At 71.6% G+C, this 225,284-nt stretch carries 211 protein-coding genes and 2 pseudogenes (1 of these 213 running past the window's edge); 130 read left to right on the plus strand and 83 right to left on the minus strand.

What is annotated here, in order from left to right; translation table 11 throughout:
• Positions 1 to 92: 92 nt before the first annotated feature.
• Positions 93 to 1,064: a LysR family transcriptional regulator gene (locus B072_RS0101125; RefSeq protein ID WP_018528089.1), complete on the minus strand. Its 972-nt coding sequence runs from the start codon at positions 1,062 to 1,064 to the stop codon at positions 93 to 95.
• A gap of 167 nt (positions 1,065 to 1,231) precedes the next feature.
• On the opposite strand from B072_RS0101125, the gene B072_RS0101130 reads away from it, so the two are divergent.
• Positions 1,232 to 2,176 (plus strand): EamA family transporter, encoded by a 945-nt coding sequence (locus B072_RS0101130; protein ID WP_018528090.1) that lies wholly within the window; start codon positions 1,232 to 1,234, stop codon positions 2,174 to 2,176.
• A gap of 18 nt (positions 2,177 to 2,194) precedes the next feature.
• Here the strand turns inward: B072_RS0101130 and B072_RS0101135 are convergent, their stop codons facing one another.
• Positions 2,195 to 2,983, minus strand: a complete 789-nt coding sequence (locus B072_RS0101135; RefSeq protein ID WP_018528091.1) for a hypothetical protein — start codon at positions 2,981 to 2,983, stop codon at positions 2,195 to 2,197.
• Between the two features lie 230 nt (positions 2,984 to 3,213).
• Between B072_RS0101135 and B072_RS42150 the strand changes: the two genes are divergently transcribed.
• The 12 genes and pseudogenes from B072_RS42150 (at position 3,214) to B072_RS0101195 (ending at position 16,188) form a co-directional block, all read left to right on the plus strand.
• Positions 3,214 to 3,960, plus strand: a complete 747-nt coding sequence (locus B072_RS42150; RefSeq protein ID WP_051127056.1) for an alpha/beta hydrolase — start codon at positions 3,214 to 3,216, stop codon at positions 3,958 to 3,960.
• 22 nt (positions 3,961 to 3,982) lie between these two features.
• Positions 3,983 to 4,471 (plus strand): annotated as a pseudogene (locus B072_RS42155) (RNA-guided endonuclease InsQ/TnpB family protein); the annotation flags it as partial.
• A gap of 71 nt (positions 4,472 to 4,542) precedes the next feature.
• The gene (locus B072_RS0101150; RefSeq protein ID WP_018528094.1) at positions 4,543 to 5,202 is read left to right on the plus strand and encodes a class I SAM-dependent methyltransferase; all 660 of its coding nucleotides are present in this window, start codon (positions 4,543 to 4,545) and stop codon (positions 5,200 to 5,202) included.
• Between the two features lie 18 nt (positions 5,203 to 5,220).
• Positions 5,221 to 5,889, plus strand: coding sequence for a VOC family protein (locus B072_RS0101155; protein WP_018528095.1), 669 nt, complete (start codon positions 5,221 to 5,223; stop codon positions 5,887 to 5,889).
• Between the two features lie 203 nt (positions 5,890 to 6,092).
• The gene (locus B072_RS0101160) at positions 6,093 to 6,890 is read left to right on the plus strand and encodes a TIGR03084 family metal-binding protein (protein WP_018528096.1); all 798 of its coding nucleotides are present in this window, start codon (positions 6,093 to 6,095) and stop codon (positions 6,888 to 6,890) included.
• Entirely contained in the window at positions 6,887 to 8,605 is a 1,719-nt protein-coding gene (locus B072_RS0101165; RefSeq protein ID WP_018528097.1) for an acyclic terpene utilization AtuA family protein, read from the plus strand. The genes B072_RS0101160 and B072_RS0101165 overlap by 4 nt, the downstream gene beginning before the upstream one ends.
• Positions 8,602 to 10,200 carry an acyl-CoA carboxylase subunit beta gene (locus tag B072_RS0101170; protein ID WP_018528098.1) on the plus strand — a complete coding sequence of 533 codons (1,599 nt, stop codon included), beginning with the start codon at positions 8,602 to 8,604 and terminating at the stop codon, positions 10,198 to 10,200. The genes B072_RS0101165 and B072_RS0101170 overlap by 4 nt, the downstream gene beginning before the upstream one ends.
• Before the next feature lie 8 nt (positions 10,201 to 10,208).
• Positions 10,209 to 12,071 carry an acetyl/propionyl/methylcrotonyl-CoA carboxylase subunit alpha gene (locus tag B072_RS0101175; RefSeq protein ID WP_018528099.1) on the plus strand — a complete coding sequence of 621 codons (1,863 nt, stop codon included), beginning with the start codon at positions 10,209 to 10,211 and terminating at the stop codon, positions 12,069 to 12,071.
• On the plus strand, positions 12,068 to 13,234 hold the full coding sequence (locus B072_RS0101180) for an acyl-CoA dehydrogenase family protein (protein WP_018528100.1): 1,167 nt from the start codon (positions 12,068 to 12,070) through the stop codon (positions 13,232 to 13,234). Before B072_RS0101175 ends, B072_RS0101180 begins: the two co-directional genes overlap by 4 nt.
• Before the next feature lie 34 nt (positions 13,235 to 13,268).
• Positions 13,269 to 14,834 carry a 4-coumarate--CoA ligase family protein gene (locus tag B072_RS0101185; protein WP_026245340.1) on the plus strand — a complete coding sequence of 522 codons (1,566 nt, stop codon included), beginning with the start codon at positions 13,269 to 13,271 and terminating at the stop codon, positions 14,832 to 14,834.
• A gap of 14 nt (positions 14,835 to 14,848) precedes the next feature.
• Positions 14,849 to 15,619 (plus strand): enoyl-CoA hydratase family protein, encoded by a 771-nt coding sequence (locus tag B072_RS0101190; protein WP_018528102.1) that lies wholly within the window; start codon positions 14,849 to 14,851, stop codon positions 15,617 to 15,619.
• On the plus strand, positions 15,607 to 16,188 hold the full coding sequence (locus B072_RS0101195) for a TetR/AcrR family transcriptional regulator (RefSeq protein WP_026245341.1): 582 nt from the start codon (positions 15,607 to 15,609) through the stop codon (positions 16,186 to 16,188). The genes B072_RS0101190 and B072_RS0101195 overlap by 13 nt, the downstream gene beginning before the upstream one ends.
• 85 nt (positions 16,189 to 16,273) lie before the next feature.
• Here the strand turns inward: B072_RS0101195 and B072_RS0101200 are convergent, their stop codons facing one another.
• A complete protein-coding gene (locus tag B072_RS0101200; RefSeq protein WP_018528104.1) occupies positions 16,274 to 17,374 on the minus strand; it encodes a citrate synthase 2 in 1,101 nt (366 codons plus the stop codon).
• A gap of 305 nt (positions 17,375 to 17,679) precedes the next feature.
• Here B072_RS0101200 and pdxH point away from each other — a divergent pair, with 305 nt between their 5' ends.
• Positions 17,680 to 18,318, plus strand: coding sequence for a pyridoxamine 5'-phosphate oxidase (pdxH, locus tag B072_RS0101205; RefSeq protein WP_051127075.1), 639 nt, complete (start codon positions 17,680 to 17,682; stop codon positions 18,316 to 18,318).
• Positions 18,319 to 18,593: 275 nt separating this feature from the next.
• Here the strand turns inward: pdxH and B072_RS0101210 are convergent, their stop codons facing one another.
• Both B072_RS0101210 and B072_RS0101215 read right to left on the minus strand, forming a co-directional pair.
• A complete protein-coding gene (locus B072_RS0101210) occupies positions 18,594 to 19,457 on the minus strand; it encodes an alpha/beta fold hydrolase (RefSeq protein WP_018528106.1) in 864 nt (287 codons plus the stop codon).
• Between the two features lie 508 nt (positions 19,458 to 19,965).
• The gene (locus tag B072_RS0101215; protein ID WP_018528107.1) at positions 19,966 to 20,658 is read right to left on the minus strand and encodes a metal-dependent transcriptional regulator; all 693 of its coding nucleotides are present in this window, start codon (positions 20,656 to 20,658) and stop codon (positions 19,966 to 19,968) included.
• A 250-nt stretch (positions 20,659 to 20,908) separates the two neighbouring features.
• Between B072_RS0101215 and B072_RS0101220 the strand changes: the two genes are divergently transcribed.
• Positions 20,909 to 21,676, plus strand: coding sequence for an SIS domain-containing protein (locus B072_RS0101220; protein WP_018528108.1), 768 nt, complete (start codon positions 20,909 to 20,911; stop codon positions 21,674 to 21,676).
• 155 nt (positions 21,677 to 21,831) lie between these two features.
• On the opposite strand, the gene B072_RS0101225 is transcribed toward B072_RS0101220, so the two are convergent.
• The 5 genes from B072_RS0101225 to B072_RS0101245 all read right to left on the minus strand — a co-directional run bounded on the left by B072_RS0101225 (position 21,832) and on the right by B072_RS0101245 (position 27,497).
• Positions 21,832 to 23,235 (minus strand): PAS domain-containing protein, encoded by a 1,404-nt coding sequence (locus tag B072_RS0101225; RefSeq protein ID WP_026245342.1) that lies wholly within the window; start codon positions 23,233 to 23,235, stop codon positions 21,832 to 21,834.
• A 542-nt stretch (positions 23,236 to 23,777) separates the two neighbouring features.
• Positions 23,778 to 24,320: a GNAT family N-acetyltransferase gene (locus B072_RS0101230; protein WP_018528111.1), complete on the minus strand. Its 543-nt coding sequence runs from the start codon at positions 24,318 to 24,320 to the stop codon at positions 23,778 to 23,780.
• Positions 24,321 to 24,330: 10 nt separating this feature from the next.
• Positions 24,331 to 25,926 (minus strand): hypothetical protein, encoded by a 1,596-nt coding sequence (locus B072_RS0101235; RefSeq protein ID WP_018528112.1) that lies wholly within the window; start codon positions 25,924 to 25,926, stop codon positions 24,331 to 24,333.
• Complete coding sequence (locus B072_RS0101240; protein ID WP_078506264.1) at positions 25,923 to 26,750, minus strand: ABC transporter ATP-binding protein; 828 nt, start codon at positions 26,748 to 26,750, stop codon at positions 25,923 to 25,925. The genes B072_RS0101235 and B072_RS0101240 overlap by 4 nt, the downstream gene beginning before the upstream one ends.
• Before the next feature lie 45 nt (positions 26,751 to 26,795).
• The gene (locus B072_RS0101245) at positions 26,796 to 27,497 is read right to left on the minus strand and encodes a bifunctional DNA primase/polymerase (protein WP_018528114.1); all 702 of its coding nucleotides are present in this window, start codon (positions 27,495 to 27,497) and stop codon (positions 26,796 to 26,798) included.
• 318 nt (positions 27,498 to 27,815) lie between these two features.
• On the opposite strand from B072_RS0101245, the gene B072_RS0101250 reads away from it, so the two are divergent.
• Both B072_RS0101250 and B072_RS0101255 read left to right on the plus strand, forming a co-directional pair.
• Complete coding sequence (locus B072_RS0101250) at positions 27,816 to 29,207, plus strand: hypothetical protein (RefSeq protein ID WP_018528115.1); 1,392 nt, start codon at positions 27,816 to 27,818, stop codon at positions 29,205 to 29,207.
• Positions 29,208 to 29,376: 169 nt separating this feature from the next.
• Positions 29,377 to 30,891 (plus strand): hypothetical protein, encoded by a 1,515-nt coding sequence (locus B072_RS0101255; protein WP_018528116.1) that lies wholly within the window; start codon positions 29,377 to 29,379, stop codon positions 30,889 to 30,891.
• A 28-nt stretch (positions 30,892 to 30,919) separates the two neighbouring features.
• Here the strand turns inward: B072_RS0101255 and B072_RS0101260 are convergent, their stop codons facing one another.
• A complete protein-coding gene (locus B072_RS0101260) occupies positions 30,920 to 32,200 on the minus strand; it encodes an ABC transporter substrate-binding protein (protein ID WP_018528117.1) in 1,281 nt (426 codons plus the stop codon).
• Between the two features lie 117 nt (positions 32,201 to 32,317).
• On the opposite strand from B072_RS0101260, the gene B072_RS0101265 reads away from it, so the two are divergent.
• On the plus strand, positions 32,318 to 32,818 hold the full coding sequence (locus B072_RS0101265) for an SCO4402 family protein (RefSeq protein WP_078506243.1): 501 nt from the start codon (positions 32,318 to 32,320) through the stop codon (positions 32,816 to 32,818).
• Positions 32,819 to 32,939: 121 nt separating this feature from the next.
• Positions 32,940 to 33,812, plus strand: a complete 873-nt coding sequence (gene purU / locus B072_RS0101270; protein ID WP_018528119.1) for a formyltetrahydrofolate deformylase — start codon at positions 32,940 to 32,942, stop codon at positions 33,810 to 33,812.
• Between the two features lie 151 nt (positions 33,813 to 33,963).
• Here the strand turns inward: purU and B072_RS0101275 are convergent, their stop codons facing one another.
• Entirely contained in the window at positions 33,964 to 35,274 is a 1,311-nt protein-coding gene (locus B072_RS0101275; RefSeq protein WP_018528120.1) for a zf-HC2 domain-containing protein, read from the minus strand.
• On the minus strand, positions 35,271 to 35,858 hold the full coding sequence (locus B072_RS0101280) for a sigma-70 family RNA polymerase sigma factor (protein WP_026245344.1): 588 nt from the start codon (positions 35,856 to 35,858) through the stop codon (positions 35,271 to 35,273). The genes B072_RS0101275 and B072_RS0101280 overlap by 4 nt, the downstream gene beginning before the upstream one ends.
• Positions 35,859 to 36,206: 348 nt before the next feature.
• Here B072_RS0101280 and B072_RS0101285 point away from each other — a divergent pair, with 348 nt between their 5' ends.
• Positions 36,207 to 36,581, plus strand: coding sequence for an STAS domain-containing protein (locus tag B072_RS0101285; RefSeq protein ID WP_018528122.1), 375 nt, complete (start codon positions 36,207 to 36,209; stop codon positions 36,579 to 36,581).
• Positions 36,582 to 36,750: 169 nt separating this feature from the next.
• Complete coding sequence (locus B072_RS0101290; protein ID WP_018528123.1) at positions 36,751 to 37,248, plus strand: EF-hand domain-containing protein; 498 nt, start codon at positions 36,751 to 36,753, stop codon at positions 37,246 to 37,248.
• A 31-nt stretch (positions 37,249 to 37,279) separates the two neighbouring features.
• Here the strand turns inward: B072_RS0101290 and B072_RS0101295 are convergent, their stop codons facing one another.
• A complete protein-coding gene (locus tag B072_RS0101295; RefSeq protein ID WP_018528124.1) occupies positions 37,280 to 38,812 on the minus strand; it encodes a class I adenylate-forming enzyme family protein in 1,533 nt (510 codons plus the stop codon).
• Between the two features lie 145 nt (positions 38,813 to 38,957).
• On the opposite strand from B072_RS0101295, the gene B072_RS0101300 reads away from it, so the two are divergent.
• From B072_RS0101300 to B072_RS0101315, 4 genes are all read left to right on the plus strand, one after another.
• The gene (locus B072_RS0101300) at positions 38,958 to 40,160 is read left to right on the plus strand and encodes an amidohydrolase family protein (protein ID WP_018528125.1); all 1,203 of its coding nucleotides are present in this window, start codon (positions 38,958 to 38,960) and stop codon (positions 40,158 to 40,160) included.
• An 11-nt stretch (positions 40,161 to 40,171) separates the two neighbouring features.
• Positions 40,172 to 41,320, plus strand: coding sequence for an acyl-CoA dehydrogenase family protein (locus tag B072_RS0101305; protein ID WP_018528126.1), 1,149 nt, complete (start codon positions 40,172 to 40,174; stop codon positions 41,318 to 41,320).
• A 2-nt stretch (positions 41,321 to 41,322) separates the two neighbouring features.
• A complete protein-coding gene (locus tag B072_RS0101310; protein WP_026245345.1) occupies positions 41,323 to 42,189 on the plus strand; it encodes an acyl-CoA dehydrogenase family protein in 867 nt (288 codons plus the stop codon).
• Between the two features lie 432 nt (positions 42,190 to 42,621).
• Positions 42,622 to 43,107, plus strand: coding sequence for an ATP-binding protein (locus B072_RS0101315; RefSeq protein WP_026245346.1), 486 nt, complete (start codon positions 42,622 to 42,624; stop codon positions 43,105 to 43,107).
• A gap of 137 nt (positions 43,108 to 43,244) precedes the next feature.
• On the opposite strand, the gene B072_RS0101320 is transcribed toward B072_RS0101315, so the two are convergent.
• A complete protein-coding gene (locus B072_RS0101320; protein WP_018528129.1) occupies positions 43,245 to 44,171 on the minus strand; it encodes a cyclase family protein in 927 nt (308 codons plus the stop codon).
• 101 nt (positions 44,172 to 44,272) lie between these two features.
• Here B072_RS0101320 and B072_RS0101325 point away from each other — a divergent pair, with 101 nt between their 5' ends.
• The 4 genes from B072_RS0101325 (at position 44,273) to B072_RS0101340 (ending at position 48,812) form a co-directional block, all read left to right on the plus strand.
• Positions 44,273 to 45,187 (plus strand): SDR family oxidoreductase, encoded by a 915-nt coding sequence (locus B072_RS0101325; RefSeq protein ID WP_018528130.1) that lies wholly within the window; start codon positions 44,273 to 44,275, stop codon positions 45,185 to 45,187.
• An 18-nt stretch (positions 45,188 to 45,205) separates the two neighbouring features.
• Entirely contained in the window at positions 45,206 to 46,390 is a 1,185-nt protein-coding gene (locus tag B072_RS0101330; protein ID WP_018528131.1) for an acyl-CoA dehydrogenase family protein, read from the plus strand.
• Positions 46,387 to 47,436 (plus strand): Zn-dependent alcohol dehydrogenase, encoded by a 1,050-nt coding sequence (locus B072_RS0101335; protein ID WP_018528132.1) that lies wholly within the window; start codon positions 46,387 to 46,389, stop codon positions 47,434 to 47,436. The genes B072_RS0101330 and B072_RS0101335 overlap by 4 nt, the downstream gene beginning before the upstream one ends.
• Positions 47,437 to 47,567: 131 nt before the next feature.
• Complete coding sequence (locus B072_RS0101340; protein ID WP_018528133.1) at positions 47,568 to 48,812, plus strand: MFS transporter; 1,245 nt, start codon at positions 47,568 to 47,570, stop codon at positions 48,810 to 48,812.
• 56 nt (positions 48,813 to 48,868) lie between these two features.
• Here B072_RS0101340 and B072_RS0101345 read toward each other — a convergent pair whose 3' ends face one another.
• A complete protein-coding gene (locus B072_RS0101345; protein WP_018528134.1) occupies positions 48,869 to 49,858 on the minus strand; it encodes a GlxA family transcriptional regulator in 990 nt (329 codons plus the stop codon).
• 71 nt (positions 49,859 to 49,929) lie between these two features.
• Here B072_RS0101345 and B072_RS0101350 point away from each other — a divergent pair, with 71 nt between their 5' ends.
• Entirely contained in the window at positions 49,930 to 51,246 is a 1,317-nt protein-coding gene (locus tag B072_RS0101350) for an MFS transporter (RefSeq protein WP_018528135.1), read from the plus strand.
• Between the two features lie 184 nt (positions 51,247 to 51,430).
• Here the strand turns inward: B072_RS0101350 and B072_RS0101355 are convergent, their stop codons facing one another.
• Positions 51,431 to 52,045, minus strand: a complete 615-nt coding sequence (locus tag B072_RS0101355; RefSeq protein WP_026245347.1) for a flavin reductase family protein — start codon at positions 52,043 to 52,045, stop codon at positions 51,431 to 51,433.
• 191 nt (positions 52,046 to 52,236) lie between these two features.
• Here B072_RS0101355 and B072_RS0101360 point away from each other — a divergent pair, with 191 nt between their 5' ends.
• Complete coding sequence (locus tag B072_RS0101360) at positions 52,237 to 52,728, plus strand: HPP family protein (RefSeq protein ID WP_018528137.1); 492 nt, start codon at positions 52,237 to 52,239, stop codon at positions 52,726 to 52,728.
• Positions 52,729 to 52,783: 55 nt separating this feature from the next.
• Here the strand turns inward: B072_RS0101360 and B072_RS0101365 are convergent, their stop codons facing one another.
• From B072_RS0101365 to B072_RS0101375, 3 genes are all read right to left on the minus strand, one after another.
• Entirely contained in the window at positions 52,784 to 53,587 is an 804-nt protein-coding gene (locus B072_RS0101365) for an enoyl-CoA hydratase/isomerase family protein (RefSeq protein ID WP_018528138.1), read from the minus strand.
• A gap of 224 nt (positions 53,588 to 53,811) precedes the next feature.
• A complete protein-coding gene (locus tag B072_RS0101370) occupies positions 53,812 to 56,043 on the minus strand; it encodes an acetate--CoA ligase family protein (protein WP_018528139.1) in 2,232 nt (743 codons plus the stop codon).
• A gap of 176 nt (positions 56,044 to 56,219) precedes the next feature.
• Complete coding sequence (locus B072_RS0101375) at positions 56,220 to 57,221, minus strand: glycosyl hydrolase (RefSeq protein ID WP_018528140.1); 1,002 nt, start codon at positions 57,219 to 57,221, stop codon at positions 56,220 to 56,222.
• A 173-nt stretch (positions 57,222 to 57,394) separates the two neighbouring features.
• Here B072_RS0101375 and B072_RS0101380 point away from each other — a divergent pair, with 173 nt between their 5' ends.
• A complete protein-coding gene (locus B072_RS0101380; RefSeq protein WP_026245349.1) occupies positions 57,395 to 58,414 on the plus strand; it encodes a LacI family DNA-binding transcriptional regulator in 1,020 nt (339 codons plus the stop codon).
• A gap of 16 nt (positions 58,415 to 58,430) precedes the next feature.
• Here B072_RS0101380 and B072_RS0101385 read toward each other — a convergent pair whose 3' ends face one another.
• Positions 58,431 to 59,957 (minus strand): flavin monoamine oxidase family protein, encoded by a 1,527-nt coding sequence (locus B072_RS0101385; RefSeq protein ID WP_018528142.1) that lies wholly within the window; start codon positions 59,955 to 59,957, stop codon positions 58,431 to 58,433.
• Between the two features lie 76 nt (positions 59,958 to 60,033).
• Complete coding sequence (locus B072_RS0101390; protein ID WP_018528143.1) at positions 60,034 to 61,182, minus strand: flavin-containing monooxygenase; 1,149 nt, start codon at positions 61,180 to 61,182, stop codon at positions 60,034 to 60,036.
• 161 nt (positions 61,183 to 61,343) lie between these two features.
• Between B072_RS0101390 and B072_RS0101395 the strand changes: the two genes are divergently transcribed.
• From B072_RS0101395 to B072_RS0101405, 3 genes are read left to right on the plus strand one after another with little or no spacing between them, the layout of a single operon-like run.
• On the plus strand, positions 61,344 to 61,793 hold the full coding sequence (locus tag B072_RS0101395; protein WP_018528144.1) for a hypothetical protein: 450 nt from the start codon (positions 61,344 to 61,346) through the stop codon (positions 61,791 to 61,793).
• Positions 61,793 to 62,230 (plus strand): Zn-ribbon domain-containing OB-fold protein, encoded by a 438-nt coding sequence (locus B072_RS0101400; RefSeq protein WP_018528145.1) that lies wholly within the window; start codon positions 61,793 to 61,795, stop codon positions 62,228 to 62,230. Before B072_RS0101395 ends, B072_RS0101400 begins: the two co-directional genes overlap by 1 nt.
• A 40-nt stretch (positions 62,231 to 62,270) precedes the next feature.
• Positions 62,271 to 63,164, plus strand: a complete 894-nt coding sequence (locus B072_RS0101405; protein ID WP_018528146.1) for a GNAT family N-acetyltransferase — start codon at positions 62,271 to 62,273, stop codon at positions 63,162 to 63,164.
• 3 nt (positions 63,165 to 63,167) lie between these two features.
• Here the strand turns inward: B072_RS0101405 and B072_RS0101410 are convergent, their stop codons facing one another.
• The 4 genes from B072_RS0101410 to B072_RS0101425 form a co-directional block, all read right to left on the minus strand.
• Entirely contained in the window at positions 63,168 to 63,833 is a 666-nt protein-coding gene (locus B072_RS0101410) for a pyridoxine/pyridoxamine 5'-phosphate oxidase (protein ID WP_018528147.1), read from the minus strand.
• Between the two features lie 60 nt (positions 63,834 to 63,893).
• On the minus strand, positions 63,894 to 66,026 hold the full coding sequence (locus tag B072_RS45325) for a serine/threonine-protein kinase (protein WP_158689126.1): 2,133 nt from the start codon (positions 66,024 to 66,026) through the stop codon (positions 63,894 to 63,896).
• A gap of 102 nt (positions 66,027 to 66,128) precedes the next feature.
• A complete protein-coding gene (locus B072_RS0101420) occupies positions 66,129 to 66,716 on the minus strand; it encodes a dihydrofolate reductase family protein (RefSeq protein WP_018528148.1) in 588 nt (195 codons plus the stop codon).
• A gap of 92 nt (positions 66,717 to 66,808) precedes the next feature.
• A complete protein-coding gene (locus B072_RS0101425; RefSeq protein ID WP_018528149.1) occupies positions 66,809 to 67,978 on the minus strand; it encodes a thiolase C-terminal domain-containing protein in 1,170 nt (389 codons plus the stop codon).
• Between the two features lie 124 nt (positions 67,979 to 68,102).
• Between B072_RS0101425 and B072_RS0101430 the strand changes: the two genes are divergently transcribed.
• A complete protein-coding gene (locus B072_RS0101430; protein WP_018528150.1) occupies positions 68,103 to 69,311 on the plus strand; it encodes an acyl-CoA dehydrogenase family protein in 1,209 nt (402 codons plus the stop codon).
• Complete coding sequence (locus B072_RS0101435) at positions 69,311 to 69,787, plus strand: nitroreductase family deazaflavin-dependent oxidoreductase (protein ID WP_018528151.1); 477 nt, start codon at positions 69,311 to 69,313, stop codon at positions 69,785 to 69,787. The genes B072_RS0101430 and B072_RS0101435 overlap by 1 nt, the downstream gene beginning before the upstream one ends.
• Before the next feature lie 90 nt (positions 69,788 to 69,877).
• Here the strand turns inward: B072_RS0101435 and B072_RS0101440 are convergent, their stop codons facing one another.
• Complete coding sequence (locus B072_RS0101440; protein WP_043243063.1) at positions 69,878 to 70,525, minus strand: TetR family transcriptional regulator; 648 nt, start codon at positions 70,523 to 70,525, stop codon at positions 69,878 to 69,880.
• Between the two features lie 184 nt (positions 70,526 to 70,709).
• Here B072_RS0101440 and B072_RS0101445 point away from each other — a divergent pair, with 184 nt between their 5' ends.
• The 3 genes from B072_RS0101445 to B072_RS42165 all read left to right on the plus strand — a co-directional run bounded on the left by B072_RS0101445 (position 70,710) and on the right by B072_RS42165 (position 74,854).
• Entirely contained in the window at positions 70,710 to 71,483 is a 774-nt protein-coding gene (locus B072_RS0101445; protein WP_018528153.1) for a VOC family protein, read from the plus strand.
• Positions 71,484 to 71,655: 172 nt separating this feature from the next.
• The gene (locus B072_RS0101450) at positions 71,656 to 74,046 is read left to right on the plus strand and encodes a serine/threonine-protein kinase (RefSeq protein ID WP_018528154.1); all 2,391 of its coding nucleotides are present in this window, start codon (positions 71,656 to 71,658) and stop codon (positions 74,044 to 74,046) included.
• 271 nt (positions 74,047 to 74,317) lie between these two features.
• A complete protein-coding gene (locus tag B072_RS42165; RefSeq protein WP_158689127.1) occupies positions 74,318 to 74,854 on the plus strand; it encodes a hypothetical protein in 537 nt (178 codons plus the stop codon).
• Here B072_RS42165 and B072_RS0101460 read toward each other — a convergent pair.
• The 3 genes from B072_RS0101460 to B072_RS0101470 are packed head-to-tail and all read right to left on the minus strand — an operon-like array spanning position 74,851 to position 77,274.
• Complete coding sequence (locus tag B072_RS0101460; protein WP_018528156.1) at positions 74,851 to 75,624, minus strand: enoyl-CoA hydratase/isomerase family protein; 774 nt, start codon at positions 75,622 to 75,624, stop codon at positions 74,851 to 74,853. The two genes, B072_RS42165 and B072_RS0101460, sit on opposite strands and share 4 nt — an antisense overlap.
• Positions 75,621 to 76,073 (minus strand): Zn-ribbon domain-containing OB-fold protein, encoded by a 453-nt coding sequence (locus tag B072_RS0101465; RefSeq protein WP_018528157.1) that lies wholly within the window; start codon positions 76,071 to 76,073, stop codon positions 75,621 to 75,623. Before B072_RS0101465 ends, B072_RS0101460 begins: the two co-directional genes overlap by 4 nt.
• A gap of 49 nt (positions 76,074 to 76,122) precedes the next feature.
• Positions 76,123 to 77,274 (minus strand): lipid-transfer protein, encoded by a 1,152-nt coding sequence (locus B072_RS0101470; RefSeq protein WP_018528158.1) that lies wholly within the window; start codon positions 77,272 to 77,274, stop codon positions 76,123 to 76,125.
• Between the two features lie 99 nt (positions 77,275 to 77,373).
• On the opposite strand from B072_RS0101470, the gene B072_RS0101475 reads away from it, so the two are divergent.
• Together B072_RS0101475 and B072_RS0101480 are read left to right on the plus strand one after the other, a co-directional pair.
• A complete protein-coding gene (locus B072_RS0101475; RefSeq protein ID WP_018528159.1) occupies positions 77,374 to 78,948 on the plus strand; it encodes a FadD3 family acyl-CoA ligase in 1,575 nt (524 codons plus the stop codon).
• 116 nt (positions 78,949 to 79,064) lie between these two features.
• Entirely contained in the window at positions 79,065 to 79,511 is a 447-nt protein-coding gene (locus B072_RS0101480; RefSeq protein WP_018528160.1) for a hypothetical protein, read from the plus strand.
• On the opposite strand, the gene B072_RS0101485 is transcribed toward B072_RS0101480, so the two are convergent.
• Complete coding sequence (locus tag B072_RS0101485) at positions 79,496 to 80,368, minus strand: STAS domain-containing protein (protein WP_018528161.1); 873 nt, start codon at positions 80,366 to 80,368, stop codon at positions 79,496 to 79,498. The genes B072_RS0101480 and B072_RS0101485 overlap by 16 nt on opposite strands.
• 96 nt (positions 80,369 to 80,464) lie before the next feature.
• On the minus strand, positions 80,465 to 81,928 hold the full coding sequence (locus B072_RS0101490; RefSeq protein ID WP_018528162.1) for an MFS transporter: 1,464 nt from the start codon (positions 81,926 to 81,928) through the stop codon (positions 80,465 to 80,467).
• A gap of 129 nt (positions 81,929 to 82,057) precedes the next feature.
• On the opposite strand from B072_RS0101490, the gene B072_RS0101495 reads away from it, so the two are divergent.
• Positions 82,058 to 82,681, plus strand: coding sequence for a TetR/AcrR family transcriptional regulator (locus B072_RS0101495; RefSeq protein WP_018528163.1), 624 nt, complete (start codon positions 82,058 to 82,060; stop codon positions 82,679 to 82,681).
• Here B072_RS0101495 and B072_RS0101500 read toward each other — a convergent pair.
• Both B072_RS0101500 and B072_RS0101505 read right to left on the minus strand, forming a co-directional pair.
• Positions 82,653 to 83,318 (minus strand): nucleoside/nucleotide kinase family protein, encoded by a 666-nt coding sequence (locus B072_RS0101500; protein WP_051127078.1) that lies wholly within the window; start codon positions 83,316 to 83,318, stop codon positions 82,653 to 82,655. The genes B072_RS0101495 and B072_RS0101500 overlap by 29 nt on opposite strands.
• Positions 83,319 to 83,332: 14 nt before the next feature.
• A complete protein-coding gene (locus B072_RS0101505; protein WP_018528165.1) occupies positions 83,333 to 84,088 on the minus strand; it encodes a DUF4232 domain-containing protein in 756 nt (251 codons plus the stop codon).
• 184 nt (positions 84,089 to 84,272) lie between these two features.
• Here B072_RS0101505 and B072_RS0101510 point away from each other — a divergent pair, with 184 nt between their 5' ends.
• The 3 genes from B072_RS0101510 (at position 84,273) to B072_RS0101520 (ending at position 88,175) form a co-directional block, all read left to right on the plus strand.
• Complete coding sequence (locus B072_RS0101510) at positions 84,273 to 85,790, plus strand: transcriptional regulator (RefSeq protein WP_018528166.1); 1,518 nt, start codon at positions 84,273 to 84,275, stop codon at positions 85,788 to 85,790.
• A gap of 129 nt (positions 85,791 to 85,919) precedes the next feature.
• Entirely contained in the window at positions 85,920 to 87,128 is a 1,209-nt protein-coding gene (locus B072_RS0101515) for a PLP-dependent aminotransferase family protein (RefSeq protein WP_018528167.1), read from the plus strand.
• A gap of 99 nt (positions 87,129 to 87,227) precedes the next feature.
• The gene (locus tag B072_RS0101520; RefSeq protein WP_018528168.1) at positions 87,228 to 88,175 is read left to right on the plus strand and encodes a hypothetical protein; all 948 of its coding nucleotides are present in this window, start codon (positions 87,228 to 87,230) and stop codon (positions 88,173 to 88,175) included.
• A 54-nt stretch (positions 88,176 to 88,229) separates the two neighbouring features.
• Here B072_RS0101520 and argS read toward each other — a convergent pair whose 3' ends face one another.
• Positions 88,230 to 89,993 (minus strand): arginine--tRNA ligase, encoded by a 1,764-nt coding sequence (argS, locus tag B072_RS0101525; RefSeq protein ID WP_018528169.1) that lies wholly within the window; start codon positions 89,991 to 89,993, stop codon positions 88,230 to 88,232.
• 220 nt (positions 89,994 to 90,213) lie between these two features.
• Between argS and lysS the strand changes: the two genes are divergently transcribed.
• On the plus strand, positions 90,214 to 91,989 hold the full coding sequence (gene lysS / locus B072_RS0101530; RefSeq protein ID WP_026245352.1) for a lysine--tRNA ligase: 1,776 nt from the start codon (positions 90,214 to 90,216) through the stop codon (positions 91,987 to 91,989).
• An 82-nt stretch (positions 91,990 to 92,071) separates the two neighbouring features.
• Here the strand turns inward: lysS and B072_RS0101535 are convergent, their stop codons facing one another.
• The 3 genes from B072_RS0101535 to B072_RS0101545 form a co-directional block, all read right to left on the minus strand.
• A complete protein-coding gene (locus tag B072_RS0101535; protein WP_018528171.1) occupies positions 92,072 to 93,394 on the minus strand; it encodes a DUF2637 domain-containing protein in 1,323 nt (440 codons plus the stop codon).
• 162 nt (positions 93,395 to 93,556) lie between these two features.
• Entirely contained in the window at positions 93,557 to 94,444 is an 888-nt protein-coding gene (locus tag B072_RS0101540) for a hypothetical protein (RefSeq protein ID WP_018528172.1), read from the minus strand.
• Positions 94,445 to 94,613: 169 nt separating this feature from the next.
• Positions 94,614 to 95,519 carry a hypothetical protein gene (locus B072_RS0101545; protein WP_018528173.1) on the minus strand — a complete coding sequence of 302 codons (906 nt, stop codon included), beginning with the start codon at positions 95,517 to 95,519 and terminating at the stop codon, positions 94,614 to 94,616.
• A gap of 203 nt (positions 95,520 to 95,722) precedes the next feature.
• On the opposite strand from B072_RS0101545, the gene B072_RS0101550 reads away from it, so the two are divergent.
• A complete protein-coding gene (locus tag B072_RS0101550) occupies positions 95,723 to 96,916 on the plus strand; it encodes an RtcB family protein (protein WP_018528174.1) in 1,194 nt (397 codons plus the stop codon).
• Positions 96,917 to 96,963: 47 nt separating this feature from the next.
• On the opposite strand, the gene B072_RS0101555 is transcribed toward B072_RS0101550, so the two are convergent.
• Positions 96,964 to 97,815: a hypothetical protein gene (locus tag B072_RS0101555; RefSeq protein ID WP_018528175.1), complete on the minus strand. Its 852-nt coding sequence runs from the start codon at positions 97,813 to 97,815 to the stop codon at positions 96,964 to 96,966.
• A 157-nt stretch (positions 97,816 to 97,972) separates the two neighbouring features.
• Positions 97,973 to 98,866, minus strand: coding sequence for an NADP-dependent oxidoreductase (locus B072_RS0101560; protein ID WP_018528176.1), 894 nt, complete (start codon positions 98,864 to 98,866; stop codon positions 97,973 to 97,975).
• A gap of 149 nt (positions 98,867 to 99,015) precedes the next feature.
• On the opposite strand from B072_RS0101560, the gene B072_RS0101565 reads away from it, so the two are divergent.
• Positions 99,016 to 99,441 carry a winged helix-turn-helix transcriptional regulator gene (locus B072_RS0101565; protein ID WP_018528177.1) on the plus strand — a complete coding sequence of 142 codons (426 nt, stop codon included), beginning with the start codon at positions 99,016 to 99,018 and terminating at the stop codon, positions 99,439 to 99,441.
• Between the two features lie 5 nt (positions 99,442 to 99,446).
• Here the strand turns inward: B072_RS0101565 and B072_RS0101570 are convergent, their stop codons facing one another.
• Positions 99,447 to 99,896, minus strand: a complete 450-nt coding sequence (locus B072_RS0101570; RefSeq protein ID WP_018528178.1) for a hypothetical protein — start codon at positions 99,894 to 99,896, stop codon at positions 99,447 to 99,449.
• A 111-nt stretch (positions 99,897 to 100,007) separates the two neighbouring features.
• Between B072_RS0101570 and B072_RS0101575 the strand changes: the two genes are divergently transcribed.
• From B072_RS0101575 to B072_RS0101590, 4 genes are read left to right on the plus strand one after another with little or no spacing between them, the layout of a single operon-like run.
• Entirely contained in the window at positions 100,008 to 100,343 is a 336-nt protein-coding gene (locus B072_RS0101575) for a YnfA family protein (protein ID WP_018528179.1), read from the plus strand.
• A gap of 55 nt (positions 100,344 to 100,398) precedes the next feature.
• Entirely contained in the window at positions 100,399 to 101,166 is a 768-nt protein-coding gene (locus B072_RS0101580) for an SDR family NAD(P)-dependent oxidoreductase (RefSeq protein ID WP_018528180.1), read from the plus strand.
• Positions 101,156 to 101,329 (plus strand): hypothetical protein, encoded by a 174-nt coding sequence (locus B072_RS48570; RefSeq protein WP_018528181.1) that lies wholly within the window; start codon positions 101,156 to 101,158, stop codon positions 101,327 to 101,329. The genes B072_RS0101580 and B072_RS48570 overlap by 11 nt, the downstream gene beginning before the upstream one ends.
• A 27-nt stretch (positions 101,330 to 101,356) precedes the next feature.
• Positions 101,357 to 101,794, plus strand: a complete 438-nt coding sequence (locus B072_RS0101590) for a GNAT family N-acetyltransferase (RefSeq protein WP_018528182.1) — start codon at positions 101,357 to 101,359, stop codon at positions 101,792 to 101,794.
• Here B072_RS0101590 and B072_RS0101595 read toward each other — a convergent pair.
• A complete protein-coding gene (locus B072_RS0101595) occupies positions 101,791 to 102,582 on the minus strand; it encodes a helix-turn-helix domain-containing protein (RefSeq protein ID WP_018528183.1) in 792 nt (263 codons plus the stop codon). The two genes, B072_RS0101590 and B072_RS0101595, sit on opposite strands and share 4 nt — an antisense overlap.
• Before the next feature lie 87 nt (positions 102,583 to 102,669).
• On the opposite strand from B072_RS0101595, the gene B072_RS0101600 reads away from it, so the two are divergent.
• The 3 genes from B072_RS0101600 (at position 102,670) to B072_RS0101610 (ending at position 105,134) form a co-directional block, all read left to right on the plus strand.
• Positions 102,670 to 103,233: a TIGR03086 family metal-binding protein gene (locus tag B072_RS0101600; RefSeq protein ID WP_018528184.1), complete on the plus strand. Its 564-nt coding sequence runs from the start codon at positions 102,670 to 102,672 to the stop codon at positions 103,231 to 103,233.
• Positions 103,234 to 103,395: 162 nt separating this feature from the next.
• Positions 103,396 to 104,487, plus strand: a complete 1,092-nt coding sequence (locus tag B072_RS0101605; protein ID WP_018528185.1) for an LLM class flavin-dependent oxidoreductase — start codon at positions 103,396 to 103,398, stop codon at positions 104,485 to 104,487.
• Positions 104,484 to 105,134, plus strand: coding sequence for a CE1759 family FMN reductase (locus tag B072_RS0101610; protein WP_018528186.1), 651 nt, complete (start codon positions 104,484 to 104,486; stop codon positions 105,132 to 105,134). The genes B072_RS0101605 and B072_RS0101610 overlap by 4 nt, the downstream gene beginning before the upstream one ends.
• On the opposite strand, the gene B072_RS0101615 is transcribed toward B072_RS0101610, so the two are convergent.
• Positions 105,117 to 106,607: a hypothetical protein gene (locus B072_RS0101615; RefSeq protein WP_063746421.1), complete on the minus strand. Its 1,491-nt coding sequence runs from the start codon at positions 106,605 to 106,607 to the stop codon at positions 105,117 to 105,119. The two genes, B072_RS0101610 and B072_RS0101615, sit on opposite strands and share 18 nt — an antisense overlap.
• A 7-nt stretch (positions 106,608 to 106,614) precedes the next feature.
• Positions 106,615 to 107,922: a glycosyltransferase family 4 protein gene (locus B072_RS0101620; RefSeq protein ID WP_078506266.1), complete on the minus strand. Its 1,308-nt coding sequence runs from the start codon at positions 107,920 to 107,922 to the stop codon at positions 106,615 to 106,617.
• A gap of 155 nt (positions 107,923 to 108,077) precedes the next feature.
• Between B072_RS0101620 and B072_RS0101625 the strand changes: the two genes are divergently transcribed.
• The 3 genes from B072_RS0101625 to B072_RS0101635 all read left to right on the plus strand — a co-directional run bounded on the left by B072_RS0101625 (position 108,078) and on the right by B072_RS0101635 (position 111,066).
• Positions 108,078 to 108,791, plus strand: a complete 714-nt coding sequence (locus tag B072_RS0101625) for a response regulator transcription factor (protein ID WP_078506245.1) — start codon at positions 108,078 to 108,080, stop codon at positions 108,789 to 108,791.
• Positions 108,792 to 108,793: 2 nt separating this feature from the next.
• Complete coding sequence (locus B072_RS0101630; RefSeq protein WP_051127058.1) at positions 108,794 to 110,257, plus strand: sensor histidine kinase; 1,464 nt, start codon at positions 108,794 to 108,796, stop codon at positions 110,255 to 110,257.
• A gap of 119 nt (positions 110,258 to 110,376) precedes the next feature.
• The gene (locus tag B072_RS0101635) at positions 110,377 to 111,066 is read left to right on the plus strand and encodes a hypothetical protein (protein WP_018528191.1); all 690 of its coding nucleotides are present in this window, start codon (positions 110,377 to 110,379) and stop codon (positions 111,064 to 111,066) included.
• Positions 111,067 to 111,089: 23 nt separating this feature from the next.
• Here B072_RS0101635 and B072_RS0101640 read toward each other — a convergent pair whose 3' ends face one another.
• The gene (locus B072_RS0101640; protein WP_018528192.1) at positions 111,090 to 111,527 is read right to left on the minus strand and encodes a hypothetical protein; all 438 of its coding nucleotides are present in this window, start codon (positions 111,525 to 111,527) and stop codon (positions 111,090 to 111,092) included.
• Positions 111,528 to 111,928: 401 nt separating this feature from the next.
• Between B072_RS0101640 and hemL the strand changes: the two genes are divergently transcribed.
• The 9 genes from hemL (at position 111,929) to B072_RS0101685 (ending at position 121,461) form a co-directional block, all read left to right on the plus strand.
• Positions 111,929 to 113,254: a glutamate-1-semialdehyde 2,1-aminomutase gene (hemL, locus tag B072_RS0101645; protein ID WP_018528193.1), complete on the plus strand. Its 1,326-nt coding sequence runs from the start codon at positions 111,929 to 111,931 to the stop codon at positions 113,252 to 113,254.
• A complete protein-coding gene (locus B072_RS0101650) occupies positions 113,251 to 113,943 on the plus strand; it encodes a histidine phosphatase family protein (RefSeq protein ID WP_018528194.1) in 693 nt (230 codons plus the stop codon). The genes hemL and B072_RS0101650 overlap by 4 nt, the downstream gene beginning before the upstream one ends.
• Positions 113,944 to 114,166: 223 nt before the next feature.
• Positions 114,167 to 115,435 (plus strand): hypothetical protein, encoded by a 1,269-nt coding sequence (locus B072_RS0101655; RefSeq protein WP_026245354.1) that lies wholly within the window; start codon positions 114,167 to 114,169, stop codon positions 115,433 to 115,435.
• 66 nt (positions 115,436 to 115,501) lie between these two features.
• Complete coding sequence (locus tag B072_RS0101660; protein WP_018528196.1) at positions 115,502 to 116,122, plus strand: TlpA family protein disulfide reductase; 621 nt, start codon at positions 115,502 to 115,504, stop codon at positions 116,120 to 116,122.
• 6 nt (positions 116,123 to 116,128) lie between these two features.
• Positions 116,129 to 116,902 carry a cytochrome c biogenesis CcdA family protein gene (locus B072_RS0101665; protein ID WP_018528197.1) on the plus strand — a complete coding sequence of 258 codons (774 nt, stop codon included), beginning with the start codon at positions 116,129 to 116,131 and terminating at the stop codon, positions 116,900 to 116,902.
• 2 nt (positions 116,903 to 116,904) lie between these two features.
• Positions 116,905 to 118,659 (plus strand): cytochrome c biogenesis protein ResB, encoded by a 1,755-nt coding sequence (gene resB / locus B072_RS0101670; protein WP_018528198.1) that lies wholly within the window; start codon positions 116,905 to 116,907, stop codon positions 118,657 to 118,659.
• Complete coding sequence (gene ccsB, locus B072_RS0101675; protein WP_018528199.1) at positions 118,656 to 119,741, plus strand: c-type cytochrome biogenesis protein CcsB; 1,086 nt, start codon at positions 118,656 to 118,658, stop codon at positions 119,739 to 119,741. The genes resB and ccsB overlap by 4 nt, the downstream gene beginning before the upstream one ends.
• Positions 119,742 to 119,821: 80 nt before the next feature.
• The gene (locus B072_RS0101680) at positions 119,822 to 120,463 is read left to right on the plus strand and encodes an RNA polymerase sigma factor (RefSeq protein WP_018528200.1); all 642 of its coding nucleotides are present in this window, start codon (positions 119,822 to 119,824) and stop codon (positions 120,461 to 120,463) included.
• Positions 120,460 to 121,461, plus strand: coding sequence for a CU044_5270 family protein (locus B072_RS0101685; protein ID WP_018528201.1), 1,002 nt, complete (start codon positions 120,460 to 120,462; stop codon positions 121,459 to 121,461). Before B072_RS0101680 ends, B072_RS0101685 begins: the two co-directional genes overlap by 4 nt.
• A gap of 2 nt (positions 121,462 to 121,463) precedes the next feature.
• Here the strand turns inward: B072_RS0101685 and B072_RS0101690 are convergent, their stop codons facing one another.
• Positions 121,464 to 122,456: an isopenicillin N synthase family dioxygenase gene (locus B072_RS0101690; RefSeq protein WP_018528202.1), complete on the minus strand. Its 993-nt coding sequence runs from the start codon at positions 122,454 to 122,456 to the stop codon at positions 121,464 to 121,466.
• A gap of 99 nt (positions 122,457 to 122,555) precedes the next feature.
• On the opposite strand from B072_RS0101690, the gene B072_RS0101695 reads away from it, so the two are divergent.
• Entirely contained in the window at positions 122,556 to 123,869 is a 1,314-nt protein-coding gene (locus tag B072_RS0101695; protein WP_026245355.1) for a PucR family transcriptional regulator, read from the plus strand.
• Here the strand turns inward: B072_RS0101695 and B072_RS0101700 are convergent.
• Entirely contained in the window at positions 123,818 to 124,408 is a 591-nt protein-coding gene (locus B072_RS0101700) for a TetR/AcrR family transcriptional regulator (protein WP_018528204.1), read from the minus strand. The two genes, B072_RS0101695 and B072_RS0101700, sit on opposite strands and share 52 nt — an antisense overlap.
• Positions 124,409 to 124,521: 113 nt before the next feature.
• Between B072_RS0101700 and B072_RS42170 the strand changes: the two genes are divergently transcribed.
• A complete protein-coding gene (locus B072_RS42170; RefSeq protein WP_158689128.1) occupies positions 124,522 to 125,097 on the plus strand; it encodes an LppU/SCO3897 family protein in 576 nt (191 codons plus the stop codon).
• 118 nt (positions 125,098 to 125,215) lie between these two features.
• Here the strand turns inward: B072_RS42170 and B072_RS0101710 are convergent, their stop codons facing one another.
• The 5 genes from B072_RS0101710 to B072_RS0101730 all read right to left on the minus strand — a co-directional run bounded on the left by B072_RS0101710 (position 125,216) and on the right by B072_RS0101730 (position 130,092).
• Entirely contained in the window at positions 125,216 to 126,184 is a 969-nt protein-coding gene (locus B072_RS0101710) for a quinone oxidoreductase family protein (RefSeq protein WP_018528206.1), read from the minus strand.
• Between the two features lie 56 nt (positions 126,185 to 126,240).
• Complete coding sequence (locus tag B072_RS0101715) at positions 126,241 to 127,659, minus strand: purine-cytosine permease family protein (protein ID WP_018528207.1); 1,419 nt, start codon at positions 127,657 to 127,659, stop codon at positions 126,241 to 126,243.
• Between the two features lie 88 nt (positions 127,660 to 127,747).
• Positions 127,748 to 128,197 (minus strand): nucleoside deaminase, encoded by a 450-nt coding sequence (locus B072_RS0101720; protein ID WP_018528208.1) that lies wholly within the window; start codon positions 128,195 to 128,197, stop codon positions 127,748 to 127,750.
• A gap of 15 nt (positions 128,198 to 128,212) precedes the next feature.
• The gene (locus B072_RS0101725; protein ID WP_043243070.1) at positions 128,213 to 129,616 is read right to left on the minus strand and encodes a purine-cytosine permease family protein; all 1,404 of its coding nucleotides are present in this window, start codon (positions 129,614 to 129,616) and stop codon (positions 128,213 to 128,215) included.
• An 86-nt stretch (positions 129,617 to 129,702) separates the two neighbouring features.
• Positions 129,703 to 130,092 (minus strand): PLD nuclease N-terminal domain-containing protein, encoded by a 390-nt coding sequence (locus B072_RS0101730; protein WP_018528210.1) that lies wholly within the window; start codon positions 130,090 to 130,092, stop codon positions 129,703 to 129,705.
• 88 nt (positions 130,093 to 130,180) lie between these two features.
• On the opposite strand from B072_RS0101730, the gene B072_RS0101735 reads away from it, so the two are divergent.
• Both B072_RS0101735 and mqnP read left to right on the plus strand, forming a co-directional pair.
• Positions 130,181 to 131,638 (plus strand): menaquinone biosynthesis decarboxylase, encoded by a 1,458-nt coding sequence (locus B072_RS0101735; RefSeq protein ID WP_018528211.1) that lies wholly within the window; start codon positions 130,181 to 130,183, stop codon positions 131,636 to 131,638.
• A gap of 79 nt (positions 131,639 to 131,717) precedes the next feature.
• Positions 131,718 to 132,623, plus strand: coding sequence for a menaquinone biosynthesis prenyltransferase MqnP (gene mqnP, locus B072_RS0101740; RefSeq protein WP_018528212.1), 906 nt, complete (start codon positions 131,718 to 131,720; stop codon positions 132,621 to 132,623).
• Positions 132,624 to 132,635: 12 nt separating this feature from the next.
• Here mqnP and B072_RS0101745 read toward each other — a convergent pair whose 3' ends face one another.
• Positions 132,636 to 133,391 carry a hypothetical protein gene (locus B072_RS0101745; protein ID WP_018528213.1) on the minus strand — a complete coding sequence of 252 codons (756 nt, stop codon included), beginning with the start codon at positions 133,389 to 133,391 and terminating at the stop codon, positions 132,636 to 132,638.
• A 159-nt stretch (positions 133,392 to 133,550) separates the two neighbouring features.
• On the opposite strand from B072_RS0101745, the gene B072_RS0101750 reads away from it, so the two are divergent.
• A complete protein-coding gene (locus B072_RS0101750; RefSeq protein WP_018528214.1) occupies positions 133,551 to 134,123 on the plus strand; it encodes a Uma2 family endonuclease in 573 nt (190 codons plus the stop codon).
• On the opposite strand, the gene B072_RS0101755 is transcribed toward B072_RS0101750, so the two are convergent.
• Positions 134,114 to 134,743 carry a rhomboid family intramembrane serine protease gene (locus tag B072_RS0101755; protein ID WP_018528215.1) on the minus strand — a complete coding sequence of 210 codons (630 nt, stop codon included), beginning with the start codon at positions 134,741 to 134,743 and terminating at the stop codon, positions 134,114 to 134,116. The two genes, B072_RS0101750 and B072_RS0101755, sit on opposite strands and share 10 nt — an antisense overlap.
• 74 nt (positions 134,744 to 134,817) lie before the next feature.
• Between B072_RS0101755 and B072_RS0101760 the strand changes: the two genes are divergently transcribed.
• Positions 134,818 to 135,519, plus strand: a complete 702-nt coding sequence (locus B072_RS0101760; RefSeq protein WP_051127059.1) for a UbiX family flavin prenyltransferase — start codon at positions 134,818 to 134,820, stop codon at positions 135,517 to 135,519.
• Here the strand turns inward: B072_RS0101760 and B072_RS49560 are convergent.
• Positions 135,516 to 135,650: a hypothetical protein gene (locus tag B072_RS49560; RefSeq protein ID WP_018528217.1), complete on the minus strand. Its 135-nt coding sequence runs from the start codon at positions 135,648 to 135,650 to the stop codon at positions 135,516 to 135,518. The two genes, B072_RS0101760 and B072_RS49560, sit on opposite strands and share 4 nt — an antisense overlap.
• 140 nt (positions 135,651 to 135,790) lie before the next feature.
• Here B072_RS49560 and B072_RS0101770 point away from each other — a divergent pair, with 140 nt between their 5' ends.
• On the plus strand, positions 135,791 to 136,246 hold the full coding sequence (locus B072_RS0101770; protein ID WP_018528218.1) for an Lrp/AsnC family transcriptional regulator: 456 nt from the start codon (positions 135,791 to 135,793) through the stop codon (positions 136,244 to 136,246).
• 53 nt (positions 136,247 to 136,299) lie between these two features.
• Entirely contained in the window at positions 136,300 to 137,463 is a 1,164-nt protein-coding gene (gene mqnE / locus B072_RS0101775; protein WP_018528219.1) for an aminofutalosine synthase MqnE, read from the plus strand.
• 61 nt (positions 137,464 to 137,524) lie between these two features.
• Here mqnE and B072_RS0101780 read toward each other — a convergent pair whose 3' ends face one another.
• Entirely contained in the window at positions 137,525 to 138,049 is a 525-nt protein-coding gene (locus tag B072_RS0101780) for a GNAT family N-acetyltransferase (protein ID WP_026245356.1), read from the minus strand.
• A 98-nt stretch (positions 138,050 to 138,147) separates the two neighbouring features.
• Here B072_RS0101780 and B072_RS0101785 point away from each other — a divergent pair, with 98 nt between their 5' ends.
• Positions 138,148 to 138,441, plus strand: a complete 294-nt coding sequence (locus B072_RS0101785; RefSeq protein ID WP_018528221.1) for a DUF4229 domain-containing protein — start codon at positions 138,148 to 138,150, stop codon at positions 138,439 to 138,441.
• Positions 138,442 to 138,838: 397 nt separating this feature from the next.
• Positions 138,839 to 140,155, plus strand: a complete 1,317-nt coding sequence (locus B072_RS0101790; protein ID WP_018528222.1) for a dicarboxylate/amino acid:cation symporter — start codon at positions 138,839 to 138,841, stop codon at positions 140,153 to 140,155.
• Between the two features lie 478 nt (positions 140,156 to 140,633).
• Here the strand turns inward: B072_RS0101790 and B072_RS0101795 are convergent, their stop codons facing one another.
• From B072_RS0101795 to B072_RS47990, 3 genes and pseudogenes are all read right to left on the minus strand, one after another.
• Positions 140,634 to 141,938 (minus strand): hypothetical protein, encoded by a 1,305-nt coding sequence (locus tag B072_RS0101795; protein ID WP_018528223.1) that lies wholly within the window; start codon positions 141,936 to 141,938, stop codon positions 140,634 to 140,636.
• A gap of 131 nt (positions 141,939 to 142,069) precedes the next feature.
• A pseudogene (locus B072_RS46120) lies at positions 142,070 to 142,403 on the minus strand (helix-turn-helix domain-containing protein); the annotation flags it as partial.
• 61 nt (positions 142,404 to 142,464) lie between these two features.
• Entirely contained in the window at positions 142,465 to 142,650 is a 186-nt protein-coding gene (locus B072_RS47990; RefSeq protein ID WP_158689130.1) for a hypothetical protein, read from the minus strand.
• Between the two features lie 426 nt (positions 142,651 to 143,076).
• On the opposite strand from B072_RS47990, the gene B072_RS0101815 reads away from it, so the two are divergent.
• The gene (locus tag B072_RS0101815; RefSeq protein WP_078506268.1) at positions 143,077 to 143,664 is read left to right on the plus strand and encodes a TetR/AcrR family transcriptional regulator; all 588 of its coding nucleotides are present in this window, start codon (positions 143,077 to 143,079) and stop codon (positions 143,662 to 143,664) included.
• On the opposite strand, the gene B072_RS0101820 is transcribed toward B072_RS0101815, so the two are convergent.
• On the minus strand, positions 143,653 to 144,492 hold the full coding sequence (locus tag B072_RS0101820) for a MaoC/PaaZ C-terminal domain-containing protein (protein WP_018528228.1): 840 nt from the start codon (positions 144,490 to 144,492) through the stop codon (positions 143,653 to 143,655). The genes B072_RS0101815 and B072_RS0101820 overlap by 12 nt on opposite strands.
• A 280-nt stretch (positions 144,493 to 144,772) precedes the next feature.
• On the minus strand, positions 144,773 to 146,122 hold the full coding sequence (locus B072_RS0101825) for a 3-oxoacyl-ACP reductase (RefSeq protein ID WP_018528229.1): 1,350 nt from the start codon (positions 146,120 to 146,122) through the stop codon (positions 144,773 to 144,775).
• A gap of 69 nt (positions 146,123 to 146,191) precedes the next feature.
• Between B072_RS0101825 and B072_RS0101830 the strand changes: the two genes are divergently transcribed.
• The gene (locus B072_RS0101830) at positions 146,192 to 147,502 is read left to right on the plus strand and encodes an acetyl-CoA C-acetyltransferase (RefSeq protein WP_026245358.1); all 1,311 of its coding nucleotides are present in this window, start codon (positions 146,192 to 146,194) and stop codon (positions 147,500 to 147,502) included.
• A 40-nt stretch (positions 147,503 to 147,542) separates the two neighbouring features.
• On the opposite strand, the gene B072_RS0101835 is transcribed toward B072_RS0101830, so the two are convergent.
• Positions 147,543 to 148,382 carry a helix-turn-helix transcriptional regulator gene (locus B072_RS0101835; RefSeq protein ID WP_018528231.1) on the minus strand — a complete coding sequence of 280 codons (840 nt, stop codon included), beginning with the start codon at positions 148,380 to 148,382 and terminating at the stop codon, positions 147,543 to 147,545.
• Between the two features lie 242 nt (positions 148,383 to 148,624).
• Here B072_RS0101835 and B072_RS0101840 point away from each other — a divergent pair, with 242 nt between their 5' ends.
• On the plus strand, positions 148,625 to 150,028 hold the full coding sequence (locus B072_RS0101840; RefSeq protein WP_018528232.1) for an MFS transporter: 1,404 nt from the start codon (positions 148,625 to 148,627) through the stop codon (positions 150,026 to 150,028).
• A 193-nt stretch (positions 150,029 to 150,221) separates the two neighbouring features.
• Here the strand turns inward: B072_RS0101840 and B072_RS0101845 are convergent, their stop codons facing one another.
• Entirely contained in the window at positions 150,222 to 151,064 is an 843-nt protein-coding gene (locus tag B072_RS0101845) for a helix-turn-helix transcriptional regulator (protein ID WP_018528233.1), read from the minus strand.
• A 49-nt stretch (positions 151,065 to 151,113) separates the two neighbouring features.
• Here B072_RS0101845 and B072_RS0101850 point away from each other — a divergent pair, with 49 nt between their 5' ends.
• Entirely contained in the window at positions 151,114 to 151,569 is a 456-nt protein-coding gene (locus B072_RS0101850; protein ID WP_018528234.1) for a DUF2000 domain-containing protein, read from the plus strand.
• A gap of 1 nt (position 151,570) precedes the next feature.
• On the opposite strand, the gene B072_RS0101855 is transcribed toward B072_RS0101850, so the two are convergent.
• A complete protein-coding gene (locus B072_RS0101855; RefSeq protein ID WP_018528235.1) occupies positions 151,571 to 151,885 on the minus strand; it encodes an AzlD domain-containing protein in 315 nt (104 codons plus the stop codon).
• Entirely contained in the window at positions 151,882 to 152,583 is a 702-nt protein-coding gene (locus B072_RS0101860) for an AzlC family ABC transporter permease (protein ID WP_026245359.1), read from the minus strand. The genes B072_RS0101855 and B072_RS0101860 overlap by 4 nt, the downstream gene beginning before the upstream one ends.
• A gap of 87 nt (positions 152,584 to 152,670) precedes the next feature.
• On the opposite strand from B072_RS0101860, the gene B072_RS0101865 reads away from it, so the two are divergent.
• Positions 152,671 to 153,246, plus strand: a complete 576-nt coding sequence (locus B072_RS0101865) for a helix-turn-helix domain-containing protein (protein ID WP_018528237.1) — start codon at positions 152,671 to 152,673, stop codon at positions 153,244 to 153,246.
• A gap of 9 nt (positions 153,247 to 153,255) precedes the next feature.
• Positions 153,256 to 153,945, plus strand: coding sequence for an aspartate/glutamate racemase family protein (locus B072_RS0101870; protein ID WP_018528238.1), 690 nt, complete (start codon positions 153,256 to 153,258; stop codon positions 153,943 to 153,945).
• 93 nt (positions 153,946 to 154,038) lie between these two features.
• Here B072_RS0101870 and B072_RS0101875 read toward each other — a convergent pair whose 3' ends face one another.
• Entirely contained in the window at positions 154,039 to 154,242 is a 204-nt protein-coding gene (locus B072_RS0101875; protein ID WP_018528239.1) for a cold-shock protein, read from the minus strand.
• Positions 154,243 to 154,508: 266 nt separating this feature from the next.
• Here B072_RS0101875 and B072_RS0101880 point away from each other — a divergent pair, with 266 nt between their 5' ends.
• The 7 genes from B072_RS0101880 to B072_RS42175 all read left to right on the plus strand — a co-directional run bounded on the left by B072_RS0101880 (position 154,509) and on the right by B072_RS42175 (position 163,237).
• The gene (locus tag B072_RS0101880; protein WP_051127060.1) at positions 154,509 to 155,402 is read left to right on the plus strand and encodes a menaquinone biosynthesis protein; all 894 of its coding nucleotides are present in this window, start codon (positions 154,509 to 154,511) and stop codon (positions 155,400 to 155,402) included.
• A 203-nt stretch (positions 155,403 to 155,605) separates the two neighbouring features.
• Positions 155,606 to 157,234, plus strand: coding sequence for a serine/threonine-protein kinase (locus B072_RS0101885; RefSeq protein WP_018528241.1), 1,629 nt, complete (start codon positions 155,606 to 155,608; stop codon positions 157,232 to 157,234).
• Between the two features lie 5 nt (positions 157,235 to 157,239).
• A complete protein-coding gene (locus B072_RS0101890) occupies positions 157,240 to 157,929 on the plus strand; it encodes a prepilin peptidase (RefSeq protein ID WP_018528242.1) in 690 nt (229 codons plus the stop codon).
• A gap of 46 nt (positions 157,930 to 157,975) precedes the next feature.
• Positions 157,976 to 159,175 carry a cyclic dehypoxanthinyl futalosine synthase gene (gene mqnC, locus B072_RS0101895; protein WP_018528243.1) on the plus strand — a complete coding sequence of 400 codons (1,200 nt, stop codon included), beginning with the start codon at positions 157,976 to 157,978 and terminating at the stop codon, positions 159,173 to 159,175.
• A 7-nt stretch (positions 159,176 to 159,182) separates the two neighbouring features.
• On the plus strand, positions 159,183 to 159,779 hold the full coding sequence (locus tag B072_RS0101900; protein WP_018528244.1) for an imidazolonepropionase-like domain-containing protein: 597 nt from the start codon (positions 159,183 to 159,185) through the stop codon (positions 159,777 to 159,779).
• A 148-nt stretch (positions 159,780 to 159,927) separates the two neighbouring features.
• Positions 159,928 to 160,617, plus strand: coding sequence for a demethylmenaquinone methyltransferase (locus B072_RS0101905; RefSeq protein WP_018528245.1), 690 nt, complete (start codon positions 159,928 to 159,930; stop codon positions 160,615 to 160,617).
• A 133-nt stretch (positions 160,618 to 160,750) separates the two neighbouring features.
• Positions 160,751 to 163,237, plus strand: a complete 2,487-nt coding sequence (locus B072_RS42175; protein WP_078506248.1) for a zinc-ribbon domain-containing protein — start codon at positions 160,751 to 160,753, stop codon at positions 163,235 to 163,237.
• Here the strand turns inward: B072_RS42175 and B072_RS0101915 are convergent.
• Both B072_RS0101915 and B072_RS0101920 read right to left on the minus strand, forming a co-directional pair.
• Positions 163,221 to 163,523: a PASTA domain-containing protein gene (locus tag B072_RS0101915; RefSeq protein ID WP_043243192.1), complete on the minus strand. Its 303-nt coding sequence runs from the start codon at positions 163,521 to 163,523 to the stop codon at positions 163,221 to 163,223. The two genes, B072_RS42175 and B072_RS0101915, sit on opposite strands and share 17 nt — an antisense overlap.
• Before the next feature lie 147 nt (positions 163,524 to 163,670).
• The gene (locus B072_RS0101920) at positions 163,671 to 164,189 is read right to left on the minus strand and encodes a GNAT family N-acetyltransferase (protein ID WP_018528247.1); all 519 of its coding nucleotides are present in this window, start codon (positions 164,187 to 164,189) and stop codon (positions 163,671 to 163,673) included.
• Positions 164,190 to 164,379: 190 nt separating this feature from the next.
• Between B072_RS0101920 and B072_RS0101925 the strand changes: the two genes are divergently transcribed.
• The 3 genes from B072_RS0101925 to B072_RS0101935 all read left to right on the plus strand — a co-directional run bounded on the left by B072_RS0101925 (position 164,380) and on the right by B072_RS0101935 (position 167,856).
• Complete coding sequence (locus B072_RS0101925) at positions 164,380 to 165,675, plus strand: geranylgeranyl reductase family protein (protein WP_018528248.1); 1,296 nt, start codon at positions 164,380 to 164,382, stop codon at positions 165,673 to 165,675.
• Positions 165,676 to 165,734: 59 nt separating this feature from the next.
• Positions 165,735 to 166,061 (plus strand): putative quinol monooxygenase, encoded by a 327-nt coding sequence (locus B072_RS0101930; RefSeq protein ID WP_018528249.1) that lies wholly within the window; start codon positions 165,735 to 165,737, stop codon positions 166,059 to 166,061.
• A gap of 133 nt (positions 166,062 to 166,194) precedes the next feature.
• Entirely contained in the window at positions 166,195 to 167,856 is a 1,662-nt protein-coding gene (locus B072_RS0101935; protein WP_043243194.1) for a hypothetical protein, read from the plus strand.
• Positions 167,857 to 167,940: 84 nt separating this feature from the next.
• Here B072_RS0101935 and B072_RS0101940 read toward each other — a convergent pair whose 3' ends face one another.
• A complete protein-coding gene (locus B072_RS0101940; protein WP_043243073.1) occupies positions 167,941 to 168,753 on the minus strand; it encodes a C40 family peptidase in 813 nt (270 codons plus the stop codon).
• A gap of 697 nt (positions 168,754 to 169,450) precedes the next feature.
• Between B072_RS0101940 and B072_RS0101945 the strand changes: the two genes are divergently transcribed.
• The 14 genes from B072_RS0101945 (at position 169,451) to nuoN (ending at position 185,493) form a co-directional block, all read left to right on the plus strand.
• On the plus strand, positions 169,451 to 169,810 hold the full coding sequence (locus tag B072_RS0101945) for an NADH-quinone oxidoreductase subunit A (RefSeq protein ID WP_007383963.1): 360 nt from the start codon (positions 169,451 to 169,453) through the stop codon (positions 169,808 to 169,810).
• Positions 169,811 to 169,844: 34 nt separating this feature from the next.
• A complete protein-coding gene (locus tag B072_RS0101950) occupies positions 169,845 to 170,399 on the plus strand; it encodes a NuoB/complex I 20 kDa subunit family protein (RefSeq protein ID WP_018528252.1) in 555 nt (184 codons plus the stop codon).
• The gene (locus B072_RS0101955; protein WP_018528253.1) at positions 170,396 to 171,136 is read left to right on the plus strand and encodes an NADH-quinone oxidoreductase subunit C; all 741 of its coding nucleotides are present in this window, start codon (positions 170,396 to 170,398) and stop codon (positions 171,134 to 171,136) included. The genes B072_RS0101950 and B072_RS0101955 overlap by 4 nt, the downstream gene beginning before the upstream one ends.
• Positions 171,136 to 172,458 (plus strand): NADH-quinone oxidoreductase subunit D, encoded by a 1,323-nt coding sequence (locus B072_RS0101960; protein WP_026245362.1) that lies wholly within the window; start codon positions 171,136 to 171,138, stop codon positions 172,456 to 172,458. The genes B072_RS0101955 and B072_RS0101960 overlap by 1 nt, the downstream gene beginning before the upstream one ends.
• Positions 172,459 to 172,520: 62 nt before the next feature.
• Positions 172,521 to 173,342 (plus strand): NADH-quinone oxidoreductase subunit NuoE, encoded by an 822-nt coding sequence (gene nuoE / locus B072_RS0101965; protein ID WP_018528255.1) that lies wholly within the window; start codon positions 172,521 to 172,523, stop codon positions 173,340 to 173,342.
• Positions 173,342 to 174,709 carry an NADH-quinone oxidoreductase subunit NuoF gene (nuoF, locus tag B072_RS0101970; RefSeq protein WP_018528256.1) on the plus strand — a complete coding sequence of 456 codons (1,368 nt, stop codon included), beginning with the start codon at positions 173,342 to 173,344 and terminating at the stop codon, positions 174,707 to 174,709. Before nuoE ends, nuoF begins: the two co-directional genes overlap by 1 nt.
• The gene (locus B072_RS0101975) at positions 174,706 to 177,228 is read left to right on the plus strand and encodes an NADH-quinone oxidoreductase subunit G (protein ID WP_018528257.1); all 2,523 of its coding nucleotides are present in this window, start codon (positions 174,706 to 174,708) and stop codon (positions 177,226 to 177,228) included. The genes nuoF and B072_RS0101975 overlap by 4 nt, the downstream gene beginning before the upstream one ends.
• A gap of 11 nt (positions 177,229 to 177,239) precedes the next feature.
• The gene (gene nuoH, locus B072_RS0101980; protein WP_018528258.1) at positions 177,240 to 178,613 is read left to right on the plus strand and encodes an NADH-quinone oxidoreductase subunit NuoH; all 1,374 of its coding nucleotides are present in this window, start codon (positions 177,240 to 177,242) and stop codon (positions 178,611 to 178,613) included.
• Positions 178,606 to 179,223, plus strand: a complete 618-nt coding sequence (gene nuoI, locus B072_RS0101985; protein WP_018528259.1) for an NADH-quinone oxidoreductase subunit NuoI — start codon at positions 178,606 to 178,608, stop codon at positions 179,221 to 179,223. The genes nuoH and nuoI overlap by 8 nt, the downstream gene beginning before the upstream one ends.
• Positions 179,220 to 180,026 (plus strand): NADH-quinone oxidoreductase subunit J, encoded by an 807-nt coding sequence (locus B072_RS0101990; RefSeq protein ID WP_018528260.1) that lies wholly within the window; start codon positions 179,220 to 179,222, stop codon positions 180,024 to 180,026. The genes nuoI and B072_RS0101990 overlap by 4 nt, the downstream gene beginning before the upstream one ends.
• Positions 180,023 to 180,322 (plus strand): NADH-quinone oxidoreductase subunit NuoK, encoded by a 300-nt coding sequence (gene nuoK / locus B072_RS0101995; protein WP_003974374.1) that lies wholly within the window; start codon positions 180,023 to 180,025, stop codon positions 180,320 to 180,322. The genes B072_RS0101990 and nuoK (B072_RS0101995) overlap by 4 nt, the downstream gene beginning before the upstream one ends.
• A 13-nt stretch (positions 180,323 to 180,335) precedes the next feature.
• A complete protein-coding gene (nuoL, locus tag B072_RS0102000; RefSeq protein WP_018528261.1) occupies positions 180,336 to 182,231 on the plus strand; it encodes an NADH-quinone oxidoreductase subunit L in 1,896 nt (631 codons plus the stop codon).
• A gap of 5 nt (positions 182,232 to 182,236) precedes the next feature.
• Positions 182,237 to 183,835 (plus strand): NADH-quinone oxidoreductase subunit M, encoded by a 1,599-nt coding sequence (locus B072_RS0102005; RefSeq protein ID WP_018528262.1) that lies wholly within the window; start codon positions 182,237 to 182,239, stop codon positions 183,833 to 183,835.
• Positions 183,836 to 183,843: 8 nt separating this feature from the next.
• Positions 183,844 to 185,493 (plus strand): NADH-quinone oxidoreductase subunit NuoN, encoded by a 1,650-nt coding sequence (gene nuoN / locus B072_RS0102010; protein ID WP_026245364.1) that lies wholly within the window; start codon positions 183,844 to 183,846, stop codon positions 185,491 to 185,493.
• A gap of 63 nt (positions 185,494 to 185,556) precedes the next feature.
• Here nuoN and B072_RS0102015 read toward each other — a convergent pair whose 3' ends face one another.
• Positions 185,557 to 186,159: a Uma2 family endonuclease gene (locus B072_RS0102015; protein WP_018528264.1), complete on the minus strand. Its 603-nt coding sequence runs from the start codon at positions 186,157 to 186,159 to the stop codon at positions 185,557 to 185,559.
• Positions 186,160 to 186,358: 199 nt separating this feature from the next.
• On the opposite strand from B072_RS0102015, the gene recQ reads away from it, so the two are divergent.
• Complete coding sequence (gene recQ / locus B072_RS42180; RefSeq protein ID WP_018528265.1) at positions 186,359 to 188,287, plus strand: DNA helicase RecQ; 1,929 nt, start codon at positions 186,359 to 186,361, stop codon at positions 188,285 to 188,287.
• Between the two features lie 158 nt (positions 188,288 to 188,445).
• Here recQ and fahA read toward each other — a convergent pair whose 3' ends face one another.
• A complete protein-coding gene (gene fahA / locus B072_RS0102025; protein ID WP_018528266.1) occupies positions 188,446 to 189,702 on the minus strand; it encodes a fumarylacetoacetase in 1,257 nt (418 codons plus the stop codon).
• A 261-nt stretch (positions 189,703 to 189,963) separates the two neighbouring features.
• On the opposite strand from fahA, the gene B072_RS0102030 reads away from it, so the two are divergent.
• The 3 genes from B072_RS0102030 to B072_RS0102040 all read left to right on the plus strand — a co-directional run bounded on the left by B072_RS0102030 (position 189,964) and on the right by B072_RS0102040 (position 193,500).
• Positions 189,964 to 191,217 (plus strand): hypothetical protein, encoded by a 1,254-nt coding sequence (locus B072_RS0102030; protein ID WP_026245365.1) that lies wholly within the window; start codon positions 189,964 to 189,966, stop codon positions 191,215 to 191,217.
• Positions 191,218 to 191,341: 124 nt separating this feature from the next.
• Positions 191,342 to 192,544: an FAD-dependent oxidoreductase gene (locus B072_RS0102035; RefSeq protein ID WP_026245366.1), complete on the plus strand. Its 1,203-nt coding sequence runs from the start codon at positions 191,342 to 191,344 to the stop codon at positions 192,542 to 192,544.
• 155 nt (positions 192,545 to 192,699) lie between these two features.
• Positions 192,700 to 193,500 carry an HAD family hydrolase gene (locus B072_RS0102040; RefSeq protein ID WP_018528269.1) on the plus strand — a complete coding sequence of 267 codons (801 nt, stop codon included), beginning with the start codon at positions 192,700 to 192,702 and terminating at the stop codon, positions 193,498 to 193,500.
• A 59-nt stretch (positions 193,501 to 193,559) separates the two neighbouring features.
• Here B072_RS0102040 and B072_RS0102045 read toward each other — a convergent pair whose 3' ends face one another.
• Positions 193,560 to 195,569, minus strand: coding sequence for a CocE/NonD family hydrolase (locus B072_RS0102045; RefSeq protein WP_018528270.1), 2,010 nt, complete (start codon positions 195,567 to 195,569; stop codon positions 193,560 to 193,562).
• Between the two features lie 9 nt (positions 195,570 to 195,578).
• The gene (locus B072_RS0102050; RefSeq protein WP_018528271.1) at positions 195,579 to 197,084 is read right to left on the minus strand and encodes a peptide MFS transporter; all 1,506 of its coding nucleotides are present in this window, start codon (positions 197,082 to 197,084) and stop codon (positions 195,579 to 195,581) included.
• Positions 197,085 to 197,318: 234 nt separating this feature from the next.
• Between B072_RS0102050 and B072_RS0102055 the strand changes: the two genes are divergently transcribed.
• The 5 genes from B072_RS0102055 to B072_RS0102075 all read left to right on the plus strand — a co-directional run bounded on the left by B072_RS0102055 (position 197,319) and on the right by B072_RS0102075 (position 202,476).
• The gene (locus B072_RS0102055) at positions 197,319 to 198,329 is read left to right on the plus strand and encodes a polyprenyl synthetase family protein (RefSeq protein ID WP_018528272.1); all 1,011 of its coding nucleotides are present in this window, start codon (positions 197,319 to 197,321) and stop codon (positions 198,327 to 198,329) included.
• A 264-nt stretch (positions 198,330 to 198,593) separates the two neighbouring features.
• Positions 198,594 to 199,865, plus strand: coding sequence for a LolA family protein (locus B072_RS0102060; RefSeq protein WP_018528273.1), 1,272 nt, complete (start codon positions 198,594 to 198,596; stop codon positions 199,863 to 199,865).
• 70 nt (positions 199,866 to 199,935) lie between these two features.
• Positions 199,936 to 200,895, plus strand: coding sequence for an ABC transporter ATP-binding protein (locus B072_RS0102065; protein ID WP_018528274.1), 960 nt, complete (start codon positions 199,936 to 199,938; stop codon positions 200,893 to 200,895).
• Positions 200,882 to 201,772 (plus strand): ABC transporter permease, encoded by an 891-nt coding sequence (locus B072_RS0102070; RefSeq protein WP_018528275.1) that lies wholly within the window; start codon positions 200,882 to 200,884, stop codon positions 201,770 to 201,772. Before B072_RS0102065 ends, B072_RS0102070 begins: the two co-directional genes overlap by 14 nt.
• 74 nt (positions 201,773 to 201,846) lie before the next feature.
• Positions 201,847 to 202,476 (plus strand): LUD domain-containing protein, encoded by a 630-nt coding sequence (locus B072_RS0102075; protein WP_018528276.1) that lies wholly within the window; start codon positions 201,847 to 201,849, stop codon positions 202,474 to 202,476.
• 7 nt (positions 202,477 to 202,483) lie between these two features.
• Here the strand turns inward: B072_RS0102075 and B072_RS0102080 are convergent, their stop codons facing one another.
• Together B072_RS0102080 and B072_RS0102085 are read right to left on the minus strand one after the other, a co-directional pair.
• Positions 202,484 to 203,068 carry a flavodoxin family protein gene (locus B072_RS0102080; RefSeq protein ID WP_018528277.1) on the minus strand — a complete coding sequence of 195 codons (585 nt, stop codon included), beginning with the start codon at positions 203,066 to 203,068 and terminating at the stop codon, positions 202,484 to 202,486.
• A 168-nt stretch (positions 203,069 to 203,236) separates the two neighbouring features.
• Positions 203,237 to 204,220, minus strand: coding sequence for a M28 family metallopeptidase (locus B072_RS0102085; protein ID WP_018528278.1), 984 nt, complete (start codon positions 204,218 to 204,220; stop codon positions 203,237 to 203,239).
• A 341-nt stretch (positions 204,221 to 204,561) separates the two neighbouring features.
• Between B072_RS0102085 and B072_RS0102090 the strand changes: the two genes are divergently transcribed.
• Positions 204,562 to 205,470: an oxidoreductase gene (locus B072_RS0102090; RefSeq protein WP_018528279.1), complete on the plus strand. Its 909-nt coding sequence runs from the start codon at positions 204,562 to 204,564 to the stop codon at positions 205,468 to 205,470.
• Positions 205,471 to 205,504: 34 nt separating this feature from the next.
• Here the strand turns inward: B072_RS0102090 and B072_RS0102095 are convergent, their stop codons facing one another.
• On the minus strand, positions 205,505 to 205,954 hold the full coding sequence (locus B072_RS0102095; protein WP_018528280.1) for a VOC family protein: 450 nt from the start codon (positions 205,952 to 205,954) through the stop codon (positions 205,505 to 205,507).
• A 128-nt stretch (positions 205,955 to 206,082) separates the two neighbouring features.
• On the opposite strand from B072_RS0102095, the gene B072_RS47995 reads away from it, so the two are divergent.
• Positions 206,083 to 207,177, plus strand: a complete 1,095-nt coding sequence (locus tag B072_RS47995; protein WP_158689131.1) for a hypothetical protein — start codon at positions 206,083 to 206,085, stop codon at positions 207,175 to 207,177.
• Here B072_RS47995 and rarD read toward each other — a convergent pair.
• Together rarD and B072_RS0102110 are read right to left on the minus strand one after the other, a co-directional pair.
• Positions 207,156 to 208,133, minus strand: a complete 978-nt coding sequence (gene rarD / locus B072_RS0102105; protein WP_018528282.1) for an EamA family transporter RarD — start codon at positions 208,131 to 208,133, stop codon at positions 207,156 to 207,158. The two genes, B072_RS47995 and rarD, sit on opposite strands and share 22 nt — an antisense overlap.
• Before the next feature lie 123 nt (positions 208,134 to 208,256).
• The gene (locus tag B072_RS0102110) at positions 208,257 to 209,114 is read right to left on the minus strand and encodes an SDR family oxidoreductase (protein ID WP_018528283.1); all 858 of its coding nucleotides are present in this window, start codon (positions 209,112 to 209,114) and stop codon (positions 208,257 to 208,259) included.
• A gap of 138 nt (positions 209,115 to 209,252) precedes the next feature.
• Between B072_RS0102110 and B072_RS0102115 the strand changes: the two genes are divergently transcribed.
• The 3 genes from B072_RS0102115 to B072_RS0102125 all read left to right on the plus strand — a co-directional run bounded on the left by B072_RS0102115 (position 209,253) and on the right by B072_RS0102125 (position 211,075).
• On the plus strand, positions 209,253 to 209,624 hold the full coding sequence (locus B072_RS0102115; RefSeq protein ID WP_018528284.1) for a winged helix-turn-helix transcriptional regulator: 372 nt from the start codon (positions 209,253 to 209,255) through the stop codon (positions 209,622 to 209,624).
• 227 nt (positions 209,625 to 209,851) lie between these two features.
• The gene (locus tag B072_RS0102120; RefSeq protein WP_018528285.1) at positions 209,852 to 210,439 is read left to right on the plus strand and encodes a DUF6082 family protein; all 588 of its coding nucleotides are present in this window, start codon (positions 209,852 to 209,854) and stop codon (positions 210,437 to 210,439) included.
• 399 nt (positions 210,440 to 210,838) lie between these two features.
• Positions 210,839 to 211,075 carry a hypothetical protein gene (locus B072_RS0102125; protein ID WP_018528286.1) on the plus strand — a complete coding sequence of 79 codons (237 nt, stop codon included), beginning with the start codon at positions 210,839 to 210,841 and terminating at the stop codon, positions 211,073 to 211,075.
• Between the two features lie 219 nt (positions 211,076 to 211,294).
• Here B072_RS0102125 and B072_RS0102130 read toward each other — a convergent pair whose 3' ends face one another.
• From B072_RS0102130 to B072_RS0102150, 5 genes are all read right to left on the minus strand, one after another.
• Positions 211,295 to 212,398 (minus strand): 2-oxoacid:ferredoxin oxidoreductase subunit beta, encoded by a 1,104-nt coding sequence (locus B072_RS0102130; protein ID WP_018528287.1) that lies wholly within the window; start codon positions 212,396 to 212,398, stop codon positions 211,295 to 211,297.
• A complete protein-coding gene (locus B072_RS0102135) occupies positions 212,391 to 214,328 on the minus strand; it encodes a 2-oxoacid:acceptor oxidoreductase subunit alpha (protein ID WP_026245369.1) in 1,938 nt (645 codons plus the stop codon). Before B072_RS0102135 ends, B072_RS0102130 begins: the two co-directional genes overlap by 8 nt.
• 288 nt (positions 214,329 to 214,616) lie before the next feature.
• The gene (locus B072_RS0102140) at positions 214,617 to 215,276 is read right to left on the minus strand and encodes a response regulator (RefSeq protein WP_018528289.1); all 660 of its coding nucleotides are present in this window, start codon (positions 215,274 to 215,276) and stop codon (positions 214,617 to 214,619) included.
• Positions 215,277 to 215,471: 195 nt separating this feature from the next.
• Positions 215,472 to 216,899, minus strand: coding sequence for a sensor histidine kinase (locus tag B072_RS0102145; protein ID WP_018528290.1), 1,428 nt, complete (start codon positions 216,897 to 216,899; stop codon positions 215,472 to 215,474).
• A gap of 157 nt (positions 216,900 to 217,056) precedes the next feature.
• Positions 217,057 to 218,289: a sensor histidine kinase gene (locus B072_RS0102150; RefSeq protein ID WP_018528291.1), complete on the minus strand. Its 1,233-nt coding sequence runs from the start codon at positions 218,287 to 218,289 to the stop codon at positions 217,057 to 217,059.
• A gap of 194 nt (positions 218,290 to 218,483) precedes the next feature.
• On the opposite strand from B072_RS0102150, the gene B072_RS0102155 reads away from it, so the two are divergent.
• The 8 genes in view from B072_RS0102155 to B072_RS0102190 are tightly spaced (at most 11 nt apart) and all read left to right on the plus strand, a layout consistent with a single transcriptional unit that may run on beyond the window.
• Complete coding sequence (locus tag B072_RS0102155) at positions 218,484 to 218,894, plus strand: NADH-quinone oxidoreductase subunit A (protein WP_018528292.1); 411 nt, start codon at positions 218,484 to 218,486, stop codon at positions 218,892 to 218,894.
• Between the two features lie 11 nt (positions 218,895 to 218,905).
• Entirely contained in the window at positions 218,906 to 219,508 is a 603-nt protein-coding gene (locus tag B072_RS0102160; RefSeq protein WP_420707530.1) for an NADH-quinone oxidoreductase subunit B, read from the plus strand.
• Positions 219,505 to 220,875, plus strand: a complete 1,371-nt coding sequence (locus B072_RS0102165; RefSeq protein WP_018528294.1) for an NADH-quinone oxidoreductase subunit C — start codon at positions 219,505 to 219,507, stop codon at positions 220,873 to 220,875. Before B072_RS0102160 ends, B072_RS0102165 begins: the two co-directional genes overlap by 4 nt.
• Complete coding sequence (locus B072_RS0102170) at positions 220,872 to 221,840, plus strand: complex I subunit 1/NuoH family protein (RefSeq protein ID WP_018528295.1); 969 nt, start codon at positions 220,872 to 220,874, stop codon at positions 221,838 to 221,840. The genes B072_RS0102165 and B072_RS0102170 overlap by 4 nt, the downstream gene beginning before the upstream one ends.
• The gene (locus tag B072_RS42190) at positions 221,840 to 222,646 is read left to right on the plus strand and encodes a NuoI/complex I 23 kDa subunit family protein (protein WP_018528296.1); all 807 of its coding nucleotides are present in this window, start codon (positions 221,840 to 221,842) and stop codon (positions 222,644 to 222,646) included. The genes B072_RS0102170 and B072_RS42190 overlap by 1 nt, the downstream gene beginning before the upstream one ends.
• Positions 222,643 to 223,242 (plus strand): NADH-quinone oxidoreductase subunit J, encoded by a 600-nt coding sequence (locus B072_RS0102180; protein WP_018528297.1) that lies wholly within the window; start codon positions 222,643 to 222,645, stop codon positions 223,240 to 223,242. Before B072_RS42190 ends, B072_RS0102180 begins: the two co-directional genes overlap by 4 nt.
• The gene (nuoK, locus tag B072_RS0102185) at positions 223,242 to 223,655 is read left to right on the plus strand and encodes an NADH-quinone oxidoreductase subunit NuoK (protein ID WP_018528298.1); all 414 of its coding nucleotides are present in this window, start codon (positions 223,242 to 223,244) and stop codon (positions 223,653 to 223,655) included. Before B072_RS0102180 ends, nuoK (B072_RS0102185) begins: the two co-directional genes overlap by 1 nt.
• Positions 223,652 to 225,284, plus strand: partial view of an NADH-quinone oxidoreductase subunit L gene (locus B072_RS0102190; protein WP_018528299.1) — the 5' portion only. 389 nt of this gene lie beyond the right edge of the window; only the first 1,633 of its 2,022 coding nucleotides appear in the window; the start codon lies at positions 223,652 to 223,654; its stop codon lies off the right edge, out of view. The genes nuoK (B072_RS0102185) and B072_RS0102190 overlap by 4 nt, the downstream gene beginning before the upstream one ends.

Here is a 225,284-nt window from a genome sequence, read left to right on the forward strand (position 1 = left end):
CCNCCGGCCGTCAGGTCGNNACGAGACNNNCGTGGGGCAGGCGCGGATCTGTCAGGGGCGCGGGGAACTGCGCGAGAAGCCCCCNCCGGCCGTCAGGTCGGGACGAGACGTTCGTGGGGCAGGCGCGGATCTGTCAGGGGCGCGGGGAACTGCGCGAGAGGCCCCACCGGCCCGCAGCCGACGAACCAGGTCAACCCCCCCGTCACCTCCAGCGCGAGGGCGATCAGGTCCGGGACCGACGGATGCCCCGGCCCCCGCCGGTGGGCCAGCACCACCGGCAGATCGGGCGTGTCCACCAGCGGGACGTAGACGACCCCCGGATGAGGATGCAGGGCGACCGTCGCCGTGGACGTGACGCCCACCGCCCGATCCGCCGCGATCGCGGCGAGCCAGTCGTCCGTGTTGGCGACCGTGAGCGTCCGGGTGGGCCGGGCGGCGACCGGCCACAGGTCGAGCGTGGTCGTGCCGGACACCGTGTTGAGGGCGATGACCTGGTCGCACAGGTCGGCCAGGACGAGCTCGGGGCGCCCGGCGAGCGGGCCGTCGGACGGGAGCGCCGCCACCCGCGCCTCCCGGTGCAGCAGCCTGGTCACCAGGTCCGGCGCGTCGACCGGGCCGCGCAGCAGGGCGACGTCCACGGCGCCGCGGGTGAGCCCGGCCGTGCGGTCGTCGATGCGCAGGAGCTCCAGCGGTACGTCCGGGTGCTCCTGCCGCCAGCGACGCAGCAGCGGAGTCGTGTACGCGCCCGCCGCCGACCAGGCGTGGCCGAGGCGCAGCGGGCGGCGCGGGGTGCGGGTGGTGGCGACCGCGTCCTCGAACGCGGCGACGGCGACCGCGGCCTTCTCGCGGAACGCGCGCCCCTCGGGGGTGAGCTCCAGGTGATGGGTGGATCGGTCGACGAGCCGTACGTCGAGCGCGGCCTCCAGCGCGGCGAGGGTGCGCGAGACGGCGGGCTGGGTGATGCCGAGGCGGGCGGCGGCGCGGGTGACGTTGCTCTCGTCGGCGACGGCGAGGAAGCACCGCAGGTGGCGCAGCTCCAGCGAGTGGCTCGGATCCGGGGTCATGCCCGCGGAGCATAACGGGAGCGCAGAAGGCATTTCACGCGGCAGGCCCGGCGGTTCTAGCGTGGAGGTTCACGCGCGGCGGGGAGTGCAGTACCGTAAACGCGTAAGTCGAAAATATTGCACTGCATGCCGCTTGGCGGTCGCACGACGGAAGAGGAACGAGGCCCGTGAACGGCTCGCGCACCGAACAGCCCCAGGCGCTCACGCCGGAGGCCGCGCTCGTCCACCCCGAGGCGACGGCGGCGGACCCGACGTCCCGCTGGGGCGCACTGGGCCCCGTCGGGCTGGTCCTGGCCGGCTGTGTCTCGGTGCAGTTCGGCGGCGCGGTCGCGGTGAGCCTGATGCCGCGCGCGGGCGCGGTGGGCGTGGTGACGCTGCGCCTGGTGGTCGCGGCGATCGTCCTGCTGGTGGTCTGCCGCCCGCGGCTGCGCGGCCACTCGCGGGCCGACTGGGGCACGGTGCTCGCGTTCGGCGTCGCCATGGGCGGCATGAACCTGCTCTTCTACCAGGCCGCGGCCCGCATCCCGCTGGGCCTCGCGGTCACCTTCGAGGTCCTGGGCCCGCTGGCCCTCTCGGTCATCGCGTCGCGCCGCGCGGTCAACTTCCTGTGGGCGGGGCTCGCGCTCGGCGGCGTCTTCCTCCTCGGCGGCGCGGGCGACGGCCTGGGCGGCCTCGACCTCGTCGGCGTCGCCTTCGCGCTCGCGGCGGGCGTCATGTGGGCGACGTACATCGTCTTCAGCGCCCGCACCGGCCGCCGCTTCCCGCAGGCCGACGGCCTCGCGCTCGCGATGGCCGTGGCGGCCGTGCTCTGCCTGCCCCTCGGCATCGCGACGGCGGGCGACAAGCTCCTCGACCCGGTGACGATCGCCCTCGGCGGCGCCGTGGCGATCATGTCCTCCGTGCTGCCCTACACCCTCGAACTCATCGCGCTGCGCCGCCTGCCCGCGTCCACGTTCGCGGTGATGATGAGCCTGGAGCCGGCCATCGCGGCCCTCGCCGGCTTCCTCGTCCTGTCCCAGGCCCTGTCGTGGGTGGAGGCGGCGGCGATCGCGCTGGTCATCGCGGCGAGCATGGGCGCGGTGCGCACGCAGGTGGGACGGAAGAAGAGCTGAGGCCCCCGGCCCGGGCCGTCAGTTCCCCCGCGCCGCCCGGTACGCGAGGCCCCGCGTGAACGCGCTGCGCACACTGGGGACGAGCCGACCGGCCCAGGGCGGGGAACTCTCGCCGCGCGCCAGGGTCCAGCAGGAGAGGGCGTAGCCGAACTCGGACGGCTTCAAGTAGCCCATGTGGTGCGGGGGTTCGTCACGGCGGCCGGTGAGCTCCCAGTCGCCGAGACCGCCCAGCGGCGTCACCGTGAAACCGGCGGTCCGTACGTAGCCGTCGGCGGCGTTGGCGGTGAGCACGCCCATGCCGAGGAACACGGTCAGCAGATCGGTGAGGCGTTCCTCCTCGGCGTGGGTGAGCCGCAGCCCGGCCAGGTTCGGCCGCCCGGCCAGTCTGGCGTGCGCCAGCTCGTGCGCGATCAGCGCCGCGAACGCGTCCGGCCGCGCGGCCACGCTCCGGTCCAGCTCGATGACGGGCCCGTCGTCCTCCTCGCGGTACTCGCCCACCCGGTGCCTGCGCCCCGGCGTGGTGCCCGGCACGGGTTCCACGAGCCGCACCCGTATCGGGCCCACGTCGGCGCCCATGACCGCGCCGACCCGCCGCACCAGTTCCTCGGCCCACTCCTGCGTCCCGTCGAACCCCTGCGGGACGAACCCGGGCAGCGCGGGTGCCGTCGTCGCAGGCCCGAACTCCTGCCCGCACCAGGCCAGCCGCCGCTCGATCCAGACCCGGTCCCGCTCGTGGACGGGGCTGGTCCCGCGCTCCTGCTGCCGCAGCCACGGTTTGGGCCCCGGCCCACCGTCGTCACTTCCCACGCCCGGCCTCCCTCTTCACCTCAGGTGATCCGCCTTGCCCGGAGTCGCGCGCGGCGAGTGTCCTGGCGTGCCACCAGCCCATTGTCGGGACGGCCGCCTGCGCTTCACCACCCTCTGCGGGACGCGGATGCGGGCGGTGCTGCCCGCGGGGACGGGTGACCGGGCCCCGGACGATTCGCTCTCGGCCAAGTCGGCTGCGAGCGGGCCCGGTCGGGCGGCAGTATCGGACCATGCGGCCTGTCTTCGTGCTCGTACACAGCCCGTCCGTGGGCCCCTCGACCTGGCACCCCGTGGCGGGACGACTCGCGGCGGCGGGACATGAGACGCGGGTCCCGTCGCTGCTTCGGGTGGGAGACGGCGATCCGCCGTTCTGGCCCCGCGTCGTGGACGCCGTCCGCCGCGACCTCCTGGACGTACCCGCTCAACAGCCCCTCGTGCTGGTGGCACACAGCAACGCGGGGCTGTTCCTCCCCGCGATCCGCACGGCCCTCGGCCGCCCGGTCATCGGGTCCGTCTTCGTCGACGCCGCGCTGCCCGCCCGGTCGGGGCAGACCCCCGTCGCGCCCCCGGAGCTGCTGGAACTTCTGCGCCCGATGGCCGTGAACGGCAGGCTTCCGCGCTGGACCGACTGGTGGGACGAGGCGGACGTCGCCCCCATGTTCTCCGACCCGGTGACGCGGCGCACCGTCGTGGAGGAGCAGCCCTGCCTTCCGCTGTCGTACTACGAGCAGTGCGTCCCGGTCCCCGAGGGCTGGGACGATCACCCGTGCTCCTACGTACTGTTCGGCCCGCCCTATGACGACCTCGCCGCCGAGGCGCGCGCTCGCGGCTGGCGCGTGACCCACCTGCCCGGCGCCCACCTGCATCAGCTCGTCGACCCGGAGGGCACCGCCCGTCTCCTCACCGAACCGGGCACCACCCGGCCACCCGCTACCGGAAATCATTCGCAGTGCTCCGGCCTTCAGGCCGGGAGGTGAAGCGAATCTGGGGGTGGCGACGCGGAGCGTCGCCCGCGCCCACGCCAAGGTCGCCGACGCACGCCGTGAGTTCCACCACCAGCTCTCCACCCGGCTGATCTCCGAGAACCAAGGGATCGCCGTGGAGAACCTGTCGGTGGGGGGACTGGCGCGCACCAGGCTGGCCAAGTCCGTGCACGACGCGGGCTGGGCACAGTTCATCGGCATGCTGGAATACAAAGCCGAGCGGTACGGCCGCACCTTCATCAGGATCGGCCGGTTCGAGCCGACCTCCCAGGTCTGCTCCACCTGCGGTACCAAGGACGGACCCAAACCGTTGAGTGTGCGGGAATGGACCTGTACCGCCTGCGGCACCGTCCACGACCGGGACACCAACGCCGCACGCAACATCAAACAGGCCGCCGGACTGGCGGCATCAGCCTGCGGAGCGCCGATAAGACCAGAACCCGTTCTGGCACAGCGCGAAGAAGCAGGAAGCCACGGATTCCCGACCGGACACCGTGCCGCCTAGCGGCACAGCACCCCGTCAGGGAAGGCCAGAATCCCCGCCCTTCAGGGCGAGGAGCATGTCAAGGTCTCCCGATGACCGAACTCCGGACCCTGCAAGCCACCCGTGACGCCTACGACGCCGTCGCCTCCACATACGCTGAGATGTTCCACGACTCCCTGCGCGAACGCCCCCTGGAACGAGCTCACTTGACCGCCTTCGCCGAGCTGGTGAAGGGGCGCGGCGATGGCGATGGCGATGGCGAAGTCGCGGATCTCGGGTGCGGGCCCGGTTACGTCACCGCGCACCTGCACGGCCTCGGCCTGAACGCCTTCGGCATCGACGCCTCGCCCGCGATGATCGACCTCGCGCGTGACGCGCACCCCGGGCTCCGGTTCGAGGTGGGCTCGATGGGCGCCCTCGACATCACGGACGGGACGCTCGGCGGGGTGCTCTCGCGGTTCTCCCTCATCCACACCCCACCACGGGACGTGCCCGCGATCCTGGCCGAGATCTCCCGGGTCCTGGCCCCCGGCGGGCACCTGCTGATCGGCTTCCCCGCCACCGAAGGACCCCAACACGAAACGCAGTCCTACGACCATGTGGTGACCACGGCCTACCGCTGGTCCCCCGATCACCTCTCCGCGCTCCTGCGCGACCACGGACTGACGGAGACGGCGCGTACGGTGACCGAGCCGCAGCCCACCGACAAGCGACAGTTCCAAGAGGTCAACCTCCTCGCCCGCAGGGCGTAGCCCCGGCAGGATCGGCACATGGACAAGCTCGGAACCCCAGAGATCCTCGCCGCCATCGCCGACCACCTCGGCGACTGGCGCAAGCTCGCCCAGCCGATCGTCGCCCGCTACCGCGTCGCCGACCTCACCGGGAGCGCCGCCTTCGTGGCCGCGATCGCCGAGGCGGCGCGGGCCGCCGGGCGCGAGCCGGAGGTCCTGCTCGGGCCCGGCTTCGTCGAGGTGGCGCTGTACGCGGTGGACGGCGCCGGCGGGCGCTGGATCACCGAAGGCGATCTGCGACTCGCGGGCAGGATCAGTGAACTGGCCGCCAAGCGCGGGCTCGTCGCCACCCCTGGCGACGTCGCGCAACTCGAAATGGGCCTGGACGCAACCGACTTCGGCCTGATCGGCTCCTTCTGGTCCGCGCTCCTCACCGGCTCACCGGACCACGTCGTCGGCGACGACGTGCTGGACCCGGCCGACCGCGTCCCCAACGTGTGGTTCCAGCGCACCGACGCCCACGAGGTCCCGCGCCAGCGCTGGCACCCCGACCTCTGGGTCGCGCCCGAGGAGGCGGGCCCGCGCATTGAGGCCGCGCTCGCTGCCGGGGGCGTCCTCGTCGACGACTCCCACGCCCCGCGGTTCACCGTGCTCGCCGACCCGGAGGGCAACCGGGTCTGCGTGTGCACGGCGGAGGGCCGGGAGTAGGGGAGGGGCGCCGACGCCGGGGGCCGGGGCCCGGGGCCGCGTCAGCGGAAGGCCGCCACATGGCGTCGCGCCCACTGCGCGAACGTGCGCCCCGGTGAAGGCCCCTCCTCGCTCCATTTCATGCAAGCACGCTTGATTGTTTCTTGGTGCGCTGCCATGCTCCAGGCACGCCGCACATCGCCGTGCCCCGAGGGGAGCGCACCGTGTCCGAGACGTACGTCGTCATCGACGACCTGCGTGACGAAAGTGCTGAACTCGACAGCTTGGTGGGGGAGTTGGGGGCCGGTGACTGGGGTCGGGCCACGCCCGCCCCGCGCTGGAGCATCGCCCACCAGATCGCCCATCTCGCCTGGACCGACCGCGCCGCCCTGCTCGCCGTCACCGATGCCGACGCGTTCGCCGGGGAAGTGGAGAAGGCGCTCGCCGCCCCCGAGACGTTCGTCGACGAAGGGGCCGAGGCGGGGGCCGCACAGGAGCCGACAGCACTGCTCGCGCAATGGCGCGACGGACGCGAGGAGTTGCAGAAGGCGCTGCGTGCCGCCGCCGACTCCAAGACCAGGTTCCCCTGGTACGGGCCGCCCATGAGCGCCGCCTCCATGGCCACCGGACGGCTCATGGAGACCTGGGCGCACGGGCAGGACATCGCCGACGCGCTCGGCGTCACCCGTACCCCCACCGCCCGTCTGCGGCACGTCGCGCGGATCGGCGTCCGGGCGCGCGGTTTCGCGTTCGCCGTCCACCAACTGCCCGCACCCGCGGACGACATCCGCGTCGAACTCGCCGCGCCCGGCGGGGAGGTGTGGACGTACGGACCGGACGACGCCGCCCAGCGCGTCACCGGAACCGCCCTCGACTTCTGCCTCCTCGTCACCCAGCGCGCCCACCGCGACGACGTCGACGTACGCGCCGAAGGGCCCGACGCCGACCGCTGGCTCGACATCGCGCAGGCCTTCGCCGGGCCGCCGGGGCCGGGTCGCGCGCCGAAGGGGACCCGCGCATGAGCGTGATACGCCCGCTGCGCATCGGCAATGCCTCCGGGTTCTACGGCGACCGGTTCGACGCGATGCGCGAGATGCTGACCGACGGCCCGCTCGACGTCCTCACCGGCGACTACCTCGCCGAGCTGACCCTGCTCATCCTCGGCCGCGACCGGCTGAAGGACCCCGGGCGCGGCTACGCCCGCACCTTTCTGCGGCAGCTGGAGGAGTGCCTCGGGCTCGCCGTCGAGCACGGCACGAAGATCGTGGCCAATGCCGGCGGGCTCAACCCCGCCGGACTCGCCGACTCCGTAAGGGAGTTGGCCGAGCGGCTCGGGATTCCCGTCGCCGTCGCCCACGTCGAGGGCGACGACCTCCTCGCCACCGGCCGCTTCCCCGGCGCGCTCACCGCCAACGCCTACCTCGGCGGCGCCGGCATCACCGCCTGCCTGGAGGCCGGCGCCGACATCGTCGTCACCGGACGCGTCACCGACGCCGCGCTCGTCAGCGGGCCCGCCGCCTGGCACTTCGGCTGGGCCTACGAGGGGCGGGCCGCGTACGACCGGCTCGCGGGGGCCGTCGTCGCCGGGCACGTCCTGGAGTGCGGGACCCAGGCGACCGGCGGGAACTACGCGCACTTCACCGCGCACCGCCCCGACACGTTCCGCAGGCCCGGCTTCCCCCTCGCCGAGATCCACGAGGACGGGTCCGCCGTCATCACCAAACACCCGGGCACCGGCGGCCTCGTCGACCCCGGCACCGTCACGGCCCAGCTGCTGTACGAGACCGGGGGCGCCCGGTACGCCGGGCCCGACGTCACCGCGCGGCTCGACACCGTACGGCTGGAGCGGCAGGGGCCCGACCGGGTCCGCATTCATGGTGTGCGGGGTGAGGCGCCGCCGCCCACGCTCAAGGTCGGACTCAACCGGCTCGGCGGGTTCCGCAACGAGGTCGTGTTCGTGCTCACCGGGCTCGACATCGACGCCAAGGCCGCCCTCGTGCGGCAGCAGATGGACGACGCCTTCGCGCGCGCCAAGTCCCGCCCCGCGCACGTGCGATGGGAGCTCGCGCGGACCGACCGGGCCGACGCCGACACCGAGGAGACGGCGAGCGCCCTGCTGCGGCTCGTCGTACGGGACCAGGACCAGAACGCCGTCGGGCGGGCGCTGAGCGGCGCCGCCGTCGAGCTCGCCCTCGGCTCCTACCCCGGGTTCCACGTCACCGCCCCGCCCGGCAAGGGCTCCCCGTACGGCGTCTTCGAAGCCGCGTACGTGGAGCGCGCGGACGTTGCGCACATCGCCGTGCTGCCCGACGGCGAGCGGCGCCCCGTCCCGCCGCCCGGGGGAGCGACCCGCCCCCTCGCCCCCGTGCCCGCGCCGGACCTGCCCGCACCGCCGGAGCCCGGCCCCACCCGCCGCGCGCCCCTCGGCCTCGTCGCCGGAGCGCGCAGCGGCGACAAGGGCGGCGACGCGAACATCGGTGTCTGGGTCGAGAGCGACGACGCGTGGCGCTGGCTCGTTCACACCCTCACGGTCGATGTGCTGCGGCAACTGTTGCCCGAGACGGCCGGGTTGGCCGTCACCCGGCACGTCCTCCCGAACCTCCGCGCCCTGAACTTCACCGTCGAGGGCATCCTCGGCGAGGGCGTCGCCGCGCAGGCCCGCTTCGACCCGCAGGCCAAGGGCCTCGGCGAATGGCTGCGCTCCCGCCACCTCGACCTACCGGAGGCTCTGCTGTGACCGTCCTGGCCAGCGCCCTGGACACCCGGTCCGACGACTACGCCGCCCACCGGACCGCGCTCCTCGACAAGCTCACCGCGCTCGACACCGAGCACGCCAAGGCGCTGAGCGGGGGCGGCGAGAAGTACGTCCAACGGCACCGCAAACGCGGCAAGTTGCTCGCCCGGGAGCGGATCGAACTGCTCGTCGACCCCGACAGCCCGTTCCTCGAACTCTCCCCCCTCGCCGCCTGGGGCAGCGACTACACCGTCGGCGCCTCGCTCGTCACCGGCATCGGCGTCGTCGAGGGCGTCGAGTGCCTGATCACCGCCAACGACCCGACCGTGCGCGGCGGCGCCAGCAACCCCTGGTCCCTGAAGAAGGCCCTGCGGGCCAACGAGATCGCGTACGCCAACCGGCTGCCCTGCATCTCGCTCGTCGAGTCGGGAGGTGCTGATCTGCCGTCCCAGAAGGAGATCTTCATCCCCGGCGGCGGGATCTTCCGGGACATCACGCGGCTGTCCGCCGCCGGGATCCCCACCGTCGCCGTCGTCTTCGGCAACTCCACGGCCGGCGGCGCGTACATCCCCGGCATGTCCGACCACGTGATCATGGTCAAGGACCGGGCGAAGGTGTTCCTCGGCGGGCCGCCGCTCGTGAAGATGGCCACCGGCGAGGAGAGCGACGACGAGTCCCTCGGCGGGGCCGAGATGCACGCCCGTACCTCGGGCCTCGCGGACTACTTCGCGCACGACGAGCAGGACGCGATCCGGCAGGCCCGCCGCGTCGTCGCCCGCCTCAACCACCGCAAGGCGTACGCCGATCCACAGCCTGTGGAACCTCCCAAGTACGACCCCGAGGAACTGCTCGGCATCGTCCCCGAGGACCTGAAGGTGCCGTTCGACCCGCGCGAGGTCATCGCCCGGATCGTCGACGGCTCCGACTTCGACGAGTTCAAGCCGCTGTACGGGGCGTCGCTGGTGACCGGATGGGCGGCCCTGCACGGCTATCCCGTCGGCATCCTCGCCAACGCGCAGGGGGTGCTGTTCAGCGAGGAGTCGCAGAAGGCCGCCCAGTTCATCCAGCTCGCCAACCAGCGCGACATCCCCCTCCTCTTCCTGCACAACACCACCGGCTACATGGTCGGCAAGGAGTACGAGCAGGGCGGCATCATCAAGCACGGCTCGATGATGATCAACGCCGTCAGCAACAGCCGCGTACCGCATCTGTCCGTGCTCATGGGCGCCTCGTACGGCGCCGGGCACTACGGGATGTGCGGGCGGGCCTACGACCCCCGCTTCCTGTTCGCCTGGCCCAGCGCCAAGTCCGCCGTCATGGGGCCGCAGCAGCTCGCGGGCGTCCTGTCGATCGTCGCCCGGCAGTCGTCCGCGGCCAAGGGGCTGCCGTACGACGAGGAGGCCGACGCGGGGCTGCGCGCCATGGTCGAGCAGCAGATCGAGGCCGAGTCCCTGCCGATGTTCCTGTCCGGACGGCTCTACGACGACGGGGTCATCGACCCGCGCGACACCCGCACCGTCCTCGGCATCTGCCTGTCCGCGATCCACACCGCACCGTACGAGGGCGCCCGCGGCGGCTTCGGCGTCTTCCGGATGTGAGGCCCACCGTGATCAATTCCGTCCTTGTCGCCAATCGCGGCGAGATCGCCTGCCGCGTCTTCCGCACCTGCCGCGAGCTGGGCATCCGCACGGTCGCCGTGCACTCGGACCCGGACGCCGGGGCCCTGCACGTGCGCGAGGCCGACCTCGCCGTACGGCTCCCGGGGGCCACGCCCGCCGACACCTACCTGCGCGCCGACCTCGTCGTGAAGGCCGCGCTCGACGCGGGCGCCGACGCCGTGCACCCCGGGTACGGGTTCCTCTCCGAGAACCCCGCCTTCGCACGCGCCGTCACCGACGCGGGCCTCACCTGGATCGGGCCGCCGCCCGAGGCGATCGAGGCGATGGCGTCCAAGACCCGCGCCAAGGAGCTCATGGGCATCGCGCCCCTGAAAGAGGTCACCGAGGCGGACCTCCCCGTGCTCGTGAAAGCCGCCGCGGGCGGCGGTGGACGCGGCATGCGCGTCGTACGCGAACTCGCTGCACTGGAAGTCGAGTTGAAGGCGGCGGGCGCCGAGGCGCTGTCGGCCTTCGGTGACGGCGAGGTGTTCGTCGAGCCGTACGTCGAGGGCGGACGCCACGTCGAGGTGCAGGTCCTCGCCGATACCCACGGCACCGTCTGGGTGCTCGGCACGCGCGACTGCTCGTTGCAGCGCCGCCACCAGAAGGTGATCGAGGAGGCCCCGGCACCCGGACTTCCGGCCGAACTCGTCCGGAAATTGCACAAGTTGGCGGAACGAGCCGTCCGGTCCGTGTCGTACGTCGGCGCCGGTACCGTCGAGTTCCTCGTCGCGGACGGCACCGCCCACTTCCTGGAGATGAACACCCGGCTCCAGGTCGAACACCCCGTCACCGAGGCCGTGTTCGGGATCGATCTCGTCGCGCTGCAACTGAGCGTCGCCGAGGGGGACCGGCTCGACCCCGAGCCCCCGGCGCCGCGCGGGCACGCCGTCGAGGCACGGCTGTACGCCGAGGACCCGGCCGCCGACTTCGCCCCGCAGACCGGCACCCTGCACCGGCTGAGGCTCCCGGACGGCGTGCGGCTCGACACCGGGTACACCGACGGCGACACCATCGGCGTCCACTACGACGCCATGCTCGCCAAGGCCGTCGCCCACGCACCCACCCGCGCCGCCGCCGTCCGCGCCCTCGCCGGCGCCCTGGAACGCGCCGCGGCGCACGGCCCCGTCACCAACCGCGACCTGCTCGTACGCTCCCTGCGGCACCCCGAGTTCACCGACGGCCGGATGGACACCGGGTTCTACGAGCGCCACCTCGCCGAGCTGACCACGCCCGCCGACGACCCGTACGCACCGCTCGCCGCCGCCCTGGCCGACGCGGGCGGCCACCGCTTCGGCGGCTTCCGCAACGTCCCCTCGCAGCCGCTGACCAGGCGCTACCGCCGCGAGCCGGACGGCACCGAGCACGAGGTCCACTACCGGCACACCCGCACCGGACTCCAGGCCGAAGCCGCCGACGACGTACGCGTCGTGCACGCCTCACCCACCCGCGTCGTCCTCGAAGTCGCCGGTGTGCGGCGCACGTTCGCCGTCGCCACGTACGGCGACGACCGGGTGTACGTGAACGGCACCGCCCTCACCGCCCTGCCCCGCTTCACCGACCCCAGCGGGCAGCGCGCCCCCGGCTCCCTGCTCGCCCCCATGCCCGGCACCGTCGTCCGCGTCGCCGACGGCCTCCAGGAAGGCGGCGCCGTCGAGGCCGGACAGCCCCTCATCTGGCTGGAGGCGATGAAGATGGAGCACCGCATCTGCGCCCCCGCCTCCGGAACGCTCACCGCTCTGCACGCCGTCGTCGGCCACCAGGTCGAGGTCGGCGCCCTGCTCGCCGTAGTCCAGGAGGAACCGTCGTGACCGCATCCGTTCTCGAGACCGAAGAGCACCAGGCCCTGCGCGCCGCCGTCGCCGCCCTCGGCAAGCGGTACGGCCGCGACTACATGACCCGCGTCACCGGCGCCGGAGCCCACCCCGACGAACTCTGGTCGGAGGCCGCCAAGCTCGGCTACCTCGGCGTGAACCTGCCCGAGGAGTACGGCGGGGGCGGTGGCGGGATCAGCGAACTCTCGATAGTCCTGGAGGAGTTGGGGGCCGCCGGGTCGCCGCTCCTCATGATGGTCGTCTCGCCCGCGATCTGCGGCACCGTGATCTCCCGGTTCGGCACCGAGGAGCAGAAGCGGGCCTGGCTGCCCGGACTCGCCGACGGCAGCCGCACCATGGCGTTCGGCATCACCGAGCCCGACGCCGGCTCCAACTCGCACCGGATCACCACCACGGCCCGCAAGGACGACGACGGCTCATGGGTGCTGAACGGCCGGAAGGTCTTCATCTCCGGCGTCGACATCGCCGACGCCACCCTCATCGTCGGCCGCACCTCCGACGCCCGTACCGGAAACCTCAAGCCGTGCCTCTTCATCGTGCCCAGGGACACGGAAGGCTTCGGACGCCGGCAGATCGAGATGGAACTCCAGGCTCCGGAGAAGCAGTTCGAGCTGACCCTTGACGACGTACGCCTTCCCGCCGACGCTCTCGTGGGTGACGAGGACGCAGGACTGCTCCAACTCTTCGCCGGGCTCAACCCGGAGCGCGTCATGACGGCCGCCTTCGCGATCGGCATGGGGCGCTACGCGGTGGCGCGCGCCGTCGAGTACGCCCGCGACCGCACCGTGTGGAAGGCCCCCATCGGCTCCCACCAGGCCATCGCCCACCCCCTCGCACAGGTCCACATCGAGCTGGAACTGGCCCGCCTGATGATGCAGAAAGCGGCCCGTCTGTACGACGCGGGCGACGACATCGGCGCCGGCGAGGCCGCCAACATGGCCAAGTACGCGGCCGCCGAGGCCTGCGTACGCGCCGTCGACCAGGCCGTGCACACCCTCGGCGGCAACGGCCTCACCCGCGAGTTCGGCCTCGCCTCGCTCATCACCGGGTCGCGGGTGGCGCGCATCGCCCCCGTCAGCCGGGAGATGATCCTGAACTACGTGTCCCACCAGAGCCTCGGACTTCCCAAGTCGTACTGAACCAACCGGCAGCGTTACGCGAGGAGTTGGCATGGTGTTCCAGAGTGAGTACGAGGACGTACGCGTCGTCGACGAGCCCATCCACGACGCCGTGCTCGGAGGCGCCGCCGCCCGCGGTGACGCCCCCGCCCTCGTCGACGGCGTGACCGGCACGACCCTCACGTTCGCGCAGGTCGACCAGTTCCACCGCAAGGTGGCGGCCGGCCTCGCGGAGGCGGGCGTGCGCAAGGGCGACGTCGTCGCGCTGCACAGCCCGAACACGGTCGCCTATCCCGTCGCCTTCTACGGCGCCACGCGCGCCGGCGCCTCCGTCACGACGGTGCACCCGCTGGCCACGCCGGAGGAGTTCGCGAGCCAGCTGAGGGACAGCGCCGCGAGCTGGATCATCACTGTCACCCCGCTCATCCAGGCGGCCCGGCACGCGGCCGAACTCGCGGGCGGCATACGGGAGATATTCGTCTGCGACCCGTCGGGGGACACCGGGCACCGCTCGCTCCTCGACATGCTCGGCACCACCGCGCCCGAACCCCGTATCGCCATCGACCCGGCCGAGGACGTCGCGGCGCTCCCGTACTCCTCGGGCACCACCGGCCGCCCCAAGGGCGTCATGCTCACCCACCGCAACATCGCCACCAACCTCGCCCAGCTCACCCCGCTCATGCCGATGGGCCCCGGCGACCGCATCCTCGCCGTGCTCCCCTTCTTCCACATCTACGGCCTCACCGCGCTGATGAACGCCCCGCTGCGGCAGGGCGCCACCGTGGTCGTCCTGCCCCGCTTCGACCTCGACACGTTCCTCGCGGCGATCGAGAAGCACCGCATCAACGGCCTGTACGTGGCCCCGCCGATCGTCCTCGCCCTCGCCAAGCACCCGGCCGTCGAGGGCTACGACCTTTCGTCGCTGCGCTACATCATCAGCGCCGCCGCCCCGCTCGACGCCGAACTGGCCCAGGCCTGCTCCCGGCGGCTCGGGTTGCCGCCCGTCGGCCAGGCGTACGGCATGACGGAACTCTCCCCGGGCACCCACGTCGTCCCTCTGGCGGCGATGGACTCCGCCCCGCCGGGCACCGTCGGCAAGCTCATCCCCTCCACCGAGATGCGCCTTGTCTCGCTCGACGACCCGGCGAAGGACGCGGCCGCGGGCGAGCCGGGCGAGGTCGTCATCCGCGGCCCGCAGGTGATGAAGGGCTACCTCGGCAGGCCGCAGGCCACCGTCGAGATGATCGACCGCGACGGCTGGCTGCACACCGGCGACGTCGGCCAGGTCGACGACGACGGCTGGCTGTTCGTCGTCGACCGGGTGAAGGAGCTCATCAAGTACAAGGGCTTCCAGGTGGCCCCCGCCGACCTGGAGGCGCTGCTCCTCACGCACGACGGCATCGCCGACGCCGCCGTCATCGGCGTCACCGACGACGACGGCAACGAGATCCCGAAGGCGTTCGTCGTGCGCTCCGACCCGACGCTCACCGAGGACGACGTCCTCTCCTACGTCGCCGAACGCGTCGCCCCGTACAAGAAGGTCCGCCGGGTGGCGTTCATCGTCGGTGTGCCGAGGGCCGCGTCGGGCAAGATCCTGCGTCGCCAACTGCGCGAAGGGTGAAGGGAATTCAGTCCATGGCAACCGGAAACCTCGTCCACGACACCCGCACCCGGGGCGTCACCACCCTCACCCTCGACGCGCCGGCCAACCGCAACGCCCTGTCGTCGGCCCTCGTCGGCGAACTCACCGAACGACTCCGCGCGGCGGACAAGGACGACGACGCGCGCGCCGTCGTCCTGACCCACACGGGCACCACGTTCTGCGCGGGCGCCGACCTCCGGGACCCGCCGGACCCGGACGCGCTCGTGGGCCTGCTGCGGACGATCGTCGCGCTGCGCAAGCCGGTGCTGGCCCGGATCGACGGCCACGTACGGGCGGGCGGCCTCGGGCTCGTGGGCGCCTGCGACATCGCGGTGGCCTCCGCGCACGCCTCCTTCGCCTTCACGGAGGTGCGCATCGGGGTGGCACCCGCGGTCATCTCCATGCCGCTGCTGCCGCGCGTGGACCCACGGGCGGCGGCCCGCTACTACCTCACGGGGGAGCGGTTCGACGCGGCGGAGGCCGCGCGCATCGGCCTCGTCACGGTCGCGGCGGGCGGGGCGGACGCGGCGGACACGGTGGACACGGCGGACACGGTGCTCGAACCGATCCTCGACGGGCTGCGGCGGTCGTCCCCGCAGGGCCTGGCGGAGACGAAGAAGCTGCTCACGGTTAAGGTCCTTCAAGCCCTCGACCAGGACGCGGAGGCGCTGACGGAGCTGTCGGCACGGCTGTTCGCCTCCGACCAGGCCCGCGAGGGGATGACGGCCTTCCTCGAACGACGGGACCCCGCATGGGTGTTGTGACGCTGCCCAAACAGGACCGCTCGCGTGTGACGCGGCAGAGACTCCTGGAGTCCGCGGTGGCGTGCCTGGCCGAGCGCGGCTGGTCGGGATCGACCGTCTCCGTCGTCGCCGAGCACGCCGGGGTCTCCCGTGGCGCGGCCCAGCACCACTTCCCGACCCGCGAGGACCTGTTCACCGCGGCCGTCGAGTACGTCGCCGAGGAACGGTCCACGGCCCTGCGCTCCTTGCGTCCGCAGGGCCGGGCGGAGGCCGTCGCGGCCCTCGTCGACCTGTACACCGGGCCGCTGTTCCGGGCCGCGCTGCACCTGTGGGTCGCCGCGTCGCACGAGCCGCAACTGGGCGAGCGGGTCGGCGAGCTGGAGGCCCGGGTGGGCCGCGAGACGCACCGCATCGCGCTGGAACTCCTCGGCGCGGACGAGTCCGTGCCCGGGGTGCGCGAGACCGTGCAGGGGCTGCTCGACATGGCCCGGGGCCTCGGCCTCGCGAACCTCCTGACGGACGACGGGGCCCGCCGGGACCGGGTCGTCACGGAGTGGGCCGGGATCGTGGACCGGGCGCTGGCGCCGTAGGGGACGCCCCTGGGCGAGCGGAGCTCGCTCCAGGGGCGCGGGGAGCCCCACCGGCCCGCAGCCGCCAACCGGCTGAACCCCCGAGCTACTGGGCGATGTCGCCGAACCCCTCGATCTCCCGGGGCGGACGAGAACCCGGCCCCACATAGCGCGCCGAGGGACGCACGAGCCGTCCCGTCCGCTTCTGCTCAAGGATGTGCGCACTCCACCCCGCGGTCCGCGCACACGTGAACATCGACGTGAACATGTGCGCCGGCACCTCGGCGAAGTCGAGCACGATCGCCGCCCAGAACTCCACGTTGGTGGCGAGCACCCGGTCGGGCCGCCGCGCGTGCAGCTCGGCGAGCGCGGCCTTCTCCAGCGCCTCGGCGACCTCGAAGCGCGGGGCACCCAGCTCCCGGGCCGTCCTGCGGAGCACCCGCGCGCGCGGGTCCTCGGCCCGGTACACCCGGTGCCCGAAGCCCATGAGCCGCTCACCCTTGTCGAGCGCCTGCTTCACGTACGCCTCGGCGTCCCCGGTCCGCTCGATCTCCTCGATCATGCCGAGGACGCGGGACGGGGCACCACCGTGCAGCGGCCCGGACATGGCACCGACCGCACCGGACAGCGCGGCGGCGACATCGGCCCCGGTCGAGGCGATGACCCGGGCGGTGAACGTGGAGGCGTTCATGCCGTGCTCGGCGGCGGACGTCCAGTACGCGTCGACGGCCGCGACGTGCTTCGGGTCCGGCTCCCCGCGCCAGCGGATCATGAACCGCTCCACGACCGACTGCGCCTTGTCGATCTCGCTCTGCGGCACCATCGGGTGCCCCTGCCCGCGGGCGGACTGGGCGACGTACGACAGGGCCATGACGGCGGCCCGCGCCAGGTCCTCGCGGGCCTGCTTCTCGTCGATGTCGAGCAGCGGCCTCAGGCCCCACACGGGCGCCAGCATGGCGAGCGCGGACTGTACGTCGACGCGGATGTCGCCGGAGTGGACGGGGATCGGGAACGGCTCGGCGGGCGGCAGGCCGGGGTTGAACGCGCCGTCGACGAGCAGCCCCCACACGTTCCCGAACGAGACGTGGCCGACGAGATCCTCGATGTCGACGCCCCGGTAGCGGAGGGCGCCGCCCTCCTTGTCCGGTTCGGCGATCTCCGTCTCGAACGCGACGACGCCTTCGAGGCCAGGTACGAAGTCGGACATCAGGCGGCTCCTCTTGATGCGTGGACTGTGTGCTGGGTGAACGGGCTGACGGGACTGAACAGTTCTGACGAGACTGACGCGATACGGATGCGCGGTCTGTCGCGACTCGCGCTCCGTCCGGGTCGGTCATCCCCGTGATGCCCCGTACGGCATGCGGCTCAACCGTTTCGGCTCTTGGAAGATAGCCCTCGGTGCCACAGTTGGCGAGAGCCCGCGGCACTCAGTGCCACGTTTCACTCCGTGTGCGTCCGCGGCCGCCCGTCCGGCAGGATGACGCCGTGAACGACATCCCTGACCCCGCCCCGATGCGGGAGCAGTACCGCGCCCCCGACGGCGGCCTGACCGAGTCCGATCTGGCCCCGCACCCCATGGAGCAGTTCACGCGCTGGTTCAAACAGGCGGCGGCGCCCGGCTCCCCGCTGCCCGAGCCGAACGCCATGGTCGTCTCCACCGCCGACGCCGAGGGCCGCCCGAGCTCGCGCACGGTGCTCCTGAAGTCGTACGACGAGGCCGGCTTCGTCTTCTACACCAACTACGGCTCCCGCAAGGCGGGCGAACTCGCCGTCAACCCGCACATCGCCCTGCTCTTCCCCTGGCATCCGATCGGGCGGCAGGTCCTCGTCACGGGCACGGCGGCGCGTGTGTCGCGGGAGGAGACGGCGGCGTACTTCCATTCCCGCCCGCACGGCTCGCAACTCGGCGCCTGGGCCAGCGCCCAGTCGACGGTGCTCGGCTCGCGGGTCGAACTGGATTCCGGGTACGCGGAGTTGACCCGACGCTATCCGCCCGGCTCCACGGTGCCGGTGCCGGAGCACTGGGGCGGGTTCCGGGTGACGCCGGGAACGGTCGAGTTCTGGCAGGGCCGCGAGAACCGCCTCCACGACCGGTTGCGGTACGCCTCGACGGGCGACGGCGCGTGGCGGGTGGAGCGTCTGAGCCCGTGACGCTGCCGCCTTCTCGTCTGCCGGGTGCGCTTGTCGGGCGCCCTGACGGCCGGTGGGGCTTCTCGCGCAGTTCCCCGCGCCCCTGGAGCGAGCGGAGCTCGCTGTCAGGGGCGCGGGGAACTGCGCGACCAGCCACGACGCACCCGGACCCGCGAGACGGACCGCCACCCGGCAGACGCGAAGGCGAAAGGGGCGCGGGGAACTGCGCGACCAGACCCCACCGGACCCGCACCCGCAAACCAACCCCACCCGGCAGACGAGAAGGCGCGCCCCCGCTAAAGCTCCGCCAGGACCCCGTCGAGGAACGGCTCGATCGCCGCGCGCCACGCCTCGGGCTGGTCGTAGTGGACGAGATGCCCCGCATCGGCGACCTCCGCGTACTCCCCCCTGGGAAGGACCCGCACCATCTCCTGCGCCTCGGCCCGCCCCAACTCCCCGTCGAGCCCCCGCAGGACCAGCGCGGGGCACCGCACGGCCGCCAGCTCCTCCCAGTGCGCGTCGTACACCCACGTGGACCGCGCCGCCAGCATCTGCCGGCGCGAGAACACCGGCCGCCACCCGTCGTCCGACTCCGTCATCACCTCGGCGTAGAACTCCCCGCGCGCCGGATTCGGCCGCTCCACCCAGGGATCGTCCTCCCCGAACCACTTCCTGACGTCCGCGAGCGTCGCGAACGGCAGCGGCCACGCCTTGAACCAGTCCTCCCACTCCCGCTGGGAGGCGGCCCCGAGCGCGGAGGCCCGCATGTCGCAGATGACCAGACCCCGTACGAGATCGGGGCGCCGGGCGGCCAGCTGCCACGCCGTCAGCGCGCCCATCGAGTGCCCGATCAGCACCGCCGGTTCGAGCCCCAGCTGAACGAGGGCGGCCTCCGCGTCGAGGACGTACGCCTCGCGGTCGAACGGGCCCTGCGGAGGCTTGTCGCTCTGTCCGTGCCCACGCTGGTCGAGCGCGACGGCCCGATGCCGCTCGGCGAGCCAGCGTGCCGTACCGGCCCAATGGGACGCCCGGCCCATCAGGCCGTGCAGTAACAGGACTCCCGGGCCGCGGCCGATCTCGCCCGGCTTGGGCGGGTCGGCGAACTCCCAGGCGGCGAGGCGGACCCCGCCCGCTCCGGTCACGTCGATGCGCCGTGCCATAGGCCCTGGCACCCCCTTGTGGTCGCGCCTGCAGTCGCGTACCCGCGCACGCTATCGAACCCTTTTTCGATAACGTGGTGCTCTCCGGCGATACCCCTCGTACGAGTGACATCGCTCAAGGAATGACCGGCGCCGCCGAGGGGATCTTCTTCTCGGGAGGCGGACCGCTCGGGGAAAACGGTCCGAAGGGGATGACCCTGGGAGCTCGGGGCTCCGGGTCAGCACAGGGGAGGACAGGCCCCGGCGCCGCAAGGTGCCGGGGCCCTCTGTATCCCGGCCTTCGGGCATACCGCGCTCGCCGAACGGCAGGTCCATGCCTGGCCCCCTCCGGTCATATGCCTCACGCGACAGCCTGGCACGCAAAGTGCCCGACCGCTGCGATTCCGCACAGTGAATCTTGCTTTCTGTGCGCAGGCGCAGCACGCCGGGTTCATGCTCAACTGCCCCGCGGGTAACGGGAGTTGACCGGGGGCGTGCCCGCTCCCGGCCGACGGGACGGCCCGCTCGCCTACCGCTTGGCCACGAAGACGTGCGAGGCGACATCCGCCTCCAGCTCCGCCGCCTCACCGCTGCTGCCCACGAGCACCCCGCCCGGCGACTGCGTCACGCTGACCACCGAACCGGGCTGCACGCCCGCCCGGCGCAGCGTGTACATCAGCTGGGCGTCCGTCTGGATCGGCTCGCCGATGCGGCGCACGACGACGGTCTTGCCGTCGCCGCTCGCGTCCAGGTCGGCGAGCGAGACCATGCCCTCGTCCAGGAACGGGTCCGCGCCGTCCTTCTCGCCCAGCTCCTCCAGGCCCGGGATCGGGTTCCCGTACGGCGACTCGGTCGGGTGGCGCAGCAGTTCCAGCACACGCCGCTCCACCGCCTCGCTCATCACGTGCTCCCAGCGGCAGGCCTCCGCGTGCACCTGCTCCCACTCCAGGCCGATCACGTCGACCAGCAGGCACTCGGCCAGCCGGTGCTTGCGCATGACGCGGGTGGCCAGGCGCCGCCCCTCGTCGGTCAGCTCCAGGTGACGGTCGGCGGCCACGGCCACCAGGCCGTCCCGCTCCATCCGGGCCACGGTCTGGCTGACCGTCGGGCCGCTCTGGTCGAGCCGCTCGGCGATCCGGGCGCGCATGGGGACCACACCTTCCTCCTCCAGCTCGAGGATGGTGCGGAGGTACATCTCCGTGGTGTCGATCAGTCCGGACATACGTGCCCCTTGAATAGCTCTGTAGCTGTGTGCCAGCCCCGCTGGCCGGCCGCACAGCGCGTGCGCTGGCCCTGACGTCAATTCTGACGCATACCGCTGACAACCGTGCCGCGCCGGGGAAACAGGCCCCCGCGGGGCCCCGGAAGCCGTATTGACAGAGCACTGGTCCAGACCGCACGGTGATCCGCGACACAGCGCACGGAACAGAGCAGGGAAGCGCCCGACCGCCATGACCCAAGGGGCTACGCCGATGAGCGAGAGCAGCACACTGGCCGCGCAGTACCTCGACGCCTCGATCGCCCTGCTCGCGCGGGTCCGCGACGAGGAGGGGGAGAACATCACCGCGGCCGGCACCCTGCTCGCCGACACGGTCGCCGCGGGCGGCCGCCTCTTCGCCTTCGGCGCGGGACACTCCTCGCTCGCCGCGCAGGACGTCGTCTACCGCGCGGGCAGCCTCGCCCTGATGAACCTCCTCGCCGTCCCCGGCGCCGTCGGCGTCGACGTGATGCCCGCGACCCTCGGCTCCGCCCTGGAGCGCGTCGACGGCCTCGCCGCGGCGGTCCTGGACTCCAGCCCTGCCAAGGCCGGCGACGCCCTCGTGATCATCTCCCTCTCCGGGCGCAACGCGCTGCCGGTCGAGATGGCCATGAACGCCCGCGCGCTCGGCCTGAAGGTCATCGGCGTCACGTCCCTCGCCTACGCGACGGGCCCCGACGCCCCCAAGTCCCGGCACGCCTCGGGCACGTACCTCCGCGACCACTGCGACGTGATCCTGGACTCCAAGATCGCGGTGGGCGACGCGGAGCTCACCTACGACGGCGTCGAGGCCCCCTTCGCCTCCGCCTCCACGGTCACCACCAGCGCCCTGATGCAGTCCACGCTGGCCACCTGCGCCGCCACCCTCGCCGACCGCGGCATGCAGCCGCCGCTGCTGCGCTCGGGGAACGTGGACGGCGGCCACGACTGGAACGCGAAGGTCTTCGACGAGTACCGGGACCGCATCTTCTACCAGCACTGAGGCGCGGGCTGCTTTCTGCGCCTTCGCGTCTGCCGGGTGCGCTCGGTTCGCGACCGCGGGCCTCGTCGTGGCTGGTCGCGCAGTTCCCCGCGCCCCTGAAGCGAGCTTCGCTCGCCCAGGGGCGCGGGGAACTGCGCGAGAAGCCCCACCGGCCGTCAGCCGGCCAGATCCACCGCCCCCGCGATCAGCGCGGCCACGCTCTCCGCGTACATCGCGTCCCCCCGCTCGAACCGGGCCCGGCTGCTGCCCCGCAGGAACGTCACCACGCCGAGCGTCCGCCCCCGGCTCCGCAGCACCGCACACAGCGCGTACACGCTTCCCTCGGGCCACTGCCGGCTCGCGGCCCAGTCGGCCGCGTCGGCGGGGCCCGCGGCGGCGGCCCGCACCGAACCGGCCCGCTCCACGCACTGCAACGCCGGATGCCCCACCCCGTACCGCACCGGCAGCGCCCCGCGCGTCACCAGCAGGCTCGGTCCCGGCGCCCCGGACGGCGTCGCCGCGGCCCGCACGAGCCGCACCGGGTCCTCGCCCGCCAGCAGGTCGATCACGGCATGGTCGGCGAATCCGGCCAGCGCGAAGTCCAGATGCACGGACGCCGCCTCGGCCGGGTCCTCGCACTCCGCCGCGGCCTTCGCCGCCCGGTGCAGTTGGTGCGCCCGGAAACGGAGCCCCGCGGCCTCCTGCTCGGTCTGCTTGGCCTCGGTCACGTCCTGGAACAGCCACCCGACGCCGAGCGGCACGGGCTCCTCCGCGAGCGGCGAGGCGAGCCGCACGAACCCGCTGCGCCAGCACCGCCGCTCCGGCCGTACGTCACCGCCCTCACCGGGCAGCCGCACCGTCACCCACACCTCCGTCGGCGACGGCGGCGCCCCCTCGGCCAGGACATGCGCGAGCGCGCTCTCCAGCTCCTCCACGCCCTGCGAGATCAGATCGCCCAGCGGCCGCCCGAGGACGGCGCTGCGCCCTGATCCGAGAGCCCGGGCGGCGTGCGCGTTGACGACGGCGGGCCGCAGGTCGGCGTCGACGAGCACCACGCCCCACGAGGCGTCCTCGAACAGCGCCTCGCTCAGGGCGATGGACCGCTCCAGATCGATCTGGGTGTGCACCTCGCTGAAGGCGCAGTACACCCCGGCGGGTTTCCCGTCGGGCCCGCGCACGGCGGCCGACTGGGTCCGTACGAGCACCCGCCCGCCGTCCTTGGTGACGAGCGCGAACTCGTGGACCTGCCGCCCCGGCGCGTGCATGGCGGCCATCAGCCGGCTCTGCACCTCGTCCGCGTCCGCGGACCGCACGGCCCACTCCGCGAACCCGTGCCGCCCCACGGCCTCCTCCGCGGACCAGCCGAGGATCCGCTCGGCCTCCCGGTTCCAATGGGTCACGACCCCATCGGCGTCGAAGGCACAGAGCGCGGCATCCATGCCGTCCAGCAGGGCGGCCAGCAGATCGGCCCCATCGGGCCCACCCCGTCCGTCCTCGCCGGTCTCGCCGTTCTCGCCGTTCTCCTCGGGCTCATCGGGCCCGAGCTCATCAGCGATCCCACTACGCCGTGAAGCACTCACCTGGCACCCCCATCAGGCTGTGTCGGCGTCCTGCTCGGATCATTCAACTCGAACGTGACGCATCCCACACAGAGTTCTGTCAACTTCGGAGAAATCGAGCGGAGGGTGGAACCGGATAAGCGCACTCCTCCAGCATGCAACGCATGACCGACCCCCGCACAACCCCCGACGGCCGCCCGATCCCCCTACCCCACGCGGACGAACACACCACACTGGCAGCCTGGTTGGACTTCGACGGAGCGACCGGGGCCCGAAGGCAATGTCTCGGAAAATCGCTTGAGCCTCGCGGCGACGGTTCCTAGGCTGTGGTGCACAGGCTGAAAGGAGGTGGTTCGGAGCATGTATGCACACCGGACGTCTGAGGTGACTGCGGGCTAGCGGCCCGACGTCGCATCTCGAATTCGGCGCTGGACCAGCACGTGCTGTGTACGTGCGGCCGGCCCAATCCCAAGCAGTCACCCGACCCGCGAGCTGCCGGTACGTCCGGCCGGCTTCCGACCGTCTCGTACGGGAGGAACCACAGCTCGCGGGTCGTCTGCGTTTCAGCGGCCCGTACGGATGCCCATCCACTGTTCCGCGCCCCACGCCTCGTACCGTTCCGCCTCGGTGAAGCCCAGTTTCCGCGCGAGGCGCATCGAGCGGGTGTTGGCGGTCTGGGTGCAGAGGACCACGGGCTCGTCGGGGAGCGCGGTCGCGAGCCAGTCGAGGGCCGCCGCGCACGCCTCGGCCGCGTATCCGTGGCCCCACGCCCGGGGCAGGAACAGGTAGCCGATCTCCGCGTCGCCGTCCTGGCCGATCGGGCTGCGGTACTCGCCCTTGGTTCGCTTCAGTTCCACGGTGCCGATCAGCGCGCCGTCGCGTTCGGCGACGAAGAGGCCGGGGCGTTGGTGCGGTGTTTCCGGCACGGTGCGTTCGAGGTCGTCGCGGGAGTGCGGGCCGCCGAGATAGGTGTGCACCTCCGGCGTGGAGAGCAACTCGATGAGTGCCGGGCGGTCGCGGGGCTCAGGCGCGCGCAGGACGAGGCGTTCGGTCGTTATCGCTGTCGGAGGCCAGGCGACGGGGCCGAGTTCGAGTGATCCGGTCATGCCGGGAAACCTAGCCCTTGCTCACAGCCGCCAGGATCTCCGGAAGGCGGTCCGCCGTGCGTGGGGCCGCGAGATGCAGGCCGAGCAGGGCCAGACCGGCGCCGTACGCCGTGCCGAGCGGCAGCAGGGTCCAGGCCCAGGAGTCCGCGCCCGCCGCGTGCAGGGTGACGGTGAGGGCGATGACGGGGGCGCAGAGCAGGGCCGCCGCCATCATGCCGCCGAAGATGGAGATCCAGGCGAGGCCCGCCTGGCCGGGGGCGACGTTCTTGTAGCCCTCCTGCGGGATGGAGTACGGGAAGCGGGCCGACGTCCAGGCACCCGTCGCCAGCATCGCGCCGAGGAGCGCGAAGGCCAGCCCGAGCGTCTCCGGCAGATCGCTCCAGGCGCCGAGCAGCGCGGTCGTGACGACGGTGACGAGAGCCGCGTACGGGAGGGTGACGAGCAACAACGCCAGGGCGCGGGCGCGCAGTTCGACGTAGGCGTCGCGGCGCGAGGAGATGGTCATCGCGACCATCCAGAACGCGGAGGTGTCCTGCCCGAACTGGTTGTACATCTGGATGCCGAGCATTCCGGCGGCGAAGCACGCGAAGTAGACGGAGCCGGTGCCCTGGAGGGCGTTGAAGACGGGGACGATCAGGCCGATCGCGAGGGACGTGACCCAGGCGGCCTTGGTCTTCGGGTCGCGCCACACGTAGCGCAGGCTGCGTTCCATGACGGTGCCGGTGCGGCCGGAGGGCAGGAGGCGCGGGCCGCCGGTGCGGGCGCGGCGGGTGGGTTCGGCGGCCTGGACGGTCGACCCGTCGGGCGACGTCATCAGGTGATCGAGGGCCCGCCGCCAGACGATCAGCAGGGCAGCCAAAGCGGCCGCGCAGAGCGCGAGTTGGAGGACCGCCGTGCCGTACGAGCCCTTGCTCGCCGCGTCGACCGCGCCGATCGCCGACGCGGGCGGCACCCAGCGCAGCACGTCCCGCGCGGGATCGAGCGCGGACAGGCCGCCGGACGAACCGAGCCGCTGTACCCCGAAGTTGACGAGCTGCGCGCCGATCGCGATCACGAGCCCGCTGAGCACGGCCAGGTCGCGGCCCTTGCGGCTGGACAGCAGCCGGATGTTGGCGGCGGCCACGGCGCGGGCCAGCGCGACGCAGGTGAGGAGAGCGAGCGGCGCGGCGACGACGGCCGCCACCGCTCCGGCGGCCCCGGACGCGGCCGCGTACGCCGCGCCCGCCAGCAGGCAGAGCGTGAACAGCGGCCCGATCCCGACGAGCGACGCGACGAGCAGTCCGCGCACCAGCGGATCCGCGCGCAACGGCAGCATCACCAGGCGGGTCGGGTCGAGGGTCTCGTCGCCGCTCGGGAAGAACAGCGGCAGCACGGCCCAGCCGAGCGCCAGCAGCGCGGTGAGCAGGACGCCGACGGTGGCGGCGTGCCGGTTCCCGTGCAGCAGGACGAGGCCGAGCAGTTGCAGCGCGGCGATCAGCAGGACGACGACGAGCGAGGCGAGGTAGGCGGCGCGGCGCCCGCCGGACTGCCGCAGGCCGTTCTTCAGCAGGGCGAGCTTGAGGCGTACGAGGGTCCCGGTGAGGGGCGCGGCGGCGCTGCCCGTCATGCCGGGGTCCCGGGGTTGTTGCCCAGCCAGTCCAGCGTTCCGCCGTCGTCCCGCCCGCCCGCTCCGACGAGTTCCAGGAAGGCCTCCTGGAGCGAGGACGCGTCGCCGCGTACGTCCGCCAGCGGCCCCTGCGCGCGGATCCGCCCGGCCGCCATCACGGCGACCCAGTCGCACAGCGACTCGACCAGTTCCATGACGTGCGAGGAGAAGACGACCGTGGCGCCGGAGCGGGTGAAGCGTTCGAGGACGCCGCGGATCGTCTGGGCGGACACCGGGTCGACGCCCTCGAACGGCTCGTCCAGGAAGAGGACTTCGGGATTGTGGAGGAGCGCCGCGGCGAGGCCGATCTTCTTGCGCATGCCGGTGGAGTAGTCGACGACCAGCTTGTGCTGGGCGGAGGCGAGGTCGAGGACGTCGAGGAGCTGCCCGGCCCGCTTGTCGACCTCGGCGCCGGGCAGACCGCGCAACCGGCCGTTGTACGCGAGCAGTTCGCGCCCCGAGAGCCGTTCGAACAGACGCAGGCCCTCCGGCAGGACGCCGATCCTGGCCTTCACCGCGGCCGGGTCGGCCCAGACGTCGTGGCCCGCGACGCGCACGGTGCCGCGGTCGGGGCGCAGCAGGCCGGTGACCATGGAGAGGGTCGTGGTCTTGCCCGCGCCGTTCGGGCCGACCAGACCGATGAACCGGCCCGCGGGGAGCGCGAGTTCGATTCCGGCGACAGCGATCTGCTGCCCGAAGGACTTCCAGAGGTCGTGCACTTCTACAGCTGCCGCTGCCTCGGTCACCTGGGGGCCGCCCTTTCTCGTCCGTGACCGGCACCCTATGCCGGTCGGCGGCCCGGCCCCAGTAGGCACTCCTGGGGCCTGTCCCTAGCGGCGTCCTTCGCGCCCGCACGCGTACGCCAACGGCGAGATGAGCTCCTCGGCGTCCGGCAGCCAGCGGTTCGCGGCGGTCGGGCGGCAGGCCCACTGCGCCGCGCCTTTGCTGCCGAAACGGGTCGGGGGAGCGGCGACGTAGCCGCCCTCGCCGAGCGCGACCAGGTCGAGGGAGGCCGGCGGCCAGCCCAACTTGCGTACGAGGTCGGGGACCTTGAGGGTGGCGCCGGGCAGCACGAAGAACTGCATGCGGCGGTCGGGCGTGCAGGTGACCGGGCCGAGCGTGAGCTCCATGCGCTCCATGCGGGCCAGGGCGAGGAAACCGGCCGTCTCCGGGACGTCGATCGCGTCGAACGTGCGGCCCGTGGGGAGCAGGATCGAGGCCTTGGACTGCTTCGACCACAGGCGGCGGGCGACGGTCGCGCTGCCGGTCGCCTGCGTCGCCCAGTCGGGGCGTGCGGGGTGCGCGCCGGGCCGCTCGCACTGGAGCTCACCGCACGAGCAGCGCTGGACGCCGTCTTCGGACTCCATCCAGGTGCCGGGGACCACGTCCCAGTGTCGCTCCTCCGCATAGCGCACGGCCGTGTCGAGGAGTGATTCGCCGCGCTGCTGAGGGATCTGCCCGGCCGCGGAGACGGGGCTGTCCGAGCCGACGGGTGAGGTGACGTCCGAGGTGCCTGCGATGGTCTCTTCCACGACGTTCTCAACTCCCGCCCCTCTCTGGGGTTACGGGCGCACGTACGGGCGGAACGGGGGCATCGTTCCCGCACGTGGGGCGCATGGGTGCATGGGCGGGGGCGCGCACGGGCAGCGGCAGCGGGGTCCGGGTAGCCAGGGACCAGAAAGTGAACGCCGAGGGGGAGACCGCCTGTGAGGGTTACGTATCCCATACGTAGTCCGTACCCGTTTGTGGCGCATCTTCCATTTGTCCATGGGGCATTGATCCATCGATGCACTGATCCACTGATCCATTGACCTTGTGACCACGATCCTGGGCACAGCAGGGGGTACGCCATGGCCGCACGGCCTCTCGTCGCGCGACAGCCCAACGAACGGCTGCAGGCGCTCATCCAGGAAGCGGGCTGCTCGAACGCGGGACTCGCACGCCGGGTCAACATGTGCGGAGCGGAGCACGGTCTCGATCTGCGCTACGACAAGACGTCCGTGGCCCGTTGGCTGCGCGGGCAGCAGCCGCGCGGGCGGGCGCCCGGCATCATCGCGGAGGCGCTCGGCCGCAAGCTCGGCAGGACCGTCACGATCGACGAGATCGGGATGGCGAACGGCAAGAACCTCGCGTCCGGCGTCGGCCTGCAGTTCTCGCCGACCGTGCTCGGCGCCATCGAGCAGGTGTGCGAGCTGTGGCGAAGTGACGTGGGGCGCAGGGACTTTCTCTCCGGTTCGTCCGTCGCCTCGTCCGCGCTCGTCGAGCCGAGCCGCGACTGGCTGATCTCCGTGCCGGACTCGCAGGTGGCGCGCTCGGCGGGGCCGCGGGTCGGTCCTTCGGACGTGGCCGCGGTGAAGGCGATGACCCAGGCGCTGACCGACCTCGACCACCAGTACGGCAGCGGGCATGTGCGCCCGGTGGTCGTGCACTACCTGAACAGCGTCGTGAGCGGGCTGCTCGCGGGTTCGTACCGGGAGGCGGTGGGGCGTGAACTGTTCGCCGCCGTCGCGCGGTTGACGGAGCTCGCCGGGTACATGGCCGTCGACACCGGACAGCCGGGCCTCGCCCAGCGCTACTACATCCAGGCACTCAGGCTTGCCCAGGCGGCGGGAGACCGCGGTTACGGCGGGTACGTACTGGCCGCGTCCATGAGCCACTTGGCGGCGCAGCTCGGCAACCCGCGCGAGATCGCCCAGCTCGCCCGCGCGGCTCAGGAGGGGGCGCGCGGACGCGTGACGCCGCGTGCGGAGGCGATGTTCCACGCCGCCGAAGCGCGCGGCCACGCGCTGCTGGGGGACGCGCGGTCGGCGCAGTCCGCGGGCAGCAGGGGCCTGGCCGCCATGGAACAGGCCGAGGGGCGCGCCGACTCCGGCGACGACCCGGCCTGGATCGCCCACTTCGACCACGCCTATCTCGCCGACGAACTCGCCCACTGCCACCGGGATCTGGGGCAGGCGAGGGACGCGGCGCGGTGTGCGCAGGAGTCGCTCGACGGCCATCCGGTGTCGCGGGCCCGCCGCCGCGCCATCGGGATGGTGCTGCTGGCCACCGCGCAGGTGCAGCAGCGCGAGGTGGAACAGGCCTGCCACACGGGACTTCGGGCCGTCGAACTGCTCGGCACGCTGCGCTCGAACCGGGGCGCCGAGTATCTGGAGGACTTCAAGGACCGGCTCGAACCGTTCCGGGAGGAGCCCGTGGTGCGGGAGTTCGGGGCGCGGGTGGAATTGCAGGCCGCCGCGTAGGAGCGGCCGGTCGACGGCCTTGTCGTAGAACAGCGTCAACGGGACCGGTTTTGTTACTCCGGTCACTGGGGAGGCTTCCGGGATTTGAGGTGCGTAGCACGGGCGTACGAGGACCCGGTAGCGTGAGCCGACGATTCCGAAGGTCCCCCCATACGTAGTAGGAGTCCCGGTGACGCAGCAGAGCGGACAGAGCGGGCAGGACGAGAGCCCGTACCTGCCGCAGGCCCGGCAGCCACGCGAAGGTGTCGTGCTGCCTGCCGACGGCTCGGAGCCCCTGTTGCCGGGCACGTTCGGCGACCGGACCGGGCCCGCGGCGCCCGCCGGTCCCGGCGGTCCTGCCGGGCCCGCCGGCGCCTCCCCGTGGGGGCAGCCGTGGGGTCCCGAGTCCCAGCAGGCCCAGGCCGCCCAGCCGATGCCGACCTACGAGTGGGGGCAGGCCGCCGCGCAGCAGCCCGTCGCGCCGCCGCAGGAGGCCGCGGGCGCCCTGCCGCCGCAGGCCCCGTCGCACGCGCTGCCGCAGCAGCACGCCCCGGCCGGGCCGATGCCGCCCGCCTCCGCGTACGACAGCGACGCGACGCAGTACATACCCCCGCAGGCCGCGGGAGCGCTGCCGCCGGAGATGCCCGCGGAGTCCACGCAGTTCCTGGGCCGTGCCGTGCAGCAGCAGGGCATGCAGCAGCACGGCATGCCGCCGCAGGGCATGCAGCAGCACGGCATGCCGCCGCAGCAGCCGATGCCGGGTGCGATGCCGGGTGCGATGCCCGCGGGTCCGGACAGCCAGGCGACCCAGTACATCCCGCCGGTGCCCGCGCAGCCGCAGGGTGCCCCGTACGACATCCGTCCCGGAGCGCCGGGCGACCGCCAGCCGCCGGCCGAGTTCGACGCGCTGTTCCGCACCGAGCCCAACGACGGCGGCGCCGGCGCCACACAGCAGATGCCGCGCTTCGACCCGCACGCGCAGGCCCCGCACGCGCAGGCCCCGTACACGCCGCCCGCCCAGCAGCAGACGTACGCGCAGCAGGAGCCGGAGTACGAGCCCGCCGCGCCGCGCCGCAAGTCCCGCACCGGGATCATCGCGGCGGTCGGCGTGGGCGTCCTCGTCGTCGGCGTCGGTGTGGGCGCGCTGCTCAGCGGCGGCGGTGACGACGACTCGAAGTCCGACTCCACGACGACGGTCTCGGACTCCTCGTCCGCGCCCAGCGGTTCGCCGTCGCCGGCCGTCGACCCGGCCAAGCAGCAGGCCGTCGCCCTCGACAAGCTGCTCGCCGAGTCCAACAACAGCCGGTCCGCCGTCGTGCGGTCCGTCGCCAACATCGGCTCCTGCAAGGAGCTTCCCACCGCCGCGAAGGACCTGCGGTCCGCCGCGACCCAGCGCAACGACCTGGTGACCCAGTTGAGCGCCCTGTCCGTCGACAAGCTGCCGAACCACGCGCAGCTGACCGCCGCGCTGACCGCGGCCTGGAAGGCGTCCGCGTCGGCGGACAGCCACTACGCGGCATGGGCCGACCAGGTCGCAGGCAACAAGAAGCTCTGCCACAAGGGGCGGGCCAAGGCGACGCCGCAGCGGCGGGCCGGGGACACGTCCAGTCAGACGGCCTCGCAGCAGAAGGCTCAGGCCTCGAAGCTGTGGAACGGCATCGCGTCCCAGTACGGGCTGACGCAGCGCTCGGCCGTGCAGCTGTAGCCGGTCGCGTCGTCGCGGGCGAAGGCCCTCACAGGGCCTTCGCCAAGGTGTCCGTGACGTCCACCACGGAGGCACGGGTCGCTGTCAGGCGGCCGTCCGTCACCCGCTGGAACGTCACCCGCGCGTTGACCAGGCGCGGGTAGCCGCCCGCTGCCGACATGTGGGCGTAGTCCCAGCGCAGGGGCGGGGTGAGGCCGCCCGTCGTGACCTTCAGGCCCTTGTCGAGGGCCCGGCGCACGGTGTCCGAGGTCACCTCGCCGGTGCCGAGCGACTCGACGACCTGCCTCAGGACGGTGTACGCGATCCAGGTCGTCTGCGCCCCGGCGTCGGCCGCGTCGATCCGGTTGTCGCCGAAGGCCTTTTCCTTGAGCGCCTTCTTCATCGTGGCCCAGCGCGCGTCCTGGGACGCCGGGTACCAGCCGGTGACGTACGCCCCCTCGTACGGGCCGTGCGCCCCGCCCGAGCGGTCGACGGCCGACTGGTCGACGCTGCCCAGCACACTGGCCGTACGAACCGCCGGGTAGTCGGCGCGCAGCCGCCGGAACGAGTCGAAGAACGTGTCCGTACGCTCCCCGAGCGCGGCCACCACACAGCCCTTGCCGCCGGGATCCGCGCTCGCCGTGCGCAGTGCCCGCTCGGCCTGGTCGGCATAGTCGGTGGCGTCCTCGGCGGCGCGCAGGTCGGTGGCGGCGGGACGGTGGCGCAGGGCGAGGCCGGTGTTCATGAGGGAGACGAGCTCGTCGCCCGCGACGGTGTCCGGGCGGACCAGGACGGTGCGCGCGCAGTCCGTGGAGAGCTGCTGCCCCGTGCCGGCGAGCAGGGCTGCCTGCCCGCCGTTGACCGGGTAGGACAGCGGGCTGGCGAACTCCGAGTCGGACACCCCGTACCCGCCGATGTACGGGATGCCGGCCGATTCGAGCGGCGACATGAACGAGCGCCCGTACTGGCTGTACGAGCCGACGACGGCGACCACGTCCTGGTCAACGGCCGAGCGGGCGCACTTCGCGGCGTCCACGCTGTCGTTGTGGTCGTTGCAGGTGAGGACCTTCAGGGTGCGGCCGCCGATGCCGCCGTGGGCGTTCACCCAGCGCGCGTACGCCTGCGCCATCGCCGGCATGCCCGGCTTGTTGGTCGCCCCGGTCTTCTGCGGGGCCCACGTCATCACGGTGATCGGCCGCGCCCCGGAGTCCGCCGTGGCTCCGGGGACCAGCCCGCAGCCGGCGACCAGGGCCGTGCCCGCGGCGAGGGCGGTGAGAGAGGAGGAGGTGCGCTTGCTGCGGGTGCGGCGCCTGCCGCCCGTGCCGGTCATGGGCCTGCACGATTCCGCCGCATCCCGAACCCCGGAGTGATCACCGGTCGACATACGGTGACGTGCAGGTGAATTCCGGGGGCCGGGCGGCGCGCCCGGCGGCGGCACGTACGATCGATGACCGTGCAAAGCTCGGAGAAGTCTTCCCGCCGTGGCCGTCGCTCCCCCAGGATGGACGGCATGCCACTCAACGACATGCCGTGGTGGCGCTGGCGCAGCAATGTGCGCTCCGCGCTGCACATGCTTTCCGACCCGTCGTTCCAGCGGAACGTCTGGCTGGCCGGTGTGGACGGGTACGGAGACGTGACCGACGCCGTGTACCGCCTGGTCGAGGACACCTGGCTGGACAACTGGTCGGCGGAGAAATACGTCGGGACGATCTTCCGGGACTCGCAGGAGGCGGCGCTCGTCGACTCCGCGGTGCTCAGGGTGCTGCGGATCATGCACCAGGTCGGTCCGGACGCCCCCGTCTCCGTCTACCTGCAGCACGAGGGGTGGCCCGAGGCGGTCCGGGCGGCGCGGGACGCGCATGTGAGGCTCGCCACGAGCGACGGGGACGATCCCGATGCGGAGCCCCGGACTCTGGAAGTGCTGCGGATCATGACTCGGGCGGCTTAGGTCCGGTTCCGAATGCGGCTTTCGTCGTGGTCGGCCGCGCGGTTCCCCGAGCCCCTGACGAGGCTGTCCGCCTGCCGGGACGAGAGCTCGCCGCCGACCGTGGTGTGCGAACCTTTTCCCTATGAATGAGCAGCCCGTCTCCGGAACCGAGCAGTACGTCCTCACCCTCTCCTGCCCCGACAAGCAGGGCATCGTGCACGCCGTGTCGAGCTACCTCTTCATGACCGGTTGCAACATCGAGGACAGCCAGCAGTTCGGTGACCACGACACGGGTCTGTTCTTCATGCGCGTCCACTTCAGCGCGGACACCCCGGTGACGGTGGAGAAGCTGCGGGCCAGCTTCGCCGCGATCGGCGACTCGTTCCAGATGGACTGGCAGATCCACCGGGCCTCGGACCGGATGAAGGTCGTGCTGATGGTCAGCAAGTTCGGCCACTGCCTGAACGACCTCCTCTTCCGGGCCCGGATCGGCGCGCTGCCGGTCGACATCGCCGCCGTCGTCTCCAACCACACCGACTTCGCCGAGCTGGTCTCCTCGTACGACATCCCCTTCCACCACATCCCGGTGACGAAGGAGACGAAGGCCGACGCCGAGGCGCGGGTCCTCGAACTGGTGCGGGCCGAGGGCGTCGAGCTGGTCGTGCTCGCCCGGTACATGCAGGTGCTCTCGGACGACCTGTGCAAGCAGCTCAGCGGGCGGATCATCAACATCCACCACTCGTTCCTGCCGAGCTTCAAGGGCGCGAAGCCGTACCACCAGGCGCACGCCCGAGGTGTGAAGCTCATCGGTGCGACCGCGCACTACGTGACCGCGGATCTGGACGAGGGGCCCATCATCGAGCAGGAGGTCGAGCGGGTGGGGCACGACGTCACCCCCGACCAGCTGGTCGCGATCGGCCGTGACGTCGAGTGCCAGGCACTGGCGCGGGCCGTGAAGTGGCACGCGGAGCGGCGCATTCTGCTCAACGGGCGGCGGACGGTCGTTTTCGCGTAGGTCCGGTGGCCGGGTGCGGGCCGGTGGGGCTTCGCGCGCCCTGCGGCGGAGCCGCTGATCGACACAGCCCCGCGCCCCTGAAGGCCGCCGGCCTTTCAGGGGCGCGGGGAACTGCGCGACCAGCCCCCCGGACCCGCACCCGACGACGTGACTACATCCTGCTCAGCGCCGCGGTCGCGCTGAGCACGTCGCGGATCGCCTCCCGGTCTCCGAGCTGACCGGCGGCGGCCTCCTCGGGGGAGACGTGCCCCGCGGCAAGGCGGCAGAACTCCACACCGTCCAGGGCGACATGGGCCACCTCCCGCTCGGCGGAGCCCACCGCCGCGGGGGAGTCCAGCGCGATCAGCCACTCACCGCCACCCGCGCCCTCGACCTCCAGACGCAGGCTGCGCCCGGGGTTCCCGGCCGTGACCAGTTCGCGGGCCGGGCCCGCGAGGCCGGCCCGGCGGCGCAGGGCCAGCGAGTCGGGGAGCATCCGGGCGGCCAGGTCGATCATCCGGTTGAGATGGCGCGGGGACGGCGCCGCGAACGGGTAGTCCACCGCGTCCGCGATGTCCCCCGCGTGCACCCAGCACTCGAAGGCCCGGTCGATCATGGCGTCCCGCAGCGGCAGCGCGAAGTCGCCGTACGAGACGGGGAGTTGTCCGGTGCCGCCGCCGGTGCCGGCCGCGGCCTCGCCCGCGAACGAGACGGTCCGGATGATCGCGTGCGTCTGGTCGCGCCACGGCGGGCGGGACGCGCGGGTCGGCGGGAAGTAGGAGGCACGCCAGTACCGCTCGGTGCGCTCGGCGGGGCCGAGGTCGTCGAGGGCGGGCGGGCCGAGGGGGTCGTCGAGGCCGAGGGCGCGGGCGATCAGGCCGTCGACGCTGGTGAGGTGGGCGATGACCCCGGCGACCGTCGTCTTCCGGCTGACCTGCTCCGAGCCCTCGTACCAGCGCAGCCGGACCGGCGCGTGCCACTCGGGGTCGCCGAAGTCCTGGAGCAGCGCGTCCAGGCGGGCGGTCTCCGCGTCGTACGGGGTGGCCCAGGCGGGGACGGGGATGCGCGCGGGGCGGCGGTTGAGGCAGCCCTCCAGGACCCGGGAGCGCAGCATCGGGTCGAGGTCGAGGGACTCCTCGGCGTGCAGCAGGCCCACGGCGTCGCGCAGCCGCAGCGCCTCCTCGGCGCAGGTCCCGCAGTCGACCAGGTGTTCCTCTACGGCGGCGGACTCCTCCGGCGAGCAGGCGGCGAGAGCCCAGGCGCCGAGCAGCGACTTGAGGACGCGGTGCTCCAGAACGAGGGGTGCCGCGGGCGCGGGCACGTCCGGCAGCGGGCCGCCGGTGTCCTCGACGGAGGCGCGCGGTGTCGGTATCCGCGGTACGGCTTCCTGCTTGTCCTGCTTGTTCTGCTTGTCGTTCTTGTCGGGGTCTTCGCCGTACGGGTCGTACGGATCGAAGCGGCCCGGCCCGTTGACCCCACTCATGCCGGCCTCCCGTAGCCGCCGCCCGGCGGGGCGCCGCTGTCGTGCGCGCTGTGGTGGGCGGTCGAGAGCAGCTGCAGGCCGAGGCGCAGCCTGCGGCGCGCCTCGTCCTCGGTGACGCCGAGGTCGGCGGCGGTCTGGCGGTAGTCGCGGCGCTGGAAGTAGGCCAGTTCGAGAGCTTTGCGCAGAGGGGCGGGCATCGACGTGACGATGTAGTCGGCGCGGGCGGCGGCGGAGGCGCGGCGCACCTTGCGCTCCAGGTCCTCGGTGGTGCCGACGCCGGTGCGCACGAGGGCGGCGGACTCGGTCTGGCGCAGCCGCTGCACGGCCTGGCGGTGGGTGAGGGTGGCGATGAAGGAGCGCAGGGGGCCCTGCTTGGGGTCGTACGCCTCCGGGTTCTCCCAGATCTGGGTGAACACCTCGCGGGTGATCCGGTCCGCGGCGTCCTCGTCGTCCAGGACGCGGTGGGCCAGACCGTGCACCAGGGATGCGAAACGGTCGTACAGCTCTCCGAGCGCCGCGGCCTCGCCGTGCGCCAGGCGCTGCTGCATCCTCCGGTCCCAGCGGGACGGAGTGTCCTTGGGCATGGGGCCCCCTCACCGACCGCCCGTACGTACACCTACTCCTGAACTGCGTGCCTCCTACCCGAATGTAGTCCGCGCCGCCGACAACGCACGAGCCTTTGCCGCATTGTGCGCCCCTGGGCGGTAGCTGGTGATAAAGGAGCCGACGGGTTTGGTTCGCAACTGACCACCTAAGTCTTAACTAGGTCATATGTGATAGGTCTGCGGTGGTGTTCGATCGCTTCCCTCGGGTGTTTCAGTGCATCACCCTCGGGCAGCCGCGAGTGGAAGCGAAGCGTAGGAACAGATTCCGGATCAGTAGAGAAGTCGGCAGAGAAGTGACGAAGTGACGTCGAGCGAGAGGCGAGGCACGTGACCCTCAAGGTGACCGAGTCGGCCCAGGGCGACTGGGCCGTCGTGCGGGTGTCGGGCGAGATGGACCTCGCGACGTCCCCCGCCCTGCGCCAGCAGGTGCACGAAGCCGTCGCCGACGGCCGCCACAGCCTGGTGCTGGACCTGTCCGACGTCCTGTTCTGCGACTCCAGCGGAGTGGGCGTGCTCATCGCGTCCCGCCGCCTCATGCGCTCCTGTCAGGGCCGGCTGCGACTGATCCTGCCCGCGCGCGGGGCCGTCGACGGGTCCCATGTGAACCGCGTCCTCGGCGCGTTGGGCGTGCGACGGCTCTTCGAGGTGTACCCGGACGTCGAGGCCGCCGTCGACGACGAGGCGGAGCCGATGTCGGCCTGAGCGCGCGACGCGGGCACGGACACGGGCGCGACATGGTCACACCTGAACCGGAGTTGTCCCGGAACTCCCCCGGTCCTGCCACAACCGTCGCACTTCAGGCCCGGTGCGCCCCTGTTCGACGTACGCTCGCAGCCCTACGACCCATCGACGTGAGAGGCGGCCCAACAGCATGGACGAGCGGAGGATCGCGACCCGGTTCGCCGGCTTCGACCAGGACGGCAACGGCTACATCGACCGCGAGGACTTCTATTCCGCGGCGAAGGCGCTGCTCGCCGAGTTCGATGTCACGGCCCGCTGCGACAAGGGCCAGGCGCTGTACGCCGGGGCCGAGGCGTTCTGGCAGGGGATGGCCGGGATCGCGGACGTCGACGGGGACCAGCGCGTCACCCGGGGCGAGTTCGTGACCGGGGCGGTCAAGCGGCTGCGGGACAACCCCGAGCGGTTCGCCGAGATCGCGCGGCCGTTCCTGAAGGCCGCCATCGCCGTGGCCGACCCCGAGGGGCCCGGGGTCGGGAACGGCGCGGCGGAGCGGGTGTTGCGGGTGCTGGGGGTCGAGGCCGAGCTCGCCGCGGAGGCCGTCGGCGCGCTGGATTCCGACGGGGACGGGCGGGTCTCGGAGGACGAGGCCGTGCGCGGGTTCGCGTGGTACTTCACCGTCCCTGAGTGAGGCGGCCGGGGGGCTTGAAGTCCCCCGCGACCTAGTGGCTGAACTGCTCCCTGAGCTTGTACTTGAGGACCTTGCGCAGGGTCTCGTTGCGGGGGAGGGCCTCCAGGATCTCCAGTTGTTCCGGGAGCTTGAAGGTCGACAGGCCCTGGGCGCGGAGGTACGCGGTGAGCTCGGGCAGGGTCAACTCCGGTGATCCGGAGCGCAGTTCCAGGACCGCGCAGACCCGCTCGCCCCGCTCCGCGTCCGGCAGGCCGACGACCGCCGCGTCCTGGACCGAGGCGTGCTCGTGCAGCAGGTCCTCGATCTCCTTCGCCGAGATGTTCTCGCCCTTGCGGATGATGATGTCCTTGGCGCGGCCGGTGAGGACCAGATGGCCCGTGGGGCGTACGTGGCCCAGGTCGCCGGTGATGAGGAAGCCGTCGGCGTCGAAGGCGTCCGCGGTCTGGTCCGGGTCCAAGTAGCCCTGGCAGACGGCCTCTCCGCGTAGCCGGACCTCGCCGTCGACGCCCGCCGGGACCTGCTTGCCGTCCGCGTCGACGATCCTGATCTCCATGCCCTGCGGCGGGCGGCCCTCCGTCGTCGCGAGGTTCTCCGCCGTGTCGTCCGGGGCGCCCATCGTGATCATCGGGACCTCGGACATGCCGTAGCCGTGGGTGAGCTGGACCTCCATCTCGCGGACCACGCAGTGGTAGACCTCGGGCGGCTTCGGGGCGCCGCCGCCCGCCAGCAGCCGCAGGCTCGGGATCAACTTCCGCTCCGGCGCCTTGCGTTGCTCGGTCAGGAACATGGAGTAGAAGGCCGTGGAGCCGCCCGCCACCGTCACCCCGTGCCGCCGGTACTCGTCCAGCGCGTCCGGCAGCGCGAACTGCTCGAACATCACCGCGGGGAAGCCGTAGAGCAGCAGCATCACCGTGTAGTCGGGGCCCGCTATGTGCGCGTACGGGAAGGCCATCGAGCCGACGTCCGACTCCGAAAGGTGCAGCGCGTGGGCGAGGCAGGAGCCGCCCGCGATCAGTGAACGGTCCGTGTGCAGCACGCCCTTGGGGTCCGAGGTCGTGCCCGAGGTCCAGTAGATCCAGCGGACCGTCGTGCCGGAGGCGGGGGGCGCCGGGAGCACGGACGGGTCGGCCTCCGGCAGGTCCGCGTACGCCTCGAAGACCCCGCGGGCGCCGAGCCGGTGCGCCATCTCCGTGTGGTCGAAGCCGCGCCACACGCCCGGCGTCGCGAAGAACTCCGCCTTCGACTCGCGCAGCGCGAAGCCGACTTCGCGGTCCCGGTAGAACGGGATGATCGGGGTCTGGGTCGCCCCGATCCGGGCCAGCGCGAAGGTGAGCAGGGCCGTCTCGATGCGGGTGGGGAGCTGCCAGGCCACCACCGTGCCCGGGCGCACCCCCTTCTCGTACAGGCCCGCCGCCACCCGCTCGGAGCGGTCGCGCAACTCCCCGAAGGTCAGCGTCCGTTCGCCCTGGAGCAGCACCGGGCGGTCGGGGGTCAGGGCGGCGCGGCGTTCGACCAGTTCCCACAGCGTGCGGGACTCGCCCAGGGCGTGTGCGGTGTCCGTCATTGCCGTAACCCCCAAGGAGATCCGGGAACCCAGAGAAACTGACGGTCTGTCAGATACGGTCAGAGCGTAAGGCCGTGCTTCTTGTCGGTCCAGAGGCACGGAGCTAGCCTTGAATCTGACGGGTCATCAGATCTGAGGGGTTTCCATGACAGAACTGCCGCGCATCGTCAGCGTCGACGACCATGTGATCGAACCGGCCCATCTCTTCGAGACCTGGCTGCCGGCGAAGTACCGGGACAAGGGGCCCAGGCCGCTGACCGCCGGAATCGGTGAACTCGCTTACGTGGCGGGCAAGTACCAGATCACGATGGACCCCGAAGGGCCGCCCACCGACTGGTGGATCTACGAGGACCTGAAGTTCCCGTACAAGCGCAACATCGCCGCCGTCGGGTTCGACCGGGACGACATGACCCTGGAGGGGATCACCAGGGCGGAGATGCGGCGGGGGTGCTGGGACCCCAAGGCGCGCCTGGAGGACATGGACCTCAACCACGTCGAGGCCTCGCTCTGCTTCCCGACCTTCCCCCGCTTCTGCGGGCAGACGTTCGCCGAGGCGCACGACAAGGAGGTCGCCCTGGCCTGCGTGCGCGCGTACAACGACTGGATGGTCGAGGAGTGGTGCGGCGACAGCGGCGGGCGGCTGATCCCGCTGTGCATCATCCCGCTGTGGGACATCGACCTGGCCGTCGCCGAGATCCGGCGGAACGCGGCGCGCGGGGTGCGGGCCGTGACCTTCTCCGAGATCCCGACCCACCTCGGCCTGCCGTCCATCCACTCCGGGTACTGGGACCCGTTCTTCGCGGTGTGCCAGGAGACCGGGACCGTGGTCAACATGCACATCGGCTCGTCGTCCCAGATGCCCGCCGCGTCCCCCGACGCGCCGCCCGCCGTCCAGGCCTCGCTGAGCTTCAACAACGCGATGGCCTCGATGATGGACTTCCTGTTCAGCGGCGTCCTCGTGAAGTTCCCGCGCCTCAAACTCGCCTACAGCGAGGGGCAGATGGGGTGGATCCCGTACGCCCTGGAGCGCGCCGACGACGTCTGGGAGGAGCACCGCGCCTGGGGCGGGGTGCGGGATCTCATCCCCGAGCCCCCGTCCACGTACTACTACCGGCAGATCTTCTGCTGCTTCTTCCGCGACAAGCACGGGGTGGCGTCGCTCGACGTCGTGGGGCGCGACAACGCGACCTTCGAGACCGACTACCCGCACGTCGACTCGACCTTCCCGAACACCAAGGAGGTCGCCCTCGACCATGTGAAGGGGCTCGACGACGAGACGATCCACAAGCTGATGCGCGGCAACGCCATCCGCATGCTCGACCTCGATCTCGACAAGCCCGGCAAGTAGGGCCTCATCCCATGGACCTCACGTACACCGACGAGGAAGAGGAGTTCCGGGCGCGGCTGCGGGAGTGGCTGGGCGGCGTGCTGCCCGCCCTTCCCCCGAAGCCGTCGCCGACGGACTGGCCGGGGCGGCGCGCGTACGACACGGGCTGGCAGCGCAGGCTGTACGACGCCGGGTACGGGGACGTGCACTGGGACGCCTCGCCGACCACCCGGCTGATCTTCCTGGAGGAGACCGAGGAGGCGGGCGCCCCGTACGTGGGCGCCAACTTCGTGGGGCTGCTGCACGCCGGGCCGACCATCGCCGCCGAGGGCACGGACGCCCAGCGCGCGCGGTGGCTGACGCCGATCCTGCGCGGGGACGAGGTGTGGTGCCAGGGGTTCAGCGAGCCCGACGCCGGGTCCGACCTCGCCTCGCTGCGCACGAAGGCGGTGCGCGACGGCGACGAGTACGTCATCAGCGGCTCGAAGATCTGGACCTCGCACGCCGAGGTCGCCGACTGGTGCGAGCTGCTCGTGCGCACCGACGCGACGGCGGCCAAGCACCGCGGGATCAGCTGGCTGGCCATGCCGATGGACGCCCCCGGCATCACCGTACGGCCCTTGCGGACCCTCGCCGGGTCGACGGAGTTCGCCGAGATGTTCCTCGACGAGGTGCGGGTACCGGTCGGCAACCGGGTCGGGGACGAGAACGACGGGTGGCGGGTCACCATGGTGACGCTGTCGTTCGAGCGGGGGACCGCGTTCGTGGGCGAGGTCGTCGCCTGCCGCCGGGTCCTCGGCGAACTGGCCGCGCACGCCAGGAAGAACGGACGCTGGGACGACGCCGTCCTGCGCCGCGAACTCGCCCTACTGTCCGCCGAGTTCCGGGCCCTGTGGCGGCTGACCCAGTGGAACGTGAGCGAGGCGCAGGCCACCGGCGGTGTGCCGGGCGTCGGCGGTTCCGTCTTCAAGCTGCGGTACTCGCACGCGCGGCAGCGGCTCTACGACGTCGCGGCCGAGGTGCTGGGCGGTGCGGGCGCCCTGGACGCGGCGCAGGACTGGACGCTCGACCGGCTGTCGTCGCTGTCGTACACGATCGCCGCCGGTACCTCGCAGATCCAGCGCAACATCGTCGCCGAGCGGATTCTGGGACTGCCGAAGTCGCCGAAGGGAGGGCGGTGAGCGTGCACTTTCAACTGACCGATGATCAGCGGGCGTTGCGGGACGGCACCCGGGAGCTGCTGAGCGGCCGGTTCGGGCGCACCGCGCTGCGGGCCGCCGTGGACGCGCCGACGCTCGACCGGGACCTGTGGAAGGAGCTCGGCGAGGCCGGCCTGTTCTCGCTCGGCCTGCCCGAGTCGGCGGGCGGCGTCGGACTCGGCCTCGCGGAGGCCGTGCTCGTCTTCGAGGAGTGCGGGCGGGCGCTGGTGCCCGGACCGCTGGTGGCCACGTTCCTCGCGGCCGGCGACGTGGACGGCGCCGCGTCCGGGGACACCGTGGTCACGGAGGTCTTCGGCGGGCTCGTGCCGTGGCTCGACGCGGCGGACGTGGTGCGCGGCGGCCCGCGGAGCACGTCCGGCGCCGAGGCGCTCGCCTCCGTCGATCCGCTGACCCCGCTGCACAAGGTGCCGGACGCCGGACCGACACCGTGGCGGGCCACCCTCCTGTACGCGGCCGAACAGCTCGGCTCGGCCGGCCGCACCCTCGACATGGCGGTTCAACACGCCCGGGAACGCGAGCAGTTCGGGCAGCCCGTCGGGGCCTTCCAGGCCGTGAAACACCTGTGCGCGGAAATGCTTGTGCGGGTCGAAGTGGCCCGCGCCGCCGTGTACGCGGCGGCCGTGACCCAGGACCCGGCCGAGGTCGCCGCGGCCGAACTGCTCGCCGACGAAGCGGCGGTGCGGGGCGCCCGGGACTGCCTTCAAGTGCACGGAGGCATGGGATTCACGTGGGAGGCGGACGTGCATCTGCATCTGAAGCGGGCCTGGGTACGGGCCGAGTTGGGCGGCCGGGCGCGGGACGCGGAGGAGGTGCTCGCGGCGGCGTTGTGAGGCGCGCGGGGCGGCCTTGAGGAGAGGTGCACGCACAGTGACGGCGCGTTGATACCGGGTTGTGTCCTTCGCGGGGCTCGTCACGCGGTGGAGTCGGCCTCCGGCTCCGGTACCTTGTGGCAGATGCGAGTGGTGCTGAACCCGAGCGACGGTGCCGGGGCTGCCTCCGAGGCGGCTCCTGGGCCGCGGATGCGCGCCGCTCGCAGCACATGGCGGCGTCTCACGCCCGCCTGTTCGACCCCCCGCGAGACGCGTCGCACAGTATGCCGCACGCGTACTCCTTCGCGCTGGAATATGCCCGAAGCGCTTGTTGGGGTGACTGTACGTCAACCATGCTGTGCAGAACGGGGATCACGGTCCGTGATTCTCGGCAGTGGCCAGTGTGGTCAGTGGCGCGAGGCGACGTGTCCGCCGGTTCGGATGGTGTGAACGGTGCAGGTGCTTCAGGTTCAGCTGGAGGTCGGGGCCGACCCCGCGGAGGTTGGGCGGGCTCGTAGGTGGGCGCGGTCGCGTCTCGCCGGTTCGGGCATAGATGCCGATGAGCCGGTGGCCGAGACGCTGATCCTGCTCGTCTCCGAGCTGGTGACGAACGCGGTGGTGCACACCGGCCGTCCGGCCGTACTGCGCATGGCGCTGTCCGACGCCGACGAGGCGTGTCCCGGCATGGTCCGCGTGGAGGTCGCCGACTCCAGTGCCAGGCCGCCCGCGCCCCGGCACGCGGACGGCGAGGAGACGAACGGACGCGGGCTCGAACTCGTCGACGGCCTCGCCGACCGCTGGGGCTGGCGCCCCGAGGGCGCGGGCAAGGCCATCTGGTGCGAGATCGACCGGTGCGCGTCGGCCGGCTCCGGGGGCGGGTGGGCCTCCGGAGCCAATGCGCCGGGTTCGCTCCGGCCGAGTGCTTCTGTGAGCGCCTGAACATTCTGCGCATTAACCGCAAATACCCGTATGGCTGTTGACGCCTTGTGTCCGTTTGGTCACGCTTGTGGTGGCGGTTCGCTGCGAGGGGACGTCGAGGGCCCTTGTGACGGGGGCCCTCGGCGAGGAGCGAAGGCTCAGAGGATCGCCACCGGGGCCACCGGGGTTCCCGTCGCTCCCTTGAAGGGCTCCGGCATCGCCGAGAGCAGGAAGCTGTAGCGGCTCAGCTCTCCACAGGCTGTGGACAGAGATTCCAGATTCCAGTTCTGGCCCTGCAGCATGCCCATCTCGACCAGGTCGAGCGCGTGCACCGGGAGCCACAGGTTCTCGATCTCCGGCGGGAAGATCTCGAAGGTCAGGGTGTCGTTCGCGACGGCCGCCACGTCACGGGCGTGGAACCACTCGGGGGTGCGCACCGACAGGCCGGGGGACGGGTAGCCGTAGCCGTGTTTGTCGCCCGCCAGGTACACCCGGATCTGTCCCGTGCGGACCAGGACGATGTCGCCCGGGCGCACCTCCACCCGGCCGAACTCGGCCGCCTCGTCCAGGTCTTGGGGGGTGACCGCGTGGTCGCCCGGGAGGCGGTCCACACCCTTCGCCGCCGCCACGTCGAGCAGGACACCGCGCGAGACGATGTACGGGGCCTTGTCGATGCCGCTGAACTCGGAGCCGCCGTGCGCGGTGATGCTGCCCGCCGGGCGGCCGTTGTAGAGGTGCCCCGAGTGCGAGACATGGGTGAGCGCGTCCCAGTGGGTCGCCGACTGAAGGCCCATGGTCACCGCGTCGTCGCTGCAGGCCACCGTGTCCGGGCCGAAGATCTCCTGGTTGATCTGGACCATGGTGTGGAAGGGGTTGACCCGGCCGGGGATCAGGCCCGACTGGACGCCGTCCTCCTTCAGGGGGAGGGCGAGGGGGACGCGGCGGCCCGTGCGGACCTCCGCTGCGGCCGCCCGTACGACCTCGTCGGTGATCAGGTTCAGGGTGCCGATCTCGTCGGCGTCCCCCCAACGCCCCCAGTTGTTCACGCGTTTGGCGATGTCGTGGAACTCGGCGGGCAGGGGCATCGGGTCCTCCCGGGTCTTGTGTTCCCGTATCTGACGGGTCGTAGAATCCGCTCGGAAGCAAAATCTAACGGGTCGTCAGAAACCGCGGGAAGGGGCCGGGCATGGGGAACTTCTTGGCAGGCAAGGTCGTCGCTGTGACGGGGGCGGGGCGCGGCATCGGGCGGGCCGTGGCGCTCGCGTGCGCCGCCGAAGGGGCGAAGGTCGTCGTCAACGACTACGGGGTGTCGATCGAGGGCGGTGAGCCCACGTCCGAGATAGCGACGGGGGTCGTCAAGGAGATCGAGGCGGCCGGCGGCGAGGCCGTCGCCGTCGCCGACGACGTGTCGACCATGGCCGGCGGGCAGCGGATCGTGGACACCGCCGTGGAGGCGTTCGGGCGGATCGACGGGGTGGTGTGCGTCGCCGGGATCCTGCGCGAGCGGATGCTCTTCAACATGGCGGAGGAGGAGTGGGACCCGGTCGTGGCCACGCACCTGAAGGGCACGTTCACCGTGTTCCGGGCCGCGTCCGCCGTCATGCGCAAGCAGGGGGCGGGCACCCTCATCGGGTTCACCAGCGGCAACCACCAGGGGTCCGTCGCGCAGGCCAACTACAGCTCGGCCAAGGGCGGGATCATCTCGCTCGTGCGCAGCGCCGCGCTCGGGCTGCACAAGTACGGGGTGACCGCCAACGCCGTCGCCCCCGTCGCCCGTACGCGCATGTCGGCCAACGTGCCCATGACGCTGAAGGAGATCGGGGAGCCCGAGGACGTCGCGGCGTTCGTGGTGTACCTGCTCAGCGACCGGGCCCGCGAGGAGAAGATCACCGGGCAGGTGTACACCGTCGCCGGGCCGAAGATCGCCGTCTGGGCGCAGCCGCGGGAGCTCAGGTCCGGGTACGCCGAGGGCGGGTCGTGGACGCCGGAGAAGATCGCCGACTTCCTGCCGGGCACGGTCGGCACCGACCCCATGCCGATGCTCGCGCAGCTGGAGGAGATGGCCCGGGCGGCGGCCGCCAAGGAACGGCCGAATCAGTAGCGGCGGGGGTGGCTGGGCGTGGAGTTCGGGTTCGGGGAACAGGACGAGGTCTTCCGGGGCGAGGCGCGGGCCTGGCTGGAGGCGCACATCGGGAGGTTCGCCGGTGTCGTCGGGCGGGGCGGGCCCGGCAGTGAACACGAGGGCGGTGCCGAACGGCGGGCCTGGGAAAGCGAGTTGGGCTCCGGCGGCTGGATCGGGATCGGCTGGCCGGAGGGCGGGTACGGCAACCGGGTCGCCACGCTCACCCAGCAGGTGGTGTGGGCCGAGGAGTACGCGCGGGTCAGGGCGCCGGGCCGGTACGGGCACATCGGCGAGAACCTCCTCGCACCCACGCTGCTCGCGCACGGCAGCGAGGAGCAGCGGCGGCGCTTCCTGCCGCCCATCGCGCGCGGGGAGGAGCTGTGGTGCCAGGGGTACAGCGAGCCCGGCGCCGGTTCCGACCTGGCCTCGCTGCGCACCTCCGCCGCGCGGGACGGCGACGGGCGGTGGCGGGTGAGCGGGCAGAAGGTGTGGACCTCGCTCGCGCACGAGGCCGACTGGTGCTTCGTGCTCGCCCGCACCGAGCCGGGCTCGCGCCGCCACCACGGCCTGTCCTTCCTGCTCGTACCGATGGACCAGCCGGAGTGCGTCGACGTACGGCCGATCCGGCAGCTCACCGGCACCAGCGAGTTCAACGAGGTGTTCTTCGACGGCGCCGTCGCCGAGAGCGTGGTGGGCGGCGAGGGCAGCGGCTGGCGGGTCGCCATGGGGCTGCTCGGGTTCGAGCGCGGAGTGTCGACGCTGGCCCAACAGATCGGTTTCCAGGAGGAGTTGCGCGGTGTCGTACGGGACGCGGTCGCGTCCGGGGCGGTGCGTGATCCGGTGATCGCCGACCGGATCGTCCGGCTGTGGGCCGAGCTGCGGACCATGCGGTGGAACGCGCTGCGCACTCTCGGGGGCGCCGAGAACGCGGGTGCCCCCAGTGTCGCCAAGCTGCTGTGGGGCGGGTGGCACCAGCGGCTCGGGGAGCTCGCGCTGCGGGTGCGGGGCGCCGCGGCCGCGGTCGGAGCCGGTGACTGGACGGCCGACGCTCCGTACGAACTCGACGAGCAGCAGCGGCTGTTCCTGTTCAGCCGGGCCGACACGATCTACGGCGGTTCGGACGAGATCCAGCGCACGATCATCGCCGAGCGCGTGCTCGGCCTGCCCAGGGAGGCGTTGTGAGGGGTGTTGTCTTCGACGGTCGACAGACCGTGGTGGTGGACGACTTGGAGATACGGGAGCCGGGTCCCGGGGAGGTGCTCGTCGCGATCGCCGCGGCCGGACTCTGCCACAGCGACCTGTCCGTGATCGACGGGACGATCCCGTTCCCGCGCCCGGTGGTGCTCGGGCACGAGGGCGCGGGTGTGGTGGAGGCGGTGGGCGCGGGCGTGACCCATGTCGTGCCCGGCGACCATGTCTCCCTCTCCACGCTCGCCAACTGCGGTGCCTGCGCCGAGTGCGACCGGGGGCGGCCGACCATGTGCCGCAAGGCGATCGGGATGCCCCAGCAGCCGTTCTCGCGGGGCGGCGAGCCGCTCTACCAGTTCGCGTCCAACTCCGCGTTCGCCGAGCGGACCGTGGTGAAGGCCGTGCAGGCGGTGAGGATCCCGAAGGAGATCCCGCTGACGTCGGCCGCGCTGATCGGCTGCGGGGTGCTGACCGGGGTCGGCGCCGTGCTCAACCGGGCGCGCGTCGACCGCGGGGACTCGGTGGCCGTCATCGGGACCGGCGGCGTCGGGCTCAACGTCCTCCAAGGGGCCCGGATCGCGGGCGCGTTGAGGATCGTCGCCGTCGACTCGAACCCGGCGAAGGAGGAGGTGGCGCGGCAGTTCGGCGCCACCGACTTCCTGACCGACGTGGGCGCGGTGCGGGAGCTCCTGCCCAGCGGCGCCGACCACGTCTTCGAGTGCGTGGGGCGGGTGGAGCTGGTGCGGGCCGCGATCGATCTGCTCGACCGGCACGGGCAGGCCGTGCTGCTCGGCATGCCGGCGGCCGACGCGGAGGCGTCCTTCGTGCCGGCGGCGCTCTTCCTCGACAAGTCGGTGCTCGGCTGCCGGTACGGCTCGTCGCGGCCGCAGCGCGACATCCGGCTGTACGCCGACCTGTACGCGCGGGGGCGGCTGCTGCTCGACGAGCTGGTGACGCGGACGTACCCCGTGGAGGACTTCCAGAAGGCGGTGGAGGACGCGGAGGCGGGGCGGGTGGCGCGTGGTGTGCTGACGTTCTGACGCTCCGAGCGGAGGCGGGGGTCATCAACCCGGCGTGGAAGAAGGGGTGGGGTGGGGTGTGCGGGGCGTGCGCACGGGTTGTGGCTGATAAGCCGGTGCGCGTCCACGGCGGTCGGCCCTAGCGTCGGGGGATGAGCTACCGCGTCCTGTTCCGCAAGTCCGGAAAATCCGTCCTGGCCTGGTCCTTCGTCGCTGTCGGGGCGCGGATGCCGGTGGCGATGGCACCGCTCGCGCTCGTCTTCCTCGTGCGCGAGCGGCCCGGCGGCTACACGCTGGGCGCCGTGCTCGCCGCCGTGTACGTGATCGGGGAGATCGTCGGGGCGCCGCTGCTCGGCATGCGGATGCGGGCCGAGCGGGCGCGGCCGCAGCTGGCGGTGGGGCTCGCGGTCGGGGCGTGCGGGTTCGGGGCGCTCGGGGTGCTGCACGGGGTGCATCCCGCGCTGCTCGGGGTGTGCGCGTTCGTCGCGGGCGCGGCGCCCGCGGCGGCGCCGGGCGGGTTGCGGGCGCTGCTGACCGCGGTCGTCCCGGAGCGGGCCGTGCAGCAGGCGATGTCGTTCGAGTCGATGCTGACGTTCGTGGTGTGGGCGGTGTCGCCCGCGGCGACGGCCGGGCTCGCGCTGTCGGTGGCGCCGTGGGTGCCGCTGCTCCTCGCCTGCGGGCTGATGGCGGTGTCGGTGCCGGGGCTGTGGCTGCTGCCGGTCGGGTGGGCGTCGGGTTCCGGTGATGAACGGCGGCCCGCTGTAAGGGTGTTGATGCGGGCCTGGCCGTTGTACGTCACCGGGGCGGCGGGCCTGTCGCTGCTCGCCATGGCCGAGCTGATCCTGCCGGCGCTGCTGGAGCACCGGGGGTTCGGGGTGGGGCTCGCGGGGCCGTTGCTCGCGGGGTTCTCGGTCGGGTCGGCGGTCGGGGCGTTCGTGTACGGGCTCCGGTCCTGGCCGGGGCGGCTCGCCACGCAGAGCCTGGTGCTCGTGCTGGGGGTCTCGGGGTGTGTGGTGGGGATCGCGCTGGTGCCGTGGGCCGGGGTGATCGCGGTGGCTCTGGTGGGCGCCGGGGTGTTGCAGGCCGGGGCGATGCTGACCCGGAACCTGGCCCTGCGGGAGGCGCTGCCGCCGGGGGCGCTCGCCGCGGGGTACTCCGTGATGTACGCGGCGGTGGGGGCCGGGTATGCGGCCACCGGGTCGTTGGCCGGGGCGTTGTTGCGGGTGATGTCGCCGGGTGGGGCGATGGTGGCCGGGGTGGGGGTGACCGTGGTGCTGGCGGTGGTGGGGTACTGGGGGGAGCGGGCGCGGGATGAGGCTCCGTCGCCGGGCGCGGTCCGGCGGGGCTCCTCGCGCGCCGTGGCGGAGCCGCCGGCCGACACGGCCCCGCGTCCCTGAAGACGGCTGCTCGCCGTGGCGGGGGCTGTCTCGTTGCCGGGCGCGGGGAAGCGTGGTCAGCCGGTGGTTCGGAAGGTGCGGCGGTAGGTCGTCGGGGTCACTCCCAGCGCGGCCTGGACATGCTGGCGCATCGACTGGGCCGTGCCGAAGCCCGCGTCCGTGGCCACCTGGTCGATGGAGAGCGAGGAGGACTCCAGCAGGTGCCGGGCCCGTTCCACGCGCTGGCGGGTGAGCCACTGGCCGGGGCTGATGCCGGTCTCCTCACGGAAGCGCCGGGTGAACGTACGGACCGACATGGACTCCTGCTCCGCCATGTCGCGCAGCTGGATCGGCTCGTGGAGACGGGCCAGCGCCCAGGCGCGGGCCGCGGTCGTGGTCGCCGACTGGGGCTCCGGTACCGGGCGTTCGATGTACTGGGCCTGACCGCCGTCGCGGTGCGGCGGCACGACGGTGCGCCGGGCCACGTCGTTGGCGACGGCCGTGCCGTGGTCCCGGCGGACGATGTGCAGGCACAGGTCGATCCCGGCCGCGACCCCCGCCGAGGTGAGGATGTCGCCGTCGTCGATGAACAGGACGTCGGGGTCGACCAGGACCGCCGGGTACGTCCGCTGGAAGTGCTCCGCGTCGGCCCAGTGCGTGGTCGCCGGGCGCCCGTCGAGGAGGCCCGCGGCGGCGAGGACGTAGCTGCCTACGCAGATCGAGACCATCCGGGTGCCGGGCCGTACGTGGGCGAGTGCGGCGGCCAGCGCGGGGGAGAGCCGTCCCTCCTCGTAGACCGGGCCGAGCGTGTAGGAGGAGGGGACGATCACCGTGTCCGCCGTGCCGAGCGCCTCCGGTCCGTGCTCGACCAGGATCGCGTAGTCCGCGTCGGTCCTGACCGGTCCGGGCCCTTCGAGCCCGCAGGTCACGACGGAGTACACGGGGTCGCCCGCGGCGCTGCGGGCGCGGCCGAAGATCCGCTGCGGGATGCCCAGTTCGAAGGGGATGATGCCGTCGAGCGCGAGGACGACGACACGGTGCCGAGGGGTGGCCCGGGAGACGCTCATGGCCCGATCGTAGCGAACCATGGCACTCCGGCCACTGGTCCGGCCCGGTCCCGTGGTCGAAGCTGACTGTCGTGACGACGACGCAGACCTCCGGGCCCACCAGCACTCCCCGTAAGCCCACCGGTACCGCGGCCGGCGGGTCGGGCTCCTACTGGGCCTGGGCCGCCGCCGCGGTCACCTTCGTGACGATCATCGGCGCCGCCGCCTTCGCCTCGCTGCCGGGCCTGCTCATCGAGCCGCTGCACCGCGAGTTCGACTGGTCGCGCGGCACGATCGGCTTCGCCGTGTCCGTGAACCTCGCGCTGTACGGGATCACGGCCCCGTTCGCCGCCGCGCTCATGGACCGCTTCGGGATACGCAAGGTCGTCGCGATCGCGCTGACCGTGATCGCGCTCGGCTCGGTGCTCACCGTGTGGATGACGGCGGCCTGGCAACTGGTCATGTACTGGGGCGTGTTGGTGGGCCTCGGCAGCGGTTCGATGGCCCTCGCCTTCGCCGCGACCGTCACCAACCGGTGGTTCGTCGCCCGACGCGGGCTCGTCACCGGGATCCTGACCGCGGCCGGGGCGTCGGGGCAGCTGGTGTTCCTGCCGCTGCTCTCCTGGATCGTGGACCGGCACGACTGGCGGCCCGCCGCGGTGACGGTCTCCCTGGCGGCGCTCACGGTCGTCCCCTTGGTGTGGCTGCTGCTGCGCGACCACCCCGCCGACGTGGGCGTACGGCCTTACGGGGCAACGGAGTTCGTGCCGAAGCCCGCGCCGGTGACCGGGGCCGCGCGGCGGGCGGTCACCGTGCTGTTCAAGGCCGCGCGGACCGGTCCGTTCTGGCTGCTCGCCGGGACCTTCGCGATCTGCGGCGCCTCCACGAACGGCCTCATCAAGACGCACTTCGTACCGGCGGCGCACGATCACGGGATGCCGATGACGGCGGCGGCGTCGCTGCTCGCGGTCATCGGGGTCTTCGACGTCGTCGGCACGATCGCGTCGGGCTGGTTCACGGACCGCTTCGAGACGCGGCGCCTGCTGGCCGTGTACTACGGCCTGCGCGGCATCTCACTCGTCTTCCTGCCGATGCTCCTCGCGCCGTCCGTCCATCCGCCGATGCTGTTCTTCATCGTCTTCTACGGGCTCGACTGGGTGGCCACGGTGCCGCCGACCATCGCGCTGTGCCGGGAGCACTACGGGGAGGACAGCGCGATCGTGTTCGGCTGGGTACTGGCCTCGCACCAGGTGGGGGCGGCGGTGGTGGCGTTCCTGGGCGGGGTGGCGCGCGATGCCTTCGGGTCGTACGACGTGGTCTGGTACGCGTCCGGGGGGTTGTGCGCGGCGGCGGCGCTCATGGCTCTGGTGATCCGACGGGGCGCTGTGCGGGTGGGCGTGGCTTCCTAGGCGCCGTTGCCGGTGGCTGTTCGGTTCGCGGGTGCGGGTCCGGTGGGGCTTCTCGCGCAGTTCCCCGCGCCCCTGGAGGCGAGCTCCGCTCGCCCGGGGGAAGCTGCGCGAAGCGCATGCTTCAGGGGCGCGGGGAACTGCGCGACCAGCCCCCACCGGACCCGCGCCCGACGACGAAACCCGTTCAGTCGGCCAGGTACGTGAAACGGCCCTGGTGGAAGAGGAGCGGGGCCGGGGCCGAGACCGGCGAACCCAGGGACGTCACGCGGCCCACCACGATGAGGTGGTCCCCGCCCGTGTGCACGGCGTGGATCGCGCAGTCGACCCACGCCGCCACGCCGTCCAGCCGCGGCGCCCCGGACACCGGAGCCGCGTCGTACTCCACCCCCGCGAACTTGTCCGCCCCGCTCACCGCGAACCCCCGGCACAGCGCGCCCTGGTCCGCGCCGAGCACGTTCACGCAGAAGACGCCCGCGCGAGCGATCCGCGGCCACGTCGTCGACGTACGCGCGACCATGAAGGCGACCAGGGGAGGGTCGAGGGAGAGGGAGGCGAAGGACTGGCAGGCGAAGCCCGCAGGGCCCGATCCGTCCTCGCCGGGCGCCGTGATCACGGTGACGCCGGAGGCGAACGCGCCGAGCACGCGGCGGAACTCGGCCGGGTCGACGGGGGCCCGCTCGTCGTCGCCGACGGCGCGCAGATCGGGGCGGGGCAGCGCCTCCACGGGCCCGGACGAGGTGGGGGAGCCGACGGACCTGAGGTACCGGACGACAGTGGCCGCCATTCCTGCGTGTCCCATCATGACCCCATTGAAGCTGACGGTGCGTCAGATGGGAAGGGGTGCGCCGCCCGGCTGCGGCGGGGTGATGGCGGGGAGGGGAAAAGCTTGCCCCAGAGGCAAGAATATAGGGTTTCGATCAACGCTCTGTTTATGCTCCGTGGGATCCGCTCACCTGCCCTGACCTGCCTTTACCTGCCCGGAGCCCCAGAGTGACCACCCCGTCGTCCCGCCCGCACGTGCTGCACGCCCTGCATGCCCTGCGCGCCACGAGCTTCGCGATCGGTGCGTTGCTGCTGCTGGCCGGGCTCGGGGTCCTGCTGCACCAGCCCATGCTGATACCCCCGATCGCGGCCAGCGCCGCGCTGGTGCACGGTGCGCCCGGGCTGCCGATCTCCCAGCCGCGCAACCTGGTCGGCGGGCAGCTGCTCGCCGCCGTCATCGGCTTCGCCACCCACGCGGTGACCGGGAGCACCAGCTGGGGCGCGGCGATCGCGGCCGGGCTCTCGCTCGGCGCGATGATGCTGACCCGGCTGTCGCACTCGCCGGCCGCGGCGACCGCGGTGGTCGTGGTGCTGCAGGGGCCGCACCTGGTGCCGTTCCTGCCGCTGCTGCTCCTGGCCACGGTGCTGCTCGTGGCCATCGGCATGCTGCCGGGCCGTGTCGTCGGCGGCCAGGCGGTCCGTTACCCCCTGGCCTGGTGACCCGCCTGCGCCTGCCTGCGCCTGCCTGCGCCTGCCTGTGTCTGTCGGTGGGGGGCTACCTGCCTTCGTACGTCGGTGAACGGCGCTCCACGAAGCTCGCCACGCCCTCCTGCGCGTCCCGCGTGGTCATGTTGAGTTCCTGTGCGATCGCCTCCGCCGCGAAGGCGGTGGCGCGGTCGCTGTCCAGGGAGGCGTTCACCAGCTGCTTGGTGAGGGCGAGGGCGCGGGTCGGGCCGGTGGCGAGGCGTTCGGCCCACTCGCGGGCCGTCTTCGCCAACTCCCCGTCCGGGACGACCCTGTTGGCGAGGCCGAGCCGCTCCGCGTCGGGGGCCGTGAGCGCGTCGCCGAAGAACATCAGCTCCTTGGCGCGCTGCGGGCCGACGAGGCGCGGGAGGAGATAGGCGCCGCCGCCGTCCGGGACCAGGCCGCGCCGCGCGAACACCTCGATGAAGCGGGCGGACTCGGCGGCAAGGACCAGGTCGCAGGCGAGGGCGAGGTGCGCGCCGATGCCGGCCGCGGTGCCGTTGACCGCGGCGATCACCGGCTTCTCGCAGTCCAGGACCGCGGCGATGAGGCGCTGGGCGCCGAGCCGGATCGTGCGCGTGACGTCGCCGGTCACGCGTTCCCCGGCGGCGGGGGCGCCGCGCAGGTCGGCGCCCGCGCAGAAGCCCTTGCCGGTGGCGGTGAGGACGACGGCTCGGATGTCGGGGGTGGCGGAGGCGTCGGCGAGCAGCGCGATGACGCGTTCGCGTTGGTCCCAGGTGACGGCGTTCATCGCGTCGGGGCGGTTGAGGGTGATCCAGGAGACGCCGTTCTCCACGCTGTGCAGGACCTGCTGATCGAGGGGTGCGTCGGACATGGGGTTCCGTCCCGGGGGGCTCGTCGGTGGTGGTCGGGGGTTCGTCTGCCGGGTGCGCTCGCGGTGCCGGGTGCGGGTGGTGGTGGGTTGCTCGCGCAGTTCCCCGCGCCCCTGAAGCGAGCTCCGCTCGCCCAGGGGAGGCTGCGCGGAGCGCATGCCTCAGGGGCGCGGGGAACTGCGCGAGCAGCCCCCGCCGGGCCGCAGCCCGCGACGAACGCCGGATGTCACCGGCAGACCGCCAGGGCGTCCAGGGCCACGGCGCCCTGGCCGCGGGGGAGGACCATCAGGGGGTTGATGTCCAACTCGGCCAGATCGTCGCCGAGTTCGAGGGCCATGCGCTCCACCCGCAGCACGACCTCGACCAGCGCGTCGATGTCCGCCGCAGGCGCGCCGCGTACCCCGTCGAGCAGCGCCCTGCCGCGCAGTTCGTCGAGCAGGGCGCGGGCCTGGTCCTCGCCGAACGGCGGCACGCGGACCGCCGTGTCCCGCAGGACCTCGACCAGTACGCCGCCGAGCCCGACGGTCACCGTCGGCCCGAACAGCTCGTCGTGGGTGACGCCGACGACCATCTCGACGCCCCGCTCGACCATCTGGCAGACGAGGACACCGTCCAGGTCGATGCCCTCGTAGCGGGCGATGTCGGTCAGCTCGCGGTACGCGTCCCGCACCTGGCTGGCCGACGTCAACCCGACCTTCACCAGGCCGAGTTCGGACTTGTGGGCGAGCTGCGGCGCCGACGCCTTCATCACCACCGGATAGCCGACCTGGGACGCGGCCCGCACGGCGGCGGCCGCACTCGTCACCAGCTGTTCGCGCGGTACGCGGATGCCGTACGCGCGCAGCAGCTGCTTGGCCGCGTGCTCGCTGAGCTGGTGGCCCGGGCGCATCAGGTTCTGCGCCTTGCGGAACGAGGGCGACGGGCTGCGCGGCGCCTCGTCGAAGGGCGAGCGGTAGGACGCCGTGAAGCGGTGGTGATCGAGGTAGGCGCGGACGGCGCCGATGCAGTTGCCGAACGTACGGAAGGTCGCCACCCGGGAGGAGCCCAGCAGCGTCTCGCGGTACGCGGTCTCCGTGCCGACCGGCGAGCCCCACACCACGCACACCAGCTTGTCCGTCCGCTCGGCCGCGTCCACCAGGTCCTGCGCGAGCTTGTCGCTCATGGGCGGGAAGGGGCCGGTGATCGGGCAGATGAGGACGCCCACGGACGGGTCGGCGAGGATCGCGTCGATGATCTTGCGGCCGCGCCAGTCGCCGACCGGGTGCCCGCCGTTGTCGACGGGGTTCGCGACGTTCAGGTACTCCGGTATCCACTGGTGGAGTTCGGTCTGCTTGGCCTCGGAGAGGGTGGGCAGCGTGAGACCCGCCGCCGTCGCCAGGTCGGAGAAATGGGCGCCCGTGCCGCCGGATATCGAGTAGACGACCACGCCGTCCGCCCGCGGCGGCTTCGCGCGGGCCAACAGCGTTGCGGTGTCCTGGAGTTCGTCGAGTCCGTCGACCCGGATGACGCCGAACTGCCGCATCGCCGCGTCCACGACCGTGTCGGCGCCGGTGAGCTTCCCGGTGTGCGAGGCGGCGGTGCGGGCGCCGGTCTCGGTGCGGCCGACCTTCACGGCGACCACCGGCACGCCCTCGCGCGCGGCCCGGTCGGCGGCGAGCAGGAAGGAACGGCCGTCCTTGAGCCCTTCCACGTAGCAGGCGATGGCGCCGACCTCGGGGCGCTGCGCGAAGTACGAGATGAAGTCCGAGGTCTCCAGATCCGCCTCGTTGCCGGTCGGCGCCCAGTGCGAGAGGCGGATGCCCAGTTCCTGGAGCGTGAAGACGGGCCGCCCCTGGTGCCCGGACTGGGTGATCAGCGCGATGGCGGGACCGTCCAGGTCGTCGCGGAACCGCTCGAAGGCGTTGAGGTTGGTGTTGGGGCCGAGCAGGCGCAGGCCCGAGCGTTCGACGGCCGCGGCCAGCCGCTCCTGCGCGGCCGCGCCCTCGCCGCCGGTCTCGGCGAACCCGGACGCGAAGGCGACCGCGAACTTTACTTTCGTGTCCGCGAGTTGCTCGATGACGGGCAGCGGGTCGCCGACGAGGAGTACCGCGAGGTCCACCTGTTCGGGCAGGTCGGCGACCGACGCCGCGCAGGGCAGGCCGAAGACGGACTCGCGGGTCGGGTGCACCGGGTACAGGCGCGCCCCGACCCGCTCCGCCCACGCCATCAGCTGCCGCGTGATCCCGGTGTTGGGCCGTCCCTCGGCGTCCGAGGCGCCGACGACGGCGACGGACTCTGGCCGGAAGAACCGGTCCAGGTCCACCACGTCCGCGTGCAACGGCCGCCCGCTGACGTCGAGCCCGTCGCCTTCCGGGGTGCCGGCCCTGCCGTGCACGGCAGGGCCGGGCTGCTCTCCGCAGGCGATCACGCGAGCCCGGCGGGAGTCGGTGGTCAGGGTGCCGTATGTCGATCCAAGCATCGGTCCGCCCGCTCCTGTGTGACAGCAACAACTGAGGCCTGAAGGTTCCGGGCCTTAACTGACGCACTGTCAGATTACTGAACTGACGCTCCGTCAGGAACAGGGCTGCAGGCAAAGGCTGGGGCGAGTTGGGACGAGTGTGGTGCGAACCCGCCTCAGCCTCTGTTCTGCCCGCTCTACGGGAGTTTCACCTCCCCCTGGTTGAGCACGCGCCGGTGGAAGTAGCTCGCCTGGATCTCGGCGTTGGTGTTGTTGCCGCGCAACTGCTCCGACCAGATCATGAAGTACGCCCAGCGGGTCTGACTGTCGAGCAGGGTGGCGTTCGGCACCTTGCCCATCTCGGCGATCGCGATCGGCTTGCCGCCCGCGATGGTGCTGAGCTGCTGGTAGTCGGCCGTGCTCGGGTAGTTCTTGTACCAGGCGTCGAGCGAGGCCACGTCGACGTACGCGTCGCCCGGGTAGTAGTTCGCCCAGCCGCCCTCGGGGTTGTCCTGGACGTTCCACACCCAGATGAGGTTGTCCAGGCCCTTGCCCGCGAGGTAGTCGTGGGTGATCCGGTACAGGCGCGCGCCGCCGTTCGCCCCCGGGCGGTGACCCCACCAGTTCCAGGACTCGTTCATCTCGTGCAGCGGCCGGAACAGGACGGGCACGCCCGCCGACTTCAACTGCTGCAGATACGGCACGACTTCGTCGAGGCGGCGCTTCCAGGCGGTGTTCAGCGCGGTCCCGTCGGTGACGATCTGGCTGAACTGGGTGTCACTGATGCTCGACTTGACGCCGCCCTCGAACTCGCACGAACTGCCCATCGTCGGCGGGCACACGTGCCAGGTCAGCGCCACCAGCGAGCCGTTCCTCCACTCGGTCTTCGCCTGGTCGATCACCCGCTGCCGGTTCGCGACGTCCTCGGCGCGGAACATCAGGTCACCGCCCCACAGCCCCGGGTACTGCCCGGTGACGTCCTTGACCTGCTGGGTGTACTGGCCCGGGTTGCTCGCGGGCTCCTTGTTGTGCTGGCCGGAGACGATGCTCGTACCGGAGACGGAGCGCAGGTAGGTCAGGACCTGCTGCTTGTTCCCGGCGGGGAAGGCCTGGGCGTTGCCCGGGAGGAAGGTCAGCGCCAGGAGCCCGGTGATGAGCAGCGCGACCCCGCGCGCCCGGCGGACGGCTTTTCTGTGCATGGAGCAATTCCCTTCTGTGGAAGGTGAGTTGGCTGCATTCGGCGGCACACTCTGCACAGCGCGGACATCGTTGTCTAGACGTTGAGCAAGTTGAGTAAAAGGCCAGTAATGAAAGGGAGTTGGGCGGTCGCGGCGGCGACAGCGCGGCTTGACCGGTCTACGGTGGGGAGCCCATGACAGAGCAACGGGTGACCATCGGGGATGTCGCGGCACGTGCCGGAGTGTCGCGGGCCGCCGTCTCGCTGGCCTTCAACGGCCGGCCGGGCGTCTCGGACGCGACCCGGGCCAGGATCGTGGAGGCCGCGCGCTCGCTCGGCTGGCGGCCGAACCGCTCCGCGCGCGCCCTGAACCGGCAGGGGGCCGGCACGATCGGCCTCGCCATCTGCCGCCCGGCACGCCAACTCGGCCTGGAACCCTTCTACATGGAGTTCGTCTCCGGCCTGGAGAGCGTCGTCTCGGAGCACGAGGGCGCGCTGCTCCTGCGCCTGGTGAAGAGCCTCGACGAGGAGATCGAGCTGCACGGCCGCTGGTGGCGGAACGGGCAGATCGCCGGGTCCGTCCTCGTCGACTTCCGCGCGTACGACCCGCGCGTACCGGCCCTGTCCCGGCTCGGGCTGCCCGCGGTCGCGGTCGGCCACCCGTCCCTGACCGGCCCGTTCACGTCCCTGTGGACCGACGACGCCACCGCCGTCAGGGAGGCGGTCCGCTATCTCGCGGCGCTCGGCCACCGCTCCATCGCCCGAGTGGGCGGCGCCGCCGAACTCGGGCACACCGCGATACGCGGCGCCGCGTTCGCCGCGGCCATCGACGAACTCGGTCTCGACGCGGCGAGGCAGACCGGCTCGGACTTCTCCGGCGCGTCCGCGGCGCGGGCCACCCGCGCCCTGCTGACGTCGGCCCGGCGGCCCACGGCGATCGTCTACGACAGCGATCTGATGGCCGTGGCGGGCCTGTCGGTGGCGGCGGAGATGGGCCTGCGCGTTCCGGCCGACCTCTCGATCCTGGCCTGGGACGACTCACAGCTGTGCGAACTGACGCACCCCACGCTGTCCGCGATGAGCCACGACATCCACGCGTTCGGCGCGGACGTGGCGCGGACCCTGTACGACCTGGTGAGCGGCAAGCGGGTCACCGCCCACCCGGTCCCGACCCCGACGCTGACCCCGAGGGGATCGACGGCGGGAGCCCCGTGAGGGGCGCCCCGCCCGCTCAGGACGCGGCGACGACCTCCCGGGCCACCCGCTCCCCGGACCGCACCGCCCCGTCCATGTACCCGCACCAGTACGCCGACGTCTCCGTACCGGCCCAGTGGATCCCGCCCACCGGCGCCCGCAGCGCGGCCCCGTACTGCGTGAGCACCCCCGGCGGCGCGTACGCGACAGGACCGCCGCGCGAGAAGCCCTCGTTGTCCCAGCGCTGGAGCACGAAGCCCGTCGGGGACGCGGCCTTCGGGCCGAAGTACGTCACGTAGTCCTTCAGCACCACGGCCTTCACCTCGGCCTCGGACGCGCCGTCGTACGCCCGCATCTCGTCGGCCTCGATGAACCCCATCAGGGCGCCGTACGAGGCGTCGGGAGGCGAGTTGTCGAAGCTGGAGCGGACGGTTCCGGCGTCGCTGACGACCTGGCCGTTGAGGCCGTCGGCCCGCCAGAACGGGGTGTCGTACACGGCGATCGCCTTCCCGATCGACCCCATCGGAAGGCGCTGCGCGAGCTGGTCGCGGGCGGCCGGCAGCAGCGGGTCGAACTCGATCCGGGCGGCCAGCGGCGGCGGCACCGCGACCACGACGCGGCTCGCCGTGACCGTGACGCCGTCGGCGGTGACGGTGTACCGGCCGCCGGCCCCGCGCGCGACGCGCCGCACCGGCGCGGACAGCCGCACCCGCTCGGCGCCGAGCCGTTCCGCGAGCTTCAGCGGGACCTGCTGCGAACCCCCGACGAAACGCGTGGCCTGGGCGCCGTCCGCGGTCTCCGTGAGGCGTTCGAGAGTGCCGGGCGTGGACTCGTTCCCGGCACTGGCGATGTAGAACAGGACGTAGAGCAGGGAGAGTTCACGCGGCTCGGCCGAGAAGATCGACGTGCACGCCACCTCGATGAGGAACCGGGCCGAGGGGATCACCGCGTTCGCCCGCAGCCACGTCTCGAACGTCTGGCGGTCCCACTCCTGCGCCTTCTCGGCCGTCCAGGGCGCCTCGACCGGGACCTTCTTCGCCATGTCGTCGAGGAGCGCCTGCACGGCCGCGGCGTTGGCGAGGCCCGCCGCGTCGATGGGCGGGACGGAGCCGAGGAGGCCGTCGGTGGCGTACGGGGTGCGCTTGCCGTCCTTGTAGAGGACGTTCTTGCCGGTGTTGTACGTGGGGAACGTCTGCACCCCGAGGTCGTCCGCCAGCGCCTTGATCCGGTCCTGGGTCGGGCCGATGAACTCGCCGCCGCCCTCGGAGGTGCCGCCGTTCGGGAGCTTCAGGTTGAGGACCCGGCCGCCGACGCGGTCCCGCGCCTCCAGGACCAGGACCCGTTTGCCGGCCGCGGCGAGGTCGCGGGCCGCGGTGAGGCCCGCGAGGCCGGCACCGATGACCACGACGTCGACGTCCTTGGCGTCCGCGGCGTGGGCGGTGCCGGTCGCCGTGCCGGTGGCCAGGAGGGTGGTGGCCGCGGCGCCGCCGAGGAGGGCGCGGCGGCGGGTGAGGTCCGTGCTGCGCGGGCTGAGCGGGTTGAGCGGGTGTCTTTCGCGTGGCATTGCGTTGTACTCCGTCTCGCTCGTGGTGTGTGGCTGAGGTTCCGGCCCCGGACCCCCTGCGGAGTTCCCCGCGCTCCTACGCGCGCTTCGCCACCGCCTTCGCGATGCGGTCCGCGTCGCGTGCCATCTCGCGGAGCATCCCGCTGATGGGGTTGGTGTAGCCGGTGCAGTAGAGGCCGGGGAGCGCGGTGCGGGGGCGGCCCGTCCTCGGGTCGAGTACGTCGAGGTGGCCCACCAGGGACTCCAGGCCCTGGCTGTAGCCCGTCGCCGCGATCACCGTGTCCGGGGTGACGCGCGTGCCGTCGGAGAGGACGACCGCGTCGCCGTCGAACGCGTCGACCGCCGCCACCGGCTCCACCTTCCCGGCGCGGACCGCGTCGATGAGGCCCACGTCCTGTACGGGGATGGAGCCCTCCCGTGCCCGTGAGTACAGGCCCGTGTCGGGGCGCGGCAGGCCGTGCTCGGTGAGGTCCGGCACGCTCAACCTGCCCAGCGGGACGGCCAGTCGGTCCACCAGGCGCACCGGGAGGCGGCGGCACAGGATGCCGGTGAGCTGGGCCGGCCAGCCGAGTGTGGAGCGGCGCACGATGTGCGGGGCCGTGCGGACGGCGAGGCGGACCCGGGCCGCGCCGCCCTCGATCAGGTCGACGGCGATCTCCGCGCCGGTGTTGCCGACGCCGACGACGAGCACGTCCTGGCCCGCGTAGGGCGCCGGACCGCGGTACGCGCTCGCGTGCAGGAGCGTGCCGGTGTACGTGGCCGAGCCGGGCCAGTCCGGCAGGCGCGGGGTGTGGTTGTAGCCGGTGGCGACGACGACCGCGGCGCAGGACAGTTCCCGTCCGCCGGTGGCCCGCAGGATCCAGCCCGAGCCGTCCTCGGCGCGGTCGACGCGGGTCACCTCGACGCCCGTCACCACTTCGAGGTCGTGGTACTCGGCGTACTTCTCCAGGTACCGCACGACGTTGTCGCGGGAGACCCAGCGGCCGAAGCGGCGCGGGATCGGCAGGCCGGGGAGCGAGGAGAGGCGGCGCGTCGTGTGCAGGTGGAGCCGGTCGTAGTGGGCGCGCCAGGAGGCCGCGACGCGGTCCGACTTCTCCAGGACGACGGCCCGTACGCCGTGCGCCTTGAGGCTCGCCGCCGCGGCCAGGCCGCCGGGGCCGCCGCCGATGACGTACACGGGCGGGCGTTCGTGGCTGCGGGCCGGCGTGGGGTTGGCGTCGGTCATGAGCGGAGCGTAATCCCGCAGCTTGTTGATGGGGTCCGGTCAAGGAGGAAACCGGTTGCGGATTGATCACGGGGGCCGGGGTGTGCCCGCGCCCTTGCGGGTGAGGCACCGGATGCGGTGAACTGACGTACCGTCAGATATTGGAGGAGGGGCCTGACCTCATGGACGCGATAGGGCTCAGCGGCGCCGAGTGGCTCGCCGTGCTGCGGATCGGCCTCGGCCTGTGGTGGCTGGAGAGCTGGCGGCACAAGGACAAGAAGGGCTGGTTCGAGCGCGGCACCGGGATCGCGTGGGCCGCCGACGTCGCCGGCAAGCACCAGTGGAACGCCGTGCGCAGCGGCTTCGACGTCGTCGTGAAACCGCGGCCGAGGACCATGGCGTACGTCGTCGTGTACGCCGAACTCGCCCTGGGGCTCGGCCTGATCGTGGGACTTTTGACCCCGGTCGCGCTCGTCGGCGGACTGCTGCTCAACCTCCTGTACTTCACGCTGATGATCCACGACTGGGCCGAGCAGGGGCAGAACGCGATGATGGGGCTGATCTCGGTCGTCGCGCTCTTCGCCATGTCCTGGCAGACCTGGTCCCTCGACCACGCGATCGGACTGTTCTGATGAGCCGTGCCACCGGTACGCGTTTCGACGTGCCCGACGTCGACGCCTTCACCCGGACCTACTGGGACGCCGCCGCCGAGGGCACGCTGCTGCTCCGGCACTGCGACGCGTGCGGGCGCGACCACCACTATCCGCGGGAGTTCTGCCCGCACTGCTGGAGCGAGGACGTGCGGTGGCGGCCCGCGAGCGGCTGGGCCTCCCTCTACACCTGGTCCGTCGTGCACCGCAACGACCTGCCGCCCTTCGGGGCCAGGACCCCGTACGTCGCCGCCGTCGTCGATCTCGCCGAGGGCCCGCGGATGATGACCGAGATCGTGGAGTGCGAGGAGGCCGGGCTGAGGGTGGGCCTCGACCTGGAGGTCCGCTTCCGGGAGGCCGGCGACGGGGAGGGTGCGGTCGTGGTGCCGGTGTTCCGGCCGGTGGCGACCGGGGCGTAATGCGGGTGCGTGGGCGTGCGGGCGTCGCCATCATGGGCGGATGACCACGCCGCCGTCATCGCCTTGTGCCGGAGCCTGGGAACTCACCTCCGATCCGGCGGAGTTCGCGCGCGCCGCCGGGTCCTACCTGCGCTCCGACCGCGCCCTGCACACCGTCCAGCTGAGCGTCCTCGCCGGACTGCTGGCGCACGAGCCGCGGTTCGCCGGAACGCCCCGGGCGCGCTTCGGGGTGTGGCGGAACGGGGCGGGCGAGGTGACGGGGAGCCTCCTGTGGACGCCGCCGTACCAGCTGAACGTGAGCCCGCTCGACGCGGCCGCCGCCGAGCAACTGGTCGCCGCGCTGGACGGGGCCGAACCGAGGGGTGTGGGCGGCACCGCGGAGGCGACCGAGGCCGTCGCCCGGGCGTGGGCGCGGCGCCGCCCCGGGGTCCGGGTCGAGCGGAGGCTCGCGCAGCGCCTCTACCGCCTGGACCGGCTCACCCCGCCCGAGCCCGGACCCGAGGGACGGGCGCGGGTGGCCGGGGCCGGCGACCTGGAGCTGCTGACCCGCTGGTGCCGGGGGTTCCAGCTGGCTGTCGGGGAGGCGCCCGACGAGGAGCACGCCCGTGCCCTGGCCGAAGGCCGCGTCTCCTACGGAGGGTTCACGCTCTGGGAGGCGACCGACGGCACCCCGCTCTCCCTGGCCGGCCTCCAGCGGCGGACCGCCGGCTCCGTGCGCGTGGGCCCCGTCTACACGCCGGAGCCGCTGCGCGGCCGGGGCTACGCGGCCGCGGCGACCGCCGCCGTGAGCCGCGCCGCGCTGGACGACGGCGCCGACGAGGTCGTCCTCTTCACCGACCTGGCCAACCCGACCAGCAACGCCCTGTACCAGCGGCTCGGCTACCGGCCCGTGCGGGACTTCGCGGTGCTGAGGTTCACGGCCGCACCGGCGTGAGTCTCACGGCCACAGCAACTCCTTGGCCCAACCGTCTTCCGTACGGGAGTACTTGAGGCGTACGTGCCGTCGTCGGGCGTCGCCTTGGAAGAACTCCACCTCGTTGGGGGCGAGTTCGTACGCCGTCCAGGTCGGCACCGCGGTCTCCGGCGCGCGCTGCGCCAGCTCCCAGGCGGACTGTGATGCCCGGTCCAACTCCTCGTAGGAGGAGAGGTGTTCGCTCTGGTGGCCCACCAGGGCCGCGGCCAGCGCGCCGGTCGAGCGGGCGTGCAGGTCGGCGTGGGCGACCTCGGCGGGGGCCGTGCGTACGGTGCCGCGGACGCGGACCTGGCGGCCGAGGACCGGCCAGTAGAAGCCGAGCGCCGCGTACGGCCGGGCGGCCAGCTGGCGGCCCTTGGCGCTGCCGGAGTGGGAGGCGAACTGCCAGCCGTGGTCCGGGTCGGCGCCGTGCAGCATCACCGTGCGGACGTCGGCGCGGCCCTCGGCGTCGGTGGTCGCGAGGGACGGGGTGTGCGGCTCGGTCTGGCCGGCCGCCACGGCCGCCGCGAACCACTCCACGAACAGCGGGACCGGCTCGGCGGGCGTGGCGGCCGGGTCGAAGGCGGGCAGCTCGGTGTCCCAGACGCGCAGGGAGCGCAGGAGGGCGTGCAGGTCGGGCTCGGATTCCATGGAGCCATTGTCGCGCCGGGCCGGCCGTCGGGCGCGGTCGGGCGGGCGGACGGCCGCGGGTCAGTCGCGGGTCAGGCCCGCCACGGTGCCGAGCGTCTTCCAGGAGCCCGCCGCGCGCTGCTCGACCCACACGGGGCGGGTGGTGCCCCGGCCGAGGGAGGCGCGCGTGTAGTCGCCCTGGAGGCCGTTGATCCGGGCGTCCGGGAGGGCCGCCGCGATGTGCTCGCGCGCCTCGGCCGCCCCGGTGTCGTGCACCGCGCCCGCCCGGAACGCCGCGACGACCGCCTGGGTCGCCTCGTACTCCTCCAGCGCGCCCGGCCGGGTCAGCAGCGGCCGCACCCGGGCGCACCAGGCCGCGTCCTGGGTGCACTCGCCCTTGCCGAAGGCGCCGGAGGAGACGGTGCGGAAGCGCAGCACCCCCTCGGGCACCGCCTCGCCCTCGTGCCGGGGCGCGGCGGCGCGGGCGCAGTCGTCGTGGTGGTCGGGGGCGAGGGCGATCGTGCCCCTGAATCCGGCGCGGCGCAGCGCGGTGATGTCGCCGGTTCGGTCCGGCCGGTCGGCGAGGTGGACGACGTCGGGCCGGGCGTCGGTCAGGAGCCGGCGCAGCGCGCCGTCCCCGAGGGCGTGCGGCGGTGTCGTGTACGTGGCGTACGCGTGCCCGGATCCGCCGCTCCCGGCGAACCGCTCGGCCAGCGGCTCCAGGCCCGGTCCCGCGGGGGCCAGGACCCGCTCGGCGTGCCGGACGTCCTCCAGGTACGCGCCGAACTGCTCGACGGCGTCCGCGGGATCGGCCCCCGACGCCGGTAGGCCCGTCCGGTCCTGGCAGGTGCGCACGGCGGCGGTACCGTCCATCAGGCCCGGGGCGCCGGCCGCGGTCCCGATGAGCGCGACGACGTTCGGGTGCCTCCGCGTGAACTCCCGCGTGGAGAGGCGGCCCGCGTACGGCACGGACACGGCCTTCAGCGGCAGCGGTCCCGCGTAGTCGTGCAGGGCCCGCTCGACGACCCCGGTGTCGGCGTCCGCGCCGAGGCCCGCGACGGCGATCTCGAAGGTGGGCCGGGGACGGCCCGGCCCCTGCTCCCCGCCGCTCAGCGCCGCGGACACGGAGATGCCGGTGGCGGCACAGGCCAGGGCGAGCGCGCCGACGAGGAGCTTGCGGCGACGGGGGAAGCGGGGCCCGGGCGGCACGACGGGCGCCGACTTCCGGGTGTCCGGGGCCGGAACCACGGCCGGTGCCGGTGCCGGTGCCGGTGCCGGGACGGGCGCGGGAGCCGCCGCCTGTGCCGAAGCGGTGCGCGCCGAAACCGTCCGCGCCGGAGTGGGGGACCCCGCCACCGGTGTCCGCATCTCCTCCAGGATCCCGTCGAGCAGAGCCGCCACCGCCGCCGCGTCGGTCGGCCGGTCCTCGGCCCGCTTCGCCATCAGCGCGGCGATCAACTCGTCCACGGACGTCGGGACTTCGGCCCGGGCCCGGCTCGGCCTCACCGGGGTGTCGTGCAGGTGGTTGTACATCACCCCGGCGGCCGGACCGTTGAACGGGGGCCGCCCCACGAGGAGTTCGTGGAGCACGCACCCGAGCGCGTACAGGTCGATGCGTCCGTCGCCCGGCTCCTGCCGGAACCGCTCCGGCGCCATGTAGAGCACGCTCCCGATCGGCAGCGTGCCGGTCCTGGTCAGCCGGGTCGCGGCCTCCGCGCCCTCCAGGAACGCGGCGATCCCGAAGTCGAGGATCTTGACGGCGCCCGGATCGCCGGGCGTGACCATGATGTTGCCGGGCTTGATGTCCCGGTGCACGATCCCGGCGGCGTGCGCGGCGGCCAGCCCGAGCGCGGTCTGCCGCGCCCACTCCAGCGCCTGCTCCACGGGGGCGCGCACCTCCCGCCGCAGGACCTCCTGCAGCGATGCGCCGCCCACCAACTCCATCACCAGGTAGGGGACTTCGGGTCCCGTGCCGTCGTCGGTCCCGTGGTCGTGCACCGTCACGACGTACGGACTCGACAGCGCGGCGACCGCCCGGGCCTCCCGCCGGAACCGGCGCAGCAGCTCCTGCCGTTCGCCCGCCTCGATGTCGTCCGGCGGCGCGAACAGCTTCAGGGCGACCAGCCGGCCGAGATCCTCGTCCCGGGCGCGCCAGACCTGCCCCATGCCACCGGAACCGATGGTCTCCAGGAGCCGATACCGTCCGCTGAGCACGCGTCCCCGCACAGCGTTCGACGCTAAGCCCGGAACCGACAACTCCCCATCACGAGACGTGCGTTCATCCGTAACGGTTTCGGCTCGGCGGTGGAGACCTGCCTACCGGGCCCGGGCGCCGCCGACCACGTCGAAGACCTGCTTCTGCACCCCGTTGGCGTACGCCTCGTGCTCCACCAGCTTCAGCTTCTGGGCGTCCTTGTCCGAGTCGCTGAACAGCCGCTTGCCGGCGCCGAGCAGCAGCGGGAAGACGAGCAGGTGGTAGCGGTCGATCAGGCCCGCGTCGGACAGCGCCCGGTTCAGGCGCGCGCTGCCGTGCACGATGATCGGGCCGCCCTCGGTCCGCTTCAGGGCGGCGACGTCGTCGAGGGAACGCAGGATCGTGGTGTCGCCCCAGTCCGTCACCAGGTCGCTGTCCTTGAGGGTGGTGGAGACGACGTACTTCGGCAGCGTCCGGTAGCGGGCGAACTCCTCCATGCCAGGCCACACCGGGCTGAACGCCTCGTAGCTGACCCGGCCGAGCAGCATCGCGCCGGCCTCCTCCTGCTCCCGGCCCTTGATCTCGAAGGCCTCGGGGAGGAACTCGACGTCCTTGAACGTCCACCCGGAGTTCCGGTACCCCTCCTCGCCGCCCGGCGCCTCCACGACGCCGTCGAGCGAGACGAAGGCGGTGCTGATGAGCGTACGCATGAGAGGTCTCCCGGTGTGGTGGAGCTGTATCGACGCCCATCATGACCGGGGTCCCCGGGAGAACTCATCGGTGCCGACGGAAACCGGCCCGGTCACTCGCGGCCGAGTACCACCGTTCCCGACGAGCAGAACCAGCCGCCCGTGCCCGAGGCCACCGCGAGCGCGGGCGGTGAGCCGTCCGCGCGCCGCACCTGATGTCCGCCCGCCTCGCCGCGCAGCTGCCGCACGGCCTCCACGAGCAGGAACAGGCCGCGCATGCCCGGGTGCTGGGCGGAGAGGCCGCCGCCGTCGGTGTTGGTCGGCAGCTCGCCGTCCCGCAGCAGCCGCCCCTTCTCGACGAACGAGCCGCCCTCGCCCTTCGCGCAGAACCCGAGGTCCTCAAGGGTCACGAGCGTCATGTACGTGAAGGCGTCGTAGATCTCCGCGATGTCGATCTCGTCGGGCCGCACCCCGGCCCGCTCGAACGCGAGGCGGCCGCTGACCGCGGCGGGGGAGACCGTGAAGTCGTCCCACTCGGACATGGTGGTGTGCGAGACGTGCTCGCCCGAACCCAGCACCCAGACCGGCGAGGTGGCGCAGTCCCGCACCAGGTCCTCGGCGACCATCAGCACCGCGGCGCCGCCGTCGGAGCGTATGCAGCAGTGCAGCTTGGTGAACGGGTCGGCGATCATCGGCCCGGCCAGCACGTCGTCGACCGTGATCGGGTCGCGGAACATGGCGTCGGGGTTCGCGGCCGCGTTCTGCCGTGCCTGGACCGCGACCTGGGCGAGCTGGTCGAGGGTGGTCCCGTATGCGTGCATGTGGCGGCGGGCCGCCATCGCGTACTTGGCGACGAGGGTGTGGCCGTAGGGCACCTCGAACTGGAGCGGGCCGCGCGCGCCGAAGCTCAGGTTCGACGTGCGCCGCCCGGCCTTGATGTCGGCGCGGGCCGTCGATCCGTACACCAGGAGGACGGCGCGGGCGTGCCCGGCGGCGATGGCGTCCGCCGCGTGTGCCGCCATCACCTCCCAGGTGGATCCGCCCACCGAAGTGGAGTCCACCCAGCGGGGTTTGAGCCCCAGGTACTCGGCGACCTCGACCGGCGCGAGCGTGCCGAGCCCGGCGCTCGCGACCCCGTCGACCAGGTCGGGGGTGAGGCCCGCGTCGGCCAGCGCCCTGCGGGCGGCCTGGGCGTGCAGGGCGTAGGGGGTGGCTTCGTCGACGCGCCCGCAGTCGGAGAGGGCTATGCCGGTGATGGCAGCCTTGGTTCGTGGCCCAGTCATAGATCTGACGGTACATCAGATCCGCTGGTCCGTAAGGGGCGCGGGGAACGAATCGGGAGGCGGAAAGGTATGGGCATGCTCGCCCCCCGGCCTTAACATGACGCCCCGTCAGAAAGGGGCTCGCATGGACGCCACGTTCACCGAGGAACAGCAGGAGATCCGCCGCACCCTGCGCGAACTCACCACCAAACGCTGCACCCCGGACGACGTCAAAGCCGCCACCCGCACCCCGGCAGGCCACGACCTCGCCCTGTGGGGCGCACTCGGCACCGAGCTCGGCCTGCCGGGACTCGCCCTGCCCGAACGGTACGGCGGGGTCGGCGCCACCATGACGGAACTGGCTCTGGCGGAGGAGGAGTTGGGCCGGGTCCTCGCGCCCACCCCGCTGCTCGCGACCAGCGGACTCGCCGCCCCGCTGATCACCGCACTCGGCACCGAGGACCAGCGCGAGACCCTGCTCCCGCGCCTCGCCGACGGCAGCCTCAGCGCGGCGCTCGCCGTCCCCGGCACCGGCCTGGCCACGGCCCTCGGCCTGGTCGCCGACAACGCGGGCGACTGGGCGGGCGGCGGCCGCGCCGGCGGCGTCCAGGCCCGCCGGGCCGAGGGTGCCTGGCGCCTGTACGGGCAGGCCGAGCAGGTCCTCGACGGACACAGCGCGGGCCTGCTCCTGGTCGCCGCGCACACCGGCGGCTTCGCCCGGTCCCGGACGCTGCTGTTCCTCGTACGGGAGGACGCGCCCGGACTCGTCCGCACCCGGCAGACGTCACTCGACGAGACCCGGCCCCAGGCCCGGGTCGAACTGCGCGACGTGGAAGCCGAGTTGCTGGGCGCGGGGGACAGCGAGGGCACCGTCGTGCTCGGCGCGCTCGCCGCGACCGGCGACACCGCCGCCACCCTGCTCGCCGCCGAGGCGGTCGGCGCCGCCGAACGAGCCCTGGAGCGCACGGTCGAGTACGTCAAGGAGCGCGAGCAGTTCGGCCGCCCCGTCGGCTCCTTCCAGGCGGTCAAGCACCGCCTCGCCGACGTGTACGTACAGGTGCAGGCGGCACGCTCGGCCGCCTACTACGCGGCGTGGGCGGCCGGCGCCGCCGAGCCGGAGCGGGTCGGCGGGCTCGCGCTCGCCCAGGCCCTGGAGGCGCTGCGCACCGCCGCGGGGGAGGCCGTGCAGCTGCACGGCGGGATCGGCTTCACCTGGGAGCACGACGCGCACCTGTACCTGAAGCGGGCCGCGGGCGACGAGCTGCTCTTCGGCCCGGTCCATATGCTGCGGGCCCGGGCCGCGCAGGCGGCCGACCTGTTCGAGAGCGCCGCGGCGGCGGAGGTGAGTGCGTGATGGCCCCGCCAGGGATCAAGATCGTCCAGAAGGTCTCCTCGACGCGGACCTTCGCCCGGGTGGCCCCGCACGTCATCCCGGCCCTCGACCGTGCTGTACACCGTCTGACCAGGGGAAAGGTGCTGCTGAGCGCCCAGATGCTGCCCGGGGTCGTGCTCCGGGCGCGTGGCGCGAAGAGCGGTGTCGAGCGGCGCACGCCCCTCGCGTGCATGCCCGAGAAGGAGGGGACCTGGCTGCTGGTCGGGTCCAATTTCGGGCGGCCCGGCCATCCGGCCTGGACGGCGAATCTGCTCGCCCACCCGGACGCCGAGATCAGCTGGCGCGGGGAGGACGTGCCGGTCACCGCGCGGCTGCTCAACTCCGCCGAACGGGAGGAGGCGTGGGCGGCGGCGCTGAAGTTCTGGCCGCCGTACGCGGCCTACCAGGAGCGCGTGGAGCGGGAGATCAGGCTGTTCCGCCTGGAGCGACGCCCGTAACGGCAACGGCGGCGGTTCACGATGAGCACGCGAACCGCCGCCGCACGACAGAACCAGTAAGAGCCAGTCAGGACCAGGAAGCCGCGGGAGCTACTTCGTCGGCTTCTTCCCGGTCACACCCAGATGCACCAACAGCGCCAGATTCGGCTTGAGTTCGGCCTGCTTGACGCCCCAGCTCTGGAAGCCCTTCTGGTGCGAGGCGACCGCCGCGAGCATCGCGACCAGCGAACCGGCGACCGCCGCCGGGCTCACGTCCTTGTCGACCTTGCCCTTGTCCTGGAGCTCCTTGACGGCGTCGACAAGGGAGTTGTTCACCGAGTTCAGGATCTTCATGCGGAGCTTGTAGAACCGCTTGTCGCCCTCGGCCGCACCGAGGTCGACGACGCGCAGGATCGCGTCGTTGCGGCGCCAGAACTCCAGGAAACCGTCCACGAGTTCCTGCGCCGTCGTCCAGCCGGCCTTGCCGACCCAGGAGCGGTCGGCGACCAGACCGGTCAACTCGGCACCCTCGGTGGCCATTTGCTCGGCGATCTCCAGGACGGCGCCCTCGACGTCCGGGAAGTACTGGTAGAAGGTCGCGGGCGAAGTGCCCGCCTTTCGCGCGACATCAATGACTTTGACGTCCCGGTAGGGCGAGGAGCTGAGCATCTCGCCGAGGCATTCGAGCAGCTTCTGACGTGTTGCCTGACCACGCCGTCCGGCCACACGGCCGTCGACGGTACGTACTTGTCCTGTCATGCCGTCAGCTTACCGAGGGGTGATCGGAGCGCGATCTGACCGACTGCAAATGGGGTTGGAGCCCGTGAATCGGGACCGAACCGGGACCGGCCACCGGTCAAAAGAAGGGCCGTGAGCGGCGGTAATTAGCCATTCGTTCGAATGTGAACGGTATGGCCCTGACCTGCATGGCTAGCGTTTCGGCATGGTCCCCGCCCGCGCCTTCGCCCCTGCACCGTCCGAAGGTGCCCCGTGCTGGGCCGACGCCCAGCTGCCGGACGTCGAGGCGGGCAAGCGCTTCTACGGAGATCTCTTCGGGTGGACCTTCGACGAGGGCGCGGGCGCCGAGCGGGGCTACTACACCGCCGCCTACCTGGGCGACCGCGCCGTGGCCGCCCTCGCGCCCCTGTTCGGCAGCGCGGGCCCGGCCTGGACCGTGCACTTCGCGGTGCGCGACGCCTACACCACCGCCGCCCGCGTCACCCGGTCCGGCGGCGGCGTCGTCACCGGACCGCTCTCCGTGGGCACCGCCGCCACCATGGCGCTGGCCACCGACCGGGACGGCGGGCTCTTCGGCCTGTGGCAACCGGGCAGCGACCTCGGCTTCGAGGTGACCGGGGAACCGGGCGCCTTCTGCTGGGCGGACGTGCGGGCCCGGGACTCGGGACGCGCCGACACCTTCTACGAGACCGTCTTCTCCTACGCCGCCGTGGAGGCCGGAGCCGGGCTGCGCCTGTGGGCGCCCGCCGGGTCCCTGCCCGGCCCCCGCACCGCGGTCGCCGGCCGGCACGCCACCGCCGCCACGCCCGTGACCAGGCGTTTCCTGGTGCACTTCGGTGCGGACGGCCTTGAGGCCACCGTCGCGGACGCCGTCCGGCTCGGCGGCGAGACCCGGATCGCGCCGCACACCACGCCGCACGGCAGGGTGGCGGTGCTCGCCGACGACCAGGGCGCCCTGTTCGCCGTACGGGAGCTGTGAGACACCCCGCCGGGGGGTGCGGGACACCCCATGACACCCCGTTTTGCCCCCGGGTTCGCAACCGGGGCCCCGGACAGGAAGAATCGGGGTGCGTGCCGCCGTAGCGCTTCGGTGGTGAGACGCTGACGGGGGTCGTGAGTGCGGTGGCCCCGTACGGGGAGGTGGCAGACAAGTGGTGGATCAGCTGACGCAGCACGATCCGAGGCGGATCGGTCCGTTCGAGGTCCTGGGACGGCTCGGCGCGGGCGGCATGGGTCTGGTCTATCTGGCACGTTCGGCCTCGGGCCGACGCGTGGCGATCAAGACGGTGCGGACGGAGCTCGCCGAGGACCAGCTGTTCCGGGTCCGTTTCACGCGTGAGGTCGAGGCGGCACGGGCGGTGTCCGGCTTCTACACGGCCGCCGTCGTCGACGCCGATCCGCGCGCGGCCGTCCCCTGGCTCGCCACCGCCTACGTGCCCGCGCCCTCCCTCGAGGAAATAGTGAATGAGTGCGGGCCGCTGCCGGCCCAGGCGGTGCGCTGGCTGGCCGCCGGCATCGCCGAGGCGCTGCAGTCCATCCACGGCGCGGGCCTCGTCCACCGCGACCTCAAGCCCTCGAATGTTCTTGTGGTGGAGGACGGGCCGCGCGTCATCGACTTCGGCATCGCGTCCGGGGTCTCCAACACCCGCCTGACGATGACGAACGTGGCCGTGGGCACGCCCGCGTACATGTCGCCCGAGCAGGCCAAGGACTCCCGGAGCGTGACAGGGGCGTCGGACGTCTTCTCGCTCGGGTCGACCCTGGTCTTCGCGGCGACCGGGCACGCGCCGTTCCACGGGGCGAACCCGGTCGAGACCGTCTTCATGCTGCTGCGCGAGGGCCCGGACCTCGAAGGTCTGCCGGACGAACTGCGGTCGCTGATCGAGACGTGCATGCACATGGAAGCGGCGATGCGGCCCTCGCCCGCCGACCTCCAGTCCCAGCTCGCCCCCCACCTCTTCGGCTCCGGCAGCGACGACAGCGGCACCGCGTCCGCGTGGCTGCCCGAGCGGTCCGTCGCGATGATCGAGACGCGCCGCGGCGGCCGCCCCACGCTCCGGCCCCCGGCGGCGCGGCCCACCGGCAACCCGATGCCCGCGATGCCGCAGCAGCCGCCCCCGGCGCCGATGTCGTCCCCGCTCTCGGGCGACGGCTGGCGCGGGTCGCCGGTCGGCGCGCCCGTGGGCAGCGGGACCGGGTTCTCCGCCGACGGTCCGGTCCACCTGGCCGGCGCGCAGGTGCCCATCGGCCCGGGCCCCCGGGTCGCCGACGCGCGGGCCGCCGCCGTGCAGGCGCCGCCCGCCGAGTCGGGGCTCGCCGCGTCCTGGTCCCGCGCGAAGCCGTCCATGAACGGGGCCCTGGCCTCCACCGCGCCCTCCGTGCCCGCGCCCGCCGCCGCCCCCGGGGAGGGCCCGGCCGGCTGGCGGCCGTGGCGGTTCCGGATGTCCAACGACGTGTGGGGCACGCCCAAGGTCGCCGGCGACCTCGTCTACGTGACCTCCTTCGAGGTGCACGCCCTCGACGTGGCCACCGGACGGCGCCGCTTCAAGACCCGCGACGTCGCCTGGTCCATGGCCGTCGCCGACGGCATCATCCACGCCTCCGACGGGCCGACCCTGTGGGCCCTGGACGCCCGCGAGGGCTCCGACCTGTGGCGCCTGCAGACGGACGCCTGGGTCTACGCCCTCGCGGCCGACCTCGGCACGATCGTCACCGCCACCCGCGGCGGCGGCGTCCAGGCCCGCGAGGCCGTCAGCGGCGACGTCCTGTGGGAGCTGACCGGCTGCCAGACCGACTTCGAGACGTCCGAGGCGGGCCCCGTCATCCACGACGGGACCGTGTACGTGTGGCAGGACGCGCGCCTGCGCGCCCTGGAGGCCAGGAGCGGCGAGGAGCGCTGGTCGTACCCGGTCGGCGACGCGGCCTCCTGCGGCGGTGTGCCGGTGCGCCTCGCCCCGGCCGACGACGGCCACGTCTACGTCTCCGCCGGCACCCGGGTGCTCGCCATCGACGTCGGCTCCGGTCATGTGCGCTGGCACTTCGAGGCGCCGGCCGTGTTCCTGTGCCCGCCCGCGTACGCGCCGGGCCCCGCGGTGACCGGCGGCGGCGTCTACCTCGTCGACCACCACGGCACGGTGTACGCGCTCGACGCCTCCGACGGCCGCGACCGCTGGCGCATCGCGACCGAGCCGCGCCCCACGGCCGTGGAGCCGGTGCTCGTCGCCCAGGGACACGTCCACGTGGGCAGCGGGCAGGGCCTCTACACGCTGGACGCCGTGACCGGTACGCCGAAGTGGCGGTTCCAGGCGGGCGGCGAGATCGTCGGCTCGCCCGTGGTCGCGGACGGGCGGATCCACTTCGGGTCGTCGGACCACCTGCTGTACACGCTGAAGTCGGACGACGGGCGGCTGCGGTGGAAGCTGGCGACCGGTGGCGAGATCACCGGGACGCCGGTCGTGACCGACGGGGTCGTGTACGCGTGCAGCAAGGATCGGTGCGTGTACGCCCTCGACGCGGAGAAGGGGACCGGGACCAGTCGGTAGGGCCGGTCGCCGGTGCGGGGCGCCTCACGCGCGGGTTCGTCTGCCGGGTGCGGTCGCGTCGGCGGGTGCGGGTTGCGTCGTGGCTGGTCGCGCAGTTCCCCGCGCCCCTGGAAGCGAGCTCCGCTCGCCCAGGGGAAGCTGCGCGAAGCGCAGGGGCGCGGGGAACTGCGCGAGAAGCCCCACCGGACCCGCACCCGCCGGCGCGACAGCGCCCCGCAGACGCGATGTGCGGCTGTTCCCGCGACGGGGCGGGGCCGGTATGGTGCCCGGCGTGATGAAACGGGGAGTCAAACTCACGGCGCTCGCGGTCCTGGTCGTTCTCGCCCTCACGGGGTTCTCGACGGGGCACAAGAGCGGAAGCAAGAGCAGGCACCGCGGCGGCAGCAGCAGCGGAGGCGGATGCAGCAGCTCGTCGCAGCGGCACGACACGTCGTCGCACACGTCGTCGTCGAGCAGCGGCTCGTACGGCTCGGGGTACAGCGGTACGCGCAGGTCCACGCGCCGGGCCACGCCGACGTCCACCGGCAGCACGGGGCCCGTGGAGGCGACGGTGAAGCTGGTGCGCTGCGCCTCCGCCGGTGACCCCTACGCGACCGTCCAGATCACGAACTCCAACAGGAACTCGGGCTACTTCCGGGCGTCGGTCGACTTCCGCGACGCCGACGGGCAGCTCGTCGGCACCGCGCAGGACACCTTCCGGGTGGGCCAGGATTCCGTGGCGACGGTCCGCCTGAAGGTTCCGGCGACCGCCGACGCGTCCCGCATCGAGCGGTGCGTCGCCGTGCCGACGGCCCCGTACGTGCGCTAGCGCACCCGGAAGCCGCCCGGCGTACGGGAGTTGAAGAGCCCCGCCTGCCGTTCCGGCGGCAGGTTGCCGAGCGCGATCAGGTGCGGGGCCTGCGCGAAGGCCCGGGCGCGGGTGGCCTCCGTGGCCGCCCAGACCGCCCGCACCGTGCCCTGCACCGCCTCGGTGGGGTACCCGGCGACGGTCTCCGCGCAGCGCACCGCCGCCGCCAACGCCCCGCCGGGAGAAGTGACTTCGGAGACCAGACCGACCTCGTGGGCGCGACGGGCGGACATCCGTTCCGCCGAGCCCATCAGCGCGAGGCGGGCCACCTCGCCGGGCGGCATCCGCTGGGCCAGATGCATCGACTCGTACGCGCTGACCATGCCGTACGTGGTGTGCGGGTCGAAGAACGTCGCCGTCTCGTCCGCGACGATGAACTCCGCCTCGCCGAGCAGGTAGAACGCGCCGCCGCACGCCATGCCTCGTACGGCGGCGATCACGGGCTTCCACAGGTCGTTGGCCTTCGGGCCGACGGTCAGCAGCGGGTCGTCCATGGAGTACGGGGAGCCAGGCTGCGGGACGTCCGTGTCCCGGTCGATGCCGGTGCAGAAGGCGCGGTCGCCGGCGCCGGTGAGGACGATCGCGCGTACCGCGTCGTCGAAGCGGAACTCCCGCCAAATACGGGTCAGTTCGGCGACGGTCTCCGCGTCCAGGGCGTTGTGGCGGTGCGGGCGGTTCAGGGTGACCACGGCCACCCCCGTCTCCTCGGTCGTGCGCACGTCCACGGTCATGGCCGCTCCAGGACCCAGCGCGGGACGGTCACGCCGTCGACCTCGGTGAAGACGGCCTGGACCTTGGCGCCGATGCGGATGCGGTCGGGGGAGACCGAGTCGAGCGGGGCGTCGGCGGTGGTGACCAGGTTGCCGACCAGGCGGATGCGGGGGGCGTCCGCGAGCTCGACGATGATCGCGTTGTAGGGGGCCATCGCGGCGTACGCCGGGAGCAGGGGCGGGTGCGGGATCACGTACGACCAGATCCGTCCCTTGCCGCTCATCTTCCGCCAGGTGGAGTCGAAGGACCGGCAGTGCGGGCAGCAGGGGCGGGGCGGGAAGCGGAGTTCTCCGCATTCCGGGTCGGCGCACGCCTGGATGCGGAGTTCGCCCCGCGCGGCGTGGTCCCAGAAGGGGGCACCGTCGTCGTCCAGTACGGGGGTGAGCAGGTGGTCGGTCGCGTCTGCCATGGTGCTGCTCCTCTGCGAGTGCGGATGGTGGGTGGTTGCTCGCGCGGTTCTAGCCGCGCAGCAGTACCGCCGACGTCGGGACCCCCTCGCCCGCCGTCACCAAACACGTCCGCGCGTCCGGGACTTGGGCCGTGCTGATGCCCCGCAGTTGCTTCACGCCCTCGTTGATGAGGTTGAAGCCGTGGACGTACGCCTCCGAGAGGCCGCCGCCGCCCGTGTTGATCGGGAGGCGCCCGCCGATCTCCAGGGCGCCGCCCTCGGTGAACGCGCCGCCCTCGCCGCGGCCGCAGAAGCCGTAGCCCTCCAGGGACAGCGGGATGAGCGGGGTGAACGCGTCGTAGATCTGGGCGACGTCGACGTCGTGCGGGGTGAGGTCGGAGTTCTTCCACAGGTGGCGGGCCGCGGTCCAGGCGGGGCCGGTCAGCGGGTCGTCGTTCCAGTAGTTGACCATGCCGTGGTGCTGGGCGGGCAGGCCCTGCGCCGCCGCGTGGATGTAGACCGGCTTGTGGCGCAGGTCGCGGGCGCGCTCGGCGGAGACGATGACACAGGCCAACGCCCCGTCGGTCTCCAGGCAGTTGTCGAAGAGGCAGAGCGGTTCGCTGATCCAGCGGGCGTTCATGTACATGTCCCGGGTCAGCGGGCGCTCGTACATCATCGCGGCCGGATTCTGGTTGGCCCGGTTGCGGCAGGCGAGCGCGACGTTGAAGAGGTGGTCGCGGGTGGCCCCGTACTCGTGCATGTAGCGGCGGGCCAGCATGCCGATCTCGTCGGCGGGCCGCAGGAGGCCGAAGGGGCGCGTCCACTGGGCGGGGGTGGGGAGTTGGACGGTGGTGTTCTTCCAGGGGCGGGGCCCCGAGCCGCGCTTGCGCGAGCGCCAGGCGACGCCCACGCTCGCCTGGCCGGTGGCGACCGCGGCCGCGAGATGGGCGATCGTCGCGCACGAACCGCCGCCGCCGTAGCCGACCTTGGAGAAGAAGGTGACGTCGCCGGCGCCGATGGCCTTCGCCACCTCGACCTCGTCGGTCTCCTCCATCGTGTACGAGGCGAACGCGTCCACCTCGGACGGCGCGAGGCCCGCGTCGTCGAGCGCGGCCAGGATCGCCCGGCACGCCAAGGTCCGTTCCGATTCGGGGAGTTGTTTGGCGAAGCCGGTCTGGCCTATGCCGACGATGGCTGTCGCGTCCTTGATGCCGTTCACCATGGCACTCCCGCCTGTGCACCCGGATCTCTCTGCTGACAGCGCGTCAGGCTACAGCTAATCTGACGGATAGTCAGCTACGGCGTTGTGGGAGGTCGTTCGATGAGCGCGCAGACGAACGCGGAGACGTGGAGCACCATTCCCGGACTGATACGTGACGCGGTCGAACGGCACGCGGAGCGCGAGGCCGTGGTCGACGGCCGCACCCGGATCTCGTACGCGGAACTCGGCGAGCGCGTGGAGCGGGCCGCCGCGGCCTGCATGGCCTCGGGGGTCGAACCCGGCGACCGGGTCGCCGTCTGGGCACCCAACACGCTGGACTGGATCGTCTCCGCGCTCGGCGCGGTGAGCGCCGGCGCCGTCCTCGTCCCCCTCAACACCCGCTTCAAGGGCGCCGAGGCCGCCGACATCCTGGCCCGCTCCCGGGCCCGGCTGCTGTTCGTCACCGGGACCTTCCTCGGCACGTCGTACGTCGCCTCGCTGCGCCGCGCGCAGGAGGCGGGCGCCCAACTCCCGCACCTGGACGAGGTGGTGGTGCTCGCCGACAGCGCGCCCGACGTGCCCGGCTACCGGACGTGGAAGGAGTTCCTGGCGGCCGGCGAGAAGGTCACGGCGGAGGAGGTGCGGGAGCGGGAGAGCACGGTCACGGCCGCTTCCCCCTCCGACATCATCTTCACCTCGGGGACCACCGGGCGGCCCAAGGGCGCCGTCATCACCCACGAACAGACCCTGCGCGGCTACGAGATCTGGGCGGAGCTCGCCGGACTGCGGGAGGGCGACCGCTATCTGATCGTGAACCCCTTCTTCCACACGTTCGGCTACAAGGCGGGCGTCGTCGCCTGCCTGATGCGGGGCGCGACGATGATCCCGCAGCCCGTCTTCAACGTGGACACCGTCCTCGCCAACATCGCCGCCGAGCGCATCTCCGTCCTCCCGGGGCCGCCCACCCTCCACCAGTCGCTGCTCGACCATCCGGCCCGCGACGCCCACGACCTGTCGGCGCTGCGCGTGGTGGTGACGGGCGCGGCCGTGGTGCCGTTGCAGCTGGTCGAGCGGCTGCGCGGCGAACTGCATGTCGCCACGGTCCTGACCGCGTACGGCCTCACCGAGGCCAGCGGCATCGTCAGCATGTGCCGCCGCGGCGACGACCCGGAGACGATCGCGGCCACCTCGGGGCGGGCGATCCCGGGCACCGAGGTCCGCGTCGACGCGCCGTCCGGCGAACCGGGGGAGGTCCTCGTCCGCGGCTTCAACGTCATGCGCGAGTACTTCGAGGACCCCGCCGCCACCCGCGAGGTCATCACGGAGGACGGCTGGCTGCACACCGGCGACGTCGGCGTCCTGGACCCCGGCGGCAACCTGCGCATCACCGACCGCATCAAGGACATGTTCATCGTCGGCGGCTTCAACGCCTACCCCGCCGAGATAGAGCAACTGCTCGGCGTCCACCCGGATGTGGCCGACGTGGCCGTGATCGGCATGCCGGACGCCCGGCTCGGCGAGGTCGGCAAGGCGTACGTGATCCGCAGGCGCGGCACCGTGCTCACCGCCGACGACCTGATCGCGTGGGCGCGGCGCGAGATGGCCAACTACAAGGTGCCCAGGGCGGTGGAGTTCGTCACGGAGCTGCCGCGCAACGCCTCCGGCAAAGTGCTGAAGCGGGAGCTTCGGGCCTGAAACATTCCGTGAGGCGACGCGGGTGCCGGGGCACAATGCTGGTGGACATGTCGCGAGGGCCCACGAGCGGTACAGGCCGAGGACGGCATGCCGGTCGAGACGCGGGTGAGGCTGTCATGGAAGGTCCCCTGCCTCGGAGCGGAGTTGGCGGTTCCGTCGGGTCCGGCGGTCCTGCCGGTTCCGGCCGTGCCGGAGGAGAGCAGCTGTGCGTCCGGCTCGCCCTGCTTTCCGAACTGGTCTGCTACGCACAGGACACCCTGGCACTGGCGGTCGAGGACGCGCGGGTCTTCATGACGCTGCACGACGTCCTGCTGCACGGCGGCGCCGGCCGGGCCGCCGCCATGGACCCGTCCCTGCGGCATCCGGCCGAGTCCGCCATCGGGGCGCAGGCGGCCGACAGCGTGCCCCGCGCGTACCTGGAGACCGCGGTGCGGCTCCTCATGTCCGTGTGGTCCGCCTGTCTCGTGCCGGGTGACGCGAGCAAGGAGTGGCCCCACCGCGCTCCGGACCTGCCCGCCAAGTGCCTGTACGCGGCCTCGGCGGAGGCTCACCGGGTCAGCTGACCCGCCGTCCGGACCACGTACTCCAGCTCGTGGCGTACGTCGGGTGCCCATTCCGTCGGCTCCGCGCGGTGCGTGGAGACCATCCCGACCAGTCTGCCCGCCGGGGTGACGACGGGCAGCGACGCGACGGCGTGCACGCCCGCGTCCTCGAGGACCGACTCCGCCGCGGTCCCCGTGAACAGCGGCGACGTGCGGACGTCCGGCACGAAGACCGAGCTCTGGCGCTGGGCCGCGGCGCCGCAGGAACTCCCGTGCCCGGTCAGCTCCACGCGCTGGAAGTGGGACAGGAACGGGTGCCGGAATCCCCGCTGCGCCGTGATGTGCAGCGAGCCCGAAGCGGGGTCGAGGAACTGGACGTTGCCCATCGGCGCCCCGGCCACGCGCAGGGCCGCGGTCAGCGCCTCCCGCAGCACCATTCCGTTGCGTCCCTGCTCACCGCTGGCCTGGTTGATGCGCAGGGCGCGCAGGGCGCCGTTCAGATGCAGCTCCCGCAGCCGTGGGTCGTCGGCTCCCCAGACCTCCAGCTCCCCGCCCGACGAGCGGGTCTGCTCCGCCACGTCCTCCACGAGCGCCACTCCGGCGAACCCGAGGAACGAGACGCGGCCGAGGTCGAGCACCAGACAGTCGGCCCGGTCCGCGAGCCGCCACAGCTGTCTGCGCAGCGCGAGGGCGGCCCTGTGGTCCAGCTGCCCCGCCACCCGCACGACCGTCCGCTCAGGCTGCGCTGTGATCGACACCTCGACCATGGAGTCCCACCCGCCGTCGTCCCAGAACTTCGCGAGCCCGGCGAACGCCGCCCAGGTCTCCGTCCGGAGGCCGGCCGCGTGGTCAGGGCCCGCGTTCGCAGCATCGCACACTCGCGTTCCCTGAAGCCCAGGTCGTCGAGGTCCGGTACCAGCAAGGCTGCCCCCGCGCAGGGCGCGGGGGCAGCCGGTGAGGGCCGGGCGGGACGGTCAGTGCCCGTGCTGGTCCTCGGGGGCGCGGCGGGGCAGGAGCCGGGCCGCGGGGAGGCAGGCCGCGGTGACGGCGAGGACGACGATCAGGGAGACGGTCATGGCGTGCGCGGGGGCGCCCGCGTGGAAGTAGACCGTGGTGACGAGCGCCGAGCCGATGCCGTTGGCCAGCTGCTGGATCGCGGTGAGGGAGCCGGACGCGCTGCCCGCCTCTTCGGCGGAGACGTCGCCGAGGGCGAAATCGAAGACCGTGCCGAAGCAGCAGCCCATGCCGAGGCCGGTGACGAAGACCGCCGGGGCCATCGCCCACAGGGACAGTGCGGTGCCCTGCGCGAGGACCAGGGCGAGCAGTCCCGCGCCGCCCGCGAGGGTGAGGAGCAGACCGAGCACGACCACGTTCCGGCCCAGCTTCTTCGTCAGGCCGCCCATGGTGGCGAAGGCCGCGCCGATGATGCCGAGGGTGAGCGGGAGGAGTCCGAGCGCGGCGGCGGAGGGGTCCGCGCCGAGGCCCTGCTGCATGAAGAGCGAGATCACGTAGATCAGGCCCGAGGTCGCCGCGAAGAAGAGCAGGCCGAGGAACAGGGCCGAGGTGAAGCCCTTGTTCTTGAGCAGGGACGGTGCGATCAGAGGTTCGGCGGCCGTGCGCTGGCGGCGGAAGAAGAGGACCAGGAAGACCAGGCCCACGGCGAGGGAGCCGAGAGCGAGGGCGTTCCAGCCTGTGGTGGAGCCCTCGATCAGGCCCAGCATCAGGCCGAACATGGTGACGGCGAGCAGGCCCGAGCCGATGCCGTCGACCGTGACCGAGCGGTCCGCCCCGTTCTCCGGGTCGCGCGGCAGCAGTTTGGTGGCGGCGAGCACGCCGATCGTGCCGAGGACGAGGTTGATCAGGAAGATCGGGCGCCAGGACAGGCCCGCGACGTCGGCGTCGATGAGGAATCCGGCGAGGATCGGGCCGCCGACCGAGGAGATGCCGAGCAGCGGGCCGAACAGGCCGAACGCCTTGCTCATCTGGTCCCGCGAGAAGTGCCGGGTCATGATCGCCATGCCCTGCGGGATGAGCAGCGCGCCGAACGCGCCCTGCAGGACGCGGGCCACGATCAGCAGCGCGGGGTCGGGCGAGAGCCCGCAGACGGCGGAGGCGAGCGTGAAGCCCGTCATGCCGATGAGGAACAGGCGGCGCTGGCCGAACTTGTCGCCGAGCCGGCCGCCGATCACCAGCAGGACGCCCATCGCGAGGGCGTAGGCGGAGCCGAGCCACTTGATCAGTGACTCGCCGCCGCCGATGTCGGCGACGATCGTCGGCGCCGCGATGTTGGTGACCGTCGAGTCGATCATGTCGAGCGCGTCGGCCAGCAGGACGAGCGCGAGGACCGTCCAGAAGGCGGCCTTGGAGAGGGTGGCGACGGGACCGGCAGGTGACGGCCCGGTCTCCGTCGCGGTGGTGGTGGGTGTCGTGGACGTCATGACGGGCTCCTTCCGGTGCGTGCGGTGAACGCTGACGACCTCTTGCCATTTCAGAAAAACATAGTGACTACGAAAACGCAATCGCTACGAGTTTGAAGTGGATAGGGTGATCTTGGTTATGCTGGGGGCATGACGCAGACGAAGCCGCAGGAGTCGCGGAAGCCGCAGGAGCCGAAGCCGGAGCCCGGTCGCCGCGAGCGGAAGAAGGCGGCCACGCGCAAGGCGCTCTCCGACGCGGCCCTGAGGCTGTTCCTGGAGCGCGGCTACGACAACGTCAAGGTCGCCGAGATCGCGGCCGCCGCCGACACCGCGCTGACCACGCTGTTCGCGCACTTCCCCGGCGGCAAGGAGGCGCTCATCCTCGGCGACAGCGAGGAGCGTCAGGCGTCACTGACGGCGGCGGTGCGCGAGCGCGCGGAAGGCGTCTCGGTGCTCGACGCGCTGCACACCTTCCTCGCCGGACGCGGCATGTTCTCCGATGACCTCGACAACGAGTTCCGGCGCCGGCTCGACCTCGTCGTCACCACGCCCGCGCTGCGCCGCTACGCCCGCACCCTGTGGGTGAACTGCGAGCACGCGCTGGCCGAGATCGTCGCGGAGGAGGCAGGCAAGGACGCCGACGAGGTCGGGCTGCGGCTGCTCGCCCGCTACGTCCTCGAACTGCCGGACCTGGTCGCCTCCGACCCGGCGCCGCGCGACTCGCTGGCCGTCGCGTTCGAGCACTTCAAGCGCGGCTGGCCCGACCTGGCGTGACGACGCGCCCGGTGTCCGACTCCACGATCACGTCGGCCCGTTCACGGCCGGGGGCCACCAGCCGGGCGTTCGCCTCGTCCGAGCGCAGCACCCACTCCCGGGCGTGCTCCGGGCTCTTCCCGAACCGGACGTGCCGCGCGATCAGCCGCTCCACCCGCACCGTGTCGTCCACGGCCACCCACCACACCTCGTCCAGGTGCGGCCGGACCGCCGTCGACCACGGCTCCTCGTCGAGGAGGAGGTAGTTCCCCTCGGTGACGATCAGCGGGGTCCCGGGCGCGACGGGCAGCGCGCCGGCCAGCGGCTGCTCCCACTCCCGCTCGAAGGACGGCGCGTAGACCGTCTCCCCGTGGCGCGGCTCCCGGAGCCGGGCCAGCAGCGCGCCGTACCCGTACGCGTCGAACGTGTCCGGCGCGCCCTTGCGCTCCGCGCGGTCCAGGCGGCGCAGTTCGGCGTCGGCGAGGTGGAAGCCGTCCATGGGGACGAGCGCCGCGGTGCCGCCGAGGGCGCGGACCACGGCCTCGGCGAGGGTGGACTTGCCGGCGCCGGGCGGGCCCGCGATGCCCAGGACCCGGCGGGCGCCGGGCGTGACCAGGGACGTTGCGCGGGCGGCCAGTTCATCCACGTACGACGGCATGACCACACGGTAGGTCACCAGCTCAGGGCGGAGTCCATCGACTGCTGCCAGTACGTGACCTCGATCGAGTCGTCGACGTAGACGCCCTTGGCGGGCAGCGACGGGGTGGCGCCCGAGCCGACGCTCTCGTTGCCCGAGCGGCCGTGGAAGTACACCGCCAGGCTCTTCGCGGTGTAGCCGTGTGCGCCGCTGCCGTCGGCGGCGGACAGCCGCACGGAGGCGTAGCCGGACTCGCCCGGCTTCAGGGTGACGACCGCCTGCGGCTGGGAGTCCTCGTCGACCGGGGGCACGGACTGGGCCTCGCCGAAGCGGACGGCCGGGTAGCCGTACAGGTAGCAGGTGTTGGCGCCGGTGTTGGTGACCGTGAGCAGCATGTGGTTGACGGGGCGGGTGAGCGGGGCGGCCACCGTCTTGGTGGTGGAGCCCTCGCAGGTGACCGTCTTGTGGGAGGACGCCGGGGGCTGCGTGGCGGACGGGGCCTTGGTGGTGCCGTTGGTTCCGGCGGTGCCGTTGCTGCCGGTGGTCGTGGCCGTCTCGGTCTTCCCGCTGCCGCTGCCGCTGCCGGTCCCGCCGGCCTTCGCGTCGCCCGAGGAGGATGCGGTGGGGGAGACGGTCGCCGACGAAGGCGCCGACGCGCCCTCGTCCTTGACGCCCGATCCGTCGTCGCAGGCGGTCAGGGAGAGCGCGGCGAGGGCGACGGTCGCGGCGGCGGTGGCGAGCCGGGTGCGGCGGACGGTACGGGCGGTGCGGATGCTGCGGATGGCGGACATGCGATGAACCCCTTCGGTGGTGCGGTGGGTGTGATGCTTGGATGGCAGGAGCTTGGGCGGTGATCCGTCCCAACGGCCACATCCGGCGGCGAGTTGGGGACACTGGAACGCCCGAACGGGCTCTGACCTGGAGGAAAGCGGGTCGCCTGGAACGCCGGAATGGGACGTGGGGAGTCGACGGGGAATGGCGGAACAGGTGTCGGGCGACGATTTCGCGGCGCTGCTGCGACAGCTGAAGGACCGTTCGGGACTCAGCTACGGGACGCTCGCGAAGCGTCTGCACATGAGCACGTCGACGCTGCACCGCTACTGCAACGGCAGCGCGGTCCCCACGGACTACGCCCCCGTGGAACGCCTCGCGAGACTCTGCAGGGCCACCCCGCAGGAACTGGTCGAACTCCACCGGCAGTGGATCCTCGCGGACGCGGCACGGGGGCGGCGGGGTGCGGCGGGTGCGGGCGCGCCGGGTGCGCCGGGTGCGCCGGGTGCGCCCGGCGAGGTGGCGGAGCCGGACCCGCCGGGGAGCCAAGCCGCACCGGGGAGCCATGCCGCACCGGGGAGCCATGCCGCACCGGGGAGCCAAGCCGCACCGGACCCCGCCGGTGTACAGGACCGCACCGCCATGCAGGTCCCCTCCGCCATGCAGGTCCCCTCCGCCATACAGAACCCCTCCGCCATACAGAACCCCTCCGCCACACAGGACCCCGTCGCCACCCCGGAATCCACCGCCACACCGGCCTCCTCCTCGGCACCGCGGACCTGGACCGGCGGCGGCGCCGAGGCGGACGAACCCCGGCCCCGCGGCCGCAGGCGCACCGCGCTGGTCGCCGCCGTCACCTCGGCCGCCGTGCTCGGTGCCGTCGCCCTCGCGGTGAATCTGTCCGACGGCGCGCGGGACGACGGGAACGGGCGGCGGGCCGCCGGGGCCACGGCCTCGGCCACCGCGGGCGACGGCACGGACCAGGGCCGCTCGAAGCCGTCGGGCTCCGCGTCCCCGTCCGGGACCGGCACGCCCTCCCCGTCCGGACCCGGCGCACCTTCCGCCTCCGGCCCCGCCGAGGCGTCACGCCCGGTCGGCGGCGACGACGACGACGGCGACAGTGGCGGCGTGCCGCTGACCGTGGGCACCCGCCCCTACGTCTACGACAGCCCGTGCAGCCAGCACTTCCTCGTCGACAGCGAACCGGAACAGGTAGGCCCGCCCGCCGGCGAACAGGACGCACCCCGCTGGTCGGCCGCGTACGGGGCCGTCTCCTCGGGGGAGCAGGAGGTCGCGCTCACCGTCCAGGGCACCGGCGACGAGACCGTCGTCCTCCAGGCCCTGCGCGTCCGCGTCGTCTCCAAGGGCGCGCCGCTCGCCTGGAACGACTACTCGATGGGCGTCGGCTGCGGCGGCGGTGTCGACACCAAGTCCTTCGACGTCGACCTGGACGACGGCAGCCCCACGGTCACCGTCAAGGGCGGGCAGCGCGACTTCCCGTACAAGGTCAGCGAGTCCGACCCGGAGGTCTTCTACGTCGTCGCGCACACCAAGGCCCACGACGTGCGCTGGGAGTTGACGCTGGAGTACTCCAGCGGATCGCGGCACGGCACCGTCCGCGTCGACAACAGCGGCACCCCGTTCCGCACGAGCGCGAACGTGGCCCGGCCCGGCTACGACTACCCGCTGGGCGGCAGCGAGTGGATCGAGCGGGAGGGTTAGGTTCCCCGCCCGCGACTCCCGAGCCCTACGGCGAACCCGGTGTCCGGATGGCGAAAACGGTGGGTGCGGGCCGCGGCCGTCTGTCTAGGGTCACGGCAACCCGCCCGCGCCGCCGCGAAGGAGCCCGCCATGACCACCGCCGAACTCTCCGGACTCCCCGCACTCGCCGCCCGCGTCGCCGACACCGGGGGCTCGCCGATCAGGGACATCCTCGCGGTGACGGCCCGGCCGGAGTTCATCAACTTCGCGGGCGGGCTCCCGGCCCCCGAGTTCTTCGACGCGGACGGGGTCGCCGCCGCCTACGACGCCGTTCTGACCGGCGCCGACGCCCGCCGCGCCCTCCAGTACTCCACGACCGAGGGCGAACCCGCCCTGCGCGCCGCGCTCGCCGGGCGGACGAGCGCGCGCGGACTGCCCACGTCCGCCGACGACCTGCTCGTCACCACCGGCTCCCAGCAGGCGCTGTCCCTCCTCGCCACCGCGCTCCTCGAACCCGGCGACACCGTCCTCGTCGAACGCCCCTGCTATCTCGCGGCACTTCAGGTCTTCGGCTTCGCCGGGGCCCGCGTCGTCGGCGTCCCCTGCGACGAGCACGGCATCGACCCGGACGCCCTCGACGCCCTCGTCGCCGAGCACCGGCCCAAGCTGCTCTACACCGTCCCCACCTTCCAGAACCCCACCGGCCGCACCCTGCCCGCCGAGCGCCGCGCCGCCGTCGCCGAGGTCGCCGCGCGCCGCGGGCTGTGGATCGTCGAGGACGACCCGTACGGGGAACTGCGCTTCGAGGGCACCCGCCTCCCCTGGATCGCGACCTACGAGGGCGCCCGTGACCGCACCGTCCTGCTCGGCTCCTTCTCCAAGGTCATGGCACCCGGCATGCGGCTCGGCTGGCTGCGCGCGCCGCGAGACCTGCGCCGCGCCTGCACCGTCGCCAAGCAGGCCGCCGACCTGCACACCCCGACCGTCAACCAGCTCGCGGCGGCCCGCTATCTGGCCACCGTCGACCTGGACGCGCACGTCGCCCACGTGGCCGAGCAGTACGGCGCCCGCCGCGACGCCATGCTCGCGGGCCTGCCCGGCGCACTCCCGGAGGGTTCCGCCTGGAACCGCCCCGAAGGCGGCATGTTCCTGTGGGCGAGCCTGCCGCAGGACGGCGCGTACGACACCACCGCCCTGCTGGGCAAGGCGGTCGAGGAGAAGGTCGCGTACGTGCCCGGCGCGCCCTTCTACGCGGGCGGGGGCGACCCCACGACCCTCCGCCTCTGCTTCGTCACCCAGGCGCCGGAGGAGATCACCGAGGGGCTGCGGCGGCTCGGCAGGGCGCTGAGGAACGAGTGAGGAGAAGTCAACTTGTGCGAATAAAGGGGGAGTTGGTGGATACATAGCTCCGAGCGGCCGACGGTTCGGCGGCCGGAACTCTCGGAGGGGACCCTTTTCATGAACATCTCGGAGCCGCGCGCGGCGAGAAGACGCGGCATCGGCGGCGCCCTGGCCGCCGTCGCCCTGGCCTGCGGCCTCATCGCCGCGGCCGCCCCCGCGCAGGCCGCCACCGGCACCCCGGTGGCGGTCAGTTCGTACACGTACAGCAGCGAGGCGGGCGACTTCGTGGGCCAGGGGCAGTCCGCGTCGTACAAGGCACCGGCCACACCGGTGCGGATCAGCGGCACCGCGCAGGACGCGACCGTGACGGTGACCCTGCCGGACGACTCGGAGTGGACCGTCCAACTCGCCGCGCCCAAGGGCGAGGAGCTGCACCCGGGTGTCTACCGCGGCGCCGAGCGCGCGCCCTTCCGCACGGGCCGCGCGCCGGGCCTGGACGTGAGCGGCGAGTACCGCGGCTGCAACACGATCTGGGGCCAGTTCACCGTCAACCAGATCGAGACCGACTCCACCGGCGCCGTCACCCGGCTCGACGCCTCCTTCACCCAGCGCTGCGACAGCGCCACGGCCCCCGCGCTCAAGGGCACCGTCAAGTTCGCCGCGTACCCCCTCTCGTACGCGTACACGAGCGACGCGGACGACTGGATCGGGCAGGGCGGCTCCGGCACGTTCACCGGCGCGACCAGCCTCTTCTCCCTGTCCGGCACCGTCACCAGCGGCTTCGACTACACCGTCGAGGGCAAGCGCGAGGAATGGTCGGTCACCTTCTACGTCCCCGAGGGCGACCGGCTCGAAGCGGGCCGCACCTACACCGTCGACCCGGAGAAGGGCGGCCTGGTGGCGATGGGCAACGGCCGCGCCTGCGGCTTCGCGGGCGGCACCCTGACCGTCGACCGGCTCGCCACCACGGCCGACGGCACCATCAAGGCACTCGCCGCACGCTTCAGCCAGTACTGCCAGGGCGCCACGGCCCGCTACAACGGCACCATCCACTACCACGCCTGACACGCGCGAGGGCCCCGCACCCAACAGGTGCGGGGCCCTCGCGTGCCGCTGTCGTCAGAGCTTCTCGGGCGTGCGGATGCCGAGCAGCGCCATGCCCTGGTGGAGCGTGCGGGCCGTCAGGTCGCACAGGAACAGCCGGTTCTCGACCTGCTCGGCGGTGTCCGCCTTGAGCACCGGGCACTGGTCGTAGAACGTCGTGTACAGCGACGCCAGCTGGAACAGGTACGCGGCCAGCTTGTGCGGCGCGTACTCGGCGGCGGCCTCGAAGACCGTGTCGCCGAACGCGTCCAGGTGCAGGCCGAGCGCCCGCTCCGCCGGGGCGAGTTCGAGCTCCGGGTGCGCGGCCGGGGCGGCGCCGTCGGCCTTGCGCAGGATCGACTTGATGCGCGCGTACGCGTACTGCAGGTACACGCTCGTGTCGCCGTTCAGCGACACCATCTGGTCCAGGTCGAACTTGTAGTCGCGGCTCGGCGACGTCGACAGGTCCGCGTACTTCACGGCGCCGATACCGACGTACCGCCCGTTCTCGACGATCTCCTCCTCGGTCAGGCCCACCTTCTCGGCCTTCTCGCGGACGACGGCGGTGGCCCGCTCGACGGCCTCGTCGAGCAGGTCCTCCAGCCGGACCGTCTCGCCCTCACGCGTCTTGAACGGCTTGCCGTCCGCGCCCAGGACCGTGCCGTACGCCATGTTGTGCGCGGTGACGTCGTCGTTCAGCCAGCCGGCCCGCCGGGCCGTCTCGAAGACCATCTTGAAGTGCAGCGACTGCCGTACGTCGACGACGTAGATCAGCGACGTGGCGTGCAGGTCGACGACGCGGTCACGGATCGCGGACAGGTCGGAGGCCGCGTAGCCGAAGCCGCCGTCCTTCTTCTGCACGATCAGCGGGACCGGCTGGTCGTCCTTGCCCTTGATGTCGTCGAAGAAGACCACGAGCGCGCCCTCGGAGCGCACGGCGACGCCGGACTCCTCCAGCATGCGGGCCGTCTCGGCCATCATGTCGTTGTAGGCGGACTCACCGACGATCTCGTCGTCGCGGATCTCCATGTCGAGCTTCTCGAAGACCGAGTAGAAGTAGACCTTCGACTCGTCGACGAACCGCTGCCACAGGTCGAGCGTCTCCTTGTCGCCGGACTGCAGCGCCACGACCCGCTTACGGGCCCGCTCCTTGAACTCCTCGTCGGAGTCGAAGACGGCGCGCGACGCCTTGTACACCCGGTTCAGGTTGCTCATCGCCTGCTCGCCGTCGACGTCCTCGGCCGGGGCCAGGGCGTCGGGGTTCTCGATCAGGTACTGGATGAGCATGCCGAACTGGGTGCCCCAGTCGCCGATGTGGTGCCGGCCGATCGTCTTCTCACCGGTGAAGTCGAGCATCCCGCGCAGCGCGTCGCCGATCACCGCGGAACGCAGATGGCCGACGTGCATCTCCTTCGCCACGTTCGGCTGCGCGTAGTCGATGACGCTGATGCCCGGGGTGTCCTTCGTGGGCACGCCGAGCCGGTCGCCGTCGGCGGCGCGGGCCGCGAGGGTCTCGGTGATCGCCCGGTCCGTGACCGTGACGTTCAGGAAGCCGGGGCCCGAGACCTCGACGTCGGCGAGCAGCCCGCCGTTCTCGATCCTGTCGACGACCTGGGTGGCCAGCTCCCGCGGGTTCGCCTTGGCCTTCTTGGCGAGCGCGAGGATCCCGTTGGCCTGGAAGTCGGCCCGGTCGCTACGTCGGAGCAGCGGGTCGACTCCGTCGGTCTCCGGGAGAGCGGAGGTGAGGGCGTCGGCGAGGCGCTGATTGACGTGGGCGGTGATGGACGTGACCGGGGCCATGGGTAAGGGCTGCCGTTCTGGTCGGGGCTGATTCGTTAGTCCCGCTCAGTATCCCACGGGGCCGCAAAGGGGTTTTCCGGTCTCGTCGCCGGCCGCGGGGCCACCCCTCCGGACCGCCCACCCCATAAGGCGTTTTCCCCCAGCCCCGAGTAACTGGGACAATGGCAGCGGCGTGGAGAGCGACCGCGCCGCAGACCTCAAGGGAAAGGCACCACACACCGTGGCTCAGAGCACGAGCGCGGAGCCCCAGGAGAATGCCGACTGGGTCTCCCGATACGCGGACGATGTCATCGCCGAGTCCGAGCGCCGTGCCCCGGGCAAACCGGTCGTCGTCGCCTCCGGCCTCTCCCCGTCCGGCCCGATCCACCTGGGCAACCTGCGCGAGGTCATGACCCCGCACCTGGTCGCCGACGAGATCCGCCGCCGCGGGTACACGGTCCGTCACCTGATCTCCTGGGACGACTACGACCGCTACCGCAAGGTGCCGAACGGCGTGCCCGGCACGGACGCGTCCTGGGCCGAGCACATCGGCAAGCCGCTGACGGCCGTCCCCGCCCCGGCCGGGTCCGCGTACCCGAACTGGGCGGAGCACTTCAAGGCCGCCATGGTCGAGGCCCTCGGCGAGATGGGCGTCGAGTTCGACGGCATCAGCCAGACCGCGCAGTACACCTCGGGCACGTACCGCGAGCAGATCCTGCACGCGATGAAGCACCGCGGCGACATCGACGCGATCCTCGACCAGTACCGCACGAAGAAGGACCCGGCGGCCAAGGCGCCCGGCAAGAAGCCGCAGCAGCAGAAGCAGAAGCCGGTCGACGAGGCCGAGCTGGAGGCCGCGGAGGGCTCCGGCGCGGCCGACGAGGACGACGGCAGCGGCGGCGCGGGCGGCTACTACCCGTACAAGCCGTTCTGCGGCGAGTGCGGCAAGGACCTCACCACCGTCACCTCGTACGACGACGAGACGACCGAGCTGTCCTACACCTGCACGCTCGACGGCTTCACCGAGACCGTCCTGCTGTCGGAGTTCAACCGCGGCAAGCTGGTCTGGAAGGTCGACTGGCCGATGCGCTGGGCGTACGAGGGCGTGATCTTCGAGCCGTCCGGCGTCGACCACTCGTCCCCCGGCTCCTCCTTCCAGGTCGGCGGGCAGATCGTCGACCAGGTCTTCGGCGGCAAGCAGCCGATCGGCCCGATGTACGCCTTCGTCGGCATCAGCGGCATGGCGAAGATGTCGTCGAGCAAGGGCGGCGTCCCGACCCCCGGCGACGCCCTCCAGATCATGGAGCCGCAGATCCTGCGCTGGCTCTACGCCCGCCGCCGCCCCAACCAGTCGTTCAAGATCGCCTTTGACCAGGAGATCCAGCGGCTCTACGACGAGTGGGACAAGCTCAGCGCCAAGGTCGCGGACGGCTCCGCGCTGCCCGCGGACTCGGCCGCGTACAGCCGCGCCGTCGGCACCGCGGCCGGTGAACTGCCGCGCACGCCGCGCCCGTTGCCGTACCGCACGCTGGCCTCCGTCGCCGACGTCACCGCCGGGGACGCGGAGCAGACGCTGCGCATCCTCTCCGAGCTCGACCCGGAGAACCCGGTCACCGACCTGGCGACGGTCCGCCCGCGCCTGGACCGGGCCGAGGCGTGGATCAACAAGTACGTGCCCGCCGAGTCCCGCACCATCGTGCGCACCGAGCCGGACACCGCCGCGCTCGCCGCGCTCGACGAGGCGTCCCGCGCGTCGATCCGGCTGCTCCTCGACGGCCTCGACGACCACTGGTCGCTCGACGGCCTGACCCACCTCGTCTACGGCGTCCCGAAGGTGCAGGCCGGCTTCCCCGCCGACGCCACCCCCAAGGAACTCCCGGCCGAGATCAAGGGCGCGCAGCGAGCGTTCTTCGCGCTGCTCTACGACCTTCTGGTGGGCCGTGACACGGGCCCGCGCCTGCCCACCCTGCTGCTCGCCGTGGGGGCGGACCGGGTGCGCAAGCTCCTGGGCGCGTAGCGCCTCCGGCGGTAACGGGAAGGGGCGGCACCGGAATCACCGGTGCCGCCCCTTCCCGTTACCGCCGGACGTGCCGCCGGGATCAGGCGATGTGGTCGTCCACGAACTCCTCGTTCAGGCGCTTGCTGAACGTCTCGTGGTAGCGGGCCAGATCGCGCTGGGACAGGCCGCTGCCGTACGTCGCCTCCACGTTCGCCTGGAACGCCCCCGGCGTCGGCATGCCCTCACCGTCTATCGAGTACCGGAACACCTGGTACAGGTCCTCGTCGGACGGCGCGGAGGCCTGGGCCACGCCGTCGCCCAGCTGCCGGGTGCCGCCCGCGCCGGTCGGCACCGGGAACTCCTGCTCGGGCTGCGGCTCCGGCTCCGCCGTCCGCTGGTGCGGCACCGGCACCGGGATCTGCTGCTGCGGGGCCTCGGGCGGCACGAAGTTCGGGTCGTAGCCGCCGTTGTACTCGACCTGCCGCGGCTGGGCGAACCACTGGCTCGGCACCTCCGCCCCGGCCTCCGCCTCCGTCACGGGGCCGACCGGCTGCGGCTGTCCGGGCCGGGGCTGCTCCGGTGCCGGGTACGGCTGCTCCGGCTGTTGCTGCTGCTCAGGCTGTTGTTGCTGTTGCGGCTGCTGCGGAACCTGGCGCTCCAGCGCGGGGAGTTCCTGCCGGGGCTGCGGCTGCGGCTCGGGCTGGGCCTTGGGCTGCGGGGGCAGCAGCTGCGGCTCGATCCCGGCCGCCGCGAGCCCCTCCGGAGCGGTCTGCGCCAGCGGCACGCCGTACCGCGCGAGCCGCAGCGGCATCAGCGACTCCACCGGAGCCTTGCGCCGCCACGCGCGCCCGAACCGCGACCGCAGCCGCGCCTGGTACACGAGCCGCTCCTGCTCCAGCTTGATGACCTGCTCGTACGAACGCAGCTCCCACAGCTTCATCCGCCGCCACAGCAGGAACGTCGGCAGCGGCGACAGCAGCCACCGCGTGATCCGCACGCCCTCCATGTGCTTGTCCGCGGTGATGTCCGCGATCCGCCCGATGGCGTGCCGCGCGGCCTCCACCGACACGACGAACAGGATCGGGATGACGGCGTGCATGCCGACACCCAGCGGGTCGGGCCAGGCCGCCGCGCCGTTGAACGCGATCGTCGCCGCCGTCAGCAGCCACGCCGTCTGGCGCAGCAGCGGGAACGGGATGCGGATCCAGGTCAGCAGCAGGTCGAGCGCGAGCAGCACACAGATGCCCGCGTCGATGCCGATCGGGAAGACGTAGGAGAAGTTCCCGAAGCCCTTCTGGATCGCCAGCTCGCGCACGGCCGCGTAGGAACCGGCGAAGCCGATGCCCGCGATGACCACCGCACCGGCGATCACCACGCCCGCGAGTATCCGGTGCGTCCGTGTCAGCTTCAGTGGCGCGGCCACTCCAGTTCCCCTCCCAGTTCGGCATGTTGCGCCAACAGACTGGCACACGCATGCGGAAGGCCGTGTGCCGGTACACCGGGAGCCCGGCACCCAAAAGGGTCCGGGCTCCTCAAATGGCGGGCAAACGCAGGCGGTTGGCGCTGCCGAACCGCCCCCGCGCGGCTAGTCCTTGGCGGACGACTTCGCGGAGGGCTTGCTCGACGACTTGTCCGACGACTTGTCCGAGGGCTCCTTGGACGACTTCCCGGACGGCTTCTCGGAGGACTTGTCCGACGACTTGGACGGGGAGGCCGACGCGGAGGCGCTCGCGGCGCCCTTACCGGTCGTCTCCTCGACCGAGGCCACCGTCTCCTTGGCCGCCTTCTCGGCGTCCTTCGACAGCTTGTCCGCGTCCGGCGTCTTCTCGCCCGCGAACCCCGAACCGTTGTAGTTCACCGTGACGACCACGTTGTCGACGCGCGAGACGACCGTCTGCTGCTTCGACGTGACGTCCTTCTTCTTGTCCTTGTACGTGCTGTCGAGGCGCACCAGCGACGCCTCGTCACCCGTACCGGAGAGCTTCGACGTCTTCACGTTCTTCGCGCCGTCGGCCGCCTGCGCGTCCTTGACCTGCTTCGCGTAGAAGGCGGACGCCAGCGCGTTGCCGCTGCCCCGGTTCGCGTCCGAGTCGAAACGGACCAGCGACACGTTCAGCCAGCGGTACTGGGAGCCCTTCACGCCGTTGCTGTCCAGGCTCGCCCAGGAGCAGCTGGCCCGCGTCGACTCGTCGTCCGACGCCCCGGCCTTGCTCTTGCCCTCCGGCACCAGGTCCTTCAACGTCTTCTTGGAGAGCACGTCGCAGGCCTGCGGCAGCGACTTGTACGTCGCCGGCTGAACCTTCTTCGCCGCGTCCCCCGCGGTGGACGCGGACGCCTTCGACTCCTTGGACGCCTTGTCGGCACTGCCCGTGTCGGAGCCGGAGTCGGACGAGCAGCCGGCTGCGACGAGAACCACCGGCACGGCGGCTGCGCAGGCAAGTATGCGGGTGAGTCGCTTGGTCGGACGGTGCATGGTTCCTTCACTGGGACGCTGACAGGGCCACGGACCGGACACGCGACGACCGACCGACCTTCATCGATCTTCAAGCGACCTTCACGAACCGGTCCGATGGGCCACCGTACGCGCTACCCGACGCGCACGCCTCGCGTTCCCCGGACCCGCCGCACCGTCCCGCGCGCCCCTACTCGCCGAACTTCCCGACCAGCTTCTGGGCCAGTTCCTGGGCCCTGTCCTGCATTTCCTTGCTGTCCGGCACCCCGGCGATGCCCGTCGGCTGTGTCTCGTACTCGACGGTCACGACGACGTTCGACGTGCGGAACACCACAGTCACCGTCCGGCTCCGCGACGCCACGGGACCGGTCAGCGCGTCGTCCAGGAACGCCTCGTCACCGAGGCCGTCGAGCAGCCGCGGCTGGAGGTCCGCCGAGGCCTCGGACGAGGTCGGGGAGGCCGGATCGGACGCCGTCCCCGAGCCGGACGTCGACGCGGAGTCACCCTTCTTCCCGGACGAAGGGGACGACTTCGACGCATTCGGCGACGTGGAAGAAGTGGCGGAATCGCCTGAATCGCCTGAATCGCCCGAATCGGCAGAGCTGCCCGGCTCCGGCGCCTGCGCCGTTGTCGTCGGCTCCGGCAGATCCGCCTTCGTCACCTCGGAGGCGAAGACCTTCTGCGCCTCGGAGTCGTCGCTCGCCGCCGTGCCGTACGACACCACCCGCTCGAAGTCCAGCGTCAGCCGGTGCACGGTGCCGTCGGACGCGTCGTCCTTCCACCGGCACCCCACCCGGCGCCCCGTGTCGAACGTGGTCGTCGCCGTGCCCTCGTAGGCCTTCTCCCGCTGCTCCTGGTCCGCGATCTTCGCGATGCCCGGCAGCATGTCGTCCAGCACGCCCGATTCGGGCTGGCCGCACGGCTCCGGCAGCGTCCGGTACTTGCCGGGCTGCGCGGCGGACGCCGACGCGCTCACCTCGCCCGGCTTCGAGTCGTCGCTCCCGCCGCCGTCGTCCGAACTCCCCGTGCAGCCGGCGAGCAACGCCGTCAGAAGGACGGCGACACCCGGTACGTACGCGTACGACTTCCGCTGCACCCTGGGGCTCCTTGCTGGGTCGAATACGGGGTTGATAGGGGGTTATTCGGTTGCCGCGACAAGGCCCCCGATGCTGCCATGTCTATCGCACGCACTGCCGTGGACGCCGGTCCGGCATCCGTTTCGCCGACCTTGGCTCCGGTATTTGCGTTTCCATACTTCTGTTCAAGTGGGCCCATTTATGGGCGAGTACGGGGGATTTCATGTCTTACGTAGAGGTTCCGGGGGCGAAGGTCCCCATCCGCATGTGGACCGACCCGGCGTCCGTCGAGGACGCCGCGATGCAGCAGCTCCGCAACGTGGCGACCCTGCCCTGGATCAAGGGCCTCGCCGTCATGCCCGACGTGCACTACGGCAAGGGCGCGACGGTCGGTTCGGTGATCGCGATGCGGGGCGCGGTGTGCCCGGCGGCGGTCGGGGTGGACATCGGCTGCGGGATGAGCGCGGTGAGGACGTCCCTGACCGCGAACGACCTGCCCGGTGACCTGTCCCGCCTCCGCTCGAAGATCGAGCAGGCGATTCCGGTGGGCCGCGGGATGCACGACGACCCCGTTGACCCGGGGCGCCTGCACGGGTTCGCCACTGGCGGATGGGACGAGTTCTGGGGGCGGTTCGAGACAGTTGCCGAAGCGGTCAAATTCCGTCACGAACGAGCTACTAAGCAGATGGGAACGCTCGGAGGAGGAAATCATCTGGAGGAAATCTGTCTCGACGAGTCAGGTTCGGTCTGGCTGATGCTGCACTCCGGCTCCCGCAACATCGGCAAGGAGCTGGCGGAGCACCACATTGGTGTCGCGCAGAAGCTCCAGCACAACCAGGGCCTGGTCGACAGGGACCTGGCAGTGTTCATCTCCGACACTCCGCAGATGGCGGCGTACCGCAACGACCTGTACTGGGCTCAGGAGTACGCCAAGTACAACCGCGCGATCATGATGGCGCTCCTCAAGGACGTGATCCGCAAGGAGTTCAAGAAGGCAAAGCCGACCTTCGAGCCGGAGATTTCGTGTCACCACAATTACGTGGCCGAGGAACGGTATGACGGGATGGACCTGCTCGTGACGCGCAAGGGCGCGATCCGGGCTGGGGCCGGTGACTACGGGATCATCCCCGGTTCGATGGGGACCAGCTCGTACATCGTGAAGGGGCTCGGGAACGCCAAGGCGTTCAACTCCGCCTCGCACGGCGCGGGACGCCGCATGAGCCGTAACGCGGCGAAGCGGCACTTCACGGTGCGGGATCTGGAAGAGCAGACGCGGGGTGTGGAGTGCCGCAAGGACTCCGGGGTGCTGGACGAGATCCCCGGGGCGTACAAGAACATCGACCAGGTCATCAATCAGCAGCGTGACCTCGTCGAAGTGGTGGCGAAGATCAAGCAGGTTGTCTGCGTGAAGGGCTGAACCACCGAGAGCGTCCGAGCCGATGTCGGCTCGGACGCTCATATCTGTCACTCCGGCATGGGCGCCTGCCCGCTGCGCAGGCGCCACTGGCGCAGGTTGCAACTCTGGTAGGAGCGTCCGAGTTCCTCAGCGGCGGCCGCGATGCTGTCGTGGCTCAGGAGGATCCTGTCCTCCCACTCCTTCCAGCGCCGTGCCGTGTGCGCAGCCCTCATTCCGGCCGGGCGGGTCCAGCCGATCAGCGAGTCGGCGGCGGCCTGTTTGCGCTCAAGGGCCAGGCAGCCCGGGTAGTAGAGGTGAGCGCTGAGTTTCTGGGCGGCCTCCATCGCGTACATGACGTTGTAGATGCCGTCGCGTGTGTTGCGCTTGGGGTGGCGTTCGACCTCGGTGATTTTCCGGGAGTAGAAGCACAGGTAGGCCGCGATGGCCGTGCTCTGGGTGGTGAGTGAGACGAACGGGAAGCCCTTGCTCGTATACCCGACGGAGCCGTCTGCGTCGAGCACGCCGCGTAGGTAGTCACGGCGGGAGAACGGGACTCGGGGTGGCGTGATCTGCTTTGACTTGCGCCCGTAAGGGAGGCCGAGTTCGTTGATCCTTGTGCGTGCCTCCAATGAGCAGAGGGTCCAGGTCGCCGAGTGGTGGGACTTGGCGAAGTTGGTCTCGCGGACTCGCTCCGTGATGCTGCTGGCGTACGGCGTCAACTCCTGGAACCTGCGCAGGAGTTCAATATCGCGGACACTGATCTCGACGGTCATTCGACCTCGGTCGCGGGACTGCTGCGAGAGGTGCCCGTCCATCTGTAGAAACCCGAACATGTACGAGTACTCCGGCACCTCAAGGTCCATGAACCCCGGGGTGACGTCGAACGCCAACTGGTGAGCGCTAGGCTCGCGTTCAGCCATGGGAAGTGTTGCCTTCCTCTTGGTCAGGCCCCCGGTCCGGGACGGCAATCCCGCCGGGGGCCGCGCTGTCTTCGGTTGTCGATCACGAACCTAGCCAGCGCGTTCCCGTACCGTCCGGGCGATCGACCCGGTTCACCCGTGTGAGTGTCAGAGGGTGTCAGGGCACCAGCACCAGCCGCCCCCGCACCCCGCCCTCGGCCAGCCGTGCGTGGGCCTTTGCCGCGTCCGTCAGGGGGTAGGTCCGGGCCACCCGGGTGGTGAGGACGCCCTCGTCCGTCAGGCGGACCAGGTCCGCGAGGCGCTTGCCGTCGTCCGCGATCTCCACCGTGCCGGTGCGCACCCCGCGCTCCGAGGGCGGTGTCGCGCCCGGGATGACGCCCTCGTACGCGCCGCCGTCGCGGATCCAGGCCAGCGTCTCTGCGCCGATGACCGCCGCGTCCAGGACGGCGTCCCAGCGGCGCTCGGGTGTCGTGCCGCGCGGGACGAAGTGGGTTGCGCCGAGGGAGCGGACCAGGGCCTCGTCCGTCTCGGCCGCGTATGCCGTGACCTCGATGCCCCGGTGTGCGGCGAGCTGTATCGCGTAGCCGCCGACCGCGCCCGCCGCGCCCGTGACCAGGAGCGACTGGCCTGATTCCAGGGCGAGTCGGTCCAGGGCCTGGGCGGCGGTGAGGGCGTTGAGGGGGATCGTCGCGGCGTGGGTGAGATCGAGGGTGGTGGGGGCGGGGGCCGCCGAGGCCGCGGCCACGATCGTGTAATCGGCGTGCGCGCCGAGGGGCTTGACGGGGCCGTGGTGCAGGGCGACCACCCGGTCGCCGATGTGCCAGCCGGTGGCGGGGTCCGCCGCGTCGACCGTGCCGGCCACGTCCCAGCCGAGCCCGAGCTGTTCGCCCGCGCCGCCGAAGCCCCCGGAGCGCACGCCCGCGTCGACCGGGTTGAGGGCGGCCGCGGCGACCTTGATCCTGATCTGGCCCGCGCCCGGTTCGGGCCGCTCGACGTCCACGATCTCGACCGCTTCCGGGCCGCCGAAGGCGGTGACTACTGCTGCTCGCATGACAACTCCCGTATGAGTAAGCCCTGTTGGGGTGATATGTAGCGCTTCCCTTTCCGCAGTGATGACTCTAGGGAGTGCTACTCTCTTTTGGTAAGTACGTACCTGAGGGTGCGTAACGCGCCGGCGAGTGCGGGATCCGGGGAGTGGTCATGGCGACGACGATGACGGCGGCGCAGCGGCGCGAGCGGGCGCGGTTCGCGTACGACGCGTTCCTGAAGGAGTGCCCGACCAATCAGCTGCTCGCGCGGCTGAGCGACAAGTGGGTGAGCCTCGTGGTCGCGGCCCTGGCCGGGCACGAGGGACCCATGCGCTACTCCGACCTCGGGCGGAAGATCGCGGGCGTCAGCCAGAAGATGCTGACGCAGACGCTGCGGTCGCTGGAGCGGGACGGGCTCGTGGCGCGCACCGTCACCCCGTCGGTGCCGGTGCGCGTCGACTACGAGCTGACCGCGCTGGGGCGGAGCCTGAGCGGGCTGCTCGTCGCGGTGAAGGACTGGGCGGAGACGCACATGGACGAGGTGGCCGACGCGCGGACGAAGCATGACGCGGCGGCCGTGGGGAGCGGTCAGAAGTAGAGGGGTCAGAAGTAGTAGGTGTCGCCCGTGTCCAGGACCAGGACCCGGTGTCGGTTGTTCTCCGGGTTGTGGTCGGCGGGCCCGCCGGTCCAGGTGGTGTCGAGGCGGACGGTGACCTCGGTGGGGGCCCCGGCCAGGCGGACGTCCACCGTGAGCGGTTCGCCGACCGCGTCCGCGGGCAGCGCGCCCGTGCGGCAGTCGACGGTGCGCCGGCCGCTGCGCAGGCAGGCGCCGGGCAGCTCGTCCTGGGTGTCGGCGAGCGGCGCGGACCAGGCGAGGCGGACGGTGGCGTCGTGGACGCCGGTGGGGCCGTGGTTCTGCGGGGTGAAGGCGACGCTGACGTGCCCGTGGGTCATGGTGACGCTGCCGTGGTGGGCGAGGTCGGCCTCGGCCGGGGTGGCGTCGGGCGGCAGCAGGAGGAGCAGGGCGGGGGCGAGGGCGAGGGCCGGATGCATGGGTGACCTCCGTGTGCGCGGGGACGGTCGGGCCGGGACAGTCGGGCCGATCTATCCCACGCGGGCCGGGCCGCGACACGTACTCCACCCCCGCGTGCCACCCTGTGGCGCATGATCGTCGCCCGTTCCGTGCTGTTGTTCGTGCTCGCCGCGCTCCTCGAGATCGGTGGCGCCTGGCTGGTGTGGCAGGGGGTGCGGGAGCACCGCGGGTGGGTGTGGGTCGGGGCGGGCGTGATCGCGCTCGGTCTGTACGGGTTCGTGGCGACGCTGCAGCCGGACGGCGAGTTCGGGCGGATCCTGGCCGCGTACGGCGGGGTGTTCGTGGCGGGCTCGATCGCCTGGGGGATGGTCGCGGACGGGTACCGGCCGACCCGGTGGGACGTGGTGGGCGCGCTGATCTGTCTCGCCGGCATGGCGGTGATCATGTACGCGCCGAGGGGTGACTGACCGGCCGCCTATCCTTGGCCCCGTCAGACCCATCCGCACGTACGAGGAGCACGCCATGGCCCCCGCCCCCGCATCCCGCATCGCCGTCGTCACGGGCGCGAGCAGCGGTATCGGCGCCGCGACGGCCCGGCAGCTGGCGGCCGCCGGGTACCGGGTGGTGCTGACGGCCCGCCGCAAGGACCGCATCGAGGCGCTGGCCGAGGAGATCAACGGCGCCGGGCACCAGGCCACCGCGTACGCCCTCGACATCACGGACCGGGCGGCGGTGGACGAGTTCGCGACCGCGTTCAGGACGGTCGGGGTGCTGGTGAACAACGCGGGCGGCGCGCTGGGCGCCGACCCGGTGGCCTCCGGCGACCCCGAGCAGTGGCGCCAGATGTACGAGACGAACGTCATCGGCACGCTGAACATCACGCAGGCCCTGCTGCCCGCGCTGACCGCGTCCGGCGACGGCACGGTGGTCGTCCTGTCGTCCACGGCCGGGCACGGCACGTACGAGGGCGGCGGCGGTTACGTGGCCGCCAAGCACGCCGAGCACGTCCTCGCGGAGACGCTGCGCCTGGAGATCGTCGGCACCCCGGTCCGGGTCATCGAGGTGGCGCCCGGCATGGTGAAGACGGACGAGTTCGCGCTGACCCGGTTCGGCGGCGACCAGGAGAAGGCGGCGAAGGTGTACGCGGGCGTGGCCGAGCCGCTGACCGCGGACGACGTCGCCGACACCATCACCTGGGCGGTCACCCGCCCGCCGCACGTGAACATCGACCTGCTGGTGGTCCGCCCGCGCGCCCAGGCCTCCAACAGCAAGGTCCACCGTGAGCTCTGACGCCCCCGATCCGCTGGCGGCGCTCCAGCAGGAGTACGAGGAGCGCCGCCTCGCCCAGGAGAAGAAGGGCGAGCGGTACATGTGGTGGTACCTGGGCTACTTCCTCTTCGGCATCCACATCGTCGCCTTCGTGATGATCTACGCGGTCAAGCACGCGAAGTAGAGCCGTGGAGCCCTCTAGGGTGCGGTCATGAAGATCGTGGATTTCGAGCCCGGTGACCCGCGCCTCGCCTCCGAAGTGCTGCCCGTCCTGCGCGAGTTGCGCCCGAAGCTGACGGAGGAGTCCTTCGCGTCCGTGTACGCGGAGGGGCACGGGCAGGGGCTCAGGTTCAGCGCCGCGTACGACGAGGACGGGCGGTGCGCGGGGGTCGCGGGCTGGCGGGTGGTCGTCAACACCAGCCAGACGCGCAAGCTGTACGTCGACGACCTGGTGACGTCGGGGGCGGCCCGCTCGGGCGGGGTGGGCCGGGCGCTCCTCGCGTACCTGGAGCAGCGGGCGCGGGAACTCGGCTGTCTGCAGCTGGAGTTGGACTCCGGGACGCAGCGCACGGACGCGCACCGTTTCTATCTCCGGGAGCGCATGGCCATCACGGCGTTCCACTTCAGCAAGCCGCTGGACACGGTCTAGGGGTACGCCGTCGGCGGCACCCCCACCGTCGCCGTGAAGTCCCGTACGAGGTGAGCCTGGTCCGCGTACCCGAGGTCGGCGGCGAGGGCGGCCCAGTCGATGTCGGCGCGCCGGCCGGCCGCCTCCACCGCCTCGTGGATGCGGTAGCGCAGCACGCACCACTTGGGGCTGACGCCGACGTACGCCGCGAACAGCCGCTGCAGCGAGCGCACCGACATCCCCTCCTCGCGGGCCAGGTCGGCGACCCGGCACAGCTCGCGGTCGGCGCGGATCCGGGCGACGAGGCCGCACGCGAGCTCGGCCTGCGGGTCCGGCTCTGCGGGGGCGAGGGGGAGCAGGTAGGCGTCGAGGGCGGCGGCCCGGTCGCGGTCGTCGGCGGGGGTGAGGACGGCGGCCGGGTCGGTCGCCGGGAACACCTCCTCGTACGGCAGCACCCGGCCCGTCCACTCCGAGACCGGCACGGCCGGCACGAACGGCCGGAACGCCCCGGGCCGGAACTTCGCCCCGCACACCCGGCCGCGGCCGCCGATCTTGCGGGTGTAGAGACCGGGCGCCGAGACGCCGGTGAGCTCCCCGTACGCCGGCCCGTCGTCCTCGTCCCACTGGAAGGTCAGGTTCACGGCGGGGTGCGGGAGGATGTGCGAGGCGTACGGCGCGGGCAGGTCCCAGTCGATGAACCAGTAGTTCTCCACGTACGGGCGCAGGCCGGGCGCGGGCTCGTACCGGCGGAACCGGACGCGGGTCAGCAGCGCGGCCGGGTCGACGATCCCGCGGGTGTCACGGTCCATGTCAGGAGCGTACGGCGGGGCACTGACAGCGGCCCGGTGTCGCGTTTCTTCAAGAGGGACGGGGCGTCGGCTCCGTACGGTCGGAGCATGGACATCGCAGAGCTGATGGCGGCGGCGGCCGAGCGGGCCGTGCCGGTCGTGGCCGGGATCGACGACAAGGCGCTCGACACGCCCACCCCGTGCGCGGACTACGACGTGAAAGCCCTGGTCAACCACCTTTTGCAGGTGGTCGTGGAGTTCCAGAAGCCGGCCCGGAAGCAGGACTCCGACTTCACCACGACGCCGGACCGGGTGGCGTCCGACCCGCGCTGGCGCGAGCGGTTCGCCGAGCAGGCGGGCGCGCTCGTCGCGGCGTGGTCGGCGCCCGGCGCGCAGGAGGGCACGAGCGGCGCGATGGGGATGCCCGCACGGCTGGTCGGCGCGATGGCGCTGCTCGATCTGACCGTGCACGCGTGGGACCTGGCGCGCGCGACGGGCCAGGAGTACGCGGCGCCGCCGCAGGTGGTGCCGGAGCTGGCCGCGGCCGTGGCCGAACTCTCCCCGACGGCACGGAAGATGGGCGTGTTCGGGGAGCCCGTGCCGGTTCCGGAGGACGCGTCGGAGTTCGCGCACCTGCTCGCCGCCACCGGGAGGGATCCGCGGGACGGGTGACCGGGCCCGGGGCGGAGGGGGCGACCGAGAGTCGTCCCGCGACGTCGACGGCGTAGCTCATGCCTGGCCAGGGGACCGACGGTGCCGCCGGGAATAGCGGAGTGGCGGGCACGGTTTCGGAGGTATGGTTGAACAGTCAACAACCTGGAAGGGTGAGCAGCCATGCAGTTCGGGATCTTCACCGTCGGCGATGTCACGGTCGACCCGACCACCGGTCGTGCGCCGAGCGAGCACGAGCGGATCAAGGCGATGCTCGCCATCGCGCAGAAGGCCGAGGAGGTCGGGCTCGACGTCTTCGCGACCGGTGAGCACCACAACCCGCCGTTCGTCCCCTCCTCGCCCACGACGATGCTCGGCTACATCGCCGCGCGCACCGAGAACCTGATCCTGTCCACGTCCACGACGCTGATCACGACGAACGACCCGGTGAAGATCGCCGAGGACTTCGCGATGCTCCAGCACGTCTCGGACGGGCGGACGGACCTGATGATGGGGCGCGGCAACACCGGCCCGGTCTACCCGTGGTTCGGCAAGGACATCCGCGACGGCATCGACCTCGCCATCGAGAACTACGCCCTGCTGCGCCGCCTCTGGGACGAGGACGTCGTCACCTGGAAGGGCAAGTTCCGCACGCCGCTCCAGTCGTTCACGTCCACGCCCCGGCCGCTCGACGGCGTCGCGCCGTTCGTCTGGCACGGCTCCATCCGCTCCCCGGAGATCGCCGAGCAGGCCGCGTACTACGGCGACGGCTTCTTCCACAACAACATCTTCTGGCCCGCCAGCCACACCCGGCAGATGGTGAACCTGTACCGGCAGCGCTACGCCCACTACGGGCACGGCACCCCCGAGCAGGCCATCGTCGGCCTCGGCGGCCAGGTGTTCATGCGGAAGAACTCGCAGGACGCGGTGCGCGAGTTCCGCCCCTACTTCGACAACGCGCCGGTCTACGGACACGGCCCGTCCCTGGAGGAGTTCACGCGTGAGACGCCGCTGACCGTCGGCTCGCCGCAGGAGGTCATCGAGCGGACCCTGCAGTTCCGCGACTACGTGGGCGACTACCAGCGCCAGCTGTTCCTCATGGACCACGCGGGTCTGCCGCTGAAGACGGTCCTGGAGCAGCTCGACCTGCTCGGCGAGGAGGTCGTCCCGGTGCTGCGCAAGGAGTTCGCGAACCAGCGGCCGGCGAACGTGCCGGACGCGCCCACCCACGCCGCCCGCGTCGCGGCCAGGGCCGAGGAGGTCAAGAGCGCATGAAGCTCGTCGTCGTGTCCGCGGGGCTGAGCTCCCCCTCGTCCACCCGGCTGCTCGCCGACCGGCTCACGGCGGCGACCCTCCAGCAGGTGGACGCGGAGGTGGAGGTCATCGAGCTGCGCGACCTCGCCACCGAGATCGCCCGGCACTTCGTCACCGGCTTCCCGCCCGCCCGGCTCGCCGCCGCACTCGACGCGGTGGCGGCCGCGGACGGCCTGATCGCCGTGTCGCCGGTGTTCGCGGCCTCGTACAGCGGACTGTTCAAGTCGTTCTTCGACGTCCTCGACAAGGACGCGCTGACCGGGAAGCCGGTGCTCGTCGCCGCGACCGGCGGCACGGCCCGGCACTCCCTGGTCACCGAGCACGCGCTGCGCCCGCTCTTCACCTACCTGCGCGCCCTCGTCCTGCCGACCGCCGTGTACGCGGCGTCGGAGGACTGGGGCGAGGAGGGGCTGGCCGCTCGTATCGCCCGCGCGGGCGGGGAGCTGGCGCGGTTCATGGCGCCTGCCGCGCAGACCCCCGACGTCGACACCGCGGCCGCGATCGCGCCCCGTTCACTGACCGGCGCGATCACGTCCGTGGACCCGGCGGACGGCTTCCGGGTGGTCCCCTTCGAGCAGCGGCTCGCCGCGCTACGGCCGGCTGACTAGCCGCAGGCCGTACGGGTCCGGCGCCTTCCACGCCGTCCAGCCGCCGGTGTCCGGGAGCAGGTACGGCGTCCAGCCGCGGGCGTAGTACGGCAGGCGCCGGTCGGGCCCGGTGAGCAGGGCGGTGGGGACCCGGGCCGCGCGGCCCAGCAGCTGAGCGGGGGTCGTGGAGGTGTTGTTGCCCGCGGTCTGGGCGGAGGCGCAGCCCGCCGCGTAGCCGATGGGCAGCGCGCGCGGGCCCGTGACCAGGCAGGGCGGTGTGATGCCCAGCGTGCGCAGGCCGTGCGCCGCGGCGACGTAGCGGGCATCGGTCGCCGCGGTGGAGGCGACCTGCCGGTGCAGCACGACGTACTGGGCGGTGAGCTGGAGCCCGACGAGGGTGACCGCGGCGATCGCCAGGGGCCGGGACCGCTTGAGGCGGCGCAGCAGCACGGCCGCCGGCAGCGACAGCAACGCGTACGCCGGGAGCAGGAAGCGCGGCGCCGAGTAGCCGATGAGCAGCAGGTACGGGACGCTCAGCGCGGCCGCGCAGGCCACGGGGAGCACACTCGCCGCGGGCCGCCGCTCGCGTCGCGCCAGGAGGACGGCGGCCACGGCCAGCAGGGGCAGCGCCAGCCACCACAGGGCCAGTCCGGGCTGGTGCGGGGCGCCCGCCGTGCACGGGCGGCACAGCAGCGGGCCGTTCACCGCACGCCAGGCCGTGCCGAAGTTGGGATGCAGGCCCATGTCGCCCTCGACGGCGCTGGAGACGCGCAGCCGCTCGAACACGCCGCCCCAGCGGACGTACGCCTCGACGGCCCACTGGGCGAGCCCGGCCGCGAGCCCCGCCGCCAGCCACGGCAGGGCGCGCCGCCGGCCTCGTACGACGAGGGCGTACCCGGCGAGCGGCAGCACCAGCCACACCGCGTCCGGCGCCCGGAACAGGGCCACCACGGCGACGCACGCGGCGAGTCGCCAGGTGCCGCCGCGCAGGAACCAGCCCACGGCGCCGACCGCGCCGAGAGCCACCCACAGGTTGGGCATGGCCATCGCCCCGGACAGCACGCTGATCCACAGGCCCGCGAAGAGCAGCGCCGCGAAGGCGGTGGTGCGGGCCCCGACCAGCGGGCGCCACACGCGGAACGCCGCGTACAGGGCGCCGGCGGACAGCACGGCGAGCACGGCCCGCAGGACGAGCGGGTTGCCGGTGACCGCGACGAGCGGCGCCGTCAGCAGGCTCGTCCCGCGCGAGCGCGGCGCGCTGAAGAACGCGGCCGGATTGCGGGGGTCGTACTGGGAGACGTAGACGGCCTCGTCCCAGCCGAGCCCGTGGCCCAATTGGCCTACTACAAAGATGAGTTGGGCTGTGCCGTAGAGCGCGGCGACGGCCGCGAGCCAGGTGCCGGGCCCGGGAGCACGCCGGATCTCGGGGCGGGGGTGCGGGATGTCGGGGGCCAAGTGCCCGGCCGGAGCGGTCAGTTCGCGCAGTGGTGTCACAGCGCCCCTAGGGTGTGCGGGGTTGTGTGGAGCCCTGGGTAAGGCGTCCTCGTCGGTCATCGTGTTTCCCCCCACGCCCGCCGGTCCGCGTGGCGCGCACCGAACGGGCCTTCCTGTGCGCCCAGTTGGCGGCCCGGGCGCGGAGCCGTTGCCATGCACGACGTCGTCGCGACGCTCGCAGTTGGGTGAAAAGCAAGCCATATCGGGCGACGATCGGTTCCGGGTCGTAGCGGTGCGCCGAGGCGAGCGCCGCCGCGCCCATCCCCTTGCGGGCCGTGTCGTCCTCGATCAGCGTGACCATGGCCTCGGCGAGCGCCCGCGCGTCACCGACCGGCACCAGCAGTCCGTCGAGCCCGTGGGTGACGATCTCGCCGGGCCCGAGCGGCGCGTCCGTGCTGACCACCGGGACCCCGCAGCGCATCGCCTCCACCAGCGTCATCCCGAACGACTCCGCGTCCGACGCGCTGACCACGAGGGACGCCCGGGCGAACTCCGGCTCGATCGGCGACACCGCGCCCATCAGCCGGGCCCGGCCGGTCAGCCCGAGCCCGGACACCAGGTCGCGCAGCCGGTCCTCCTGCGTGCCGCCGCCGTAGATCCGCAGCTCCCAGTCGGGCTCCTTCGCGGCCACCGCGGCGAACGCCTCCAGGAGCAGGTCGTACCGCTTGCCCGGCGCGAGCCGCCCGGCCGCCGCGACGACCTTCGACGTACCGTCCGACGGCGGGACCGCGGCGGGCGGCACGATGTTCGGCACGGACAGCACCTCGACGCCCGGCAGCGGCATCCTCGCCCGGTACACGCCCGCGTCCTCCCGCGTCATCGTCACCACGGCGTCGAGGGCGCGGTAGTGCCGGGCGAGCACCTTGCGCAGCTTCTTCGTGTGCGCGTCGTGGCGCAGGTGCTCCTGCGCGATCCGCAGGGCCCGCTTCGGTCCCCACTTCGCGAGGTAGACGTTGATACCGGGGCGCGTACCGATGACGACGTCGGCGTCGCACCGCTCCTCCAGGTACGCGCGCATCCGCTCGTCGTGCAGGAGCGAGTACTGCTTGTGGCGCTTCTCGGCGTCCGGGAAGTCCCGGGCCGGCTCGGCGAACGCGGGCTGCCGGCTGTCGGCGCTGTCCGCCCGGGTGTCCACCAGCGGGACGAGCCCGATCCGCGGGTCGACCGGGAAACGCGGAGTCTCCCGGTGCCGGGACAGCGAGACGATCTCCACCTCGTGACCGCCGTGCTCGACGAGCGCGGCGGCGAGGTTGAGTGTGGTGCGCACCGTGCCGCCGATGGCGTACACGTTGTGCACCAGGAACACGATCTTCATGCGTACGGCCTTCCCCGGCATGTCCCCAATGTCCGGGCTGAGCCTGCTCGGATCAGGTAAGCCGCTCCTGCGGTGCCGGTGAGAGGCGGGTAAGAAGCCCTTTGGCGGACGCCTGATCAGGGGATGCGCGCAGGGCCGCGAGGCACACTGGCGGGGTGACGCACCACCCCGGACCTTCCGCCCCCACCGTGCTGCTCGCCGAGGACGACCGGCCGATCCGCAGCGCCCTGGAGCGCGCCCTGACCCTGGAGGGGTACGCCGTCACGGCCGTCGCCGACGGTGTCGAGGCGATCGCCGCCGCGCACCGGTCGCGCCCCGACGTCCTCGTCCTCGACGTGATGATGCCGGGCATCGACGGCCTCCAGGTCTGCCGGGTGCTGCGCGCCGAGGGCGACCGCACGCCGATCCTGATGCTGACCGCGCTCGTGGAGACCCCGGACCGGATCGCGGGCCTCGACGCGGGCGCCGACGACTACGTGGTCAAACCCTTCGACGTGGAAGAGGTCTTCGCCCGCCTGCGGGCCCTGCTGCGCCGCACGACGCCCCGGCCGGCGGAGGACCGCGACGACTCGCAGGTGACCGCCGCCGACCTGCGCATCGATCCGGCCGCCCGGCGCGCCTGGCGCGGAACCCGCGAACTGGAGCTGACCAGAACGGAGTTCGACCTCCTGGAACTCCTGGCCCGCAACAGCGGCATCGTCCTCGACCACGCCACGATCTACGACCGCATCTGGGGCTACGACTTCGGGCCGGGCTCGAAGAACCTCGCGGTCTACGTCGGATACCTGAGGCGCAAGGTGGACGAGCCGGAGGGGGAGCCGCTCATCCACACCGTCAGGGGAGTGGGCTACGTCTTGAGGGAAGGGTGAGCATGCCCGGCGGCGCGCCCGGCCACGACGGACCGGCGCGCGCCCGGCGACGGCGCACCCCCCAGAGCCTGCGCACCAAACTGGCCGTCTCCTTCGCCGCGGTCGCCGCGGGCGTCACCGCCCTGGTCGGCTTCCTCTCCTACGACTCGGCGGCCCGCCTCGTCCGCGTGGACCAGCAGGCCGTCTTCGACGAGGTGGTCCACGGCCTGCGCCAGCAGGTCCGCCAGCAGAAGCTCACCCCGGCCGACTTCACCGCCGCCGACCCGGACCACGACGGGCCCCGCGACGACCTGACCCGCCCGGCCGGCACCGACGTCCAGGTGCTCGGCCCGGGCGGCGCCGTCGTCGACGCCGGCACGCCGAGGCTCCCGGTCGGCGCCGCGGCCCGCCAGGTGGCGGACGCGCGGGCCGCCGGGACGCTCGCCGAGGACGACGACGCACGGATCGACGACGACGAGTACCGCCTGGCGACGGTCTCGCTCGGCGGCGGCCGCGGTGCCGTCCAGGTCGCCCAGGAGTTCAGCGACACCGAGGACCTGCTCGCGGAGCTGCAGCGGCGCACGATTCTGTACGCCGGCGCGGTCGTCGCCGCCGCGGGCCTGTTCGGCTGGTGGCTCGCCCGCCGCATCACGTCCCGCCTGGTGCGGCTCGCGCAGACCGCGGAGGGCGTGGCGTCGACCGGGCGCCTCGACGTCCCGGTCCCGGTCACCGGCGGCGACGAGGTCGGCAGCCTGGGCCGCTCCTTCGACCGGATGCTGGGCCGCCTGGCCCGTTCGGTGGAGGACCAGCGCCGCCTCGTCCAGGACGCGGGCCACGAACTCCGTACGCCGCTCACCTCGCTGCGCACGAACATCTCGCTCCTGCGCCGCATCGACGAACTCCCGCCCGCCGCCCGCGAGGAACTCGTCGCCGATCTCGCCCAGGAGTCCCGCGAACTCACCGACCTGGTCAACGAGCTGGTGGAACTCGCGGCGGGCAAGGAGGACGACGAGCCGGCCGTCGCGGTGGCCCTCGCGCAGACCGCCGAGGACGTCGCGGCGCTGGCCCGGCGCCGCAGCGGCCGCACGGTCGTCGTCCGCGCCGAGGGCGCCGACACGACGATCACGGGCCGCCCGGCCCAGCTGCAGCGCGCCCTGTCCAACCTCGTGGAGAACGCCGCCAAGTTCGACACCGACGGCACGGCCCCCATCGAGATCGCCGTCACCCGGGTCCCGGACGGCGTCCGCGTCGAGGTCCTCGACCGCGGCCCCGGCATCGCCGACACCGACACGGACCGCGTCTTCGACCGCTTCTACCGCGCCCCGGCCGCCCGCAGCCTCCCCGGCTCGGGCCTCGGCCTGTCCATCGTGCGCGAGGTCGCGTCAGCCCACGGCGGGGCCCCGTTCGCCGCGCGACGCGAGGGCGGGGGAGCGGTGATCGGCTTCGTGGTGAAGGGAGTTGGGGCCTCCACGCGGCACGGGACGTGACGGCCGACGCAGGAGAGGGGCCGTCCCGGTGGTACCCCGCTACGCTGCCCGCCATGGGTGGGGATGATCAGCGGCCGGAGCCGCAGCCGAGGCTGTACAGCAATCGTTGGGCCGACGCCGTGGGCCCGGGAGGCGATGAGCCACCCGTCGACCGGTGTCGCTGCTTCGCCCGGCCGCAGGGGCCCGTCGAACAGCACGCCGACCGGCAGGACACCTCGGCGCCGGGCTGGCTGCACCTGCTCGAGGTGATCGAGGAGGCGGCGGCCGACGGCCGGGAGGTGTTCAAGCCGCTGGTCGAACTCAGCCCCGGCGAGCGCCGCCAGATCGTCACGCTCCCCTCCACCATCGCGCGGCTCACCGAAGTCAGGCACCTGGTCCTGTACGGCAGCAACCTGGTGCGCGTCCCGCCCGAGATCGGCGCGATGACGAACCTGGAGGAGTTCAGCCCGTACACGTCCTACCGGCTGCACTGGTTCCCGTACGAGATCACGCGCTGCACGAAGCTGCGCGAGAGCACGGTCAGCACCCGCGCCCTGTACGGCAACTTCAAGTACCGTCCGCCCTTTCCCCGCCTGTCGTCGAAGCCACGGCCGGTGCCCGCGGGGCGCCGCTGCAGCGTCTGCGACACGGAACCGGCGGACGGCACGGCCCGCTGGGCCTGGCTGTCGCGGGCGGTGGGGACCGACGTCCTGCCGCTGCTCGTGCGGGCCTGCTCACAGGAGTGCCTGGACGCCCTGCCCGCGGGGGCCGAGGGGTATGAGCCGACGCCGCATCTGGGCGGGGCGGTCGGGTCCGTCGGCCGGGAGTAGGCCAGGAGCGGGTCAGGGGTGGCTCAGGGCCAGACGAGGCAGTACGCCTGATGTCCGGCGTCGTGCAGGCGGTGGCTGAAGTCCTGCCATTCGTGCAGGAGTTGGTACACGTTGAACGCGTCGCGCGGGCCGCCCCGGTCCGGGACCGTGGACCAGATGAAGGCCGCCGCGCCGACGGCCTCCTCGCCGACGCCGCGCAACGGGTCGACGACCGTCATGGGGAGCTTGACCACCGCGTAGTCGGGGTGCAGGACCACCAGTTCCAGCGGGGGGACCCGGTGCAGGGGTATGCCCTCGATGCCGGTGAGCACCATCGCGGCCATCGTCTCCGGCTTGATCTTGGTGAACATGCCGCCCATGCCGAGCTCGTCACCGCCGAGCTCCTCGGGACGCATGGAGATCGGGACACGGGCCGCCGTGGCGCCGTCGGGCGCGCCGAAGTATTTGTACGTCACCCCCACCCGGCCACCATTCCCGCTCCCGCTTCCCACCGTCGGCACCATCGGCTCCTCGCGGTCGTCGCGCCGGTGCTTCCCCCGTCGGGCACGCCGGGGGCCCAGGTCGTCGGTCCCCTCGCCCAGTCCGCCGCCACCGCGATGCATATCTCCACCCGACTGCTGTTCCAGGGCGCCAAAGCCCTTTTCTAGGCCGCGCGACCGCCGACGCGCAACCCGATCATCGTGTCAGTGACCTCCCCCACGGTCACCCGCCGAAACGTCCGGGCGGAACAACTGCGCGAGTGAGGCTCCCACCACCCGTACAGATGCCGTACGGGGTTCTGACAGTGATAGTCAGGGGAGAGTCTAGGCCGCCACGGGTCCGCGCGGAGGGGGCCGAGAGGACGGGCCGTACGCTGAGAGGCATGGCAGAGGCGAACAACACCCCCTATCCCTATGAGGCACCCGTTTCACAGGGACTCTTCGACCGTGCGGCCGTCGTGACGCCCGGTGGCGTGAACTCTCCGGTGCGCGCCTTCCGCGCCGTGGGCGGTACGCCCCGTTTCATGGTGTCCGGTACCGGTCCTTATCTGACGGACGCCGACGGACGTGAGTACGTCGATCTCGTGTGCTCGTGGGGGCCGATGATCCTCGGCCATTCCCACCCCGAGGTCATCGCGGCGGTGCAGGAGGCCGTCGCGCGCGGCACGTCGTTCGGCACACCGGGCGAGGGCGAGGTCGCGCTCGCCGAGGAGATCGTCGACCGGATCGCGCCCGTCGAGCAGGTCCGGCTCGTGTCCTCCGGCACCGAGGCGACCATGTCCGCGATCCGGCTCGCCCGCGGCTTCACCGGCCGCGCCAAGGTGATCAAGTTCGCCGGGTGCTACCACGGGCACGTCGACGCGCTGCTGGCCGCCGCCGGGTCGGGCGTCGCCACCTTCGGCCTGCCGGACACCCCGGGCGTCACCGGCGCCCAGGCCGGCGACACGATCGTCCTGCCGTACAACGACATCGAGGCCGTGCGGGCCGCGTTCGCCGCGCACCCGGGCGAGATCGCCTGCGTCATCACCGAGGCCTCGCCCGGCAACATGGGCGTCGTGCCGCCGCGCGACGGCTTCAACGCCTCCCTCAAGGCCGCGTGCCAGGAGAACGGCGCGCTGTACATCTCCGACGAGGTCATGACCGGCTTCCGCACGTCGAAGGCCGGCTGGTTCGGCGTCGACGGTGTCGTCCCGGACCTCATGACCTTCGGCAAGGTCATGGGCGGTGGCTTCCCCGCCGCCGCCTTCGGTGGCCGCGCCGACGTCATGGCGCACCTCGCCCCGGCCGGGCCGGTCTATCAGGCGGGCACGCTGTCCGGTAACCCGATCGCGACCGCCGCCGGCCTCGCCCAGCTGCGCCTGCTCGACGACGCCGCGTACGCGAAGGTCGACGCGGTCAGCGAGCAGCTCCGTACGCTCGTCGGCGAGGCGCTCACCAAGGAAGGCGTCGCGCACCGCGTGCAGAACGCCTCCAACATGTTCTCCGTGTTCTTCACGGACGACGAGGTGCGGAACTACGACGACGCCAAGGCGCAGGAGTCCTTCCGCTTCACGCCGTTCTTCCACTCGATGCTGGCGCAGGGCGTCTACCTGCCGCCGTCGTCCTTCGAGTCCTGGTTCGTCTCCACCGCCCACGACGAGCGGGCGGTCGAGCGCATCGCCGCCGCGCTCCCGGCCGCCGCCCGCGCGGCCGCGGAGGCCACCGCATGAGCACCCAGGACCGCAGCAACGACATCACCGTCGTCCACCTCATGCGCCACGGCGAGGTGCACAACCCGGAGGGGGTCCTGTACGGGCGGCTGCCCGACTACCACCTCTCCGAGCTGGGCCGGCAGATGGCCGACCGGGTCGCCGAGCACCTCTCGGCCCGCGACGTCACGCACGTCGTCGCCTCCCCGCTGGAGCGGGCCCAGGAGACGGCGACGCCGATCGCCAAGGCCCACGGCCTCGACCTGAACAGCGACGGCCGCCTCATCGAGGCGGGCAACGTCTTCCAGGGCAAGACCTTCGGCGTCGGCGACGGCGCGCTGAAGAACCCGGACAACTGGAAGCACCTCGTCAACCCGTTCAAGCCGTCCTGGGGCGAGCCCTACATCGACCAGGTCGTCCGGATGATGGGCGCGCTCGACGCGGCCAAGGACGCGGCGCGCGGGCACGAGGCCGTCTGCGTCAGCCACCAGCTGCCCATCTGGATCGTGCGGTCGTACGTGGAGAAGCGCAGGCTCTGGCACGACCCGCGCAAGCGGCAGTGCACCCTGGCCTCCGTGACGTCCTTCACGTACCGGGGCGACAAGATCGTCTCGGTGGGCTACAGCGAGCCGGCCATCGACCTCGTCCCCGCCCACCTGCGGGCCGGCGCCAAGCCGGTGAAGGGGAAGGACAAGGCGTTCGGCGCCTGAGCCGAGCTGTTCCCGACACGCCCCATCCGAAAGGCCGCCGTCGACCGGCGGCCTTTCGGCGTCCGCGCCTGCGTCCGCCCCTGCGCCCGTCCCTGTGTCCGTCCTGTGCGGTGCAACAAAACCGCCCAAAAGCGTCCTACTTTCGCGGAACCCGCGTGTTCCTCGCGCCCTCTAAAGGGGTGCCCACGGTGAATGGGTGCACGGCGCGACGAATGGGGACGGTATGCGCGATGTCAGTCGAAGGGGACTTCTCGGAGTCGGCGCGGGCGCGGCCGCCGCGGTGGCGCTCGCCGGATGCGGATCGAGAGACACTCCGGCCGCCCCTCCGGCCGGGCCGGGAAAGCCGGGTCACCCCGGTGCCCCCAAGCAGCCGGCCGCGAAGCCCATCGGCGACGGCTCGACCGCGTACACCGGAAAGCAGCCCAAGCAGCCGGGCGCGCCCGAGAAGCTCGAACCGGGGCAGCAGCCGCCGCAGTTCGTGATCTTCTCCTGGGACGGCGCGGGCGAGGTGGGCAACGGACTGTTCCCCCGCTTCCTCAAGCTCGCCGAGGACCACGGCGCGCACATGACCTTCTTCCTCTCGGGCCTCTATCTCCTGCCCGAGTCGAAGAAGCGCCTGTACAGCCCGCCGAACAACGCGGTGGGCGCCTCCGACATCGGCTATCTCACCGACGCCCACATCAAGGAGACGCTGACGTACGTCCGTCAGGCCTGGCTCGACGGGCACGAGATCGGCACGCACTTCAACGGCCACTTCTGCGTCGGCACCGGCTCCGTCGCCAACTGGACGCCCGCGCAGTGGCGCAGCGAGATCGACCAGGCCACGTCCTTCGTGAAGGAGTGGCGCACGAACACGGGCTGGACCGACCTGCCCGCGCTGCCCTTCGACTACGACAAGGAGCTGACCGGCGGCCGCACCCCCTGCCTGCTCGGCCAGGCGAACCTGCTGCCCACCGCCCGCGAGCTCGGCTGGCGCTACGACGCGTCCTCGCCCGGCGGCCGCCAGCGCTGGCCCGACAAGCGGATGGGGGTCTGGGACCTGCCGCTGCAGGCCGTCCCGTTCCCCGGCCACACCTTCGAGGTGCTGTCGATGGACTACAACATGCTGGCGAACCAGTCCCACAACTCCACGCGCGCGCCCGCCTACAACTACCCGGGCTGGCGCAAGCAGTCGGCCGAGGCGTACATCGCCGGGTTCAGGCGCGCGTACGAGACGAACCGGGCGCCGTTCTTCATCGGCAACCACTTCGAGGAGTGGAACGGCGGCATCTACATGGACGCCGTGGAGGAGGCCCTCAAGCACATCGCGGCCACCGCCGAGAAGCACAACGACGTACGGCTCGTCTCCTTCCGGCAGTTCGTCGACTGGCTGGACGCGCAGGACCCCGAGGTGCTGGACAAACTCCGCACACTGGACGTCGGGCAGCGGCCGGCGCAGGGCTGGCGGACGTTTCTCGCCAAGCCGGAAAAGGGCCGTACAAACCGCTCCTGAAGTGGGATTGTTCGACCATGAGGGGGGTGCGAAAGATCCCTTGAACGGACATGCGAAACTTTTCACATGAGTGCCGCCTGCCGCGCCCCCCGCATCGCCGCGACCACGCGCCGCGCCGCCAAGCTGACCGTAGGAGCCGCCGTGGCGGCCCTGGTCCTGACGGCGTGCGGCAGCGGCGGCACCTCCGGGGGCGGCAACAACACCAACTTCGTGACGAGCACCGGCGGGATCTCCACCGTCAAGAAGGGCGAGCGTCACGACGCCCCGGTCCTCACCGGCAAGGACCTCACCGGCAAGCCGCTGAGCACCGACGACTACAAGGGCAAGGTCCTCGTCGTCAACATCTGGGGATCCTGGTGCTCGCCCTGCCGCGCCGAGGCGAAGTACTTCTCCACGGTCTCCGACCAGGTCAAGGACAAGGACGTCCAGTTCGTCGGGATCAACACCCGGGACCCGCGGTCCGACTCGGCCATCGCCTTCGAGAAGGACTACGGCATCACCTACCCGAGCTTCTACGACCCGTCGGGCAAGCTCCTGCTGAAGTTCGAGAAGGGCACCCTCAACCCGCAGGGCATCCCCAACACCCTGGTCATCGACCGCGAGGGCAAGCTCGCCGCACGCTCGCTGAAGGCGCTGAACTCCAAGAGCCTGCACGAGCTCATCGACCCCGTGATCGCGGAAAAGTGATCGACGGTGACCCCCACGCTCGTCGCACTCGCCGCTGACGGAATCGGCGGCACCGTGGAGAACGGTGCCCTGGTGTTCGCCCTGCCGATCGCCGTCCTCGGCGGACTCGTCTCCTTCTTCTCGCCGTGCGTCCTGCCGCTCGTGCCCGGCTATCTCTCCTACGTCACCGGGATCAGCGGCACCGACCTGATGGAGGCGCGGCGCGGGCGGATGGCCGCCGGCGCCGCCCTGTTCGTCCTCGGGTTCACCGTGGTCTTCGTCTCCGGCGGCGCGCTCTTCGGGTTCTTCGGACAGACACTGCAGGAGTACCGGGACGTCCTCACCAAGGTGCTGGGCGTCCTCATGCTCGTCATGGGCGTCTTCTTCATGGGGCTCATGCCCTGGCTGACCCAGCGCGAGTTCCGCTTCCACAAGCGGCCGGTGACCGGGCTGGTCGGGGCGCCGATACTGGGCGCGCTGTTCGGTATCGGCTGGACCCCGTGCATCGGCCCGACCCTCGGCGCGGTGAGCGGCCTGGCCATGAACCAGGGCAGCGCGGGCCGCGGCGCCCTGCTGATGGTCGCGTACTGCGTCGGACTCGGCGTCCCCTTCGTGCTCGCCGCGGTCGCCTTCCGCAAGGCGCTCGGCGCCTTCGGCTGGGTCAAGAAGCACTACGCCTGGGTGATGCGCATCGGCGGCATCATGATGATCCTGACCGGCGTCCTCCTGCTGACCGGTGCGTGGGACAGCCTCGTACAGCAGATGCAGATCTGGTCCAACGGCTTCCAAGTGGGAATCTGACTATGAGCAAGACGAACGTCCCCGAAGAGGCCGCCCAAGAGGCCGGCCAACAGGCCGCCCAGGAGGCCACCGAGCGGGAAGCCACGGCGCAGCTCAGCACGGCCCCGCAGGAGGACCGCACCCCGGGCTCCGCGACGTTCGGCGTCATCGGCTGGGCCCGCTGGTTCTGGCGGCAGCTGACCTCGATGCGGGTCGCGCTGATCCTGCTGTTCCTGCTCTCGCTCGGCGCGATCCCCGGCTCGCTGATCCCGCAGTCCGGCACGGACCAGATGAAGGTCGACGCGTTCAAGAAGGCCCACGAGCACCTCGGGCCGCTCTACGACAAGCTCGGCCTCTTCCACGTCTACAGCTCGGTGTGGTTCTCCGCGATCTACATCCTGCTGTTCGTCTCGCTGATCGGCTGCATCATCCCGCGCACCTGGCAGTTCGTCGGCCAGCTGCGCGGCCGCCCGCCGGGTGCCCCGGGGCGCCTCGACCGGATGCCCGCGTACGCGACCTGGCGCACCGAGGCCGGCGCGGACGAGGTGCGGGCCGCGGCGCTGACGATGATGAAGAAGCGGCGCTACCGCTCGCACGTCGTCGGTTCGGCCGTCGCCGCCGAGAAGGGCTACCTGCGCGAGGCCGGCAACCTGATCTTCCACATCGCGCTGATCGTGATGCTGGTCGGCTTCGCCACCGGCCAGCTGTTCAAGTCCGACGGCACCAAGCTGGTCCTGGAGGGCGACGGCTTCGCCAACACCCTCTCCCAGTACGACGACTTCTCCTCCGGCAACCTCTTCGACAAGGACACCGGCCTCGCCCCCTTCAGCTTCACGCTCAAGGACTTCACCGGGACGTACGAGCGCAGCGGCCCCAACAAGGGCACCGCGCGCACCTACAAGGCCGACGTCACCTACAGCGAGGGCTCGGACGGCGCGGAGAAGAAGGCGACCATCAAGGTCAACGAGCCGCTGAAGATCGACGGCACCAAGATCTTCCTCTCCGGCCACGGCTACGCGCCCGTGGTCACCGTCCGCGACGGCAAGGGCAAGATCGTCTCCGACCACACGCCGGTGCCGCTGCTGCCGATCGACTCCAACCAGACGTCGACCGGTGCCATCAAGATCATGGACGGCTACCGCGACAAGGACGGAAGGAAGGACCAGCTCGGCTTCAACGCCTTCTTCGTGCCGACCTTCGCCGGGTCCGGCAAGGGCAACATGTTCTCCCAGTTCCCGGCGCTCGACTTCCCGGTCCTGGCCCTGTCCGCGTACCACGGCAGCCTGGGGGTCGACTCCGGCCTCCCGCAGAACGTGTACCAGCTGGACACGACCAACATGAAGAAGTTCGAGGACTCCAAGGGCGAGCTGCTCAAGAAGCGGCTGCTGCCCGGCGAGACCATGAAGCTGCCGAACGGGGCTGGCTCGATCACCTTCGAGAAGGACGTCCAGGAGTGGGCCACCTTCGAGATCGCCAAGCAGCCCGGCACCGGCTGGGCGCTCACCGGCGCCATCGCGGCCATCGCGGGTCTGGTCGGCTCGCTGTTCATCCAGCGCCGCCGCGTCTGGGTGCGGACCACCGCCGGCGCCGACGGCGTGACCGTCGTCGAGATGGCGGGCCTGGGCCGCAGCGAGTCCGCGAAGCTCCCCGAGGAGCTGGGCCGCCTGGTCGAGCAACTGCACGCACAGGCGCCGTCCGCGCCCGACCCCGATGAGCCCGACACCGAAACCCCCGAACCACCCACTGCTGTTCCTGCCGCCGAAGGGGCTGAGAAGTGAATCTCGCCGCCGCGACCAACGAGAACCTGGCGCAAACCAGTAACGTCCTCATCTACTCGTCGATGGCCGTCTATCTGCTGGCCTTCTTCGCGAACATGGCCGAGTGGATCTTCGGCAGCCGCAGCAAGACCGGCCGAGCGGCCGCCGCGCTGACGCAGAAGGCGGAGAAGCCGGCCACGGCCCCCGCCGTCCAGGTCCAGCAGAAGGGCGGCACCGCCGTCCTGGACCGGCCGCAGGTCGTCACCCGGGCCGCCTCCGGCTCCCGTGGTGATGTCCCGGACGGCCCCGGTGCCTCCGGCGGTGACGAGCAGGGCGACCTCTACGGCCGTATCGCCATCTCGCTCACCGTGCTCGGCTTCCTCGTCGAGTTCGCCGGTGTCCTCACCCGCGCGCTCTCCGTGCAGCGTGCCCCGTGGGGCAACATGTACGAGTTCAACATCACCTTCTCCACCGTCGCCGTCGGTGTGTACCTCGGCCTGCTCGCGCTGAAGAAGAACGTCCGCTGGCTCGGCCTCCCCCTGGTCACCACGGTCCTCCTCGACCTCGGTCTCGCCGTCACCGTCCTGTACACCGCCAGCGACCAGTTGGTTCCCGCGCTGCACTCGTACTGGCTGTACATCCACGTCTCCACGGCGATCTTCTGCGGCGCCGTCTTCTACGTGGGCGCGGTCGGCACCCTGCTCTACCTCTTCAAGGACTCCTACGAGAACAAGCTGTCCCAGGGCGGGAAGCCGGGCCGCTTCGCCACCTCGGTGCTGGAGCGCCTGCCCGCCTCCGCGTCCCTGGACAAGTTCTCGTACCGCATCAACGCCGCGGTCTTCCCGCTGTGGACGTTCACGATCATCGCGGGCGCGATCTGGGCCGGCGACGCGTGGGGCCGCTACTGGGAGTGGGACCCGAAGGAGACCTGGTCCTTCATCACCTGGGTCGCCTACGCCTGTTACCTGCACGCCCGCGCCACCGCGGGATGGAAGGGCCGCAAGGCCGCCTACCTGGCCCTGATCGCCTTCGGCTGCTGGCTGTTCAACTACTACGGCGTGAACATCTTCGTGTCCGGCAAGCACTCGTACGCCGGGGTCTGACACCACCCCACCCGCGCAAGGCCGGCTCCTGTGACGCACGTCACGGGAACCGGCCTTCGTCGTACGGACAGTTGGAGGGTGTGGAGACCAATCAGGGGGACCGGCCGACGGACCGGCAGGTGGACCGCAGAGCGCTGCGGGCGAGCGTCCGCGGTGGTGACCCGTCCGCGTTCGCCGAGCTCTTCGACGCGTACGCGCGTTCCGTCCACCACCACGCCTTCCGGCTGACCGGCGACCGGTCGGTGGCCGAGGACGTCGTCTCGCTGACGTTCCTGGAGGCGTGGCGGCTGCGCGCGCGGACCGACCCGGACGGCGGTTCGCTGCGGCCCTGGCTGCTCGGCATCGCCACGAACATCACCCGCAACACCCGGCGGGCCCACCGCCGCCACGCCGCCGCGCTGGCCCGTGTCCCGCCGCCCGAGCCCGTGCCCGACATCGCCGACGACGTGGCGGGCCGCCTCGACGACTCCGCGTACCTCGACGCCGTACGGACGGCGGTCGAGAAGCTGCGCCGTCCCGAGCGCGAGGTGCTCGCCCTGTGCGCCTGGGGCGGGCTCGACTACGCGGCCGCCGCCGAGGCCCTCGGCATCCCCGTCGGCACCGTCCGCTCCCGGCTGTCGCGGGCGCGGGCCCGGCTGGCGGCGGAACTCGCCGCGCGGCCCGGACAGATGAAGGGTGGCCGGCCGTCCGTGGCCGGGCCCACGCAGGAGGGACGCCCGTGACCGACATTCCGCCGCCCCACGACCACGACCTGCCGCCCGGCCGTCACCGGGCGCTGCGGGAGCATCTGCTGCGCGAGATCGACTCCGCGCGCGAGACGCCCGTACGGACGTCATGGCGCCGCCCCGTCCTCCTCGCGCCCGTCGCGGCCGCGGCGCTGGCCGTCGCCGTCGTGGTGGGGGTGGCCGTGACCCGGGACGCGTCGTCGGGGCCGGCGGAGCCGCGGCCGGGGGTCTTCAGCACGCACACGAGCGCGGTGAACCCGACCATGGTGCTCGACCGGGCGGCGCTGGCCGCCGAAGGCCGCAAGGACGTCCCCACGAAGGACAGCCAGTTCCTCTACCTGGAGCAGGAGGGCTACCACTGGAAGACGGACCCGGGGAAGAAGCTGCCGGAAGGCTGCTTCACCACGGGGGAGGCGCGCAGGCCCGACGGGGTCCAGGAGCTGTGGCAGTCGGTCGACGGGCGGCACGTGGGCCTGCGCCGGGAGCACCGCGCCGACGGGACCCTCGTGGACCACCCGATCGCCGTCCAGTCGCCCGGCCAGGACCTGCCGACGTCGTACCGGCAGGCCGAGCGCGAGCTGCCCACCGACGTGAACGCGATGTACCGCTGGCTGGTGAAGGGCGATGACCACGTGGCCGCGTTCGGGAAGGCGCGCCTCCTGCTCGACAGCCTGGTGCTGCCGCCCAGGACGTCCGCCACGCTGTTCCGGGCGCTCGCCAGGATCCCGGGGCTCGTGGTCGTCGAGGACGCCAGGGACCTGCTGGGGCGCACCGGTGTGGCCGTCGCCCTGGACACGACCGACGAGCAGGGCACCCTGACGGGGGAGCGCAGCGAGCTGATCTTCCGTACGGACAACTCCCTCTACCTGGGCAGCAGCACGGTCGAACTCGCCGCGCCCAAGGACCGGTGCGACGTCCTGGACCCCGGCGACCTGATCATGGGAACGGTCGTGCTGGGTCAGGCGGTCGTCGCCCGGACCGGACAGAACCGCTGACGTCAGCCGACCGTGATCGCGTCCAGCTTCCCCCGCAGATACACGTGCGAGTCCACCGGCTCGTACGCGACCCTGCCCTTCGGCGCGGGCACCGGCTCCACCACGGTCCGCGGGTCGCACTCGTAGAAGTAGACCAGCGACATGAGCTCCTCGGCGGGCGTATCGGCCGGGGGCGGCAGGACCCGGTGGCGGCCCGAGCGCCAGCGGTCGCCGGTCCAACGGGCCATCAGGTCACCGATGTTGATGGTGAACGCCTCCGGGTCGAACGGCGCGTCCTCCCAGCCGCCCTCGTCCGTGAAGACCTGGAGGCCGCCCTTGCCTGCCTGCCGGTCGAGGACCGTGACCGTGCCGAAGTCGGTGTGCGGGCCGATGCGGAACTGGCCGGGTTCGGGGGTGCCGACGACCTCCGTGCCCGGATACCAGTTGATGTTGAAGCCCCAGGTGGGGCGGCCGGTGTGCCGGGTGAAGAAGTCGGCGGGCTCGTCGAGCGCGACCGCGAGCAGCTCCAGGAGCCGGTCGGAGAGCGCCTGCATCTGGGAGAGGTACGTCTCCACCAGGTCGCGGAGTTCGGGCGCCTCGTCCGGGAAGACGTTCTCGCCCGACCACTCGGCGGCGACCGCCGGGTCGGTGAAGCCCGCTGACGTGGAGGTGGCGAAGGACAGGGACTCCTTCAGGTCGGGCGGGGTCTCGGTGCCCTCCGAGTAGCCGTTGGCCTCGGCGCCGGGGCCGAGCCAGCCGCGGCCGCCGACCTTCACCGCGTACGGCTCCTTCACGGCGGCGGGCAGCTGGAAGAAGGCGCGGGCCGCGTCCCGGATCCGGGTCCGCAGGGCCGGGTCGACGCCGTGTCCCGTGACCAGGAGGAAGCCCGCCGTCTGCAGGGCCTCGTCCACGGTGTCGGCGACGGCGGCGCGGGCCGCCGGGTCGCCGGACAGCCACGGCCGCAGGTCGACGGTGGGGATGCGGGGGGTGCGGGGCGCGCCCGGAGCAGTGGTCATGCGTCCACTCTCGGCCCACGGAAACACCGGGGCAACGTGCGCGCCGTACTCTCCGGGCAGTCCGCACCCCGACGGAATGTCCGCCCCCGGGAGGCCCGTGTGCCCGCACTCACGCTCCGCGAGATCCTGGCCCTCGATGTCGTCGCCGACGCCTCACCCGAACTGCTTGCGGGGGAGGGTGCGTTGGACCGCCCGGTGCGCTGGGTGCTTCCCCAAGCTCTCCACTTCGTTCGAGCAGGGGAGACCCCATTCAGGGAGGTGTACGAGGGAGCGGGCTTCCTGGACGGCGGGGAGCTGCTGCTCACCAACGGGTTCGCCTTCCTCGGCGCCGACGCGGGGGCGCTCCGGCTGTACGTGCGGGAGCTCGCCGCCCGCGGGGTCGCCGGTCTCGCCGTGGAGGTGGGCCGTTCGCTGGAGCGCATGCCCGTCGAAGTCGTCTCCACGGCACGGGAGTTGGGGTTCCCGCTGGTCGCCCTGCGGCGCGTCGTGCCGTTCGTGCGCATCGCCGAGGCCGCCAACCGGGCCATCGTCACGCACGGCCTCGCCGCCCGCTCGGTCCCGGCCGCGCGCGCCGTCGACCACGGCGCCGCGCTGCTCGCCGACCTCGCCGACGGGCAGCCCCTCAACCAGCCCGAGGTGGCGGCCCGTTCGGGGCTCGCCGGGTTCCGGCCGGGGCCGGGCTCCCGGCTGGTCGGCGTCTCCGTGCACGGGCCGCGGGCCGTCGCGCTCGCCGCCGTCGACCGGGTCGCGGGCCGGTGCGCGCTGCGGGCCGCCTTCCCCGGCGACGTGCTCGCCCTGCTGGTGCCGCCGCCGGGGCGGGACGCCGTCCGTGCCGTACGGGACGCGTTCCTGGCGGTCACCGAGCCGTCCTCGCCCCGCCTCACCGTCGCGGTCGGCCACGCCGTCGGCGCGGACGACGGCTGGCTGCGCTGGAGCGACACCCTGCGCGCCGCCCGTACGACGCTGGAGCTGGCCCTCACCGTGCCCGCGGCCGAACCGGCCTACGGGGACGGCCCGTTGATCACCTCCGCGCGGGCCCTCGCCCTGGAGCGGGAGCTGACCCGCGGCGGCGTCGAGGCCAACCGGGAGCGCCTCGCCCGGATCGTCGACCACGTCCTCGGGCCGCTCCTGGACTGGGAGGCGCTGCACGGCAGCGATCTCGTCCGCACCCTGGAGATCCACCTGCGGCACGGCTGCAGCCCCACCCGCACGGCCGCGCTGCTGCACATCGGACGGCAGTCCCTGTACCAGCGGCTCGACCGCATCGAGTCACTGCTGGGCGTGGAGGTCGGCGACCCGGAGCTGCTCGGGGAGCTGCTGGGCGCCGCGTGCGCGGCCCGGGTCGTCGGGGCCGGGGCGGCTCACGGCTCCAGCGAGCGCCAGATCCTGTCGGGCAGGACCCGGGCCGCCTGATCGAGGTCGATGTCGCCGACGGACAGCCAGCGGCGTGCCGCGCCGATCACCGGTCCGAGGACCATGGACTCGATCAACGGCACCGGAAGCGGCGCCAGTTCACCCGACGCGACCTGCCGGTCCAGCCACTGGGCCACCGGCGAAATACGTGCCTCCTGCGAGTCGCGCAGCTGCCGGGCCTGCGTCATCGTCAGCCGGTCCGCGTACGAGGAGTGCAACAGGCGGGCGGCGTCCGGGTTCTCCCGCACGAATGTGAAGTAGGCCTGCACGACGGCGCGGATGCCGGTGCGCGCGGTCCGCGACCTGGTCATCGCGGCGGTCACCTCGTCGAGCATGCGGCCGAGCCAGCGCAGCAGCAGCGCGCCCATCAGTCCGTCGACGCTGCCGTAGTGGTGGTACAGGCTGCCCAGGCTGACACCGCTCGACTTCGTCAGGGCGCTGACGGTCACGCCCTGTTCGCCCGCTTCGGCGTACACGTCGAGGGCAGCGTCGAGGAGGCGCTCGGCGGTCTCCGCGCCGCGCTGCTGCTTGGGACTCATGATGACTGTCAGCGTAAAGCACCATGTCGTGGCCTTGTCTCCGGATGTGTTTCTAAAGTGAATTTCTAGAAATCCACTCCAACTCGGCGGCGGGCTGCGCCACACTGATCTCCGTGCCAGAGAACCTCGTGTCTCCCGTGCCGCGGCGCGGCCGCCTGACGGCGTTCGCCACCGTGGCGTTGGTCGTGCCCTTGCTGGCCCTGGTCAGCGGGTGCGACGGCGACAGCGACGACGGTGCGGCGCCGTCGTCCTCCTCGTCCTCACCCTTCTCGATCTCCTCGTACTCGCCGTCGTACGAGCCCACGGCGGACACCGATCCGTACGCCACCGACGACCCCTACGACACCGGCGACCCGTACGCCACGGACGACCCGTACGCCACCGACGACCCGTACGCGACCGCGGAACCCACCGCGGACCCCAGCCCGTACACCTCCGGCACCTGCCTCAACGGCACGCTGCCGGACTCCTCCACCGCGCAGGAGGTCGACGACATCGACGAGGTGGACTGCTCCGCCTTTGACGCGCACTACAAGGTCGTGCAGACGATCCCCTTCACGTCCGACATGAGCCGCTGCCAGTCCAACGCGCAGACGCAGTACGCCTTTTCGTCGCGCTACACCATGAACGGCTCCGTCATCAACGAGTACGTGTACTGCCTCGTCGGCCTGGGGTCGTACGCACGGTGAACAGGAATGACGGGAACGAGCCTTTCGAGCTGACGGGCGGCGGCAGATGCCGGCGTCCGTCGTCGCAGGGGCCGTCGAGCGGCACGGGGGACCGCTCGACGGCCCTGGCCTCCCGCCGCTAGGCGGCGACCCGCAGCAGCAGCTTGCCCGTGCTCGTGCGCGAGGCCAGCGCGCGGTGCGCGTCGGCCGCGTCCGCGAGCGCGTACTCGCCCGTGACCGGCAGCTCGATGCCGGGTACGGCGAAGGCCCGCTCCGCGAGCGCGCGCAGCTCCTGGGGCGCGGTCCGCGCCAGGTTCAGGATGGAGAAGCCGCCCACCGACAGGCCGGTGGGGTACAGCTCGGGCTGGCCCACCTGCCACGCCGGCGCCGACGAGGCGTTGCCGAAGGAGACGGCCCGCCCGAACACGGCCAGCGCCCCCAGCGCCTCGCGCAGGACGTCGCCGCCCACCGGGTCGAGCGCCAGATCGACCCCGCGCCCACCGGTCAACTCCCGCACAGCGGCGCCGAATCCGTCGGCGAGCAGCACGTCGTCGTACCCGTACTTGCGCGCGTACGCGGCCTTCGCCTCGCTCGACACGACGCCGATGACCCGGCCCGCTCCCGCGGCCCGCGCCAACTGCCCGGCGACCGTGCCGACACCGCCCGCCGCGCCCTGCACGAGCACCGACTCACCCTCCCGGATCCGCCCCACCGAGTGCAGCAGCGCGTACGCGGTCGGGAGCACCGTCGGCAGTGTCGCGGCGGTGCGCGGCGACGTGCCGGCGGTGAGCGGGAAGACGGTGACGGCGTCGGCCACGGCGACCTCCGCGTAGGCCCCGCCCTCGGTGAGAGCGGCGACCTCCTGGCCGACGGTGAAGCCGTCAACTCCCTTGCCCAGGGCGCGAATCCGGCCGGACACCTCAAGTCCGGGGATGTACGGGAGCGACGGCACCCGGTACCCCTCCAGGCGGGCCTTGTGGTCGGCGAAGTTCACGCCGACGTACGCCACGTCGATCGACACCTGCCCGGGGCCCGGCTCGGGGAGCGCCACCTCCACCGACTCCAGTACCTCGGGCCCGCCGTACTCCGCGAATCGCACCGCACGCATGGCACACACCTTCTGTCGCCCCCAAGTGTTCGTCGAACGGCGAACACTGTCACGGCTCAGACTGTACGACGCGCGACGAACACTCGGCAAGCGGTCGCGTACACCAGCGCGCTCACCGCGAACCCGACGACGCACGTGACGTCGCCGAGCGAGGGCCACTGCTCGGCCGCCCAACCCACGTACTTCTCCTGGTTGGAGAAGAGCGGCACGGAGACGGCGACACCCGTCAACAGGGCCGCGACACCGGGCCAGTTGGTGAAGCCCGGGTCGGTGATCCGTCCGGCGAGCGCCTCGTGGGCAACCGTCCGCATCCGCCACCGCTCCACGAGCACGACCCCCAGCCACGGCCCCACCCAGTACGCGATCACCAGCAGGAACGCCTCGTACGCCGCGCCCGCGTCCGCGAGCGACGCCCACGCCGCCGCCGTCCCGGCGAGCCCCGAGATCACCACCAGCGTCGACCGGCCGAGCCAGGAGGGCAGCCGAAGGCCCAGCGAGGTGACCGACATGGCGGACGAGTACACGTTCAGGGCGTTCGCCGAGACCGCGCCCAGGATGATGGCCAGCAGCGTCAAGTCGCCCAGCCAGGACGGCAGATGACCGGTGAAGGCGTCCGTCGGCGTGGCTCCCTCGGGCGCCGCGATCGTCGCCGACGCCACCCCGATCATGGAGACCACGAAGACGGAGACGAACAGCCCGAGCCCCGAGTGGAGTGCCGTCTTCCAGCGGGGCGTCGCGGCGGGCAGATAGCGCGAGTAGTCCGACGCCCCCGGGTTCCAGCCCGCCGCGTACCCCCACGCCGAACTGAACGCGAGCAGGAACCCGCCCACACCGCCGCCCGAACCGCCGCCGGAGAGATCGGCCTTGCCGAAGGTCCAGAACCCGGCCAGCAGGAAGACGACGGCCAGCACCGGAAGCGCGTACCGCTCGAAGGCGTGCACGAAGTTGTGGCCGATGAAGCCGATGGCGATCTCGGCCGCGACGACCAGGAGGAGGGACGGCAGCGGACGGAGCCCGGTCAGCGAGTTCAGCGCGAACGCGGCGCTGACGCTGTTCACGGCGAACCAGCCCACCCCCGCCACGATCGCGTTGACCCCGCTGGGCAGCAGATTGCCGCGCCGCCCGAACGCGAACCGGCCGATCGCCATCTGCGGCACCCCGAACCGGGGTCCGTCCATGCTCAGGACGCCGTGCGTGACCGAGCCGACCGCGGTGCCCAGCAGCAGCGCCGCCGCGGCCTGCCAGAAGCTCAGCCCGAAGAACAGCACCGAGATCACGCCGATGTAGACGGTCGCGAACTCGATGTTCGGGGAGGCCCACGTCCACAGCAACTGCCGTGGCCCGCCGTGCCGTTCGGCGTCGGGGATCGGTTCGGACCCGGCCGTCTCGACGGCGATGACCTTGTCGCCGTACGTCGGTGGAGCCGGGGGAGCGGCGTCGGTGCTGGTGGGGGCGGTGCCCGGGGCGGTCGTCATGCCCCCTGAGTGTCCGGCCGCGGACGCGCCCCGCACAGGGGCGCACTGTCCGCTTCCGGGGGCGTGACGACGTACAGCCTGTAGGGGGCTACTCGCCGATGTCCTCGTTCCACAGCTCGGGCCGGGCCGCGATGAAGTCCTCCATCATGCCGACGCACTCGGGGTCGTCGAGCAGCACGACCTCCACGCCGTGCTCGGCCAGCCAGTCGTGCCCGCCGTGGAAGGTGCGCGCCTCACCGATGATCACCCGGGAGATGCCGAACTGCCGCACCAGGCCCGAGCAGTACCAGCACGGCGACAGCGTGGTCACCATGGTCGTGCCCTTGTACGAGCGCTGCCGGCCGGCGTTGCGGAACGCGTCGGTCTCCCCGTGCACGGACGGGTCGCCGTCCTGCACCCGGCGGTTGTGACCGCGGCCGAGGACGACTCCGTCGGCGGAGTACAGCGCGCCGCCGATCGGAATGCCACCCTCGGCGAGCCCGGCCTTCGCCTCCTCGACGGCGGTGGCGAGCCAGGTGCGGGCGAGATCGAGATCCATGACGTACGTGCCTTTCTACGCAGGGGTGTTGATGCGGTCACGCCGCCGGAGCAGCGCGTACAGAGCGGCGCCGAGGACGAACCCGACCGGGCAGGTCAGGTCGCCGACGGCCGGCCACTGGCTGGGCACCCAGCCGACGAACAGGGCCTGGTTGGAGAACAGCGGCACGGACACGGCCACGCCGACGAGCAGCGCGATCAGCCCGGCCGGATTGCTGAACGTACGGTCCTGGAGCCGGTCCGCGAGCGCGTCGTCGGGCAGCGCGCGCAGCCAGTGCTCCATCAGCACGACGCCCAGCCACGGCGCGATCCAGTACGCGATCACCAGCAGGAAGTTCTCGAAGGCGTGCCCGGCGTCGGCGAGCGAGGCCCACCCGGCGGCGGTGCCGATGGCGCCGACGAGGGCGACCAGCGCGGCCCGGTTCATCCACCGCGGCAGCTTCAGGTCGAGGGAGGAGATGGAGACGGCCGCCGAGTAGACGTTCAGGGTGGCGGCCGCCATCGCGCCCAGGATGATCGCGACGAGCGTCAGATTGCCGAGCCAGCCCGGGAGCTGACCGGTGAACGCGTCGGTGGGGGAGGCGTCGGCGGGCGCGGCCAGCGTGGCGGAGGCCGCGCCGATCACGGAGACGACGGACACCGAGACGAACAGGCCGAGGCCCGCGTACCAGGCGGTCGCGCGGCGCGAGGTGTCCGCGGGCAGATAGCGGGCGTAGTCGGCGGCGCACGGGTTCCAGCCCGCGGTGAAGCCGAAACAGGCGCTGAAGGCGAGCATGAACCCGCCGAAGCCGCCGCCCTGGGCCGTGGCGCCGCTCAGGTCGGCGTCCATGAAGATCCACACTCCGGCGAGCAGGAAGATCACGCAGAGCACGGGGAACGCGTACTTCTCGAACCGGTGCACCAGGTCGTGCCCGACGTACCCGATGACGACCTCGAGCACGACGAGGATCAGCAGGCTCGGCAGCGGCGCGAGTCCGGTGAGCGAGTTGAGCGCGAAGGCGCCGCCGACCGTGTTCACCGCGAACCAGCCGACCCCGGCGACGAACGCGTTCACGCCCGACGGCAGCGCGTTGCCCTTGTGCCCGAAGGACAGCCGCCCGATGACCATCTGCGGCACACCGAACCGCGGCCCGTCCGTCGACAGCACCCCGTGCGCCAGCGCCCCGAGCCCGGCGCCGAGCACGAGCGCGGCCACGGCCGGCCAGAAGCTCAGCCCGAACGCGGACACGGAGAGCACCCCGATGAACACGGTGGCGAAACCGACCTGGGGCGAGGCCCAGGTCCACAACAGCTGACGGGGCGAGCCGTGGCGCCGCTCGTGCGGCACGGGTTCGGCCCCGTGCTCCTCGACGGCGATGAGCTTCTCGGCGCCGGTGACGACCTCGGTCACGGGCGTGGGGTCATGCGGGGATCTGGACATGGGCCTTTACGGGGACGAGATGCGGAGGGGGGTGTTCCTCATCCAGTGTGAGGGATGCCGTCCGCGGGTCGTAGAGGCCCTGGTCCCTACTCCGTGCCCTGCTCGCCCTCCCGGCGCCGCAGCTCCTCCTCGCGACGGCGCAGGTCGGCCTCCCAGTCCTTGAGCAGCGCCTCGTCCTTCTTGTTCTCCTCCTTGAGGGAGGCGAGGAACTCCGGATTGTCGTCCGGGGCGACGTACGTGGTGCGCTGGTTGCGGTGCCACTCGGAGGGCGTCGACCCGCCGGCGGGCGCCTTGCGCTGCTTCCCCGCGACGAGCCACGCGACCGGACCGATCAGCACCTCGCCGAAGAGCAGGATGATGATGACCCAGACGACCTTGGGCAGGCCGCGTACTTCCTCTTCAGGAGTGTTGAGGCAGTCGATGAACGCGTAGATCCACAGCGCCAGGACCAACAGGAACGGCAAGTAGCGCAGCATCGTGTCGCGATCCCCCAAGGAGCGATGAGGGGGCCGCGCGGCCCCCCGGTGACCGGGACAGGGTAGCGGTTGCCGGATACTGGAACGCATGGCTTATGACGATCTTCGCTCCCTGCTCAGGGCGCTGGAGCGCGAGGGCGACCTGAAGCGCATCAAGGCTGAGGTCGACCCGTACCTGGAGGTCGGCGAGATCGTCGACCGGGTGAACAAGGCCGGCGGCCCGGCTCTCCTCTTCGAGAACGTGAAGGGCTCATCGATGCCCCTCGCGATGAACGTCTACGGCACCGACCGCAGGCTCCTCAAAGCCCTCGGCCTGAAGTCGTACGACGAGATCAGCGAGAAGATCGGCGGGCTGCTCAAGCCCGAGCTGCCGCAGGGCTTCATGGGGATGCGCGAGGCGTTCGGCAAGCTCGGCTCGATGATCCACGTACCGCCGAAGAAGGTGAAGTCCGACGACGCGCCCGTGCAGGAGGTCGTGCTGCGCGGCGACGACGTCGACCTGGACAAGCTCCCGGCGCTGTTCACCTGGCCCGAGGACGGCGGCTCCTTCTTCAACCTGGGGCTCACGCACACCAAGGACCCCGAGTCCGGCGTGCGCAACCTCGGCCTGTACCGCCTCCAGCGCCACGACAAGCGCACCATCGGCATGCACTGGCAGATCCACAAGGACAGCCGCAACCACTACCAGGTCGCCGCCAAGCGCGGCGAGAAGCTGCCGGTCGCGATCGCCTTCGGGTGCCCGCCGGCCGTGACGTACGCCTCGACCGCGCCGCTGCCCGGCGACATCGACGAGTACCTGCTCGCCGGGTTCATCCAGGGCAAGCGCGTCGAGATGGTCGACTGCAAGACCGTCCCGCTGCAGGTCCCGGCGAACGCCGAGGTCGTCATCGAGGGCTGGCTGGAGCCGGGCGAGATGCTGCCGGAGGGGCCCTTCGGCGACCACACCGGTTTCTACACGCCGCAGGAGCCCTTCCCCGCGCTGACCATCGACTGCGTCACGATGCGCAAGCGTCCGCTGCTCCAGTCGATCGTCGTCGGCCGGCCGCCGACCGAGGACGGCCCGCTCGGCCGCGCGACGGAGCGCTTCTTCCTGCCGCTGCTGAAGGTGATCGTCCCGGACATCGTGGACTACCACCTCCCCGAGTCCGGCGGCTTCCACAACTGCGCGATCGTCTCGATCGACAAGAAGTACCCGAAGCACGCACAGAAGGTGATGAGTGCCATCTGGGGCGCGCACATGATGTCGCTGACCAAGCTGATCGTCGTCGTCGACTCCGATTGCGACGTCCACGATCTTCATGAAGTCTCGTGGCGCGCGCTCGGGAACACGGACTACGCCCGCGACCTGATGGTGACCGAAGGCCCCGTCGACCACCTCGACCACGCCTCCTACCAGCAGTTCTGGGGCGGCAAGGCCGGTATCGACGCGACGAAGAAGTGGCCCGAGGAGGGCTACACGCGGGACGGGGGCTGGCCCGAGATGGTCGTCTCCGATCCCGAGACACACGATCGTGTGACAAAGCGATGGAAGGAGTACGGACTGTGATGCGTGTCCGCAAGATGAGGTCCAGCGCGGAGACGGGGTTTCCCCGCCGACGCGGGGATGATCCGGAGTACGGACTGTCGTGAGCAGCGCTTCAGCAGCGATTCCGCAGCAGCCCGGACGCACCAAGGCCTTCCTGCGCCTGGTGATGATCGAACATTCCGTCTTCGCGCTGCCCTTCGCCTACACCGCCGCCCTGACCGCGATGTTCGAGCTGGACAAGAACATCCACTGGGGGCTGCTGCTCCTGGTGACCATCTGCATGGTGGGCCTGCGCACGTTCGCGATGGCGGCGAACCGGATCATCGACCGCGAGATCGACGCCCGTAACCCGAGGACCGCGCACCGCGAACTGGTCACGGGCGCGGTGTCGGTGAAGTCCGCGTGGACGGGCGCGCTGATCGCGCTCGTCGTCTTCCTCGTCTCGGCCGCCCTCCTGAACCCGCTGTGCCTGGCCCTCGCGCCCATCGCGGTGATCCCGATGGTGGTGTACCCGTACGGCAAGCGGTTCACGAACTTCCCGCAGGCCATCCTGGGTCTCGCCCAGGCGATGGGCCCGATCGGCGCGTGGATCGCGATCACCGGGGAGTGGTCCTGGACCGCGGTGATCCTCGGTCTCGCGGTCGGCATCTGGATCGGCGGCTTCGACCTGATCTACGCCTGCCAGGACGTGGAGACCGACCGCGAGGTCGGCGTGAAGTCCGTCCCCGCGCGCTTCGGCATCCCGGCCGCCATCTGGGGCGCCCGGGGCTGCCACTTCATCACCACGGCCCTGTTCGTCTGGTACGCGCTCGCGACCGGCGCGGGCGCCTTCTTCTGGCTGGGTCTGGTGATCGTCGCGGCCGCGTTCCTGTACGAGCACACGATCGTCAAGCCGCACGACCTGTCCCGCCTGAACCGGGCGTTCTTCCAGGTCAACGGGTTCATCGGCATCGCGCTGTTCGTGTGCGCGCTGCTCGATCTGCTGGTGCGCGGCCTGACGGTCTAGGCCGGATCCGGGTCAGACGATCTGCTCCGCGCCGCCGTCGGCGCGGAGCAGCCGCAGGAACGCCTTGAGCCCGGTGATGATCTCCTGGTTGTCCGTCAGGCGGTTCACCACGGACTCGAACTCGCGGCTCATGGCGTCGACGCGCTGGTCGGTGCGGTCCGCGCGCTGGTTCGCGGAGATGCCGACCACGTCGAGGGCCTCGTGCAGCCGGGCGAGCGAGCTGTAGGCCTCTTCGGCCATGTGCTCCAGGGCCTGGTTGCCCTTCTTCAGGTCGGCGACCTCCTTGTGCACGGAGGCGATGTCGTCGCGCGGGTAGCGCACCTCACGGCCGAGGGCGACCAGCCGCCTGCGCAGCGCGCCGAAGTAGGCGCCCGCGGGCCGGAAGAACGTACTGAGCAGGTAGCAGCCCGCGAGCCAGTAGCCCGCGGAGCGGCCGGTGGCCACCGCCACGGCGACCGCGACCGCCGCCGTGAACACGTGCGAGCCGATCGCCGTACGGAGCATGACGGTGGCGATCCGGGCGGCCTCCGCGTCCCGGTCGCCGGGCACGGCGATCCCCTTCTCGCGGCTGTCGGCCGCCTCGTGCACCACGGAACGGGCACGGAAGTAGAGGTTCCACGGGACGGTCAGCAGCAGCACCAGCCACAGCAGACACAGGGCTCCGCCACCGGCGAGCAGCACGGTCTCGGCCGGGACGTCGAGTGCGAAGACGAGGACGAGGGCGACGACGACGGCCGCCCCGCACAACAGCAGGTATCGGACCTTCATGACGTCAGCGTGGCCCTGCCCGGGGGGTCTGCGCATGCGTACGCGTACTCAGTCGGGATCGCCGCACGGGTGGTGAAGCCGCGGGAAACGGGCGACGCACGGCCGTCCGCGTCCGTGGCGTGCGGCCTACCATCGGGAGCAGGACCCAGGGAGGCCACCGTGACGACCACGGACATCGACCGCCTGCACTCGCAGCTCAGCAAGCTGGAGGACATGTTCCCCGGCTATGTTTCGGAGATCGTCGAGGGCAGCATCGTGATGAATCCGGTTCGGCCGTTTCACGGCAAGACCATTACGCGCCTGTGGACCGAGGTGGAGCGGCAGTTGCCGAGGCCGTGGGCCCTGGTCACCGACGTCGCCTTCGTGTTTGACGACGCCAATGAGTTCTGTCCCGATCTCGCGGTCATTCCGGCGGAGGCAGAGGCGGAGAACCGTACCGAGTACTCGCCGGACCTGATCGAACTGGTCGCGGAGGTGGTGTCGCCGAGCAGCATTCGCCGTGACTACGAGATCAAGCCCCGCTGGTACGCCTCCCGCGGCATCGCCAACTACCTCGTCCTCGACCCGCTCAAGGGTCACTGCGTCACGATGTGGAACCCGGGCCCCGACGGCTACCGGGGGCAGGACACCCTCCCGTACGGAACCGAGATCGTCGTCGATTCACCGCTCGGGAAGCTGGCCCTCGACACGGCCCGCTTCCCCGTCGACCCGAAGGCCCCCGCTCAGGGCTGAGCGAGCTCAGGACGCGGTCGGCGCCGCAGCACGAACGCCGCCGCCACCCCCGCGATCAGGCCGATCAGATGGCCCTGCCAGCTCACGCCGTCGTTCGTCGGGGAGAGGCCGGCCAGGAAGGTGGTGCCCCAGTAGGCGGCCACCAGCAGGCCGACGACGATGCCGAGGGGGCGGCGCTCCACGAAGCCGCTGAGCACGACGAAGCCGAAGAGGCCGAAGATCAGGCCCGAGGCGCCCGCCGTGTTCGAGTGGTCGGGGGCCACCAGCCACACCCCGAGGCCGTCCGCGACGATGATCAGCGCACTGGCCAGCAGGAAGCGGCGGATGCCGGAGAGCGCCGCTATGAAGCCGAGGACCAGCAGCGGTATCGAGTTCGCCGCGACGTGGGCGAAGCCGAAGTGGATGAAGGACGCCGGGACGACGTCGATCAGCTCGGAGGGCTCGCGCGGCTGTATGCCGAAGGTGTCGAGCGCGTGGCCCGACGCCGTGTCGATCACTTCGAGCAGCCACAGCAGGGCCACCCACGCGACCATCACCTTGCCGGCCGCGAGCGCGCGGTCCTTCGCCGTCCAGCTCGGCGCACCCGGTCGCTGCTGTCGCTTCTGTGCTTCGTACGTCATGAAAGCCCCCACCCCTGGGCCGGCCCGTCGTGCGGTACAACGCCCCCGGCCCCTGCTCAAGTTCCCCCATGAGCATGCCGGATAGGCTCGTGGGTGTGGAGCACGTCAAAGCAAAGAGCCGCACCCCGTGGGTCGTCGGGGTGTCCGGGGCCTCCGGAACTCCGTACGCCGCTTCGGTGCTGCGTGCCCTGCTGGCCGCGGGCGAGGCCGTCGACCTGGTCGTCTCGCGGGCCTCGCGGCTCACGCTGCTCGACGAGACGGGGATCGCCTTCCGGGACGCGCACTGGCGCGAGGACCTCGCGGAGTGGCTGGCGCGGGGCGCCGACGGCAAGCCGGACACCTTCGGCGGCATCGATCCGGGCGACGTACGGTACTGGGCCGCCGGTGACCTCGCGGCCGGTCCTTCGTCGGGGTCGTACCCGGTCAAGGGCATGATCATCGTGCCCGCCTCGACGGCGTGCGTGGCGGGTGTCGCGCTCGGGCTGTCCAAGGACCTGCTGCAGCGCGTGGCGAGTGTGACGCTCAAGGAAGGGCGCCGGCTGGTCGTCGCGGTGCGGGAGACGCCGCTGAACGGGCAGACCCTCAAGCACCTGGTGACGCTGGACGAGGCGGGCGCGGTCGTGCTGCCCGCCTCGCCGGCGTTCTACGCGGGGGCGACGCACATCCAGGATCTGGTGGACTTCGTCGCCGGGCGGGCGCTGGACGCGGCAGGGGTGCCGCACACGCTGTACCGCCGTTGGGAGGGAGAGCTGGGGGGAGGCTCTCGGGAGAGTTAGCGCTTCTTGGCGCGGGCGGCGTGCTTCTTCGCCGCGCGGGCCTCGGCAGTGACGGACGGGTGGACACGGGAACGATTGGCCTCGGCCTGCAGCTCGCGCATGCGGGCGTACGCCATCTCGATCGTGAACACGGTGACAACTCTCCTGAAAATCGATGGATCTTCGCTGATCCGCTGACTGGGCTTTAGAACTTGCGGGGTGTCGCCCCCGCTAGCCTTAGATTCTACACGTAAACTCGCGTCAACGCTGAATAATGAAAGGCTATGGACCTATGGACGCCGTGGACAGGCAGCTCATCCAGGCCCTGCGCGAGAACGGCCGCGCCTCGTATGCCGAGTTGGGCCGGCTCGTCGGCCTGTCCGGGCCCAGCGTCACGGACCGCATCAACCGCCTCGAGGCGGCCGGGGTCATCACCGGCTACCGCGCCACCGTCGACTCCGCCTCGCTCGGCCTCGGGGTCATCGCGCTCATCGGCATCTCGCTCTCCGACGCCGCCGACCACGAGGATGTCGCGCACCGCTTGAAGGACCTGCACGAGATCGAGGACTGCTGGTTCATCGCGGGCGACGACTCGTACATGCTCAAGGTGCGGGCCAGTGACGTCGACGGTCTGGAGAAGACGATCCGCCGCCTCAGCGGCACCAAGGGCGTCTCCCGCACGCGCACGACCATCGTCCTCTCCACGAAGTGGGAGAACCGGGTCGGGGAGCTTCCCGAAGAGGTGTGAGCGCGTAGGCGTACCGTGGGCGGAGTTCCGAAGTGGTGAGGAGAGGTACCGGCATGGATGCAGGGCTCAAGCGCGAGCTGGAGCAGAAGGTCTCGGACGGAGAGCGGCTGTCCCGCGAGGACGGCATCGCGCTCTACGAGTCGGACGACCTGGCCTGGCTCGGCGGCCTCGCCCATGAGGTGCGTACGCGGAAGAACGGCGACGTCGTTCACTTCAACGTCAACCGCCACCTCAACATGACGAACGTCTGCACCGCCTCCTGCGCCTACTGCTCGTTCCAGCGCAAGCCGGGCGAGAAGGACGCGTACACGATGCGCATCGAGGAGGCCGTCAAGCTCGCCAAGGCGATGGAGTCGGAGAACCTCACCGAGCTGCACATCGTCAACGGCCTGCACCCGAACCTGCCGTGGCGCTACTACCCGCGCTCCCTGAAGGCCCTCAAGGAGGCGCTGCCGAACGTCGGCCTGAAGGCGTTCACGGCCACCGAGATCCACCACTTCGAGAAGATCTCGGGCCTCTCCGCGTCCGACATCCTCGACGAGCTGATCGAGGCCGGCCTGGAGTCGCTGACCGGCGGCGGCGCCGAGATCTTCGACTGGGAGATCCGGCAGCACATCGTCGACCACGACACCCACTGGGAGGACTGGTCGCGGATCCACCGGCTCGCGCACGAGAAGGGCCTCAAGACCCCGAGCACCATGCTCTACGGGCACATCGAGGAGCCCCGTCACCGCGTCGACCACGTGCTGCGCCTGCGTGAGCTGCAGGACGAGACCGGCGGCTTCCAGGTCTTCATCCCGCTGCGCTACCAGCACGACTTCGTGGACATGAAGGACGGCAAGGTCCGCAACCGCCTGCAGGCGCGCACGACCATGGCGACCGGCGCCGAGGCGCTCAAGACCTTCGCGGTCTCCCGCCTGCTGTTCGACAACGTCCCGCACGTGAAGTGCTTCTGGGTCATGCACGGCCTGCACACCACGCAGCTCGCGCTCCAGCACGGCGCCGACGACATGGACGGCTCGGTCGTCGAGTACAAGATCACGCACGACGCGGACAACTACGGGACGCCGAACAAGCTGACCCGCGAGGACCTCCTCGACCTCATCCGCGACGCCGGGTTCCGGCCCGTCGAGCGGAACACGCGCTACGAGATCATCCGCGAGTACGAGGGTTCCGATCCGGGCCGCCGTGACGCGCCGCAGCCGATGCGGATCTGAGTTCCCCGCCGAGTGCGCGCCGAGGCCCCGGTTCCCTGTGGACCGGGGCCTTCGCGCGGCTTCAGAGCAGGGGCAGCATCATGTGGATGTCGTCGCGGTCGTCGCCCGGGGCCACCCGGATCGCGCCCGGGATGCGGCCCACCTCCTTGTAGCCGCACGCCGCGTAGAAGCGGTCCGCGCCCGTGCCGCCGCGGCACGTCAGCCGCAGCGCCTCGATGCCGCCGAAGCCGCGGGCCGCGTCCTCGGCGGCCGCCATCAGGGCGCGGCCGTAGCCCTTGCCCTGGTGGGAGGGGTGGACCATCACCGTGTAGAGCCACAGGTGGTGCTTCATCAGGCGGTGCGGGTTGAAGGCCAGGAACGCGGTCGCGGCGACCGTCCCGTTCTCGTCGTGGCCGACGAGCAGCCGGGTGCGGCCCTCCACGAGACCGGCGAGGTGCTTCACCAGCTCGGGGCGTATGTCGTCGGGCGTGACGGGCGGGACGAAACCGACGGCCCCGCCGGCGTTCGAGACGTCCGCCCAGAGGGCGAGCACCCCGTCCCGCAGGGCCGGATCGACGGCCGGATCCAGCGTAAAAGTAAGTGGCATAGGGCGACTTTAACCATTACACGCGGGACCCCTCAACAGGGTTCTCCGGCGCCGTGCTTCACTGGGGGGACCATTTCGCAACGGAAGAGTGGATTGAGATGCTCCGCTACACGCTGATGCGCCTCGGGGTCTTCGTGGGCTGCTTCCTCGTCGTCTGGGGTCTCGTCGCCACCGGCATCGTCCCGCGCGGCCTGGGTGGCTCCAACTACCTCTGGATCGCGCTGCTCGCCCTGGTGATCTCCGCGCCGCTCAGCTTCGTGCTGCTGCGCAAGGAGCGCGACCGGGCCTCCGAGAAGATCGTCGCCCGCGTGGACCGCGCGAAGGCGAACATGGACGCCAACCGCTCCATGGAGGACGAAGCGGACGACGCCGCCCGCGCGCAGGGCGCGTGAGCCCGTACGGGACCCGTGTGAGTTCCGCGTAAGTTACGTCACAGCAGGCCTCGGCCCCGACACCGCACAGGTGTCGGGGCCGCCTGTGTTTTCAAGGTAAATCCGGCTTAAGGGGCATGCGGGCAGCGCACCTGCCCCAAAGAAGCCCTTTGATGTTCCCAAAGCGCTGGTGTTAACGTTCCCGACATGAAGACACCGGCCGCGCCCCGCATCACCATGAGCGTTCCGCTCGTGGCGCGCCTGCATGTCGATCTCTGCCGCTGCATGTCCGCGGCCTGTCGCGCCTGACGCGACCTTCCCGATGCAGCGGCGCCGCTGACCTCTTCTCGTGGTCGCCGCTCCAGTACGTCCCGTACTTCCCCGCCTTGTCCCCGCGCGCCCTCACTGGAGTGCCCCCGTGTCCGCGAACACCCCCACAGCCGACCAGAAGTCCGGCTTCCGCATACCGAAGATCCCGTTCTGGGCGCAGGTCCTGCTCGGCCTCGTCATCGGTCTGGTCCTCGGCTACGTCGCCCGCACGGCCGACGTCGCCTGGCTCGGCTCGACCCTGGAGAAGGTCGGCAGCATCTTCGTCCAGCTCCTGAAGCTGGCCGTCGCGCCGCTCGTCTTCTTCGCGATCCTCGTGTCGATCACCAACCTGCGGAAGGTCGACAACGCCGCCCGGCTCGCCGGCCGCACCCTCCTCTGGTTCATGATCACGTCGCTGATCGCGGTCGTCATCGGCCTCGCCATCGGCCTGCTGACCAACCCCGGCAACGGCACGTCGCTCTCGGCCGCCGACGCCGCGAAGGCCGACACCCAGGGTTCCTGGATCGACTTCCTCACCGGCATCATCCCGACCGACGTCATCACGCCGTTCACCGAGCTGAACGTGCTGCAGATCGTGTTCATGGCCGTCGTCGCCGGTATCGCCATCCTGAAGATCGGTGAGAAGGCCGCCCCGGTCCTCACCCTCTCCGAGTCCATCCTGGAGCTGCTGCAGAAGGCCCTGTGGTGGGTCATCAAGCTCTCCCCGATCGGCTCCGCCGGCCTCATCGGCAACGCGATCGTCCAGTACGGCTGGGACCTGATCGGCAAGTACGCGACCTTCACCGCCGACATCTACGTCGGCTGCGCCCTGGTCCTGTTCGGCGTCTACCCGCTGCTGCTCGGCACCGTCGCGAAGCTGAACCCGCTCCAGTTCTTCAAGGGCGCCTGGCCCGCGATCCAGCTGGCGTTCGTCTCCCGCTCCTCGGTCGGCACCATGCCGGTCACCCAGCAGTCGGCGATCCGCCTCGGTGTCCCGAAGGACTACGCCTCCTTCGCCGTCCCGTTCGGCGCGACCACCAAGATGGACGGCTGCGCCGCGATCTACCCGGCGATCGCCGCGATCTTCGTCGCGAACTTCTTCGACGTCCAGATGGGCGTCAAGGAGTACCTGCTCATCGCGTTCGTCTCGGTGATCGGCTCTGCCGCCACCGCCGGCCTCACCGGCGCGACGGTCATGCTCACCCTGACCCTCTCCACCCTCGGCCTCCCGCTGGAGGGAGTGGGCCTGCTCCTCGCGATCGACCCGATCCTGGACATGATGCGGACGGCCACGAACGTCGCCGGCCAAGTTGTGGCCCCGCTGATCGTGGCTTCGCGGGAGAAGATCCTCGACCGCGATGCGTACAACGCGGTGACGGCGTCCCCCGTGGACGAGCCGCAGGCGGCGGTGGCTGCCGCCGCCTGACGTCCCCCGGCTCGTACGGAACGTGCCCCGCACCCGGATTGGTGCGGGGCACGTTGCGTTGGTGGTGGGGCGATTAGGACTTGTCCGGCCGATCATGTTGCTGGTCAGGGTGCGAGCGTGTCCAAGACGAGCGTGAGCAACGAGACCAGCAGCATGGTCTCTCTGTGGGGCTAGCCGTGGGGAACCGATCACTGGATGCGTCCGGGTGAGGAGTTCACGGTGGTGACCGAGGCGGAGCCGGAGCAGTCGCCGTTCAACGTGGTCGTGCATGACCAGGGCATCACCGTGTGGGTGAACGCAGGTCACGACGCCGAGGTCTTCGACACATCCCAGGTCGGCCAGCGCACCCGGCCGCCACCGCCAACGCCCCTGCCTTTCGTAGGAGCGCGGCGGCCGTGCCCACAGGTTCAGCGCCGCCTGAGGCGTATATCACGGCAGAAGTGCCGACCGCTCGACCCGCCCGGCACCCAGCGCCCTGTCAAGCTTCGCCGCGCCGGGCCCAGGTCCCTCTTCCACCCGCCGTCATCAGCGTGTTGACGATGTGCGACCGGTTGCGGCCGCCCCGAAGCAGCCGCTCGGCCGCCAGGCCGAACGCCAGTGCAGGTCCCACGAGACCGAGGGTCTCGCCGGTGCCAAGCGCCAGCCCCGCGCCAGCGAGCCCGAGGCCGGTCTCGGCCGTGGCCCAGGCGAGCCGCCCGGACCGCTCTCCGGAGGTCGGCAGCTTCCGCCGGACCGCCCGGAGCAGTGCGGGGAGGGCGCCGTCGGCCGCCGCCGCGTCCCCGGAGCGCAGCGCCGCCTGGAAGGCGTCGCGCCGACGGGTCACGACCTCGTCCTGTCGGATCTTCGCGATGTCCTGCCAGCCCAATTCAGCGACCGCCGCCAGGTTGCCCGGGGCCATCCCGTGTTCCGCAGGGGCTGTGGCTCCGGGGCTGGCGGGCTCGAAGAGCGCGTCCGTCGGACGCCCGAGGTAGAGGCCGATGTCGGCCGCTTTCGGGAGCGACCGCGGGGACGCCCCGTCGGTGCCCAGCGTCCGCTGCACCGCTGCGTTCCAGGCCTGCGTCGCGGTGTTCCACATCGCCGTCCGGTGTGGCGGGTCCGTGGCCTCTAGCTGGGCGAAGAGCACGGCCCTGCGGTGCCGGTTCGACGGCTCCACGTGCTCGTCGAGATAGGCGAGGGTGCGTTCCACTGGGGCGTAGTCGTGGCCGGGGAGCCCCGGCAACTCCGCCACCTCCTCCAACACGTCGCGGTATGAGCAGGGGCGCGTCACGGTGCTCGTGCCCAGCGGCACTCCCGCCTCACGGGAGAAGTGATGCAGGGTCCAGGCCACGGCCTCCAGCCTGCGCCGGATTACTCCGCCCTCCTCGTAGCGTGCGCCCAGCGCGGTACCCCGCGCGAACAGCGGCCCGGGATTCGCCTCCCCGCGCTCCAGAACGGCTTCGGACAGCCTGACCAGGGGCTCTGCCGTGTCGAACGAAGACGAGAGCCAGCCGGGCTCCAGGGCGCGGTGCAGGCCGGTGGTGACCAGGACGAAGGGGTCGCTGCCGACCGGAGCGGCGGTGGTGCAGCGCAGGAACGACGGGCAGCCGCGCACGAAGGACCGGAAGTCCTCCGTCTCGAACAGCGCCTGTACCGCATGGCTGTCGATGAGCTGCACGTCGCTCAGCACCACCGTGTGCCCTAACAGGGCCTGGATCTTCAGCATGACGGCCAATGACGTGTCCTGCGGACCCCACCCGGACACGCGCAGATGCTCACCATCAAGCCAGTGGGCATAGATCTCCATGGTTCCCCCTTCCCCCGCCGAGCGAGGGGCTCCCCCTCGACAGCAGACCCTACGGCGAAGAGGCCAACTGCGCTGATTACCTGGCCGGTTGGGGCCCGGCCGCGCACCCCGCACTGCCCCAAACCGAGACCGCGATGACACAGTGAGGACGATCCGACGTGCCGGTCGCGGACCGGGACCAGGGTGCCGTCCACGATCCACAGCCGGTCCACCGCGTCGGCCGGGCGGGAAACGGGCTCCAGGGCCAGCAGCGGGCCCAGCCGCTGGACCACCCGGCACACGGTCGAGGAGGAGATTCCGAACAGCGGCCCGAGCTGCCGCATGGTCAGGTTCGTGCGGTAGTACACGGCCACCGCCAGGACACGCACGGCCAGCCGAAGTCCCCACGGCCAGCTCCGCAAGGCCCCGTTGCCGCCCCGCTCACGCACCGCCCTTTAGCAGCCGCGCAAACTGCGTCACCTGCAACCCGGTGCTTTGGTGCCGGGTGAGGTGAGGGTGAACGTGAAGGTGATGGGTTGACGTAGCGTCAGTTTCCGCGGGGCTGCCGGGATGCGGTGCAGGCGTTGGTGCCGTGCCCGCAGTCGAAGCCGATCGTCGCGGTGGCGGCCTTGGCCAGGCCGGACGTGGAGGTCGGTCGCAGGGTGAGGGTGTGGGTACAGGTTCGTCCGTCGCGTGCGGCCAGCACGGTTTTCTGCGCGATGCTGACTTTCATCGTTCCCAGCTTCTTGCGGGTGCGCAGGTCTGTGATCGTGAAGGTTCCCGATCCCTGCGCGCAGGCGCTGTGACGGTCGAAGCCCTGCCGGTGAGCGGAGCAGTTGATCCCTGCGGCTCGGGGTGGCGGCCGAGCGGCTGCACTTCGTGCGGGCCGAGATGCAGCTCGCGCGGCTCGTGCCGAGGCTTGCCGGGCAGCGCGGCAGGGCCGATGCCTCGCTGGCCGCGGCGCGGGATGCGGTGGTCGCCCTGGGGCGGGGAGCGGGGCGTTCCGTAGGGTGAGGGGCGCACGACGTGTGGACGAAAGGCGGCTGGGGTGGGCGGCGACAGGAAGGCTGGGGCGGTGGCACGGCAGGACGGGGGTGCCGGGGCCGCGGAGAGGCCGAAGGCGCGGGGGAGGCTGCCGCGGGCCGAGCGCGAGCGGCAGATGGTGGACGCCGCGGTACGGGTCTTCGGGGAGCGCGGCTACCGCGCGGCCTCGATGGACGAGATCGCCGAACTCGCCGGTGTCTCCAAGCCGTTGGTGTACCTGTACCTGAACTCGAAGGAAGACCTGTTCACCGCCTGCATCCGGCGGGAGGCCGCCGCGCTGGTCGCCGCCGTGCGGGCCGGGGTGCGGCCCGGCACCGCCTACGACCTGCAGCTCTGGGACGGGCTCACGGCCTTCTTCTCGCACACCGCCGAGCATCCCGACGGGTGGGCGGTGCTGCACACCCAGGCGCGGTCGGGCGGGGAGCCGTTCGTGGCCGAGGTCGGGGCGATGCGGGACGAGATCGTCGCGTTCGTGACGTCGTTGATCGCGGAGGCGGCCCGGGAGGCGCACGGCGATCCGGAGCTCGCCGAGCGGGAGGTCGCGGGCCTCGCCCAGGCCCTGGTCGGCGCGGCCGAGGCGCTGGCCGGCTGGGCCAACACCGATCCGTCGGTCTCGGCGAAGGAGGCCGCGACGACCATGATGAACTTCGCCTGGTCGGGGCTGGGCAACCTGATGGACGGGCGGCGCTGGTCAGCGCGTTAGCGGCGTGACCTCGCCCGTGACGTGCACCCGCTCGCCCTCGGCGGCCCGCAGTTCGAACGCCGGGCCCCGCGCCGCGTAGACGACACTCCCGGGCAGCAGTACCGGCGCCTTGAAGCGCGCCTGTACGTGGACGGGCCCGTGCGCCCCGTACTCCGCGAGGCAGCGGGCCACCGTCCACATGCCGTGCGCGATGGCGCGCGGGAAGCCGAAGGCGCGGGCCGTGAGCGGGTGCAGGTGGATGGGGTTGCGGTCGCCGGACGCGGCGGCGTACCGGCGTCCGAGGTCACCGTGCAGCCGCCACTCGGCGACCCGGGGGAGCTGCCCCGCGGCCGGCTCGGCGGTGTCGGGGGCCGGGGTGTCCGTCCGGTGCCGGGCCAGGTACGTGCTGGTCGACTCCCACACGGGTTCGGGCTCGCCGGCGGCGCGCAGCTCGGTGACGACCACGGCCTCCGTGCCGCGCCGGTGCGGGCGCAACTCCGGGATGCGGACGCCCAGTTCGTAGCTGTGGCCGGGGGAGAGGTCCCGGTGCTGGTCGATGCCGATCGAGGTGTGCACGAGCCCGAGCAGCGGCAGCGGGAACGCGCGTCGTGACATCAGCCGCATGGCCAGCGGGAAACCCAGGATGTGCGGGTAGGTGACGGGGAGTTCGTCGCGGCCGGTGGGGAAGGCGCAGACGCGCTCGTACGCGGCGAGGTGCTCCGCCTCGACCCGGAGTCCGGGGAGCCGTGCCGTCGTGTCGTGCAGCGGGGCCGTTGCCTTCGGCCGCTTGAGCGGGGAGAGGGCCGCGCCGCGGAGCATGTACGGGAGCAGGGACGGGGGTGAGGTCACGTGGGGATCCTTGGGGTGAGGGGTGGGTGCGGCTCGCCGCGGGGGTTCCGGGTGGGAGGGGAGGGCGCGGGTTTCGTCGTGGCTGGTCGCGCAGTTCCCCGCGCCCCTGGAAGCGAGCTCCGCTCGCCCGGGGGAGGCTGCGCGGAGCGCATGCCTCAGGGGCGCGGGGAACTGCGCGAGAAGCCCCCACCGGCCCGCAGCCGCCCACGCAACAGGGACCCGGCAGACGCGAGGGCGGAAGGAGCGCGGGGCACCCGTCGTCCGGGTGGCCCGGGACGGGTCACGCTCCCAGCAGACTCTGGCCGCAGACCCGGAGTACCTGCCCGTTGACCGCCCCGGAACCCGCGGAGGCGAACCACGACGTCGTTTCCGCGACGTCCACCGGAAGCCCGCCCTGCCCGAGGGAGTTCATGCGCCGCCCGGCCTCCCGGATGAACAGCGGGACCGCGGCCGTCATCTTGGTCTCGATGAAGCCGGGGGCGACCGCGTTCACCGTGACCCCGTGCTCGGCGAGGGCGCGCGGCGCGAGGGAGCGGACGAGGCCGACGATGCCGGCCTTGCTCGCCGCGTAGTTGGTCTGGCCGGTGTTGCCCGCGATCCCGGCGATGGACGCCGTGGCGACGACGGCGCCGCCGCGCCGGATCGCGCCCGCCTTCAGGAGGGAGTCCGTGGTGCGCAGCACGCTCGCGAGGTTGACCTCCAGAACCGAACTCCAGCGCTCCGCGGGCATGTTGGCGAGCCGCCGGTCACGGGTGATGCCCGCGTTGTGCACGAGGACGTCCAGGCCCCCGGACTCCGCGGTGAACTCGGCGATCCGCTCGCCCGCGTCCTCGGCCGTGATGTCCAGCGGCAGCGCTCGCCCGCCGAGCCGCTCCGCGACCTTCGCCAACTCGGCCTCGGCGGAGGGCACATCGAGGAGCACGACCCGCGCGCCGTCCCTGACGAGCGTCTCGGCGACGGCCTCGCCGATGCCGCGCGCGGCGCCGGTGACCAGCGCGGTGCGCCCGGCGAGCGGCCGCGCCCAGTCCTCGGGGACCTTCGACTCGGAGTCGCCGGCGCCTACTTCGACGACCTGGCCGCTGACGAACGCCGACCTGGGGGACAGCAGGAAGCGCAGGGTCGACTCGGCGGCCGCCATCGGACCCGCCACCCGCACCAGGTTCACGGTGCGTCCGCGCCCGATCTCCTTGCCGAGGGAGCGGACGAAGCCTTCGAGGCCCTGCTGGACCGCCGCCTGGTGGTGGTCGTCGGCCGACGGGGGCGTGCCGAGCACGACCACGCGGCCGCCCGCCGCGATGGACCGCACGGCCGGGTGCAGCGCCGCGTGCACCTCGGCGAGTGTGTCGACGTCGGCGACGGCGGTGGCGTCCACGACGACCGCGGCGGGGCGCGCCGTGCCCTCCGTTGTCCCGGCGAGCGTGCCGCGCACCTCCAGGCCGGTCCGGGCCAGGATCGCCGACAGCTCCTTCCGGTGTGCCGATCGGCCCGCCGTGAAGTGCAGCAACTGTCCTTCCAGGGAAGGGTGTTCGGCGCTGTAGCGGCGCAGCTGCGCGGGTTGCGGCAGGCCGAGGCGCTTGGTCAGGAAGCGGCCCGGGGCCGTGCCGGTGAAGTTCAGATAGCGGTCGGCCATTGTCCAACTCCCTGCTCGGTCGTAAATTTACTTCGGAGTAAGGTTACTCAGTAGTCAGGAGTTGTCGAGATGGCCCCAGCGAAAACCGCGAAAACCCCGGCGCCGACGGGGGTGCCGCGCCGCGTCGCCGTCGTCGCGGGCAGCCGGATCCCGTTCGCGCGCTCCGACGGCCCGTACGCGACCGCGTCCAACCAGGAGATGCTGACGGCGGCACTGGACGGCCTCGTGGGCCGCTGCGCACTCCACGAGCCGGGCGCCGTGGGCGAGTTCGTGGCCGGTGCCGTCCTCAAGCACAGCCGCGACTTCAACCTGGCGCGCGAGACCGTGCTCGGCTCGGCACTGGACGCGCGCACGCCCGCGTACGACATCCAGCAGGCGTGCGGCACCGGTCTGCAGGCCGTGATCGCCGCCGCCAACAAGATCGCCCTCGGGCAGACCGAGAGCGCGATCGCGGGCGGCTCCGACACGGCGAGCGACGCCCCGCTCGGCGTCAACGACGACCTGCGCAAGATCCTGCTGGCCGCCCGGCGCGCGAAGTCGGCCGGTGCCCGCCTCAAGGCGCTCGCCCGGATCCGGCCCCAGCACCTCGTCCCCGACATCCCGCGCAACGCGGAGCCGCGCACCGGCCTGTCGATGGGCGAGCACGCCGCCGTCACCGCCCGCGAATGGGGCATCGCGCGCGAGGCGCAGGACGAGCTCGCCGCCACCAGCCACCAGCGGCTCGCGGCGGCGTACGACCGGGGCCTGCTCGACGAACTGGTCGTGCCCTACAAGGGACTTGAGCGGGACCAGAATCTCCGCCCGGGCTCGACCGTCGAGAAACTCGCCACCCTCAAAACGGTGTTCGGCACCAAGGACCCCCACCCGACCATGACGGCGGGCAATTCGACGCCGCTGACGGACGGCGCGGCCGTGGTGCTGCTGGCGAGCGAGGAGTGGGCCCGGCAGCGTGGCCTCGAACCGCTGGCGTACCTGACGGCGTACGAGACGGCGGCCGTCGACTTCGTGGGCGGGGACGTGACCGGCGGGGGCGGCGACGGGCTGCTGATGGCGCCCGCGTACGCCGTGCCGCGCATGCTGGAGCGCGCCGGGCTCGGCATCGAGGACTTCGACCTGGTCGAGGTGCACGAGGCGTTCGCCTCGCAGGTCCTCGCGACCCTGGCGGCCTGGGAGAAGCAGGGGCTCGCGCCGGTCGACCGGGACCGGCTGAACGTGGCCGGTTCGTCGCTCGCGACCGGCCACCCGTTCGCGGCGACCGGTGCCCGGATCGTCGCGACGCTCGCCAAGTTGCTCGCGGAGAGGGGCGGTTCGGGCCGCGGCCTGATCTCGATCTGCGCCGCGGGCGGCCAGGGTGTGACGGCGATCCTGGAACGGGCCTAGGCCCCGGTCCACCGGTCCACCGGTCCACCGGTCCACCGGTCTAGTGGGCCTGCGGGTCCAGTTTCAGCATGGCCGCCTCGTCGGGGGAGCCGGTCGGCGCCTGGTAGGCCACCAGGCGCTGGCCGCCCGTGCGGGCCAGCTGCATGACCTCGTACGTGAGGGTCATCGCGCCCACCTTCGGGTGGTCGTACGTCTTGGTGCCGCCGCTGCGCTCGTACACGTCGTAGCGCTCCCAGATCCGCGCGAACTCCGGTGACTTGAGCAGCAGTTCACCGACCAGCGCGGCCATCTTCGGGTCGTCCGGGTCGGTGCCCGCCATCGCGCGCAGGTGCGCGACCGACTTGGTCACCGTCTCCTCCCACGGCACGTACAGCTCCCGGCCGACCGGGTGCAGGAAGAGATAGCGGGTGATGCTGCGCTGCTCGGCCGGCCAGTCCCACAGGCCCGGCATCAGGCCCCGGCCGCCCGGGTTCGCGGCGAGCACGTAGTTGTGACGGTTGACCACGTACGCGGGCATCGGCCGCAGCGCCTCCAGCATCTGCAGCACCGATGAGCGGACCGTGTCGTCACCGGTGGGATGCGGTTCGCTGAGCCGGCCCGAGGCCAGTTCGGCCAGGTCGTGGAGGCGCTCCAGCGGGTCGCCGCGCAGCATCAGGGCGCGGCCGATGGCGTCGATCACGGCGGTGGACGGGTTGGTCTCGCGGCCCCGCTCCAGGCGCGTGTAGTAGTCCACGCTGACGCCCGCGAGCGTCGCCAGCTCCTCGCGGCGCAGGCCAGGGGTGCGCCGCAGGCCCGTGCCCGCGGGCAGGCCCGCCTGCGCCGGGGTGACCTGGGCGCGGCGGGCGCGGAGGTACCTGCCCAATTCCGTTGTCTCGGCCATGCGTTCATTCTCCATGATCGCCGGGCGCGGTGGGGGGCCGTGTCAGGACCAGGAACGCGGCACCCCGGTGAGGCGCGGCCTGCCACCTTTCCGCCGCCGGTCCCAGAGTGGTCGTCGTAGCGAGTGGCCGGGGCCTCGGTCCCAGGGAGTGCACGTCACAGGTCCGCGGACCGTGGCCCCCGCCCACTCGCCCGTAGGAGTCCCGCCCGGGGCCCGTACGAGACCCGTACCTGGAGATTCGTGTGACTCTCGCCCCCACCGCCGTCCGGCCCGCCGCCGCCCGATCCGACGTGGCCCCCGAGCGCCGGCCGCCCGCCGCCGTCGCCCTCGTCGCCGCCCTGCTGGGCTTCACCGTCATCTCCATCGACGTCTCGGCGGTGAACATCGCGCTCCCCGCCATCGGCACGTCGCTGAGCGGCGGCATGACCGGCCTGCAGTGGGTGGTGGACGCCTACACGCTGCTGTTCGCGGGCCTGATGCTGTCGGCCGGCGCGCTCGCCGACCGCGCCGGGGCCCGCCGCGCCTACGCCTACGGTGTCGCCCTGTTCACCCTCGCCTCACTGGCCTGCGGCCTCGCCCCCGGCATCGGCGCGCTCGTCGCGGCGCGGGTGGTGCAGGGCGCGGCGGCGGCCGTCGTGATGCCGGCCTCGCTGTCCCTGATCCGGCAGGCCTACGACGACGCGCGGCACCGCGGGCGGGCCATCGCCCTGTGGGCGGTCGGCGGCTCGGTCGCGATGGCGGCGGGCCCGGTCCTCGGCGGCGCCCTCACCGAGACGGTCGGCTGGCGGGCCGTGTTCTTCCTCAACCTGCCGGTCGGCGCGGCGATCCTGGCGCTCCTCGCCAAGGTCGCGCCGTCGCCGCGCCGCCCTGCCCCGATCGACGTCCCCGGCCAGGTCACGGCCGTCCTCGCGCTGGCCGGGCTGACCTTCGCCGTGATCGAGGGCGGGCACGCGGGCTGGACCTCGGCGCCGGTCCTCGGCGCGCTGGCGGTCTCGGTGGCCGCCGCCCTCTCCTTCTACGCCGTCGAGAAGCGCCACCGCGCTCCGCTGGTCCCGCTGGCGATGCTGTGGCAGCGTGCGGTGGCCGTCTCCCTCGCCGTCGGCTTCGCCGTGAACCTGGCCTTCTACGGTCTGGTCTTCCTGCTCGGCCTGTACCTGCAGCAGGCGCGCGGGATGTCGGGTCTGGCCGCGGGCCTGGTCTTCGTCCCGGTCGCCACGCTCACCACCGTCTCGAACCTGATCTCCCCGCGCGTGGCCGAACGGTTCGGCCGCCGCTCCGTCATCGTCACCGGCCAACTCGTCCTGGCGCTCGCCATGTTCGTCCTGCTGCCGCTCACGTCCGGTACGCCGATGTGGCTGCTCCTGCTGCTGCTCGTACCGGCCGGAATCGGCGGGGCGTTCACGGTGCCCGCGCTGACCGCGATGCTGATGGACTCCGTCCCCGGACCGCGCGCCGGGATCGCCTCGGGGCTGCTCAACGCGCTGCGGCAGACCGGTGGCGCGCTGGCCGTGGCCCTGTTCGGAGCACTGGTCGCCGGCAGCGGGTTCTCCCTGCCGGGAATGCGGGTGAGCCTGGTGATCGCGGGGGGCGTGCTGTGCGCGACCGCGGTGCTGGCGGGGGTGTTCCTGCCGCGGGAGGGGGAGTGACGGGGGTCTCGTCGGCGGGTGCGGGTCCGTGGGGGGCTTCTCGCGCAGCTCCCCGCGCCCCTGGAAGCGAGCTCCGCTCGCCCAGGGGAGGCTGCGCGGAGCGCATGCCTCAGGGGCGCGGGGAACTGCGCGACCAGCCCCCCACCACCCGGCCCCCACCACCCGGCCCCCACCACCCGCACCCGGCAACGCATCAGTGCCCCGGCGACACGGACCGTCCCGCCGCCCGCGCATAGCGTCCCGGCGGTGCCCCCACCACCCGCTTGAAGTGCCGGGTCAGATGTGACTGGTCGTAGAAGCCGACGTCCGTCGCCACGTCACCGACCGCCCGCCCGGCGAGCAGCAGCCGCCGCGCCCGGTCCACGCGCCGCGACATCAGGTACTGGTGCGGCGCGATCCCGTACGCCGCGCTGAACGACCGCACGAGATGCGCCGGATGCGCGTGCACCAGCGCCGCGGCCTCCTCCAGGTCGATGCCGTCCACGACCCGCGCGTCGAGCAGCTGCCGCAGCCGGTCGGCCACCCGGCGGTCCGGCGCGGGCGGACGCGGGCCGGCCCCCTGGGCCCGCAGCCGCTCCCGCAGCCGTTCGCCCACGAGCGCCAGCCGCGCCGCCGCCTCGAACTCGTCGCCGGGCCGGCCCAGCACGGTGTGCAGCTGCCCGATCCGGTGCCGCAGCAGCGGATCCACCAGGTCGGGACTGTCGGCCGCGGCCCCGATGAACGAGGTGTCGAGGGGGCCGTCGTCCGACGCCTCCAGGTACAGGACGCGTTTGCGGAAGCCGTGCGGCGTCGCGGCCGAGCCGTTGTGCGGGACCTGCGGCGGCAGCAGCGAGACGGTGCCGAGCGGGGTGCCGTGCTCGTGGCGCTCCAGGTCGTAGCGGACCGCGCCCTCGTCGACGATCAGCAGCGTCCACGTGTCGTGCACGTGCATCGGGTACGCGTGGTGCGTGAAGTGGGCGTGGAAGACCTCCGTGACGCCCTTCACCTCGGGGCGCCACGCGGTGATCCGCTCCAGATCGTTTCCGCGTCCCGCCATGCAAAGAACGTACAAGACGAGGCGGCGCCCCGGGCGGCAGTCTCGACCCATGAGCACAGACACCGCCGCCACCACCGCCGTCGACCAGGCCCCCGTCCGCTTCGACACCAAGATCGCCGTACTGCTCCGGGACGACCTGGAGACCTGGCAGCGGCTGAACGTGACCGCGTTCCTGGTGAGCGGCCTCGGCACCCAGGTCCCCGAGGTGATCGGGGAGCCGTACGAGGACGCCGACGGCACCCCGTACCAGCCGATGTTCCGCCAGCCGGTGCTGGTCTTCGAGGGCGGCAAGGAGACGCTGACCGCCGCCCACGGCAAGGCACTGCAGCGGGCCCTGCCCCGAGCCGTGTTCACCGCGGACCTGTTCGGCACCGGCAACGACCGTGACAACCGCGCGGCGGTACGGGCCGTCGGCGCGGCCGACCTCGACCTGGTGGGCATCGCCGTGTACGGGCCGAAGAACGCGGTCGACAAGGTTCTCAAGGGCGCCCGCATGCACCCCTGAGCTACGGCAGGCCGGCCAGCCGCAGCAGCGCGGTGACACCGGCCGCTGCCACGACCACCACGGCGAACGGCGCCCGCCGCCACGCGAGCACCCCGCCCGCGAGCACCCCGGCGGGCCGCGCCCATCCGGCGAACCCGTGCCCCGCCATCAGCGCCCCGGTGGCGAGCAGCGCGACGAGCAGCACGGTGGCGCCGGTGGTCAGCAACTCCTGTACGCGCGGGGGGAGTTCGACCCGCCCGTGCAGCAGGGGCCCGGCGAGCCGGAAGGCGTACGTCCCGGCGGCCAGCACCAGGACGGCGACGAGCTGAGCACTCACACCGGCCTCCGTACGCTGATCAGCCCCGCGAGCGCGAGCAGCACCGGCACCCCGGTCGGCAGGAACGGTGTGGCGGCGACGGCGAGCACGGCCCCGGCCGCGGCGGCCCGCCGTACCGCCCCGCTCTCCCGCAGCGCGGGCAGCACCAGGGCGAGCAGCATCGCGGGGAACGCGGCGTCGAGCCCGAACCGGTCGGTGTCCCCGAGCGCGCCCCCGGCGGCGGCGCCCGCCGCCACGCTCAGGTTCCAGGCGGCGAACAGCCCGATCCCCGACACCCAGAAGGCCGTGCGCCGCTTGGCCGGATCGCTCTGCGCGAGCGCGAACGCGGCGGTCTCGTCGGTGACCAGATGCGCGCCCACGAGCCGCGCGGGCCAGGACCGGCCCAGCGCGTCCGCGACGGCCAGGCTGAAGGCCGCGGTCCGGGTGTTGAGCAGCAGCCCGGTCGTGGCCGCGGCGACGGGCCCGCCCCCCGCGGCCAGTGCCGCGGCCGTACTGAACTGGGCCGATCCCGCGAACACGACCAGCGACATGACCACCGGCAGCCAGCCGGGCAGTCCGCTCCCGACGGCGACGGCCCCGAAGGACAGGCCGACGACGCCGTCGGCGAGGCAGACGAGCGCGACATCACGGACCAGTTGTCGATCCAGCACCCACAGTGTTCGCTCTGTCGGGCTGATCGTTCGGTAGGGCGAACGCATATCGGTGAGCATGCGCGGCCGCCGGTGCGTTCGTCAAGCCGAACGATAGGATCGACGCAGCGAACGACGTCGTACGGGAGCCTCGCCATGAACCAGCCGGACACCCCGCGCAGCAACGGTCTGCCCCTCGACCGCATCGCCGCCGCCCTGCGCCGCGAACGCACCCGCGCCGGACTCTCCCTGTCCGAGCTGGCCAAGCGCGCGGGCATCGCGAAGTCCACGCTCTCCCAGCTGGAGGCGGCGAACGGCAAGCCGGGCCTGGAGACCATGTGGGCGCTGAGCGTCGCCCTCGACGTACCGCCGAGCACCCTCCTCGACCCGCCGCGCCCCACGGTCCAGGTCGTCCGCGCGGGCCAGGGCCCCGCGGTCCCCTCCGAACTGGCCGACTACAGCGCCACGTTGCTGTCCACCAGCCCGCCCGGCGCCCGCCGCGACCTCTACTTCCTCCAGGTCGAACCGGGCAGCTCCCGCGACTCCGAGCCGCACATGTCCGGCACCACGGAACACCTCGTGGTCGGCACGGGCCGGATCCTCGCGGGCCCCCAGGACGACCCCGTCGAACTCGGCCCCGGCGACTACCTCTCGTACCCCGGCGACATCCCGCACACCTGCCGCGCCCTGGAGCCGGGCTCCACCTGCGTCCTGGTCATGCAGCACACGTAGCATCCCGGCATGCGCACCATCGGCCTGCTCGGCGGCATGAGCTGGGAGTCCTCCGCCGAGTACTACCGACTCCTCAACGAACGCACCCGCGAACGCCTCGGCGGGCTGCACTCGGCCCGCTGCGTCCTGTACTCGGTCGACTTCGCGGAGATCGAGGAGCTCCAGGTCGCCGGCCGCTGGGCGGAGGCCGGCGAGATCCTGGCCGGCGCGGCCCGCTCCCTGGAGGCCGCGGGCGCGGATCTCGTCCTGATCTGTACGAACACCATGCACAAGGTCGCCGACCAGGTGTCCGCGGCGATCTCCGTACCGCTGCTGCACCTCGCCGACACCACGGCCGACGCGGTGCGCTCCGCGGGGCTGACCCGGGTCGGGCTGCTCGGCACCGCCTTCACCATGGAACAGGCCTTCTACCGCGACCGCCTGGCCTCCCACGACCTGGAGGTGCTGACCCCGGACGCGGACTCCCGGGCCCTGGTCCACCGGGTCATCTACGAGGAACTCTGCCTCGGAGTCGTACGGGAGGACTCCCGCGAGGCCTACCGGAAGGTCATCGCCGAACTGGTCGCGGCGGGCGCCCAGGGCATCGTCCTCGGCTGCACGGAGATCGAGCTCCTGGTGACGGAGTCGGACAGCCCGGTACCCCTGTTCCCCACGGCCCGCCTGCACGCCGAGGCCGCGGTGTCGCTGGCGCTGGCCTAGCGGGGCGAGCCGGGAAAAAGGCAGGAGCCCCGCTCGCCTTACGGCGCGGGGCTCCTTGGGTACTGCTATAGGTTCCGGATCAAGCCACCACTACTACTGAGGGGTGACGTTCTCCGCCTGCGGACCCTTCGGGCCCTGCGTGACGTCGAAGCTGACGGCCTGGTTCTCCTCGAGGGAGCGGAAGCCGTTCGCGTTGATCGCCGAGTAGTGGACGAAGACGTCCGGGCCGCCGCCCTCCTGGGCGATGAAGCCGAAGCCCTTTTCAGCGTTGAACCACTTCACGGTTCCGGTAGCCATAAGCCCTCCTATGGGCCAAAGGGTCGCCCTGCTCCAGAACCTGCAAATGCGCAAACAACTGCAAAAGTCTGAAAACGACGAGAGCCCGCGGTTACATGCTCCGCAGGCTCTGTACTGCAAGGGAAACCAAACTGCAACTTGCGGCGAGCCTAGCACGCAGGCAGCCGAAAGCAATAGAGGGCAAGATCACGTCACCCGGAGGTTTGACGGAGGCCCGTTCTGGGTTGACCGGGACGCTCTGTGACCCGGAGCCTGCACCGTACCTCATGGGGTCTAGCCTCACCGATGTGGACAATTCTCCCGAGACTCCCCAGGCCGCGCGGCGCACCCGTCCGCGCGTGGGCCACATCCAGTTCCTGAACTGCATGCCTCTGTACTGGGGGCTTGCCAGGACCGGCTCCCTGCTCGACTTCGAGCTCACGAAGGACACCCCGGAGAAGCTCAGCGAGCGGCTGGTGCAGGGCCGCCTCGACATCGGTCCGATCACCCTCGTCGAGTTCCTCAAGGCCGCCGACCAGCTGGTCGCCTTCCCCGACCTGGCCGTCGGCTGCGACGGCCCCGTCATGTCCTGCGTGATCGTGTCGCAGGTGCCGCTCGACCAGCTGGACGGCCGCCGGGTGGCGCTCGGCTCGACGTCCCGTACGTCGGTCAGGCTCGCCCAGCTGCTGCTGGCCGAGCGCATCGGCGTACAGCCCGACTACTACACCTGTCCGCCCGACCTCGGCCTGATGATGCAGGACGCCGAGGCGGCCGTCCTCATCGGGGACGCCGCGCTGCGGGCCAACCTGCACGACGCCCCGCGGCTCGGCCTGCAGGTGCACGACCTGGGCGCCATGTGGAAGGAGTGGACGGGGCTGCCGTTCGTCTTCGCCGTGTGGGCCGCGCGCAAGGAGTACGTGGAGCGCGAGCCGGCGATCACGCGCCAGGTGCACGAGGCGTTCCTGTCGTCGCGGGACCTGTCCCTGGAGGAGGTCGGCAAGGTCGCCGAGCAGGCGGCCCGCTGGGAGGCCTTCGACGAGGCCGTTCTGGAGGAGTACTTCACGACACTCGACTTCCGGTTCGGAGCGGAGCAACTGGAAGGCGTGACGGAGTTCGCGCGGCGTGTCGGGGAGACCACGGGATTTCCCGCGGACGTGAAGGTCGAACTGCTCGCTCGTTGAACCCGCGACCGATCCCGAGGCCCGTCCGCCGGAATTCCGCCGTGTGTCCGCAGTGGAATTCCGGTGGCCGGTGCAGCCGATATCCCTGGGCCTTCCGGAATGCATCGTGAAGAATAGGGGCATTTGAGCCGCAGGGGAGTGTGAAGGCAGGGCCTAGGCTGCTGGGGCGCGTGCCGTGTCAGCTCTCGGGGGAGGTTCAGAGCATGCAGCCGCTTCAGGCCGACGAACCGACGACCGTCGGGCCCTACCGCCTGCTGGGCCGGCTCGGGCACGGCGGCATGGGCCGCGTGTACCTGGGCCGCAGCGCGGGCGGGCGGACCGTCGCCGTGAAGGTCGTGCACCCGCACTTCGCGCTCGACGAGGAGTTCCGGGCCCGCTTCCGGCGCGAGGTGGAGGCGGCGCGCCGGGTCGGCGGGACCTGGACCGCGCCGGTGCTCGACGCGGACCCGGAGGCGCCCGTGCCGTGGGTGGCGACCGGGTACGTCGCCGGGCCCTCGCTCGCCGAGGCGGCCGGTCCGCACGGCGGGCTTCCCGGACATTCCGTACGGGTCCTCGGCGCCGGCCTCGCGGAGGCGCTGGCGGCGGTGCACGGCCTCGGGCTCGTCCACCGGGACGTGAAGCCGTCGAACGTGCTGCTCACCGTGGACGGCCCGCGCCTCATCGACTTCGGCATCGCGCGGGCCACGGACGGCACGGCGTCCCTCACCTCCACCGGCGTCTCCATCGGCTCGCCCGGCTACATGTCGCCCGAGCAGATCCTCGGCAAGGGCGTCACCGGCGCCGCGGACGTCTTCTCGCTCGGCGCGGTCCTCGCGTACGCGGCGACGGGAGAGTCCCCCTTCCCCGGCGACTCGTCGGCCGCGCTGCTCTACAAGGTCGTCCACGAGGAACCCGAACTGGGCGCGCTGAGCGGCGAGTTGCGGGACGTGGTCGCCGCCTGCCTGGCGAAGGACGCGGCCGCCCGGCCCACCCCCGAGGAGGTGGCCCGGCGGCTGGCACCGGAGGGCGCGGCCGCGCTGGTCGCGGCGGGCTGGCTGCCGGGGGCGCTGGTCGAGCAGGTCTCGCGCGGCGCCGTGCGGCTCCTGGACCTGGAGGGCGCCGACCCCGCCACGGGTCCGGTCGGCTTCAGCAGCCCCGCGGTCACGAGCGGTGGCTCCCCGGGCGTCTTCGGCCCGCCCGATCCGTCGTACGCGTCCGCCGTGCCGCAGCCGCGCACCGAGCCCGCCGTGGAGGACGCCAAACCGGGCCGCCTCGCGCTGTCGGTGACGGCGGCGTCGACCCCGGCGACCGAGAACGGCCGGGGCCGCAAGGTGAGTTGCTCGGTGGCGCTGGCCGTGGCCGGGGCGTTCGCGGTGGTCGCGCTCGGCGGGGTGGTCGCGGTGAACCTGTTGCAGGGGAACTCCGGGGGCGATCAGGGCAGCCAGGCGGACGGGGCGCGGCCCACGGTGTCGGCGTCGGCGCCCGGCGCGGGGACGGGCAGCGTGCCGACGTTCTACATCGGGACGTGGGAGGGCAAGGCCACGACCCTCGGGATCATCCAGTTCGACACCTACCGCGTCGAGTTGAAGCAGGCCGCCGTCGGCGGGCGGCTCGGCACGGTCACCTCGACGGACGTCACGGGCAACCAGTGCGTCGACGTGCTGACCCTGAAGTCCGCCACCGCCGGGGAGCTGGTGGCCGCGGGCAAGGGGGACCCGGCCAACGACGGAACCAAGTGCGCCTCGGGCGCCCACACCGTGCATCTCACGCGCGACGGCTCGGCCCTGAAGTACACCTCGCAGTACCCGGACGCGGGCGACCCGACGGCGGACCTGAAGCGAGCGGGGCGGTAGCCGACGTGGACGTTCCGTCGCCGGACACGCTGACCGCCGTCGCCGCGCTCTGGGGCGCCGCGACCGGAGCGCTGCTGCCCCGTGCCGCGTACCGCCTCTCCGTGGAGCCGGAGGAACCGTGGCGGGAGGCCCGCGGCTGGCTGGGCGTCCGGCCGGGGCCCAGCACCCTGCTCCTCGCCGCCGTCACCGCGGCGGCCTGCGCCCTGCTCGCCGCCGCCACCGGCACCCGGCCCGAGCTCGGCGCCTGGCTGCTGCTCGCCCCGCTCGCGGTGCTGCTCGCCACCGTCGACTTCGCCGTGCACCGGCTGCCGGACGTGCTCACCCTCCCCTTCACCGCCCTCGGCGTGGCCTCGCTGGGGCTGGCCGCGCTGCTGCCCGAGCCGGCCGGCTCCTGGCGCGGCGCGCTGCTCGGGGCGCTCGCCATGGGAGTCCTCTATCTGGTGCTCCACCTCGTCAACTCGCGCGGCATGGGGATGGGCGACGTGAAGCTCGCCCCGGGGCTCGGCGCGGTGCTCGGCTGGTACGGGGTGGGGGTGCTGTCCATCGGGGTGCTCGCGGGCGTGCTGTTCAACGGCCTGTACGCGCTCGTGCTCGTCGTGGCCCGGCGCGCGGGGCGCAAGACGGAGATCCCCTTCGGCCCGTTCATGATCCTCGGGGCGTACGCGGGGGTTCTGCTGGGGGCCCTGGCCGCCTGACGTACGCTGAGATTTCAGCTCTACACCTCCGAAAGGGGCACGCCCGGTGACCGAGAAGGCCGCGCTTCAGTCCGTCCTCGACCGTGCCGCCGCCGGTGGGCGCATCACCCCGGAGGAGGCCGTCGCCCTCTACCGCGACGCCCCGCTGCACGCGCTCGGTGCCGCCGCCGACACCATCCGGCGCCGCAAGTACGCGGGCATCGAGCACATCGCCACGTACATCATCGAGCGGAACATCAACTACACGAACGTGTGCGTCACGGCGTGCAAGTTCTGCGCCTTCTACGCGGCCCCGAAGGACACCAAGAAGGGCTGGAGCCGCGATCTCGACGACATCCTGCGCCGCTGCGCGGAGACCGTCGAGCTGGGCGGCACCCAGATCATGTTCCAGGGCGGGCACCACCCGGACTACGGCGTCGAGTACTACGAGCACCACTTCTCCGCCATCAAGAAGGACTTCCCGCAGCTGGTCATCCACTCGCTGGGCGCGTCCGAGGTCGAGCACATGGCCCGGATCTCCAAGGTGTCGGTCGAGGAGGCCATCCAGCGCATCCACGCGGCGGGCCTCGACTCCTTCGCCGGCGCCGGCGCCGAGCTGCTCCCGGAGCGGCCGCGCAAGGCCATCGCCCCGCTGAAGGAGTCCGGCGAGCGCTGGCTGGAGATCATGGAGACCGCGCACCGCCTCGGTGTCGAGTCGACCTCCACCATGCTGATGGGCACCGGCGAGACGAACGCCGAGCGTATCGAGCACCTGCGCATGATCCGCGACACGCAGGACAGGACGGGCGGCTTCCGCGCCTTCATCCCGTACACGTACCAGCCCGAGAACAACCACCTCAAGGGCCGTACGCAGGCCACGCTCTTCGAGTACCTGCGCATGATCGCGATCGCCCGGATCTTCCTGGACAACGTCCAGCACATCCAGGGCTCCTGGCTGACCACGGGCAAGGAGGTCGGCCAGCTCTCCCTGCACTACGGCGCCGACGACCTCGGCTCGATCATGCTGGAGGAGAACGTCGTCTCCTCGGCCGGTGCCAAGCACCGCTCCAACCGCATGGAGATCATCGAGCTCATCCGCAAGGCCGGCCGGGTCCCCGCGCAGCGCGCCACGACGTACGAGCACCTCGTCGTGCACGACGACCCGGCGAACGACCCGGTCGACGAGCGCGTCATGTCCCACATCTCGTCGACGGCGATCGAGGGCGGCACGGCACACCCCGAGCTGAAGCTCGTCGCCACCAACTGAGCCCGTTTTGCCGACACTTCACGCCACCGCCGCTGACGAGTCCGCCGTCCTCGTGGACGGTGGCCTCGTCAAGGCGCTCGGCCCGTACGAGGACCTCGCCGCCGCCCACCCGGACGCCCGGGTGCGGCGCTGGCCCGGCATCCTCACCCCCGGGCTGCTCAACCCGTACGGCCCGGAGATCCTGGAGCACACGTACCACCCCGATCCGCGCGAGGCCGACACGTACGGCACCACGCCGATCGGCGGGGAGCGGGCCCGGGAGATCTTCCGCGCCGAGCCGTCGCGGCTCGGCGCGAGCGCGCGGCGCGGTGTGCAGCGGCTGTTCGCGCACGGCACGGTGGCGATCGCCGGGGAGCTGCGGGCCAAGCCGGTACTGGAGGTCGCGCAGCGCTCCGGGCTCGTCTTCGGCGGACGCCCGGACCGGCTCCCCGGCCCTGTCTCCCTGTCCCCGAAGCCCCTGGTCCTGCTCCCCGCGCTCGCGGTGGGCGGACCGGCGCGGTTCGCGGTGTTCGACGTCGCGGACCGGGAGGAGCTGGTGCGGCGCGGGGCGTCGACGTGCGTGGCGACGGTGATCGGCGGGCGGCTGGTGTACCGGGGGCGCTAGGCGCCGCGAGGGTCGGGGCCGTCTGCCGGGCGCGGGGAACTGCGCGAGAAGCCCCACCGGAGCCGCACTCGCCCACGCGACCGCACCCGGCAGGCGAACTCGCCTCCCGGTCGCCGAAGGCCGGGAGGGACCCTGCCACAATGACCAGGTGACCCGTGCATCCCTGGACAAGCAGCCCCGCGAAGTCGCCTCGATGTTCGATGACGTGGCGGAGAAGTACGACCTCACGAACGACGTGCTGTCCCTGGGACAGGCGCGGCTGTGGCGGAAGGAAGTGGCCAAGGCCGTCGACGCCCGGCCCGCGCAGAAGATCCTCGACCTCGCCGCCGGCACCGCCACCTCCTCGCAGCCGTTCGCCCAGGCCGGCGCGTACGTCGTGCCCTGCGACTTCTCCCTCGGCATGCTGCGGGTCGGCAAGCAGCGCCACCCCTGGATGCCGTTCACGGCGGGCGACGGCACGAAGCTGCCGTTCAAGGACGACACGTTCGACGCCGTGACGATCTCCTTCGGGCTGCGCAACATCCAGGACACCGACCAGGCGCTGCGCGAGCTGTACCGCGTGACGAAGCCGGGCGGACGCGTCGTCATCTGCGAGTTCAGCCACCCGACGCTCGCCCCGTTCCGCACCGTCTACACCGAGTACCTGATGCGCGCCCTGCCGCCCGTCGCGCGCGCCGTCTCCTCGAACCCGGACGCGTACGTGTACCTCGCCGAGTCGATCCGCGCCTGGCCGACCCAGCCGGAGCTGGCCGCCCGCCTCCAGGGCGCGGGCTGGTCCAAGGTCGCCTGGCGCAACCTCACGGGCGGCATCGTCGCCCTGCACCGCGGCATCAAGTAACGGTTCAACTTCGCCGATTTCCACGGGCGTTGAAGGGAACCGGAGCGGCGGGAAGATGTGTCCGTTGATTGCGTGGTGACGCTTCGCTACCGGGGCGTCACGCACTCGTCCCCGGACCGTGACGGAGCACCCGATGGCGTCGTTCTGCCCGCATTGTGGAGCCGAGGCTCCGGAAGAGGCCCGCTTCTGCATGAGATGCGGGAGAGAGCGCGCCGCCCCGGTGGACGCGGAGGCTCCCACCGCATCGGCCGCGGCGCCACCGCCGCCGGCCTCTCCGCCCGTTCCCGCCGCACCGCCGCCCCCCGCCTTCCAGCCCCCGTCCCCGCCTTCGTACCCGTCCTCGTACGAGATCCAGCCCCCGTACCCGCCCAAGCCCGCCGGCCCCGCTCGGCCGTCGGCCCTCGGCGCCTTCTTCGGGCGGGCCTTCCGCGGTGACTGGGCGGGCGCCGCGCAGGCCGCGCTGTGGCCCGTGGGGCTGCTGCTGATCAGCGCCGTCGCCCTCGCGATCCCCGGATACGGCCAGGACTCCGGCGACGACGACTTCGTCGGCTTCGGCGACCGGCTGCGGATCGCCCTGACCGTGCTCATGCACGGACTCGGCGGCGGCTTCGAGGTGACGGCGGTGAGCGGCGGCTCCTCGATGTTCGGCGACGCCTCCGACACGTCGGCGGGCGGCTCGCTCGAACTCTCCATGCCGCCGCTGCTCGTGGCCGTGCTGTGGTGCACGGCGCTGCTGATCGGCGTACGGATGCTGCGCACGCGCACCCTCGACGCCCGGCGCGCGGCCGGGACCTGGGGTCCGCCGCCGGCCCGCACCCTGGGCCCGGAGATCGCGGTCCGGGTCGGGCTGCTCGCGATGGCGGGCACCGTCGTGCTCGCGCTGTTCGGGCAGCCGACGATCCAGCGGGTCGCGTTCCACACGGGGCCGTTCCTGGTGGCCCTGTGCACGCTGGCGCTCGGCATGGCCGTCACCGTCGCCGTCTTCCAGCGGGCCGACATCGCCCAGTGGCTCGCGGTGCGCCCCGGCGTCGCCGTCGCGAGCCGCGCCTTCGGCTCCGCGGTGCGGGCGATGGCCTGGGTGCTGCCGCTGGTGCTCGTGGCGGGCTTCGTGGTCGGCATCATCAGTGACGACGGCAGCGACAGCAGTGCCTCCGACGACGCCTCCGACGCGACCGGCGGCAGCGTCGCCGCGGGCATCGTCATGCTCCTGCTGTACCTGCCCAACCTCGCCCTGACCGGCCTCGGCTTCGTGTGGGGCGCCCCGCTGGAGATGGACCTGCGCGGTTCGTCGGCGTTCGGCGGCAGCCGGTACGAGCACGACGCGTACGGCCTGGAGCGGCTCGGCGACGAGGTCGACGGCGGTGCGGTCGTCGGCGTGCTGGCCTTCGGCCTGGTACTCGCCCTGCTCATCGGCGTCCTCGTCGCCCGGCGCTCGCGGGACCGCCGCGAGCTGTACCTCGGCGGCGCGTTCTTCTACGTCATGCTGCTCGCCCTGACCGCTCTGTCCGGGTTCTCGATGGAGGCCTCGGGCAGCCTCGCCGACGAGGTCGCCTTCGCGGGCACCGGCGAGGGCGGGGTGAGCATGCCGGAACTGCTGCTCTTCGGGCTGCTGTGGGTGGGCGGAGGCATCGTCGCCGCGCCCTACCTGCTGCGCCTGACCGGGTTCGACACCGGGCTCACCGGGCTCACCGGTCCCGCCGCCCCTTTCGGTACGGGGCCGCAGGCCCTGCCCCCGCTGGGCAGCCCTACGGCCCCGCCCACCCCGGACGACTGCCACAACCTCCCGACCCAGACGGTCGGTTCGGTGGTCCCGGCGCCTGAGGCGTACGCCCCGCACACCGTCCCTCCGGCCCCGGGACCGGCGTCCGCGTCCGCGGGGACAGGGCGGCGCGTGGGCATCTGGGCCGGCACCCTCCTCGGCGCGTTCGTCATCGGCGGCGGTGTCGCGGCGGGGGTGCTGCTGCTCCAGGACGACGGCGACAACGGCAAGGACGACGCCAAGGACAACCAGCCGGTCGCCGCACAGACGCAGCAGACGCAAGAGACACAGCAGACACAGGAGGCACAGCAGACACCGGAGCCCCAGGAGCCGTCCGCGTCGGAGTCCGCCTCGGAGTTCGCGGGCCAGGACTCCGCCGGCCCCTCCCAGACGCCCGAGATCCCCGACGGCTACCGCCAGGTCGTCGACGTCCAGGGCTTCTCCTTCGCCGTCCCCGAGACCTGGGACCGGGTCGGCGCCGACGACAGCGGCACCCAGACCACGTACGCGGGCGGAAGCGGCACGGAGAAGTACCTCGTCGGAGTGATCCCGGGTGCGGACTACACCTCGTACGAGAACCTCCGGAACCTGGAGCGGCACCTGGAGAAGGACAAGAAGAAGAGGAACTACCAGCGGCTCCGTCTGGAGGAGAACACCTTCCAGGGGAGCGCCGGGGCGATCTGGGAGTACACGTACGAGGACGAGTCCGGGCGGACGGTCCACGGCATCGACCAGTCGTACATCGCCGCCGACGGAACCGAGTACGCGATCCTCCTGACCGGCGGCGACGACGTCTGGTCCGGCCTGGCGGAGACCTACCGGGTCGGCCTCGACGCCTGGCGGCTCACGGACACGGACTGAACGGCAGGGAGGGGGAGGAGAGTTCGGCCGGATCGTCGAGCTCCCGGCGCATGCCACCGCCCCGCGGGCCCGGCTCGCGGGGCTCGCGCACGCCCGCTCCGCCGCCGCCCTCGCCCTCCCCGAAGTCGAACCAGACCGTGACGGCCGCGTCCCGCGGGATCTCCACGCCCGGCAACGGGTACTGGCGCACCACGTAGTCCGCGGCGGCCTCGTCGAGCGCGGGACGGTCCGCGGCGGTCAGCCGCAGACCGTGCGCCAGCACTGTGGCCTGCGCGTCGACGGCCATCAGACCGACGAGCTTCGGCACATGAACTTCCGGTGTCTTGGGCGTCTTGGGCGTCTTCGGCACAGATGTCACCCCCAGGCGGTACCGGAAGGGTAGTCCCGTGCGCAGCGCCCCGGAAGAGGTCGCCGGACGCCTGGCGAAGGGCGCCTACAGCACCAGCCGGAAGCAGTGCCCCCGGCGGCCGGTCGGTGTCACGAACGTCTCCGTCCGCTCCATGCCGAGGCGCCGGGTCACCGCGATCGAGCGCGCGTTCTCGGCGTCGACCATCGCGACGACGCTGCCGATGCCCGCCGCCCGTACCCGCTCCACGGTCGCGAGCGCGGCGGCCGTGGCGTACCCCCGGCCCCAGTGGGCGCGGCCGAGCCGCCAGCCGATCTCGATCTCGCCGACCGGGCCCCACGTCCGCTCCCACGGCTGCGCGCCGGTGAACCCGATGACCTCGTCCGCGTCGTCCGTCATGGTCCACAGGCAGAAGCCGCGCTCGGCGTCGTGCCGCCGCTGGCGCGCGGTCAGCTCCTCGTACACCGACAGCTCGGCCGGGCGGCCCCCGTGGAACTCCATGACGTCCGGGTCGTCGAACACCCGGTGCCAGGTGAAGGCGTCCTCATGGGTGGGGACCCGCAGTTCCACGGCGGGCGGCACGAACACATCGGCGACTTCGGTCATGGGCTGGCCCTTCGCTGGGAGATCGGTGCCGCTGCTGTTCCTACCCGGGGGACAACCCCCGGACCCCCGGCCGGGAAAACAGGCGGCCCGGGGCGCGCGGACCGACCGGAGGGAGGCGATCGTCGGTGAATAGACTGCCCATGTCCGTGCCGGACGGCACACCGTTTTCGACCCTTGGGGAGAACCCGCCGTGACCGAGCAGCCCAAACCCCTCTCCGAGCACAGCGCAGACGTGATCGTCGTCGGGGCCGGGCCAGCCGGTTCGACGACCGCCTACTACCTGGCGAAGGCGGGCCTGGACGTCCTGCTCCTGGAGAAGACGGCGTTCCCGCGCGAGAAGGTGTGCGGCGACGGCCTGACCCCGCGCGCCACCAAGCAGCTCGTCTCCATGGGCATCGACATCTCCGAGGAGGCGGGCTGGCTGCGCAACAAGGGCCTGCGCATCATCGGCGGCGGCGTCCGCCTCCAGCTCGACTGGCCTGATCTCGCCTCCTACCCGGACTACGGCCTCGTCCGCAAGCGCGACGACTTCGACGAGCAGCTCGCGCGGCAGGCGCAGAAGGCCGGCGCGCGCCTGTACGAGCAGTGCAACGTCGGCGCCCCGATCACCGACGAGCGCACCGGCCGCATCACGGGCGTGCACGCGAAGCTGGGCGACGAGAAGCGCGCGGTCACCTTCCACGCGCCGCTGGTCGTCGCCGCCGACGGCAACTCGACCCGGCTCTCCCTCGCGATGGGCCTGCACCGCCGCGAGGACCGCCCGATGGGCGTCGCGGTCCGTACGTACTTCACCTCGCCGCGCCACGACGACGACTACCTGGAGTCCTGGCTGGAGCTGTGGGACAAGCGCGGCCCCGGCGAGGACCGCCTCCTTCCCGGCTACGGCTGGATCTTCGGCATGGGCGACGGCACGTCCAACGTCGGCCTCGGCATCCTCAACTCTTCCAAGGCGTTCCGGGAGTTGGACTGGCGCGAGGTGCTCAAGGCGTGGTGCGCGTCGATGCCGGAGGACTGGGGCTACACCCCGGAGAACATGACGATGCCGATCCGCGGCGCCGCCCTCCCGATGGCCTTCAACCGCCAGCCGCACTACACCAAGGGCCTGCTCCTGGTCGGCGACGCGGGCGGCCTGGTCAACCCGTTCAACGGCGAGGGCATCGCGTACGCCATGGAGTCCGGGCAGATCGCCGCCGACGTCATCGTGCAGGCCCACGCCCGCGCCACCGACGCCCAGCGCGAACTCGCCCTGCAGCGCTACCCGAAGGTCCTCAAGGACACCTACGGCGGTTACTACACGCTGGGCCGCGCCTTCGTGAAGATGATCGGCAACCCGAAGGTCATGAAGATCGCGACGCAGCGCGGTCTGACCCACCCGGTCCTGATGAAGTTCACGCTGAAGATGCTCGCGAACCTCACGGACCCGACGGGCGGCGACGCCATGGACCGCATCATCAACGGCCTGACCAAGGTCGCCCCGAAGGCCTGACTTGGGCCTGAACGGGGCCTGACTTGGCTCCTCCCGGTCGCTCGGGGCAGTCTTGACGCATGATTTTCATCGCCGTCAAGTTCACCGCCCGCCCCGAGCACGCCGAGTCCTGGCTGGAGAGGACCGCCGCGTTCACCGCCGCGACCCGCGCCGAGGAGGGCAACCTCTTCTTCGACTGGTCGCGCAGCGTCGAGGACCCGAACCAGTACGTCCTCCTGGAGGGCTTCCGGGACGCCGACGCGGGCGCCGCGCACGTCGGCTCCGCCCACTTCAAGGCGGGCCTCGACGCGATGGCCCCGCTCATCGCGACCACCCCCGAGATCATCAACGCCGATATCCCGAACGAGGGTTGGGGCGCGATGGGGGAGCTGGCACCGCAGGCGTGACGCAGCGCGCGCGGAGTTGTTGTTTGTGATGCTCCTGTGACGCCTCTGTGGGCAACGATCACCCCGGGTGAGTGGTCGGAGGGGGTGAGCCGGTGTGCGGCTCACCCCCTCCGACTTCCACGAGAGAGCGTTGATGAGACGTCACATCCGCCGGGTCGGCTCCCGCGCCGCCCTCGGGCTCGCCGCGGCCGCGGCCCTCACCTGCGGCTTCGGCGCCGCCGCACCCGCGCTCGCCGCCGACGACGCTCCGCTGACGGTCGCCATCACCGGCGAGAGCCGCGTCGACCTGTCCCTCACCGGGGACAACGGCGAACCGTCCGAGCCCCAGGTCACCCTGCGCCTGGCCGCGCCGGGCAGCGACGAGCCGGGCGACGACGGCGTCGTACCCGTCGTCCACCACGGCGACTACAAGATCAAGATCGATGCGTCCGGGCTCAAGGGCGTCGCCGCCGTGAAGCTGCCGTGCGCGGCCGACGGCCCGACCGCCGAATGCTCGGGCGACGAGATCAACGCCGGCAGCGACTACAACCGGCTCGGCGGCATCCGCCTCGACGTCGACAGCGAGAGCGCCGCCGGGGACTTCGGCTCCATCAAGGTCACCGGCGAGGGCGAGGGCGTCACCTTCACGCCGCTGACCATCGACGTCCTGGTGGGCGGCCCCGAGTTCAAGAACCGCGAGCTGAGCGAGCCCAAGGGCTTCGAGGCCGGCGACGTGTACGACGCCCCGGTCGGCTTCCGCAACGCGGGCAGCATGGCGGCGGACGGCGCGGTCCTGCGCTTCCACGGCTCGCGCGGCCTGAGCTTCCTCGACAGCTACGGCAACTGCGCGTACAAGAAGACCACCGACGGGCCGCTGCTGCAGCAGGGGATCGACGCGATCTGCACCGTCCCCGGCACCTTCGACGCGGGCAAGGCCTACACCGTCGCCGAGCCGCTGAAGGTCCGCACGGCCGACTTCGCGCTCTTCGACATCTTCAACTACGGCTTCTCCGCGGTCTCCCCGGCCAAGGCGAAGTCGCTGCTCGCCTCCGACGGCTACACGCCCGGCACCGGCGGCTCCCTCACGCTGAAGGAGCTCCCGGGCGCCTCTGCGGCCGACTACACGCGCTACGCGGAGCTGGACCTGCCCACCTCCAACACCTACGACCTGGTGCTGACCGGCGACTCCGCCGAGGGCAAGGCCGGCGACACGGTCAGGACGGAGATCGGTTTCCGCAACGACGGCCCCGGCTGGATCAGCGCGCTGCGCTCCGGCGGCGAGCCGATCGCGTTCACGGTGACGGTCCCCAAGGGCGCGAAGGTCACCAAGGCGCCGGACCGCTGCAACTACACGACGATCGCGGAGGGCGTGAAGGGCTACCTGTGCTGGGTCTCCACACCGCTGCTCGAGGACGCGAAGCTGACCTTCCCGTTCGAGCTGCGCATCGACAAGGTCGTGAAGAACGCCAAGGGCAAGGTGGCGCTGCCGACGTGGGACAACCCGGCGGAGCCCGAGCAGTCCAACAACACCGCGTGGATCGTCCTCAACGGCACCGACGAGGGGCAGAGCGCGGGCGGCTCCACGGGCGGCTCCTCGGCGAGCCCGTCGCCGAGCGCCAGTGCGACTGATTCGTCCGGTTCATCCGGTACGTCGGGTAATTCAGGCTCGTCCGGCGGGAGTTCCGGGAGCGAGGGCTCCGGCGGCGGCCTCGCGCTGACCGGCGCGGGCGGCGTGCTGCTCGTCGGCGGCGTCGCGGTGCTCGTCCTGGGGCTCGGCGCCGTGGCCGTCGTCGTGACGCGCCGCAGGGCCGCCTGAGCGCTTGTGAGCGGATGAACGAAGGCCGCCGCACCCGAGAGGGGTGCGGCGGCCTTCGTCGTACGTACGGGGTCCGGGGGAGCGTCAGAGGACGCGGACCGCGCCGCTGGCCGGGTAGCCGGAGAGGTCCTGGATGACGACGCCCTTGGAGGGGTTGGCGGCGTCCAGGTACTGGCCGTTACCGATGTAGACACCGACGTGGTACGCCGAGCCCGCGCCGCCCCAGTACAGGATGTCGCCGACCTGGACGCTGGAGAGCGAGACCGCGGTGCCGGAGGTCGACTGGTCCTGCGAGGTGCGCGGCAGGTCCACGCCGGCCTGCTTGAACGCGGCCTGGACGAGGCCCGAGCAGTCCCACGAGCTGGGGCCCGTGCCGCCCATCACGTACGCGTCACCGACCTGAGCCTTCAGGAAGCTGATGACGGACGCGACGGAGCCGCTGGCGGGGGCGCTGGCGGTCTCGGTGGCCGAGGCGAGCGTCGTGCGCGCGGAGGAGCGGGACGCGGTGGCCTGCGCGGCCGCCTCACGCTCCGCCTTGGCCTTCTTCGCGGCCTCGGCCTTCTTCTTGGCCTCCGCCTTCTGCTTGGCCTCGGCCTGGTCCTTCTTGGCCTGGTCCGCGGCCTTGGCGAAGGCCTCGTCACGCTCCGCCTGGAGCTGGTAGTTGGCCGCGGCCTGCTGGGTGGCGTCCGCGGACTGGGCGACCTGGGTGGAGAGGTCGGCGGTGAGCGTGGGCAGTTCGATCGTCTGCGTCACGGGCTCGGCAGCGTTCGCCGCACCGGACGCACCAGCCACTGCCAGGGTGCTGAGGACGCCACCGGTGACTCCGGCGCGCAGGGCCATCTTCGAGGCGCTGCGGCGGGGCTTTCGGTGGCTGGGTATGTGAGCGGTGTGGGACATGAGTACAACCGCTATCAGGGCTTCACGGTTCCCATCAAGAAACGTGTGGTGCGCCACAGTTGTGAAGAACGGTCACGAATTCCGCACCGGGCGGCCCTTATTGACGCCGTAAAGGACAATACGGACAGCCGACTTCAAGGCCGTGAGCAAGGGTTTTCGGTAAAACGCCCGAATTGCCCGAGGCCTACCACTCGTTGAGTCCGTTGGCCAAGCCCGGTTTCCGGGAGGTTACTTGGGGCGTGACGCAGGTCACACCGAACCCCTAGGGGGCGACTCGGGCGCCCACTTCCGTCCACACCCCTCCCGTCGATTTCCCTCCGAGGTGTGAACGGGGTCCACTATCAGCCACTGTCGTCCAGCACCAATTTGCCTGCAGTGCACACCTCTTGATAGTGCGCGGACGTCTCTGACCAGGGGTAACCGGACGAGATGTCACCTCTGGTGATCACTCAGGCGCTTCGAGTGTGAAGATCACCGCTCATCCGACTTCATGATCCTTCGTCAGGTGGTGGAGATCACAAAGTAGTTGGCGTACCCCGTGTCGCAGATCACAGAGGACCAGGCATAAGATGCGGGGCAAGTTGGGCTTGTGACCTGCTTCACATGTGAGCGATCTTCGACCGTTTGCAGGGGGAGCCGGGGTCGCGAGCTCATGCAACCGCCAGCAGTCAGCGCCGACTGAGAGGAGCGAGGAGCGGTGAACGCGTATGCGCCCATCCTCGTACTGGGAGCCCTCGGGGCAGGCTTTGCGATCTTCTCCGTGGTCATGGCCACGCTTATCGGTCCAAAGCGGTACAACCGGGCCAAACTCGAAGCCTACGAGTGCGGGATCGAGCCGACCCCCACGCCGGCCGGCGGCGGGCGCTTCCCCATCAAGTACTACCTGACGGCGATGCTCTTCATCGTCTTCGACATCGAGATCGTCTTCCTCTACCCCTGGGCCGTCACCTTCGACGCGCTGGGGGTGTTCGGGCTCGTGGAGATGCTGCTCTTCGTGCTCACCGTCTTCGTCGCGTACGCGTACGTATGGCGGCGCGGCGGCCTGGAATGGGACTGAGCCCCGTATAGGGGAGACCGGGAGCCACAGACCAATGGGACTCGAAGAAAAGCTGCCGAGCGGATTCCTGCTGACCACCGTCGAACAGGCCGCGGGCTGGGTGCGCAAGTCGTCCGTCTTTCCCGCCACGTTCGGCCTCGCGTGCTGCGCCATCGAGATGATGACGACGGGCGCGGGCCGCTACGACCTGGCGCGGTTCGGGATGGAGGTCTTCCGCGGATCGCCCCGCCAGGCGGACCTGATGATCGTCGCCGGCCGGGTGAGCCAGAAGATGGCACCCGTCCTGCGCCAGGTCTACGACCAGATGCCCAACCCCAAGTGGGTCATCTCCATGGGTGTCTGCGCCTCGTCCGGCGGGATGTTCAACAACTACGCGATCGTGCAGGGCGTCGACCACATCGTCCCGGTCGACATCTATCTGCCCGGCTGCCCGCCCCGGCCCGAGATGCTGATGGACGCGATTCTCAAGCTCCATCAGAAGATCCAGTCCTCCAAGCTCGGCGTGAACGCCGAGGAGGCGGCCCGTGAGGCGGAGGAAGCGGCGCTCAAGGCGCTCCCGACGATCGAGATGAAGGGGCTGCTGCGGTGAGTGACGCGCACAGCGACGGGGCCAACCCCGAGAAGGACCTCAGCTCCGCCAACCTGCCGGGGCAGCGCGGCGACGCAGGCGAGGAGATCCGCGTCCAGCGCGGCATGTTCGGCGCCGAGAACGGCGGGGACACCTCCGGCTACGGCGGCCTCGTCCGCTCGATCCGGCTGCCCGGCGAGGCCACCCGCCCCTACGGCGGCTGGTTCGACGAGGTGGCCGACGAGCTGGAGGGCGCCCTGGAGGAACAGGGACTCGTCCCCGAGAACGCCATCGACAGGACGGTCGTCGACCGCGGCGAGCTCACCTTCCACATCGAGCGCGAGCACCTGGTGCGTGTGGCGCAGACCCTGCGCGACGACCCGGCCCTGCGCTTCGAACTGTGCACCGGCGTCTCGGGGGTCCACTACCCCGGTGACAAGGGCCGCGAGCTGCACGCCGTCTACCACCTGCGGTCGATCACCCACAACCGGCTGATCCGCCTCGAGGTCTCGGCGCCCGACGAGGACCCGCACGTCCCGTCCCTGGTCCCCGTGTATCCCACGAACGACTGGCACGAGCGCGAGGCGTACGACTTCTTCGGCATCGTCTTCGACGGCCACCCCGCGCTGACCCGGATCATGATGCCGGACGACTGGCAGGGCTTCCCGCAGCGCAAGGACTACCCCCTCGGCGGCATCCCCGTCGAGTACAAGGGCGCCCAGATCCCGGCTCCGGACCAGCGGAGGTCGTACAGCTGATGACTACTCCCCACGCAACTCCGCGCGCCACGACCGAGGGCACCGTGTATACGGTCACCGGCGGCGACTGGGACGAGGTCGTCCAGTCCGCGGTCAAGTCCGACGACGAGCGCATCATCGTCAACATGGGACCCCAACACCCTTCCACGCACGGGGTGTTGCGCCTGATCCTGGAGATCGACGGCGAGACGGTCACCGAGGCCCGCTGCGGCATCGGCTACCTCCACACCGGCATCGAGAAGAACCTCGAGTACCGCACGTGGACGCAGGGCACCACGTTCGTGACGCGCATGGACTACCTGACGCCGTTCTTCAACGAGACGGCGTACTGCCTCGCGGTCGAGAAGCTCCTCGGCATCGAGGACGAGATCCCGGACCGGGCGTCGATCATCCGCGTGCTCCTCATGGAGCTGAACCGGATGTCCTCGCACCTGGTCTGCATCGCCACCGGCGGCATGGAACTCGGCGCGACCACGATCATGATCTACGGCTTCCGTGATCGTGAACTCATTCTCGACATCTACGAGTTGATCACCGGCCTGCGCATGAACCACGCGTACATCCGGCCCGGCGGACTCGCCCAGGACCTGCCGCCCGGCGCGGTGGACCAGCTGCGCGAGTTCGTGAAGAAGATGAAGAAGAACCTCCCCGAGTACGACAAGCTCGCCACCGGGAACCCCATCTTCAAGGCCCGTATGCAGGACGTCGGCTACCTCGACCTGGCCGGCTCCATGGCGCTCGGCGCCACAGGACCGATCCTGCGCTCGGCGGGCCTCCCGCACGACCTGCGCAAGGCGCAGCCGTACTGCGGATACGAGACCTACGACTTCGAGATCCCGACCGCCGACACCTGCGACTCCTACGGGCGGTTCCTGATCCGCCTGGAGGAGATGCGCCAGTCGCTGCACATCATCGAGCAGTGCCTGGACCGGCTCGCCCCGGGCCCGGTCATGGTCGGTGACAAGAAGATCGCCTGGCCCGCCCAACTGGCCCTCGGCCCGGACGGACTCGGCAACTCGCTCGACCACATCAAGAACATCATGGGCACCTCCATGGAGGCCCTCATCCACCACTTCAAGCTGGTGACCGAGGGCTTCCGCGTCCCGCCGGGACAGGCGTACACCGCCGTGGAGTCGCCCAAGGGCGAGCTGGGTGTGCATGTCGTCTCCGACGGCGGCACCCGCCCGTTCCGGGTCCACTTCCGCGACCCGTCCTTCACCAACCTGCAGGCGATGGCCGCGATGTGCGAAGGCGGCCAGGTCGCCGACGTCATCGTCGCCGTCGCGTCCATCGACCCCGTGATGGGAGGCGTCGACCGGTGACCACCAGTTCTACAGGGGCTTCTAGTTCTGCACAGCCCGCGGGCCAGGGCGTCAGCCTGGGCATGCCCGAGCTGCCCGCGCCCGGCTACCCGGACGACGTCCGAACCCGTCTGGAGACGGACGCGAAGGAGATCGTCTCCCGCTACCCCGACTCCCGCTCGGCCCTGCTGCCGATGCTGCACCTCGTGCAGTCGGAGGAGGGGCACGTCACGCGCACCGGCATGCGGTTCTGCGCGGAGATGCTCGGGCTGACCACGGCGGAGGTCACGGCCGTCGCGACCTTCTACACGATGTACCGGCGCGGGCCCAGCGGCGACTACCAGGTCGGCGTCTGCACCAACACGCTGTGCGCGGTGATGGGGGGCGACGCCATCTTCGAGACGCTCCAGGAGCACCTCGGCGTCGGCAACAACGGGACCACGGACGACGGCAAGATCACGCTGGAGCACATCGAGTGCAACGCCGCTTGTGATTTCGCTCCCGTGGTGATGGTCAACTGGGAGTTCTTCGACAACCAGACGCCCGAGACCGCCAAGCGGCTGGTCGACGACCTGCGCACGGGAGCGCAGGTGTCACCCACCCGCGGTGCTCCGCTGTGCACCTTCAAGGAGACCGCGCGCATCCTGGCCGGTTTCCCCGACGAGCGCGAGGGCGCCGTCGAGGCGAGCGGCAGCGCGGGCCCGGCCTCCCTGATCGGCCTGCACCTGGCCAAGGGCGAGACGCCGCCCGCCCGCGTGGTCCACCAGCGGGCCGAGACCCGCGACGGCGAGGCTCCGCACGACCCCTCGCCCGCCGAGCACCTGAGTTCGCACGACGCGCCGCAGGACACGTCGGCCTCCGACCCGCAGCACCCAGCGGGGCCGACCGCCGAGGAGGGGGAGTGATGACCTTGGCCGCCGAAGTCAGCAACAACGAGACCAGCCCGGAGAAACTGCTCGCTCCGGTCCTGTCGGCCTTCTGGGACGAGGACAAGTCCTGGTCCCTGGACGTGTACCGCCGGCACGACGGCTACGAGGGACTGCGCAAGGCCCTCGCCATGTCGCCGGACGACCTCATCGCCTACGTGAAGGACTCGGGCCTGCGCGGACGCGGAGGCGCCGGATTCCCCACCGGGATGAAGTGGCAGTTCATTCCGCAGGGGGACGGCAAGCCGCATTATCTGGTGGTCAACGCCGACGAGTCGGAGCCCGGGACCTGCAAGGACATCCCGCTCCTCTTCGCCAACCCGCACAGCCTCATCGAGGGCATCGTGATCGCGTGCTACGCGATCCGGTCCGAGCACGCGTTCATCTACCTGCGCGGTGAAGTGGTCCCCGTTCTGCGGCGGTTGCACGAGGCCGTGCGCGAGGCGTACGACGCCGGATTCCTCGGGCAGGACATCCTCGGGTCCGGTCTGAACCTCGAACTCACCGTGCACGCGGGCGCGGGCGCGTACATCTGTGGCGAGGAGACCGCACTCCTGGACTCGCTCGAGGGCCGCCGTGGCCAGCCGCGACTCCGTCCCCCCTTCCCCGCGGTCGCGGGCCTGTACGCGTGCCCCACTGTGGTGAACAACGTCGAGTCCATCGCGTCGGTTCCCGCGATCCTCCATCGGGGCAAGGACTGGTTCAAGTCGATGGGCAGCGAGAAGTCCCCGGGCTTCACGCTGTACTCGCTCAGCGGCCACGTCGCCAACCCCGGCCAGTTCGAGGCCCCGCTCGGCATCACGCTGCGCCAGCTCCTCGACATGAGCGGCGGCATGCGACCGGGCCACCGCCTCAAGTTCTGGACCCCGGGCGGCAGTTCGACCCCGATGTTCACCGAGGAACACCTCGATGTGGCCCTCGACTACGAGGGTGTCGGCGCCGCCGGATCGATGCTCGGCACCAAGGCCCTGCAGTGCTTCGACGAGACGACCTGCGTCGTGCGCGCCGTCACGCGGTGGACCGAGTTCTACGCCCACGAGTCCTGCGGCAAGTGCACGCCCTGCCGCGAAGGGACCTACTGGCTCGTGCAGTTGCTGCGCGACATCGAGGCCGGCAAGGGCTCGATGGAGGACCTCGACAAGCTCAACGACATCGCCGACAACATCAACGGCAAGTCCTTCTGCGCCCTCGGCGACGGCGCCGCCTCGCCGATCTTCTCCTCGCTCAAGTACTTCCGCGACGAGTACGAGCAACACATCACGGGCAAGGGCTGCCCCTTCGACCCGGCCCGCTCGACTCTCTGGGCCGACCGGTCCGACCAGCACCCCACGGAGGTGAACGCGTGACCGTACTGCATCCGAACAGCGGCTCCGCCGCGGGCCAACGCCCCTCCGGAGGCGGTGAGGCGGCTGTTCCGCCGGAGGACCTCGTCTCCCTCACCATCGACGGCATCGAGATCAGCGTCCCCAAGGGGACCCTCGTCATCCGCGCCGCCGAGATGCTGGGCATCGAGATCCCCCGGTTCTGCGACCACCCGCTCCTCGACCCGGCCGGCGCCTGCCGCCAGTGCATCGTGGAGGTGGAGGGCCAGCGCAAGCCGATGGCGTCCTGCACCATCACCTGCACCGACGGCATGGTCGTCAAGAGCCAGCTCTCCTCCCCGGTCGCCGAGAAGGCGCAGAAGGGGGTCATGGAGCTGCTGCTCATCAACCACCCCCTCGACTGCCCGGTCTGCGACAAGGGCGGCGAGTGCCCGCTGCAGAACCAGGCCATGTCGCACGGCCAGTCCGACTCCCGCTTCGAGGGCAAGAAGCGCACGTACGAGAAGCCGGTCCCGATCTCCACGCAGGTGCTGCTCGACCGTGAGCGGTGCGTGCTGTGCGCCCGCTGCACCCGGTTCTCCAACCAGGTCGCGGGCGACCCGATGATCGAGCTGATCGAGCGCGGCGCGCTGCAGCAGGTCGGCACCGGTGAGGGCGACCCCTTCGAGTCGTACTTCTCCGGGAACACCATCCAGATCTGCCCGGTCGGGGCGCTGACCTCGGCGGCGTATCGCTTCCGCTCCCGGCCCTTCGACCTCGTCTCGTCGCCGAGCGTCTGCGAGCACTGCTCCAGCGGCTGCGCGACCCGCACCGACCACCGGCGCGGAAAGGTCATGCGCCGTCTCGCGGCCAACGACCCCGAGGTCAACGAGGACTGGATCTGCGACAAGGGCCGCTTCGGCTTCCGCTACGCGCAGAAGCCGGACCGGCTCACCACACCGCTGGTACGGGACACGGAGACCGGTGAACTGCGGCCCGCCTCCTGGCCGGAGGCCCTGGAGGCCGCCGCCAGCGGGCTCAGTGCCGCGCGCGGCCGGACCGGTGTCCTCACCGGTGGCCGACTCACGGTCGAGGACTCCTACGCGTACAGCAAGTTCGCGCGCGTGGCCCTCGACACGAACGACATCGACTTCCGCGCGCGCGTGCACAGCATCGAGGAAGCCGACTTCCTGGCCGCGCGGGTCGCGGGTCGCGGACGCGACCTGGACGGCAGCGGCGTCACGTACACGAAGCTGGAGCAGGCCCCGGCCGTGCTCCTGGTCGGCTTCGAGTCGGAGGAGGAGGCGCCCGGCGTCTTCCTCAAGCTCCGCAAGGCGTGGCGCAAGCACGGCCAGAAGGTCTACTCGCTCGCCACGCACGCGACGCGCGGCCTGGAGAAGGCGGGCGGCACGCTGCTGCCCGCCGCTCCCGGCACCGAGACCGAGTGGCTGGACGCGCTCGCCTCCGGCATCGGTCTGGAGGACGGGGGAGCCGTCGCCTCGGAGGCCCTGCGCACCGAAGGCGCCGTGCTCGTCGTCGGCGAGCGGCTCGCCGCCGTCGAGGGCGGGCTCACCGCCGCCGTACGGGCCGCGTCCGCGACCGGCGCCCAGCTGGTGTGGATCCCGCGCCGGGCCGGTGAGCGCGGCGCCGTCGAGGCGGGCGCGCTGCCGTCGCTGCTGCCGGGCGGCCGTCCGGCGACCGACCCGCGCGCGCGGGAAGAGGTCGCCGCCGCCTGGGGCGTCGCCGAACTGCCGCACCGCTACGGGCGCGACACCGGCCAGATCGTGGAGTCCGCCGTCACGGGTGAACTGCGAGCCCTCGTGGTGGCGGGGGTCGAGATCGCGGACCTGCCGAACCCGGCACGCGCGCGTGAAGCCCTTCACGAGGTCGGGTTCCTGGTCTCCCTGGAGCAGCGTCCCAGCGAGGTCACCGACCACGCCGACGTCGTCCTCCCGGTGGCCGCGGTCGCCGAGAAGGCGGGCACGTTCCTCAACTGGGAGGGCCGGGCCCGGATGTTCGAGGCCGCGCTCAAGCCCGACCAGATGACGCGCCGCGTCGCGCCCACGGACGCGCGCGTGCTGCAGATGCTGGCCGACGCCATGGACGTACACCTGGGGCTGCCCGATCTGCGCGCCGCACGCGGGGAGTTGGACCGCCTCGGCAACTGGGACGGGCCGCACGCCACCGAGCCCCTGGAGACGGCGGCGGTGCTGCCGCGGCCCGCCTCGGGGGAGGCCGTGCTCGCCGGGCACCGGCTGCTGCTCGACCAAGGTCGTCTCCAGGACGGTGACGAGGCCCTCGCGGGGACCCGGCACGCCGCCCACGCGCGCGTGTCCGCCGCCACGGCCGCGGAGGCGGGTGTGAAGGACGGCGACATGCTGGCCGTCACCGGCTCCGCGGGCAGCGTGCGGTTCCCGCTCCAGGTCACGGAGATGCCCGACCGGGTCGTCTGGCTGCCGCTGAACTCCCTCGGCGGGGGCGTCGCTTCGGACACCGGTGCCGTACCCGGCGACCTGGTGAAGATCGGTCCGGCGCTCGCCGCGGCCCCGGAGGTGCAGTCATGAGTTCCACGGGAGTGAGCCCACTCGCCCTCGAAGACCTGTCGATGTTCGGCACGGACCCGTGGTGGCTGGTCGTCATCAAGGCGGTCTTCTGCTTCGCCTTCCTGATGGTGACCGTGCTGTTCTCCATCGTGTGGGAGCGCAAGGTCGTCGCCTGGATGCAGCTGCGCATCGGCCCGAACCGGCACGGCCCCTGGGGCATGCTCCAGTCGCTCGCCGACGGCATCAAGCTGATGCTCAAGGAAGACCTGATCGTCAAGCGCGCGGACAAGGTCGTCTACATCCTCGCGCCGATCGTCGCGGCCATCCCGGCCTTCATGGCGATCGCGGTGATCCCGTTCGGCCCGTCCGGGGGCGAGATCTCGATCTTCGGTCACCGTACGGCGATGCAGCTCACCGACCTGCCGATCGCGATGCTCTACATCCTCGCGGTCGCCTCCGTCGGCATCTACGGCATCGTCCTCGCCGGCTGGTCCTCCGGATCGACGTACCCGCTCCTCGGCGGCCTGCGGTCCTGCGCGCAGATGATCTCGTACGAGATCGCGATGGGCGCCGCGTTCGCCTCGGTGTTCCTGTACTCGGGCTCGATGTCGACGTCGGAGATCGTCGCCCAGCAGCACGACCGCTGGTACATCGTGCTGCTGCCGGTCTCGTTCCTGATCTACATCGTGACGATGGTCGGCGAGACGAACCGCGCACCGTTCGACATGCCGGAGTCCGAGGGTGACCTCGTCGGCGGCTTCAACACCGAGTACTCGTCGATCAAGTTCGCGATGTTCATGCTCGCCGAGTACGTGAACATGGTGACGGTCTCCGCGGTGTCCGTGACGCTCTTCCTGGGCGGCTGGCGCGCACCGTGGCCCGTCTCGACGTTCTGGGAGGGCGCGAACCACGGCTGGTGGCCGATGCTCTGGTTCGTCGTCAAGGTCCAGCTGCTGCTGTTCTTCTTCATCTGGCTGCGCGGCACCCTCCCGCGCGTGCGCTACGACCAGCTGATGAAGCTCGGCTGGAAGGTCCTCATCCCGGTCTCCGTGGTGTGGCTGATGCTCGTGGCGACCATCCGCACGCTGCGCAACGAGAACTACAGCATCGGGAACGTCTTCCTGTACGTCGCCGGGGGCATCCTCGTGGTCCTGGTCCTGTCGTACATCGTCGACATGTTCCGCGACCGGGGCGCCAGGGAGGCCGCCGAGGCCGAGAAGCCCGTGGCCTTCGACCCGATGGCGGGCGGATTCCCCGTGCCGCCGCTGCCCGGACAGACCCTGCCGCCCGTTCCGCGCCGACGCCCGCGCCGTGAGCGGGAGTTGATTGTCAGTGGTGGCCCCGATACTGCGAGTGACGAATCACTTGGCGGTTCCAGTGACGGAAAGGAGGCGTCCGATGGCTGACGAGACGAACGAGAAGGACACCAAGCCGGGGTTCCAGAATCCCGTTGCCGGCTTCGGTGTGACCTTCAAGGCCATGTTCAAGAAGCGGCTCACCGAGCAGTACCCGGAGCAGGAGAAGACCACCGCTCCCCGCTTCCACGGCAGGCACCAGCTCAACCGCCATCCGGACGGCCTGGAGAAGTGCGTCGGCTGCGAGCTGTGCGCCTGGGCCTGCCCGGCGGACGCCATCTACGTGGAGGGCGCGGACAACACCGAGGAGGAGCGCTACTCGCCGGGTGAGCGCTACGGCCGCGTCTACCAGATCAACTACGCCCGCTGCATCCTGTGCGGCCTGTGCATCGAGGCGTGCCCCACGCGCGCGCTGACGATGACGAACGAGTTCGAGCTGGCGGACAGCAGCCGGGCCAACCTGATCTACACCAAGGAGCAGCTGCTCGCCGGCCTCGAGGAAGGCATGGTCGAGTCGCCGCACTCGATCTTCCCGGGCATGGACGAGCAGGACTACTACCGGGGTCTGGTCACGGAGGCCGCGCCCGGCACGGAGCCCCAAGTGGCCGTCTCCAAGGGCGAGAAGCCCTCTGAAGCGGTGGAAGAGGGGGCCGGCGCATGACCCTCGCCGCCTACTCCACCTCCACCGGTGAGGCCTTCCAGTTCTGGGTCCTCGGCACCGTCGCCGTCATCGGCGCGCTGTGCACGATCCTGATGAAGAAGGCCGTGCACAGTGCGCTCTGCCTGGCCGGGACCATGATCATCCTCGCGGTGTTCTACCTGGCCAACGGCGCGTACTTCCTGGGCATCGTGCAGATCGTCGTCTACACGGGCGCGATCATGATGCTGTTCCTCTTCGTGGTCATGCTCGTCGGTGTCACCGCCGCCGACTCCCTGAAGGAGACCATCAAGGGGCAGCGCTGGCTCGCCGCCCTGTGCGGTCTCGGCTTCGGTGTCCTGCTGTTCGCGGGGATCGCGAACGCGTCGCTGACGGAGTTCACCGGACTCGGCAAGGCGAACGCGGGCGGGAACGTGGAGGGCCTCGCCGCCCTCATCTTCACCAAGTACGTCTTCGCCTTCGAGATCACCGGCGCCCTGCTGATCACGGCCGCCGTCGGCGCCATGGTGCTCACCCACCGCGAGCGCACCGAGCGGGCCAAGACCCAGCGGGAGCTGTCCGAGGAGCGCGTGCGCGCGGGCAAGCACCTGCCGCCGCTGCCCGCCCCGGGTGTCTACGCCCGGCACAACGCGGTGGACATCGCCGGCCTGCTGCCCGACGGCACCCCGTCGGAGCTCACTGTCATGCAGACGCTGCGCGAGCGCGGTCAGATCCGCGACGTCTCCGGTGAGGCGCTCAGCGACCTCAAGGCCCTGGAGCAGCGCTCGGCCGACCGTCTGGAGCGTTCAGAGGAGGCGTCGAAGTGAATCCGGTCAACTACCTGTATCTCGCCGCCCTGTTGTTCACGATCGGCGCCACCGGCGTGCTCATCAGGCGGAACGCGATCGTCGTGTTCATGTGTATCGAGCTGATGCTGAACGCGTGCAACCTCGCGTTCGTCGCGTTCTCCCGGATGCACGGCAACCTCGACGGCCAGATCATCGCCTTCTTCACGATGGTCGTCGCCGCCGCGGAGGTCGTGGTCGGGCTCGCGATCATCGTGTCGTTGTTCCGTTCCCGCCACTCGGCCTCGGTCGACGACGCCAGCCTGATGAAGCTGTAAGGGGTCGCATCCAGTGGAGAACCTGATTGCGCTGCTGGTAGCGGCGCCACTGCTCGGAGCGGCCGTACTGCTGTGCGGCGGGCGGGCGTTGGACCGGGTGGGTCATCTGCTCGGGACGCTGCTCGCGGCCGTCTCCTTCGTCATCGCCGTCGTGCTCTTCTCCGACCTGCTCGGCAAGGGCCCGGAGGACCGCACGCTCACCCAGCACCTGTTCAGCTGGATCCCCGTCGAGGGCTTCCAGGCGGACGTCGCCTTCCAGCTGGACCAGCTGTCGATGACGTTCGTCCTGCTGATCTCCGGCGTGGGCACGCTGATCCACATCTACTCGATCGGGTACATGGAGCACGACGAGCGGCGCCGCCGCTTCTTCGGCTACCTGAACCTGTTCCTCGCGGCGATGCTGCTCCTCGTCCTCGCCGACAACTACCTTCTGCTGTACGTCGGTTGGGAGGGCGTGGGCCTCGCCTCGTTCCTGCTGATCGGCTTCTGGCAGCACAAGCCGAGCGCGGCGACCGCCGCGAAGAAGGCGTTCCTGGTCAACCGTGTCGGTGACATGGGTCTGTCCATCGCGATCATGCTGATGTTCACGACCTTCGGGACGTTCGCCTTCAAGCCGGTGCTCGACAGCGTCGGCGACACCTCCGAGGGCAAGCTCACCGCCATCGGCCTGATGCTGCTGCTCGCCGCGTGCGGCAAGTCGGCGCAGGTGCCGCTGCAGTCCTGGCTCGGCGACGCGATGGAGGGCCCGACCCCGGTCTCGGCCCTCATCCACGCCGCGACCATGGTGACCGCGGGCGTCTACCTGATCGTCCGCTCCGGCGCGATCTTCAACGGCGCCCCGGACGCCCAGCTCGTCGTCACCATCGTCGGTGCGGTCACGCTGCTGTTCGGTGCGATCGTCGGTTGCGCGAAGGACGACATCAAGAAGGCCCTCGCCGGCTCGACGATGTCGCAGATCGGGTACATGATCCTCGCCGCGGGCCTCGGCCCCATCGGCTACGTCTTCGCGATCATGCACCTCGTGACGCACGGCTTCTTCAAGGCCGGGCTCTTCCTCGGCGCCGGATCGGTCATGCACGGCATGAACGACGAGGTCGACATGAGGAAGTACGGCGCCCTCAGGAAGTACATGCCGGTCACCTTCGTGACGTTCGGCCTCGGGTACCTGGCCATCATCGGCTTCCCCGGCCTGTCCGGCTTCTTCTCCAAGGACAAGATCATCGAGGCGGCGTTCGCGAAGGGCGGGACGGAAGGCTGGATCCTCGGCTCCGTCGCCCTCCTCGGCGCCGCCATCACCGCGTTCTACATGACCCGCGTGATGATCATGACCTTCTTCGGCGAGAAGCGCTGGCAGCCGGACGCGGAGGGCCACGAGCCGCACCCGCACGAGTCGCCGTCGTCCATGACGATCCCGATGATCGTCCTCGCGGTCGGCTCCGTCTTCGCGGGTGGCTTCTTCTCCATCGGCGACCGCTTCCTGCACTGGCTGGAGCCGGTCACCGGACACGACCACGGGCACGCGCCGATCAGCGCGGGCGCGGTCACCGGCGCCACCATGGTGTGCCTGGTGATCGGTGTGGCCATCGCCTGGCTCCAGTACGGGCGCCGCGAGGTCCCGGTCGTCGCCCCGCGCGGCTCGCTGCTCACCCGAGCGGCCCGGCGCGACCTGCTCCAGGACGACTTCAACCACGTCGTCCTCGTGCGCGGCGGCGAGCACCTCACGCGCTCGCTGGTCTACGTCGACCACACCCTGGTCGACGGGGTGGTCAACGGGACGGCGGCCTCGGTCGGCGGCCTGTCCGGCCGACTGCGCAAGCTCCAGAACGGCTACGTGCGCTCGTACGCCGTCTCGATGTTCGGCGGTGCGGCGGTCATCGTCGCCGCGACCCTGCTGATGAGGGCGGTCTGATACCGATGTCCTTTCCTCTGCTGACAGCGACGGCGGTACTGCCGGCCGTGGGCGCCATCGCCACGGCCGCCGTACCGGCGAAGCAGCGCACCGCGGCCAAGTGGCTCGCGCTGCTGTTCTCGCTCGCGACCCTGGTGGTCGCGGCGGTGGTCGCGGTGCGCTTCGACCCGGGGGGCGCGCGCTATCAACTGACCGAGTCCCACTCCTGGATCAGGGACTTCGGGGTCCGCTACGAACTGGGCGTGGACGGCATCGGGGTGGCGCTCGTCGCGCTGACCGCGCTGCTGATCCCGTTCGTCATCCTGGCGGGCTGGAACGACGCGGACCCGCTGGAGACCGGTACTGAGCCTCTCAGCAGCGTCGCTGCGGGCCGGTGGCGGCCGACGCAGGGCTTCTTCGCCCTGATCCTGCTGGTCGAGGCGATGGTGATCATCTCCTTCGAGGCCACCGACGTCTTCCTCTTCTACATCTTCTTCGAAGCCATGCTGATCCCGATGTACTTCCTCATCGGTGGCTTCGGGGACCGCGCGGGCCCGCACGGCGAGAAGGAGGCCGCGACCCAACGCTCGTACGCGGCCGTGAAGTTCCTCCTCTACAACCTGGTCGGCGGCCTCATCATGCTGGCGGCCGTCATCGGCCTCTACGTGGTGGCGGGGAGCTTCTCCCTCTCGGAGATCGCGGAAGCCCGCGCGAGCGGCTCGCTCGACATGGCGACCAACACCGAGCGGCTGCTCTTCCTCGGCTTCTTCTTCGCCTTCGCGGTGAAGGCCCCGCTGTGGCCGCTGCACACCTGGCTGCCGAACGCGATGGGCGAGGCCACGGCCCCGGTCGCCGTACTGATCACGGCAGTTGTCGACAAGGTCGGCACGTTCGCGATGCTCCGCTTCTGCCTCCAGCTGTTCCCGGAGGCCAGCAAGTGGGCGACGCCGGTCATCCTCGTCCTGGCGCTCATCAGCATCGTCTACGGCGCCCTGCTCGCCGTCGGCCAGCGCGACATCAAGCGCCTGGTCGCGTACGCGTCGATCTCGCACTTCGGCTTCATCATCATGGGCATCTTCGCGATGACCAGCCAGGGCCAGTCGGGCGCGACGCTCTACATGGTCAACCACGGCATCTCGACGGCCGCGCTGATGCTGGTCGCCGGGTTCCTGATCTCGCGGCGCGGCTCGCGGCTCATCGCCGACTACGGCGGTGTGCAGAAGGTCGCCCCGGTGCTCGCCGGGACGTTCCTGATCGGCGGTCTGGCCACGCTCTCACTGCCGGGGCTCGCGCCCTTCGTGAGTGAATTCCTGGTCCTGGTCGGCACGTTCGCGCGCTACCCGGTCATCGGCATCATCGCGACGATCGGCATCGTGCTCGCCGCTCTCTACACGCTGGTGCTCTACCAGCGCACCATGACGGGCCCGGTGAAGCCGTCGAACGAGGGCATCGCCGACCTGAAGGCGCGCGAACTGGCCGTCGTGGTCCCGCTGATCGCCGTACTGATCTTCCTGGGTGTGTACCCGAAGCCGCTGACCGAGCTGGTGAACCCGGCGGTCAAGCACACCATGTCCGACGTCCAGAAGAAGGACCCGAAGCCGGAAGTGGAGGCGGCCCACAAGTGAGTTCCCTGTTGAGCGCTCCAGCCGTCCACAGCCTGTGGACAACAGCCGCCGATCCGATCTCCAAGATCGACGCACCGAAGATCGAATACGGGCAATTGTCCCCGACCCTGATCGTCATCGGTGCCGCCGTCCTGGGGATCCTGGTCGAGGCGTTCGTACCGCGTAAGTCCCGTTACTACGTGCAGGTGTTCTTGTCGGTCGTGGCCCTCGCGGCGGCCTTCGCGGCGGTCGTGGGACTCGCGGCGGGTGGCTACGGGACGACCAAGGCGCACATCGCGGCCATGGGCGCGATCGCCGTCGACGGTCCGTCGCTCTTCCTCCAGGGGACCATCCTGCTGGCCGGTCTGGTCGCGATCTTCACGTTCGCGGAGCGGCGGCTCGACCCGGAGGCGCACGGCAACCGCGTCGACTCGTTCGCCGCGCAGGCCGCGTCCGTGCCCGGCAGCGACAGCGAACAGGCCGCCATAAAGGCCGGGTTCACGACGACCGAGGTGTTCCCGCTCGCGCTGTTCGCGATCGGCGGCATGCTGGTCTTCCCGTCGGCGAACGACCTGCTGACGCTCTTCATCGCCCTGGAAGTCTTCTCGCTGCCGCTGTACCTGCTGTGCGCCGTGGCCCGCCGCAAGCGGCTCATGTCGCAGGAGGCCGCGGTCAAGTACTTCCTGCTCGGCGCCTTCGCGTCCGCCTTCACCCTGTTCGGCATCGCGCTGCTCTACGGCTACGCGGGCTCGGTCTCGTACGCCACCATCGCGAGCGTCGTCGACGGCTCGGTCACGACCATCGACCCGGCCCTCGCCGACACCATGGGCAACGACGCGCTCCTGCTGATCGGCGTCGCGCTCATCGCCGCGGGACTGCTGTTCAAGGTCGGCGCCGTGCCGTTCCACATGTGGACGCCGGACGTCTACCAGGGCGCCCCGACGCCCGTCACCGGCTTCATGGCGGCGGCGACCAAGGTGGCCGCCTTCGGCGCCCTGCTCCGGCTCCTGTACGTGGTCCTGCCGGGGCTGCGCTGGGACTGGCGGCCGGTCATGTGGGCGATCGCCATCGTCACGATGCTCGGCGGCGCGATCGTCGCGATCACCCAGACCGACATCAAGCGGCTCCTCGCGTACTCGTCGATCGCGCACGCCGGCTTCATCCTGGCCGGTGTCATCGCGACGACGCCGGAGGGCGTCTCGTCGGTGCTCTTCTATCTGGGCGCGTACTCGTTCGTCACGATCGGCGCCTTCGCCGTGGTGACGCTCGTGCGCGACGCGGGCGGCGAGGCGACGCACCTGTCGAAGTGGGCGGGTCTCGGCCGGCGGTCCCCGCTGGTGGCGGCGGTCTTCGCCGTGTTCCTGCTGGCCTTCGCCGGTATCCCGCTGACATCCGGCTTCGCGGGCAAGTTCGCCGTGTTCAAGGCGGCCGCCGAGGGTGGCGCGGGTGCGCTGGTCGTGGTCGGTGTGGTCTCGTCGGCCATCGCCGCGTTCTTCTACATCCGCGTCATCGTCCTCATGTTCTTCAGCGAGCCGAAGGCCGACGGTCCGACCGTCGCCGTGCCGTCGCCGCTGACCATGACGACGATCGCGGTGGGCGTGGCCGTCACGGTCGTGCTCGGTGTCGCGCCGCAGTACTTCCTGGACCTGGCGAGCCAGGCGGGCGTGTTCGTGCGGTAGCGCGCCGCTCAGTGTGCGGAAGCCCGGTCCCTGGGAGGGGCCGGGCTTCCGTGTCGTACAGGGTTACTCGCTCCTGCCGCGGCGGGGCTTGATCGCGGTGAGATCCAGGTCCGCCGGGAAGGGCGCGTCCACCTTCATGCGCTCACGGAAGATTCCGACGCTGGTGTACGTGCCGGTGGTGGGTTCCAGCTCGAAGGCGTGGACGACGGCCTTGCCGTTCTCGTTCTCCACGCGCCAGTAGTGCTGGATCTTGGCGCGGGCGTACTTCATGGGCTTCGTCTCGCGGTCGCGCGAGACCGACTCGGGGGAGACGACCTCGATGGCGAGAAGGACGGCCTCGGCGGGGAAACGGGTCTGGTCGGGGTCCTCGACGACGTCCTCGCGGACGACCACCACATCGGGCTCGGGACGGTTCTGACGGTCGATGTCGATGGTGAACTCGCGGACCACCTCGAACTGGGCGGGGGCCAGGGATTGAAGCTGCCAGTTGAAGAAGTCGATGGCGCGCGTGTGAAACACGGTCTGCGGACTCACGAAGACCAGGCTCCCGTCGATCAATTCCGTGTGCGGAGGAAGATTCGGAAGCCGGTCCAGGTCGTCGGCGGTGTAGCCGCCCTCGGGCGGCATCGGCCAGGTAGGCGTGGACGCCTTCGGATCGATGCTCATCAGTGCTCCCATGGGACGGAGTCTCGCCGGGGCCTTCAGGCTAACGCTCGGTAATGATCTGGTCTCCCACAGACGTGTGAACGACATTCTGATTGTGAGGAACTTATCCACAGGGGCTGCTGTGGATAACTCTCGGGCTGTCGGTCCGGACCCCTATGGTTGCGGGGGTAGTCGGGATCGGCAGGACGGGACTGAGGGTATGGCTGAGGTGACGGAGAGCGAGGCGCTCGCCACGCTCCACCGCGTGTTCGGGTACGACGCGTTCCGGGGCGAGCAGGAAGCGATCATCGAGCACGTGGTGACGGGCGGCGACGCCGTCGTCCTGATGCCGACCGGCGGCGGCAAGTCGCTCTGCTACCAGATCCCGGCGCTGGTCAGGCCCGGTACGGGCGTCGTCGTCTCGCCGCTGATCGCGCTCATGCAGGACCAGGTGGACGCGCTGCGGGCGCTCGGTGTGCGCGCCGGGTTCATGAACTCGACGCAGGACTTCGACGAGCGCAGGACCGTCGAGGCCGAGTTCCTCGCCGGTGAGCTGGACGTCATCTATCTCGCACCGGAGCGGCTGCGCCTCGACTCCACGCTCGATCTCCTCTCGCGCGGCAAGATCTCCGTCTTCGCCATCGACGAGGCGCACTGCGTGGCGCAGTGGGGGCACGACTTCCGGCCCGAGTACCGGGCGTTGTCCGTGCTCGGCGAGCGGTGGCCCGACGTGCCGCGCATCGCCCTCACCGCGACCGCGACGCATGCCACGCACCAGGAGATCACCCAGAGCCTCGGCATGCCGCGGGCCCGGCACTTCGTGGCCAGCTTCGACCGGCCCAACATCCAGTACCGGATCGTGCCCAAGGCCGACCCGAAGAAGCAGCTGCTGACCTTCCTCAAGCAGGAGCACGAGGGCGACGCGGGCATCGTGTACTGCCTGTCGCGCAAGTCGGTGGAGGCGACCGCCGAGTTCCTCTGCAAGAACGGGATCGAGGCCGTTCCGTACCACGCGGGCCTCGACGCGGGCACCCGCGCGCGGCACCAGTCGCGGTTCCTGCGCGAGGAGGGCCTCGTCGTCTGCGCGACCATCGCGTTCGGCATGGGCATCGACAAGCCGGACGTCCGGTTCGTCGCGCACCTGGATCTGCCGAAGTCCGTCGAGGGCTACTACCAGGAGACCGGGCGCGCCGGCCGTGACGGGCTCGCGTCCACGGCGTGGATGGCGTACGGACTGCAGGACGTCGTCCAGCAGCGGAAGCTCATCAACATGGGGGAGGGCGACGAGGCGTTCCGCCGCCGGGCCTCCTCCCACCTGGACTCGATGCTGGCGCTGTGCGAGACCGCGCAGTGCCGCCGGGCCCAGCTCCTGACGTACTTCGGGCAGGAGGCGACCGCGTCGTGCGGCAACTGCGACACGTGCCTGACCCCGCCCGAGACCTGGGACGGCACGGTCGCCGCGCAGAAGATTCTCTCCACGGTGGTGCGGCTCGACCGGGAGCGGCGGCAGAAGTTCGGCGCGGGCCAGATCATCGACATCCTGCTCGGCAAGCGCACCGCCAAGGTCATCCAGTTCGACCACGACCAGCTGTCCGTGTTCGGCATCGGCGAGGAGCTGGCCGAGGCCGAATGGCGTGGTGTGGTGCGGCAGTTGCTGGCGCAGGGGCTCATCGCGGTCGAGGGCGAGTTCGGGACGCTGGTGCTGACCGAGGAGAGCGGCACCGTGCTCGGGCGGCAGCGGGAGGTGTGGCTGCGCAAGGAGGCGCCGCGGCCCGCCGCTTCCCGCTCGTCCTCGCGGGAGCGCAAGGCCAAGACGGTCGCGGCCGATCTGCCGGCCGAGCTGGTCCCCGTCTTCGAGGCGCTGCGCGCCTGGCGCGGTGCGCAGGCCAAGGAGAACGGGGTGCCCGCGTACGTCATCTTCCACGACGCCACGCTCAGGGAGATCGCTCTGCAACAGCCCACGTCACTCGCCCAGTTGGGCACGATCGGTGGCGTCGGCGAGAAGAAACTGGCGACGTACGGGGAAGGGGTGCTCGAGGTGCTCTCGGGGGAGCCCGGTGGGGCGAAGGGTCCGTCCGAGCCCGAGGCGGAATTCGGCGCTGAGCCGGACTTCGGGCCCGAGCCGGAGTTCGAGGACGTGGACTGGTAGTCGTGGCTTGAGGGCGGGTGCGTCTGCCGGGTGCGGTTGCCGCGCGGCTGCGGGCCGGTGGGTGGCTGGTCGCCCAGTTCCCCGCGCCCCTGGAGCGAGCTTCGCTCGCCCAGGGCGCCTTGGGGTCGCCCCGCCGAGCCGCACCCGGCAAACGCGACCTACACGTGGCCCACGACGCGGCCCGTGACGTCGCCGAGGCCCACCCGGACCCCGTTCGGGCCCGGGGCCCACGCCGACAGGGTCACCTCGTCGCCGTCCTCCAGGAAACCCCTTTTGCCGTCGGGGAGTTCGAGCGGCCGCTGCCCGTTCCAGGTCATCTCGATCAGGGAGCCGCGCTCGTTCTCCTCGGCGCCGCTGATGGTGCCGGAGCCGTAGAGATCGCCGGTGCGCAGGGAGGCGCCGTTGACCGTCATGTGGGCCAGCATCTGGGCGCCGGTCCAGTACATGCCGGAGAAGGGCGGTTCCGAGATGGTGTGGCCGTTGAGGGAGACCGTGATGCGGAGGTCGTAGCCCGCCGGGTCGAGAGCGGGGTCGGCGTCGTCCAGGTAGGGCAGGAGGGGCACCGAGCGCTCGGGGGCGGGCACGCGGGCCGCGTCCAGGGCCTCAAGTGGCGTGATCCAGGCCGAGATCGACGTCGCGAACGACTTGCCGAGGTGCGGGCCGAGCGGAACCGTCTCCCAGTTCTGGATGTCGCGCGCCGACCAGTCGTTCAGCAGGCACAGTCCGAAGACGTGGTCGCGGTAGGAGGAGAGCGGGACGGACGTGCCCTGCGCCGACGGGACGCCGACGACGTAACCGACCTCCGTCTCGATGTCGAGGCGCACGGAAGGACCGAAGACCGGGGCCGGGTCGCTCGGGCCCTTGCGCTGACCGCTCGGGCGCACCACGTCCGTCCCGGAGACCACGACCGTGCCGGCGCGACCGTGGTAACCCACCGGCAGATGCTTCCAGTTGGGCTTGAGAGCCGCCTCGTCCGGGCGGAACAGGCGGCCGAGGTTCGTGGCGTGGTGCTCGGACGCGTAGAAGTCGACGTAGTCCGCGACGTCGAAGGGAAGGTGCAGCGTCACCGAGGTGAGCGGGTGGAGATGAGCGCGGACGACATCCCGGTGGGCGGGGACCGTCACCCATTCCGTCACCGCGCGGCGCACGTCCGACCACGTCGTACGGCCCGCGGCGAGAAGCGGGTTGAGGGACGGGCGGGCCAGGAGGCTGCCGTGGGGGGAGCCGAGCGCCGTGCCCACCGCTCCCGCGTCCAGGACGTGGTCGCCGAGGCGGACGCCGACGCGGGGTCCCTCGCCGGCGTGACTGAACACTCCGTAAGGGAGGTTGTGCGGGCCGAAGGGGTGGCCTTCGGGGAGGTCGAGAGGGTCGAGCGAGTCGAGCGGGGTGTGCTCGGACGCGGCTGCGGCTGCCATGCCTACGTGCCTCACTTTCCATCGGGTGGGCCACACGTTACGTGGGAGCCGCGCGTTCGGGCAGTGCCTAAAGAGTTCGTAATGTCCGAATGACCCGTTGATAGAGGGGTCGGTTCCGGCTTAGCGTCTATGTCCGGCGGGCGCGGGCGGGGTGGATCCGTGTCCGGAGGGGGATCGGGACACGTGGGGGGACCCGTGGCCAGAAGCGCCGGTAGCGCACGCGGTGGTGCAGGAAGCGGTGCTCGAAGCGGCGCCGGAAGACTGCCCTTCTCCGTGGACCGGGACGTGCCGGGCCTCATCGTGAAGTTCGGCGACTATCCCTTGCACCACGGAGGAGTGGGCGCCATCCGCAGCCTGGGCCGCCTCGGTGTCCCCATGTACGCGATCACCGAGGACCGTTACACGCCCGCCGCGGCCTCGCGCTATCTGCGCCGGGCCTTTCCCTGGCGGACCACCGGGGCGGAGGCCCCGGAGCGGCTCGTCGACGGACTGCTGAGGGTCGCCCGGCGCATCGGACGTCCGACCGTGATGATCCCGACCGACGAGGAAGCGGCCGTGCTCATCGCCGAGCATCAGGCGCCGTTGGCCGACGCGGGCTTCCTCTTTCCGCCGGTGGACCGGGAGTTGCCGCGCCGGCTCGCCAGCAAGCAGGGGCTGCACGCGTTGTGCGTGGAGCACGGGATCCCCTCGCCGGCGGCGGCCTTTCCCGGCAGCCGGGCGGACATCGAGGCGTTCGCGACGCAGGCGCGGTTTCCGGTGGTGGCGAAGAACCGGGAGGCGTTCACGCGCCGCACCCGGCCCGCGGTCAACGGGACGACGAAGATCATGACCCCCGACGGCCTGCGGGAGCTCGCCCGGGACTGGGGCGAGAGCCCCGGCGTGATCCTCCAGGAGTACCTGCCGCGCGAGGACGCCGAGGACTGGATCGTGCACGCGTACTTCGACCAGGACTCCACGCCCCGGGCGCTGTTCACCGGCGTCAAGGTCCGCTCCTGGCCGCCGCACGCGGGCATGACGGCACACGCGTACGTGGTCGACAATCCGGAACTCTCCGACCTCACCGCACGTTTCATCAAACAGATCGGCTTCACCGGCATCATCGACCTCGACCTGCGCTTCGACCGGCGCGACGGACAGTACAAACTCCTCGACTTCAACCCGCGGATGGGCGCCCAGTTCCGCCTCTTCGAGAGCGAGGCGGGCATCGACGTCGTCCGCGCCATGCACCTGCAGCTCACCGGCCGCGCCGTCCCGGAGGGGGAACAGCGCGCGGGACATCGGTACGTCGTGGAGAACATCGACCTGCCGGCCCTGCTCGCCTATCGGCGCAGCGGCTACACGACCCCGCACGCCCCGTCCCGCGCGAGCGGCACGGAGCTGGCGTGGTGGGCGGCCGACGACCCACGGCCGTTCTTCACGATGCTCGCCCGGTTCGTCACCCCGGGTGCCAAGCATCTCTACCAGTTGTGGCGCACCCAGCGCCGCGGCAGCACCACCGGCGCCACCGCCCAGTAGCGAACGGCCGATCGCCGGCAGCCGGGAGCCAGTGGCCGGCGGGTGGGGTGGGACCGGCGGCGCGCAGAACCGCGAAGCAAGAGACGCAGTGCACGAGCAACTGCCGTCCCGGGGAGGGGACTTCGTGATCCATCCGGTAGCTGTCATCGGCGCGGGCCCGTACGGCCTGTCGACCGCCGCGCATCTGCGGGCGCGCGGCATTCCCGTCAGGGTCTTCGGTGATCCCATGGTGAGCTGGCGCTCGCACATGCCCGAAGGCATGATCCTCAAGTCGGTCCCGTCCGCGTCGAACATCGACGCACCGCAGCGCGGTCACGCTCTGGTCGACTACTGCGACGCCGCCGGCATCGAGCGGCTCGTGACGGACGAGGACCTGATATCCGCCGAGACGTTCGTCGCGTACGGCGACTGGTTCCAGCAGAAGCTGGTGCCCGATCTGGAGCGGGTGCGCGTCGTCTCCGTCGACCGGCGCGGCACCGTGGGCTTCGAGCTGAAGCTGGACTCGGGCGAGCAGTTCACGGCCCGCGCCGTCGTCGTCGCCACCGGCCTGTCCGGCCTGGAGCATCTGCCGCGCGAGTTCGCCGCGGCCGTACCGGACGGTCCCTCACCGACGGGCCCGGTCTCGCACAGCGCCCAGCACCACGACCTGACCCGGTTCGCGGGCAAGGAGCTGATCGTCGTCGGCGCGGGCCAGTCCGCCCTGGAGACGGCGGCGCTCGCGGCCGAGGCGGGCGCGAGCGTGCGGGTCGTGGCGCGGGGAGAGGGCCGGGTGCGGTTCGGGTCGCCGCCGTGGGACCAGCCGAAGTTCCGCCCGGCGACGCCGTTCGGCAACGCCTGGTCGCTGTACGCGTTCACGTACTACCCGCACCAGTACCGTCAACTGCCGCCCCAGGCACGGCACTACCTGGTCAAGCGGGTGCTCGGGCCGTTGGGCGCCTGGTGGCTGCGGGAGCGGTTCGAGGGCAAGGTCGGGGTCCGGGACGTCGCCGCGGTGGACCGGGTGACGGTCGCGGACGGTGCGCCGGTCGTGCGGGTGCGCCCGCACGGCGGGCGCCACGAGGAGCTCGGCGCCGACCACGTCATCGCGGCGACGGGTTACCGCGTCGACCTCGCCGCGATGCCGTTCCTCGGCGACGGCCTGCGCACCCGCCTCGCGGCCAGCCGGGGCACGCCGCGCCTAGGCGCCGGGTACGTCTCGTCGATCCCCGGGCTGTACTTCACCGGGATGCTGGGCGGCTCGTCGTACGGGCCGGTGATGCGCTTCGTGTGCGGCACGGAGTTCGCCTCGCCGCGGCTGGCCCGCCATCTGTCCGCGGCGCACGGGTAGGCCCGGTCCGGCGCGTTCGCCCGCGTCACCCGACGAGCCCCCATTAGCCCGAACGGGTGACGTGGCGGTGCCGCTACCGGCGCCGGGCGACCATCCGCCCAGGGCGGCCGGTACACGTCGGGTCCCTGCGGCGGTCGATCCGTATTCTTCGGATCATGGCCGCACCCGCATATGCACTCATCGCCACTGACCTGGACGGCACGTTGCTGCGAGGGGACGACACCGTCTCCGACCGGACCAGGGACGCCCTCGCGCGAGCAGCCGCCGCGGGGGCCCGGCACATCGTGGTCACCGGGCGGCCCGCGCCGCGCGTGCGCCCGCTGTTCGCCGACCTCACCGGTGGGCTCGCCGTGTGCGCGCAGGGGGCGCAGCTGTACGACTCCGGGACCGACCGGCTGCTGTGGTCCCGCACCCTCGACCGGGAGCTGGCCGAGCAGGCGCTCGGGAAGATCGAGGCGGAGGTCGGGCAGGTGCACGCGGCCGTGGACCAGGACGGGGTGGACGGCCTCACGCTCATCGAGCCCGGGTACCTGATGCCGCACCCGACGCTGCCGGCGGTGCGTGTGCACGACCGGACGGAGCTGTGGGCGGCGCCCATCAGCAAGGTGCTGCTGCGCCACCCGGCCCTGACCGACGACGAGTTGGCGGACGTGGCCCGCACCGCCGTCGGCCCGCTGGCCACCGTCACCATGTCGGGGCCCGGCACCGTCGAACTCCAGCCGCGCGGAGTCACCAAGGCCACCGGTCTGGAACTCGCCGCCGAGCGGCTTGGCGCGGGGCCCGGCGCCACGATCGCCTTCGGGGACATGCCGAACGACGTGCCGATGTTCGGGTGGGCGGGGCGCGGGGTGGCGATGGCCAACGCCCACCCCGAGCTGAAGGCCGTCGCCGACGAGGTCACCGCGTCGAACGAGGAGGACGGGGTGGCGGCGGTGCTGGAGCGGTTGTACGGCTGAGCCGCGGCGAGCGGGGCCCGCCCACGGCCACCGCCTCGCCTTCCGCCCCGGCACCGAACTCACCCGGCTGTGCGCGGGATCCGTTCCTCCCACGTCCGGTGGAAGACCACCTCGTCCCCGTCCCGGCACACCACCTCGCTGGACGTCACGAACTCACCGGCCGTGCAGGAGATCTCCGAGCGCGTCGTCACCGTCGCGTCCCACGACATCTCCGGCCGGTGCAGGCGGATCGACCAGTCGGAGCGGGTCCTGGCCGACAGGGGGTCGTCCTCGCGCACCACGTACGTCTCCAGCGCGTCCTCGGTGAACTCGAGACCGTCGGGGTAGACGCGGGTGCCGCCGTAGCGCGGGTCGACCTCCAGTTTCCACTCGCCCTTGGCCACGTCCCGTACGACGAGGCGTTCGGGACGCTGTTCCTCCAGGGAGGCGGGGTACGCGACGCCCAGGGGCTCCGACTGCTCGGGCGCCTCGAAGCGGGCGCCGCCTCCCGGCTCGGCCGACCTGACCGGGAGTTCGAGCGCGCTGCCCACCGGGTTCAGGGTGAATCCGGCCTCCGAGCCGGGCTGCGGCCACACCCAGGGCCAGTAGGCCGAGGACACCGCGAGGCGGATGCGGTGGCCGGCCGGGAAGGCGTGGCCGATGCCGTTCAGCTCGAACGTGACGTCCTCGGTGGTGCCCGGCACCCAGGGCACGTTCGCCGAACGGCCGTGCCGCGCCGACAGGTTGAGCACGCCGCGCGTCACCAGCGTCGACGAGCCGTCCGGCGCGATGTCGCACAGCCGCGCCACGACCTGCCCGCGGGCGGCCTGCGAGGAGATCCGCAGGGTGACCCGGGGGCGCCCCAACACCCGTACTTCTTGCGGCACTTCGAACTCGAAGCACGCGCTCTTCGCGTCCTCGTCCCGCTGGTCGGGCGGCAGGTCCGCGTCGTTGCCGAACGGGAAGAAGCGGCCCGCGTCGAGGCCGGTGTGCTGCGGGGAGCGGACCAGGACCGGGGCGCCCTGGAGCGCGTAGGAGACCGGGGAGACGTGGGGGGAGGGCCAGGCCGGGTCGCCGACCCAGTGGCCGGGGAGTTCGTCGTAGACCGTCGCCGGCGGGTGCGAGTCGCTGAGGTACGAGCGGAGCTTCGGCTCGGACATCACGTCGTTGTCCTCGCCCTTGAGCCAGTGGTCCCACCAGCGCAGCGTCTCCTGGAGGAAGCCGATCGCGGGTCCCGGCGGCAGGCCGCGGTCCGGGTACTGGTGCGACCACGGGCCGATGAGGCCGCGCACCTGGTCGTCGGGGAGGTGCTCGACGAGGCGCAGGACCGTGTCGCGGTACGGGTCGTGCCAGCCGCCGACCGCGAGGACGGCGGCCTTGATCGCCGAGTAGTCCTCGCAGACGCTGCCGTGGCGCCAGTAGTCGTCGCGCGTCTGGTGCCTCAGCCAGGTGTGGATGAAGGGGTCGACGGCCTCCAGGCGCTTGGTCCACATGTCCCGCCAGCCGTCGCCGACGAACTTCGGGTCCGGCGGGCGCGCGACGAAGGCCAGCATGGTCGCCGCCCAGGCGTGCATGTCGACGGCGAGCACGGAACCGCCCGTGTAGTGCACGTCGTTGTCGTAGCGGTCGTCCGTGGAGCAGACCGTGACGATCGCCTTCAGCGGCTCGGGGGCGAGCGCCGCGATCTGGAGGGAGTTGAAGCCGCCCCAGGAGATGCCGAACATGCCGACCTTGCCGGACGACCAGGGCTGCTCCGCGAGCCAGTTCACCACCTCGACCCCGTCGCTCAGCTCCTGCGCGTCGTACTCGTCGCCCGGCATGCCCTCGCTGTTGCCGTGGCCGCGGACGTCGACGCGTACGGAGGCGTAGCCGTGGCCCGCGTACCAGGGGTGGCGCTGCCAGTCGCGCGGCGCCGTCCAGTCGGAGAGCCGGTACGGGAGGTATTCGAGGAGGACCGGGACCGGTTCGTCGGTCACCGGGCGCCAGACGCGCGCGAAGAGCGTCGTCCCGTCGGAGAGGGGTACGCGAAGGTCCTCGCGGGTCGTCCCGTACGGGAAGTCGGTCTGGATGCTGGGAGAAGCAGGGGTCATGGGAGTACCTCAGTGAACGGGGTGCATGGTGCGCCGCAACCACGGCGCCAGGGCGATCACGGCGACGCCGACCGCGACGGCGATCGCGCCGTTGACGCCGAAGTAGGCGGGGTTGGAGACCTCGCCGTACAGCTTGACGGTCTGGGCCTGGATGCCGTTGGCCAGGGCCAGGGAGAGGAACCAGAGCGACATCGTCTGGCTGGCGAAGGCCTTCGGGGCGAGCTTCGTGGTCGCCGACATGCCCGACGTCTCCAGGAGGATGTCGCCGAGGCCCAGCAGCAGGTACGAGCCGACGATCCACCAGACCGACATCAGGTACGTGTCGTCGCTGTGCCCGGACGTCGGCAGCACCATGAGGATGAAGGACAGGCCGCCCAGGATCACCCCGATGGCGATCTTGTTGGAGGCGTGCGGCTGGCGGGGGCCCATCCGGGCCCACACGGCGGCCACGACGGGGGCGAGCGCGACCTCGAAGGCACCGAGCGCGGAGGCGTACCAGCTGGCGGGGAAGTGGAAGCCGAAGATCTCGGTCCGCGCGTTCGTCGAGGCCAGCAGCATCATCGTCGAGTAGGCCTGGAAGAGGATGAAGTTGAAGGCCACCGACGCCAGGAAGAGGACCAGGTAGGGGCGCAGGCGGCCGCGTTCCTCCGCGCTGACCCGGGGACTTTTGAACATCACCGCGAAGTACACGATCGGCGCGATGACGGAGATGATCGTCAGCAGGTCGACGAAGCGGTCCATGGTCAGCCAGCCCACGATCGCCAGGAGCACGGCGAGCACGGCCACCACGACGACGCCGAGCACGATCATGCGGATCGCCCGGCGCATCGCCTCGTCCGGCAGCCGGAACTCGGCGGAGGCCTTGCGCCCGGCCAGGTGACGCCGTCCGAGCACGTACTGGATCAGGCCGAGCGTCATGCCGATCGCGGCCGCCGAGAAGCCCCAGTGCCAGCCCTTGTGGTCGCCGAGCCAGCCGGTGATCAGCGGGCCGAGGAACGCGCCGATGTTGATGCCCATGTAGTACAGCGCGAAGCCGGCGTCACGGCGCTGGTCCTCGGTGCGGTACAGCTTGCCGACCATGGTGGCCACGTTCGGCTTGAGCAGGCCGGTGCCGGCGCTGATCAGGCCGAGGCCCACCCAGGTCATCGTGGTCGTCGGCACCGCCATGGCGTAGTGGCCGCAGGCGATGAGGATGCCGCCCCACAGCACGGCCCGGTACGAGCCGAGCATCCGGTCGGCGAGCCAGCCGCCCGCGACGGAGACCAGGTAGACGAGGGTTCCGTACGCCGCCGAGACCGATGCCGCCGTGCCGGGGTTCATCCCCAGGCCGCCGTGTGCGACGGTGTCGACGAAGTACAGGACGAGGATGGCCTGCATGCCCAGGAACGAGAACCGCTCCCAGACCTCCAGACCCGACAGGGTCAGCAGCCCGCGCGGCTGCCCGAAGAAGGCGGTGTCGTCACCCGGTGGCGGCTGGTCCGCCGCGCTCTCGTTGTCGGTGGCAGTGCGGGACAAAGGGCACACTCCCGGTCTTATCGGATGATGAAGAACATACCGGGGGTGTCTGGGGCCCGCCCGATCTGGCCTGCACGGGCAGGCGCCCCGTGTGATCGAAACGCGACCGGATACGCTGACTTGAGTGATGGCAGCGACACATCGACAAACCGTGTCATCGACCGAATGATCGAACAGATCGACCGCGTTTAGCCATGTGATCGTCGTGATCGTCAGCAGACAGGAGACCCACTCGTGACCGTCGTCGGGACTTTCGGTCTTAGCGTGCGGGACCAGGCTCTCGAAGCCGATGTCCAGGCCGGTTTGACGGCTGTCGAGGAGGGACTGCTCGAAGCCACCAAGAGCGAGGTTCCCTTCATCACGGAGGCCGCTCAGCACCTGGTGCGAGCCGGGGGCAAGCGGTTCAGGCCGCTGCTCGTGACGCTCTCCGCGCAGTTCGGCGACCCGTACGCCCAGGGCGTCGTGCCCTCGGCCGTCGTCGTCGAGCTCACGCACCTCGCGACGCTGTACCACGACGACGTGATGGACGAGGCGGACGTGCGCCGCGGGGTGCCCAGCGCCAACACCCGCTGGGGCAACTCGGTGGCCGTGCTCACCGGCGACTTCCTCTTCGCCCGCGCCTCGCACATTCTGGCCGATCTCGGCCCGGACGCCGTACGGATCCAGGCGGAGGCGTTCGAGCGCCTGGTCACCGGCCAGATCCTGGAGACCGCGGGCCCGGCCGACGGCCGCGACCCGGTCGACCACTACCTGGACGTCCTCGCCGGCAAGACCGGCTCGCTGATCGCCGTGGCCTGCCGTTTCGGCGCCATGATGTCCGGCGCCGAGGAGACCGTCGTCGACGTCCTCACCCAGTACGGGGAGCGGCTCGGCGTCGCCTTCCAGCTCGCCGACGACGTGCTCGACATCGCCTCCGACTCGCACGAGTCCGGCAAGACGCCGGGGACCGACCTGCGCGAGGGCATTCCCACGCTGCCGGTGCTGCGGCTGCGCGAGCGCGCCGAGAGGCTCGGGCTGCCCGAGGACAAGGCGCTCGTCGAGCTCCTCGACGCGGACCTGTCCGACGACGACCGGCTCGCCGAGGCCGTCTCCCGGCTGCGCGCCCACCCGGCCCTCGACCAGGCCCGCCGCGACACGGTCCGGTACGCGGAGGATGCCCGCTCGGCCCTCGCCCCGCTCCCGGAGTGCGAGGCGAAGGCGGCGCTGATGGAGCTGTGCGACGCGGTGGTCCACCGCGCCGGTTAGACCTGCTCGGGCGGCGTCTCCCCTACGGGGTGGGGGCGGCGTTGCCCCGCCGTGTCATCCCGTAGGTGTACGCGGAGTTGATCCCGCGGTCTGACGCCTCCGCGTGGCCGGTTTGGTCAGATTGAGTACACCACTCCTGACCAATTCGGGTGAGAATGGCGGCTTGGGGTGGACGCGCATCAGCGTGCAAGAACGAGTGCGTAGAAGTGCGACGAGTGCACAGGACGGTAAGCCGCCGCCGATCACGGAGGTAGGGCAACAGACATGGCACCGTACGAGAGCGAAGACAGCCAGGGCGCGGATCAGCACGCGGATCAGCACGCCGGCCGGAGCGCCGTGCGTCGCAGGGCCGCCCGGTACGTGGTCCCGGTGGCCGTGCTGGGGGTGGCCGCGGCGACGATCGGCCTCGTCCCGGCGCTCGCCGACTCCGGCGACCCGGACCTGCCGAAGGTCACCGCGCAGGAGCTCATCGAGAAGATCGCCGCGTCGGACACCGAGCAGCTGTCCGGCACCGTCAAGATCCACACGGATCTGGGGCTGCCCTCGCTGGGCGGCGCCGCGTCCTCGTTCGGGGGCGGCGGAGGCGGCGGCAAGGGCGACGGTTCCTCGGCCGACCCGAAGACGAAACTGACCGAGCTGGCGAGCGGCACGCACACGCTGCGCGTCGCCGCGGACGGCGAGAACCGGCAGAAGTTGTCGATCCTCGACGACGCCGCCGAGTACAGCGTGATCCACAACGGCGACGACGTGTGGGCGTACGACAGCGCGTCGGACGAGGCGTACCACGCGAAGGCGGACCAGGCGTCCGGCAAGGACCAGAAGGCGGAGAAGGGCGCGAAGGGCGCGAAGGGCTCGGGGGTTCCCGCCACGCCCAAGGAGCTGACGGACGAGATCCTCAAGGCGTCCGGGGACACCACGTCGATCACGGTCGACGGTACGGCGCAGGTCGCGGGCCGGGACGCGTACCGGTTGCAGATCAAGCCCAAGCAGTCCGGCTCGACGGTCGGCGCGGTCACCGTGTCCGTGGACGCGAAGACCGGTACGCCGCTGAAGTTCACGCTGACCCCGGCGAGCGGCGGCGCGGCCGTCGTCGACGCGGGATTCACCAGCGTCGACTTCGCCAAGCCTTCGGCGGCCACGTTCGACTTCAAGCCGTCGAAGGGCACGAAGGTCACCGAGGCCGACGAACTGTCGACGCAGGACCACCAGGGCCGCGGCAAGGCGCCCGAGGAGTTCAAGGGCGCCGAGAGCCTCGACGGGCTGAACGTCATCGGTGAGGGCTGGACCTCGATCGCCGAGCTGAAGCTCCCGAAGGACTCGGGTGCGGCGGGTCTGGCCTCGGGCACCGGCTCCGCGGACATGCCGGCCGAGGCGCAGAACTTCCTGAGCTCGCTCGGGGACCGCGTCTCCGGCACGTTCGGCTCGGGCACGGTCTACTCGACGCGCCTGGTCAACGTGCTGGTCACGCAGGACGGCACGGTCTACGCCGGCGCGGTCACCAAGGAAGCGCTGGTGAAGGCGGCCGACGCGGCCTGAACACACGGCAGTTGACGGTGTGGGGGGCGGTGCGCGAGGCCCCCCGCACCGGCACGTACGAGGGAGGGGCATGGCGGCGCCGGCCGACGAGGCTGTCCCGGTCATCGAGACCCGGGATCTCACCAAGCGGTACCGCGGCGGCCAGTTGGCCGTCGACGGGCTCAGTCTGACCGTCCCGGAAGGTGCCGTCTTCGGCTTCCTCGGGCCGAACGGTTCGGGCAAGACCACCACCATCCGCATGCTGATGGGCCTGATCGAGCCGACCTCCGGCACGGCCCGGCTGCTCGGCAGCCCCGTGCCGCGCGCCACGCGCAGCGTCCTGCCGCAGGTGGGCGCGCTGATCGAGGGCCCGGCCCTGTACGGGTTCCTGTCCGGCCGCGACAACCTGCTGCGCTACGACTCCGCCGACCCCACGGCCGACCCGCGCACCCGCACGGTGCGGGTCGCGCAGGCGCTGGACCGGGTGGGCCTGACGGCCGCCGCGGCCAAGAAGGCGAAGGCGTACTCGCTCGGCATGAAGCAGCGCCTGGGGCTGGCCGCCGCGCTGCTCCAGCCGCGCCGCCTGCTCGTCCTGGACGAGCCGACGAACGGTCTGGACCCCCAGGGCATGCGCGAAATCAGGACTCTTGTGCGGGAGTTGGCGTCCGACGGCACCACCGTCTTCCTCTCCTCGCACCTCCTCGACGAGATCGAGCAGGTCTGCACACACGCGGCCGTGATGGCGCGGGGCCGCCTCGTCACCCAGGGCCCGGTCGCCGAACTCGCCGCGGGAGCACGCGGAAAGCTCACCGTCACCACTCCGGACACGGGCGACACCGTCCGCGTACTGAAGGAGCACGGCATCACGGTCATCGACACCGCCGAGGACGGGGTGACGGCCGAACCGCCGCCCCCGGAGACGGACCTGGCGGATCTGAACACGGCGCTGGTGGAGGCGGGCGTGCGCGTGCGCGGCTTCGGCGTCGAGCGGGCCTCGCTGGAGGACGCGTTCGTGGCGCTGACGGGGGAGGGCTTCGATGTCGCGGGCTGAGGCGCCCACGAAGGCGCCCGTACGGACGTCGGCGCGGCCCGTCCGTCTCGTCTGGTCGCTCGGTCTGCTGCGCAGCGAGCTGGTGACCACGTTCCGCCGCTGGCGCACCCTCGCGCTGCTCGCGGTCCTGGCGGGCGTCCCGATCCTGATCGGCGTCGCGGTGAAGATCGAGACGAGTGACGGTTCGACGTTCGGCGGGGGCGGCGGCCCGGCGTTCATCGCGCAGATCACGAACAACGGCCTGTTCCTCGTCTTCACCTCGCTCGCGGCGACCCTGCCCTTCTTCCTTCCCATGTCGGTCGGCGTCGTCGCGGGCGACGCGATCGCGGGCGAGGCGAACGCCGGGACGCTCCGCTACCTCCTCGTGGCCCCCGCGGGCCGCACCCGCCTCCTGCTCACCAAGTACGCGACGACGATGGCGTTCTGCGTCGTGGCGACCCTGCTCGTGGCGGTCTCGGCGCTCGTCACCGGCGCGGTCCTCTTCCCGCTCGGCGACCTGGTCACCATCTCCGGTACGCGGATCGGCTTCGCGGAAGGGCTGTGGCGGGCGTTCCTCATCGCGCTGGTCGTGGCGGCCTCCCTCGTCGGGATCGCCGCGCTCGGCCTGTTCGTCTCGACGCTCACCAGCAGCGGCATCGCGGCGATGGCGACGACGGTGGGCCTGCTGATCACGGTCCAGATCCTCGACCAGATCCCCCAGCTCCACGCGATCCAGCCGTACTTCTTCTCGCACCACTGGCTGTCCTTCGCCGACCTGATGCGGGAGCCGGTCTACTGGGACGAACTGGTCAAGAACCTGGAACTGCAGGCGCTGTACGCGGCGGTGTTCGGGTCGGCGGCGTGGGCGCGGTTCACGGCGAAGGACATCACGGCGTAGGCGCCTCACAATCCGGTGCGCTGTCTTGTCGAACCACTGGGACGTACACGTCATCCAGCGACAGGGAGTTCACCATGACCACCTCGATGCCCGCCGCGCCGTTCACCGCCCCGGCGTCCGAAGAGCGCCTGGTGCGGGCGGCCGCCGCGCTGACCGCGCACGGCTTCACCGTGGAGATCCTCGACGACGCCGCCGCCGCGCGGGCCCGGGTCGCGGACCTGATCCCGGCCGGCGCCGGTGTGTTCACCGGGGCCAGCGAGACCCTCCGGCTGTCCGGCATCGCCGAGGACATCAACGACAGCGGCCGCTACGACGCCGTCCGGCCGCGCGTCCTGGCCATGGACCGTGCGACCCGGACGGACGAGATACGGCGGCTGACGGCCGTCCCCGACGTCGTCGTGAGCAGCGTCCACGCGGTCACCGAGACCGGTTCCCTCGTGATCGCCTCGGGCAGCGGGAGCCAGCTGCCCGGCCAGGCCGGGGGCGCCGCCCGCGCGATCTGGGTCGTCGGGGCGCAGAAGGTGGTCCCGGACCTGGGCACCGCGCTGCGCCGCGTCGAGGACCACTGCCTCCCGCTGGAGAGCGCCCGCACCCAGGAGGCCTACGGCTGGCCCAGCGCCGTCAACCGGCTCCTCGTCCTCCACGCGGAGCACCGGCCCGGGCGCGGCACCGTCCTCCTGCTGCGCGAAGCCATCGGCTTCTGACGACCGGCTACCGCTCGTACGGGAATCGGGCGAGCGGCGCCTCCCGCGTGAAGAACGTCTTGGCGCTCCGCAGGGCCTCCTCGTCCTTGAGCACGTCGCCGGGCCTGCTGCCGTTGCCGAGCAGGACGCCGCCGAAGTGCATGCCCATGTACGCGGCCGAGTTGTTGAGGGTGCCGATCAGCGGGTCCGCGACCTCGGACTCCTCGTGCGCGAGCGCGGTGACGCCCCACAGGGTGCGGCCCGCGAGGGTCTTCTTGAAGTCGATGCCCGGGGTGCGCAGCCAGCCCGACCAGTGGTCCAGGTAGCGCTTCGTGGCGGCGGAGACCGAGTACCAGTACAGCGGCGAGGCGATGACGATGTCGGTCGCGGCGAGCGTCGCGTCCAGGAGCAGCGCGGTGTTGTCGCCCTCGGGGCGGACGTGGTCGCTGTCGTGGCGCAGGTCCTCGAAGTCGGGGAGGGGGGTCTTCGACAGGTCGATCCAGCGCTGGGTGACGTCCGGGGGGAGCTGTTCGGCGGCCTTGCGGGCGAGGATCTCGGTGTTTCCGTCGGGGCGGCTGCTGCCGAGGACGAACAGGAAATCGCGGGTGGGCATGGCTTCCCCTCGGTACGGTACGGGATGTACTTGCGCGTGCAGTATATGCACGCGCAAGTATGCGGGGGAAGGGAAGCTGCGCGGAGCGCATGCTTCAGGGGCGCGGGGAACTGCGCGAGAAGCCCCACCGGGCCCGCACCCGAAACCCGACCCGGCCGCGGGGCGGGCCTACTGTGCCGCCAGCCCCCACACCGCGTACGCGATCGCGTCACCCCCGCGATCCAGCGCGGTGGTGTCGATGTTCGACGTCGTGTCGCACGACGAGTGGTAGCAGGGATCGAACGCGCGGCCCGCCGTGCCGCCCCACTTCTGGGCCTGCGCCGAGGTCTTGATGTAGTCGGCGCCGCTGAACAGGCCGCCGACCGGAATCCCCGCGCTCTTGAACGGGGCGTGGTCGGAGCGGCCGTCGCCCTCGGTCTCGATCTCCGTGGGGACGCCGATGCCCGCGTAGTACTCCTTGAAGACCTTCTCGATGGCCGGGTCGTCGTCGTAGACGAAGTAGCCCGGGTTCGGCGAGCCGATCATGTCGAAGTTCAGATAGCCCGCGATGTGCGAACGGTCCCCGGTCGTCAGGGAGTTGACGTAGTTCCTGGACCCGACCATGCCGAGCTCCTCGGCGCCCCACCAGGCGAACCGCAGATGCTTGGCGGGCTTGAGCTGGGCGCGGGAGACGGCCAGCGCGGTCTCCAGGGTCGCGGCCGAGCCGGAGCCGTTGTCGTTGATGCCGGGCCCGGCGGTGACGCTGTCGAGGTGGGCGCCGGCCATGACGACCTGGTTCGGGTCGCCGCCCGGCCAGTCGGCGATCAGGTTGTAGCCGGTGCGGCCGCCCGAGGTGAACTGCTTGATCGAGGTGGTGAACCCGGCGGTGTCCAGCTTGCCCTTCACGTAGTCGAGGGAGGCCTTGTAGCCGGGGCGGCCGTGCGCGCGGTTGCCGCCGTTGGCGGTGGCTATGGACTGGAACTGGGTCAGGTGGGCCTTGATGTTCGCCACGGGTATGTCGGGCGCGGCGAGGGCGGCGGCGCTCGTGGGTGCTGTCGCTGTCGCTGTCGCTGTCGCTGTAGCGCTCGCGCCGGTGTCGGACGCGGCGACGAGTCCGGCGGCGGCGAGCAGCGCGGCGGCCGCGAGGCGCGCGCGGGTGGGGTGCAGGCGCATGTGGGGGGCTCCTGTTTCCTCGGATGTGCTGCGGACGTACGGGGAAGCGAGCGGCCCGATGGTCCTGGCGAACCTGACGCAGGGTCAAGAGCGGAATCCGGTCAGGGGTGTTCGCATGTCGGGGCCGCCGGGCCTGAGGTCGTACGACATCGAACCGTTCCGGCGCGTACGTGTCCGGAACGGGACGGCCGCGCACCGGCAGGCCGCGGCCCGCACCGCCGCCCCGCGCATAACCGCCGGTTATGGAAGGAAGTCTTGGACGCCCGGCGCCGCCCTGACCAAGGATGGGGATCGCCAACGGGGAAGCCCCGGTGGACAGTTGAGCCACGAAAGGGCCTGACATGACCGAGCAGGACACCACCCGCGACACCACCCGCGACACCACCCGCGACACCGACCGCGACACCGACCGCGACACCGCCAGGATCTGGCTGATCACCGGCGCGACCAGCGGCTTCGGGCGCGCCGTCGCGGAGGCCGCGCTCGCCGCGGGGGACACGGTGATCGGCACGGCCCGCCGCGCCGAGGCCCTCGACGACCTCGTCGCGGCGCACCCCGGCCGGGCGGAGGCCGTCTCCCTGGACATCACCGACGGCGAGCGTGTCGACGCCGTCGCCGCCGAGGTCCTGGCCCGCCACGGCCACGTCGACGTCCTCGTCAACAACGCGGGCCGCACCCAGGTCGGCGCCTTCGAGGAGACCACCGACGCCGAACTCCGCGACCTCTTCGACGTGCACGTCTTCGGGCCGGCCCGGCTGACCCGGGCGCTGCTCCCGCGGATGAGGGAGCGGCGCGCCGGGGCCGTCGTGAACATGAGCAGCATCGGCGGGCAGCTCTCCTTCGCCGGGTTCGGCGCGTACAGCGCGACGAAGGCGGCCCTGGAGCAGCTCTCCGAGGGGCTCGTCGCCGAGGTCGCGCCGTACGGCATCAAGGTGCTGATCGTCGAGCCCGGCGCCTTCCGCACCAACCTCTTCGGCAAGGGCGCCGCGTATCTCTCCGAGCCGATGCCCGCGTACGAGGAGACGGCCGGGGCGACCCGGCGGATGGTGCGGAGCTCCGACGGTTCCCAGCCCGGCGACCCGGCCAAGGCCGCCGCCGCGATCCTGCTCGCCCTCGACGCCGAGAACACCCCGCTGCGTCTCCCGCTCGGCGGCGACGGCGTGGACGCCCTCGTCGGTCACCTGGACGCGGTGCGCGCCGAGATCGCCGCGTGGGAGAAGGTGTCGCGGGGGACCGACTTCGACGCGTGACCGGACCGGCGGCACAGCGCCCGGCGACGAGGGATCACTGCACGCAGAACTCGTTCCCCTCCGGGTCCGCCATCAGGATCCACTCGCCGCCCTGCGCCTTCACGTGCTCCACGACGCGCGCGCCGAGACCGGCCAGCCGGTCGGCCTCGGCGTCGCGCTGTCCCTGGCCCGCGTGGACGTCGATGTGCAGCCGGTTCTTCACGGTCTTCGCCTCCGGCACCCGCTGGAACAGGATCCGCCGGCCGAGCCCGGTGCCGGTGTCCGCCTCCACCGGGTCGTCCGGGTGCCGCACGGCGATCAGATCCCGGAAGGCCCGCCGACCGGCGAACTCCACGGTCGCCTCCTCGGGCAGCGCCCCGAACCCGAGCAGCCGCTCGATCAGCGCCGCGTTGTCCTCGACCTCGTAGCCCAGCGCGGCGCCCCAGAACGTGGCCTGGGCATGCGGGTCGGCGGCGTCCACCACGAGCTTCCAGTGAAGAGTCATGCGTCCGTTATAGAGCCAACCACTGACAACTCAGGGGAAGTTGAGGGGTGCATCGGGGTAGTCCCGGATTCGCCGCCGCCGCTCCCCGCCGCACCCTGGTGTCCATCGCGCGGCGAAGGGAGCACATCATGCGGGCGCGGCAAGGTGGTCTCGTACGGGGGGTGGGCGCCGTGGCGTGCCTGACCACGTTCGCCGTCACCGGTATCGGCACGGTTCTGGTCACCCGTTTCCTCCTGGCGTGGGCCGGCTACCCGAAGCTCGGCGGAGGCGGCCGGCTGCACATCGCGCACATGCTGTGGGGCGGGCTGCTGATGGCGGCGGCGGTGCTGCTCGCGGTCGTCTTCCTGGGCCGCACGGCCCGGCTCGGCGCGTGCCTCATCGGTGGCGTCGGCTTCGGCCTGTTCATCGACGAGGTCGGCAAGCAGATCACCGACGAGCCCGGCTACTTCTACCGCCCGGCCGCCGGCATCATCTACCTCACCTTCGTCCTGCTGGTCCTCCTGGCCCGCCTGGTCCACCGGCGGGCCCGCCGCGCTCCGCTCACCGCCGCGCAGCGCACGGCCAACGCCGCCGACCTGGCGCTGACCGGCATCACCTCGGGGCTCACGCGCGACCAGCGCCGGGACGCGCTGCGCCTGGTCGCGGACTCGGCGGACCCCGCCGACCGGGCTCTCGCCCAGCTCCTCGACGTCCTGCCGGACCGCGCGCCGGGCCCCGCCGACCGCCTCCGCCGCACCCTGATCCGCCGGGAACGCGCCCTGCGCCGCGTCGCCCACGGCCGCCCCGCCGTCACCGTCGCCGTGCTGTGGGTGGTGATCGAGGCGACGGTGTTCGCCCTGTGGTCGACCGTCGCCCTGCTCGGCGGCGGCCTCGACGGCGATCCGCAGTGGGGCGCCCGTGTCGGCGTCATGATCAGCGCGGTGATCGCGGGAGCGTTCGGGGTGGCGGCGGCGGTCCGCCTCCGCCGCCCCACCGACGATCCGGCGACGCCCTACCGCCTCCTGCGCCGCGCGCTGCTCACGGACATCCTGTGCGGCCAGGTCTTCAAGTTCACCGTCGCCCAGTTCGCGGCGGTCACCGAACTGGGCCTGGATCTGGCCCTGTTGTGGATCGTGGCGGCGACGATCGACCGCCTCGGCCGTCAGGTCCGGCCGGCCGCGAGCGACCCGGAGGGGCGCCCGGCGGACGAACAGGCGGCCCCTCAGACGACAGGGTCGCGCTGAACGGCCCCGGTCTCACCGGCCCCGGCCTCCGCGGCGGCCACCGCCCGGGCCAGCCGAACCCGCCCGGCCCGAGCGGTGCGCAACGCGTCCCAGGTCAGGACCACCAGCGCCACCCACACCAGCCCGAACCCGGCCCATCGCTCCGCCGGCATCGCCTCGTGGAAGTAGACGATCCCGAGCACGAACTGGAACACCGGCGCCAGGTACTGCAGCAGCCCGAGCGTCGACAGGGGCACCCGGATCGCGGCCGCGCCGAAGCACACCAGCGGCACGGCCGTCACGAGCCCGGTCGAGGCGAGCAGCGCCGCGTGCCCGAGACCCTCCTCGGCGAACGACAACCGCCCCTGTGCGCCCAGCCACACGAGATAGGCGAGCGCGGGCAGGAACTGCACGGCGGTCTCGGCGGCCAGCGATTCGAGGCCGCTCATGTTGACCTTCTTCTTCACGAGCCCGTACGTACCGAAGGAGAAGGCGAGGACGAGCGAGATCCACGGCGGCCGCCCGTACCCGATGGCGAGGACCAGGACCGCGAGGACACCGGTGCCCACGGCCGCCCACTGCGCGGGCCGCAGCCGCTCGCCGAGCAGCAGCACGCCGAGCGCGATGGAGACGAGGGGATTGATGAAGTAGCCGAGGGACGCCTCCACCACATGGCCCGCGTTCACGGACCAGATGTACAGGCCCCAGTTGACGGTGATGACGGTGGCGGCGATCGTCACGAGCCCGAGCCGCTTGGGCTGGCGCACCAGCTCCCGCAGCCACCCCCACTTCCGTACGAAGAGCAGCGCGACGCCCACCGCGACCAGCGACCACACCATCCGGTGGGCGAGGATCTCCAGGGCGCCCGCGGGCTTGAGCAGCGGCCAGAACAGGGGCACGAGCCCCCACATCCCGTACGCCGCGAAACCGTTGAACAGTCCTATTCGGCCTTGCTGTTCCTTCTCGGTCCCGGCCAACGCAGCCCCTCCTCCAGACGCACGGCAGCCCCGCGGCGGCCACGAAGAAGGTAGCGCCGCGGGGCGGAGTGTGTCATTCCCGTATCGTCATACGGTCCTGACGCGAGGGCCCTGTCCTCCCGGCTACTTCAGGGCCTCGGCGATCGCGTCGGCGATCGGGGTCGTGGGGCGGCCGATGAGGCGCGCGAGATCACCGCTGCGCCGGGCGAGCAGCCCGCGCTCGATGGCGGCGTCGACGTCCACGAGGACGTCGACGAACGGGGCCGGGACGCCCGCGCCCGCCAGTACCTCGCGGTTCTGCTCCGGGGTCACGGCCCGGTAGACGACGTCCTTGCCGGACTGCCGGGCCACCTCGGCCGCGTACTCGGCGAGCGACCACGCCTCGTCGCCGCTCAGCTCGTACACGGCGTTCTCGTGGCCCTCGCCGGTCAGCACGGCGACGGCGGCCGCCGCGTAGTCGGCGCGCGAGGCGGACGCGACACGGCCCTCGCCCGCGGACGCGACGACGGCGCCGTGCTCCAGGACCGGGGCGAGCATGCCGGTGTAGTTCTCGTGGTACCAGCCGTTGCGCAGGAACGTGTACGGCAGGCCGGAGTCGAGGATCGCCCGCTCGGTGACCTTGTGCTCGTCGGCGAGCGTGAAGTCGGCGTCGGGCCCGCCGAGCACCCCGGTGTACGCGAGCAGCGCCACGCCGGCCGCCTTCGCCGCGTCGATCACGGCCCGGTGCTGGGCCACGCGCTGCCCGACCTCACTGCCGGAGACGAAGAGCACCCGGTCGCCCGCGCGGAAGGCGGCCGCCAGGCTCTCGGGCGCGCTGTAGTCGGCGACGCGCAGCTCCACACCGCGCGCGGCGAAACCGGCCGCCTTCTCCTCGCTGCGCACGACCGCGGCGATCTCCCCGGCGGGCACGCCCGCGGCGAGCAGCCCTTCGACGACGAGGCGGCCGAGCTGGCCGGTGGCTCCGGTGACGACGAGGCTCATGTCTGAAATCTCCTTCGGTGGGGGGTTCTCCCTCACCGTACGAGCCACACTGTCGATTCGTAAGTACCCACTTTGAAGTAAGGTACTGGCATGGGAGTAAGTGGTGAAGCGGGTGGTGTGAGCCAGGTGCGGCGGTGGATGGAGTCCAGCGGCGAGGGGCTCTGCCCGCAGCGCCTCGTCCTGGAGCACGTCACGAGCCGCTGGGGAGTCCTCGTGCTGCTCTCGCTCGAGCGGCGCTCGTTCCGGTTCAGTGAGCTGCGCCGGGAGATCGGCGGGGTGAGCGAGAAGATGCTGACGCAGACCCTGCAGACCCTGGAACGCGACGGCATCGTCCACCGCGACGCCAAACCCGTGATCCCGCCGCGCGTCGACTACTCCCTCACCGGGCTGGGCCGGGAGGCGGCTGAACAGGTGCGGGCGCTCGCGGAGTGGACCGAGCGACGTATGGATGCGGTGGCCGAGGCGCGGGCGGCGTACGACGAGCTCCGGTCGGCCGGGTCGTCGTCCTGACGTAACTGGCGCATTGTGTAGGGCTGTTGGGGAACTCCGTGCCGTTCGGCCCGGCATGCCCACGGCACATAAGGGGCACACACCCGATAGGGCGCCGGTCTACACCGAACCCGAAACCCGCCATCCCTCTGTGCGCCCCCTGTCCGCCTCCCGCGCCGCCCGCTCCCGCTCGGCACTCTGGAGGAGGATGCTCAACCCACTGCGCCGACTCGGGGGTTTGCTCTCACATGGCCATATGGAAGCCGGAGCTGGGGAGGCTCGGTGCCCGGCTGCGAGGAGGACTCGGCCGCCGCGGGCGGGACGACGAACTGGCCGCGGTGCTGGTACGCGAACTCGTCGCCCTCCAGCGCGAGATCCGCCATGCGAACCTGATCCAGTACCACCGCCTGGTGGTGGAACAGGCGAGCCAGGCGATGGACGACCCGGAACTCGCCGCGACACTCAGCACCCTGCCCGACGTCACGGACCGCAAGCGCCGCCAACTCCTGTTCGCCAACCGGGAGTACGCGACGGTGCTGCTCGCGCACCGTGTCGGGATGTTCGACTGGGAGGAGTTGATCGGGCACCTGCGGATCCTGTGCCGCAACACCGTCTTCGCCGACTACTGGCAGCGCACGACGGAGCACCGCAGAAGCCTGCCTCCGCACACGCTGGAGGGCAGAGCGGGTCACGCCGTTGACGTGCTCATGGAGGAACTTGCCGACGAGCCGGACGAATGGTGGGTGGTCGGACAGGAGGTCGAGAGCGCGGACTCCGCCGCGGCGGTGGATGGCGTAGACGGAGTGGACACGATGCCGGACCAGCGGCTGCGGTGATCGACGGGACTTGTTCTGTCCCGGAGCCCGTTTCCGGCGCGTCCCCGCCCTGACTGCGCTTGACTTCGGGTCGGGTCGGACGAGGCTCGCTCTCGGGGGGAGAGCTTGCGCCTTGCCGACCCCGCTGTGGTTGCCCGGTTTTGGTTGAAAAGTACCCTCAAAGTACCTCCTTTCGGGGTGAAATTCGTGCCCTGACCGGCCCCACCTCGTTTTTTCCGGTGCGGGCGACGCCCGTGCATCCCTCAAACATTCAGTGGCCAGAGGCCTACCGCAGGGGCCTGGACAGTGAACCTCCTAGGCGGGCCGGGCCCGCTCAGGAGGAAGATCGTCCGTGTCGACGCTCTGGAAATCCCTAAGCCCTTTCGCGTACCGGATCGCCGACGGGGGAGGGGTCCACCTGTGAAGATCCTCCGCCGCATTGGAGATTCACCTCGGCTGCGCGGCAGCGTCACCGGTGAGAGCTGCCCCGACATCTTTGAGCTGAACGACGGCAACTTCGCCGTGATCGGGACCGAGGCCACCGCGAAACTGGACTCCGAACTTCCCGCTGACGCGGCCCGTGCCGACTATGAACGCATCGTGGTGATCACCCGCGAGACGCTGCTCCGCGCCAAGAGGGACATCCCCGACGCGTAGGCAGTACGGCCCCGGCGTGCGCGCGTGCGCCACCGGACGGGAACGATCTTCCCGACGAGCTGCGGCGGCTCGCGAACGAAGCCCACAAGGCACATCTGATCGTGCTCACCGACCGCCGGTACGGCCTGCTGATCCCGCTCGCCTGTCGCGTCGACGACGCATGAAGGGAGGGCCGGAGCCCCATCGGGGTTCCGGCCCTCTCGTGTGTGGTGGTGGGTGTCAGCCCACGACCGTCCAGGTGTCGCCGCCGGCGAGGAGCGCGCCGAGGTCGCCCTTGCCGTTCTGTTCGATCGCGGCGTCGAGCTGGTCGGCCATCTGCGTGTCGTAGACGGGGCGTTCGACGCTGCGCAGGACGCCGATGGGCGTGTGGTGCAGGGTGTCCGGGTCGGCCAGGCGGGAGAGGGCGAAGGCCGTGGTCGGGGACGCCGAGTGGGCGTCGTGGACCAGGATCTGGGACTTGTTGTCCTCGGTGACGGGGACGACCGTCAGATCGCCGGTCACCGCGTCCCGTACGACACCCTTCGAGCCCTCCGCGCCGAAGGTGATCGGCTGCCCGTGCTCCAGGCGGATCACGGCCTCCTCGGCCTGCTGCTTGTCCTTGAGGACCTCGAAGGCGCCGTCGTTGAAGATGTTGCAGTTCTGGTAGATCTCGACGAGCGCCGTGCCCTGGTGGTCGGCCGCCGCGCGCAGCACCGAGGTGAGGTGCTTGCGGTCGGAGTCGACGGTGCGGGCCACGAAGGACGCCTCGGCGCCGATCGCCAGGGACACCGGGTTGAAGGGCGCGTCGAGCGAGCCCATCGGCGTCGACTTGGTGATCTTCCCGACCTCGGAGGTGGGGGAGTACTGGCCCTTCGTGAGGCCGTAGATCCGGTTGTTGAAGAGGAGGATCTTGAGGTTCACGTTGCGGCGCAGCGCGTGGATCAGGTGGTTGCCGCCGATGGAGAGCGCGTCGCCGTCGCCCGTGACGACCCAGACGGACAGATCGCGGCGCGAGGAGGCGAGGCCCGTCGCGATGGCCGGGGCGCGGCCGTGGATGGAGTGCATCCCGTACGTGTTCATGTAGTACGGGAAGCGCGAGGAGCAGCCGATGCCGGAGACGAAGACGATGTTCTCCTTGGCGAGGCCCAGTTCGGGCATGAAGCCCTGCACCGCCGCGAGGATCGCGTAGTCACCGCAGCCGGGGCACCAGCGCACTTCCTGATCGGACTTGAAGTCCTTCATGGACTGCTTGGCCTCGGCCTTGGGGACGAGCGAGAGGAGCGACCGTGCCCCCGCGTCCGCGCTGTCCCCGGTGCCTTCCGTGTCTTCCAGGGTCTCAGCCATCGATGGCCTCCTTGAGAGCCGTGGCGAGCTGCTCAGCCTTGAACGGCATGCCGTTGACCTGGTTGTACGAGTGGGCGTCGACCAGGTACTTCGCCCGGATGAGGGTGGCGAGCTGACCGAGGTTCATCTCGGGGATCACCACCTTGTCGTAACGCCCCAGGACCTCGCCCAGATTCCGTGGGAACGGGTTGAGGTGGCGCAGATGGGCCTGGGCGATCGACTCGCCCGCGCCGCGCAGCCGGCGCACCGCCGCGGTGATCGGGCCGTACGTCGAACCCCAGCCCAGGACCAGGGTGCGCGCGTCACCGTTCGCGTCGTCGACCTCGATGTCCGGGACCTCGATCCCGTCGATCTTGGCCTGCCGGGTGCGGACCATGAAGTCGTGGTTGGCCGGGTCGTAGGAGATGTTGCCCGTGCCGTCCTGCTTCTCGATGCCGCCGATCCGGTGTTCGAGGCCCGGCGTGCCCGGGATCGCCCACGGCCGGGCCAGCGTCTGCGGGTCGCGCTTGTACGGCCAGAAGACCTCGGTGCCGTCGTCGAGGGTGTGGTTGGGGCCGGAGGCGAACTGGACGCGCAGGTCCGGGAGTTCGTCCACCTCGGGGATGCGCCACGGCTCCGAGCCGTTGGCCAGGTAGCCGTCGGACAGGAGCAGCACCGGGGTGCGGTAGGTGACCGCGATCCGGGCCGCCTCGATGGCCGCGTCGAAGCAGTCGGCCGGGGTGCAGGGGGCGACGACGGGGACCGGGGCCTCGCCGTTGCGCCCGTACATGGCCTGCAACAGGTCGGCCTGCTCGGTCTTGGTGGGCAGGCCGGTGGACGGACCGCCGCGCTGGATGTCCACGACCAGGAGCGGGAGTTCGAGGGAGACCGCGAGGCCGATGGTCTCCGACTTCAGGGCCACACCCGGGCCGGAGGTCGTGGTCACCGCCAGCGAGCCGCCGAAGGCCGCGCCCAGCGCCGCGCCGATCCCGGCGATCTCGTCCTCCGCCTGGAAGGTGCGCACGCCGAAGTTCTTGTGCCGGGAGAGCTCGTGCAGGATGTCGGAGGCCGGGGTGATCGGGTACGAGCCCAGGTACAGCGGCAGATCCGCCTGCCGCGAGGCCGCGATCAGGCCGTAGGACAGGGCCAGGTTCCCGGAGATGTTGCGGTAGGTGCCGACCGGGAAGGCCGTGGCGGCGGGGGCGACCTCGTAGGAGACCGCGAAGTCCTCGGTCGTCTCGCCGAAGTTCCACCCCGCGTGGAACGCCGTCAGGTTGGCCTTCATGATCTCGGGCTTCTTGGCGAACTTCGCCTTGAGGAACTTCTCCGTGCCCTCGGTCGGCCGGTGGTACATCCACGACAGCAGGCCCAGCGCGAACATGTTCTTGGAGCGCTCGGCCTCCTTGCGGGAGAGGTCGAACTCCTTGAGCGCCTCCACCGTCAGCGTGGTCAGCGGCACCGGGTGCACGTGGTAGCCGTCGAGCGAGCCGTCCTCCAGAGGACTTTCCGCGTAACCGACCTTCGACATCGCCCGTTTGGTGAACTCGTCCGTGTTGACGATGACCTCGGCGCCGCGCGGCACGTCCGCGATGTTCGCCTTCAGCGCGGCCGGGTTCATCGCCACCAGCACGTTCGGCGCGTCGCCCGGGGTGAGGATGTCGTGGTCGGCGAAATGCAGCTGGAAGGAGGACACGCCGGGCAGGGTGCCGGCGGGGGCCCGGATCTCGGCCGGGAAGTTCGGCAGGGTGGAGAGGTCGTTGCCGAACGAGGCGGTCTCCGAGGTGAAGCGGTCGCCCGTGAGCTGCATCCCGTCACCGGAGTCACCCGCGAACCGGATGATCACCCGGTCCAGGCGCCGTACGTCCTTGCTGGATTCACCCGCAGGTGCGCGCTGTTCCCCGACCACAGCACTGTCGGCCTGCTCGGCTGCGCTACTGACCTGGCTGGTCACTGAACTGGACCTCCCTCGAGGCGGCTGTGCGGGCAGGGCCGTCCCACCGGCCTTCCCAAGGCCCACCCTACGTCTGTAAGGGTCACCTTCCTCCGAGCATTTGCATGCTGGACCCGGAAATGAGACGGCCTGTCGTCCCGCTTTGTCATGATCCGCCCGCCCCCTGGGGCCGCACTCGAAGCGTTCTGGAAGACGCCCCTCGCTCGTCCTTCGGTTCTAGGTCTGCCGTGGAGGTCGGATCCCGATGGGTGGTCCGATCCCGCTCATATCTGACAGGGTGTCAGTTTCTCAGGAGTTCAGGTAGGTCAGAACGGCCAGAACACGCCGGTGATCCCCGTCACTCTGGGACAGGCCCAGCTTCAGGAAGATGTTGCTCACGTGCTTCTCGACCGCGCCGTCGCTCACCACGAGCTGCCGGGCGACCGCCGAGTTGGTCCGGCCCTCCGCCATCAGACCGAGGACCTCGCGCTCGCGCGGGGTGAGATGGGCGAGGACGTCCTGCTTGCGGCTGCGGCCCAGGAGCTGCGCTACCACCTCCGGGTCGAGCGCCGTGCCGCCCTCGGCGACGCGCACCACCGCGTCCACGAACTCCCGAACCTCCGCGACCCGGTCCTTGAGCAGATAGCCGACCCCGCGGCTCGACCCGGCGAGCAGCTCGGTGGCGTACTGCTCCTCCACGTACTGGGAGAGGACCAGCACCCCGAGGTGCGGGAATCTGGCGCGCAGCCGCACCGCCGCGCGTACCCCCTCGTCGGTGTGCGTGGGCGGCATCCGTACGTCCGCCACGACCACGTCCGGGAGCTGGTCCTGCTCACCGAGCTCGGTGATGGTCTTGACCAGCGCTTCCCCGTCGCCGACGCCGGCGACGACCTCGTGCCCACGGTCGGTCAGCAGCCGGGTCAGGCCCTCCCTGAGCAGCACTGAATCCTCGGCGATGACCACCCGCACCCTGTCCTCCACGTTTCTCGTCCCCCCAGCGCCCCGGCGAATCCGGTCACCGGAGCCAGTCATGACAGGCCCAGCATTCCAGGATCGGGACCCCGACGCCCCCAGGCTGCGGAAATAGAGGGCGCCGACACACATCACGAGGGCCGGGCGGCACCGTGTCGGTGCCGCCCAGCCCCTGCCGTCACTTCTGCCGCTTCAGGCCCGCCGCCAGGGCAGCTCCGCCGTCACCCGGGTCGGCCCGGCGGCCGGCGAGTCGACCAGCAGGATCCCGTCGACCGCGTCCAGCCGCTCGGCGAGTCCCGCGAGCCCCGAGCCGCCGGAGGTGTCCGCGCCGCCGACGCCGTTGTCGAGGACCTGGAGCATCAGCCGGTCGCCGGCCCGCCACACGTCGACCGTCGCGCGGGTCGCCCGGCTGTGCTTGCTGATGTTCTGCAGCAGCTCGGAGACCGTGAAGTAGGCGATGCCCTCGATGGCGGGGGCCGGGCGCTCCTTCAGGACCGAGCCGTCGACGTCCACCGTCACCGGGACCGTGCACCGGGAGGCGATGGAGGACAGGGCGGCGTCCAGGCCGCGGTCGGTGAGGATCGCCGGGTGGATGCCGCGGGCCAGGTCGCGCAGCTCCTGCAGCGCCGTCTTCACCTCGCCGTGCGCCTCGTCGACCATGCGGGCCGCGGCCGCCGGGTCCTCGGTGAGCTTCTCCTTGGCGAGGCCCAGGTCCATGGCCAGGTTCACCAGGCGGGCCTGGGCCCCGTCGTGCAGGTCGCGCTCGATGCGGCGCAGGTCGGCGGCGGCCGTGTCGACCACGACACCCCGGTCCGACTCCAGCTCCACCACGCGCGAGGCGAGCCGGGAGGGGCCGAGCAGGCCCGTGACCATCAGACGGTCGACCGTCGTCAGAGCGCGGACGATCCACGGAGTGGCCAGGACGAAGAGCAGGCCGACCAGCGAGGTGAGCGCGATCTCGAAGGGGTTGTTCAGATAGACGGAGTGGGCTTCGTCGCCGTAGACCTGCAGGCCGGCCTCGCCCGCGTACATCGGGAAGACCCACTGCCACAGCGGGTACGTGAACAGCGCCCAGCCCATCGACCAGAACGCCAGCGACACGGAGAACGCGAAGGTCGCCCACGGGAAGTGCAGCACCCCGTAGAGCATGTGCCGCCAGGAGACACCGCTCTTGAGCGTCGCGCCCATCCACGCCATCGGGCCGGAGCCCTTGCGCGGCCGCACCGGCTCCGGCGTACCGATCTCCAGACCGAGCAGTCCGCGCGCCCGGGTCCGCTCCAGGGCGCCGAAGCCGCGCGCCCCGGCGAGCCCGGCCGCGAGGACCGGCACGCCGATGAAGGTGATCAGCAGGCCCGCGCCGAGCGACATCATCGTCACCGTCCACACGAAGAAGACGACGCTGATCGGCAGGGACAGCAGCTGGTAGGCGAGCTCCCGCCACGCCCGGCCCTCGACCGGGGCGCGCAGCCAGGCCGGGAGCCGGTTCAGGCCGCGGCGGGGCCGGTCGCCGTAGCGGTCGGGGCCGGCGCCGTGGTCGCTGTGGCGGTCGGGGCCGTGGTCGTCGTCGTACGAGTACGCATACGCGCCCTCATCGAGGTATCCGTACTGCTGCGTGGCCATCGAGTGCCGTCCGTTTCTGCCAGGGGTCTGCCGGGGGCTGCTTGCCGGGGGTCCTGCCGGGGGTCCTTGTGCGGGGTGTCCCGTCGTGATTCCAGAGTGCTCGGCGGCGGACGGCGGGGCCATGCGGCGGGTCGGCGTCTTCGACCGGGGGTTTTCCCTACCCCTTGGTGAGGGCCGGGCGGTCGCGCCAGGGCAGCTCGGCGGTGACCGTCGTGCCCTCGCCCTCCGGCGACTCCACGACGAACAGGCCGTCGACCGCGCCGAGCCGCTCCGCGAGACCGGACATGCCGGTGCCCTTGTCGAGGCTCGCGCCCCCGACCCCGTCGTCCCGCACCTGGAGCATCAGCCGGTCGCCGGAGCGCCACACGTCGACGCTCGCCTGCGTGGCCCGGCTGTGCTTGCTGATGTTCTGCAGCAGCTCGGAGACCGTGAAGTACGCGATGCCCTCGATCGCCTCGGCGGGCCGCGCCGGCAGCTCGGCCGTCACCTTCACCGGGACCGTGCAGCGCGAGGCGACGGAGGACAGGGCGGCGTCCAGGCCGCGGTCGGTGAGGACCGCCGGGTGGATGCCGCGGGCCAGGTCGCGCAGCTCCTGGAGCGCGATCTTCACTTCCCCGTGCGCCTCGTCGATCATGAGCGCCACGGACGCGTCGGCCTGACCCTCCAGGAGCTTCTCCTTGGCGAGACCGAGCCCCATCGCCAGATTCACCAGACGGGCCTGGGCCCCGTCGTGCAGATCGCGCTCGATGCGGCGCAGATCGGCCGCGGCCGTGTCCACCACGACACCCCGGTCCGACTCCAACTCGGCGATCCGCCGCTCCAGCTCGTCGGAGGGCGACAACAGGGCGCGCACCATCGCCCGGTCGGCGTTGGTCAGGCCCCGCGCGATGAACGGCAGCACGGGCCACAGCACCAGCAGCGAGGGCAGCACCAGCGCGAACGTCAGCACGCTCCACGGCAGCCGGATCACCTCGTACAGCACGGCGCGCCAGCCCACCGGGTCCTTCAGCCCGTTCCACAACCAGGCGAAGAACCCGCCCGCGTTGCGCACCGGCAGCGGACTCGGCTCCTCGATCCGCACCCCGAGCAGCGCCCGGGCCCTGGCCCGCTCCGCCCGGCCGAGCAGCCGCGCGCCGCGCAGCCCGCCCGCGATCAGCGGCAGGCCGATCACCGTCACCGTCAGACCGGCACCGAGCGCCAGCATCGTCACGGCGTACACGAAACCGAGGACGGCCAGCGGGAAGCTGCTCAGGAGATACGCGATCTCCTTCCAGGTGTGCCGGTCGAAGGCGAAACGCGCCGGCGGCAGCACGGGACGGTCGTCCTCGGCGTCATCGATGTCATCGGGGACGCCGTCCGTGATGTCGGGAGCGTGGAGTGGGTCGGTCATAACCGAAAGAGTGCCCTGCGCGCGCGGGGCCGCGCCATGAGGCGGACTGCCCGGCAGGAACGGGGGATAACCCCACCTCGCCGCCTCCCCGGGCGGCACCGGGCTGCTTACTGTCCCTTTAACAGGCCCTAGACTCCGTGTCCGTACAGATCGTCGAACACGAACCACCAACGAACAGGCGAGGGGCGGCAGACGTGACGGGACCGACCGTGACCGTCATCGCGGCGGACTACTCCCACGACTACTTCCGGTCGTACTCGGTGGTCGGACTGCTCGCCGTCGTCGGCGTGCTCTTCGTCGCCGTGGCCTTCGGCGCGGGACGCCTGCTGCGCCCGGTGGTGCCCACCCCGGAGAAACTCCTCACGTACGAGTGCGGCGTCGACCCCGTCGGCGAGGGCTGGGCCCACACCCAGGTCCGCTACTACGTCTACGCGTTCCTCTACGTGATCTTCGCGGTCGACTCGATCTTCCTCTTCCCCTGGGCCACGGTCTTCGCCGCGCCGGGATACGGCGCGACGACCCTCGTCGAGATGTTCATCTTCCTCGGCTTCCTCGCCGTGGGCCTGCTGTACGCATACAAGAAGGGCGTCCTTACGTGGGCGTGAGTGACGTGGACGTGAGTGATGTGACCCCCTCGGAGCCGGTGTACCTGCCCGAACCGAAGAAGCTGGGCGTGCTCTCGCGTCTGGCGCCCGAGCCGATGAAGGTGGTCCTCAACTGGGGCCGCCGCTACAGCCTGTGGGTCTTCAACTTCGGACTCGCCTGCTGCGCCATCGAGTTCATCGCCGCGTCGATGGCCCGCCACGACTTCATCCGGCTCGGCGTCATCCCGTTCGCGCCGGGCCCGCGGCAGGCGGACCTGATGGTCGTCTCGGGGACCGTGACCGACAAGATGGCGCCGGCCGTGAAGCGCCTGTACGAGCAGATGCCCGAGCCGAAGTACGTCATCTCGTTCGGCGCCTGCTCCAACTGCGGCGGCCCGTACTGGGACTCGTACTCCGTCACCAAGGGCGTCGACCAGATCATTCCGGTCGACGTGTACGTGCCCGGGTGCCCGCCGCGTCCCGAGGCGCTGCTCCAGGGCATCCTCAAGCTCCAGGAGAAGATCGCCCGCGAGTCGCTCGGCGAGCGGTACGCGTCGGCGGGCCGGCCCTCCGCGGCGGCGCTGACCAGCCCGCTGGTGCAGCCGCCGGCTCCTGGTTCGGGGGACGGCCGATGAGCTGGCTGCCGAGCCCGGTCGAGGAGCTGTTCGGCGCCGAGGCCACGGCCGAGGAGGCGTACGACCTGCTGACGGTCGACGTCCCGGCCGGTGCGTGGACCACGGCTCTGGAGACGGCCCGTACGACGCTGGGGTGCACGTACTTCGACTGGCTGAGCGCGGTCGACGAGCCCGGGACCGGCTTCCGCGTGTGCGCGCACGTCGCCGCCGTGGCGCCGGGATCGGTGCGACGACTGCTGCTGCGGACCACCGTGCCGCACTCGGCGCCGGTCCTGGCATCGGCGGTCGAGGTGTACGCGGGCGCGCGCTGGCACGAGCGCGAGACGCACGAGATGTTCGGCGTGGACTTCACGGACCACCCGGGGCTCGACCCGCTGTTGCTGCCCGAGGGCTTCGAGGGCCATCCCCTCCGCAAGGACTTCGTGCTCGCGGCGCGCGTCGCGAAGGCGTGGCCGGGCGCGAAGGAGCCGGGGGAGCCTGCGGCGGGTGCGGCACACGGCGGGCCCAAGCGCCGCCAGATGCTGCCGCCCGGCGTGCCCGACCCGAACGAGTGGGGCCCGCTGAAGGGCCAGCTGCCGCCCGCTCCCGCGCGTCCCGCCCGGGGCGCCGGACGCGCGGCGGGCGCCGCGGGGCGCGCCGGTGCGGGGGAACGGCCGGTGCGCAGGGCCCGCTCGGCGAGCGAGGGTTCGGCGAGCCAGGCCGCGGAGGCCGCGGCGCCGGGGGCTTCGTCCGGGACTTCGTCCGGGACTTCGTCTGCGGCTTCGTCTGCGGCTTCTCCGGGGGTGGGCGCCGATTCCGGTTCTGGTTCTGGTGCTGGTTCCGGTTCTGGTGCTGGTTCCGGTGAGGGGCGTCCGGCGCGGCGTGCCCGCAGTGTGTCGGAGGGGTCGGCGAGCCAGCGGCCCGGCGCCGAGCAGGACGCGTCGTCGAGCCCCGCGCCGGGCCGGCGCTCCCGCAGCGCGTCGCAAGGGTCGGCATCGCAGCGCACGACGCCGGAGACCGGAACCCCGGACGACGCGACCCCGCCGAAGCGGCCCGCGCCGAGTCCCCGCACGAGCGACGCACCGTGGCACCACGCCAAGCCCACATTCGACGAGCCTCCGAGCCCGGACGCGCTGGGAGCGGAGGGTGGCGGTGCGAGTGCGGGTGCAGGTGCTGGTGTCGAGGCCGATGCCGCGGCCGAGGTGACGAAGGGGGCTGACGTCGGAGGCACGGCCGAATCCGACCCGGAGACGGCCGCCCCCGAGCCGGGCGACGGGACCCCGCCGGAGCCCGCGGACGAGGGTTCCGGGGCCGGCGCCGCGCCGGAGGCGGACGGTTCCCGCCCCGAGGAATCCGACGACACGACCCCCGATGGAGGCACGCGGTGAACGACGTACTCGACGTCGCCCTGCGCCTCGTCCTCGTCTTCGTGGCCTTCCTGGTGCTGCCCCTGGTCGTGGGACAGACCGAGCACAAGGTCATGGCCCACATGCAGGGCAGGCTCGGCCCGATGTACGCGGGCGGGTTCCACGGCTGGGCCCAACTCGTCGCCGACGGCGTCAAGTTCGCCCAGAAGGAGGACGTGGTCCCGGCCGATGCCGACCGCCGCGTCTTCCAACTCGCCCCTGCCGTCGCCCTGTTGCCGTACCTCCTCGTGCTGCTGGCGATCCCGGTCGGCCCGGGCGACGGCGCGGTCGGCCAGGTCATCGACGCGGGCATCTTCTTCGTGCTCGCCGTGATGGGCGTCGGCGTGCTCGGCTCCCTGATGGCGGGCTGGGCGAGCGCCAACAAGTTCTCCCTGCTCGGCGGCCTGCGCACGGCCGCGCAGCTGCTCGCGTACGAACTGCCCATGCTGCTCGCGGCGGCGTCCGTCGCCATGGCGGCGGGCACGGTCTCCCTGCCCGGCATCCTCGACGCCTTCGAGTGGTGGTGGCTGCCCTGGCAGATCGTCGGCGCCCTCGTCTTCTTCGTGGCGGGTCTCGCCGAGCTCCAGCGGCCGCCGTTCGACATGCCGGTCGCCGACTCCGAGATCATCTTCGGCGCGTACACCGAGTACACGGGCCTGCGCTTCGCGCTCTTCCTGCTCGCCGAGTACGCGGGCATCGTCGTCCTGTGCGGCCTGACCACCGTCCTCTTCCTGGGCGGCTGGCACGGCCCCTGGGGCGCGGACGGCCTCGGCTGGGTCTGGACCCTGCTCAAGACCGCGGTCCTCGCCTTCGTCGTGATCTGGCTGCGTGTCTCGTACCCGCGCCTGCGCGAGGACCAGTTGCAGAAGCTCGCCTGGACCACGCTCATCCCTCTTGCCCTCGCGCAGATCGCGCTCACCGGAATCGTGAAGGTGGCGATCAACTGATGCCTCCGATCCCTGGCAGCGGCCTGGCCAAGGGCCTCGCCGTCACCCTCCGCACGATGACGAAGAGGACCGTCACCGAGCAGTACCCGGACGCCCAGCCCGAACTCCCGCCCCGCACGCGCGGCGTGATCGGCCTGTTCGAGGAGAACTGCACGGTCTGCATGCTGTGCGCCCGCGAGTGCCCGGACTGGTGCATCTACATCGACTCCCACAAGGAGACGGTGCCGCCGGCCGTCGAGGGCGGCCGCGAGCGCAGCCGCAACGTCCTGGACCGCTTCGCCATCGACTTCTCCCTCTGCATGTACTGCGGCATCTGCATCGAGGTGTGCCCCTTCGACGCGCTGTTCTGGTCCCCGGAGTTCGAGTACGCCGAGACCGACATCCACGAGCTCACCCACGAGCGCGACAAGCTCCGCGAGTGGATGTGGACCGTGCCGTCCCCGCCCGCCCTCGACCCGGCCGCCGAGGAACCCAAGGAACTCGCCGCGGCCCGCAAGGCAGCGGACAAACTCGCGGCGACCCAGGCAGCCGAGGCAGCTGCGGCAACTCAGGCAGCCGAGGCAGCTGCGGCAACACAGGCAGCCGAGACGGCTGCGGCAACACAGGCGGCCGAGGCAACTCAGGCGGCCGAAACGGCTCAGGCGGCCGAGTCCGCCCCGGCCGAACCGAGGCCGGACGCGGCCCCCGAGAAGCCGGCCACCGACAAGCCCGGCCCCGACAAGCCCGGTCCCGACAAGCCCGGCCCCGACAAGCCCGGCCCCGACAAGCCGGCCACCGACAAGCCCGGAGAGGAGCCCACCGCATGACCGCCCCCGCCGCCCTCGCGGCATCGGCCGCAGGCAGCCACGGGTTCCTCTCCCCGACCGGGGTCGAGATCGCCTTCCTCCTCGTCGGCCTGGTCACCTTCGGCGCCGCGATCGTCACCGTCACCACGAAGCAGCTGGTGCACGCCGCCCTGTGGCTGGTCGTCGCCCTCGGTGGCCTCGCCGTCGAGTACCTCCTGCTCACCGCCGAGTTCATCGCCTGGGTGCAGGTACTGATCTACGTGGGTTCCGTCGTCGTCCTCCTCCTGTTCGGACTGATGCTGACCCGCGCCCCGATCGGTCGCTCACCCGACGCGGACAGCCCCAACCGCTGGGCCGCCCTCGCCGTCGCCGTGGTCTCCGCCGCAGCCCTGGTCTGGGTCGTCGTCGACGCCTTCCGCACGACCTGGATCGACCTCGACGGCGCGGCCCAGGGCAACACGGCCGTGACCGGTTCGGTCCTGTTCCGGCACTGGGTCCTGCCCTTCGAGGCCCTGTCGGTCCTGCTCCTCGCGGCACTGGTCGGCGCGATCGTCCTGTCCCGCAAGAAGAACTCCGCCGAGCCCGCCACCCCTGGCGCACGGGAGGGCCAGCGCTGATGCACCTCGCCTATCCCGCCGTCCTGTCCTCCCTCCTCTTCTGCACCGGCCTGTACGGCGTCCTGGCCCGCCGCAACGCGATCCTGGTCCTGATGTCGGTCGAGCTGATGCTCAACGCCGTCAACCTGAACCTCGTCGCCTTCGACGTCTGGCTGCGCGACACCCTGCACGCCGGCCAGGCCCTGACCCTGTTCACCATCGCGATCGCCGCCGCCGAGATCGGCATCGGCCTGGCGATCGTCCTGGCCGTCCACCGGAACCGCGGCACGGCGGACATCGACAAGCTCCGCGACGCCGCCGAACCGCACGACCCGGACGACGACCCGCACGACCCGTCCGACACCGGCGCGGCAGCCGACGCCCCGGCAGGTCCGGCCGACCCGGCGGACAAGAAGGCAGAGGCCACCGCGTGACCACCACGACCCTCGCCGTCCTCGTCCCCCTCCTGCCGTTCCTCGGCGCCGTGGCCGGACTGCTGCTCGGCCGCACCGCCCCCGGCTTCGTCCGCCCGCTGGCCGTCCTGCCGACCCTGGCCGCACTGGTCCTGGCCGCGTCCGTCGCGCTCCAGCAGGGCGGCGGCACGGGCAACGGCACCACGGCCCTCGACGCGCACACCGAACTCACCCCGACCGGCTCCGTGCCGATCGAACTCGCGCTGCACATCGACGGCTTCGCCGCCCTCGTCGCCGTCCTGGTCGGCCTGGTCGCGACCTGCGTCCAGCTCTACTCGACGGGCTATCTGCGCGACGACCCGCGCTACCCCTCGTACGCCGCCCTCGTCTCGCTCTTCACCTCCGCGATGCTCCTGGTGGTCTACTCGGGCGACCTGATGGTGCTGTTGGTCGGCTGGGAAGTCATGGGCATCTGCTCGTACTTCCTCGTCGGCCACTACTGGGAGACCCCCGAGGCCCGGTCCGCCTCCCTCAAGGCCTTCCTCGTCACGAAACTCGGTGACGTCCCCTTCCTGATCGGCCTGTTCGCGCTCGCCACCGACGCGGGCTCGTTCCGCATCACGACGATCCTCGGCAAGGTCACCGGCGAGGGCGGCCTCGACCACCCGACCCTGATCGCCCTGCTCCTCCTCGCCGGCGTGGCGGGCAAGTCCGCGCAGTTCCCGCTGCACACCTGGCTGCCCGACGCGATGGCGGGCCCCACGCCCGTCTCCGCGCTGATCCACGCCGCGACGATGGTCGCCGCCGGTGTCTACTTCGTCGCCCGTCTCCTCCCCGTCTTCGCCGCCTCCCGTACCGCGATGATCGTGATGGCCGTCATGGCCGCGGTGACCATGGCCGGCTCGGCGCTCGCCGCACTCGCCCAGGACGACATCAAGCGCGTCCTCGCGTACTCGACGATCGGCCAGCTCGGCTACATGACCGGCGCCCTGGCCGTCGGCGACCGCGGCGCCGCCGTCTTCCACCTCCTCACCCACGGCGCCTTCAAGGCGCTGCTGTTCCTCGCGGCGGGCGTGATCATCCACGCCGCCGGCACCAACTCACTGGCCGCCATGTCCCGCATGGGCAACCTGCGCGACCGCGTGCCCGACGCCTTCTGGACGATGACCGTGGCGCTGCTCGCGCTCGCCGCGATCCCGCCCTTCAGCGGCTTCTTCTCCAAGGAGGCCGTCCTCGGCGCCGCCGAGCACACCGCCACCGGTCACGAGAACGGCATCCCCACCGCATCCGGCTGGATCGTCCTGATCGCCGGCCTCGTCACGGCCCTGCTCACCGCCGCCTACGCGACCCGCCTGTGGCTGCTCGCCTTCAACGGCCGGGGCGCGGACGCCCCCGACCACGGCAGGCAGCCGGTCGCGATGAACGCCGTCCTGTGGGTCCTGGCGATCCCCTCCCTCGGCTTCGGACTGGCCACGGGCGTGCTGCCGGACTGGTTCGACGGCCGCTCGCTCACCCCGACCCTGACCACCTCGGTCCTCGGCACGGGCTTCGCGCTCGTCGGCGGCCTGGTCACCTACGCGGCCTGGCGGCACACCACCGCGATGGCGGTCCGCGCCACCGTCCCGATCGGCGCCGTCGCCGTCGACAGCG

The sequence above is a fragment of the Streptomyces sp. HmicA12 genome, from assembly GCF_000373565.1.
Lineage (GTDB): Bacteria > Actinomycetota > Actinomycetes > Streptomycetales > Streptomycetaceae > Streptomyces.

Excerpts from the sequence above, each read along its gene's own strand:
- B072_RS0101125 (WP_018528089.1), bottom strand. The coding sequence starts at position 1,064 with ATGACCCCGGATCCGAGCCACTCGCTGGAGCTGCGCCACCTGCGGTGC.
- B072_RS42150 (WP_051127056.1), top strand. The coding sequence starts at position 3,214 with ATGCGGCCTGTCTTCGTGCTCGTACACAGCCCGTCCGTGGGCCCCTCG.
- B072_RS0101150 (WP_018528094.1), top strand. The coding sequence starts at position 4,543 with ATGACCGAACTCCGGACCCTGCAAGCCACCCGTGACGCCTACGACGCC.
- B072_RS0101155 (WP_018528095.1), top strand. The coding sequence starts at position 5,221 with ATGGACAAGCTCGGAACCCCAGAGATCCTCGCCGCCATCGCCGACCAC.
- B072_RS0101165 (WP_018528097.1), top strand. The coding sequence starts at position 6,887 with ATGAGCGTGATACGCCCGCTGCGCATCGGCAATGCCTCCGGGTTCTAC.
- B072_RS0101190 (WP_018528102.1), top strand. The coding sequence starts at position 14,849 with ATGGCAACCGGAAACCTCGTCCACGACACCCGCACCCGGGGCGTCACC.
- B072_RS0101195 (WP_026245341.1), top strand. The coding sequence starts at position 15,607 with ATGGGTGTTGTGACGCTGCCCAAACAGGACCGCTCGCGTGTGACGCGG.
- B072_RS0101200 (WP_018528104.1), bottom strand. The coding sequence starts at position 17,374 with ATGTCCGACTTCGTACCTGGCCTCGAAGGCGTCGTCGCGTTCGAGACG.
- pdxH (WP_051127075.1), top strand. The coding sequence starts at position 17,680 with ATGCGGGAGCAGTACCGCGCCCCCGACGGCGGCCTGACCGAGTCCGAT.
- B072_RS0101210 (WP_018528106.1), bottom strand. The coding sequence starts at position 19,457 with ATGGCACGGCGCATCGACGTGACCGGAGCGGGCGGGGTCCGCCTCGCC.
- B072_RS0101215 (WP_018528107.1), bottom strand. The coding sequence starts at position 20,658 with ATGTCCGGACTGATCGACACCACGGAGATGTACCTCCGCACCATCCTC.
- B072_RS0101220 (WP_018528108.1), top strand. The coding sequence starts at position 20,909 with ATGAGCGAGAGCAGCACACTGGCCGCGCAGTACCTCGACGCCTCGATC.
- B072_RS0101230 (WP_018528111.1), bottom strand. The coding sequence starts at position 24,320 with ATGACCGGATCACTCGAACTCGGCCCCGTCGCCTGGCCTCCGACAGCG.
- B072_RS0101235 (WP_018528112.1), bottom strand. The coding sequence starts at position 25,926 with ATGACGGGCAGCGCCGCCGCGCCCCTCACCGGGACCCTCGTACGCCTC.
- B072_RS0101250 (WP_018528115.1), top strand. The coding sequence starts at position 27,816 with ATGGCCGCACGGCCTCTCGTCGCGCGACAGCCCAACGAACGGCTGCAG.
- B072_RS0101260 (WP_018528117.1), bottom strand. The coding sequence starts at position 32,200 with ATGACCGGCACGGGCGGCAGGCGCCGCACCCGCAGCAAGCGCACCTCC.
- B072_RS0101265 (WP_078506243.1), top strand. The coding sequence starts at position 32,318 with ATGACCGTGCAAAGCTCGGAGAAGTCTTCCCGCCGTGGCCGTCGCTCC.
- purU (WP_018528119.1), top strand. The coding sequence starts at position 32,940 with ATGAATGAGCAGCCCGTCTCCGGAACCGAGCAGTACGTCCTCACCCTC.
- B072_RS0101275 (WP_018528120.1), bottom strand. The coding sequence starts at position 35,274 with ATGAGTGGGGTCAACGGGCCGGGCCGCTTCGATCCGTACGACCCGTAC.
- B072_RS0101280 (WP_026245344.1), bottom strand. The coding sequence starts at position 35,858 with ATGCCCAAGGACACTCCGTCCCGCTGGGACCGGAGGATGCAGCAGCGC.
- B072_RS0101290 (WP_018528123.1), top strand. The coding sequence starts at position 36,751 with ATGGACGAGCGGAGGATCGCGACCCGGTTCGCCGGCTTCGACCAGGAC.
- B072_RS0101295 (WP_018528124.1), bottom strand. The coding sequence starts at position 38,812 with ATGACGGACACCGCACACGCCCTGGGCGAGTCCCGCACGCTGTGGGAA.
- B072_RS0101300 (WP_018528125.1), top strand. The coding sequence starts at position 38,958 with ATGACAGAACTGCCGCGCATCGTCAGCGTCGACGACCATGTGATCGAA.
- B072_RS0101305 (WP_018528126.1), top strand. The coding sequence starts at position 40,172 with ATGGACCTCACGTACACCGACGAGGAAGAGGAGTTCCGGGCGCGGCTG.
- B072_RS0101320 (WP_018528129.1), bottom strand. The coding sequence starts at position 44,171 with ATGCCCCTGCCCGCCGAGTTCCACGACATCGCCAAACGCGTGAACAAC.
- B072_RS0101325 (WP_018528130.1), top strand. The coding sequence starts at position 44,273 with ATGGGGAACTTCTTGGCAGGCAAGGTCGTCGCTGTGACGGGGGCGGGG.
- B072_RS0101340 (WP_018528133.1), top strand. The coding sequence starts at position 47,568 with ATGAGCTACCGCGTCCTGTTCCGCAAGTCCGGAAAATCCGTCCTGGCC.
- B072_RS0101345 (WP_018528134.1), bottom strand. The coding sequence starts at position 49,858 with ATGAGCGTCTCCCGGGCCACCCCTCGGCACCGTGTCGTCGTCCTCGCG.
- B072_RS0101355 (WP_026245347.1), bottom strand. The coding sequence starts at position 52,045 with ATGGGACACGCAGGAATGGCGGCCACTGTCGTCCGGTACCTCAGGTCC.
- B072_RS0101365 (WP_018528138.1), bottom strand. The coding sequence starts at position 53,587 with ATGTCCGACGCACCCCTCGATCAGCAGGTCCTGCACAGCGTGGAGAAC.
- B072_RS0101370 (WP_018528139.1), bottom strand. The coding sequence starts at position 56,043 with ATGCTTGGATCGACATACGGCACCCTGACCACCGACTCCCGCCGGGCT.
- B072_RS0101375 (WP_018528140.1), bottom strand. The coding sequence starts at position 57,221 with ATGCACAGAAAAGCCGTCCGCCGGGCGCGCGGGGTCGCGCTGCTCATC.
- B072_RS0101380 (WP_026245349.1), top strand. The coding sequence starts at position 57,395 with ATGACAGAGCAACGGGTGACCATCGGGGATGTCGCGGCACGTGCCGGA.
- B072_RS0101385 (WP_018528142.1), bottom strand. The coding sequence starts at position 59,957 with ATGCCACGCGAAAGACACCCGCTCAACCCGCTCAGCCCGCGCAGCACG.
- B072_RS0101390 (WP_018528143.1), bottom strand. The coding sequence starts at position 61,182 with ATGACCGACGCCAACCCCACGCCGGCCCGCAGCCACGAACGCCCGCCC.
- B072_RS0101395 (WP_018528144.1), top strand. The coding sequence starts at position 61,344 with ATGGACGCGATAGGGCTCAGCGGCGCCGAGTGGCTCGCCGTGCTGCGG.
- B072_RS0101400 (WP_018528145.1), top strand. The coding sequence starts at position 61,793 with ATGAGCCGTGCCACCGGTACGCGTTTCGACGTGCCCGACGTCGACGCC.
- B072_RS0101405 (WP_018528146.1), top strand. The coding sequence starts at position 62,271 with ATGACCACGCCGCCGTCATCGCCTTGTGCCGGAGCCTGGGAACTCACC.
- B072_RS0101410 (WP_018528147.1), bottom strand. The coding sequence starts at position 63,833 with ATGGAATCCGAGCCCGACCTGCACGCCCTCCTGCGCTCCCTGCGCGTC.
- B072_RS0101420 (WP_018528148.1), bottom strand. The coding sequence starts at position 66,716 with ATGCGTACGCTCATCAGCACCGCCTTCGTCTCGCTCGACGGCGTCGTG.
- B072_RS0101425 (WP_018528149.1), bottom strand. The coding sequence starts at position 67,978 with ATGACTGGGCCACGAACCAAGGCTGCCATCACCGGCATAGCCCTCTCC.
- B072_RS0101430 (WP_018528150.1), top strand. The coding sequence starts at position 68,103 with ATGGACGCCACGTTCACCGAGGAACAGCAGGAGATCCGCCGCACCCTG.
- B072_RS0101435 (WP_018528151.1), top strand. The coding sequence starts at position 69,311 with ATGGCCCCGCCAGGGATCAAGATCGTCCAGAAGGTCTCCTCGACGCGG.
- B072_RS0101440 (WP_043243063.1), bottom strand. The coding sequence starts at position 70,525 with ATGACAGGACAAGTACGTACCGTCGACGGCCGTGTGGCCGGACGGCGT.
- B072_RS0101445 (WP_018528153.1), top strand. The coding sequence starts at position 70,710 with ATGGTCCCCGCCCGCGCCTTCGCCCCTGCACCGTCCGAAGGTGCCCCG.
- B072_RS0101460 (WP_018528156.1), bottom strand. The coding sequence starts at position 75,624 with ATGACCGTGGACGTGCGCACGACCGAGGAGACGGGGGTGGCCGTGGTC.
- B072_RS0101465 (WP_018528157.1), bottom strand. The coding sequence starts at position 76,073 with ATGGCAGACGCGACCGACCACCTGCTCACCCCCGTACTGGACGACGAC.
- B072_RS0101470 (WP_018528158.1), bottom strand. The coding sequence starts at position 77,274 with ATGGTGAACGGCATCAAGGACGCGACAGCCATCGTCGGCATAGGCCAG.
- B072_RS0101475 (WP_018528159.1), top strand. The coding sequence starts at position 77,374 with ATGAGCGCGCAGACGAACGCGGAGACGTGGAGCACCATTCCCGGACTG.
- B072_RS0101480 (WP_018528160.1), top strand. The coding sequence starts at position 79,065 with ATGGAAGGTCCCCTGCCTCGGAGCGGAGTTGGCGGTTCCGTCGGGTCC.
- B072_RS0101490 (WP_018528162.1), bottom strand. The coding sequence starts at position 81,928 with ATGACGTCCACGACACCCACCACCACCGCGACGGAGACCGGGCCGTCA.
- B072_RS0101495 (WP_018528163.1), top strand. The coding sequence starts at position 82,058 with ATGACGCAGACGAAGCCGCAGGAGTCGCGGAAGCCGCAGGAGCCGAAG.
- B072_RS0101500 (WP_051127078.1), bottom strand. The coding sequence starts at position 83,318 with ATGCCGTCGTACGTGGATGAACTGGCCGCCCGCGCAACGTCCCTGGTC.
- B072_RS0101505 (WP_018528165.1), bottom strand. The coding sequence starts at position 84,088 with ATGTCCGCCATCCGCAGCATCCGCACCGCCCGTACCGTCCGCCGCACC.
- B072_RS0101510 (WP_018528166.1), top strand. The coding sequence starts at position 84,273 with ATGGCGGAACAGGTGTCGGGCGACGATTTCGCGGCGCTGCTGCGACAG.
- B072_RS0101515 (WP_018528167.1), top strand. The coding sequence starts at position 85,920 with ATGACCACCGCCGAACTCTCCGGACTCCCCGCACTCGCCGCCCGCGTC.
- B072_RS0101520 (WP_018528168.1), top strand. The coding sequence starts at position 87,228 with ATGAACATCTCGGAGCCGCGCGCGGCGAGAAGACGCGGCATCGGCGGC.
- argS (WP_018528169.1), bottom strand. The coding sequence starts at position 89,993 with ATGGCCCCGGTCACGTCCATCACCGCCCACGTCAATCAGCGCCTCGCC.
- B072_RS0101540 (WP_018528172.1), bottom strand. The coding sequence starts at position 94,444 with ATGCACCGTCCGACCAAGCGACTCACCCGCATACTTGCCTGCGCAGCC.
- B072_RS0101550 (WP_018528174.1), top strand. The coding sequence starts at position 95,723 with ATGTCTTACGTAGAGGTTCCGGGGGCGAAGGTCCCCATCCGCATGTGG.
- B072_RS0101555 (WP_018528175.1), bottom strand. The coding sequence starts at position 97,815 with ATGGCTGAACGCGAGCCTAGCGCTCACCAGTTGGCGTTCGACGTCACC.
- B072_RS0101560 (WP_018528176.1), bottom strand. The coding sequence starts at position 98,866 with ATGCGAGCAGCAGTAGTCACCGCCTTCGGCGGCCCGGAAGCGGTCGAG.
- B072_RS0101565 (WP_018528177.1), top strand. The coding sequence starts at position 99,016 with ATGGCGACGACGATGACGGCGGCGCAGCGGCGCGAGCGGGCGCGGTTC.
- B072_RS0101570 (WP_018528178.1), bottom strand. The coding sequence starts at position 99,896 with ATGCATCCGGCCCTCGCCCTCGCCCCCGCCCTGCTCCTCCTGCTGCCG.
- B072_RS0101575 (WP_018528179.1), top strand. The coding sequence starts at position 100,008 with ATGATCGTCGCCCGTTCCGTGCTGTTGTTCGTGCTCGCCGCGCTCCTC.
- B072_RS0101580 (WP_018528180.1), top strand. The coding sequence starts at position 100,399 with ATGGCCCCCGCCCCCGCATCCCGCATCGCCGTCGTCACGGGCGCGAGC.
- B072_RS0101590 (WP_018528182.1), top strand. The coding sequence starts at position 101,357 with ATGAAGATCGTGGATTTCGAGCCCGGTGACCCGCGCCTCGCCTCCGAA.
- B072_RS0101595 (WP_018528183.1), bottom strand. The coding sequence starts at position 102,582 with ATGGACCGTGACACCCGCGGGATCGTCGACCCGGCCGCGCTGCTGACC.
- B072_RS0101600 (WP_018528184.1), top strand. The coding sequence starts at position 102,670 with ATGGACATCGCAGAGCTGATGGCGGCGGCGGCCGAGCGGGCCGTGCCG.
- B072_RS0101605 (WP_018528185.1), top strand. The coding sequence starts at position 103,396 with ATGCAGTTCGGGATCTTCACCGTCGGCGATGTCACGGTCGACCCGACC.
- B072_RS0101610 (WP_018528186.1), top strand. The coding sequence starts at position 104,484 with ATGAAGCTCGTCGTCGTGTCCGCGGGGCTGAGCTCCCCCTCGTCCACC.
- B072_RS0101620 (WP_078506266.1), bottom strand. The coding sequence starts at position 107,922 with ATGAAGATCGTGTTCCTGGTGCACAACGTGTACGCCATCGGCGGCACG.
- B072_RS0101630 (WP_051127058.1), top strand. The coding sequence starts at position 108,794 with ATGCCCGGCGGCGCGCCCGGCCACGACGGACCGGCGCGCGCCCGGCGA.
- hemL (WP_018528193.1), top strand. The coding sequence starts at position 111,929 with ATGGCAGAGGCGAACAACACCCCCTATCCCTATGAGGCACCCGTTTCA.
- B072_RS0101650 (WP_018528194.1), top strand. The coding sequence starts at position 113,251 with ATGAGCACCCAGGACCGCAGCAACGACATCACCGTCGTCCACCTCATG.
- B072_RS0101655 (WP_026245354.1), top strand. The coding sequence starts at position 114,167 with ATGCGCGATGTCAGTCGAAGGGGACTTCTCGGAGTCGGCGCGGGCGCG.
- B072_RS0101660 (WP_018528196.1), top strand. The coding sequence starts at position 115,502 with ATGAGTGCCGCCTGCCGCGCCCCCCGCATCGCCGCGACCACGCGCCGC.
- resB (WP_018528198.1), top strand. The coding sequence starts at position 116,905 with ATGAGCAAGACGAACGTCCCCGAAGAGGCCGCCCAAGAGGCCGGCCAA.
- B072_RS0101690 (WP_018528202.1), bottom strand. The coding sequence starts at position 122,456 with ATGACCACTGCTCCGGGCGCGCCCCGCACCCCCCGCATCCCCACCGTC.
- B072_RS0101700 (WP_018528204.1), bottom strand. The coding sequence starts at position 124,408 with ATGAGTCCCAAGCAGCAGCGCGGCGCGGAGACCGCCGAGCGCCTCCTC.
- B072_RS0101710 (WP_018528206.1), bottom strand. The coding sequence starts at position 126,184 with ATGCGTGCGGTGCGATTCGCGGAGTACGGCGGGCCCGAGGTACTGGAG.
- B072_RS0101715 (WP_018528207.1), bottom strand. The coding sequence starts at position 127,659 with ATGACGACCGCCCCGGGCACCGCCCCCACCAGCACCGACGCCGCTCCC.
- B072_RS0101720 (WP_018528208.1), bottom strand. The coding sequence starts at position 128,197 with ATGGATCTCGATCTCGCCCGCACCTGGCTCGCCACCGCCGTCGAGGAG.
- B072_RS0101725 (WP_043243070.1), bottom strand. The coding sequence starts at position 129,616 with ATGTCCAGATCCCCGCATGACCCCACGCCCGTGACCGAGGTCGTCACC.
- B072_RS0101730 (WP_018528210.1), bottom strand. The coding sequence starts at position 130,092 with ATGCTGCGCTACTTGCCGTTCCTGTTGGTCCTGGCGCTGTGGATCTAC.
- B072_RS0101735 (WP_018528211.1), top strand. The coding sequence starts at position 130,181 with ATGGCTTATGACGATCTTCGCTCCCTGCTCAGGGCGCTGGAGCGCGAG.
- B072_RS0101745 (WP_018528213.1), bottom strand. The coding sequence starts at position 133,391 with ATGAAGGTCCGATACCTGCTGTTGTGCGGGGCGGCCGTCGTCGTCGCC.
- B072_RS0101755 (WP_018528215.1), bottom strand. The coding sequence starts at position 134,743 with ATGACGTACGAAGCACAGAAGCGACAGCAGCGACCGGGTGCGCCGAGC.
- B072_RS0101760 (WP_051127059.1), top strand. The coding sequence starts at position 134,818 with ATGCCGGATAGGCTCGTGGGTGTGGAGCACGTCAAAGCAAAGAGCCGC.
- B072_RS0101770 (WP_018528218.1), top strand. The coding sequence starts at position 135,791 with ATGGACGCCGTGGACAGGCAGCTCATCCAGGCCCTGCGCGAGAACGGC.
- mqnE (WP_018528219.1), top strand. The coding sequence starts at position 136,300 with ATGGATGCAGGGCTCAAGCGCGAGCTGGAGCAGAAGGTCTCGGACGGA.
- B072_RS0101780 (WP_026245356.1), bottom strand. The coding sequence starts at position 138,049 with ATGCCACTTACTTTTACGCTGGATCCGGCCGTCGATCCGGCCCTGCGG.
- B072_RS0101785 (WP_018528221.1), top strand. The coding sequence starts at position 138,148 with ATGCTCCGCTACACGCTGATGCGCCTCGGGGTCTTCGTGGGCTGCTTC.
- B072_RS0101795 (WP_018528223.1), bottom strand. The coding sequence starts at position 141,938 with ATGGAGATCTATGCCCACTGGCTTGATGGTGAGCATCTGCGCGTGTCC.
- B072_RS47990 (WP_158689130.1), bottom strand. The coding sequence starts at position 142,650 with ATGAAAGTCAGCATCGCGCAGAAAACCGTGCTGGCCGCACGCGACGGA.
- B072_RS0101815 (WP_078506268.1), top strand. The coding sequence starts at position 143,077 with ATGGTGGACGCCGCGGTACGGGTCTTCGGGGAGCGCGGCTACCGCGCG.
- B072_RS0101825 (WP_018528229.1), bottom strand. The coding sequence starts at position 146,122 with ATGGCCGACCGCTATCTGAACTTCACCGGCACGGCCCCGGGCCGCTTC.
- B072_RS0101830 (WP_026245358.1), top strand. The coding sequence starts at position 146,192 with ATGGCCCCAGCGAAAACCGCGAAAACCCCGGCGCCGACGGGGGTGCCG.
- B072_RS0101835 (WP_018528231.1), bottom strand. The coding sequence starts at position 148,382 with ATGGCCGAGACAACGGAATTGGGCAGGTACCTCCGCGCCCGCCGCGCC.
- B072_RS0101845 (WP_018528233.1), bottom strand. The coding sequence starts at position 151,064 with ATGGCGGGACGCGGAAACGATCTGGAGCGGATCACCGCGTGGCGCCCC.
- B072_RS0101850 (WP_018528234.1), top strand. The coding sequence starts at position 151,114 with ATGAGCACAGACACCGCCGCCACCACCGCCGTCGACCAGGCCCCCGTC.
- B072_RS0101860 (WP_026245359.1), bottom strand. The coding sequence starts at position 152,583 with ATGCGTTCGCCCTACCGAACGATCAGCCCGACAGAGCGAACACTGTGG.
- B072_RS0101865 (WP_018528237.1), top strand. The coding sequence starts at position 152,671 with ATGAACCAGCCGGACACCCCGCGCAGCAACGGTCTGCCCCTCGACCGC.
- B072_RS0101870 (WP_018528238.1), top strand. The coding sequence starts at position 153,256 with ATGCGCACCATCGGCCTGCTCGGCGGCATGAGCTGGGAGTCCTCCGCC.
- B072_RS0101875 (WP_018528239.1), bottom strand. The coding sequence starts at position 154,242 with ATGGCTACCGGAACCGTGAAGTGGTTCAACGCTGAAAAGGGCTTCGGC.
- B072_RS0101880 (WP_051127060.1), top strand. The coding sequence starts at position 154,509 with ATGGGGTCTAGCCTCACCGATGTGGACAATTCTCCCGAGACTCCCCAG.
- B072_RS0101885 (WP_018528241.1), top strand. The coding sequence starts at position 155,606 with ATGCAGCCGCTTCAGGCCGACGAACCGACGACCGTCGGGCCCTACCGC.
- B072_RS42175 (WP_078506248.1), top strand. The coding sequence starts at position 160,751 with ATGGCGTCGTTCTGCCCGCATTGTGGAGCCGAGGCTCCGGAAGAGGCC.
- B072_RS0101915 (WP_043243192.1), bottom strand. The coding sequence starts at position 163,523 with ATGGCCGTCGACGCGCAGGCCACAGTGCTGGCGCACGGTCTGCGGCTG.
- B072_RS0101920 (WP_018528247.1), bottom strand. The coding sequence starts at position 164,189 with ATGACCGAAGTCGCCGATGTGTTCGTGCCGCCCGCCGTGGAACTGCGG.
- B072_RS0101930 (WP_018528249.1), top strand. The coding sequence starts at position 165,735 with ATGATTTTCATCGCCGTCAAGTTCACCGCCCGCCCCGAGCACGCCGAG.
- B072_RS0101935 (WP_043243194.1), top strand. The coding sequence starts at position 166,195 with ATGAGACGTCACATCCGCCGGGTCGGCTCCCGCGCCGCCCTCGGGCTC.
- B072_RS0101940 (WP_043243073.1), bottom strand. The coding sequence starts at position 168,753 with ATGTCCCACACCGCTCACATACCCAGCCACCGAAAGCCCCGCCGCAGC.
- B072_RS0101950 (WP_018528252.1), top strand. The coding sequence starts at position 169,845 with ATGGGACTCGAAGAAAAGCTGCCGAGCGGATTCCTGCTGACCACCGTC.
- B072_RS0101960 (WP_026245362.1), top strand. The coding sequence starts at position 171,136 with ATGACTACTCCCCACGCAACTCCGCGCGCCACGACCGAGGGCACCGTG.
- nuoE (WP_018528255.1), top strand. The coding sequence starts at position 172,521 with ATGCCCGAGCTGCCCGCGCCCGGCTACCCGGACGACGTCCGAACCCGT.
- nuoF (WP_018528256.1), top strand. The coding sequence starts at position 173,342 with ATGACCTTGGCCGCCGAAGTCAGCAACAACGAGACCAGCCCGGAGAAA.
- nuoI (WP_018528259.1), top strand. The coding sequence starts at position 178,606 with ATGGCTGACGAGACGAACGAGAAGGACACCAAGCCGGGGTTCCAGAAT.
- B072_RS0101990 (WP_018528260.1), top strand. The coding sequence starts at position 179,220 with ATGACCCTCGCCGCCTACTCCACCTCCACCGGTGAGGCCTTCCAGTTC.
- B072_RS0102005 (WP_018528262.1), top strand. The coding sequence starts at position 182,237 with ATGTCCTTTCCTCTGCTGACAGCGACGGCGGTACTGCCGGCCGTGGGC.
- B072_RS0102015 (WP_018528264.1), bottom strand. The coding sequence starts at position 186,159 with ATGAGCATCGATCCGAAGGCGTCCACGCCTACCTGGCCGATGCCGCCC.
- recQ (WP_018528265.1), top strand. The coding sequence starts at position 186,359 with ATGGCTGAGGTGACGGAGAGCGAGGCGCTCGCCACGCTCCACCGCGTG.
- fahA (WP_018528266.1), bottom strand. The coding sequence starts at position 189,702 with ATGGCAGCCGCAGCCGCGTCCGAGCACACCCCGCTCGACTCGCTCGAC.
- B072_RS0102040 (WP_018528269.1), top strand. The coding sequence starts at position 192,700 with ATGGCCGCACCCGCATATGCACTCATCGCCACTGACCTGGACGGCACG.
- B072_RS0102045 (WP_018528270.1), bottom strand. The coding sequence starts at position 195,569 with ATGACCCCTGCTTCTCCCAGCATCCAGACCGACTTCCCGTACGGGACG.
- B072_RS0102060 (WP_018528273.1), top strand. The coding sequence starts at position 198,594 with ATGGCACCGTACGAGAGCGAAGACAGCCAGGGCGCGGATCAGCACGCG.
- B072_RS0102065 (WP_018528274.1), top strand. The coding sequence starts at position 199,936 with ATGGCGGCGCCGGCCGACGAGGCTGTCCCGGTCATCGAGACCCGGGAT.
- B072_RS0102070 (WP_018528275.1), top strand. The coding sequence starts at position 200,882 with ATGTCGCGGGCTGAGGCGCCCACGAAGGCGCCCGTACGGACGTCGGCG.
- B072_RS0102075 (WP_018528276.1), top strand. The coding sequence starts at position 201,847 with ATGACCACCTCGATGCCCGCCGCGCCGTTCACCGCCCCGGCGTCCGAA.
- B072_RS0102080 (WP_018528277.1), bottom strand. The coding sequence starts at position 203,068 with ATGCCCACCCGCGATTTCCTGTTCGTCCTCGGCAGCAGCCGCCCCGAC.
- B072_RS0102085 (WP_018528278.1), bottom strand. The coding sequence starts at position 204,220 with ATGCGCCTGCACCCCACCCGCGCGCGCCTCGCGGCCGCCGCGCTGCTC.
- B072_RS0102090 (WP_018528279.1), top strand. The coding sequence starts at position 204,562 with ATGACCGAGCAGGACACCACCCGCGACACCACCCGCGACACCACCCGC.
- B072_RS0102095 (WP_018528280.1), bottom strand. The coding sequence starts at position 205,954 with ATGACTCTTCACTGGAAGCTCGTGGTGGACGCCGCCGACCCGCATGCC.
- B072_RS47995 (WP_158689131.1), top strand. The coding sequence starts at position 206,083 with ATGCGGGCGCGGCAAGGTGGTCTCGTACGGGGGGTGGGCGCCGTGGCG.
- B072_RS0102110 (WP_018528283.1), bottom strand. The coding sequence starts at position 209,114 with ATGAGCCTCGTCGTCACCGGAGCCACCGGCCAGCTCGGCCGCCTCGTC.
- B072_RS0102115 (WP_018528284.1), top strand. The coding sequence starts at position 209,253 with ATGGAGTCCAGCGGCGAGGGGCTCTGCCCGCAGCGCCTCGTCCTGGAG.
- B072_RS0102120 (WP_018528285.1), top strand. The coding sequence starts at position 209,852 with ATGGCCATATGGAAGCCGGAGCTGGGGAGGCTCGGTGCCCGGCTGCGA.
- B072_RS0102130 (WP_018528287.1), bottom strand. The coding sequence starts at position 212,398 with ATGGCTGAGACCCTGGAAGACACGGAAGGCACCGGGGACAGCGCGGAC.
- B072_RS0102145 (WP_018528290.1), bottom strand. The coding sequence starts at position 216,899 with ATGGCCACGCAGCAGTACGGATACCTCGATGAGGGCGCGTATGCGTAC.
- B072_RS0102150 (WP_018528291.1), bottom strand. The coding sequence starts at position 218,289 with ATGACCGACCCACTCCACGCTCCCGACATCACGGACGGCGTCCCCGAT.
- B072_RS0102165 (WP_018528294.1), top strand. The coding sequence starts at position 219,505 with ATGAGCTGGCTGCCGAGCCCGGTCGAGGAGCTGTTCGGCGCCGAGGCC.
- B072_RS42190 (WP_018528296.1), top strand. The coding sequence starts at position 221,840 with ATGCCTCCGATCCCTGGCAGCGGCCTGGCCAAGGGCCTCGCCGTCACC.
- B072_RS0102180 (WP_018528297.1), top strand. The coding sequence starts at position 222,643 with ATGACCGCCCCCGCCGCCCTCGCGGCATCGGCCGCAGGCAGCCACGGG.
- nuoK (WP_018528298.1), top strand. The coding sequence starts at position 223,242 with ATGCACCTCGCCTATCCCGCCGTCCTGTCCTCCCTCCTCTTCTGCACC.